This is a genomic window from Microbacterium sp. A8/3-1, assembly GCF_040267695.1.
Classification (GTDB): Bacteria; Actinomycetota; Actinomycetes; order Actinomycetales; family Microbacteriaceae; genus Microbacterium; species Microbacterium luteolum.
Genome location: NZ_CP158357.1, coordinates 1864011 through 2089645, shown reverse-complemented (window position 1 = coordinate 2089645; position 225635 = coordinate 1864011). Strand labels below are relative to the sequence as shown.

General features: G+C 69.3%; 213 protein-coding genes, 1 tRNA gene and 6 pseudogenes (2 of these 220 cut by a window edge). 121 read left to right on the top strand and 99 right to left on the bottom strand.

Annotated elements, in window-relative coordinates; translation table 11 throughout:
• From ABS642_RS10280 to ABS642_RS10270, 3 genes and pseudogenes are all read left to right on the top strand, one after another.
• Positions 1-191, top strand: the 3' end of a protein-coding gene (locus tag ABS642_RS10280; protein WP_350353249.1) for a TIGR03885 family FMN-dependent LLM class oxidoreductase. The gene continues 775 nt to the left of window position 1, outside the view; only the last 191 of its 966 coding nucleotides appear in the window; its start codon lies off the left edge, out of view; it ends in the stop codon at positions 189-191.
• Positions 188-1851 (top strand): annotated as a pseudogene (locus ABS642_RS10275) (alpha-amylase family protein). The gene ABS642_RS10280 and the pseudogene ABS642_RS10275 overlap by 4 nt, the downstream one beginning before the upstream one ends.
• Positions 1852-2208: 357 nt before the next feature.
• Positions 2209-3093, top strand: a complete 885-nt coding sequence (locus tag ABS642_RS10270; protein ID WP_350353248.1) for an aldo/keto reductase — start codon at positions 2209-2211, stop codon at positions 3091-3093.
• Between the two features lie 34 nt (positions 3094-3127).
• Here the strand turns inward: ABS642_RS10270 and ABS642_RS10265 are convergent, their stop codons facing one another.
• Positions 3128-4003: a LysR family transcriptional regulator gene (locus ABS642_RS10265; RefSeq protein ID WP_350353247.1), complete on the bottom strand. Its 876-nt coding sequence runs from the start codon at positions 4001-4003 to the stop codon at positions 3128-3130.
• A 94-nt stretch (positions 4004-4097) separates the two neighbouring features.
• On the opposite strand from ABS642_RS10265, the gene ABS642_RS10260 reads away from it, so the two are divergent.
• Positions 4098-5093 carry a nitrilase family protein gene (locus ABS642_RS10260; RefSeq protein WP_350353246.1) on the top strand — a complete coding sequence of 332 codons (996 nt, stop codon included), beginning with the start codon at positions 4098-4100 and terminating at the stop codon, positions 5091-5093.
• Between the two features lie 118 nt (positions 5094-5211).
• Here the strand turns inward: ABS642_RS10260 and ABS642_RS10255 are convergent, their stop codons facing one another.
• From ABS642_RS10255 to ABS642_RS10245, 3 genes are all read right to left on the bottom strand, one after another.
• Complete coding sequence (locus ABS642_RS10255; protein ID WP_350353245.1) at positions 5212-6015, bottom strand: SDR family NAD(P)-dependent oxidoreductase; 804 nt, start codon at positions 6013-6015, stop codon at positions 5212-5214.
• Positions 6016-6089: 74 nt separating this feature from the next.
• A complete protein-coding gene (locus tag ABS642_RS10250; RefSeq protein ID WP_350353244.1) occupies positions 6090-6533 on the bottom strand; it encodes a DUF2255 family protein in 444 nt (147 codons plus the stop codon).
• A 13-nt stretch (positions 6534-6546) separates the two neighbouring features.
• On the bottom strand, positions 6547-6879 hold the full coding sequence (locus tag ABS642_RS10245; RefSeq protein ID WP_350353243.1) for a carboxymuconolactone decarboxylase family protein: 333 nt from the start codon (positions 6877-6879) through the stop codon (positions 6547-6549).
• A gap of 142 nt (positions 6880-7021) precedes the next feature.
• On the opposite strand from ABS642_RS10245, the gene ABS642_RS10240 reads away from it, so the two are divergent.
• Complete coding sequence (locus ABS642_RS10240) at positions 7022-7948, top strand: helix-turn-helix transcriptional regulator (RefSeq protein WP_350353242.1); 927 nt, start codon at positions 7022-7024, stop codon at positions 7946-7948.
• Positions 7949-7969: 21 nt separating this feature from the next.
• Here ABS642_RS10240 and ABS642_RS10235 read toward each other — a convergent pair whose 3' ends face one another.
• Positions 7970-8974: a LacI family DNA-binding transcriptional regulator gene (locus ABS642_RS10235; protein ID WP_350353241.1), complete on the bottom strand. Its 1005-nt coding sequence runs from the start codon at positions 8972-8974 to the stop codon at positions 7970-7972.
• Positions 8975-9082: 108 nt separating this feature from the next.
• Here ABS642_RS10235 and ABS642_RS10230 point away from each other — a divergent pair, with 108 nt between their 5' ends.
• From ABS642_RS10230 to ABS642_RS10215, 4 genes are read left to right on the top strand one after another with little or no spacing between them, the layout of a single operon-like run.
• Complete coding sequence (locus ABS642_RS10230) at positions 9083-10954, top strand: beta-L-arabinofuranosidase domain-containing protein (protein WP_350353240.1); 1872 nt, start codon at positions 9083-9085, stop codon at positions 10952-10954.
• A 57-nt stretch (positions 10955-11011) separates the two neighbouring features.
• On the top strand, positions 11012-12292 hold the full coding sequence (locus tag ABS642_RS10225) for a sugar ABC transporter substrate-binding protein (protein WP_350353239.1): 1281 nt from the start codon (positions 11012-11014) through the stop codon (positions 12290-12292).
• Between the two features lie 55 nt (positions 12293-12347).
• Complete coding sequence (locus tag ABS642_RS10220) at positions 12348-13271, top strand: sugar ABC transporter permease (RefSeq protein WP_350353238.1); 924 nt, start codon at positions 12348-12350, stop codon at positions 13269-13271.
• Positions 13268-14116 (top strand): carbohydrate ABC transporter permease, encoded by an 849-nt coding sequence (locus ABS642_RS10215; RefSeq protein ID WP_350353237.1) that lies wholly within the window; start codon positions 13268-13270, stop codon positions 14114-14116. The genes ABS642_RS10220 and ABS642_RS10215 overlap by 4 nt, the downstream gene beginning before the upstream one ends.
• A 32-nt stretch (positions 14117-14148) precedes the next feature.
• On the opposite strand, the gene ABS642_RS10210 is transcribed toward ABS642_RS10215, so the two are convergent.
• Complete coding sequence (locus tag ABS642_RS10210; RefSeq protein ID WP_350353236.1) at positions 14149-15303, bottom strand: ROK family transcriptional regulator; 1155 nt, start codon at positions 15301-15303, stop codon at positions 14149-14151.
• A 125-nt stretch (positions 15304-15428) separates the two neighbouring features.
• Between ABS642_RS10210 and ABS642_RS10205 the strand changes: the two genes are divergently transcribed.
• Entirely contained in the window at positions 15429-17927 is a 2499-nt protein-coding gene (locus ABS642_RS10205) for a glycoside hydrolase family 2 protein (protein WP_350353235.1), read from the top strand.
• Between the two features lie 14 nt (positions 17928-17941).
• A complete protein-coding gene (locus tag ABS642_RS10200) occupies positions 17942-18958 on the top strand; it encodes a Gfo/Idh/MocA family oxidoreductase (RefSeq protein ID WP_350353234.1) in 1017 nt (338 codons plus the stop codon).
• A 57-nt stretch (positions 18959-19015) separates the two neighbouring features.
• On the opposite strand, the gene ABS642_RS10195 is transcribed toward ABS642_RS10200, so the two are convergent.
• Positions 19016-21238: an alpha-galactosidase gene (locus ABS642_RS10195; protein WP_350353233.1), complete on the bottom strand. Its 2223-nt coding sequence runs from the start codon at positions 21236-21238 to the stop codon at positions 19016-19018.
• Between the two features lie 157 nt (positions 21239-21395).
• Here ABS642_RS10195 and ABS642_RS10190 point away from each other — a divergent pair, with 157 nt between their 5' ends.
• The 8 genes and pseudogenes from ABS642_RS10190 (at position 21396) to ABS642_RS10155 (ending at position 31223) form a co-directional block, all read left to right on the top strand.
• Positions 21396-23096: an ABC transporter substrate-binding protein gene (locus ABS642_RS10190; protein ID WP_350353232.1), complete on the top strand. Its 1701-nt coding sequence runs from the start codon at positions 21396-21398 to the stop codon at positions 23094-23096.
• A 52-nt stretch (positions 23097-23148) separates the two neighbouring features.
• Positions 23149-24138: an ABC transporter permease gene (locus tag ABS642_RS10185; RefSeq protein ID WP_350353231.1), complete on the top strand. Its 990-nt coding sequence runs from the start codon at positions 23149-23151 to the stop codon at positions 24136-24138.
• A gap of 61 nt (positions 24139-24199) precedes the next feature.
• Positions 24200-25213 (top strand): ABC transporter permease, encoded by a 1014-nt coding sequence (locus ABS642_RS10180; protein ID WP_350353230.1) that lies wholly within the window; start codon positions 24200-24202, stop codon positions 25211-25213.
• Positions 25210-26106, top strand: coding sequence for an ABC transporter ATP-binding protein (locus ABS642_RS10175; protein ID WP_350353229.1), 897 nt, complete (start codon positions 25210-25212; stop codon positions 26104-26106). Before ABS642_RS10180 ends, ABS642_RS10175 begins: the two co-directional genes overlap by 4 nt.
• Positions 26103-26999 carry an ATP-binding cassette domain-containing protein gene (locus ABS642_RS10170; protein WP_350353228.1) on the top strand — a complete coding sequence of 299 codons (897 nt, stop codon included), beginning with the start codon at positions 26103-26105 and terminating at the stop codon, positions 26997-26999. The genes ABS642_RS10175 and ABS642_RS10170 overlap by 4 nt, the downstream gene beginning before the upstream one ends.
• Positions 26992-29193, top strand: coding sequence for an alpha-galactosidase (locus tag ABS642_RS10165; RefSeq protein WP_350353227.1), 2202 nt, complete (start codon positions 26992-26994; stop codon positions 29191-29193). Before ABS642_RS10170 ends, ABS642_RS10165 begins: the two co-directional genes overlap by 8 nt.
• A pseudogene (locus ABS642_RS10160) lies at positions 29183-29668 on the top strand (beta-galactosidase); the annotation flags it as partial. The gene ABS642_RS10165 and the pseudogene ABS642_RS10160, both read left to right, overlap by 11 nt.
• An 82-nt stretch (positions 29669-29750) precedes the next feature.
• A complete protein-coding gene (locus tag ABS642_RS10155) occupies positions 29751-31223 on the top strand; it encodes a beta-galactosidase (RefSeq protein ID WP_350353226.1) in 1473 nt (490 codons plus the stop codon).
• 49 nt (positions 31224-31272) lie between these two features.
• On the opposite strand, the gene ABS642_RS10150 is transcribed toward ABS642_RS10155, so the two are convergent.
• Together ABS642_RS10150 and ABS642_RS10145 are read right to left on the bottom strand one after the other, a co-directional pair.
• Positions 31273-33339, bottom strand: a complete 2067-nt coding sequence (locus ABS642_RS10150; RefSeq protein ID WP_350353225.1) for an alpha-galactosidase — start codon at positions 33337-33339, stop codon at positions 31273-31275.
• A 211-nt stretch (positions 33340-33550) separates the two neighbouring features.
• Positions 33551-34705: an ROK family transcriptional regulator gene (locus ABS642_RS10145; RefSeq protein WP_350353224.1), complete on the bottom strand. Its 1155-nt coding sequence runs from the start codon at positions 34703-34705 to the stop codon at positions 33551-33553.
• A 167-nt stretch (positions 34706-34872) separates the two neighbouring features.
• On the opposite strand from ABS642_RS10145, the gene ABS642_RS10140 reads away from it, so the two are divergent.
• The 5 genes from ABS642_RS10140 to ABS642_RS10120 all read left to right on the top strand — a co-directional run bounded on the left by ABS642_RS10140 (position 34873) and on the right by ABS642_RS10120 (position 41061).
• Positions 34873-36171 carry a sugar ABC transporter substrate-binding protein gene (locus ABS642_RS10140; protein WP_350353223.1) on the top strand — a complete coding sequence of 433 codons (1299 nt, stop codon included), beginning with the start codon at positions 34873-34875 and terminating at the stop codon, positions 36169-36171.
• Positions 36172-36241: 70 nt separating this feature from the next.
• A complete protein-coding gene (locus ABS642_RS10135) occupies positions 36242-37195 on the top strand; it encodes a sugar ABC transporter permease (RefSeq protein ID WP_350353222.1) in 954 nt (317 codons plus the stop codon).
• A complete protein-coding gene (locus ABS642_RS10130; protein ID WP_282214569.1) occupies positions 37192-38109 on the top strand; it encodes a carbohydrate ABC transporter permease in 918 nt (305 codons plus the stop codon). The genes ABS642_RS10135 and ABS642_RS10130 overlap by 4 nt, the downstream gene beginning before the upstream one ends.
• Entirely contained in the window at positions 38106-39026 is a 921-nt protein-coding gene (locus tag ABS642_RS10125) for an aldo/keto reductase (protein WP_350353221.1), read from the top strand. Before ABS642_RS10130 ends, ABS642_RS10125 begins: the two co-directional genes overlap by 4 nt.
• Positions 39027-39036: 10 nt before the next feature.
• Positions 39037-41061, top strand: coding sequence for a beta-galactosidase (locus ABS642_RS10120; RefSeq protein ID WP_350353220.1), 2025 nt, complete (start codon positions 39037-39039; stop codon positions 41059-41061).
• A gap of 37 nt (positions 41062-41098) precedes the next feature.
• Here the strand turns inward: ABS642_RS10120 and ABS642_RS10115 are convergent, their stop codons facing one another.
• From ABS642_RS10115 to ABS642_RS10105, 3 genes are read right to left on the bottom strand one after another with little or no spacing between them, the layout of a single operon-like run.
• On the bottom strand, positions 41099-41551 hold the full coding sequence (locus tag ABS642_RS10115) for a hypothetical protein (protein WP_350353219.1): 453 nt from the start codon (positions 41549-41551) through the stop codon (positions 41099-41101).
• 46 nt (positions 41552-41597) lie between these two features.
• A complete protein-coding gene (gene solA, locus ABS642_RS10110; protein WP_350353218.1) occupies positions 41598-42800 on the bottom strand; it encodes an N-methyl-L-tryptophan oxidase in 1203 nt (400 codons plus the stop codon).
• Positions 42797-43387, bottom strand: a complete 591-nt coding sequence (locus ABS642_RS10105; RefSeq protein ID WP_350353217.1) for a TetR/AcrR family transcriptional regulator — start codon at positions 43385-43387, stop codon at positions 42797-42799. Before ABS642_RS10105 ends, solA begins: the two co-directional genes overlap by 4 nt.
• A 96-nt stretch (positions 43388-43483) precedes the next feature.
• On the opposite strand from ABS642_RS10105, the gene ABS642_RS10100 reads away from it, so the two are divergent.
• The 3 genes from ABS642_RS10100 to ABS642_RS10090 are packed head-to-tail and all read left to right on the top strand — an operon-like array spanning position 43484 to position 46978.
• The gene (locus ABS642_RS10100; RefSeq protein WP_350353216.1) at positions 43484-44710 is read left to right on the top strand and encodes an amidohydrolase family protein; all 1227 of its coding nucleotides are present in this window, start codon (positions 43484-43486) and stop codon (positions 44708-44710) included.
• 5 nt (positions 44711-44715) lie between these two features.
• Complete coding sequence (locus tag ABS642_RS10095; RefSeq protein WP_350353422.1) at positions 44716-45606, top strand: alpha/beta hydrolase-fold protein; 891 nt, start codon at positions 44716-44718, stop codon at positions 45604-45606.
• Positions 45599-46978 carry an FAD-linked oxidase C-terminal domain-containing protein gene (locus tag ABS642_RS10090; protein ID WP_350353215.1) on the top strand — a complete coding sequence of 460 codons (1380 nt, stop codon included), beginning with the start codon at positions 45599-45601 and terminating at the stop codon, positions 46976-46978. Before ABS642_RS10095 ends, ABS642_RS10090 begins: the two co-directional genes overlap by 8 nt.
• Positions 46979-47206: 228 nt before the next feature.
• Here the strand turns inward: ABS642_RS10090 and ABS642_RS10085 are convergent, their stop codons facing one another.
• On the bottom strand, positions 47207-47590 hold the full coding sequence (locus ABS642_RS10085; RefSeq protein ID WP_282214558.1) for a cupin domain-containing protein: 384 nt from the start codon (positions 47588-47590) through the stop codon (positions 47207-47209).
• Between the two features lie 45 nt (positions 47591-47635).
• A complete protein-coding gene (locus tag ABS642_RS10080) occupies positions 47636-48529 on the bottom strand; it encodes a helix-turn-helix transcriptional regulator (RefSeq protein ID WP_350353214.1) in 894 nt (297 codons plus the stop codon).
• 102 nt (positions 48530-48631) lie between these two features.
• Here ABS642_RS10080 and ABS642_RS10075 point away from each other — a divergent pair, with 102 nt between their 5' ends.
• The gene (locus ABS642_RS10075) at positions 48632-49888 is read left to right on the top strand and encodes a multidrug effflux MFS transporter (RefSeq protein ID WP_350353213.1); all 1257 of its coding nucleotides are present in this window, start codon (positions 48632-48634) and stop codon (positions 49886-49888) included.
• A 30-nt stretch (positions 49889-49918) separates the two neighbouring features.
• On the opposite strand, the gene ABS642_RS10070 is transcribed toward ABS642_RS10075, so the two are convergent.
• From ABS642_RS10070 to ABS642_RS10055, 4 genes are all read right to left on the bottom strand, one after another.
• Positions 49919-51382 carry a glycoside hydrolase family 32 protein gene (locus ABS642_RS10070; RefSeq protein ID WP_350353421.1) on the bottom strand — a complete coding sequence of 488 codons (1464 nt, stop codon included), beginning with the start codon at positions 51380-51382 and terminating at the stop codon, positions 49919-49921.
• A gap of 81 nt (positions 51383-51463) precedes the next feature.
• On the bottom strand, positions 51464-52297 hold the full coding sequence (locus ABS642_RS10065; protein WP_350353212.1) for a carbohydrate ABC transporter permease: 834 nt from the start codon (positions 52295-52297) through the stop codon (positions 51464-51466).
• A gap of 7 nt (positions 52298-52304) precedes the next feature.
• Complete coding sequence (locus tag ABS642_RS10060; protein ID WP_350353211.1) at positions 52305-53243, bottom strand: sugar ABC transporter permease; 939 nt, start codon at positions 53241-53243, stop codon at positions 52305-52307.
• Positions 53243-54625, bottom strand: coding sequence for a sugar ABC transporter substrate-binding protein (locus ABS642_RS10055; RefSeq protein ID WP_350353210.1), 1383 nt, complete (start codon positions 54623-54625; stop codon positions 53243-53245). Before ABS642_RS10055 ends, ABS642_RS10060 begins: the two co-directional genes overlap by 1 nt.
• Positions 54626-54822: 197 nt before the next feature.
• On the opposite strand from ABS642_RS10055, the gene ABS642_RS10050 reads away from it, so the two are divergent.
• From ABS642_RS10050 to ABS642_RS10035, 4 genes and pseudogenes are all read left to right on the top strand, one after another.
• Entirely contained in the window at positions 54823-55848 is a 1026-nt protein-coding gene (locus tag ABS642_RS10050; RefSeq protein WP_350353209.1) for a LacI family DNA-binding transcriptional regulator, read from the top strand.
• A gap of 46 nt (positions 55849-55894) precedes the next feature.
• Positions 55895-56059 (top strand): annotated as a pseudogene (locus ABS642_RS10045) (sodium-dependent transporter); the annotation flags it as partial.
• 112 nt (positions 56060-56171) lie between these two features.
• A complete protein-coding gene (locus tag ABS642_RS10040) occupies positions 56172-56558 on the top strand; it encodes a hypothetical protein (RefSeq protein WP_350353208.1) in 387 nt (128 codons plus the stop codon).
• On the top strand, positions 56555-56689 hold the full coding sequence (locus tag ABS642_RS10035; RefSeq protein ID WP_350353207.1) for a methionine/alanine import family NSS transporter small subunit: 135 nt from the start codon (positions 56555-56557) through the stop codon (positions 56687-56689). The genes ABS642_RS10040 and ABS642_RS10035 overlap by 4 nt, the downstream gene beginning before the upstream one ends.
• Before the next feature lie 24 nt (positions 56690-56713).
• On the opposite strand, the gene ABS642_RS10030 is transcribed toward ABS642_RS10035, so the two are convergent.
• Complete coding sequence (locus ABS642_RS10030) at positions 56714-59023, bottom strand: hypothetical protein (protein ID WP_350353206.1); 2310 nt, start codon at positions 59021-59023, stop codon at positions 56714-56716.
• A 165-nt stretch (positions 59024-59188) separates the two neighbouring features.
• On the opposite strand from ABS642_RS10030, the gene ABS642_RS10025 reads away from it, so the two are divergent.
• The 5 genes from ABS642_RS10025 to ABS642_RS10005 are packed head-to-tail and all read left to right on the top strand — an operon-like array spanning position 59189 to position 64933.
• On the top strand, positions 59189-60229 hold the full coding sequence (locus tag ABS642_RS10025) for a LacI family DNA-binding transcriptional regulator (protein WP_350353205.1): 1041 nt from the start codon (positions 59189-59191) through the stop codon (positions 60227-60229).
• The gene (locus ABS642_RS10020; protein ID WP_350353204.1) at positions 60226-61818 is read left to right on the top strand and encodes an FAD-dependent oxidoreductase; all 1593 of its coding nucleotides are present in this window, start codon (positions 60226-60228) and stop codon (positions 61816-61818) included. Before ABS642_RS10025 ends, ABS642_RS10020 begins: the two co-directional genes overlap by 4 nt.
• 14 nt (positions 61819-61832) lie before the next feature.
• The gene (locus tag ABS642_RS10015; RefSeq protein ID WP_350353203.1) at positions 61833-63113 is read left to right on the top strand and encodes a sugar ABC transporter substrate-binding protein; all 1281 of its coding nucleotides are present in this window, start codon (positions 61833-61835) and stop codon (positions 63111-63113) included.
• A gap of 1 nt (position 63114) precedes the next feature.
• The gene (locus ABS642_RS10010; RefSeq protein ID WP_350353202.1) at positions 63115-64074 is read left to right on the top strand and encodes a sugar ABC transporter permease; all 960 of its coding nucleotides are present in this window, start codon (positions 63115-63117) and stop codon (positions 64072-64074) included.
• On the top strand, positions 64064-64933 hold the full coding sequence (locus ABS642_RS10005) for a carbohydrate ABC transporter permease (RefSeq protein WP_350353201.1): 870 nt from the start codon (positions 64064-64066) through the stop codon (positions 64931-64933). The genes ABS642_RS10010 and ABS642_RS10005 overlap by 11 nt, the downstream gene beginning before the upstream one ends.
• Before the next feature lie 42 nt (positions 64934-64975).
• Here ABS642_RS10005 and ABS642_RS10000 read toward each other — a convergent pair whose 3' ends face one another.
• The 13 genes and pseudogenes from ABS642_RS10000 to ABS642_RS09940 all read right to left on the bottom strand — a co-directional run bounded on the left by ABS642_RS10000 (position 64976) and on the right by ABS642_RS09940 (position 84223).
• A complete protein-coding gene (locus tag ABS642_RS10000) occupies positions 64976-65485 on the bottom strand; it encodes a MarR family transcriptional regulator (protein ID WP_350353200.1) in 510 nt (169 codons plus the stop codon).
• A 13-nt stretch (positions 65486-65498) separates the two neighbouring features.
• The gene (locus ABS642_RS09995; RefSeq protein ID WP_350353199.1) at positions 65499-68429 is read right to left on the bottom strand and encodes a glycosyl hydrolase; all 2931 of its coding nucleotides are present in this window, start codon (positions 68427-68429) and stop codon (positions 65499-65501) included.
• A gap of 84 nt (positions 68430-68513) precedes the next feature.
• A complete protein-coding gene (locus ABS642_RS09990) occupies positions 68514-69296 on the bottom strand; it encodes an SDR family NAD(P)-dependent oxidoreductase (protein ID WP_350353198.1) in 783 nt (260 codons plus the stop codon).
• On the bottom strand, positions 69293-71080 hold the full coding sequence (locus ABS642_RS09985; RefSeq protein ID WP_350353197.1) for a DUF5605 domain-containing protein: 1788 nt from the start codon (positions 71078-71080) through the stop codon (positions 69293-69295). Before ABS642_RS09985 ends, ABS642_RS09990 begins: the two co-directional genes overlap by 4 nt.
• Before the next feature lie 14 nt (positions 71081-71094).
• Positions 71095-71643: an alpha-L-rhamnosidase C-terminal domain-containing protein gene (locus ABS642_RS09980; RefSeq protein WP_350353420.1), complete on the bottom strand. Its 549-nt coding sequence runs from the start codon at positions 71641-71643 to the stop codon at positions 71095-71097.
• A pseudogene (locus ABS642_RS09975) lies at positions 71644-73877 on the bottom strand (family 78 glycoside hydrolase catalytic domain); the annotation flags it as partial. It lies immediately after the preceding gene.
• Positions 73874-75388: a family 43 glycosylhydrolase gene (locus ABS642_RS09970; RefSeq protein WP_350353196.1), complete on the bottom strand. Its 1515-nt coding sequence runs from the start codon at positions 75386-75388 to the stop codon at positions 73874-73876. The gene ABS642_RS09970 and the pseudogene ABS642_RS09975, both read right to left, overlap by 4 nt.
• Before the next feature lie 24 nt (positions 75389-75412).
• Positions 75413-76546 (bottom strand): serine hydrolase domain-containing protein, encoded by a 1134-nt coding sequence (locus ABS642_RS09965; RefSeq protein WP_350353195.1) that lies wholly within the window; start codon positions 76544-76546, stop codon positions 75413-75415.
• Positions 76543-78954 (bottom strand): glycoside hydrolase family 3 C-terminal domain-containing protein, encoded by a 2412-nt coding sequence (locus tag ABS642_RS09960; protein WP_350353194.1) that lies wholly within the window; start codon positions 78952-78954, stop codon positions 76543-76545. The genes ABS642_RS09965 and ABS642_RS09960 overlap by 4 nt, the downstream gene beginning before the upstream one ends.
• Positions 78951-79805, bottom strand: a complete 855-nt coding sequence (locus tag ABS642_RS09955; RefSeq protein WP_282214535.1) for an ATP-binding cassette domain-containing protein — start codon at positions 79803-79805, stop codon at positions 78951-78953. The genes ABS642_RS09960 and ABS642_RS09955 overlap by 4 nt, the downstream gene beginning before the upstream one ends.
• Positions 79802-81685 (bottom strand): dipeptide/oligopeptide/nickel ABC transporter permease/ATP-binding protein, encoded by a 1884-nt coding sequence (locus ABS642_RS09950; protein WP_350353193.1) that lies wholly within the window; start codon positions 81683-81685, stop codon positions 79802-79804. Before ABS642_RS09950 ends, ABS642_RS09955 begins: the two co-directional genes overlap by 4 nt.
• Positions 81682-82623: an ABC transporter permease gene (locus tag ABS642_RS09945; protein WP_282214533.1), complete on the bottom strand. Its 942-nt coding sequence runs from the start codon at positions 82621-82623 to the stop codon at positions 81682-81684. The genes ABS642_RS09950 and ABS642_RS09945 overlap by 4 nt, the downstream gene beginning before the upstream one ends.
• Positions 82624-82696: 73 nt before the next feature.
• Positions 82697-84223: an ABC transporter substrate-binding protein gene (locus tag ABS642_RS09940; protein ID WP_350353192.1), complete on the bottom strand. Its 1527-nt coding sequence runs from the start codon at positions 84221-84223 to the stop codon at positions 82697-82699.
• A gap of 195 nt (positions 84224-84418) precedes the next feature.
• Here ABS642_RS09940 and ABS642_RS09935 point away from each other — a divergent pair, with 195 nt between their 5' ends.
• The 3 genes from ABS642_RS09935 to ABS642_RS09925 are packed head-to-tail and all read left to right on the top strand — an operon-like array spanning position 84419 to position 89207.
• Positions 84419-85081 carry a helix-turn-helix domain-containing protein gene (locus ABS642_RS09935; protein ID WP_350353191.1) on the top strand — a complete coding sequence of 221 codons (663 nt, stop codon included), beginning with the start codon at positions 84419-84421 and terminating at the stop codon, positions 85079-85081.
• Complete coding sequence (locus ABS642_RS09930; RefSeq protein WP_350353190.1) at positions 85078-87495, top strand: glycoside hydrolase family 2 TIM barrel-domain containing protein; 2418 nt, start codon at positions 85078-85080, stop codon at positions 87493-87495. The genes ABS642_RS09935 and ABS642_RS09930 overlap by 4 nt, the downstream gene beginning before the upstream one ends.
• Entirely contained in the window at positions 87492-89207 is a 1716-nt protein-coding gene (locus ABS642_RS09925; RefSeq protein WP_350353189.1) for a hypothetical protein, read from the top strand. Before ABS642_RS09930 ends, ABS642_RS09925 begins: the two co-directional genes overlap by 4 nt.
• Before the next feature lie 7 nt (positions 89208-89214).
• Here the strand turns inward: ABS642_RS09925 and ABS642_RS09920 are convergent, their stop codons facing one another.
• Positions 89215-89838 carry a TetR/AcrR family transcriptional regulator gene (locus ABS642_RS09920; RefSeq protein ID WP_350353188.1) on the bottom strand — a complete coding sequence of 208 codons (624 nt, stop codon included), beginning with the start codon at positions 89836-89838 and terminating at the stop codon, positions 89215-89217.
• Between the two features lie 55 nt (positions 89839-89893).
• Between ABS642_RS09920 and ABS642_RS09915 the strand changes: the two genes are divergently transcribed.
• Together ABS642_RS09915 and ABS642_RS09910 are read left to right on the top strand one after the other, a co-directional pair.
• A complete protein-coding gene (locus tag ABS642_RS09915) occupies positions 89894-91297 on the top strand; it encodes a DHA2 family efflux MFS transporter permease subunit (protein WP_350353187.1) in 1404 nt (467 codons plus the stop codon).
• A gap of 99 nt (positions 91298-91396) precedes the next feature.
• Positions 91397-92962, top strand: a complete 1566-nt coding sequence (locus ABS642_RS09910) for a CoA-acylating methylmalonate-semialdehyde dehydrogenase (RefSeq protein ID WP_350353186.1) — start codon at positions 91397-91399, stop codon at positions 92960-92962.
• 100 nt (positions 92963-93062) lie between these two features.
• Here the strand turns inward: ABS642_RS09910 and ABS642_RS09905 are convergent, their stop codons facing one another.
• Complete coding sequence (locus ABS642_RS09905) at positions 93063-94589, bottom strand: PucR family transcriptional regulator ligand-binding domain-containing protein (RefSeq protein WP_350353185.1); 1527 nt, start codon at positions 94587-94589, stop codon at positions 93063-93065.
• A gap of 121 nt (positions 94590-94710) precedes the next feature.
• On the opposite strand from ABS642_RS09905, the gene ABS642_RS09900 reads away from it, so the two are divergent.
• Positions 94711-96039 (top strand): aspartate aminotransferase family protein, encoded by a 1329-nt coding sequence (locus tag ABS642_RS09900; protein ID WP_350353184.1) that lies wholly within the window; start codon positions 94711-94713, stop codon positions 96037-96039.
• A 7-nt stretch (positions 96040-96046) separates the two neighbouring features.
• On the opposite strand, the gene ABS642_RS09895 is transcribed toward ABS642_RS09900, so the two are convergent.
• Positions 96047-96562, bottom strand: coding sequence for a hypothetical protein (locus ABS642_RS09895; protein WP_350353183.1), 516 nt, complete (start codon positions 96560-96562; stop codon positions 96047-96049).
• Between the two features lie 164 nt (positions 96563-96726).
• On the opposite strand from ABS642_RS09895, the gene ABS642_RS09890 reads away from it, so the two are divergent.
• The 3 genes from ABS642_RS09890 to ABS642_RS09880 all read left to right on the top strand — a co-directional run bounded on the left by ABS642_RS09890 (position 96727) and on the right by ABS642_RS09880 (position 99196).
• Complete coding sequence (locus ABS642_RS09890; RefSeq protein ID WP_350353182.1) at positions 96727-97590, top strand: AraC family transcriptional regulator; 864 nt, start codon at positions 96727-96729, stop codon at positions 97588-97590.
• A 93-nt stretch (positions 97591-97683) separates the two neighbouring features.
• Positions 97684-98334: a GyrI-like domain-containing protein gene (locus tag ABS642_RS09885; protein ID WP_282214523.1), complete on the top strand. Its 651-nt coding sequence runs from the start codon at positions 97684-97686 to the stop codon at positions 98332-98334.
• 61 nt (positions 98335-98395) lie between these two features.
• The gene (locus ABS642_RS09880; RefSeq protein ID WP_350353181.1) at positions 98396-99196 is read left to right on the top strand and encodes a DUF1206 domain-containing protein; all 801 of its coding nucleotides are present in this window, start codon (positions 98396-98398) and stop codon (positions 99194-99196) included.
• A gap of 13 nt (positions 99197-99209) precedes the next feature.
• Here ABS642_RS09880 and ABS642_RS09875 read toward each other — a convergent pair whose 3' ends face one another.
• Positions 99210-99857 (bottom strand): LysE family translocator, encoded by a 648-nt coding sequence (locus ABS642_RS09875; RefSeq protein ID WP_350353180.1) that lies wholly within the window; start codon positions 99855-99857, stop codon positions 99210-99212.
• 59 nt (positions 99858-99916) lie between these two features.
• On the opposite strand from ABS642_RS09875, the gene ABS642_RS09870 reads away from it, so the two are divergent.
• The 6 genes from ABS642_RS09870 to ABS642_RS09845 all read left to right on the top strand — a co-directional run bounded on the left by ABS642_RS09870 (position 99917) and on the right by ABS642_RS09845 (position 104339).
• Positions 99917-101224, top strand: a complete 1308-nt coding sequence (locus ABS642_RS09870; protein ID WP_350353179.1) for a SufS family cysteine desulfurase — start codon at positions 99917-99919, stop codon at positions 101222-101224.
• Positions 101221-101655 carry a Fe-S cluster assembly sulfur transfer protein SufU gene (gene sufU, locus ABS642_RS09865; protein ID WP_282214519.1) on the top strand — a complete coding sequence of 145 codons (435 nt, stop codon included), beginning with the start codon at positions 101221-101223 and terminating at the stop codon, positions 101653-101655. Before ABS642_RS09870 ends, sufU begins: the two co-directional genes overlap by 4 nt.
• Positions 101656-101726: 71 nt before the next feature.
• Complete coding sequence (locus ABS642_RS09860; protein ID WP_282214518.1) at positions 101727-102368, top strand: NAD(P)-binding domain-containing protein; 642 nt, start codon at positions 101727-101729, stop codon at positions 102366-102368.
• A gap of 90 nt (positions 102369-102458) precedes the next feature.
• Entirely contained in the window at positions 102459-103118 is a 660-nt protein-coding gene (locus ABS642_RS09855) for a GntR family transcriptional regulator (RefSeq protein WP_350353178.1), read from the top strand.
• A gap of 106 nt (positions 103119-103224) precedes the next feature.
• Positions 103225-103470 (top strand): hypothetical protein, encoded by a 246-nt coding sequence (locus ABS642_RS09850; RefSeq protein ID WP_282214516.1) that lies wholly within the window; start codon positions 103225-103227, stop codon positions 103468-103470.
• Positions 103471-103478: 8 nt separating this feature from the next.
• Entirely contained in the window at positions 103479-104339 is an 861-nt protein-coding gene (locus ABS642_RS09845; RefSeq protein ID WP_282214515.1) for a hypothetical protein, read from the top strand.
• 16 nt (positions 104340-104355) lie between these two features.
• Here ABS642_RS09845 and ABS642_RS09840 read toward each other — a convergent pair whose 3' ends face one another.
• Complete coding sequence (locus ABS642_RS09840; RefSeq protein ID WP_350353177.1) at positions 104356-105195, bottom strand: SDR family NAD(P)-dependent oxidoreductase; 840 nt, start codon at positions 105193-105195, stop codon at positions 104356-104358.
• 132 nt (positions 105196-105327) lie between these two features.
• Here ABS642_RS09840 and ABS642_RS09835 point away from each other — a divergent pair, with 132 nt between their 5' ends.
• Both ABS642_RS09835 and ABS642_RS09830 read left to right on the top strand, forming a co-directional pair.
• On the top strand, positions 105328-105912 hold the full coding sequence (locus tag ABS642_RS09835) for an asparagine synthase (protein ID WP_282214513.1): 585 nt from the start codon (positions 105328-105330) through the stop codon (positions 105910-105912).
• Positions 105913-105989: 77 nt separating this feature from the next.
• Positions 105990-106062: transfer RNA gene (locus ABS642_RS09830), tRNA-Arg, on the top strand.
• A 101-nt stretch (positions 106063-106163) separates the two neighbouring features.
• Here the strand turns inward: ABS642_RS09830 and ABS642_RS09825 are convergent.
• Positions 106164-107504, bottom strand: coding sequence for a hypothetical protein (locus ABS642_RS09825; RefSeq protein ID WP_350353176.1), 1341 nt, complete (start codon positions 107502-107504; stop codon positions 106164-106166).
• Between the two features lie 87 nt (positions 107505-107591).
• Positions 107592-108521: a LysR family transcriptional regulator gene (locus tag ABS642_RS09820; RefSeq protein WP_282214511.1), complete on the bottom strand. Its 930-nt coding sequence runs from the start codon at positions 108519-108521 to the stop codon at positions 107592-107594.
• A gap of 77 nt (positions 108522-108598) precedes the next feature.
• Between ABS642_RS09820 and ABS642_RS09815 the strand changes: the two genes are divergently transcribed.
• On the top strand, positions 108599-110329 hold the full coding sequence (locus tag ABS642_RS09815) for an FAD-dependent oxidoreductase (protein ID WP_350353175.1): 1731 nt from the start codon (positions 108599-108601) through the stop codon (positions 110327-110329).
• A gap of 104 nt (positions 110330-110433) precedes the next feature.
• Here ABS642_RS09815 and ABS642_RS09810 read toward each other — a convergent pair whose 3' ends face one another.
• Complete coding sequence (locus ABS642_RS09810; protein WP_350353174.1) at positions 110434-110760, bottom strand: hypothetical protein; 327 nt, start codon at positions 110758-110760, stop codon at positions 110434-110436.
• Positions 110761-110906: 146 nt separating this feature from the next.
• On the opposite strand from ABS642_RS09810, the gene ABS642_RS09805 reads away from it, so the two are divergent.
• The 5 genes from ABS642_RS09805 to ABS642_RS09785 all read left to right on the top strand — a co-directional run bounded on the left by ABS642_RS09805 (position 110907) and on the right by ABS642_RS09785 (position 115592).
• Positions 110907-112403 (top strand): L-serine ammonia-lyase, iron-sulfur-dependent, subunit alpha, encoded by a 1497-nt coding sequence (locus tag ABS642_RS09805; RefSeq protein WP_350353173.1) that lies wholly within the window; start codon positions 110907-110909, stop codon positions 112401-112403.
• A 74-nt stretch (positions 112404-112477) separates the two neighbouring features.
• A complete protein-coding gene (locus ABS642_RS09800; protein ID WP_350353172.1) occupies positions 112478-113239 on the top strand; it encodes an AAA family ATPase in 762 nt (253 codons plus the stop codon).
• Between the two features lie 24 nt (positions 113240-113263).
• Positions 113264-113860 carry a TetR family transcriptional regulator gene (locus tag ABS642_RS09795; RefSeq protein ID WP_282214506.1) on the top strand — a complete coding sequence of 199 codons (597 nt, stop codon included), beginning with the start codon at positions 113264-113266 and terminating at the stop codon, positions 113858-113860.
• Positions 113861-114078: 218 nt separating this feature from the next.
• On the top strand, positions 114079-114861 hold the full coding sequence (locus ABS642_RS09790; protein WP_350353171.1) for an ABC transporter ATP-binding protein: 783 nt from the start codon (positions 114079-114081) through the stop codon (positions 114859-114861).
• Positions 114858-115592, top strand: a complete 735-nt coding sequence (locus tag ABS642_RS09785; RefSeq protein ID WP_282214504.1) for an ABC transporter permease — start codon at positions 114858-114860, stop codon at positions 115590-115592. The genes ABS642_RS09790 and ABS642_RS09785 overlap by 4 nt, the downstream gene beginning before the upstream one ends.
• Positions 115593-115704: 112 nt before the next feature.
• On the opposite strand, the gene hrpB is transcribed toward ABS642_RS09785, so the two are convergent.
• The 4 genes from hrpB to ABS642_RS09765 all read right to left on the bottom strand — a co-directional run bounded on the left by hrpB (position 115705) and on the right by ABS642_RS09765 (position 121300).
• Positions 115705-118257, bottom strand: coding sequence for an ATP-dependent helicase HrpB (gene hrpB, locus ABS642_RS09780; RefSeq protein WP_350353170.1), 2553 nt, complete (start codon positions 118255-118257; stop codon positions 115705-115707).
• A 215-nt stretch (positions 118258-118472) separates the two neighbouring features.
• On the bottom strand, positions 118473-120068 hold the full coding sequence (locus tag ABS642_RS09775) for an SPFH domain-containing protein (protein ID WP_282214502.1): 1596 nt from the start codon (positions 120066-120068) through the stop codon (positions 118473-118475).
• Positions 120069-120161: 93 nt separating this feature from the next.
• On the bottom strand, positions 120162-120590 hold the full coding sequence (locus ABS642_RS09770) for a MarR family transcriptional regulator (protein WP_116634326.1): 429 nt from the start codon (positions 120588-120590) through the stop codon (positions 120162-120164).
• A gap of 203 nt (positions 120591-120793) precedes the next feature.
• Positions 120794-121300 carry a hypothetical protein gene (locus ABS642_RS09765; RefSeq protein ID WP_350353169.1) on the bottom strand — a complete coding sequence of 169 codons (507 nt, stop codon included), beginning with the start codon at positions 121298-121300 and terminating at the stop codon, positions 120794-120796.
• Positions 121301-121426: 126 nt separating this feature from the next.
• Here ABS642_RS09765 and ABS642_RS09760 point away from each other — a divergent pair, with 126 nt between their 5' ends.
• Positions 121427-122275, top strand: coding sequence for an aminoglycoside phosphotransferase family protein (locus ABS642_RS09760; protein ID WP_350353419.1), 849 nt, complete (start codon positions 121427-121429; stop codon positions 122273-122275).
• 21 nt (positions 122276-122296) lie between these two features.
• Here ABS642_RS09760 and ABS642_RS09755 read toward each other — a convergent pair whose 3' ends face one another.
• From ABS642_RS09755 to ABS642_RS09745, 3 genes are all read right to left on the bottom strand, one after another.
• On the bottom strand, positions 122297-122497 hold the full coding sequence (locus tag ABS642_RS09755) for a hypothetical protein (RefSeq protein WP_350353168.1): 201 nt from the start codon (positions 122495-122497) through the stop codon (positions 122297-122299).
• Between the two features lie 63 nt (positions 122498-122560).
• Complete coding sequence (locus ABS642_RS09750; protein ID WP_350353167.1) at positions 122561-123052, bottom strand: DUF6326 family protein; 492 nt, start codon at positions 123050-123052, stop codon at positions 122561-122563.
• A gap of 25 nt (positions 123053-123077) precedes the next feature.
• Entirely contained in the window at positions 123078-124085 is a 1008-nt protein-coding gene (locus tag ABS642_RS09745) for an NAD(P)-dependent alcohol dehydrogenase (protein ID WP_350353166.1), read from the bottom strand.
• Positions 124086-124216: 131 nt separating this feature from the next.
• On the opposite strand from ABS642_RS09745, the gene ABS642_RS09740 reads away from it, so the two are divergent.
• From ABS642_RS09740 to ABS642_RS09730, 3 genes are read left to right on the top strand one after another with little or no spacing between them, the layout of a single operon-like run.
• A complete protein-coding gene (locus tag ABS642_RS09740) occupies positions 124217-124909 on the top strand; it encodes a DUF2306 domain-containing protein (RefSeq protein WP_350353165.1) in 693 nt (230 codons plus the stop codon).
• 4 nt (positions 124910-124913) lie between these two features.
• Positions 124914-126029, top strand: a complete 1116-nt coding sequence (locus ABS642_RS09735; protein WP_350353164.1) for a histidine kinase — start codon at positions 124914-124916, stop codon at positions 126027-126029.
• Positions 126026-126706, top strand: coding sequence for a response regulator transcription factor (locus tag ABS642_RS09730; protein WP_350353163.1), 681 nt, complete (start codon positions 126026-126028; stop codon positions 126704-126706). Before ABS642_RS09735 ends, ABS642_RS09730 begins: the two co-directional genes overlap by 4 nt.
• Before the next feature lie 12 nt (positions 126707-126718).
• Here the strand turns inward: ABS642_RS09730 and ABS642_RS09725 are convergent, their stop codons facing one another.
• Positions 126719-127312 carry an XRE family transcriptional regulator gene (locus ABS642_RS09725; RefSeq protein ID WP_350353162.1) on the bottom strand — a complete coding sequence of 198 codons (594 nt, stop codon included), beginning with the start codon at positions 127310-127312 and terminating at the stop codon, positions 126719-126721.
• A gap of 124 nt (positions 127313-127436) precedes the next feature.
• Here ABS642_RS09725 and ABS642_RS09720 point away from each other — a divergent pair, with 124 nt between their 5' ends.
• Positions 127437-127703, top strand: a complete 267-nt coding sequence (locus ABS642_RS09720) for a hypothetical protein (RefSeq protein ID WP_350353161.1) — start codon at positions 127437-127439, stop codon at positions 127701-127703.
• Between the two features lie 84 nt (positions 127704-127787).
• Here ABS642_RS09720 and ABS642_RS09715 read toward each other — a convergent pair whose 3' ends face one another.
• Positions 127788-128012, bottom strand: coding sequence for a hypothetical protein (locus tag ABS642_RS09715; RefSeq protein ID WP_350353160.1), 225 nt, complete (start codon positions 128010-128012; stop codon positions 127788-127790).
• A gap of 39 nt (positions 128013-128051) precedes the next feature.
• On the opposite strand from ABS642_RS09715, the gene ABS642_RS09710 reads away from it, so the two are divergent.
• Together ABS642_RS09710 and ABS642_RS09705 are read left to right on the top strand one after the other, a co-directional pair.
• Positions 128052-129074 carry a DUF389 domain-containing protein gene (locus tag ABS642_RS09710; protein WP_350353159.1) on the top strand — a complete coding sequence of 341 codons (1023 nt, stop codon included), beginning with the start codon at positions 128052-128054 and terminating at the stop codon, positions 129072-129074.
• A gap of 107 nt (positions 129075-129181) precedes the next feature.
• On the top strand, positions 129182-129730 hold the full coding sequence (locus ABS642_RS09705; protein WP_282214457.1) for a DUF6611 family protein: 549 nt from the start codon (positions 129182-129184) through the stop codon (positions 129728-129730).
• 12 nt (positions 129731-129742) lie between these two features.
• Here the strand turns inward: ABS642_RS09705 and ABS642_RS09700 are convergent, their stop codons facing one another.
• The 4 genes from ABS642_RS09700 to ABS642_RS09685 form a co-directional block, all read right to left on the bottom strand.
• Positions 129743-130855 (bottom strand): GNAT family N-acetyltransferase, encoded by a 1113-nt coding sequence (locus ABS642_RS09700; protein ID WP_350353158.1) that lies wholly within the window; start codon positions 130853-130855, stop codon positions 129743-129745.
• A gap of 138 nt (positions 130856-130993) precedes the next feature.
• Positions 130994-131404: an NAD(+)--rifampin ADP-ribosyltransferase gene (gene arr / locus ABS642_RS09695; protein WP_350353157.1), complete on the bottom strand. Its 411-nt coding sequence runs from the start codon at positions 131402-131404 to the stop codon at positions 130994-130996.
• Positions 131405-131431: 27 nt separating this feature from the next.
• A complete protein-coding gene (locus tag ABS642_RS09690; RefSeq protein ID WP_350353156.1) occupies positions 131432-131833 on the bottom strand; it encodes a cupin domain-containing protein in 402 nt (133 codons plus the stop codon).
• Between the two features lie 12 nt (positions 131834-131845).
• Positions 131846-132865 (bottom strand): zinc-dependent alcohol dehydrogenase family protein, encoded by a 1020-nt coding sequence (locus ABS642_RS09685; RefSeq protein WP_282217522.1) that lies wholly within the window; start codon positions 132863-132865, stop codon positions 131846-131848.
• Between the two features lie 115 nt (positions 132866-132980).
• Between ABS642_RS09685 and ABS642_RS09680 the strand changes: the two genes are divergently transcribed.
• Positions 132981-133859 carry a helix-turn-helix transcriptional regulator gene (locus ABS642_RS09680; RefSeq protein WP_350353155.1) on the top strand — a complete coding sequence of 293 codons (879 nt, stop codon included), beginning with the start codon at positions 132981-132983 and terminating at the stop codon, positions 133857-133859.
• A 39-nt stretch (positions 133860-133898) separates the two neighbouring features.
• Here the strand turns inward: ABS642_RS09680 and ABS642_RS09675 are convergent, their stop codons facing one another.
• Complete coding sequence (locus ABS642_RS09675) at positions 133899-134903, bottom strand: GTP-binding protein (RefSeq protein WP_350353154.1); 1005 nt, start codon at positions 134901-134903, stop codon at positions 133899-133901.
• Positions 134904-134984: 81 nt separating this feature from the next.
• Between ABS642_RS09675 and ykgO the strand changes: the two genes are divergently transcribed.
• Entirely contained in the window at positions 134985-135107 is a 123-nt protein-coding gene (ykgO, locus tag ABS642_RS09670) for a type B 50S ribosomal protein L36 (protein ID WP_282214449.1), read from the top strand.
• Between the two features lie 18 nt (positions 135108-135125).
• On the opposite strand, the gene ABS642_RS09665 is transcribed toward ykgO, so the two are convergent.
• The 4 genes from ABS642_RS09665 to ABS642_RS09650 form a co-directional block, all read right to left on the bottom strand.
• A complete protein-coding gene (locus tag ABS642_RS09665) occupies positions 135126-135911 on the bottom strand; it encodes a DNA/RNA non-specific endonuclease (RefSeq protein WP_350353153.1) in 786 nt (261 codons plus the stop codon).
• 77 nt (positions 135912-135988) lie between these two features.
• On the bottom strand, positions 135989-137077 hold the full coding sequence (locus ABS642_RS09660; RefSeq protein WP_350353152.1) for an acyl-CoA desaturase: 1089 nt from the start codon (positions 137075-137077) through the stop codon (positions 135989-135991).
• Positions 137078-137101: 24 nt separating this feature from the next.
• Entirely contained in the window at positions 137102-137293 is a 192-nt protein-coding gene (locus ABS642_RS09655) for a hypothetical protein (RefSeq protein ID WP_282214446.1), read from the bottom strand.
• Positions 137294-137342: 49 nt separating this feature from the next.
• Positions 137343-138284: an SDR family oxidoreductase gene (locus ABS642_RS09650; protein ID WP_350353151.1), complete on the bottom strand. Its 942-nt coding sequence runs from the start codon at positions 138282-138284 to the stop codon at positions 137343-137345.
• 125 nt (positions 138285-138409) lie between these two features.
• On the opposite strand from ABS642_RS09650, the gene ABS642_RS09645 reads away from it, so the two are divergent.
• Positions 138410-139252 carry a helix-turn-helix transcriptional regulator gene (locus ABS642_RS09645; protein ID WP_350353150.1) on the top strand — a complete coding sequence of 281 codons (843 nt, stop codon included), beginning with the start codon at positions 138410-138412 and terminating at the stop codon, positions 139250-139252.
• Between the two features lie 7 nt (positions 139253-139259).
• On the opposite strand, the gene ABS642_RS09640 is transcribed toward ABS642_RS09645, so the two are convergent.
• Positions 139260-139658 carry a VOC family protein gene (locus ABS642_RS09640; RefSeq protein WP_350353148.1) on the bottom strand — a complete coding sequence of 133 codons (399 nt, stop codon included), beginning with the start codon at positions 139656-139658 and terminating at the stop codon, positions 139260-139262.
• A gap of 73 nt (positions 139659-139731) precedes the next feature.
• Here ABS642_RS09640 and ABS642_RS09635 point away from each other — a divergent pair, with 73 nt between their 5' ends.
• Together ABS642_RS09635 and ABS642_RS09630 are read left to right on the top strand one after the other, a co-directional pair.
• Entirely contained in the window at positions 139732-140505 is a 774-nt protein-coding gene (locus tag ABS642_RS09635) for a TetR/AcrR family transcriptional regulator (RefSeq protein ID WP_350353147.1), read from the top strand.
• Entirely contained in the window at positions 140498-140878 is a 381-nt protein-coding gene (locus ABS642_RS09630; protein WP_350353146.1) for a CHY zinc finger protein, read from the top strand. The genes ABS642_RS09635 and ABS642_RS09630 overlap by 8 nt, the downstream gene beginning before the upstream one ends.
• On the opposite strand, the gene ABS642_RS09625 is transcribed toward ABS642_RS09630, so the two are convergent.
• On the bottom strand, positions 140837-141178 hold the full coding sequence (locus ABS642_RS09625) for a metalloregulator ArsR/SmtB family transcription factor (protein ID WP_282214440.1): 342 nt from the start codon (positions 141176-141178) through the stop codon (positions 140837-140839). The two genes, ABS642_RS09630 and ABS642_RS09625, sit on opposite strands and share 42 nt — an antisense overlap.
• An 83-nt stretch (positions 141179-141261) precedes the next feature.
• Here ABS642_RS09625 and ABS642_RS09620 point away from each other — a divergent pair, with 83 nt between their 5' ends.
• The 5 genes from ABS642_RS09620 (at position 141262) to ABS642_RS09600 (ending at position 147616) form a co-directional block, all read left to right on the top strand.
• On the top strand, positions 141262-142569 hold the full coding sequence (locus ABS642_RS09620; RefSeq protein WP_350353145.1) for an NAD(P)-binding domain-containing protein: 1308 nt from the start codon (positions 141262-141264) through the stop codon (positions 142567-142569).
• 86 nt (positions 142570-142655) lie between these two features.
• Positions 142656-143684 carry a metalloregulator ArsR/SmtB family transcription factor gene (locus ABS642_RS09615; RefSeq protein WP_282214438.1) on the top strand — a complete coding sequence of 343 codons (1029 nt, stop codon included), beginning with the start codon at positions 142656-142658 and terminating at the stop codon, positions 143682-143684.
• Complete coding sequence (locus ABS642_RS09610) at positions 143681-144088, top strand: arsenate reductase ArsC (protein WP_350353144.1); 408 nt, start codon at positions 143681-143683, stop codon at positions 144086-144088. The genes ABS642_RS09615 and ABS642_RS09610 overlap by 4 nt, the downstream gene beginning before the upstream one ends.
• Positions 144089-144285: 197 nt before the next feature.
• Positions 144286-146304: an alkaline phosphatase family protein gene (locus tag ABS642_RS09605; RefSeq protein ID WP_350353143.1), complete on the top strand. Its 2019-nt coding sequence runs from the start codon at positions 144286-144288 to the stop codon at positions 146302-146304.
• A gap of 229 nt (positions 146305-146533) precedes the next feature.
• Positions 146534-147616 (top strand): TerC family protein, encoded by a 1083-nt coding sequence (locus tag ABS642_RS09600; protein WP_350353142.1) that lies wholly within the window; start codon positions 146534-146536, stop codon positions 147614-147616.
• A gap of 60 nt (positions 147617-147676) precedes the next feature.
• On the opposite strand, the gene ABS642_RS09595 is transcribed toward ABS642_RS09600, so the two are convergent.
• From ABS642_RS09595 to ABS642_RS09570, 6 genes are all read right to left on the bottom strand, one after another.
• Positions 147677-148582, bottom strand: coding sequence for an arginase family protein (locus tag ABS642_RS09595; RefSeq protein ID WP_350353141.1), 906 nt, complete (start codon positions 148580-148582; stop codon positions 147677-147679).
• 34 nt (positions 148583-148616) lie between these two features.
• Positions 148617-149522 (bottom strand): SDR family NAD(P)-dependent oxidoreductase, encoded by a 906-nt coding sequence (locus ABS642_RS09590; RefSeq protein ID WP_350353140.1) that lies wholly within the window; start codon positions 149520-149522, stop codon positions 148617-148619.
• Positions 149523-149538: 16 nt separating this feature from the next.
• On the bottom strand, positions 149539-150207 hold the full coding sequence (locus ABS642_RS09585) for a cation transporter (RefSeq protein WP_282214432.1): 669 nt from the start codon (positions 150205-150207) through the stop codon (positions 149539-149541).
• The gene (locus tag ABS642_RS09580) at positions 150207-150542 is read right to left on the bottom strand and encodes a metalloregulator ArsR/SmtB family transcription factor (protein WP_350353139.1); all 336 of its coding nucleotides are present in this window, start codon (positions 150540-150542) and stop codon (positions 150207-150209) included. The genes ABS642_RS09585 and ABS642_RS09580 overlap by 1 nt, the downstream gene beginning before the upstream one ends.
• A gap of 60 nt (positions 150543-150602) precedes the next feature.
• Positions 150603-152075, bottom strand: a complete 1473-nt coding sequence (locus ABS642_RS09575; RefSeq protein ID WP_350353138.1) for a sigma-70 family RNA polymerase sigma factor — start codon at positions 152073-152075, stop codon at positions 150603-150605.
• Positions 152076-152372: 297 nt separating this feature from the next.
• Positions 152373-152912, bottom strand: a complete 540-nt coding sequence (locus tag ABS642_RS09570) for a small multidrug efflux protein (RefSeq protein WP_350353137.1) — start codon at positions 152910-152912, stop codon at positions 152373-152375.
• Positions 152913-153068: 156 nt separating this feature from the next.
• Between ABS642_RS09570 and ABS642_RS09565 the strand changes: the two genes are divergently transcribed.
• The 3 genes and pseudogenes from ABS642_RS09565 (at position 153069) to erm (ending at position 155878) form a co-directional block, all read left to right on the top strand.
• Positions 153069-154271: a histidine kinase gene (locus ABS642_RS09565; protein ID WP_350353136.1), complete on the top strand. Its 1203-nt coding sequence runs from the start codon at positions 153069-153071 to the stop codon at positions 154269-154271.
• Positions 154268-154869 (top strand): annotated as a pseudogene (locus tag ABS642_RS09560) (response regulator transcription factor). The gene ABS642_RS09565 and the pseudogene ABS642_RS09560 overlap by 4 nt, the downstream one beginning before the upstream one ends.
• A gap of 241 nt (positions 154870-155110) precedes the next feature.
• Complete coding sequence (gene erm / locus ABS642_RS09555) at positions 155111-155878, top strand: 23S ribosomal RNA methyltransferase Erm (RefSeq protein ID WP_350353135.1); 768 nt, start codon at positions 155111-155113, stop codon at positions 155876-155878.
• Positions 155879-155918: 40 nt separating this feature from the next.
• Here erm and ABS642_RS09550 read toward each other — a convergent pair whose 3' ends face one another.
• The gene (locus tag ABS642_RS09550; RefSeq protein ID WP_350353134.1) at positions 155919-156731 is read right to left on the bottom strand and encodes an alpha/beta hydrolase; all 813 of its coding nucleotides are present in this window, start codon (positions 156729-156731) and stop codon (positions 155919-155921) included.
• Between the two features lie 19 nt (positions 156732-156750).
• The gene (locus tag ABS642_RS09545) at positions 156751-157995 is read right to left on the bottom strand and encodes a hypothetical protein (protein ID WP_350353133.1); all 1245 of its coding nucleotides are present in this window, start codon (positions 157993-157995) and stop codon (positions 156751-156753) included.
• 92 nt (positions 157996-158087) lie between these two features.
• On the opposite strand from ABS642_RS09545, the gene ABS642_RS09540 reads away from it, so the two are divergent.
• The 3 genes from ABS642_RS09540 (at position 158088) to thrC (ending at position 161044) form a co-directional block, all read left to right on the top strand.
• Positions 158088-159014 (top strand): LysR family transcriptional regulator, encoded by a 927-nt coding sequence (locus tag ABS642_RS09540; RefSeq protein ID WP_350353132.1) that lies wholly within the window; start codon positions 158088-158090, stop codon positions 159012-159014.
• Between the two features lie 50 nt (positions 159015-159064).
• Positions 159065-159559 carry a methylated-DNA--[protein]-cysteine S-methyltransferase gene (locus tag ABS642_RS09535; RefSeq protein WP_350353131.1) on the top strand — a complete coding sequence of 165 codons (495 nt, stop codon included), beginning with the start codon at positions 159065-159067 and terminating at the stop codon, positions 159557-159559.
• An 81-nt stretch (positions 159560-159640) separates the two neighbouring features.
• Positions 159641-161044 carry a threonine synthase gene (thrC, locus tag ABS642_RS09530; RefSeq protein ID WP_350353130.1) on the top strand — a complete coding sequence of 468 codons (1404 nt, stop codon included), beginning with the start codon at positions 159641-159643 and terminating at the stop codon, positions 161042-161044.
• Positions 161045-161069: 25 nt separating this feature from the next.
• On the opposite strand, the gene ABS642_RS09525 is transcribed toward thrC, so the two are convergent.
• From ABS642_RS09525 to ABS642_RS09500, 6 genes are all read right to left on the bottom strand, one after another.
• On the bottom strand, positions 161070-161480 hold the full coding sequence (locus tag ABS642_RS09525) for a VOC family protein (protein ID WP_350353129.1): 411 nt from the start codon (positions 161478-161480) through the stop codon (positions 161070-161072).
• A 92-nt stretch (positions 161481-161572) separates the two neighbouring features.
• On the bottom strand, positions 161573-161839 hold the full coding sequence (locus ABS642_RS09520) for a thioredoxin family protein (RefSeq protein WP_282214415.1): 267 nt from the start codon (positions 161837-161839) through the stop codon (positions 161573-161575).
• A 90-nt stretch (positions 161840-161929) separates the two neighbouring features.
• Positions 161930-162328: a DUF1801 domain-containing protein gene (locus ABS642_RS09515; RefSeq protein ID WP_350353128.1), complete on the bottom strand. Its 399-nt coding sequence runs from the start codon at positions 162326-162328 to the stop codon at positions 161930-161932.
• A gap of 4 nt (positions 162329-162332) precedes the next feature.
• Complete coding sequence (locus tag ABS642_RS09510; RefSeq protein ID WP_350353127.1) at positions 162333-162713, bottom strand: hypothetical protein; 381 nt, start codon at positions 162711-162713, stop codon at positions 162333-162335.
• A 107-nt stretch (positions 162714-162820) separates the two neighbouring features.
• Positions 162821-163831 (bottom strand): FUSC family protein, encoded by a 1011-nt coding sequence (locus ABS642_RS09505; RefSeq protein WP_350353126.1) that lies wholly within the window; start codon positions 163829-163831, stop codon positions 162821-162823.
• Between the two features lie 30 nt (positions 163832-163861).
• The gene (locus tag ABS642_RS09500) at positions 163862-164602 is read right to left on the bottom strand and encodes an NAD(P)H-binding protein (protein WP_350353125.1); all 741 of its coding nucleotides are present in this window, start codon (positions 164600-164602) and stop codon (positions 163862-163864) included.
• A 116-nt stretch (positions 164603-164718) separates the two neighbouring features.
• Here ABS642_RS09500 and sigJ point away from each other — a divergent pair, with 116 nt between their 5' ends.
• Genes sigJ through ABS642_RS09485 form a run of 3 tightly spaced genes read left to right on the top strand, consistent with a single transcriptional unit; the run spans position 164719 to position 168483 of the window.
• Entirely contained in the window at positions 164719-165600 is an 882-nt protein-coding gene (sigJ, locus tag ABS642_RS09495) for an RNA polymerase sigma factor SigJ (protein ID WP_350353124.1), read from the top strand.
• A gap of 25 nt (positions 165601-165625) precedes the next feature.
• On the top strand, positions 165626-167026 hold the full coding sequence (locus ABS642_RS09490; RefSeq protein WP_350353123.1) for a M20/M25/M40 family metallo-hydrolase: 1401 nt from the start codon (positions 165626-165628) through the stop codon (positions 167024-167026).
• Complete coding sequence (locus tag ABS642_RS09485; RefSeq protein ID WP_350353121.1) at positions 167023-168483, top strand: MFS transporter; 1461 nt, start codon at positions 167023-167025, stop codon at positions 168481-168483. The genes ABS642_RS09490 and ABS642_RS09485 overlap by 4 nt, the downstream gene beginning before the upstream one ends.
• Positions 168484-168564: 81 nt before the next feature.
• Here the strand turns inward: ABS642_RS09485 and ABS642_RS09480 are convergent, their stop codons facing one another.
• The 3 genes from ABS642_RS09480 to ABS642_RS09470 form a co-directional block, all read right to left on the bottom strand.
• Positions 168565-169734: an RtcB family protein gene (locus ABS642_RS09480; RefSeq protein ID WP_350353120.1), complete on the bottom strand. Its 1170-nt coding sequence runs from the start codon at positions 169732-169734 to the stop codon at positions 168565-168567.
• A gap of 275 nt (positions 169735-170009) precedes the next feature.
• On the bottom strand, positions 170010-170414 hold the full coding sequence (locus ABS642_RS09475) for a VOC family protein (RefSeq protein ID WP_282214407.1): 405 nt from the start codon (positions 170412-170414) through the stop codon (positions 170010-170012).
• 33 nt (positions 170415-170447) lie between these two features.
• Positions 170448-171215, bottom strand: a complete 768-nt coding sequence (locus tag ABS642_RS09470) for a siderophore-interacting protein (RefSeq protein WP_350353119.1) — start codon at positions 171213-171215, stop codon at positions 170448-170450.
• Positions 171216-171235: 20 nt separating this feature from the next.
• On the opposite strand from ABS642_RS09470, the gene ABS642_RS09465 reads away from it, so the two are divergent.
• The 4 genes from ABS642_RS09465 to ABS642_RS09450 all read left to right on the top strand — a co-directional run bounded on the left by ABS642_RS09465 (position 171236) and on the right by ABS642_RS09450 (position 175143).
• Positions 171236-172306: an ABC transporter substrate-binding protein gene (locus ABS642_RS09465; protein ID WP_350353118.1), complete on the top strand. Its 1071-nt coding sequence runs from the start codon at positions 171236-171238 to the stop codon at positions 172304-172306.
• Between the two features lie 74 nt (positions 172307-172380).
• On the top strand, positions 172381-173367 hold the full coding sequence (locus ABS642_RS09460) for an iron chelate uptake ABC transporter family permease subunit (protein ID WP_350353117.1): 987 nt from the start codon (positions 172381-172383) through the stop codon (positions 173365-173367).
• Entirely contained in the window at positions 173360-174391 is a 1032-nt protein-coding gene (locus ABS642_RS09455) for an iron chelate uptake ABC transporter family permease subunit (protein ID WP_350353116.1), read from the top strand. The genes ABS642_RS09460 and ABS642_RS09455 overlap by 8 nt, the downstream gene beginning before the upstream one ends.
• Positions 174388-175143 carry an ATP-binding cassette domain-containing protein gene (locus ABS642_RS09450; RefSeq protein ID WP_350353115.1) on the top strand — a complete coding sequence of 252 codons (756 nt, stop codon included), beginning with the start codon at positions 174388-174390 and terminating at the stop codon, positions 175141-175143. The genes ABS642_RS09455 and ABS642_RS09450 overlap by 4 nt, the downstream gene beginning before the upstream one ends.
• Positions 175144-175156: 13 nt before the next feature.
• Here ABS642_RS09450 and ABS642_RS09445 read toward each other — a convergent pair whose 3' ends face one another.
• From ABS642_RS09445 to ABS642_RS09435, 3 genes are all read right to left on the bottom strand, one after another.
• Positions 175157-175354, bottom strand: coding sequence for a hypothetical protein (locus ABS642_RS09445; protein ID WP_282214401.1), 198 nt, complete (start codon positions 175352-175354; stop codon positions 175157-175159).
• Between the two features lie 37 nt (positions 175355-175391).
• Entirely contained in the window at positions 175392-176351 is a 960-nt protein-coding gene (locus tag ABS642_RS09440; protein ID WP_350353114.1) for a DNA-3-methyladenine glycosylase 2 family protein, read from the bottom strand.
• 84 nt (positions 176352-176435) lie between these two features.
• On the bottom strand, positions 176436-177146 hold the full coding sequence (locus ABS642_RS09435) for a winged helix-turn-helix domain-containing protein (protein ID WP_282214399.1): 711 nt from the start codon (positions 177144-177146) through the stop codon (positions 176436-176438).
• 328 nt (positions 177147-177474) lie between these two features.
• On the opposite strand from ABS642_RS09435, the gene ABS642_RS09430 reads away from it, so the two are divergent.
• The 5 genes from ABS642_RS09430 (at position 177475) to ABS642_RS09410 (ending at position 184353) form a co-directional block, all read left to right on the top strand.
• The gene (locus tag ABS642_RS09430) at positions 177475-177783 is read left to right on the top strand and encodes a GNAT family N-acetyltransferase (protein WP_116634422.1); all 309 of its coding nucleotides are present in this window, start codon (positions 177475-177477) and stop codon (positions 177781-177783) included.
• Between the two features lie 51 nt (positions 177784-177834).
• Positions 177835-178302: a DIP1984 family protein gene (locus ABS642_RS09425; protein ID WP_350353113.1), complete on the top strand. Its 468-nt coding sequence runs from the start codon at positions 177835-177837 to the stop codon at positions 178300-178302.
• A gap of 329 nt (positions 178303-178631) precedes the next feature.
• Positions 178632-180077, top strand: a complete 1446-nt coding sequence (locus tag ABS642_RS09420) for an MFS transporter (RefSeq protein ID WP_350353112.1) — start codon at positions 178632-178634, stop codon at positions 180075-180077.
• 109 nt (positions 180078-180186) lie between these two features.
• Positions 180187-181356 (top strand): exonuclease SbcCD subunit D, encoded by a 1170-nt coding sequence (locus ABS642_RS09415; RefSeq protein WP_350353111.1) that lies wholly within the window; start codon positions 180187-180189, stop codon positions 181354-181356.
• The gene (locus tag ABS642_RS09410) at positions 181357-184353 is read left to right on the top strand and encodes an SMC family ATPase (protein WP_350353110.1); all 2997 of its coding nucleotides are present in this window, start codon (positions 181357-181359) and stop codon (positions 184351-184353) included.
• Positions 184354-184386: 33 nt separating this feature from the next.
• Here ABS642_RS09410 and ABS642_RS09405 read toward each other — a convergent pair whose 3' ends face one another.
• Positions 184387-184944: a nucleoside phosphorylase gene (locus ABS642_RS09405; RefSeq protein ID WP_350353109.1), complete on the bottom strand. Its 558-nt coding sequence runs from the start codon at positions 184942-184944 to the stop codon at positions 184387-184389.
• Between the two features lie 107 nt (positions 184945-185051).
• Between ABS642_RS09405 and nadE the strand changes: the two genes are divergently transcribed.
• The 3 genes from nadE to ABS642_RS09390 all read left to right on the top strand — a co-directional run bounded on the left by nadE (position 185052) and on the right by ABS642_RS09390 (position 190194).
• On the top strand, positions 185052-185870 hold the full coding sequence (nadE, locus tag ABS642_RS09400) for an ammonia-dependent NAD(+) synthetase (protein ID WP_282214393.1): 819 nt from the start codon (positions 185052-185054) through the stop codon (positions 185868-185870).
• 74 nt (positions 185871-185944) lie between these two features.
• Complete coding sequence (locus ABS642_RS09395) at positions 185945-189415, top strand: TM0106 family RecB-like putative nuclease (protein ID WP_350353108.1); 3471 nt, start codon at positions 185945-185947, stop codon at positions 189413-189415.
• Entirely contained in the window at positions 189412-190194 is a 783-nt protein-coding gene (locus ABS642_RS09390; RefSeq protein ID WP_350353107.1) for a hypothetical protein, read from the top strand. The genes ABS642_RS09395 and ABS642_RS09390 overlap by 4 nt, the downstream gene beginning before the upstream one ends.
• A 30-nt stretch (positions 190195-190224) precedes the next feature.
• On the opposite strand, the gene upp is transcribed toward ABS642_RS09390, so the two are convergent.
• Positions 190225-190857: a uracil phosphoribosyltransferase gene (upp, locus tag ABS642_RS09385; protein ID WP_350353106.1), complete on the bottom strand. Its 633-nt coding sequence runs from the start codon at positions 190855-190857 to the stop codon at positions 190225-190227.
• Between the two features lie 81 nt (positions 190858-190938).
• Between upp and tadA the strand changes: the two genes are divergently transcribed.
• A complete protein-coding gene (tadA, locus tag ABS642_RS09380; protein ID WP_350353105.1) occupies positions 190939-191394 on the top strand; it encodes a tRNA adenosine(34) deaminase TadA in 456 nt (151 codons plus the stop codon).
• Here the strand turns inward: tadA and ABS642_RS09375 are convergent, their stop codons facing one another.
• Positions 191395-192366: a cation diffusion facilitator family transporter gene (locus tag ABS642_RS09375; protein WP_282214388.1), complete on the bottom strand. Its 972-nt coding sequence runs from the start codon at positions 192364-192366 to the stop codon at positions 191395-191397.
• A gap of 59 nt (positions 192367-192425) precedes the next feature.
• On the opposite strand from ABS642_RS09375, the gene proC reads away from it, so the two are divergent.
• Complete coding sequence (gene proC / locus ABS642_RS09370; RefSeq protein ID WP_350353104.1) at positions 192426-193265, top strand: pyrroline-5-carboxylate reductase; 840 nt, start codon at positions 192426-192428, stop codon at positions 193263-193265.
• Between the two features lie 3 nt (positions 193266-193268).
• Positions 193269-193556 (top strand): DUF1905 domain-containing protein, encoded by a 288-nt coding sequence (locus ABS642_RS09365; protein ID WP_350353103.1) that lies wholly within the window; start codon positions 193269-193271, stop codon positions 193554-193556.
• A gap of 123 nt (positions 193557-193679) precedes the next feature.
• Here the strand turns inward: ABS642_RS09365 and ABS642_RS09360 are convergent, their stop codons facing one another.
• Entirely contained in the window at positions 193680-194351 is a 672-nt protein-coding gene (locus ABS642_RS09360; RefSeq protein ID WP_116634434.1) for a TrkA family potassium uptake protein, read from the bottom strand.
• Positions 194344-195774: a potassium transporter TrkG gene (locus ABS642_RS09355; protein WP_350353102.1), complete on the bottom strand. Its 1431-nt coding sequence runs from the start codon at positions 195772-195774 to the stop codon at positions 194344-194346. Before ABS642_RS09355 ends, ABS642_RS09360 begins: the two co-directional genes overlap by 8 nt.
• A 103-nt stretch (positions 195775-195877) precedes the next feature.
• Here ABS642_RS09355 and ABS642_RS09350 point away from each other — a divergent pair, with 103 nt between their 5' ends.
• Complete coding sequence (locus ABS642_RS09350) at positions 195878-196294, top strand: metalloregulator ArsR/SmtB family transcription factor (protein ID WP_282214384.1); 417 nt, start codon at positions 195878-195880, stop codon at positions 196292-196294.
• 216 nt (positions 196295-196510) lie between these two features.
• Here the strand turns inward: ABS642_RS09350 and ABS642_RS09345 are convergent, their stop codons facing one another.
• Both ABS642_RS09345 and ABS642_RS09340 read right to left on the bottom strand, forming a co-directional pair.
• Complete coding sequence (locus tag ABS642_RS09345) at positions 196511-197338, bottom strand: ABC transporter permease (protein ID WP_350353101.1); 828 nt, start codon at positions 197336-197338, stop codon at positions 196511-196513.
• On the bottom strand, positions 197335-198222 hold the full coding sequence (locus ABS642_RS09340; RefSeq protein ID WP_350353100.1) for an ATP-binding cassette domain-containing protein: 888 nt from the start codon (positions 198220-198222) through the stop codon (positions 197335-197337). Before ABS642_RS09340 ends, ABS642_RS09345 begins: the two co-directional genes overlap by 4 nt.
• A gap of 102 nt (positions 198223-198324) precedes the next feature.
• On the opposite strand from ABS642_RS09340, the gene ABS642_RS09335 reads away from it, so the two are divergent.
• The 9 genes from ABS642_RS09335 to ABS642_RS09295 all read left to right on the top strand — a co-directional run bounded on the left by ABS642_RS09335 (position 198325) and on the right by ABS642_RS09295 (position 202854).
• The gene (locus ABS642_RS09335; protein WP_350353099.1) at positions 198325-199257 is read left to right on the top strand and encodes a TetR/AcrR family transcriptional regulator; all 933 of its coding nucleotides are present in this window, start codon (positions 198325-198327) and stop codon (positions 199255-199257) included.
• A gap of 39 nt (positions 199258-199296) precedes the next feature.
• Entirely contained in the window at positions 199297-200229 is a 933-nt protein-coding gene (locus ABS642_RS09330; protein ID WP_350353098.1) for a cyclase family protein, read from the top strand.
• A 75-nt stretch (positions 200230-200304) separates the two neighbouring features.
• Positions 200305-200496 carry a helix-turn-helix domain-containing protein gene (locus tag ABS642_RS09325; RefSeq protein ID WP_046013605.1) on the top strand — a complete coding sequence of 64 codons (192 nt, stop codon included), beginning with the start codon at positions 200305-200307 and terminating at the stop codon, positions 200494-200496.
• 19 nt (positions 200497-200515) lie between these two features.
• Positions 200516-201001, top strand: a complete 486-nt coding sequence (locus ABS642_RS09320) for a hypothetical protein (RefSeq protein ID WP_282214379.1) — start codon at positions 200516-200518, stop codon at positions 200999-201001.
• 115 nt (positions 201002-201116) lie between these two features.
• Positions 201117-201215: an AURKAIP1/COX24 domain-containing protein gene (locus ABS642_RS09315; RefSeq protein WP_003792170.1), complete on the top strand. Its 99-nt coding sequence runs from the start codon at positions 201117-201119 to the stop codon at positions 201213-201215.
• A 78-nt stretch (positions 201216-201293) separates the two neighbouring features.
• Entirely contained in the window at positions 201294-201596 is a 303-nt protein-coding gene (locus tag ABS642_RS09310; RefSeq protein ID WP_282214378.1) for a rhodanese-like domain-containing protein, read from the top strand.
• Positions 201593-201889 carry a glutaredoxin family protein gene (locus ABS642_RS09305; RefSeq protein ID WP_350353097.1) on the top strand — a complete coding sequence of 99 codons (297 nt, stop codon included), beginning with the start codon at positions 201593-201595 and terminating at the stop codon, positions 201887-201889. Before ABS642_RS09310 ends, ABS642_RS09305 begins: the two co-directional genes overlap by 4 nt.
• Positions 201886-202188, top strand: a complete 303-nt coding sequence (locus ABS642_RS09300; RefSeq protein ID WP_350353096.1) for a Dabb family protein — start codon at positions 201886-201888, stop codon at positions 202186-202188. Before ABS642_RS09305 ends, ABS642_RS09300 begins: the two co-directional genes overlap by 4 nt.
• A 33-nt stretch (positions 202189-202221) precedes the next feature.
• Entirely contained in the window at positions 202222-202854 is a 633-nt protein-coding gene (locus ABS642_RS09295) for a hypothetical protein (RefSeq protein WP_350353095.1), read from the top strand.
• On the opposite strand, the gene ABS642_RS09290 is transcribed toward ABS642_RS09295, so the two are convergent.
• The 3 genes from ABS642_RS09290 to ABS642_RS09280 are packed head-to-tail and all read right to left on the bottom strand — an operon-like array spanning position 202835 to position 208669.
• Positions 202835-204145, bottom strand: coding sequence for a M1 family metallopeptidase (locus ABS642_RS09290; RefSeq protein ID WP_350353094.1), 1311 nt, complete (start codon positions 204143-204145; stop codon positions 202835-202837). The genes ABS642_RS09295 and ABS642_RS09290 overlap by 20 nt on opposite strands.
• Positions 204142-208077: a Pls/PosA family non-ribosomal peptide synthetase gene (locus tag ABS642_RS09285; protein WP_350353093.1), complete on the bottom strand. Its 3936-nt coding sequence runs from the start codon at positions 208075-208077 to the stop codon at positions 204142-204144. The genes ABS642_RS09290 and ABS642_RS09285 overlap by 4 nt, the downstream gene beginning before the upstream one ends.
• A complete protein-coding gene (locus ABS642_RS09280; protein WP_350353092.1) occupies positions 208067-208669 on the bottom strand; it encodes a hypothetical protein in 603 nt (200 codons plus the stop codon). The genes ABS642_RS09285 and ABS642_RS09280 overlap by 11 nt, the downstream gene beginning before the upstream one ends.
• A gap of 245 nt (positions 208670-208914) precedes the next feature.
• Here ABS642_RS09280 and ABS642_RS09275 point away from each other — a divergent pair, with 245 nt between their 5' ends.
• From ABS642_RS09275 to ABS642_RS09265, 3 genes are read left to right on the top strand one after another with little or no spacing between them, the layout of a single operon-like run.
• The gene (locus ABS642_RS09275) at positions 208915-209727 is read left to right on the top strand and encodes a basic amino acid ABC transporter substrate-binding protein (RefSeq protein ID WP_282214371.1); all 813 of its coding nucleotides are present in this window, start codon (positions 208915-208917) and stop codon (positions 209725-209727) included.
• Between the two features lie 34 nt (positions 209728-209761).
• Positions 209762-210559 carry an amino acid ABC transporter permease gene (locus ABS642_RS09270; protein ID WP_350353091.1) on the top strand — a complete coding sequence of 266 codons (798 nt, stop codon included), beginning with the start codon at positions 209762-209764 and terminating at the stop codon, positions 210557-210559.
• Positions 210556-211311: an amino acid ABC transporter ATP-binding protein gene (locus ABS642_RS09265; protein ID WP_282217520.1), complete on the top strand. Its 756-nt coding sequence runs from the start codon at positions 210556-210558 to the stop codon at positions 211309-211311. Before ABS642_RS09270 ends, ABS642_RS09265 begins: the two co-directional genes overlap by 4 nt.
• A gap of 113 nt (positions 211312-211424) precedes the next feature.
• Here the strand turns inward: ABS642_RS09265 and ABS642_RS09260 are convergent.
• The 6 genes and pseudogenes from ABS642_RS09260 to ABS642_RS09235 form a co-directional block, all read right to left on the bottom strand.
• A pseudogene (locus ABS642_RS09260) lies at positions 211425-211574 on the bottom strand (DUF1508 domain-containing protein); the annotation flags it as partial.
• 85 nt (positions 211575-211659) lie between these two features.
• Positions 211660-212751: an ABC transporter ATP-binding protein gene (locus ABS642_RS09255; RefSeq protein WP_282214368.1), complete on the bottom strand. Its 1092-nt coding sequence runs from the start codon at positions 212749-212751 to the stop codon at positions 211660-211662.
• Entirely contained in the window at positions 212748-213542 is a 795-nt protein-coding gene (locus tag ABS642_RS09250) for an ABC transporter permease subunit (protein ID WP_350353090.1), read from the bottom strand. The genes ABS642_RS09255 and ABS642_RS09250 overlap by 4 nt, the downstream gene beginning before the upstream one ends.
• Positions 213539-214477 carry an ABC transporter permease gene (locus ABS642_RS09245; protein ID WP_282214366.1) on the bottom strand — a complete coding sequence of 313 codons (939 nt, stop codon included), beginning with the start codon at positions 214475-214477 and terminating at the stop codon, positions 213539-213541. Before ABS642_RS09245 ends, ABS642_RS09250 begins: the two co-directional genes overlap by 4 nt.
• Complete coding sequence (locus tag ABS642_RS09240; protein ID WP_282214365.1) at positions 214474-215616, bottom strand: extracellular solute-binding protein; 1143 nt, start codon at positions 215614-215616, stop codon at positions 214474-214476. The genes ABS642_RS09245 and ABS642_RS09240 overlap by 4 nt, the downstream gene beginning before the upstream one ends.
• 134 nt (positions 215617-215750) lie before the next feature.
• Positions 215751-216266 carry a GNAT family N-acetyltransferase gene (locus ABS642_RS09235; protein ID WP_350353089.1) on the bottom strand — a complete coding sequence of 172 codons (516 nt, stop codon included), beginning with the start codon at positions 216264-216266 and terminating at the stop codon, positions 215751-215753.
• 25 nt (positions 216267-216291) lie between these two features.
• Here ABS642_RS09235 and ABS642_RS09230 point away from each other — a divergent pair, with 25 nt between their 5' ends.
• Positions 216292-217116 carry a TSUP family transporter gene (locus tag ABS642_RS09230; protein ID WP_350353088.1) on the top strand — a complete coding sequence of 275 codons (825 nt, stop codon included), beginning with the start codon at positions 216292-216294 and terminating at the stop codon, positions 217114-217116.
• Between the two features lie 160 nt (positions 217117-217276).
• Here the strand turns inward: ABS642_RS09230 and aspS are convergent, their stop codons facing one another.
• A complete protein-coding gene (gene aspS / locus ABS642_RS09225; protein WP_350353087.1) occupies positions 217277-219058 on the bottom strand; it encodes an aspartate--tRNA ligase in 1782 nt (593 codons plus the stop codon).
• Positions 219059-219231: 173 nt separating this feature from the next.
• Between aspS and ABS642_RS09220 the strand changes: the two genes are divergently transcribed.
• The 6 genes from ABS642_RS09220 to ccsB all read left to right on the top strand — a co-directional run bounded on the left by ABS642_RS09220 (position 219232) and on the right by ccsB (position 224545).
• Positions 219232-219597 carry a DUF5684 domain-containing protein gene (locus tag ABS642_RS09220; RefSeq protein WP_282214361.1) on the top strand — a complete coding sequence of 122 codons (366 nt, stop codon included), beginning with the start codon at positions 219232-219234 and terminating at the stop codon, positions 219595-219597.
• On the top strand, positions 219597-220226 hold the full coding sequence (locus ABS642_RS09215) for a histidine phosphatase family protein (protein WP_350353086.1): 630 nt from the start codon (positions 219597-219599) through the stop codon (positions 220224-220226). The genes ABS642_RS09220 and ABS642_RS09215 overlap by 1 nt, the downstream gene beginning before the upstream one ends.
• A gap of 146 nt (positions 220227-220372) precedes the next feature.
• Complete coding sequence (locus ABS642_RS09210; protein ID WP_350353418.1) at positions 220373-220966, top strand: TlpA disulfide reductase family protein; 594 nt, start codon at positions 220373-220375, stop codon at positions 220964-220966.
• 16 nt (positions 220967-220982) lie between these two features.
• Positions 220983-221777 (top strand): cytochrome c biogenesis CcdA family protein, encoded by a 795-nt coding sequence (locus ABS642_RS09205; protein ID WP_350353085.1) that lies wholly within the window; start codon positions 220983-220985, stop codon positions 221775-221777.
• A gap of 28 nt (positions 221778-221805) precedes the next feature.
• On the top strand, positions 221806-223563 hold the full coding sequence (locus ABS642_RS09200) for a cytochrome c biogenesis protein ResB (protein WP_350353084.1): 1758 nt from the start codon (positions 221806-221808) through the stop codon (positions 223561-223563).
• A 4-nt stretch (positions 223564-223567) separates the two neighbouring features.
• Complete coding sequence (gene ccsB, locus ABS642_RS09195; RefSeq protein ID WP_350353083.1) at positions 223568-224545, top strand: c-type cytochrome biogenesis protein CcsB; 978 nt, start codon at positions 223568-223570, stop codon at positions 224543-224545.
• A gap of 117 nt (positions 224546-224662) precedes the next feature.
• On the opposite strand, the gene ABS642_RS09190 is transcribed toward ccsB, so the two are convergent.
• The gene (locus tag ABS642_RS09190; protein ID WP_350353082.1) at positions 224663-225253 is read right to left on the bottom strand and encodes a 2'-5' RNA ligase family protein; all 591 of its coding nucleotides are present in this window, start codon (positions 225251-225253) and stop codon (positions 224663-224665) included.
• A gap of 139 nt (positions 225254-225392) precedes the next feature.
• Positions 225393-225635 carry the end of a YhgE/Pip family protein gene (locus ABS642_RS09185; RefSeq protein ID WP_350353081.1) on the bottom strand. It continues 1728 nt past the right edge of the window, so the window shows 243 of its 1971 coding nt (coding positions 1729-1971); its start codon lies off the right edge, out of view — the gene reads right to left on this strand; it ends in the stop codon at positions 225393-225395.

The window sequence follows — 225635 nt, the reverse complement described above, 5'->3', positions numbered from 1 at the left end:
GACTCGACGAGCAGGATCTTCGCAGAAGCGTCCTGGTGGATCACGACGCCTCCTCGCTCGCCGACCGCATCGCTGACCTGGTGCAGATCGGATTCGAGCGTGTGTATCTGCACCACGTCGGCACCGACCAATCCTGGTTCCTCGATGCCGCGGCATCGGAACTGATCCCTGCGTTGAAGGAGCGAGTGTGAAGATCACGGACACCAGTGACCTCTGGTGGAAGACTGCAGTCGTCTACTGTCTCGACGTCGAGACCTTCCTCGATTCCAACGGCGACGGCGTCGGCGACCTGCAAGGACTCGCAGAGCGGATCGACTACCTCTCGCAGCTAGGCGTCACCTGCCTGTGGCTGATGCCGTTCTACCCGACACCGGATCGTGACGACGGCTACGACGTCAGCGACTTCTACGGTGTCGATCCTCGCCTGGGCAACCACGGCGACCTCGTGGAGGTGATCCGCACCGCCCGCGATCGCGGCATGCGCGTGATCGTGGATCTGGTCATCAATCACACCTCTGACCGGCATCCATGGTTCGTCGCCGCCAAACGCAGCGTCAACTCGCCGTTCCGGGACTACTACGTCTGGCGCGACGACGCGCCCCCGAAAGGCCAGAAGAACGCCGTGTTCCCCGGCCAGGCGAACGGCATCTGGGGCAAGGACGAGAAGTCCGGGCAGTGGTATCAGCACAGCTTCTACGAACACCAGCCCGACCTCAACATCGCGAACCCCCGCGTGCGCGACGAGATCGCAAAAGTGATCGGGTTCTGGCTGCAACTGGGTATCTCGGGATTTCGGGTCGACGCCGTGCCGTTCCTTCTCGAGATCCCTGAGGGTGCGAACATTCCCGAGCCGCACGATCTGCTGCGCGACATTCGACGTTTCCTGCAGCGTCGGTCCAGCGAAGCGATCCTCCTCGGCGAAGTGAACCTCCCTTACGAGACGCAGGCGCAGTACTTCGGCGGCGAAAACGGTGACGAGCTCACCATGCAATTCGACTTCGTCGGGATGCAGTCGCTGTACCTGTCCTTCGCGCGCAAAGATCCTGCCCCGCTGATCGCCGCACTGCGCGCACGGCCTGCACTCGGATCGGAGGTGCAGTGGGCCAACTTCCTGCGTAACCACGACGAGCTGACGCTCGACAAGCTCAGCGACGGTGAAAGGCAGGAGGTGTTCGACGCGTTCGCGCCGGACGAGCGGCAGCGGGTGTTCGGTCGCGGCATCACCAGGCGTCTCCCCCGATGCTCGACGGCGATCCGCGGCGAATTCGGATGGCCTACAGTCTGCTGTTCACTCTGCCGGGTACGCCGGTGCTGTTCTACGGCGAGGAGATCGGTATGGGTGAGAACGTCGAGATCCTCGGTCGCGAAGCCGTGCGGACACCGATGCAGTGGTCCGCGGATCGCAACGGAGGCTTCTCGGATGCCGCGCCGAGCAGGCTCATCGCTCGCCCACCTGCCGATGGGTACGCACCGGAGCACGTCAACGTGGCCGCGCAGCTCGAGGACCGCGGATCGTTGCTGCACTTCATCCGCGCTCTCACCGAGCGGTACCGTATCTCTCCGGAGTTGGGGTGGGGCACCCTTCAGGTGATCGACCAGTCTGTCGACTCGCTTCTCGTGCACTCGCTGTCGGCTGACGTCGGACGTGTCATCGCCCTCCACAACTTCGCAGAAATGCCCGTGACCACGGCCTTCCAGGTAAACGACGAGCCGGAGGGGACGACCCTCCTCGATCTGCTCGAACCGTTGCATCTCACTCTCGGCCCGACCGGGACGGTGGAATTGGAAGTCCCGGCGTACGGCTACCGCTGGCTTCGCGTATCGCGACCCGGCGACGGCCGCGTGATCTAGAGTCTCGTCGGGTCAGGGATCGACGAGGCTCCCGAAGTCGGGCCGCCGGTGACAAGCGTGCTGGTCTGGGCGGTGCCAAGTGTCCCCCAGGTGACCCCGGGCATAGTGAGAATACTGATAGGGACAGCTTCACGCGTGTCTGAAGTGCGCCAGGTGCGACCCGAGATTCCCTGGTCAGCACAGAAAACTTGGCCTTTTCTCGGCTGATCAGGTCCGACGTCGTCGTATTGGAAAGTCGCTCAAATCACCCTGCTAAGGTGGAGTCCCCTCACGGGGACCAGGGGTTCAAATCCCCTCGTCTCCGCAGTAGATTTCCCCGCTGTCGATGGTGCGGAACGCCGCACGTAGGATCGACGCATGCATACACGCGCACTGGGCAATGACACCGTCGGCCGCGTCGAGGTCGGAGCGATCGGTCTCGGCTTGATGACCTTCGACCAGACCGGCGACCAGCCCCGCGAGCAGCTGCTCGACACCGTCCGCGCCGCCCTCGATGCCGGTGTCACCCTCTTCGACACCGCCGATGCCTATGGGCCCGGCCAGGAGCTGGGTTCCGACGCCCAGGGCGAGAACGAACGGCTCATCGCCTCGATCCTCGACGAGTTGGGCGTGCGCGACCGCGTGTTCCTCGCAACCAAGGGTGGCGCCTTCCGCACCGAGGGCGGCGGCTGGGATCACGACGGGCGTCCCGAGAATCTGCGCCGGGCGGTCGACGCCAGTCTGTCCCGACTCGGGGTCGAGCAGATCGCGCTGTGGCAGCACCACCGCCCGGATCCGAAGGTCGAATACGCCGAGACGATCGGCGCGCTGACCGAGATCGCAGCCAGCGGCAAGGTGCGCATGGTCGGGCTGTCGAACGTGAACCCTGGCCAGATCCGCGCAGCTCACGCGGCGCTGGGAGACAGCCTCGTCAGTGTGCAGAATCAGTTCAGCCCGAAGTTCCGCAGCAGCCTGCCCGAGATCGAGGTCTGCACCGAGCTGGGGCTGGCCTTCCTGGCCTGGAGCCCGCTCGGAGGGTTGTCGGATGCCAAGGAACTGGCCACCCACCACCCGGCCTTCCAGCAGGTGGCCGAAGCTCGCCGCGTGAGTGCCCAGCAGGTGGCACTGGCCTGGGAGCTGGCGCAGTCGTCGGCGGTCATCCCGATCCCGGGGGCCAAGCGACCGCAGTCGATCCTCGACTCCGCCGCGGCCGCGGACCTCGATCTCTCAGCGGACGAGCTGGCCGCCCTCGATCAGACCTGAGCCCCGCTTTCGCCCGCGCGCTTTCGCTGACCGGTCACGCGGGCAGCGTCGCGAGCGCGTCCAAGAAGGAACGGACGACCGGGGTCTCGTTCGCCGGGTTCCAGACCACTCCGATCTTCCAAGAGGCGCTCGTCCCGCGTAGGCGGCGCAGGCGCACGTGTCGTGGCGCGATGTTGCGAGCGCTCGCCGGCACGATGCCGATGCCGACGCCCGCAGCGACGAGCGCGAGGACGGTCTGGAGGTCGTCCGCGTCTTGGACGATGGTCGGCTGAGCACCGACGTCGGCGACATAGCGTGCGGCCTGAGCCGCGAGTCCCGGGCCGCGGCCGACGGACAGTCGAACCAGCGGATGCTCGTCGAGCCAGGGCGGAAGCGCGGCGTCGTCGGCGGGAGGCTGCCGCTCGGAGGGATGCGCGATCGCCAGATGGTCCGAGAGCACCGCGATGGCGCGGAGATCACGAGGAACCGGAAGGCGGGCGAACCCGAGGTCCAACTCGCCGCTTCGCACGCCGTCGACCTGAGCCGATGAGGACATGTCCTCCAGGCGCACGGAAACCCCGGGGGAGCTCGCCCGAAAAGCCGCGACCGCGCGGGGAGCGATCCCGATGCTGGAGAGCCCGAAGCCGATGGTGAGATGACCCTCTTCGCCGGCGCCGACGCGCTTCGCCCGTGCCTCGAAACGTGCGGCGAGGTCGACGACCGTGCGAGCCCCGCCCACGAGCTCCGCGCCCGCAGCGGTGAGTACGGCGCCGTGGCGTCCTCGGTGGAACAGCGGGGTTCCCACCAGGGATTCGAGCTGCTGGATCTGTTTCGTGAAAGCCGGCTGGGTGATGGACAGGGAAGCCGCCGCCTCACTGAACGTCTGCCGATCGGCGGCCTCGACGAATGCGCGCAGCAGACGAATATCCATTCCAGAAGGCTATATCTGATTAGCAATCATTGATTGGACGTAATGCGTGAGGTCGGGTTGAGTGGAGAGCGTCCGTGACGAGAGAAGAGATCCGATGACCGAGACCGCAGCAGACCTCCGCGTGTCCGTGGTGCAGTTCGAAGCCCTTCCGGCAGACAAGGCGGGGAACCTCGCCACGGTGCGCCGCCTGGCCACTTCCGCCGCGGCGGATGGAGCGCGCCTCGTGGTGTTCCCGGAGATGTGCCTGGTCGCCTACTGGCACCTGACGAAGTCGAACACCGAGCGTCTCCGCCAGCTCGCAGAGCCGGCTGGCGGCCCGCTGGTCCATGCACTGAAGGAGATCGCGGCAGAGCTCGGCGTCGGCATCGGTGCGGGTTTCCTCGAATCCGACGGCGACGAGCTGTTCAACTCCTACGCCGTGTGCTTCCCCGACGGGACCGTGCACATCCACCGCAAGCTCCACGCCTTCGAACACGAGGCGATCTCGAGCGGCGACGACTACACCGTGTTCGACACGCCTTGGGGTGTGCGCATGGCGATCCTGATCTGCTGGGACAACAACCTCGTCGAGAACGTGCGAGCCGTGACTCTGCTCGGCGCCAAGGTGCTCATCGCGCCGCACCAGACCGGTGGCACGAACTCCCGCAGCCCGCATGGCATGAAGGTCATCCCGTCCGAGCTCTGGCACGACCGGTTCGAGAACCCTGAGGCTCTGGAGGAAGCGGTCAACGGACCGCACGGGCGAGGCTGGCTCCTGCGCTGGCTCCCGGCACGCGCGCACGACAACGGCATCTTCCTCCTCTTCAGCAACGGCATCGGCCCCGACGACGACGAGATTCGCACCGGGAACGCGATGATCATCGACCCGTACGGGAGGATCGTGGCCGAGACACCCGTCGCCGACGAAGCGGTGGTGACCGCCGACCTCGACCTGGAGCTCCTTCCGCTGTCGACCGGCCGCCGGTGGCTCCTGGGTCGCCGCCCCGAGCTCTACGGCATCCTCACCCAGCGCTCCGGCCTGGAACGTGACGCGCGGACCGCGCGTCACTCCGACGTCCCCGTCCCGGACGGCTTCCGGATCGACAGGTGACGCGGCCGCGCCGCGCGAGACCGGCGATGCGCGAGCGCAGCGAATCCACCGATCAGATGTGCGCGTTTCGAGCACGAGGTACTGCGACAGGTGGTGCACGATCTGCGCGACCGTGACGTCAGACCGCGTCCCGGTACCTCGTCGCGAGCTCCGCGCCGAGGTTGCCGCCCATGATGCGGCGTTCGACCTCGGCGAGTTCGTCGACGAGATCCTCGGATTCCAACCCGGGCAGGCAGATGATCTCCTCGCGCGAGAACGCCAGCCACAGGGCGTGAGCGACGTCCTCGGGCGTCATCGCCTGGGGCACGTTCGAAGCGCCCCCGTTCCACTCGGACGAGACGAGTCCCGGGCACACGACCGTCGCATGCACGCCGGTGCCGGACAGTTCAGCCGCCAGCGCACGGGTGAAGGCGATCATCCCCGCCTTCGCTGCGACGTACAGAGTTCTCTGCGGCAGCGCCCGTCCCGAATCCGCCGGCGCGGCAGGAACCCCGGCGCTGAAGCCGAGATTCGAAGCGACCGTGATGATGCCGCCGCTGCGGCGCTCCAGCATGGCGGGAAGGGCGGCTCGCGCCAGCACCGGTGTGGCGTCCGCATTCAGCGTCCACGCTCGTTCCAACGCGTCCGGCGCGAGATCGGCGAATGGGCCGTAGGCGCTGATGCCGGCGTTCGACACGACGACATCGATGTCTCCGGCGCCCGCGCGCTGGACGGCGCGCTCGAGGCCTGATCGCGCCGAGAGATCCACCGCCAGGACCTCCGTCGAGGCGTCGAAGCCTGCGAGCTCTGCGGCGAGAGCGGCGAGGCGCTCCTCGCGCCGAGCGACGAGGACGAGGTCGTATCCCTGCTGTGCGAAGACAGCAGCGGCAGCTGCGCCGATTCCGGAACTGGCACCGGTGATGAGGGCGATCGGTCGATCCATGAGGGATCCAATCCATGAGGGGTATCAAGTGGTCGAACGGGGTTCATCGAGAGCCGACGTCATCCGATCGAGAATCAGCGGGAGGGACGTGCGCGCCGCACGCCATTCCTACTCGCCCTGTCGTGCTCCGTCGCGGCGGGGGCGATCTCGACGGTGGCAGCACGTGGTCCGTCGGCGAGCATCGGCGGGAGATACTCGCTGCCCGCGTACTTCTCTCGGTAGGCCGCGTCGATCTGCTCCTCCAGCGCCGGCTCAGCGGGTGCGAAGTCGACCTCGAAGGTCGAACCGGCGGCGATGATGCGACCCGACCGCTGCCGCATCGCCGATGCATACCAGCGTGATCGCGTGCCGTTCCACGCGCGGACGAACAATCGACCGTCGACCACGACCGACCAGATCCACGTCGGCGTGCCATAGGTGACGTCGTCGGCGCGGAACGGTGCGATGTGCAGGTCGTCGGTGGTCGCGATGCGACTGATCTCTGCGGATGGCCAGGCGTTCATGTCTCTCGATTCCATGAGGGGACGGTGATCAGGCGTCTTCTTCGATGATCTTCTTGAGCGCGGTCATCGCCGCCATGCCGGCCGGCCACCCCGCGTAGAAAGCCAGATGCAGGATCGCTTCCTTGAGCTCGTCGTCGGTCACGCCGTTCTGTCGAGCGAAGGCCAGGTGGAACCCGAGCTGATCGGTCTTTCCCAGAGCGGTCAGCGCGGAGACGGTGACGAGCGAGCGATCGCGCTTCGTGAGGCTGTCGCGTTCCCAGACCTCGTCGAAGAGGACCTTGTCGGTGTAGTGGACGAGACCGGGAGCGAAGTCGCCGAACGCGTTCTGCCCGCCGGTCCAGCCGGTGCCCTGCTCTGTCATGGTGCTCTCCTTCGGATGCGTTCGACTGCCTGTCGTGACTCGTTACAAGCACACTCTCGTCTCCCCGGCGGAGGAACTCCCTGCTGTGACGTGTACTGACGGAGCATCCCAAGACGGACGCGCGCGGCGTAACGTCGAGGCCGTGGACAACAAGGACGAGGTTCGCGAGTTCCTCACCTCGCGGCGCGCGAAGCTCACCCCCGGACAGGCCGGTGTCATCGGGGGTGGAGTTCGTCGCGTCGCCGGGCTTCGCCGCGGCGAAGTGGCCACGCTCGCGGGCGTGAGCGTGGAGTACTACGCGAAGATCGAACGCGGCAGCATCGGCGGAGTCTCCGATTCGGTCCTGCACTCCATCGCTCGCGCGCTGCAACTGGATGACGCGGAACGAGCGCATCTGCACGACCTCGCGCGAGCGGCTCACCTGCCGACTCCCGCGTTGCCGCGCTCGCGCGGCAACGGTCGCCCGACCCCGGTGAGCAAGGGGATGCAACTCGTGCTGGACGCGATCACCGGCGGCCCCGCGCTGATCCGCAACGGCCGGATGGACATCCTCGCCACGAACATGCTCGGCCGGGCGCTGCACACCGAGACTCTGGAAAGCCCGGGGGAGGGGAACATCGCGCGCTATGCCTTCCTCGATCCGCGGGCACGGGATTTCTATCCGCACTGGGAGAGCGCCGCCGACATCGTCGTGGCGATCCTCCGCACGGAGGCCGGACGAGATCCCTACGACAAGGCGATCCAGGACCTCGTCGGCGAGCTGTCCACCCGCAGTGACGAGTTCCGGGTCCGTTGGGGCGCACACGACGTTCGTCTGCACGGCGCAGGCAGGAAGACCTTTATCCACCCGATCGTCGGGGAGGTCGAGTTCGCCTACGAGGACATGCAGTTGGTGCAGCAGCCTGGGCTCACGTTCCTCATCTACGCCACGGAGTCGGGGTCGCCCAGTGAGGAGCGGATCCGTCTGCTCGCAAGCTGGCAGGCCACGAGGGATGCCGTGGACGTCGACGCGACGTCCAGCGAGAGCGAGCAGATCAACGTCCGCGCTGCGCGTGGCGAAGAGTCCTGAGACGCCGCGTTCGATCCGTGGTCACGCCGTCGCGCGCACGACGACGCGATGATCGGCGATCTCGGACGTCGGGCCGCTGTCCTCTCCGGCGATCCGGGAGAGCAGGAGCTCGACGGCGCGTTCGGCGACCCAGTTCAGCCCCGAGTCGACGGTCGTGAGTGCGGGACTCGCGAACTGCGCCTCCTCGACGTTGTCGAAGCCGATCACCGCGACCTCGGCGGGCACGGCGATCCCTCTCGTGAGCAGAGCGCTCAATGCTCCGAGGGCGAGTGCGTCGTTCAGTCCGAAGACGGCATCGAACTCGACTCCGGCGTCGAGCAGGCCCTGAACCGCGGCGGCTCCGGATGCGCGCGTCCACGGAATCGGTCCGGTGAGCAGGTCGGCGTCCATGCTGATGCCGTGCTCGCGGAGGGCGGCGCGAAACCCCTGGGAACGCAAGGACGCCGCGGCCGGAGCCTCGCTCTCCTCGCCGCCCAGGCCGACGATCCGTCGTCGTCCCGAGGCGATCAGGTGCGAGGTCGCATCGTACGCTCCCCGCTCGTTGTCCACGGTCACGAAATCGAACCGGCGGGAATCGACGCGGTCGCCGATGAGGACGATCGGAACGTCGACGGTCGCGGCGGCGATGTCGTCGGCTCCCAGGGCGAGCGGGCCGAAGATGATGCCGTCCACCGAGCGGCCCTTTCCGCCGCTGAGCACGTCGAGTTCGTGCTCGCGGTCCCCTCCCGTGACCTCGACCAGGACGTTCACGTTCCGCAGCTGAGCGGCGGCGACCACCGCCTGGGCGAACTCGGAGAAATACGGGTGGGCGAGTTCGGGGATGGCGAGACCGATGGCACCCGTGCGCCCCGAGCTGAGGTTTCGAGCCGAGATGTTCACCTTGTAGTTGAGCTGCTGCACGGCATCCGCGATCCGCGTCTTCGTCTCCTCCCGGAGATAGCGGTAGCCGTTGAAGTAGTTGGAGACGGTCTTCTTCGATACGCCGGCGAGGCGGGCGACATCTGCCATCGTCGGTGAACTGCTCATGGATCCCACTTTCCTGCGAAACGCTGTTGCGAGTCTAGTACATCGGTGTACTATCCCCTTTAGTGCACCGGTGTACTACCGCACTCCATCCGCTCAACGAGGAGAACCATGGTCCGCGTCTCTGACTCGCCCGTCACCCCCGCAGCTCCGGCGCGGGCAACCGCCCTTCGCCCCGTCGATCTGCGCCGTGTGCGGCTGGACGAGGGCTTCGTCGGGGACTGGCAGCGGGTGAACCGCGACGCGACCATCCCGCACGTGATCGACCGTCTCGAGTCGACCGGCGTGCTCGACAACCTGCGCCGTCTGGTGGGAGAGAGCGACGCATCCTTCCGCGGCCCCCTCTTCGCGGACTCCGACCTGTACAAGGCGCTCGAGGCCATCGGCTGGGAGGCGACCCGCGGTGAGGCGACCCCGTTCCTGCCTTTCGTCGATGAGTCCGTCCGGCTCCTCGCAGCGGCGCAGGAAGACGACGGCTACCTCGACAGCTACTACCAGGGCCCGCATGCGGGGGAGCGCTTCACCGATCTGCCGCAGGGGCATGAGATGTACAAGCTCGGACACCTCGTCCAGGCGGCCATCGCGTGGGCGCACGCCGGCCGGACCGATCTTCTCGAGATCGCCCTGCGCTATGTCGAGCTCGTGCACGAGACCTTCGGTGCGGGCGGACGCGACGACATCGACGGGCACCCGGAGATCGAGACGGCGCTCGTCGAGCTCTCCCGCCTCACCGGCGACACGCGCCACCGTGAGCTCGCGAAGCGGATGCTGGACCTGCGCGGATACCGCACCATCGGCGAGGGCCAGTTCGGCGGCGCGTACTACCAGGACTACACGCCGGTCAAGAAGTCCCGTGAGGCGACCGGCCACGCCGTCCGTCAGCTGTATCTGCTCGCCGGGGCGACGGATGTCGAACTCGACGACGCGGATGCCGGGTATCGGTCGGCGCTGGACGCGCTCTGGACCAGCGTGCATGAGCACAAGATGTACATCACCGGCGGCCTGGGCTCGCGCCACCGGGGGGAGTCGTTCGGAGACCCCTACGAACTGCCCGCCGACCGGGCCTATTCGGAGACGTGCGCGGCCATCGCGAACCTCCAGTGGAACTGGCGGATGCTGCTGCTGGATGGTGATGCGAAGTACGCGGACGAGATGGAGCGCGGACTCTACAACGCGATCGCAGTATCGACCGCCATCGATGGGAAGTCCTACTTCTACTCCAACCCGCTGCAGCTGCGCACCGGGCACACGCATGAGGAGGATGCGCCGTCGACCCGCCTCGACTGGTACTTCTGCGCGTGCTGCCCGCCCAACCTTGCGCGTCTGCTCTCGTCGATCAGCGCCTACCTGCTCACGGAATCCGATGACGCCGTGCAGTTCCACCTCTACGCGGCCGGACGCTACGAGATCGGCGACGGGGTCACGGCCCAGGTCGCGACGTCCTTCCCGTGGGACGCGAGCATCGAGATCTCCTTCGACGGCCCGACCGTCCGTGCCACGCAGCTGCGCATCCCCGCCTGGGCGCAGGGGGCGACGATCTCCGTCGACGGTGAGCCGGCCCGAACGGCCGAAGCCGGCCACGCGCGCGTGCCCGCGGGGGTGCGATCGATCGCGCTGAACCTGCCCGTCGAGCCCGTGTTCGAGCGGGCGCATCCCTGGGTCGACGGTGCGCGGGGAGCGCTGGCGCTGCGCCGCGGGCCGGTGCTGTACTGCATCGAGGAGGCGGATCTCGCCGACGGTGTCCGGCTCGAAGACGTCGTCATCCCCGCGCAGCCCGTCGCGGAAGAGGCCGGATACGACGCCGCCCTCCGCGCTCCCGCGCTGACGATCTCCGGAGGTCGCCGCCGAGCTGTGGACGGCGACCTCTACTCGGCGGAAGCGCCGGCGTCCACGACCGAACTCGGCGACGTCCGAGCCATCCCCTACTTCCGGTGGGCGAACCGCGCCCCCGGAGCCATGCGTGTGTGGGTGCCGACGGTCTGACACTTCCCACGCGGCCGTTCGACGGCCACCCTTCACCACAGAGAGAGGAACCACGCAATGAGGCGTCACATCAAGCCTTTCATCGCCTTGGCCGCTGTGTCGGCCCTCGGCATCGGCCTGGCCGGGTGCTCGACATCGGCGACAGGAGGATCCGACGGCGGAGGCACCGTCACCATGTGGGTCCGCGACTCGCAGTCCCGATTCATGCAGCAGCTCGCCGACGCGTTCAACGAGAGCCACGACACCCAGGTGGAGATCACCCTGATCACCTCGGGCGACTACGTGCAGAAGTTCGGCACCGCCGCCGCCGGCGGCGACGCCCCCGATATCGCGTCGATCGACCTCGTGTACGTGCCTTACTTCGCATCCGTCGGTGCGCTCAGCGACATCAGCGAGCAGTGGAACGGTCTCGAGTACAAGGACGACATGAGTCCCGGCCACGTCGCACAGGGTGTCTACGAGGACGGCGTCTACTCGGTGCCGTTCACGGCCGACGTCTCGGCGATGTTCTACAACAAGGACCTGTTCGCCGCCGCCGGCCTCGACCCGGAGGCGCCGCCGACGACCATGGCCGAGGTGCAGGCCGCCGCCGAAGCCATCACTGCGACAGGCGACGGCAACTACGGATTCGCCTTCTCGGGCGCATGCGGCGGATGCAACATCTTCTCGATGGGGCCGTACGTGTGGGCGCAGGACGGCGATGTGCTCTCCGAGGACGGTGTCGACGCGAAGTTCGACAGCTCCGAGGTCACCTCGACCCTCGAGCTCTACCGCGACATGTGGGACGCGGGCGCCATGCCCGCGCTCGTGCAGTCCGACGGCGGATCCAACGCCGGCGATGCCTTCAACCAGGGCAAGGTCGGCATCTACAACTGGGGCACGTTCTTCCTCAGCTCGCTCGAAGCCGAGGCCGACTTCGATTGGGGCGTCGCGCCGATCCCCGGCGCCGAAGCGGGTGACATCGGCTCGTTCGCAGGAGGAGACAACCTCGCGATCCCCACGGGCGCGAAGAACCCCGACGGCGCGTGGGAGTTCCTGGAGTGGGCGACCGGTGAGGACGCTCAGGCGATCATCGCGGAGAACGGCGTGATGCCTACGCGACTCGATCTGCTGGAAGACCTCTACATCTCGCAGGACCCCCGGTTCCAGGTGTTCGCGGATGCTCTCGAAGTCGGGCGCGTTCCGTACAGCGTGATCGAGAACGAGATCATCAACGACCCGAACGGCGTCTGGTCGACCATGATCCAGGAGTCCGTGTTCGGTCCTGGCAGCGTCGCCGACGCTCAGGCGAAAGCCCAGGAGGCCGCACAGGCTCTCCTCGACGACGCCAACAGCTGACACCCCTTCGCCGGGGCGGCCGACGTCGGCCGTCCCGGCCCTTCCGGAGAGACACATGACTGCACTCCCGCAAGCCGCCCCACCGACGCGCATCCGCACGGACCGGATCGCCCGACGCCGCGGTCGACTCGGCCTCGTGCTCAGTCTTCCGGCGTTCGTCCTCCTCGCCCTCTTCTTCGTCTGGCCGCTGATCCGCACCGTCGTGATGTCGTTGCACGACTGGCCTCTGCTCGGGGTCCCCGAGTTCACCGGACTGGAGAACTACGTCAAGGCGTTCCAGGATGCCGGCTTCCTCCGCGCCGCCGGATTCACGCTGCTCTACACCGTCGTCACGACGCCGATCCTCATCGTCCTCGCCTTCCTCCTCGCGTTCCTCGTGCGCGGCGGGACGCGAGCGCATCGCTTCTTCCAGACCATCTACTTCCTCCCGGTCGTGATCGGGCTCGCCTCCGGGAGCTACATCTGGCTGTTCATGTGGCAGTCCGACATCGGACCGACGACGGTCCTGCTCGGCGACCTCGGGCTCATCGACCCCACCCGCAACTTCTTCGCCGAGTTCGGCTCCGCCTTCGCCATCGTCGTCGCGATGGTGACCTGGAAGGTCGTCGGGCTGCAGATGCTCCTGGTGCTCGCCGGCATCCAGGGCGTGCCGGAAGACGTCAACGAGGCCGCCCGCATCGACGGGGCGAGTCCGTGGCAGAGCTTCTGGCACATCACGGTGCCGCTGCTGCGTCCGACGCTCGCGCTGGTGCTGGTGTTCTCCGTCGCCGGGTCCCTGCTCGCGTTCGACCAGTTCTACATCATGACCACCGGCGGGCCTGCCGGATCGACGATCACGGCGGTCTTCGAGATCTACCGCTCGGGCTTCGTGAAGTTCGATGTCGGCTACGCCTCAGCGCTCTCCATCCTCCTCATGCTCGCGCTCGGCGTCGTCAGCGCCGTGCAGATGCTGCTTCTTCGGAACTCGGACAACTCATGACCGCCACACTCTCCTCCACGACCCTCGTCGTCCTGCCCCGGGCCACGCAGCGGCCCCGTCAACGGCAGCGCCTGCTGCCTCGCTTCGCATGGTGGGTCATCAGCATCTGCCTCGCAGTGCTGTTCCTCTATCCGATCGGCGTGATGCTGTCGCAGGTCGGGCCGGACGACCTTGCGCAGATCTTCGACTCGAGCCGGGGCCTGAGCGTCTGGCAGAGCGCCGGCAACTCGGCCTTCGTGGCTCTGCTGGCCACGGGCGTGGCGGTCGTCGTCAGCACCTGCGCGGGATACGCCTTCGCCAAGCTGCCGTACCGAGGCAGTACGATCGCGTTCTTCGTGACGCTCGTGACGTTCATGATCCCGTTCCAGGCGATCATCACCCCGCTCTACCTGGTGCTGCGCGACATCGGTCTGCAGAACAACCTCGTGGGGGTCGCCCTGGTGATCGCGACGTTCAACCTGCCGCTCGGCATCTTCCTGATGCGCAACTCCTTCGCCGCGATCCCGTCATCGCTCGAAGAAGCAGCGCAGATCGACGGCGCCACGGCGTTCAGCGCGATGTGGCGGGTCATGCTCCCCGTCGCTCTGCCCGGCGTCGTCTCGACCGCGCTGCTCTCCTTCTTCGGCGCGTGGAACGAGTTCTTCGCGGCCCTCATCCTCATCACGGATCAGAAGCTCTACACGCTGCCGGTGAGCATCGGCATCCTGTCGGCTGACGCGAACTTCCAACTCGACTTCGGCCTCATGCAGACGGGCGTCGCCATCACCGTCATCCCCTGCGTGATCGTCTACCTGGTGCTGCAGAAGTACTACGTGGCGGGTCTTCTCAACGGCGCGCTGAAGTAGGACGGGCCGATGAACCGACCGTGAGCAGCGCCCTAGAACCGCAGCAGACGCCGGATCGCGACGACGGCTCCGGCGCGCGCCCACTCGGTGAACTCGAACGGCTGCACATCCAGGGGGATGGGCAGGTCGCTCGGCAGACGTGTGGCGTCGATCGCGCGCATGACCTCGTCGCCGGAGATGTCCATCACGGCGAGGCCGTCGCCGGTGAGCACGATCTTCTCCGGGTCGAGGCCGTTGATGATCGTGCCGATCATCAGACCGAGGGCGCGCGCCGCAGCGTCGAACGCGCGCGTGGCCGCCGGGTCTCCCGCGCGGGCGAGCTCCACCGCTCCCGGGTAGTCGAGGCCCTCGACGCCGATCGCCGTCACGATGCTCGCGCTTGGGAGATAGGCGCTCGCACAGCCGTGGTGGCCGAGGCCGCAGGTCGGGCCGTTCGAGTCCACGATGAGATGATCCAGCTGCCCGGCGCGACCGTTGTGCCCGGTGACGACCCGTCCCTCGACGACCAGCCCGAAGCCGATGCCGGCGCCGACGGTGACCAGCGCGAGCGAATCGCATCCCGCCCCGGCCCCGAACCAGTGCTCTGCCGCGGTGAGCGCACGCACGTCGTTGTCGGCGGTGACGGGAATACCGAGTCGCTGCTCGAGAAGCTCGGCCAGCGGCACATCGTGCCAGCGCAGGAAGTAGGACGCCACGACGATCTGCCGGCCGTCGATCTGTGCGAGGTCACCGGCCAGGCAGATCCCCGCGGCGCGGATGTCGCCGAACGTGCGGGCGAAGCGCGCGTGGATGGCGGCGATCTGGTCGACGGTGTCCTCGACGGATGTCGAGACGAGCCGCTCCTCGACCTCGGCGACGCTGCGGGCGCGCAGATCGGTGACGACGGCGAAGACCGAATCTCCGGTGAGCTTGATCCCGAGAAGATGGTGGGTGTCCTCGCGGATGACGAGCATCTCGCTCGGTCGTCCCATGGCTCCGCGGAGCGCGATCTCGTCCTCGGCGACGAGCGAGTGCTCCATGAGCACGCGTGAGGCGCGTGTCAGGCTGGCTCGGGATACATTGATGCGACGCGCGATCTCGGCGCGGGGGAGTGCGCCATGGATGAGGAGCTCGCGGAGCGCGCCGCGTTCCACGCCGGTCAGGTAGGGCCAGGCATCGAATGCCGAACCGCCTCGTGCGTCTGCCACCTGTCCTGCTTTCGATCCACTGACATCCGGATCATATCTCCCGATGACTCTACCGACTTTGTTAACCTATGTAATAAAGTAGCAGCAGTAAGAACGTTGATTCGGCCCCCGACGCAAGGACGCTCATGGCATTCCGCCCCCTGCACGAAAACTGGACCCTCACGGCCGCGGACGGACCCGTTCCGGAAGCGGTCCGCGGCGCATCGATCCCGGCTACGGTCCCCGGATGCGCGCATACCGATCTGCTCGCCGCCGGGCTGATCGCACCGCCCTTCGACGGCGACAACGAGGCCGAGCAGCAGTGGATCGGGAGCACGGTCTGGCGCTACGAGACCCGATTCGGCTGGCAGGACGACGGGTCCGATCGACACGATCTGGTCGCCGAAGGACTCGACACGGTCGCCACCATCGAGCTCAACGGCGCGGTGGTCGGCCGCACCGAGAACCAGCACCGCAGCTACCGCTTCGACGTGCGTCCGCACCTCATCGACGGCGAGAACAGCCTGGTGATCACCTTCGCCTCGCCCATCGCCGAGGCCGAGGCTCGCAGCGCCGCCCACGGACCGCGCCCGCACACGAACCACCACCCCTACAACGCGCTCCGCAAGACGGCATCCAACTTCGGCTGGGACTGGGGCATCGATGTCGCCACCAGCGGGATCTGGAAGCCGATCGGGCTCGACAGCTGGTCGGGCGCGCGCATCGCGTCGGTCCGTCCCCTCGTCGGCCTGTCGCACCGCGCCGGTGGGGTCGACGGCCGCCTCGACGCGCGCGTCGCGCTGGAGTGGGCCGATGCATCCGCCGAGGGTCCCTGGGAAGTCGCGGCATCCGTCGCCGGCGTCACCGCGGCGCAGGCGGTCGAGGCGGGAGCCACGGAGGCGCGCCTCGAGCTCGAGGTGCCCGACGTCGATGTCTGGTGGCCGATCGGACATGGCGACCAGCCGCTCTACGACGTCGACGTCCAGGTCGCGCAGGCGTCCGCGCCGGTCGCGCACTGGTCGTCCCGGATCGGATTCCGCACCGTGCACGTCGACACGGCTCCCGACGCCGAGGGCTCGCCCTTCGTGCTCCGCGTCAACGACGAGATCATCCAGGTGCGGGGTGCCAACTGGATCCCCGATCACGCCTTCCTCGCCGAGGTCGACGCCGACCGCTACCGCCGCCGGGTCCGCGACGCCTCGGAGGCGAACATGAACCTCCTCCGCGTCTGGGGCGGCGGGATCTACGAATCCGACGACTTCTACGCGGCATGCGACGAGGCGGGCCTCCTGGTGTGGCAGGACTTCCTCTTCGCCTGCGCCGCCTACGCCGAGGAGGAATGGCTCGCCGTCGAGGTCGAGGCCGAGGCGCGCGAAGCGATCACGCGACTCAGCCCGCATCCGTCGCTGGTCATCTGGAACGGCAACAACGAGAACATCTGGGGCTACTACGACTGGGGCTGGCAGGAGAGGCTCGAGGGTCGCACCTGGGGGCTCGGCTACTACCTCTCACTCCTCCCGGGTCTCGTGGCCGAGCTCGACCCGAGCCGCTTCTACTCGCCCGCGAGCCCGTACTCGTTCGATGAGGCGCTCCATCCGAACGACGCCGCGCACGGCACGATGCACATCTGGGACGTGTGGAACACCGTCGACTACTCGGTCTACCGCAGTCACCGCCCGCGGTTCGTCTCGGAGTTCGGCTTCCAGGGGCCGCCGGCGTGGTCGACACTGGTCGACGTCGTGCACGACGAGCCCCTCGAGCCGTACGGCGCGCAGATGCTGGTGCACCAGAAGGCGAACGACGGCAACCTGAAGCTCGAGCGCGGCATGCAGGGGCATCTGCCAGAGCCCCGCACGATCGACGAATGGCACTGGGCGACGCAGCTCAACCAGGCCGCCGCCGTCCGCTTCGGGATCGAGCACTTCCGTTCGCTGTCGCCGAGCAACACCGGTGCCATCGTGTGGCAGCTGAACGACAACTGGCCCGTCGTCTCCTGGGCCGCTGTGGACTTCGCCGAGCACCGGAAGCCCCTCTGGTACACGCTCCGCGATGTCTACGAGCCGCGGCTCGCGACGTTCCAGCCGCGCGACGCGGGCCTGGCGCTCATCGTGCTGAACGACACGGACGAGCCGTGGACCGGCGACATCCGACTGCAGCGGATGCTCTTCGACGGCACCGTGCTCGCGGAGACCGTGGTGTCGGCATCCGTCCCCGCCCGGGGAGAGACGACGGTGACGATCCCGACGGAGCTCGCCGCCTTCGGCGACAGCGCCCGCGAGATCCTCACCGCGCAGCTGGACGGGTTCGCCACCGCGATCCACAATCCGGTCGAGATCGTGGATCAAGCTCTCGACCCGGAGCCGCTCGTGGCGGAGATCGGAGAAGCGGGTGCCGAGGACGGCATCGTGCTCGTCGAGGTCACCGCGCGCAGCTACGTCCGCGACATCACCCTTCTCGTCGATCGCTTCGACGTCGACGCGCGCGTCGACCGGGGCATGGTGACGCTGCTCGCCGGGGAGCGCGCGGTGTTCCGCGTGACGACCGACTCCGCACTCGACCGCGCTGGCCTCCTCGCGCCGACGGTGCTGCGGCACGCGAACTCCCTGCATCGCGGCCGCAGCGTTCCCGCGGATCAGGTCGGCTGAGTGGGGGAGCGCGAATGATCAGCCTTCCGACACCGGCGATCATCCCTCTGCGAGGCGGCCCCGTCGCCCGCTGGGGGGTGCTCGGCCCGGGCGGGATCGCCGAGGACTGGGTGAGTGCGCTGCACCGGCACACCGACCAGCGCGTGCTCGCCGTCGCCTCGCGGTCGGCAGAGCGCTCCGCGGCCTTCGCTGCACGGCACGGTATTCCGCGTCACTACGAAGGCCAGGACGCTCTTCTGCAGGACCCTGACGTGGACGTCGTGTACATCGCCGCTCCCCATGCGCAGCACCATCCGCTGGCGCTCGCGACCATCGCGGCAGGCAAGCACGTCCTCATCGAGAAACCCATCGCTCTCGACGCCGCGCAGGCGGAGGAGATCGCGGATGCGGCGCGCGCCGCCGGGGTCTTCGCGATGGAGGCGATGTGGTCGCGGTACTTGCCGCAGTCGCATCTCGTCGCCCAACTCCTGGCCGAAGGGGAGCTCGGTGACGTGCGACTCGCCACGGCGCACCTCGGGTGGCAGTGGGAGTACGACCCGGCCGACCGCAACTTCGATCCTGCCGCCGGCGGCGGGGTGATGATCGACGCCGGCGTGTACAGCCTGTGGTTCGCGCACTCCGTGCTCGGCGCGGCGACCGCCGTCTCCGCCCGAGGGTCGCTGGCTCCCACCGGCGTCGAGACGGAGGCGGTGATCCTCCTCGAGAACGAGCGCGGCGCGCACGCGGCGGTGAGCGCGTCCTGCACGATCGACACCCCCGGACTGGCAGCCGTCCACGGGTCGACGGGAAGCGTGCACTTCGAGACGAGCTTCGTCTTTCCCGCCGTGCTGCGCATCGCACGGGGCGGTGACGAAGTGCAGTGGCGCGACGAGAGCGGCCTGGTTGGGCGAGACGGGCTGGCGTGGCAGGCGGCAGCCGTCGCGACCTACCTCGCCGAGGGCCGGACGCAGTCGCCGCTGCACTCCCTGGATGATTCCCTCGCGGTGATGCGCACCCTCGACGAGGTGCGGCGGCAGATCGGCAGCCTGTGAGCGGCGCCGAGGTCGGTCAGAACGACTGACCGGCCTCGGCGCCCCTCCACCTCGGCGTCAGCGGCGCGTGAGGTGGAGGATGATCGCCTGCGCGGGCCACAGCGGCGGGATCTGCAGCCCGACCGTGTCGAGGAACGAGCCACTGAGGCAGACGGTCCCGCTCGACAGCCAGGCGGGTGTCGCGAAGCCATGTCGTGAGGCGCCGATCTCGTCGCGCACCCGCACGTCGTAGATCGCGTCCTCGTCGAGCCCGTGCAACCGGATCCGCTCGGGAAGCGAGTCCTCGAGCGTCGCGACGCTCGCGATCGTGAACACGGCCTCCGCGCGGTCGGGAGCGACGGCGCCGACGACGCGGAGCGCGGGGTCGCGCACGTCGGCGTGCACGGCCGTCCCCGTGTGGATCACCGAACGGAGCTCCTTGTACAGCGCAGACCATCGGGTGATGACCTCGAGCTCCTCGGGCGTGCACTCCGCGATGTTCCACTCGAAGCCCGCCGAGCCCATCAGGCTGGTGGCGAGCCGGAACGACAGCGGCGTCGTGCGTCCCGTCGAGTGGGCCGTCGTCGGACCGACGTGACCGCCCACGAGCTCGGGCGCGAGCAGCAGTTGCGTCCACCGCTGGATGTCCTGACGCTCGATCGGATCGTTGGAGTCGCTCGCCCAGACGCGGTCGGCGACCTCGAGGATGCCCAGGTCGCTGCGCGCGCCGCCGGAGGAGCAGGACTCGATCTCGAGACCCGGATGCCGTGACTTCAGCTCTGCCATCATCCGGTACACCGCGCGGGTCTGCGCGTGCGTGCCGGGACGGCCGTCGTGTACCGCCTCGACCAGATCGCGATTGTGATCCCACTTGATGAAGTCGATGCCGAGCTCCGTCACCAGGGCGTCGAGGCTGCCGAGGATGTACGCGTAGGCGTCTTCACGCGCGAGGTCGAGAACGTACTGGGTGCGCCAGGAGAGGTGTGCGGGCGTCGGCAGATGATCGCGCGGATGCAGGAGCCATTCGGGATGCCGGCGCGCGAGCTCGGAGTCGAGATTGATCATCTCCGGCTCGAACCACAGCCCGAACTCCATCCCCCGCTCGTGCACGCGGTCGGCGAGCGGACCCAGGCCGTCGGGCCAGACCGCGCGGTCGACGAACCAGTCGCCGAGCCCCCTGATGTCGCTGCGGCGTCCGAGGAACCAGCCGTCGTCGAGCACGAACCTCTCGACGCCGACCTTCGCGGCGAGATCGGTTAGCGCGAAGAGGAAGGCGGGGTCGTGATCGAAGTACACGGCCTCCCAGGTGTTCAGCACGAGCGGCCGCGGCGAATGCGGATGATTCGGGCGCGCCCGTTCGAACCGGTGGAACCGCTCCGACAGTCCGTCGAGACCTGCTCCCGACCAGGCGAAGTAGGCGGTGGGGGTCGTGTACGACTCTCCGGGACCGAGCGCGATCTCGCCCGTGCGCAGCAGTTCTCCGGCGCCCAGCACGTCGACGGAGTCGGGCATGCGGTCGTTCCGGTAGGTGCAGTCGGCGCTCCAGCCGAGGTGGACGGCCCAGAGCTCGCCGCTGCGATCGCGCGGCCGATCGATCGAGACGATCGAGAGCATGGGGGCGTCGTGTCCGCCGCGCCCGCGCCTCGTCTGCCGCGTGGTCGCCCCGCGGGGGATCCTGCTGGTCGTCGGCACCTTCTCCCGCGTCCACCGGCCGGCGAACGTGGTCAGGTGGTCGACGGCCTTCGGGGTCGGGAGCGTGGCCTCCAGCCACTCGATCACGAGAGCGCTCGCGTCGTCTGCCGTGCGCGTGACGGTGTGCGTCACGGTGACGATGCCGCCGGCCTCGACGACGACGGCGGAGTCCAGCCGCAGCCCGTTGCCGACATCCTCCGCGATGACGGAGAACCGGCGACCGCCCGGGTCAGTCGAGCACTCGATGTTCGCCCAGCGCGGGTGGACGGGGACGCCGTCGACGCCGGCGCTCAGCCCGGGACGCCCGCCCCAGCCTTCTCCTTCGAGAGGCAGCAGCGACACCTGCCATGCGGCGTCGAGCGTGCCCGAGGCATCCTGTCGGCTCATCGCCGCGACGATCTCTCCGGGATCGAGGTCGTCGAGGTCGACGAGATCGGCTCCCCAGAACAGCACTTGGGGCATGGCGGACGAGGCGCCCTGAGCGCCCGGCGCCGCCGCGGTGTCGATGACGAGAGACACCCCGTCGCCGCGCAGATGCGCGAGCCGCGAGGGGGGTGGAGGATGCGCGGCCTCATCGCCGCGGACATCCGGAGTAACGAGATCAGTCATGGTGCCCTCTCGGACGGGATCCGTCCGGTCGATTTCTGGAAGTGCTTGACGGACTTAGTTTACCTACGTAACAATGAGGGCGGTAGATGGAGATTCCTTCCACTCACACAGTCGGCGCGGACAACCCCTCGGGTGGCGCGCCTGGGAAAGGACGACGATGTTCCTCAGCACGAAGCGCCCACGCGCCGGCATCCGGATGGCCCTGGCGGGAGCCTCGGCCGCGATGGCCACCACCCTCCTGCTCGCGGGCTGCGCGCCGGCATCCGGCGGTTCCGCCTCCGGATCGGCGGACACCCTGATCGCGTACACGGGGCAGTCCGGCGACTATCAGATCAACTTCAACCCCTACTCGCCGTCGCAGATCGGCGGCATCGGCACGATCTTCGAGTCGCTCTTCTTCGTCACGAACGTGAATACCGAGGCGTACACGCCTCTGCTCGGCACCGAGTACACCTGGAACGAGGACGGCACGCAGCTCTCGGTCACGTTGCGCGAGGGCGTCACCTGGTCGGACGGCGAGGACTTCACCGCCGACGACGTGGCGTTCACCTTCCAGCTGCTCCTCGACACGCCCTCGTTGAACAACGGCGGCTTCGACGGGACCGTCGAGGCCACCGACGACACGCACGTCGTGTTCACCTGGGACCACCCCGCGTTCGTGAGCGGGCCGACCCTGCTCGGCCGCACCCCGATCGTGCCCGAGCACATCTGGTCCGGGATCGACCCCACGACCGACGTGATGGAGAAGCCGGTCGGCACGGGTCCGTACACGCTCGACAACTTCAAGCCGCAGGCGTTCACGCTCGCAGCCAACGAGGACTACTGGGACGGCGCCCCGGCGGTGAAAGCGATCCGCTACCTCTCGCTGTCCGGCAACACCGCCGGCGTCGACGCGCTCAAGGCCGGCACGATCGACTGGCAGACGGGCCCGGTGCCCGACATCGAGAACGTGTCCACGACCTACCCCGGATACGACGCGATCACCATCCCGCAGAACCAGGTCGCGCTGCTCACCTGCTCGAGCGCCGAGCTCGGCTGCACGGGTCCGCAGACGGATCCTGCCGTGCGCCAGGCCGTGTACGCCGCGCTGAACCGCGATCAGGTCAACTCGCTGGCGTTCCAGAACACCGCGAGCGAGATCTCGCCGACGTTCGCGCTCACCACGACGCAGAAGGACCTGATCTCGTCCGCCGTCGCCGAGCCCGTCGCGCCCGGTGCCGCCGACCCCGACACGGCTGCCGAGATCCTCGAGGCCGCCGGCTGGGCGAAGGGATCGGACGGCATCTACGCGAAGGACGGCGAGAAGCTCTCCCTGACCGTTGAGGTCGTGACCGGCTGGACCGACTACATCACCGCGATCGACACCATGGCGCAGCAGCTCAAGGCCGCCGGAATCGATCTGCGCGTCTCGCAGTCGTCGTGGAACGAGTGGACCGACAAGAAGGGCAAGGGCACGTACCAGCTGGCGATCGACTCGCTCGGCCAGGGCGCCGCGTCCGACCCGTACTACCTCTACGACAAGTACTTCAACACGGCCTTCACGGCACCCGTCGGTGAGGTCGCGCCGCAGAACGTCGCCCGGTTCAGCGACCCGGACGTGGACGCCGCACTCGCAGTGCTCAAGGCGACCAACCCGGAGGACACCGAGACGCGTCAGGTGCAGTTCGACATCATCCAGGAGAAGATCGTCGCCGCGATGCCGTACATCCCCGTCCTGACGGGCGGCACGACGAGCGAGTTCAACGTCGACAAGTTCACCGGATGGCCGACGCAGGACGACCTCTACGCGTTCCCGGCGGTCTGGGCCTCGCCGGACAACGCGCAGATCTTCAAGTCGCTGAAGCCGGCGGGGGAGTGATCGTGATCGTCACCGAGAAGGAGCGCGGCGAGCGGGGACAGGGACGGATGCTGTGAACTACTTCGTCCGAAAGCTGGGGTTCTATCTCATCGCCCTCTGGGCGGCGCTGACCCTCAACTTCCTGATTCCGCGGCTGCTGCCGGGGAACCCCGTCGACATCCTGCTCGCCAAGCTGCAGCAGCGGGGCGGCATCGTCACCCCGGACACGCGCAAGGCCTACGAGCTCCTTCTCGGTGGCGATTCCTCGGAACCGCTGCTCGTCCAGTACTGGAACTACCTGATCAACATCTTCCGCGGCGACCTCGGGGTCTCGGTCAGCTACTTCCCGACGCCCGTCATCGAGGTGATCAACACGTCGCTGCCCTGGACCATCGTGCTCGTGGGCGTGTCCACGGTCCTCGCCACGGTCATCGGGGTGGCGCTCGGGGCCATCGTCGGCTGGAAGCCGGGGACCTGGCTCGACTCGCTCATCCCCGCGACCACGCTGCTCGCCGCCGTCCCGTACTTCTGGCTGGCGCTGCTGCTCGTGTACTTCTTCGCATCGACGCTCAAGCTCTTCCCCTCGCAGGGCGGGTACGACGTGATCCTGGACCCCGGGTTCTTGTGGGAGTTCATCGCCTCGGCGATCCAATACGGATTCCTCCCCGCGCTGACGATCGTGATCGCCTCGGTCGGCGGATGGCTGCTCGGGATGCGCAACATGATGGTGTCGACCCTCTCCGAGGACTACATCCTCACCGCGCAGGCGAAGGGCCTCAGCCCGGGGCGGATCCTCCGCCACTACGCGGCCCGCAACGCCGTGCTGCCCTCGGTCGCCGGCTTCGCCATCTCCCTCGGGTTCGTCGTCTCCGGCTCCATCGTCACCGAGCAGGTCTTCTCCTATCCCGGCATCGGATCGAAGCTGCTCTCGGCCGTCACCAACAACGACTACGCGCTGATGCAGGGGCTGTTCCTCTTCATCACCCTGGCCGTCCTGGTCGCCAACCTCATCGTCGATCTGTTCTACGGGCTCATCGACCCTCGCACGCGGGTGAACGCCTGATGTCGGCGGCGATGACGCCGGTGCCGATCCGCGCGCTGCTCTTCCCGGAAGGACTCAGCCGATGACGAACCTCGCTCCCCGCACCGAGCCCAACGTCCCCGATGCGACCATGGCCCTGGCCACGGCCGCCGCCGAACGGGGCAGGAAGCCGCGCTCGCCGTGGCGGATGATGCTCCCCACCATGACGCCGTGGCTCGCCTTCGGTCTCGTGCTCGTCGGCGGCATCGCCCTGTTCGGCGTCATCGGACCGCTCCTCGTGCAGGATCCGACGACCATCCGGGACTCGGGTCTGCAGCCGCCGAGCGCCGAGCACATCCTCGGTACGACGCAGACCGGACAGGACGTGTTCGCGCAGCTGGCCTTCGCGACGGCCGGCTCCCTGCAGATCGGCCTCATCGTCGGCGTGCTCGCGACGATCCTGTCCGCCTTCTTCGGCATCCTGGGGGCGTACATCGGCGGGTTCGCGGATGAGGCGTTCTCCCTCTTCTCGAACGTCTTCCTGGTGATCCCCGGACTGCCGCTCGTGATCGTGATCTCGGGATTCGTCCCGCAGGCGCAGCGCGGCCTCTGGACGATCGCGGTCGTCCTCGCCATCACCGGGTGGGCGGCGTCCAGCCGCGTGCTGCGTGCGCAGACCCTCTCCATCCGCAATCGCGACTACGTCGCGGCATCCCGGGTGGCCGGAGAGCGTGCCGGGCGTGTGATCGCCGTCGAGATCCTGCCGAACCTGCTCCCCGTGCTCGCGTCGCAGTTCGTCTTCGCCGTGATCGCGGCGATCCTCGGTGAGGCGGGCCTCTCGTTCCTCGGCCTCGGCGCCTCGAACTCGTCGACACTCGGCACCATGCTGTTCTACGCGCAGAACGGCTTCGCGCTCTCCCTGGGCGCGTGGTGGTGGTTCGTGCCTCCCGGCCTCATCATCGCGCTGTTCGGCATGGGGCTGTCGCTGATCAACTTCTCGATCGACGAGATCATCAACCCGAAACTCAAGAACGTCCGGCTGCACCGCAAGCGCGCCAGGGTCGCCGCCCGTCTCGAGCGGTCTCGCGTGACGCGGGAGAGGAAGGCAGCGGCATGACGATCTCGGAGGAGACCCGCACGCGGACCGGTTCGGACCGGCCGGCCGTGATCAGCATCGAGGACCTGTCGGTCGTCTACGAGGTCGACCACCCCGTCACGGCGGTGAAGAATGCGTCCTTCTCTCTCGCTCCGGGCGAGATCCTCGGCCTCGCCGGGGAATCCGGATGCGGGAAGACCACGCTGGCCTACGCGATCAACCGGCTCCACAAACCCCCGGCCCGGATCTCGTCGGGCAGCATCACCTTCCACGATCGCGACGGCAGCGACCTCGACCTGATGGCGCTGGACGAGGATCAGCTCCGGGCCTTCCGCTGGACGAAGCTGTCGATGGTGTTCCAGGGGGCGATGAACGCCCTGAACCCGGTGACGACGGTGCGCGCCCAGCTGGACGACGTCCTGCTGACCCACCGCCCGGAGATGTCGAAGAAGGAGCGCACCCAGCGTGCTGGCGACGTGCTCGAGCGAGTCGGGGTGGACCGTCGCCGCCTGCACTCCTATCCGCACGAGCTCTCCGGAGGCATGCGGCAGCGGGTGATGATCGCCATGGCGATGCTGCTCGAGCCGCAGGTCATGATCATGGACGAGCCCACGACCGCGCTGGACGTCGTCGTGCAGCGGGACATCCTGCGGGAGATCGTGCGGCTGCGTGACGAGCTCGACTTCGCGGTCATCTTCATCACGCACGACCTGCCGCTGCTGCTGGAGATCAGCGACCGCATTGCCATCATGCTGCGCGGCGAGATCGTCGAGCTCGGCACGGCCGATCGGATCTACCGTGCGCCGGAGCACGAGTACACCCGGCAGCTGCTCTCCTCCTTCCCGAGCCTCAGCGGATCGCGCGGGGCATTCATCCGAACCGGCGACGACGAGGGACAGGTGCAGCGTTCATGACCACGATCCGAGTGACCGATCTGACGAAGGACTACACGATCAGGAAGGGCATGCGCCGCGGCGCGTTCCGCGCGGTGGACGGGGTCTCGTTCGACCTCGTCCCCGGACGGACGATCGCTCTCGTCGGCGAGTCGGGGTCGGGCAAGTCGACGATCGCGCGGATGCTGTCCCGGCTCGAGAAGCCGACGTCGGGGCAGATCGACGTCACGCTCGACGACGGCACACCGATGCCGCGCTCGCTCTACCGCCGGCACGTGCAGATGGTGTTCCAGGACCCGTTCGCGTCGCTGAATCCGTTCCACAGCATCGAGCATCACATCGCGCGGCCCATCCGCATCCACCGTCGCGCCTCCGGCACGGTGGCGGTGCACGAGAAGGTGCTCAGCATGCTCGATCGCGTGAACCTCACACCGGCGGAGGACGTCGCGATCCGTCGCCCGCATGAGCTCTCGGGCGGACAGCGACAGCGCGTCGCGATCGCCCGCGCGCTCGCGCCGGGTGCCGAGGTCCTGATCGCCGACGAGCCGGTGTCGATGCTCGACGTCTCGATCCGCCTCGGCGTGCTCAACCTGCTCGGACGACTGCAGCGCGAGGACAACCTGGCGCTGCTGTACATCACGCACGACCTCGCGACCGCCCGGCACTTCTCCGACGAGATCCTCGTGCTGTACCACGGCCGAGTCGTGGAGCGCGGGCCTGCCGATGACGTCATCCTCAACCCGCAGCACGACTACACGCGCCTGCTCGCGATCGCCGCGCCCGACCCGGAGAAGATCGGGAAGGTCGTGTCGAGCGAGGCCGCTCCTGACCGCTCGACTCTGGACAACTCCATCTGCTACAACCACTTCACGCAGTCCTGGGAGAGCTCGGAGCGGGAACCGGCCCGTGCCTGAGGCGCTCGGCCGACCCGGCGACGACGTTCTCGTCTGGGGTGACGACGCGCTCGAACTCGTGTTCGCGATCGGACGGGACGCGCCGGTGTCGCTCATCGGACTGAGGGCTCCTGGCGCGTCGCGAACAGGAGCCGCCGTGCTGGCGCCGGCCCTCCGGCAGCCGCTCGTCGAGATCTCGGCGTTCGGGCACGGGCGCTTTCCCGGGGGCTTCCGCAACGTGGACACGGTCATCGGGGCGCGGCTCCGCCACGAGTCGCATGTCGTCGAGAAACACACGCTGCGCATCCGCCAACGCGATGAGGAGACGGGGCTCGCCGTGACGAGCGTCTTCGAGGTGACTCCCGGTGTCGGAGGATTCCGGACCTGGTCGGAGGTCTCGTATGCGCCGTCGCCGGCGGGCGGTGTCGAGGCCGCCTCGATCGTGCTCGACTTCCTTTCGACCTTCGCCACCGGGGCGTTCCTGACGGAGGCTCCCGACGTCGAGGGGTTCCAGCTCGCGTCCGCCGCGAACGACTGGGTGAGCGAGGGGCGCTGGTCGACACGCTCGCTCCGAGACTCCGGACTCGCGCGCATCGATCGCGACCTGCAGCATCACCCTCCGCGCAGCCGGATACACGTCGCCGATCGGGGTTCGTGGTCGAGCGGCGAGCATGTCCCGACGGCGGCGCTCCTCGCGGAGTCCGGCGACTACGCCCTCGCCTGGCAGATCGAGCACAACGGCCCCTGGGGCTTCGAGATCGGGGAGACCCGGCACGGCGCCTACCTGCTGCTCACCGGCCCGACCGATCAGGACAACCAGTGGAGCGTGCGACTGCGGCCGGGCGACTCGTTCACGAGCGTGCCGGCGTCGGTCGTCGTCGCGTCCGGGGGAATGGACGAGGTGCTCGCGCGGATGACGTCGCAGCGTCGGGCCGTCCGGCACGTGCGCGCCGCGGATCGTCGTCTGCCCGTCGTCTTCAACGACTACATGAACACGCTCATGGGCGATCCGACGACCGAGAAGCTGCTGCCGCTCATCGACGCGGCGGCCGCGGCGGGTGTCGACATCTTCTGCATCGACGCCGGCTGGTACGCGGACGGGAGCTGGTGGGACTCGGTGGGGGAATGGCGCCCCGCTGCTCGCCGATTCCCCGGCGGCATCGAGGAGGTCATCGACCGGATCCGTTCGCACGGGATGGTCGCGGGGCTGTGGCTGGAACCGGAGGTTATCGGCGTCCGCTCTCCGCTCGCCGTCGCATCCTCGGGGAGGGCGCTCCCCGACTCGGCGTTCTTCTCCCGCGGCGGGGTGCGACTGGCCGAGCATGGCCGCCATCTGCTGGATCTGCGCGACCCGGCGGCGCGTGGCCACGTCGACGCAGTCGTTGATCGCCTGGTGGCCGACTACGGCATCGGCTTCATCAAGATGGACGACAACACCATGACCGGACCGGGGACGGATGCCGGTGGGCTCGCACCGGGCGCCGGACTCCTGGAGCACAACCGCGCTCTCCTCGCCGTGATCGACGGTTGGCAGGCGCGGCATCCGGAACTCCTGATCGAGAGCTGCGCGTCGGGCGCGATGCGCCTGGACCAGGCGATGCTGTCGCGGCTGCATCTGCAGTCCACCTCCGACCAGCAGGATCCGGTGATGTACGCGACGATCGCCGCGGCCGCACCCGCCGCGATACTTCCCGAGCAGGCCGGGAACTGGGCGTATCCGGTCGCCGGCAGCTCGCGCGAGGAGATGGTCTTCGCGCTGGTGAACGGCATCCTCGGTCGCCTGTACCTCTCCGGCTATCTCAATCGGATGACGGCGGACGAGCAGGCGCTCGTCCGCGCCGCCGTGGACGCGCACCGCCGCGTGCTGACGACCATCGAGCGAGCCGTGCCGTTCTGGCCGCTGGGCCTTCCCGCCTGGGAGACCCCGTGGGTCGCACTGGGGCTTCGCGAACCTGCCGGCTCCGCGCTGGTGAGCCTGTGGCGGCGCCCCGGTGCCGCCGACGAGGTCGTGATCCCGCTGCCGTTCCATCGCGGTGAGGAGATCGAGGTCGAGCCCTTCTTCCCCGATTCCGCCGACGGCTGGTCGTGGCGGTGGGACGCGGCGGCCGGAGAGCTCGCGGTCACCGTCGCCGTCCCCGCACCCACGGCCCGCGTTCTGCGCGTGACGCGGACATCCCCCGCCCCTTCCCCCGAGAGGACCCCCGATGACCAGTAGCACCGAGACCCTGGACGACGCCCCTCGCCGGATCGTCGAGTGGCCGACCGAAGGGCTCTCGTTCGGCGGCGACTACAGCCCCGAGCAGTGGTCGTGGGATGTCGTGCTCGAGGACATGGAGCTGATGCGCGAAGCGGGTGTGAACCTCGTGACGCTCGGCGTGTTCTCCTGGGTGGTGCATGAGCCGCGCGAGGGCGTCTTCGACTTCTCGTGGCTCGACCGGATGCTCGATCTGCTGCACGAGAACGGCATCGCGGTCGACCTCGCGACACCCACCGCGGCGGTGCCGATGTGGCTGCACCGTCTGCACCCGGAGATCCTGCCGCAGGACATCCACGGGCATCCTCTCGCCCCCGGCGGCCGGCTGGGCTGGTGCCCCTCGTCCACGGTCTTCCGGAAGTACGCCGTGCGCATCGTCGAGCGCCTCGCCGAGCACGTGGCCGGTCACCCGGCCGTGCTGATGTGGCATGTGAGCAACGAACTCGGCGGCGGGAACGCGCGCTGTCACTGCCCGGTCTCGAACGCCCGATTTCCGCGAGTGGGTGGCGGAGAAGTACGTGACAGTCGAGGCTCTGAACGCGGCGTGGGGCATGTCGTTCTGGGGAAACAGCTACTCCTCGTTCGAGGAGGTGACGACTCCGTGGGGCGTCACGGCGCACAATCCGGGGCATCTCCTCGACTACGAGCGCTTCTCGTCCGACGAGCTCCTCGCGCAGTACCGCGCCGAGAAGGAGGCGCTGCAGCGGTTCACCCCGGAACTCCCCATCACCACGAACTTCATGGTCGGTCTCGGTCCCGATGTGGTCGATTACACCCGGTGGGCCGACGAGATGGACATCGTGGCGAACGACCACTACACGTTCGGCCCTGATCCGCGGAAGCACCAGGACCTCGCGTTCAGCGGAGACCGCATGCGCGGCATGTCGGGAGGTCGGCCGTGGATGCTCATGGAGCACGCGACCGGTGCGTCGAGCTGGCATCCGATCAACCAGCCGAAGGCCCCGGGGGAGATCAGCCGTCACGCGCTCGCGCATGTCGCGCGCGGCTCCAACAGTGCGATGTTCTTCCAGTGGCGCGCATCGAAGTCCGGCACCGAGCAGTTCCACTCCGCGATGCTGCCCCACGCGGGCAAGGACACCCGGGTGTTCCGCGACATCGTCGCACTCGGTGCGCAGCTCGCCGCGCTCGCCGAGGTGCGGGACACGGTCGTCGCCCCGGCGGAAGTGGCACTGCTCCACGACAACGAGGCGGGCTGGGCGCTGCGATCGGGTCTCAAACCCGCCAACAACCTCCGCTACGCCGACACCGCGCGGGCCGTGCACAACGCGCTGCTCGAACGTGCGGTGACGGCGGATGTCGTGGCACCGTGGTCGCCGCTGGGCGACTACCGGCTCGTGATCGTTCCCGGGCTCTACCTGGTGTCGGAGGAGAACGCCCGCGCCGTGCACGAGTACGTCGAGGCGGGTGGCACCGTGCTCGTGACCTGGTTCTCGGGCATCGTCGATGAGGCAGGCACCGTGCACATCGGCGGGTATCCGGGCGCGTTCCGCTCCCTCGTCGGCGTGACGAGCGAGGAGTTCTTCCCGCTCGAGGAGCAGCGGACCTTCGCCCTGGACAACGGCTGGACCGGACGCCGCTGGTCGGAGCGGCTGCGGCATCCGCAGCCGGAGGACGACGTCGAGATCGTCGCGGGATACGCCGAGGGCCCTCTCGCCGGCCACCCCGCTCTCACGCGCCGGCAGGTCGGCGCCGGAACGGCGTGGTACCTGTCGACCGACCTCGACGAGACGGGTCTGACCGAGCTGGTCGACCGCCTGCTGGCCGAGGCGGCGGTCTCTCCGACCGCCGTCGTGTCACCCGGTGTCGAGGCCGTGCGACGGAGCTCCGCCGATGCGTCCTACCTCTTCCTCATCAACCATGCCGACGAAGACGGCTGGGCGGAGGCGTCGGGCACCGACCTGCTGACCGGATCCGCGCACACCGACCGAGTGCCGGTGGCTGCGGGGGCTGTCGTCGTCATCCGCGAGTAGCCGCGGTACCGGCGGCGATCCGACGTTCTGATCGCCGCCGGCATCCGCGTCAGTCCTCTGCCGGCACCCGCTCCGCTTCGAGCACGAGAGCCTGACCCGGTCCCAGCAGGGGCAGACGGATGCCGCGCTGCGCGAGCGCCGCGCCGGTGAGCACCACGTGCCCGCGATCCATCCACGGCGGAGGCGTGGGTTCGATCGCCCGCGGCATCCGCAGTTCGGGGACCGGCCGCACGAGGTACTGCGCCTCCGGATCGAGGTCGGGGATGCGGAGCAGGCGCGGAAGCGCGCGGTCGGAACTGGTCACCCGCGCGACCCTGATCACCGCGCGACTCGCATCCGGCGAGGTGACCGACGTGACGCGGAGGCCGTCGTCGCCTCCCTCGGGATGGGCGAGGACACCGCTGTGCAGCAGGCCGCGGAGCCGTCGGTACGCGGCGATGCCGTCGCGCATCTGATCGAGCTCGTCGGGCGAGCACTCCGTGATGTCCCACTCGATCCCGAAGGAGCCGAACAGCGCGACCGCGATGCGCAGGCCGAGGGGCGTCTCGCGACGTGTGGTGTGGGTGACCGGCGGCCCGACGTGCGAGCCGATCAGCTCGAGCGGCAGGAGCAGCTCCGTCCATCGCTGGATGTCGAGACGCTCGATGGGGTCGTTGGTATCCGACGCCCAGACGCGATCGGTGTGCTCGAGCACACCGAGGTCGACGCGCGCTCCGCCCGACGCGCACGCCTCGATCTCCAGACCCGGATGCGCGCGGCGAACAGCGTCGAGGAGCGCGTAGACCGCGAGCGTGTGGCGGTGCACGGCGGCTCGACCGTCGTGGACGGCCTCGATGAGATCGCGGTTCTGGTCCCACTTGATGTAGTCCAGTTCGTACTCGCTCACGACGGAGGAGATCGAGTCCCGCAGATACGCGAAGACGGCCGGGTTGGCGACGTCCAGCACGTACTGGTTCCGCCACGTGCGCACGCCCGCGTCGGGGTCCTGCAGCAGCCAGTCGGGATGCTCGCGCGCGAGGTCGGAGTCGACGTTGACCATCTCGGGCTCGAACCACAGCCCGAACTGCATCCCGAGGTTGCGCACCTCGTCGGCGAGCGGGTGGAGCCCGTGCGGCCAGATCTCCGCGTCGACACTCCAGTCGCCGAGGCCGGCGACGTCGCTGCGCCGCCCCCGGAACCATCCGTCGTCGAGGACGAAGCGCTCCACTCCGATGTCGGATGCCGTCTCGGCGAGGGTGCGGAGGCGATCGATGTCGTGGTGGAAGTACACCGCTTCCCAGGTGTTGAGGGTGACCGGACGTGTCGAGGGATGTCCGTCGCGGGTACGGAGCGACGAGTGCAACCGCGCACCGATCCCGTCGAGCCCGCGATCGCTCCAGACGAAGACGGCAGTCGGAGCACGGAACCGGTCTCCCGGAGCGAGGATGACCTCGCCCGCGCGCAGCAGCGGCCCGGCTCCGAGGAGGGTCGGCGCCTCGGGGAGTGCGTCCTGACGGTAGACGGAGTCGGCGCTCCACGCGAGATGCGCCGCCCACACCTCGCCGGCGCGGTCGCCGAAGTCCGAGGTCCCGAGAGCCAGCAGCAGGGGGGAGTCGTGGCCGGTGCGGCCGCGGCGGGATTCGCGCACGCGGCTGCCCTCGAGAAGACGACTGCGCTGCGGGCTGCGCTCCCTGGTCCATCGGCCGGAGAAGTCGAGAGCGTCGGCGGCGAGGTCGCCGACCGGCATCGTCGCCTCGAGCGCGAGAAGCTCGAGATCATCGTCGCCGGAGTTGCGGATCTCGTGCGTCACGCGGAGGACTCCCGCGTCGTCGAGCCGCATCTCCGTGCGCAGCTCGAGCCCGTCGGCCTGCGCGGTCACGAGCAGTTCCGTCTCGTCGCCGTCGATCGCGACCACGGTCCATCTCGGCAGGCAGATCCGTCCCGACCGGTGAGCCGCGAATCCCGGCCGCCCCTCCCACCCGTCGTGTTCGCTCGGGAGAAGAGTGATCGGCCACTCCGCATCGAGGGCGCTCGGCGACACCTGTCTGCGCGAGGACAGCACGAGCTCTTCCCGGTCGGCGGAGCCGAGGGGTGCGCCCCAGTGCAGGATCTCCGGGAGACGATCGGGGGCGGACATCACGGCCACCTCCACACCGCCTCCGCGGAGGGTGTGGTGCTGAGGTCGGGGCAGTTCCACCCTCGGGTCATCCGATCGGAGGTCGGTCGCTGTCATGGGTGCTGCGCTTTCCTCGGAGAGTCCGTGCTTCGACGGCTCGGAGGCGAACGCCCCCGGCCGTCACAGCCTGGTGCGAATCGGCGCGTTTGTCAATAAGTGAAACTAACGCCCGCTAGAAGCGGAGGACGGTGCGGATGCCGAGGACAGCCGCCGCGCGCGCCCACTCGTTGAACTGGAACGGCTGGACGTCGAGCTCGAGGGGCTCGGATCCGGCGCTCAGGACCTCGTCGATCGCCGCGCGGATCTCGGGCTCGGCGATCTCCCACACCGGCAGGCCGTCGCCGGTGAGGATGATCTTCTGGGGGTCGATCCCGTTGGCGGCCGTCGCGATGAGCGTGCCCAGCGCGGTGCCCGCATCGCGGAACGCACGCAGCGCCGCGGGGTGCCCGCCGCGCGCCAGTTCGACGGCCTCGGTGTAGTCGGCGGCGGCGCCGTTCAGCGACCGGACGATCGACTCGTTGGTGAGATAGACCGATGCGCAGCCGCGGTGGCCTTCCGGGCAGAACGGGCCGGCGTCGTCGATCCTCAGGTGCTCGAGGCGCCCCGCCCTGCCGTGGTGGCCGGCGACGAGCCGGTCGTCGATCACGAATCCGAAACCGATTCCCGCGCCCACCGTGATGAGCGCCAGCGACGAGCATCCCGCCCCTGCCCCGAACCAGTGCTCCGTGGCCGTGAGAGCGCGGACATCGTTCTCCGTCGCCATGGGAATTCCCAGTTCATCCGTGAGAATTCGGGCGAGCGGCACGTCTTTCCATCCGAGGAATGGCGAGTCGACGACGAGCTTCCTGTCCTGGGTCAGGTCGCCGGCGACGCACACTCCGCCGGCGACGATGTCGTCGAACGCTCCGGACAGCTCGGTGTAGATCGCGGTGATCCTCTTCACGACGTCGGCCACGTCGCGCGACGTCAGGGCCTCCTCGACGGTGGCGACCTCGTGCGCGCCGAGATCGATGACGGCGGCGAAGATGGTGTCGCCGGTGAGCTTGACGCCGAAGAAGTGCCGGGCGGTCGGAGCGATGTCGAACAGCTCGCTCGGTCGTCCCGTCCACGCGCGCTGCTCCGTCGCCCCCTCGATGATGAGGCCGTGTTCGAGGAGGCTGCGCGTCACACGCGTGAGGCTGGCTCGCGAGACCCCGAGACGGCGAGCGATCTCCGCCCGGGGGAGCGGACCGTGGATCAGGACCTCGCGCAGCGTCTCGCGCTCTCCGTGGTTCAGTCTCGGCCACGCGGTGGTCGCGGCAGGAGGGGGTGCGGAGCTCTTCGTCATCGCAGTTCTCTCTTCGTTCATCCCCATCATGCCGTAACGAAGAATTGCAAAGTTAGTTTCACTTGTTGACAAACACGCCCGGCGGCGGCAATCTAGGGGAGCCGGCACTGTGACCGGTCCCGATGCCGGAGACAGTCCGGCGCACACAGCAATCAAAGGAGATGTTGATGCGCACTCATCGACCGCTTGCCGCCGCCGTGGCGGGTCTTGCCATCATCGGTGTCGCCGGCCTGGCCGGCTGCTCAGGTTCCGACGCGAGCAGCGACGGTCCCGTGCAGCTCGAGTACTGGGCGTGGGCCTCGAACTCGCAGGACGTCGTCGACCAGTGGAACAAGGAGAACCCGGACATCCAGGTCAAGTACACGGATGCCGGCGGCGGGACCGACTCCTCGGCGAAGTTGCTGACGGCCAACCGTGCGGGGAACGCGCCGGATGTCGCGCTCGTCGAGTACACGACCCTCCCCGCCATGATCGTCGGGGATGTTCCCGCCGACATCACCGAGTACGTGGGCGATGTCGAGGATGCGTTCACGGAGGGCACCTGGGCGCAGACCACCTTCGGCGGCGTCGTGTACGGCATCCCGCAGGACGTCGGGCCGATGGCGAACGTCTACCGCGCCGATCGGTTCGAGGAGCTCGGGGTGACGCCGCCCACGACGTGGGCGGAGTTCCGCACGGCCGCCGAGGCCGTGAAGGCTGCCGATCCCGCGACGGTGATCGCCGCACTCCCGCCTGCCGAGTTCGGATTCTGGGCCGGCGTCTCCACCCAGGCCGGTGGGCAGTGGTGGTCGAGCGAAGGCGACGAGTGGACCGTCGGCATCGCCGACGAGCCTTCGCTCGAGGTCGCCGACTTCTTCCAGGCGCTCGTCGAAGACGGCCTGGTCAGCACCGACCCGCTGCTGACGCCGGAGTACAACGCGGCGCTGAACAACGGGACGATGCTCTCCTGGCCCTCCGCCGTCTGGGCTCCCAGCGTGATCGAGAACGTCGCGGCCGACACGAGCGGCGGGTGGGCGATGGCTCCGCTCCCGCAGTGGACCGAGGGCGACGCGGCCGTGCCGTACCAGGGCGGATCCGCACTCGTGGTCACCACGAGCAGCGACCACCCCGAGGAGGCGGCGAAGTTCGCCAAGTGGCTGAACGCCTCGGAAGAGGGCAACGAGCTCATGATCAACACGCAGTCGCTCTACCCGGCGGCGATCGTCGGCCAGGAGATGACCGAGAGCAACGACCCGCCGGCCCTGATGCCGCAGCAGACCGACTTCTACGCCGTCGCGGCCGAGATCTCGGCCGACACGATCCCGGTCACCTGGGGTCCGAACGTGAACCTCGCACGAACGGTGTTCGCGGACGAGCTGCAGAAGGCCATCGACAACGGCACTCCCTGGCGTGACGCGTTCATCGCCACCCAGAAGGCCGTGATCGACGACATGGTCAAGAGCGGTTTCACCGTCACGAACGACTGACCGGAGAGGGGTGTCGACAGGGTCGGCACCCCTCCCACCAGCCGACCGCAGACAGAAGCGAGGCAAGAAAGTGACCACCGCATCTCCGCGACGGGCCGCGAAACCGGCGGCATCGTCGAAGCCCAGAAGGGCGAAGTCGAACCGGCTCGCGCCGTATTTCTTCACGACGCCGGCGATCGTGCTGTACATCGTCTTCACGGTGATCCCCGTCGCCTACGCGATCTGGCTCAGCCTGCGCGCCTACCGGGTGACGGGAGGAGCGCTCGGGCGCAAGCAGGACGTCTTCGTCTGGTTCGAGAACTATCTCGCCGTGCTGCAGGACGAGACGTTCCTCGCCGGATTCGGGAGACTGCTGATCTACGGCGTCATCGCGATCCCGCTGACGCTCGGCCTCGCCCTGCTCTTCGCACTCCTGCTGGACGCGCCGGCGGTCCGTGCCAAGCGCTTCAGCCGGACGGCGATCTTCATCCCCTACGCGGTGCCCGGTGTCGTGGCGGCGCTGCTCTGGGGCTTCATGTACCTGCCGAGCACGAGTCCGTTCTCCTACCTGACCAAGGCTGCCGGACTCGGGTCGATCCCGTTCCTCGAGGAATCGGGCATCTTCGGGTCGCTGGCGAACATCGCCATCTGGGGCGGCGTCGGGTTCAACATGATCATCATCTACACCTCGCTGCGCGGCATCCCCGCCGACATCTACGAGTCGGCGCGCCTGGACGGCGCGAACGAGCTGCAGATCGCATGGCGGATCAAGATCCCCCTGGTGGCGCCGGCCCTCGTGCTCACGGGCTTCTTCTCGCTCATCGGGACGATCCAGCTCTACAGCGAGCCGGCGACGCTGCGGCCGATGACGAGCACGATCTCCGCCGGCTGGGTGCCGCTCATGGCCATCTACCGAGATGCGTTCGGCACGGACAATCTGCCGCAGGCTGCGGCGGCATCCACACTTCTCGCGCTCGGCACGGTGCTCGTGTCGGCGCTCGTCCTCCGGCTCGTGAACCGCCGACGGAACGGAATGGAATCATGACCTCGACGATGACGCGATCGATCGTCCTCGGCGACGAGAAGAACCGGTCCGCACGCTCTCGGCGCGCGAGCGAGCGCAGCCGTCAGGGCGGGTGGGGCGTGCTCCCGACGATCGTCCTGATCGTCGGCGCCATCTACTGCCTGATCCCGGTGGCATGGGTGTTCACCGCGGCGACCAAGTCCCGCAGCGAGCTCTTCACCACCTTCACCTTCGCGCCGGGAAGCGGTCTCTGGGAGAACCTGGTCGAGGTCTTCACCTATGAGGACGGCCAGTACCTGCTCTGGTGCCTGAACTCCCTGCTCTACTCGGGCGTCGCCTCGGTCCTCTCCGTCTTCGTCTCAGCGATGGCCGGATTCGCTCTGGCGAAGTACAGCTTCCGCGGGCGCAACGCGATCTTCTTCGGCTTCCTCGTCGGCATCCTCATCCCCGGCATCGTGCTGGCCGTGCCGCAGTACCTGCTGATGTCGACCGTGGGCCTCACCGGAACGCAGTGGTCGGTGCTGCTGCCGAGCATCGTCAGCCCGTTCGGCATCTACCTCTGTCGTGTCTACGCGATGTCGGCCGTTCCGCAGGAGACCCTCGAGGCGGCACGCATCGACGGCGCCGGTGAGTGGCGCATCTTCCGGATGATCGTGCTGCCCCTGATGGTGCCGGGCATGGTGACCGTGTTCCTGCTGCACTTCATCGGCACCTGGAACAACTTCCTGCTGCCGTACATCATGCTGTCCGACCAGGACCTCTATCCGCTCACCGTCGGCCTCTTCACGCTGCTGTCGAAGGGATCGGGAAGCCCGGCGCTCTACTCGGTGGCGATCACCGGGGCCGCGATCTCGATCATCCCGCTCGTCGCGCTCGTGCTGTCGCTGCAGCGATACTGGCGTCTGGATCTCGTCTCGGGAGGAATCAAGGGATGACAGCGCGCGTCCTGCCCCCGCTGTGCGTCGGGGCGAGCCCGCTCGGCGGTATGGCGCAGACGTACGGCTACGACGTCGACGAGAGCACGGCGATCCGCACCGTGCGACACCTTCTCGAGAGCCCCGTCCGGTCGATCGACACCTCCAACCAGTACTCGGGCGGAGAGAGCGAGCGGCGGATCGGGCAGGCGTTCGCCGACGCCGGCGGCGTCCCGGACGACTTCGTGATCGCCACGAAGGCCGACCCGCTCCCCGGTGACGGCGGGTTCTCCGGCGACCGCGTGCACCGGTCGTTCCAGGAGAGCACGGAGAGGCTGGGCGGTGCGCGTTTCGGCGTCTATTACCTGCACGACCCCGAGTGGTTCGACTTCGACACGATGGTCGGTCCGAACAGCGCGGTCGAGGCGATGGTCGCCCTGAAGCGGGATGGCCTCGTCGACGCGATCGGCGTCGCGGGCGGCGACCTCGACGAGATGCGTCGGTACGTCGATCTCGGCGTCTTCGACGTGCTGCTGAACCACAACCGCTACACGCTGCTGGATCGGTCGGCCGACTCGCTCATCGACCATGCGATCGAGAGCGGCGTCGCCTTCGTGAACGCCGCGCCGTATGCCAGCGGCATCCTGGCGCGACCGGCTGCCGCACAGCCCACGTACCAGTACCGGCCGCCGAGCCCGGAGATCGTCGCCACGACCGCACGGCTCCGCGAGGCGTGCGCGCGTCACGGCGTGCCGCTGCCGGCCGTCGCCCTCCAGTTCTCCACCCGCGATCCCCGCATCACCTCCACGGTCGTCGGGGTCTCCGCTCCTCAGCGCGTCGACGAGCTCGTCGAGAATGCGGGCATCGACGTGCCCGCGGCTCTCTGGCACGAGGTCGGCGACATCATCGGCGCCGACGCCTCCCATCTCCTCACCTGAAAGACGACAGATGCCGCACACGCAGTACGCACCAGGTCAGTTCCTCTTCGGAGGCGACTACAACCCCGAGCAGTGGTCGCGCGAGACCTGGGCCGAGGACATCGAGCTGATGCGTCGCGCGAAGGTGAACACGGTCACGATCGGGGTCTTCTCCTGGGCCATGCTCGAGCCGAGCGAGGGCGAGTACGACGCGGCCTGGCTCGACGACGTGATCGCCGGCCTCGACGCCGCCGGCATCGGGTTCTTCCTCGCGACGCCGACGGCCTCACCGCCGCCGTGGTTCACCGTCGCGCACCCCGATGCGCTGCCGATCCGCGCCGATGGCACTCCCGTGCTGCACGGCTCGCGCGACACCTACGCGATCAGCGCCCCGGCGTACCGAGAGGCCGCTCGTCGCATCGCTCGTTTCCTGGGGGAGCGCTACGGCACGCATCCGGGCCTGCGCGGCTGGCACATCCACAACGAGTACGGCACCGTCGACTACGGACCCCACGCCGCTCGGGCGTTCCGGGAGTGGCTGCGGGCGAAGTACGGCTCCATCGATGCGCTCAACACGGCCTGGTACACGGCCTTCTGGTCGCAGCGCTACGGGGACTGGGATCAGATCCTCCCTCCGCTGCAGACGCAGTATCTGCACAACCCCGCCCAGCTCGTGGACTTCCGGCGCTTCAACTCCGACGAGATGCTCGCGGCCTACGGCGAGCAGCGGTCGGAGATCCGCGCCACCGGGTCGACGGCTCCGATGACGACCAACTTCATGCTGCCGACCTGGAACTTCCTCGACCAGTGGTCGTGGAGCGCCGAGCAGGAGGTCGTCTCGATCGACCACTACCTCGACACCGACGGTCCCGACGGTGAGACGCACGTCGCCTACGGCTCCGACCTCACCCGCTCGTGGGCGGGTGGGCCGTGGCTGCTGATGGAGCAGAACGCCACCGGCATCCGCGTGGGTGAGCAGACGCTCGTCAAGCAGCCGGACCGCATGATCCGGAACTCCCTCGGGTACATCGCGCGCGGATCGCAGAGCTCGCTGTTCTTCCAGTGGCGGGCGTCCGCCGCCGGCTCAGAGCTCTGGCACGGGGCACTCGTTCCGCACGCCGGTGCGGACTCCCAGGCTTTCGAGGCCGTCGTCGAACTCGGCGAGATTCTCGAGAAGATCGCCGAGGTGGCTGCCCCGCCTGCGGACGGTGTCGTCGTCGAATCCGACGTGGCTGTCGTGTGGGATGCCGAGGGCTGGTGGTCGCTCGAGACCCCGCACCTGCCGAACGACGCGATCACGTATTCGGACGAGGTGCGCGCCGCGCACCGGGCGCTCTGGCGTGGCGGTCACGCCGTCGACTTCGTCGCGCCCGGAGCGGACGTGTCGAGGTATCGGATGCTGGTGGTGCCCGCGCTCTACGCGATCACCGCGGCGACCGTGGACTGGCTCGAGGAGTACGTAGGGGCCGGCGGTCATCTCGTCGTCACCTTCGCGACCGGCCTGGCCGACGAGAATCAGCGCATCGTCCCCGGCGGGTATCCGGGCATGCTCCGGGACCTTCTCGGCATCCGGGGCGAGCAGATCCTTCCGCGCACGGACGGGGACACGGTGCCGCTCAGCAACGGGATGACGGGCGGCTCCTGGACCGAGCTGCTGCATGCCGAGACCGCCGAGGTCGTCGCACGATACGAGTCGGGTCCTCTCGCGGGAGTGCCGGCCATCACCCGGCGCGAGCTCGGGGAGGGGAGCGCGACGTACGTGTCGACGAAGCTCGAGCAGGAATCGCTGGATGCCTTCCTCGCCGGTGTCGCATCGACGGCCGGGGTGGAGGCGGTGTTCCCCGAATCCCGCGCGTTCGGAGTGGAAGCGATCAGGCGTCGTGGAGCGGACGGGGACTACCTCTTCCTGCTGCACCACGGCGAGCGGCCGGTGCGCGTGGGCGGTGAGGGGGTGGATCTGATCTCCGGTGCGGTCGACGGTGTCGTGCTGCAGCCGGGGGCGGTGGCCGTGATCCGGGAGGGCTCTGCGGAATGGTCGATCGCGGCGGCGTCGTGATCTGACCTTCCGCCCCGCAAGGAGACCGTCCGCCGGGTCAGCGCGTGGCCAGGCCGACGAGCGCGGCGATGAGCCCGGCGCCCACGAGGATCACGATTGCGATGATGTGGACGACCTTGCCGACGACGAGCATCGGGAGGTCGGGTCCGTCGTAGGCGGCGGCGCTGAACATGAGGCCGCGAGCGGGGAAGCTCCAGCGGATGCGGAAGCCGATGCCCCGGAGCTGATGCGACGGGGCGGCGAAGGTCTGACCGCGCTGTTCCCGCGATGCCTTCCACGCCGCCTGCACGGCGTACCAGGCGATCACGAAGAAGGGCATCGCGAGGGAGGCGGCCCAGGCGATGAGGGCGACGCCGATCAGGACGCCCATTCCAGCGCCGAGCTCGCGGATGAAGAACAGGCCGAGTGCAGCCAGCCCCACCGCTGCCGGGACCAGCACCACGCCCCATCCCCAGCCGGGATGCGCGTCACCCGTCTGCCGTCGATCCACGTGTCCTGCGTCTTGCCAAGTCATATCGGCCCCCCGGCTCACCACCCTAGACGGCGCTCACCGTCTCATCGCCGGTCCCGAGCCGGAAGAGAGGCACGAAGTCGGGGTCGACGATCGCGGGTCGCGTCAGGCTGAACGACGAGATGTCGTGCTCCGTGCGGCCGACCGTGAGCAGATCGGCGAGGATCCGCCCGACCAGGCTCGCGAACTTCCCCGCGTGCCCTGCGCCGTTGAACACGGCGACGTGAGGATGCCCCGGCACGATGTCGAGCACGAAGTCCCGGTCGGCGGGCATGTCGTACACGCACGTCTTGCTCATCAGCAGCGGTCCGTCGGCGCCCGGCAGGTGCGCACGGAGGAAGGCGCGGAGGACTTCCGGCTCGTCGTCGTCCGGGACGAACGAACGCTCCGAGGGAGAGATGAAGTGGCCGCGCATGTCGCGTGCGAGCTTGACCGCCGCTTCGCCGTAGACGGGGAATCCGTAGTGCACCTCGTCGCTGTGGTGGATCCAGATCGGGAATCTGTCCGGAGTGAACTCCGACAGCCTCTGCGAGGAGAAGTACCCCACCTGCTCCTGGCTCAGAGTGAGAGCGAACGACAGTCCGAGGTCGGGCATCAGGTCTCCGAGCCAGGATCCTGCGGCGACGACGAGATGGCCTCCGTCGAACGATCCCTCCGATGTCGAGACGGTCACCCCGTCGGCGTCGACCCGCACGCCCGTCACGACGACACCGGAGCGGAACTCCACCCCGGCGGCCCTGGCCAGCGACACATGGGCCGACACGGAGCGGCGGATGTCGAGGATGCCGGCATCCGCCTGATGGATCCCGATCGTGTCGTCCGACACGTTCCACTGCGGATACTGGCCGCGGATGTCGTCGATCGTCAACTCGTCGTAGCGGATGCCGGCCGCGTCCATCGCCCGTCGGTACTCGTCGATCTCCGCCGCGCCCGGGCTTTCCGCGACCGCGAGGTCGATGCCTCCGGTCTGCGTGTAGACCTTCAGGCCGGAGCGCTCCTCGACGTGCGCCCACGCGGCGAACATCGCGTCGGTGAGCTTCGTGTAGTCGTCGCGGTGGTACGCCCGACGGATGATCCTCGAGTGGTCGCCGGACGAGCCGAGGGCGTGGCCGAGCTCGAACTGCTCCAGCACGAGCACGCGTTCTGCGCCCGCCTGCGTCAGCCAGTAGGCGGCAGCGGATCCGATGGCTCCGGCGCCGATGACGATGTGGGAGTATCCCTGGGTCATGTCGTTCCGTTCTTCCGATGATCCTCGAGGTGGGGCGTCGCGAACGATGCGATGAACCGCTCGGCCGCGGTATCCACCTCCTCGGAGGGGCTCAGCAGCCGTTGCAGCAGCAGGCCGCGTACGCACGCGATCGCGATGAGGCTCTGCTGCACGGCCTCCGCCTCGGGCCATCCTTCTCGTCGTGCTGCCGCCTGGAGAAGGCGGGTGAGGTCGTCGAGGTCGGCGACGAAACCGTCGAAGGCGCCGCGCTCGTAGACCGCCAAGCCGATCAGGTGGAAGAAGGCGCGGGTCCGCTCCTCATGCCCGGTGTTGGCGTAGAAGCCCCAGATGGCGCGGAGCATGTCGACGAAGCCGAGGTCGTCGCCGGTCGCCGCGATGATGAGGTTGTCCCGACGACGCGCCTCCGAGAGGACGGCGCTCAGCAGCGCCGGTCGAGACCCGAAGTGGTAGGTCAGGAGCGTGTGGTGCACGCCGAGGCGCTCGGCCACCTGGCGCATCGACAGGTTCGGGCTGGGCCCGGTCTCGCCGAATTCATCGAACAGCGCCTGCAGGAGGCGCGCCTTCCCTTCGCCGATCGATGCTCGCATGTTGCCTCCGTTGACACCTTCACCACTGTTGAGTACGTTAGCCGACAACGAATTCACCACTGTTGAGGACAGGGCTGTTCTCCGGAAAGAGGCTCCATGACCGAGATCTGGTTCGCCGGCGGCACCGTCGCGGATGGATCCGGCTCCGAGCCCTCCGCCGCGGACGTGTGCGTCGAGGACGGCGTCATCACCCGGATCGGAACCGCCCCGACGGGGGCTGAGACCGTCGACCTCGACGGCATGCTGCTGACCCCCGGCCTGATCGACGCCCACGTGCACCTCGGACTCTCGAGTCCCATCCGGGCCCAGTTCGGATTCCAGCTCTCCGCAGCCGAGATCGCCGCCGACATCTTCATCACGGCCGGCCGCACCCTCGACGCCGGCTTCACCACCGTGCGCGACACCGGAGGCATCGACGGAGGAGTCGTCGACGTCATCGCGAAGGGCAAGGTCCGCGGCCCGCGCGTGCTGTCCTGCGGCCCCGTGCACTGCCAGACCGGCGGGCACGGCTACTACGGCGCCGAGTGGGAGCCGACCGAGCTGTGGGAGACGCACCACATCCCCGGTCTCGCCGCCCTGTCGCTCATGTCGGGCAACGCCGACGAGCTGCGGCGCAACGTCCGGGAGTCGTTCCGACGCGGAGCATCCTTCCTGAAACTGTGCGTGACGGGTGGGGTCGTCGGGGGTCATGATCGCCTGGAGGACACGCAGTTCACCGTGGGGGAGATCGCGGTCGCGGTCGAGGAGGCCACCGCGCGCGGCACCTACGTGACCGTGCATGCGCACAACAACGCCGGCATCCGCAACGCCGTGATGGCGGGAGTGCGGTGCGTGGAGCACGGCACCGACATCGACGAGCCGACCGCGCAGCTGATGCGCGAGCACGACGTGGCGCTCGTCCCCACCTTCGCGGTGATCGACCAGATCATGGACCCCGGGAGCCTCGACGTGGATCCCTCGACGCGCGAACGCATCGCCGGCGCCCGCCGCCGGATGGCCACGGCCCTCCGGATCTCTCGCGAGGCAGGTGTGCGGATCGGTCTCGGCTCCGACCTCCTCGGGGCGGGCCAGCACCGCCGCGGCGAGGAGCTGCGGCTGCGTGCCGAGCTGGAGTCGCCCATGCAGGCGCTCGTCTCGGCCACCAGCGTCAACGCCGGCATCCTCGGCATCGGCGAGACAGTCGGGATGATCCGCGTGGGGATGGCGGCGGACCTCGTCGCCTGGAAGCGGAACCCGCTCGACGACGCCCGCATCTTCGCGGAACCGGACATGGTCGCCTTCGTCGTGAAGGCCGGCCGCATCATGAAGGGAGACACCCAGTGAGCGCGATGCTGAACGGCTGCTTGGCCGACACGGAGTACCTCGAGGTCACCGCACGGTCGGGGAATCGGTACGGGGTCTGGGTGACGACGCCCCCGGGCTACGCGGAGTCTGCGGACGCCCTGCCGCTGATCTATGTGGTGGACGGCAACTTCGCTGTCGGGCTGACCGCCCCGCTCATCGTCACCCAGGCCGATCCCTATCTCACCGTCGCCCCCTACATCCAGGTCAGCGTCGGGTACGCCGGCGAAGAGGCCGAGCAGTGGGCGCAGCTCCGCAACCGCGACCTCGTGCCTCCGGGGGAACCCGTCAGCGACGAGATGCGGAAGACGCTCGCGGCCGCCCGGGACTCCGGGGCGATGACCCAGGAGCACATGGACGCCTACCTCGCTCACCTCGCCGACACGCACGCGGACGTCTTCCTCTCCTTCCTGACGGAGGAGCTTCATCCGCTCCTGCAGTCCCGCATGCGTGTCAGCGAATCCGGCCATGGCCTCTTCGGCTACTCCTACGGAGGCCTCTTCAGCCTGTACGCGTGGTTGCGTCGGACGTCTCCGTTCGCGACGTTCGGCGCCGGCAGCCCCGGCGTCGCGGCCACCGACAGCCAGGTGTTCCCCTTGATCGCCGCCTTGCCGGACCACGGTTCCGCCGCCGCCCGTCGGCTGCATGTCACCGTGAACGAGGTCGAGCTGCTCGGGGACATTCCCATCTACCGCGAGATCGGTCGAAATCTCCTCACGGTCGTGGAGGAGCTGCACACCAAGGGGCGCGCGGGGGAGGTCACGAAGGCCCTCCTGCACGAGACCCATGTCACGGGGTTGCAGGCGTCGTTCCTGAGCTATCTGAAGACCTGCCACACGCGTTCGGGATCCACGCGCGGCGACGACGACCGTGAGTGAGTCCGCGCTCCTCGCCGACCTCGCGGCGGTTCTCCCCGCCGACCGTCTCACGACGGACCCCGATGTGCTCGAGAGCTACGCGCACGACGACGCCGAATGGGCGGAGTGGTCGCTGCCCGCCGGCCTCGTGCGACCGCGCACTCCCGAAGAGGTGCAGCTCGTGGTCCAGGCGTGCCTGCGCCATGGCGCGGCCGTCGTCGCCCGTGGGGCGGGAACCGGGCTCTCGGGAGGCGCCAACGCCGTCGCCGGCTGCATCGTGATCTCGCTGGAGCGGATGAACGCCGTGCTCGAGGTCGACGATCTCGAGCGGCTCGCCGTCGTGCAGCCGGGGGTCGTGAACGACGATCTCCGGGCGCGCGCCGCCCAGCACGGGCTCTGGTATCCGCCCGATCCCGCGAGCTCGCCCTGGTCGACCATCGGCGGCAACGTGGCGACGAACGCGGGCGGCGTCTGCTGCGTCAAGTACGGCGTCACGCGGGACTACGTGCTCGGGATGCAGGTCGTGACCGGGACGGGGGAACTGATCCGCCTGGGACGACGCACGGCGAAGGGGGTCGCGGGGTATGACCTCACAGGTCTTCTCGTCGGCTCCGAGGGCACTCTCGGCATCGTCACGGAGGTCACGGTGCGGCTCCGACCGTTGCGCCCGGCCGAGCAGACGATCGCGGGGTACTTCGATTCGCTCACCGACGCGGGGAAGGCGGTGCGCGAGGTCGCGGCGGCCGGGCTCACGCCCTCGGCACTCGAGCTGATCGACCGCAACTGCCTGCGGGCCGTCGACGAGTGGAAGAACATGGGGCTCTCGGCCGATGCCGCCGTCGTCCTGCTCGGACGCGTGGACACACCCGGCGCGGCGGGAGACGAGGAGGCGGCGGCGCTGCTGTCCGCCTTCGAGCGCGGTGGTGCCACGTGGGCCGACCGGAGCACGGATGAGGCCGAGGGGGAGGCGCTCTTCGCCGCTCGGCGCCTGGCGTATCCGGCGCTCGAACGCCTCGGACCGGTGCTGACGGAGGACGTGTGCGTCCCGAAGGCGGCCGTCCCGGAGATGCTCAGCCGTATCGAGGCCATCGGGCGGGCGAACGACGTCCTGATCGCCAACATCGCGCACGCCGGCGACGGCAACCTGCATCCACTCATCGTCGTCCCGGCCGACGATGCCGAGGCTCGCGCTCGCGCGGAGAAGGCGTTCGTGGAGATCATCGACGATGCCCTCGCGCTCGGCGGCACTGTCACCGGAGAGCACGGCGTGGGCCTGCTCAAACGCGAGGGACTCCGGTCCGAGCTCTCTCCGGCGGTCCTCGACATGCATCGAGCGGTCAAGGCGGCTCTCGACCCGGCCGGGATACTCAACCCCGGCAAGGTCATCGGTTGACCTCCGAACCACGAGGCGGGACGGACTCCCGGCTTCACGATCACGATCGGCCACGACATCGACACCTTCCGGCGCATCGAGTTCATCCGGATGTTCCCGCGCGGCGTCGAGTGGGCGGCGACGGGCGAGATCACGGTCAGCGGACCCGACCGCCGCGGCGACCGTCGCTTCCTGCCCTGGCCGTACTACAACGGCGAGGGCTGAGCGCCCGACCGCACTCCGCGCGTGTCAGCGGAAGTCGCCGACCTGGTCCTCGAGCGGCACGGTGCGTTCGGTGATGACGTCGCCGGTGTGCGTGGTGGTGACTGTCTCGATGAGGACGATCTCGACCTCCTCCTCGGCGATCGGGTTGTGCTGCACACCCCGCGGCACGACGTAGAACTGTCCGGGGGTGAGCACGACCTCCGCGTCGTCGGGGAGCTGGATGCGGAGGCGGCCCGACACCACCAGGAACATCTCGTCCTCGGCGTCATGCGCGTGCCAGACCAGCTCGCCGAGCAGCCTGGCGACCTTGATGTACTGATCGTTCACGCGACCGACGACGCGCGGAGTCCAGTGAGCCTGGACCTGCAGAAGTTCGGCAGCGACGTCGATTCCGTGAAGAGCAGTCATACCACCAGTCTGGTGCCTCTCGCGGGTGACGAACCTGTCCGGGGGTCAGGATTCCGCCCTGAGCGTCGGCTCCGGTGGTGACGTGGCGGCGTCGGCGGCCCAGGACGCCAACAGCTTCACACGCTCTGCCGACGGGGAGCCCGGTTCGGCGGAGTAGATCAGAAGGACCTGGCCGGGTTCTGCGGTGATCGCGAGTTCCTCGTACACGAGCGTCACCTCACCGACGACAGGGTGATGGAAGCGCTTCTTCCCGGATCCGTGGGAGCGGACGTTGTGCGCGGCCCACAGGGTGCGGAAGGTCTCGCTGCGGGTCGAGAGTTCGCCGACGAGATCCTGGATGCCTTTGTCATGAGGATCGCGGCCTGCCTCGGCGCGGATCACGGCGACGCACATGTCGGCGAAGCGGTCCCAATCGGGATAGAAGTCGTGGGACACCGGGTCGAGGAACTGGAACCTCGCGAAGTTCGGCATCCGTCCACCGTCCCCGATGAGCGGGGAGTAGAACGCGCGTCCGAGGTCGTTGAAGGCGACCAGGTTCTGCCTCTGGTCCCGCACGACCGCGACCGCGTCGGTGATCGATGCCAGCGCCCATTCCAGACTGGCGCGAGGGGGTCCGGGTGTGGTGCTGCGACGGCGATGGCGGCCGGAGGAGGGGATGCCGTCGGCGTTGCGCGCGAGGTCGAGCAGGTGCGCGTGCTCCGCATCGTTCAATTGCAGGGCACGGGAGACCGCGTCGAGCACGGCCCCGGAGGCACCGGATATCGCCCCACGCTCCAGCTTGGAGTAGTACTCCACACTGACCCCGGCGAGAGTCGCCACCTCGCTGCGCCGCAATCCCTCGACGCGACGGTTCGAACCCGCGGGGATGCCGGCGGCTTCCGGTGAGATCCGTGCGCGGCGGGTCATGAGGAACTCGCGCACCTCTTCTCGATTGTCCATACGCTTCAGGGTAGGTCGACGGAGCCGCGTCGGGGGGTTCTCTGTCAGTACACCCCTCGTCAGGGACTCCCGCTGAGACGCGTCCGCGCGAAGGATGGATGCATGCCTTCCCTCTCACCGTCGTCGCCGAGCCTCACTCGACGCGTGCTGCCGTCCTTGCTTCTGCTGTTGACGGTGTTCGGTCCGATCTCGATGGACCTCTACCTTCCCGCCCTTCCGGCACTGACGGCAGAGCTCGGCGCCGTCACCTCGGTGGCGCAGCTGACGGTGACGGCGTGCCTGATCGGGCTCGCCGCGGGTCAGCTGATCGGGGGCCCGCTGTCCGACCGGTTCGGGCGCCGCGGGATCCTTCTGATCGGGATCGCGGCGTACATCCTCACCTCTGTGCTGTGCGCGCTCAGCCCGTCGATCGAGCTGCTGATCCTCGCTCGCCTCGTGCAGGGTCTCGCCGGCGGTGTCGGAATCGTCATCGCCACCGCGGCCGGCCGCGACGTCTTCGAGGGCAAGGCCCTCATCCGCTTCTACGGCCGGCTCACCGTCATCGGGGGGTTCGCGGCCATCGTCGGGCCCCTCCTCGGCGGGCTGTTGAACACCTTCACCGATTGGCGGGGACTGTTCGTGTTCCTCGCCGTCATCGGTGCGGTGCTTCTCGTCATCACGCTCCTCGTGTTCGGGGAGACCCTGCCGGCGGACCAGCGCACGCGCGGCGGATTCGGGGAGACCCTTCAGGCGTACCGCACCCTTCTCGGCGACCGCGTGTTCCTCGGCGCGGTCCTGAACCAGGGGTTCCTGTATGCGGCGCTGTTCGCGTATCTCGCAGGATCCACGTTCGTCCTGCAGGACATCTACGGACTCAGCCCGCAGTGGTACGCCGCCGCGTTCGGACTCAACTCCGCCGGGCACATGATCTTCGGGTACCTCGCCGGGCGCACCGCCGAGCGGTGGAGCATCCCCGGCACGCTCGCGGCGGGAGTCGTCGTCACGGGACTGGGAGCTGTCGGACTCCTCGTCGCCGGACTGACCCCGATGCCGTTGTGGGTGGTCGTCGTCTCACTGTTCGCCCTGTCCAGCGGTGTGGCGATCACCGCGCCTCCCGCGACGACGCTCGCGCTCGCCGACTACCCGCAGATGGCCGGAACGGCATCGTCCCTGCTCGGCATGGTCCGATTCGGGTTCGGCGGGATCGCTGCTCCCTTCGTCGGCATCGCGGGAGCGCTCAGCATCCTGCCCCTCGGCATCACCACCGTGGTGACCGTCCTGCTCGCCGCGGCCGCCTGCCTCCTCCTGGTGCGCAAGCGCGCCATTCCCGCAGGCGCTTCGCGCTCGCGCTCCGCGTCGAACCCCACCCTCGTCGCCTGATCGGAACGGAGAGGATCGCCGTCGGCTGAGTCAGCCTTCGATATCCACCACATCGGCTCGCGCCCCGCTCAGCGCCCCACCGACGACGTCGAGGGAGTACGTGCGGGGGGATGCGGTAGGGATCAGTGCGGTGAGCACCTTCCCGCCGTCCTGTGCGAACAGTTCGATGGAGGAGACCCGCTCGTTCAGCGCATCGATCCAGACATCCCATCCGATCTCGTCCGGCTGTGCGAGGAGCATCGACGGAGTCCCGGGAAAACCCGGGGGCATCCCCGCACCGGGACGATCGAGTTCGATGCGTCCGCTCACACGGTCCTGACGGATCACGACTCCGTCGCCCGACGAAGACTCGATGCGCAGTTCGACGCTCTGCGCATCGCCGAACGCCGCCGCGAGGCGGATCCGCGCGGCCCCGGTCAGCCCTTCGGCAAGCACAGCGCTGCCTGTCAGAGATCCCAGATCGACGCTCTCGCCGGGGTCGACCTCGATGACCGGCGTCTGCCGCAGTCGCTCGGCGCCGCCCTGGTCGCGGGTGAGCGAGAGCCGTCGAGGAAGCGTCATCGCGCTGCGATGCTCTTCCGAGTCTTCGGCGGGGATGCGACCGGCGTACTGCCAGTTGTCCATCCAGGCGATGAGGGTCCGGTCATGTCGACCGAGACCGTCGAACGTGACGCCGGCGTAGCAGTCCGGTCCGAAATCGATCCAGCCGAACGCTTCCAGCTCCGCGCGAGACTGGCTCCCGTCCGTCAACGACTCGGGCCCGGGAGTCGCGAAGGGCGCGCTCGGGCGGAAGACTTCGCCGTCGAAGTCGCCCACGACATAGTGCGTTCCGGAACCGCCGGCGATGCCTCCGGGGTTCAGGCTGATCAACAGCACCCATCGCACGTCGTCCTCGTCGCCGTCGACCGCGAGCGGGAACATGTCCGGGCACTCCCAGACACCGCCGACCGGGCCGGCCGGGCCGTATGACGAGAGGAACGTCCACGTCTTGAGGTCGTCGGACCGATGCAACAGCACCTGGCGGTCCTGCGCCTCGACCGCGACCATCACCCAGTATCCGTCCCCGCCGTCGTCGTAGCGGAACACCTTCGGGTCGCGGAAATCGCTCGTGCCGCGGTCGAGGACGGGGTTGCCCTGGTACTTCGTCCAGACGTACCCGCCGTCGGTGCTGTACGCGAGAGCCTGGGCCTGGTGTCCTGGCGCCGCAGCCGTATAGAGCGCGACCAGCGCCGGCTCCTGGTCCGTGCCGAATCCCGATGTGTTGCCGTGGTCGACCACGACCGAGCCGGAGAAGATCTGCGCATCGTCATCCCAGAGGATCGCCGGATCGTGCTCGGTCCATCGCGTCAGGTCGGTACTCGTGGCATGGCCCCAACTGATGTTCGCGTGCGAGACCCCCTGCGGGTTGCACTGGAAGTACAGGTGGTAGAGCCCGTCGTGGAAGACGAGTCCGTTCGGATCGTTCATCCAGTTGTTCTGAGGGGAGAAGTGCATCCGCGGGCGAGTGATGCGGACCGGGGGAAGGTCAGTTGTTGTCACCGGTGCAGTCGTCTTTCTCTGTGATTCGGGTGGGGGTCACTTGCCGACGCCCGCAGTGAGTCCTTCGCGCAGCGGCTTCTGCCCGAAGAAGAACACCAGGAGCGCCGGGATCATCGAGAGGATCACGCCGGCGAGCACCGTCGAGATGCTGCCGGTGCCGAGGTTGCCCTGCAGCGTCACGAGACCGAGCGGCAACGTGAAGTTCTGATCGCTGATGGTCATGATCAACGGGCGGAAGAACTCGTTCCAGTGATAGTTGAAGGCGAGGATGCCGACGATGGCGAGGCCCGGCGTCGCCAGCGGAAGGTACACGCCGAAGAACGTGCGCCATGGCCCTGCCCCGTCGAGCTGAGCGGCTTCACCCAGTTCCGTCGGGATCCCCATGAAGTACTGCCTCATCAGGAACGTGCCGAACGCGGTGGGCAAGGCGGGCACGATCAGTGCCAGGAGCGTGTCGGCGAGTCCCATGCCCCTCACCAGCATGAACACGGGCACGATCGTGACCTGCAGCGGGACCATCATGGTCGCGAGGATCAGAGCGAACAGCAGCTTCTTGCTGCGGAACTCGAACTTGGCGAAGACATAGCCGGCCATGGCCGCGGAGAGCATCTGACCCGCGGCGATCAGCAGCACCACGAGAGCGCTGTTCCACGCGTAGAGCCAGATGGGGATCTTGGTGAAGACGTCGGCGAACGCCCCGAACCCGACGCTGACCTCCTGGGTCACGCTGTCGGTGGGCGAGAGCGCCGTGACCAGGGTCCAGACGACGGGCCCGAGGGTGAGGAAGACCGCCAGTGCGAGGAGGGCGAACTTCCCACCCGTGCCGAGGCGCAGGAGCCAGGAACGCTTAGTCGTGATTGTCGTGGTCATGATGGCCTCACCCGTAGAAGACGAATCGGCGGCTCAACCGGAATTGGATGGCCGTGACGAGCATGATGAGCAGCGTGAGAACGATTCCGATGGCCGAAGCGCCGCCGAAGTCGAGCTGCCGGAAGGCGGATTCGTAGATCACCATCACCGCGGTGCGGGTCTCATCGCCGGGCCCGCCGCGGGTGAGCACCCACGACTGATCGAAGATCTGCAGCGCGTTGATGATGGCCATGACCGATGCGACCAGCAGGGTCGGGCTCACGAGGGGCAGCGTGATCATGCGGAACTGCGTCCACCCGGCCGCGCCGTCGAGCGAGGATGCCTCGTAGACCTCGCTCGGGATCGCGGCGAGGCCTCCGATGAAGAGCAGGAAGGTGAACCCGAAGTTCTGCCACACGTAGACCAGCAGCACCACGACCTTCGCCCCGAATCCGGTCGTCAGCCACCCGACGTCGGCGATGCCGATCAGGTTGAGCGTCTGGTTCACGAGACCGAATTCCTGGTTGAACAGGTAGGCCATGATCAGGGAGACAGACGCGGCTGACAGGATCAGTGGGAAGAACAGCGACGACCGGAAGAAGGTGCGAAGCCACGCGGGCATCCTCGATTGAACGAGGATGGCGAGCACCAGCGCGACCGTAAGCTGCAGGATCACCGCCACGATCACGAAGCCGATGGTGTTCAGGAACGACACGCGCACCGTCGGGTTCATCGCGAGGTCGACGAAGTTGTCGACGCCGACGAAGACGGGATCGGAGATGATGTCCCAGCGGAAGAACGCCAGGACGAACGATCCGACGATCGGAACGAGGTTGAACAGGCCGAGTCCGATCACCGTGGGTGCCAGGAAGACCCAGATGATGGACCGACCTGAGCGGGCGACGGTGCCGGTCTCGCCGCGCGCTCCCGACGGGACGGTGAGGGTTCGAGTGCTGCTCTCAGACATCATCGTCCTCCCAGTGCGATCTCGAGGTCTCGCTGCATGGTCTCGAGGCCGCGGCGCACGCCGGACGGCCCGTTGGTGATGGTCGACACGACGTTCTTGAGCAGGGCGGACTCGACGGCAGCCTGCTGCGGCGGTGCCGGCATGGGGCCGGTGTCGGGGAACTTGTCGAGCGTGTCGTAGAAGACCTGCCAGTGGTCGGGGCCCACCCCGGCTCCGTACAGTTCGGCATTGAGCGAGCGACGGGGGAGTGACGAGTCGGGCTGCGGGTGGGCGATCGTCATGCCCTCGACGGACACGCAGTACTTGAGCCACTCCCACGCCTCGTCCTTGCGCGGCGAGGTCTCCATGATCGCGTAGCCTCCGGCGCCGAACTGGTGACGCTGACCCGCCATCCGTGGGAAGTACGTCACGTCGTAGGCATCGTTCGCCACGCCCGCTTCGTCGAGGCCCCGGACCCAGAATCCTCCGGCGGGGGTCATCCCGACCGATCCCGTGGAGAACAGGGAGACGAGCTCGTTCCCACCGCCCTGGGCGGGGTTCGCAGCGAGACCCTCGGAGACCATGCTCTCGAGCACGGAGAAGCTCTCGACGGCGTGCTCGTTCAGTGCGTCCGCCTGCCGCCAGACGTATCCTCCGCTCCGTGCCGGCTGATCCGGGTAGAAGCGGTTCCAGAACCAGTCGCCGCCGCTCGCCTTCTCCTCCCGCAGGAAGCTGGTGTTGTTGACGTAGAGCCAGGGCACGACGCCGCCCCACAGTCGGTTGTTCCAGAAGTACGGCAGGAACTGACCGGGAGCGCTCTTCTTCATCGCACGGGCCGTCGCGAAGAAATCGTCCAGGGTCCAGTTGTCGGCGGGGCGTTCGAGCCCGGCGCGCTCCATGGCCTGCGTGCTGTAGAAGACGTTCGCCGCATTGAAGTTGTCGGGCAGCTGGAACAGGCTGCCCTGATACATGAACGCCTCGATGAGAGTCGGGTTGACGTCGTCGAAGTACTCCTGCATCTCCGCGGCGTCCCGGCGCACGAGATCGTCGAGCGGGTGCGCCAGCCGCGATGCGAAGAGTTGGGCGCCCTCGGTCGCCACCGTGACGACATCCGGGGGTGTGCCCGCCGCGATCATCGTCAGGATCTTCGCGAAGTACTCGCTCCAGTCCTGCCCCTGAATGGCGACGATGCGCACTTCGATGCCGGGATGCTTGCGCTGGAACCCGTCGACCAGCGACTGACGAGCCACGGCATCCTGCGCGGTGCCGAAGAGAGCGACAGTCAGGACATCCTGTCCGCGCCCGGGGATGTCGGCGCCGGTGAGCCGCGGCCACGAGACCACGGTGCCGACGATCCCCAGTCCGATCGCGCCGAACAGGGCTCTGCGAGTGAGATCAACCACGATGTTCTCTCCTGTTTTTCTTGACTCCGCGGGTGAGGAATGGTGCCCGACCCGGAAAGCTAAATTGATTCAGCATCGCCGAGGCTAGCATCGCGGAATCGAACCTGCAACGATTTTGCTGAATCAATTCATCACCACTGGTTCCGCGGCAGAGCCGCCACTGCCTAAGCTGGGACTGTCGCGACGGGAGGAAGCCCATGCCGAAGAACGTGGATCGCAGGCCTACGCTCGCCGACGTGGCCACGCTCTCCGGCATGTCGAAGGCCGCCGTCAGCATGATCCTGAACGACCGACCGGGCTCGCGCCTCTCCGTCGATGCCGCCCGACGGGTCAGGGCCGCCGCAGAGGAACTCGGCTATCGGCCGAACCCGGCGGCGCAGAGCCTTCGACTCGGGAAGACGAAGACGCTCGGCTTCATCTCCGATCAGATCACGGTGACCCGCTACGCGTCCGAGATGATCCGCGGCCTGCTCTCGGCGGCGAAGGAGCACGGCCACACTGTGCTCATCGCCGAGACGGAGGGCGACGACGCGACCATCTCCGACGAGATCCAGGCGATGATCGACCGCCGCGTCGACGGCATCCTGATCGGGCTCCTCGGCGCCCGCATGATCGAGGTTCCGCAGACGCCGCACGACGTCCCGGTCGTGATCGTGAACGGGACGTCGACCACCGGGCACCCCTCCGTGCTGCCGGACGAGCGCACCGCCGGGCACGCGATGGCGCATCTGCTCACCGAAGCCGGACACCGCCGCGTCGGGGTGATCGGCAACAATCCCCGCGCAGTCTCGTCTCCGCGGCACTCGGTCACGATCGGGCCGCGCTTCGACGGGATCCGCGCCGCCTTCGCCGAGGCGGGGGTTCAGCCGTTCATCGTCGATGTTCCGGAGTGGAATCCCGATATCGGCTACACCCGCACGCTGGAGATGCTCGACGCCCATCCCGATCTCACGGCGATCCTGGCCGGCAACGACGGCGTGGCGTTCGGCACGTACCAGGCGATCGCGGAGCGCGGACTGAAGGTCCCGGACGACATCTCCGTCGCGTCGTTCGACGACGAAGAGCTGGCGAGCTTCCAGCGGCCGGGCCTGACGACCGCGCGGCTCCCCTACGACGTGATGGGGCGCACTGCCGTCGAGATGCTGCTCGGAGAGCTCCCCCTGGGCGCGGTGCTGATTCCCATGCCGGTCGTCACGCGGTCGTCGATACGCGACCTGGGCTGACGGCGGCGGCGGCGCGGGCATCGGCGTCTTCGCCGCCCTCGGATTCATGGCGCAGGCGCAGGGCACGGAGGTGGCGGGCGTCGCCACCTCCGGAATCGGTCTCGCCTTCGTCGCCTTCCCGGCCATCGTGTCGAAGGCCGCCGGCGGCTCGATCATCGGCGTGCTCTTCTTCGGCGCCATGGTCTTCGCAGGGATCACATCGCTCATCTCGATCCTCGAGGTGATCGTGGCAGCCCTTCAGGACAAGCTGGGCTGGAGCCGCATCCGCACCACGCTCACGGTCTCGATCCCGCTCGGCGGTCGCGCTCGTCGCGGTCGTCGTCGTGGCCTGGGTGCTGCACAAGCTCCCGGCGCTGCAGGAGCACCTCAACCGGCGCTCCAGCTTCACGGTCGGCATGATCTGGAAGATCGCGATCGGCGCGCTCGCCCCGATCGTGCTCGGCTACCTGCTGGTCACCGAGCTCATCTCGAAGATCTCCGAGCCCTACAGCGGCTACCCGGCCTGGTTCCTGGCCGTGTTCGGCTGGGGCATGGTGATCGCCCTCGTGATCTTGGCGTTCCTGCTGTCGCTCCTGCCGTGGAGCGGGCGCTCCCATGCCAAGGATGACCCGGAGTACGACGACTTCCTCGTCGACGAACACTACGACCCCGATCCCGAGACGGGTGCCGTGCAGATCCAGAAGGCCGACGAGAAGGGAGCGGTCGCATGACAACGACAGCCATCGTCTTCATGGTCATCGCCATGGTCACGGTATGGGGAGGACTCGTCGCCGGAATCGTGAATCTCGCCCGGCATCCCGAGCAAGCCGAAGACGAGCCCCCGGTGCCCGTCGAGCTCTGATTCGTCGGCCCGGCCCGGCTCTGATCAGCCGACCACGAGGTCGAGCCCGTAGAACACCCGCGGCGCGCCGTCGATCACGACGTCGACCGTGCCGGAGGCGACCGCGAGATCGGACCGCTGTCCGATCGCATCGAGCTGGTACGCGGTGCCGCCGGATGCCGGCAGCGTGAGGGTCGTCTTCGTCGGCCAGGGGTCGACCCAGACCTCGGGCGCGGCGAAGTGCCAGTCGGCGGGATCGTGATCCGTGTTGAGGAGGTAGCCGTCGGCGCGGCTCCACAGTACGGCGGCATGCCCCAGGGGCGTGTCGAACAGCAGACCCTTGGCGTTCACGACGCCGAGGTCGAGCTTCCCCAGGAAGGTCGCCCCGTCGAGCGTCTTCGCGGCGTGCGCATAGGCCAGGAGCGACGGCTTCGCGCTGAGGTCGCGGTTCATGAGGCCGTAGTGGTACTCGACGTTCTCGGGGTCGGCGACCTGAGGATTTCCCAGCACGCTGTCGTGGAACTGGTACCAGCACACGTTGCGGATGCCTTCGGCCTTCGCGAGCGCGAGTGTGAGGAACACGTTCTCGGCGGCGTGCCGATAGGTGTCGTTCCACCAGCCGTTCGGCCGTGTGCACGCATACGCCTCGGTGAGCCAGATCTCCTTCTCGCCGTGCACGTCCATCAGCGCCTTCAGCTGCTTCAGGCCGCCGGCGAAGTTCCAGTAGGTGCCGTTGCTCGACTCCTCCCAGTCGTCGCCGTCCGGGATGTAATCGGGGGTGAAGTTGCCGCGGCCGGGGTGGTATGCGAAGGCGTCGATGAGGTCCCAGCCGCCCCCGGCGATGAAGTTCTCCACCCAGGGCTTGTCCATCCCCGCGAGGCCGTTGTTCATGATCTTGATCGATGAGCCGGTCGCCGCGACCCGATCGACGACGGGGCGGAGCGCCTTGTCGATGTAGGCCTGCGCGGCATCACCCGTGTTGAAGGGCCGGTTCAGCTCGTTGCCGACCTCGAAATACTCGGCACCGGCGGCGATCGCCGTGGTCACATTGGCGACCGCCCAGTCGGCGGCGGCCGCGTCGGTGACCTCCAGCGAGGGCTGCAGCTCGATGTTGTGAAGCATGCCCCGTGCGTCGAAGTCCGCCGGCGGCAGGCCGGGGCCTCCGGCGTAGGAGATCCGCACCCGGCTGACCCCGACGCGCTGCCAGAGGTCGAGGACGGCGGGAGCGGAGGGGCGCAGCAGCCAGGGATAGTTCGCCATCCCGAACATGCTCGCCGCGCTCGGATCGAGACTGCGCGGAGGGAGCGCGGCGATGTTGGTGCGGGCGAACGCGGCATCCGTCCCCGCGCTCGCCGTCACTTCCGCAAGGGCGATCCCCTGCGAGGGAACGGTGAGGGTGAACGTGTGCTCGGCCGTACCGGCGGCGCTCACCGGCACGGTCACCGTGCTGGTGGCGAGCTCGGTGCCGTCGAAGTCGCGCACCCACCAGGACAGCTGCACGTTCTTGGCCGTGGTTCCGCCGTTGGCGACGAGGGCCGTCAACGATGCGGTCTGGCCGCCTTCCCAGATGTTGAACGGCTGATCGGTGCGCAGTTCGATGCCGAGCTCGTCGCCGCGGCCGATCGTCGCCGTCGCGGACGGGCGGGTCTCGCTGAAGAAGAAGTCGGCCTGGCTCAGATAGCCGCCTCCGGTCAGCGCGGTGCCGGGGGAGTGCACCCAGGTCGTGTTGGTCCACGCCTGGCGCGAGCGTTCCAGGAGGAACATGCCGTGCAGGGCGCCCCAGGTGGAGACGTGGGCGATGCCGGCCGTGTCCTCGTACGGGATGCCGCCACGGTCGTCGCGCACCCATTCGGTGACCGCGACGAAGTCGTCCGGCGCCGTCGAGGCGAGGATCGCGCGGCTGAAGAGGAAGCCGTCCGGGACGAGCGTCGCGTCGCCCTGCACCTCCCATTCGAGGTGGGCATGGTTGGTCGACAGGGTGATCAGTCCGACGACGGTCGTCGGTCCGGCCGCGGCGTCGAACGTGTAGTCCATGCGGATCGCCGGGGCGCCGTCGGGGGCGGTGACCAGGCTCGGGGTGCCTCCGACGGAGACATGGATGCCGCTGAGCCGATCCTTCACCTGGAACTTCGAGCCCTGCGTGCGGATCACGCCGCTCGCGTCGCGGATCGCGATGCGACCGCCGACGCTGGCCAGCACGCTGATGCCGGTCGCGGACAGCGTGACGTCGCCGGCGGCCGCGTGCGCCGTCACGGGACTCGCCTCCGCGACGAGCACGACGCCCGCGACGATCGTGGCCTTGAGGAAACCCCGGCGGCTGAGGCCGGGCGTGCGGGGGTCTGGTGCTGACGTCATCGTCACTCCTGCTGTCGGTCGGGGAGGAATCTGCTCATGCGTATCAGCAGATTCGGTTTCCCCATCCTGAGGAGTGCCTCCGAGCGTTGTCAAGAGAATTTGCAAAAGTTGCAGATACGTATTAGCGTCCTGCAAATACGAATTATCACTCGGTCAGGAGTCAGGATGGCATCGAAGCCAAGCAAGGTGACGCAACGCGAGATCGCGGAGATCGCCGGGGTGAGTCAGAGCACCGTGTCGATGGTGCTCAACGACCGCGACGGAGCGAGCGTCCGCATCCCCGAGGCGACCCGAGCGCGGGTCAGGCAGGCGATCGAGCAGTCCACGTACGTCGCCGATCCCGCGGCCCGCCGACTCGCCGGTCTCGACAACCAGATCATCGGCGTCTTCACCTACGAGGCGGCGCTCTCCCCGGAGAGCATGGACTTCTACGGGCCGCTCCTCAACGGCATCGAACGTGCGGCCGAGCGCGCCGGCTGCGACCTCCTGTTCTTCACGAGCTCTCCGGTCGAGGACGGCTCGCGGCGGCTCTTCCACAAGAACACGCGCCTGCGGCTGGCCGACGGCTGCATCCTGCTGGGACAACGGATGGACGGCGACGACCTGGCCCGCCTCGTCGATGAGCAGTTCCCCTTCGTCGCGGTCGGTCGACGCGATGAGACAGCGGCCAAGGTGCCCTACGTCGGACTCGACTACGTCACCCCGACCACCGCGCTGATCGAGCGTGCGGCGCAGCTCGGGCACGAGCGCGCCGTGTACGTGCACCACGACCTCACGAGCCCGGCGGCGGACGACCGCATGGCAGCCGTCCGTGCGGCGGATGCCGCGGGGGTGCTGCAGTTCGACTACCTCCGCGAGGCCGATCTCGCCGCCGTCGTCGACGCGGTCGGCGCGGCGACCGTCGTGTTCGCGGAGGACTCGTTCCTCGCGGAAGACGTGATCCACACCCTGTCGAAGTCGGGCATCAGCGCTCCCGGCGACCTCTCTGTCGCGTCCCTCGCCGAGGTGCGCGGACACCGGGTCGGCGACCACGCGCTCACCGGGTTCCATGTGCCGCGCGAGCAGGTCGCGGTCGAAGCCCTCGCCCTGCTGCAGCAGCTCGTCTCGAGCTCGGCGGAGGAGGACTGGCCCCAGCTCGACACGCAGCGCCTGCTGAGTGCCGAGGTCGAGTTCGGCGCCACCCTCGTCGAACGGCGCGCGCAGTGAATCTCACCACCGACGTCGCCGTCATCGGCGGCGGACTCGGCGGCGTCGCCGCCGCCCTCGCCGTGCTGGAGCGCGGCCATCGTGTCGTGCTCACCGAGGAGTACACCTGGCTCGGCGGACAGCTCACCTCGCAGGCCGTGCCGCCCGACGAGCACATCTGGGTCGAGCAGTTCGGCGTGACCGCTCGCTACCGCGCCCTGCGCGACGGCATCCGCCGCTACTACCGCGACCACTACCCCCTCTCCGAGGAGGCGCGCGCCGACCGGACGCTGAATCCGGGGCGCGGGCGCGTGAGTCGCCTCTGCCACGAGCCCCGGGTCGCGGTCGCGGTCATCGACCAGCTGCTGGCGCCGTACCGGTCCAACGGGCAGCTCGTCGTCCTGCAGCCGGCCAAACCGGTCGAGGCGGCGGTCGTCGACGACGTGGTGCGCTCGGTCACGGTCGAGCACGGGCGCACCGGCATCCGCACCGTCATCGAGGCGTCGTTCGTGCTGGACGCCACCGAGACCGGAGACCTGCTGCCGCTGACCGGAACCGCGTACGTCGTCGGCGCCGAGGCCCGCTCCGAGACGGGCGAGCCGAGCGCGGCGGCGGTGGCCGATCCCGAGAACGTGCAGTCGATCGCCTGGTGCTTCGTCTTCGACCACGTCGACGGCGACCACACGATCCCGCGCCCCGTCGACTACGACGAATGGAAGCAGCTCGAACTGCCCTTCTGGGGTGCGCCGATGCTGTCGTTCACCGCGCCGAACCCGCGCACGCTGGAGCCGGAGGAGCGCACGCTCGACGTCAACCCCGCCCTCGATCGCTCCGGCGACCCGCGCGTCGACGCCGGCGACACCGATCTGTGGCAGTTCCGTCGGATCGCTGCGCGGCAGACCTTCCGCGAGGGCTTCGCTCCGAGCGACATCGTGCTGGCGAACTGGCCGCAGCTCGACTACGTCGGCGGGTCCATCATCGACAGCACTGACCGCGAGTCCCACCTCGCGGCGGCCAAGGCCCAGTCGCTGGCCTACTTCCACTGGCTGCAGACCGAGGCGCCGCGCCCCGACGGCGGATACGGCTGGCCCGGGCTCCGACTGCGCGGTGATGTCATCGGCAGCGACGACGGTTTCGCCCAGGCGCCGTACATCCGCGAGTCCCGCCGCATCCGGGCGCTGCGGACCGTGGTCGAGCAGGACATCTCCGTCGCGCACCGCGGACATGGGGGACCGGCGACCTTCGACGACACGGTCGGGGTGGGCATGTACCGCATCGATCTGCACCCGTCGACGGCCGGCGACAACTACATCGACGTCGAGTGCGCTCCGTTCGAGATCCCGCTCGGCGCGCTCATCCCCGTGCGGACGAAGAACCTGCTCGCCGCGGCGAAGAACATCGGCACCACGCACATCACCAACGGCGCGTACCGTCTGCACCCCGTCGAATGGAACATCGGCGAATCGGCCGGCGAGCTCGCCGGCTTCTGCCTCGAGCAGGGACACCGCCCCCACGACGTCGCGGCCGAGGCTGCGCTCACCGCACAGCTCCAGTCCCGCCTCGGCGAGGTCGGCGTGGAGATCCACTGGCCCGAGATCATCGGCTACTAGAAGAAGGAAACGACATGAACACAGCAAAGAAGCTGTTCGGCGCCGCGGCGCTGACGGTATCGATCGGTCTCGTGACCGCGGGCTGCGCGGCTGCTGCGCCGGAGCCCGTCGAGACCGAGGCCGCACCCGGCAGCGTCGATCTGCGGATGAGCGTGTGGACCTCGAACGAGGACCAGCTCGCGCTGTTCGACTCGATCGCCGACGCGTACAAGGCCGATCACCCGGAGATCGGCTCGATCACCTTCGAGAGCCTTCCGTTCGCCGATTACAACACGACGCTCACCACGCAGATCGCCGGCGGCAACGCCCCCGACCTCGCCTGGATGGGAGACCTGTCGAAGGACCTCATCGCGGCGGATGCCCTCGTCCCGCTCACCGACGAGCTCGAGGCGACGAAGGGCTGGGACTACGACGACCTCCTGGGCAGCGTCACCGCGGAGTTCTCCGTCGATGACGAGCTCTACGCGTACCCGTTCTCGAACTCGCCCTTCGCGCTGTACGTCAACACCGACCTCCTGACGCTGGCGGGCCAGACGCTCCCCGCGGAGGATCCGACTTGGGAGGACATCTCGACGATCGGCGCCGCGGTCAACGCCGCCACCGGCAAGGCCGGCTTCGTCATCCGCGACTTCGACTACTCGTCGTGGAACACCCTCGCCACGGTCTGGACGGGCTGGGGAGCCTCGGCATGGTCCGACGACGGCGCGACCTGCACCTTCGACAGCCCGGAGATGGTCGACGCGTTCCAGTTCCTCCACGACGCCGCCTTCGTCGACAAGTCCATGCCGGGCCCGGGGGTGGCCGCCGACTTCTTCGCCGGCGACGCCGCCTTCACGGTGGCGCAGGTGTCGCGCGCGTCGCTGCTCGACGGGACGTTCGCCTACGACGTCATCCCGCTGCCCGCTGGGCCCGAGGGCGACTACTCGGTGATCGGCCAGGCCGGTGTCGGCGTGCTCTCCTCGAGCGCGCACACCCAGGAGGCCACCGACTTCCTCGCCTTCCTGACCGACCCGGAGAACGCCGCGCTGCTGGCCCAGTACTTCCCGCCGCCCCGTGCGTCGCTGCTCACGGGCGAGAAGCTCGCCGAGAACAACGCCAAGCTCACGGCGGAGCAGCTCCAGACCGTCGTCGTCGACCAGGTGCCGGACTCCGTGACGCTGCCCAACCACACCAACCCGGCGGAGATCGCGCAGAAGGGCAAGGCGGCCTTCGATGCGATGTGGGTCGCGGATGCCGACGTCGAGGCGGTGCTCGGAGAGGTGTGCGAGGCGATCCAGCCCGTGCTCGCGAACTGAGATGACCGTCACCACCGTGGAAACCCGGGAGGCGCCCGCCGGCGCCTCCCGGCCCCCCGCCGCACCGTCCAGACGACGGTTCTGGTCGGCGTCGCGCCGCGACCAGCTCGCGGGCTACCTGTTCATCACGCCGCAGCTCATCGGCGTCGTGCTGTTCGTGCTGGTGCCCGTCGGACTCGCCGTCTGGTACAGCCTCAACGACTGGAACATCTTCAGCGGTCGCCTCGAGTTCGTGGGCGGCGACAACTACGCCGACCTGCTGACCGACCCCCAGCTGCCGTCCGTCCTGCTCGCGACGGTGGTCTTCTCCGGCGGCATCGTCGTCCTGAACATCGCTCTCGGCCTGGGACTCGCCGTGATGCTCAACCGCCGATTCCGCGGCGTGACCTTCTTCCGCACGCTGTTCTTCTCGCCGGTCGTCGTGTCGGTCGTCGCCTGGACGCTGGTCTGGGGATTCCTCCTGCAGGACAACGGAGGCATCAACGGCGCCCTCTCCGTCATCGGCATCGACGGCCCGAACTGGCTGCAGAGCGGCGACACGGCCATGATCGCCGTGATCGTCTCGCAGGTGGTCCGCAGCGTGGGGATCAACATGGTGCTGTTCCTCTCCGCCCTCCAGGGGGTGCCGAGCGAGCTGCACGAGGCCGCCCGCATCGACGGGGCCGGCAGCGCCACCATCTTCTTCCGCATCACGCTCCCGCTCATCTCGCCGACGGTGCTGCTCACCGCGATCATCACGATCGTCGGGGCGCTGCAGGCCTTCGCGCAGATCGCCGTCCTCACCGGCGGTGGGCCGGGTCTGTCCACGACCGTCCTGGTCTACTACGTCTTCCAGCAGGCATTCGAGTTCAACAACATCGGCTACGGGTCGACTCTCGCGCTCATGCTGCTGACGTTCGTGATGCTGCTGACGCTCCTGCAGTGGCAGCTCCGCAAGAAGTGGGTGTTCTATGAAGACTGATCTCGTCTCCCACAGGCAGCGCCGCGCGGGCCACGTCCTGCGCCGCGTCATCCTCATCGTCGCGCTGTCGGTGCTCGCCATCCCCTTCGTCGTCCCGACCGTGTGGATGATCGCCTCGTCGCTCAAGCCGTTGAACGAGATCTTCCAGTCTCCGCCGACGATCTTCACGGACTCCCCGACGCTCGCCGCCTACGCGGAGGCGTTCACGTTCCAGCCGTTCGCGCGTCAGTACTTCAACAGCGTCTACATCGCCGTCGTGGTCACGCTCGTGACGATGCTGGTCGCGAGCCTCGCCGGATACGCGTTCGCGCGGATCCCCTTCCGCGGGCGCAACGTGCTGTTCTTCGTCGTGCTCATCGGCCTGCTCGTGCCGAGCGAGGTGACCATCGTCCCGCTGTTCCAGATGTTCACGCAGGCGGGGCTGGTGAACACGCACTGGCCGCTCATCCTGGTCACGGCGCTCGCCGCGCCCTGCGTGCTGGCGACCTTCGTCATGCGTCAGTTCTTCATCGCGCTCCCCGGCGAGCTCGAGGAGGCGGCGCGCCTGGACGGCCTCGGCCGGGTCGGCATCTGGTGGCGGATCAGCATGCCGCTCGCCAAGCCGGCGCTGTCGGCGGTCGCCATCCTCACGTTCCTCGCCTCGTGGAACCTGTACCTCGAGCCGACCGTGTACCTCACCTCGCCCGAGCTCTTCACCCTGCCGCAGGCGCTCACCCGCTACGCCGACGCCTACGGCGGCGAGATGTGGAACACGCAGCTCGCCGCCGCCACCATGACGGTCGTGCCGATGCTCATCGTGTTCATCATCGCGCAGAAGCAGTTCGTCGAGGGTCTCGCGCACTCCGGCCTGAAGGGATGAGCGAGACCGTCGACGCCGAGGTGGCGACGTGGTGAGGCCGGGTCAGCGCGGCGCCGACAGCGCGGGCGAACGCGACGCGAGCTCGAGCATGGCCTGACGAGCGAACCGTCCGAGGAGGCGCTGCAGCTGCGAGACATCCTCGGCGCTCCAGCCTTCGGTGACCGCACGGTAGTGCCGGTCCGCGTTGGCGACGATGCGCTCGCCGATCTCGCGCCCCTCGGCGGTCAAGGCGATGAGGATGCTGCGCTCGTCGATCTCCGAGGCGATGCGGGTGACGAGGCCCGCGTCTTCGAGTCGCCGCACGATCTTGCTCATGTTGGCCCTGCCGGTGCCGAGGGTGGAGGCGAGATCCGTGGGGCGCAGGGCGCCGCGGTAGGTGAGCTGGTTGACGACCAGGAACATGGGCATGTCGTCGAGGGGGAATCGGATGCGCTGCATCGTCTCCTCCCGCACCTCGCGGCTGTCCGCCCAGTGGATGATCGAGGCGACGGTCAGCCGCAGATCGAGCGGGTCCTGGTCGAAGACCGGGGAGATGTCGGCCCTCGACGTCATCTTTCCTTCTCCTTCACCGCATCCGCTTCACAGTCACCGGGCCGAGCAGGCCGTAGTCCCGCACGATCGTCTCGTGAGTCCCCGCGCGGCCTGAGAACTGCAGCGCCACGTCGGCGATCTGCTCATAGTAGCCGCGCGCACGGAGCCGGTTGTTGAGCGAGCTCGCGACGCGCACCACGACCTCGTTGGTCCCCGGACGCACGTCGGAAGTGATGTCGACGACCGGATGCGAGGTGTCGAAGCCGCGCGCAGCCCCGTCGTTGATCCGTACCGAGCCGAGCCCGCCGGACGTCGATCCGAGGTCGAGGAGCAGCCGGCCGTCCGCGGCATCCGCGGCGTCGACCGTGAAGACGGCGCGGTACTCTCCGACGCCCGAGACCTCGGGTCCGATGTCGGGGAGGTCCTTCCACGGGCGAAGCGCGGTGGCGGCGCTCTCGATGCGGGTGACGGCGGTGGTGGGCTTGACCTCGCGGGTCACGTACCCGAGTCCGCGGTCCTCGACGATCGTGATGTCCTCGCCGGCGTCCCAGCTCTCGACGGCGATGCCCCATTCGGCGATGTCCGCCACCGTGGTCGCGCGCGCCGGAACGGAATCCTGCCCCGCTGAACCCCGGTCCAGCGTGAACAGCGCCGACTCTCCCGGCGCGAGCGTGATCGTGACGATCGTGCGATCGCCCGCCTGACGCGTGCCCTGATGCGGCAGGGCCTCGCCCGTGTTCGCGTCGATACGATGGACCGCGCCCGCCGGCAGCGCGACCTCGACCGTGGTCTCGGCGCCCGTCTCGTAGAGGAAGTGGTACGCGAACAGGTGCAGCAGATCTCCGTCCTCGCGCAGGTAGGTCAGCACGGCCCGGTTCTCGGCGGTGAACTCGGCGCGGCCGATCACGCCGAGGTCGCGGAGCGCCTGAATGGTCTGCGCCGGATCGTCGATCTCTCGCACAGAGGGGAGGGCGCGGAGGGCGGTGAGCGTCGCGGCGAGCTCCGCGTCGCGACCGTCCCGTCCCGGGGTGCGCGATGCGGCCCGCTCGTGTGTCGTGTAATCGCCGGTGAGGAGGAGCTTCAGCTCCCGCGCGCCGTTTACGATGAGCACGCGCAGACCGGCGCGCGCCCGATCGAGCAGCAGGGCGGCCGCGTCGGGGTCGAGCGCCTCCTGGTAGACGATGAGTGCCTGGTACCCCGGGCCGTCGGGCTGCACGACGCCTTCTCCGAACGAGACATCGTCGTGCAGGAGGAGGGAGGCGTCGAAGAACTCGTAGGACCAGCCGGCATCCTGCATCCCGAGGTCCTGCCACCAGTGGTTCTCGCGGTTGCGCATCCACCACCGGCCGTAGGCGACCTCGTCGGGGACCCGCGTGCCGTCCCCCTCGACGAAGACCAGGCCAGACAGGTTGTCGACGAAGTGGTCCGTGCGGAGGATGCCGACATCGATGCGCGGCCGTCCCTGGCGGAGCAGGTACTGGTAGCGCCCGATCGCGTCGTTCCAGAGCGGGTAGAACTCCGACGCGGGCTGGCGCGTATCGAACCGCTCCGAGAACATCGGCCACATGCCCTCGTGCCCCGGCCACTGGGTCGCCCCTTCGGCGCCGACGGTGCTGGCCCAGCCGTGCAGCACGGTTCGCGTCACCCCGGCGGCGAGCTGGGTGCGGATGATCTGGTCGAAGAACCGGTGGTCGAGCATGTGGTTGCGAGTCGTCGCCCCGGTCTCGGACGAGTACTGCTTGCCGAAGAGGTGCGCGGGTCCGGCGAGCAGCCGGTATGCGTCGATCTGCGATCCGAACTCGAGGGACTCGGTCTCGATGCCGTCCACGGCGGGCCCGGGGCGGGTGAGCTCGAAGGGCAGTCCGTAGCTGATCTCCGCGCGCAGCGTGATCCCGTTCTCGTGCAGGAACGCGGCGAACGGCTCGAGCATGTTCTCGATGTAGAGGTCGGTGAGGGTCTGCGCGTAGTCGTGGCGCACCTTCTCCACCTCGGGCTGCTGCGCGCTCTCCGCGTCGTAGTGATACGTGGTCGCGGCTGCCATCATGCGGATCTCGCGGATGAGGAACGGCAGCCACGGCACGATGTCGTAGCCGCGGCGCCGGCGGAACTCGTCGCGGATGCTCTGGCCCCAGAACATGCCGCCCGCACCCCAGATGGTCAGCTCCAGGGAGTCCATGTACATCTGCGCGCGCGGATTCCGTGCGATCTGCTCGCGCAGCTCCGCGGTGAGGACGACCTCGGACCAGTAGTCGATCACCGCGTCGACGCCCGCCCGCTCCAGGTAGTTGACGGTGTAGTTGACGGTGGCGGAAGGCGCCGCTGTCTGGCCCGTCCCGTGGGCCCAGAAGACGAAGATCCGCCAGTCCCGGTCATCGGCGGGCTCCCAGTCGAGACTCTCTCCGTCGACGCGCTCGGACAGATCGAGCACGGAGGACGAATCGATCACGCCGTCGCCGGTGAGCACCGCGGCGACCACGGCCTCCAGCCGCTGGGTCTTCGGTGCGACGCGGTGGCCCGGGAGCAGTGAATCGCCCCGGTTCGCGTCGAGGTCGATCCGCGGCAGAGCGCCGGCGGCGGGTGCTCCGCGCCTCACGTCGATCGTGACGACGTCGAGCTCCTGCGCGGCCGACGGATGGTCCGGGTCGATCGTCGGCAGGTTCGCGTTCGACCAGTTCGTGCCCGACGTGAAGCTCACCGACATGCCCCGAGCGGTCGTCTCCTCGACGACGATGGCCGAGTCGTGCACCCACTCCTCGGCGCCCCAGCCATACCGGCCGTGGTCGATCATCTCCTCGTCCATGGCGAGGAACTCCATGCCCCCGAAGCCGAACCGGTGCGCGGTCTCGATCTCCGAGCGCAGCGTCTGATCGGTGTGGTGCCCCTCCGCGAGCCACCAGCGGAGCTCCGGGCGGTACTCGATGGGAGGCTGGCGGAGCGCGGAGCGGTGGTCGGCGAAACGGGACATGGATTCTCCTTCGAACAACAGGCCCTGACGATGCGTCACAGCTTATTTGATGTCGTCAGGAAAGCAAGTAGTTCACTCAGGAAATCAGAGAGATGTCATCCCGCCGTCGACCGCGAACAGCGAGCCGGTCGCGAACGCGGCGTCGTCGCTCGCGAGGAACACCATGATCCCCTCGATGTCCTTCGGGCTGCCGGCGCGACCGAGCGGGATGCGACCGATGATCGCGGCCCGGGAATCGGGATCGTCGGAGATCGCGGAGACGAGCCCGGTCTCGGTGTACGCCGGCACGACGGTGTTGACCCGGATCCCCGACGCGGCGTACGCGGCGGCGACGGTGCGGGCGAGCCCGTGGATGCCGGCCTTCGATGCGGAGTACGCCGTGAAGTCCTGTCCCTCGCCGTTCAGACCGGTCGGGCTCCCGGTGAGGATGATCGATCCGCCGCCGGAGGAGAGCATCGCTCTCACCGCGTGCTTGACGGTCAGGAAGGTCCCGGTGAGATTGATGTCGATCGTGCGGCGCCACACATCGAGGTCGAGCTCACCCGCCCTCGCATCCTGTCCGAAGAGCTGCACGCCGGCGTTCGCGACGACGACGTCCGGCGACCACCCCGCCGCGACCGCCGCGGCGAAGCCGGACTCCACGGAGGCTTCGTCGGAGATGTCGATGACCTCGGGGCGGGCGGCAGCACCGATGGCGGCCGCGACGGAGGCGGCGGCCTCGGCGTCGCGATCCGCGATGATCACGCGGGCGCCCTCGGCGGCGTACCGTTCCGCGACGGCCCGTCCGATGCCGGCGCCCGCGCCGGTGATGAGCGCGGTCTTCCCGCGGAGTCGCGGCGATCCGCTGCCGGTGAGAGTGTCGTTCATCCTTCGCCTTCGATCCGTCGTGTCCGTCCGTCGGCGCGCGTCAGGCGCACGGCCATGTACTCGCGCCCGGGGAGCTCGACCCGCACGGGACCCGCCCCGAACTCGCCGGGCACGCGTTCGACCGTCATGTTCCAGGTGTCGATGACGTCGATCACCCAGCTGCCCTCGCCGACGACGACGTTGCGGAACCGCGGTCGGTTGAACCCGAAGTAGCCCACGAGCACCTCGCCGGCGACACCGCCCCACGGGACGTCCCAGTCGCCGGGCAGCGGATCCCACACGCCCTCGGGCGCTTCCGCGAGCAGCCGCTCGAGGAACCCGATGCGCTCGGGTGAGGTGCCGTGCAGCTCGCCGCCCTTCGACCACCACAGCGTCTCGTCGTCGCGCCCGAGCGCCGACGGCAGGTAGGTCTCGCCGTGACCGACGTAGCCGCCGCGCACGGCACCCTCCCAGAACCGGCGCACCATCTCCTCCCCGGTGATGTTGCCCCAGCCCTGGTCGATGTCGCCCTCATAGGCGCACTCGTCGATCACGACGGGCTTGCCCCACCGCTCGCGCCACTCGTCGGTGTTCTCCGCCGTGCGGTAGACATCCACCCGCTGCACGCTGACGTGCGTGATCCAGGGTGCCGAGTAGTCGTAGAAGGGGCGGCAGTTGTGAATCGAGTTGAGGTGCCCGAAGGCGTCCTCCTCGCCGACCACGGCGGCCAGACGCTCCCAGTCCGCGGTGTCCTTGGCCCACAGCAGGTCGTACTCGTTGGCCATCGACCACCACACGTTGGCGAAGCCGGAGAGACGCCGCACCACGTACCGGAGGTAGCGCTCGTCGACGGCGGGACCGAGGTCGGCGAAGCCCCACCGGTCGTAGGCGTGGAAGAGGATGAGGTCGGCTTCGATGCCGAGCGCGGCGAGCTGCTGGATGCGGCGCTCCAGGCGGCGGAAGTGTGCGGGGTCGAAGCGCTCCAGGTCGAAGCCGTCGTCGATCGAACCGGGGAACGGGAAGTCGGCCGGCTCGTTCGCGTTGTACAGGTACGACTTGGGGAACACGCACATGCGCATCTTCGTGAACGGCGCCTCGGCGAGCGTCGCCAGGGTCTGCTCCTGCAGCTCCTCCGGCTGGTGCGTCCACGCGTACGCCGTCGTGCCCAGCGGCCGATGGCGCGTGCCGTCCGCGTGCCGGAAATGGAAGCCGTCGACGCGCACAGGACCGTGCGCGTCCTCGGCGGGCGGACCCACCACGACCGTGCCCGTGAGCCCGTCGAGGGAGCGTGCCGTCGAGTGCGTCTCGAACGTCCACACGCCCTCGGCGTCGGCGAGCGCCCGGATGGCGTATCGACCGTCTCCGTCGTAGAAGCCGCCGACCCGCCGCTCCTCGCCGTCGCGGGTGAACACCGCGCCGAGCTCGACGTCGACGAACGGATTGCCGTGCGTCGGACCGTCGATGACGATCTCCAGCGGACCCCACAGGGAGACGGATGCCGGCAGCGTCACGGTCGCGGAGCCGCGGGCCACGGCATCCGTCTCGTACCCGGGATCGGCCGCGATCGTGGGGGCGTACGGCGCGCGCTGCACGTCGTCGCCGATGTCGGCCAGCTCGGCCCACAGCCGATCGCGCGCCTCCTGCTCCTCGAGTGCCGGCACGAGCGCGACGAGGGCGCCGAGGCGTCCGTCACGGAACTGCAGCGCCATGGGCGAGGCGGCGATGCCCGGCATGAGGCGTTCCAGGACGGCGCGCGCGCCGGGGTGGTCGAGGGCTTCTCCGAACGTGGAGCGTCGGTCGAACATCGGGTTCCTTCTGGTCAGGCGGTGGCGGAGCGGATGGCGTCGTCCACGCGGGCGAGCACCTCCGGAGGCGTGAACATGAGGGCGGTCGAGACCGGACGCCCCGCGCCCCAGACGGTGCCGGTGCGCACGGCGTCGACGCGGTCCGGGGCAGCATCCGCGAGGGTGTCGAGCAGGGCGCGGTAGGCGCGCGGGTCGTCGATCACGTCGGCGAGCGAGGCCTCGAGTCCCGCGAGCGACGGGCGCGGAGGCTCGGTCGGCGCGAGGTACCGCCACTCGTGCGTGCCCGCTCCCACGGACGGGGGAGCACCGGGCACCGACACCTCCGCCGTGGTGTTCGGCGGCACGGTCGCGGTCACCACGATCTCGTCGCCCTCACGACGCCAGGCGACGGACGCGGTGCCGTACGGCGTCTCATGACGGGCGGAGGCGTAACTCAGCGCCGTCAGCGGGCGCGGGGCGATGCGCAGACGCCGATACCCCGGTTCGGCCGCGGCGAGCCCTGCCACCGTGCGGTGCAGCCAGTCCGCGACAGCGCCGAGCGCGTAGTGGTTGAACGAGGTCATCTCCCCCGGATTCACCGATCCGTCCGGCAGGAGCGAGTCCCAGCGCTCCCAGACGGTCGTGGCCCCCTGCGTGACCGGGTACAGCCACGACGGGCATTCGGTCTGCAGCAGCAGCCGCTCGGCAGCGGCCGGATGCCCGGCGTTCGTCAGCGCATCGGCGACCAGGGGGTTCCCACGAACCCCGTGGCGATGCGGTAGCCGCCCTCGCGCACGAGCGCGGCGAGCCGGTCGCCGAGCGCACCTCGCTGCCGCGCATCGGTCGCCAGATCGAACTCCAGCGCCAGCGCATAGGCGGTGACGGCATCGCTCATCATGCGCCCGGCCGGCGTGATGTACTCGGCGGCGAACGCGGCGCGGGAGCGCTCGGCGAGGGCTCCGTAGCGCTGCGCGTCATCGTCGTGCCCGAGGAGCGCGGCGGCCTCGGCGACGAGGCGCAGCGAGCGCGCGAGATACGCGCTCGCGACGATGTCGGAGTCGACCCTGGCCTGGCCCGGCTTGTCGGCGGGCGCCGCCGGGTCGAGCCAGTCGCCCAGTTGCATCCGTCCGGCCCACAGGCCGTCGTCGCCGGCATCGCGCAGCACGGTGTCCACCCAGTCCCGCATGCTCGTGTACTGCGCGGCGAGCACCGCGACGTCGCCGTACCGCTCGAAGAGCACATGGGGCACGACCGTCGCCGCGTCGCCCCAGGCAGCGGGGGTCGCGCCTCCGGCCGCACCGAATCCGGGGAGGGCAGCGGGGACGACGAGCGGCACCGCACCGCCGGCCCTGCCCTGCTCGAACGAGAGATCGCGCAGCCACGACGTGAGGAAGCCGTCGCAGTCGAAGAGGAAGCTCGCCGTCGGAGCGAACACCTGGATGTCACCCGTCCAGCCGAGCCTCTCGTCGCGCTGCGGGCAGTCGGTCGGGATCGAGAGGAAGTTGCCGCGCATGCCCCACAGCACGTTCTCGTGCAGGCGTGCGAGCAGGGGATCGGAGGCGTCGAACCAACCGGTGCGCCTCATGTCCGAATGCAGCACGACGGCCTCGACGTCGTCGGGGGACACGTCGGCACCCGTGAGCTGCGCGTAGCGGAATCCGTAGAACGAGAAACGCGATTCGAGCACGTCGTCGCCGCCGGACAGATCGAACGTCGCCGTCGCCGCGGCATTGCGCAGCGGACGCAGCGCGAGCTCGCCGTCTTCGAGCACCTCGGCGTGGCGGACGACGACACGCGATCCGACCTCTCCGCGGATGCGGATGCGGAGACGCCCGACGAGGTTCTGCCCGAAGTCGAGGATCCGGCCGCCGGACGGCGTCTCGAGCACGTCGATCACGCGGAGCGTCTCGGTACGGCGCACCGGCGGCGCGATGCGCGCCTCCGGCACCGGCACGTTCTCGTATCCGGGTGCCGCGGCGGCGCCGATCCTCGCCGGCGTCCACGCCGTCGCCGCTCTGCGGAGGTCCTGATGCTCGCCCGGATAGATGCCGCTGTCGACGACGGGTCCGTCACCGGCGGCCTCCCATCCCTCACCCGTCGCGGCGACGACGTCGGTGCTGCCGTCCGCGTATTCCACCCGGATCTGGGCGAGGAAGGACGGCTGCGTGCCGTAGAGGCGGTCGGCGAACGCGAAGAACCCGTACTTCTCGGTGTACCAGGCTCCGGCGACCGTGGCCCTCAGCTCGTTGGCGCCGTCACGGAGGAGCGCCGTGACGTCGACGGTCTCGTGCACGAGGCGGTCGCGATAGGCGGTCCATCCCGGGGCGAGCACGTCGTCGGAGACGGCGGTTCCGTTGAGTTCCGGTTCCGCGGCTCCCAGCGCCGTCCAGAACAGCAGCGCCCGTGCGACGGGGCGATCGAGCGTGAAGGATGCGCGCACCACCGCGGGCTGGGCGTCGCGATCGGGGGCGTCGAGCCCGATCGGCCGCGCGATCCACTCGCCCTCGGCGAGGAAGCCTGCGGCGACGGTGAGCGGCTCGCTCCACGGCGTCTGCTCACCGGCGACGGACCGGGCGCGCACGCGCACGTCGCGGGATTCGCCGGCGGCGAGCGGGGCGAACGGCCAGGCCACGAGGGCGCTCTCCACGCCCGGGAGGGCGACGGTGTCTGTGCCGTCTGTGACCTCGGCGGAGCTCTGCAGCCAGCCGTCCTGCGCGGTCGCGACGGTCCAGCTCAACCGGGGCGCGGGGGTCGCGACGAACGAGGTGTCGTCGCGGAGCTCGGCTCTGACGGATGCGATGCGGGCTGCTCCGGTCATTCGTCGTCTCCCTTCGCGGTCCAGCGTGTCACGACGACGTCTCCGGCGACCGCATAGGCGCCGATCACCCTCCCCGTGAACGACTCGGCCGTCTCGGAGGAGAGGAAGCGCCCGTCGATCTGCGCCAGCTCCTGCCGGACCCCGTCGGCGGTCACCGCGAGGTGGAACACGTCGGAGGTGCGCGGGAAGCCGCCGCCGGCGTGCGGCGGGCGTGATTCGATGTGGAGCTCGAGCACGTCGGAGGCGACGGGTGCGGTCCATTCCTGCACGAGGTCCGCGACCACGGCGCGAGCGACCACCGCGCCGCCGCCCGCCTCGATCTCGACGTGGAAGCGCTCGTCGTAGCGCACGGCCAGGCCGCCGACGCCGGCGCTCACGTCGACCGCGACGGTCACCGCGTTCGTGAGGTGCTCCTGCCGTCGCCCGAGGAACACCGGGCGGGGGTCGTCCAGCGTGCGCCCGTCGCCGTGCAGCACCAGCGCATCCGCACGCGCATCGAGGTCGGCGATCGAGTCGGGCGTCTGCCGCACCGCGATCCACTCGCGGTCGAGCTCGCGCGCCGTGGAGAAGTCGATGTCGACACGGGTGCCCGGTCGCGCGTGGAGCAGCACGGGGTCGATGGCGGGCCAGCCGTCGTCCTCCCATCGCACGGCGGTGACGAACGTCTCGCGACCCAGAGCGGAGAACGCGCGGGTCATGCTGCGAGGGCGCACGCCGAGGAGCACGCACAGCCACGTGCCGTCCGGGCCGATCACGAGGTCGCCGTGACCGGTGTTCTGCACAGGACGGATCGTCGATCGCGCCGACACCAGCGGGTTCTGCGGCGCGGTCTCGAACGGGCCCTCGGGGGAGTCTCCGCGGGCGATCGAGATGCCGTGACCGCGCTCCGTGCCGCCCTCGGCGATCATGAGATACCAGCGGCCGTCGACCGGGTACAGGTGCGGCGCCTCGGGGAACTGCCCGCCGGTCCCCGACCAGAGCGAGCGCGGCTCCTCGAGGGCGATGTGGCGGTCGAGATCGACGCGCACCTGCTGGATGCCGAGGTGCTGACCCACACCCTCCCCGCTGAGGAGCAGTCCGGAGAAGGTGATGTAGACCGTGCCGTCCTCGCCCCAGGCGATGTCGGGGTCGATGCCGTCGACCGATCCCGTGCCGTCCTGCTTCAGGATCAGGTCCCCGTCGCTCCACGGGCCGGCGGCATCCGTCGCGGTGAAGTGCAGCATCCCGCGTCCCATCGCATCCGTGATGACGAGATGGAATACGCCGTCCCGGTGACGGAGGGTCGGCGCCCACGCGCCGCCCGCGGTCGGGACATCCGCCACGGCGAGCTGCCCCTCGCGCGTGGCGACGTGCCCGATGAGCTCCCAGTTCTCGAAGTCGCTCGAGCGGTGGATCGGGATGCCGGGAAGGTACTCGAACGTCGAGGTGGCGAGGAACCAGTCGTCGCCGACGCGCACGACCGAGGGATCGGGGTGGAAGCCGTTGAGGAGGGGGTTGTACAGGGTGGTCATGGGGAGCTTTCCGGTCTGCGGGGGTCAGGAGGAGAGGAGGATGCCGAGCTCGCGGGCGACGGAGACCGCCCGCGGATCGGCGCCACCGGGCCACGGGCCGCGCGCGATCGTCCAGGCGAAGGCGACGCCGCTGTCCGGATCGACGCACGCGAGGGCGCCCATCGCGCCGTCGTGCCCGAACGCGCGGGGCCCGCCGAACGCCAGCTGCTGCGACGGCTTCTGGAAGACCACGGCGTGGGCGCGATCGTGCTGATGCAGCACCTCGTCGTATCCGCGGACCTGCTGCTGACCGATCTGCTCGACCGTGTCGGACGAGAGCAGCGGCGGAGCCCCGTCGACACCGGTGACGGCGACCGCGAGCAGGCGCGCGATGCCCCGCGCCGTGCCGGTGCCCGATCCGCCGGGATGACCGTACCGCCAGCTGCGCGGGGAGTGCGCCAGGTCGACGTCGTCGGGCATGGCGAAGACCACCGGTCCGAGGGCGGACGTCGCAGGCGGTGTCGTGTCGGTGGCGGGCGGGATCATCGGCAGCAGCGGCACGAGTCGCTCCTCGTGCTCGGCGGGGAGCCCGAGGAAGAAGTCGATGTCGTGCGGGGCGCGGATGTCGTGCTCGTAGAGCTCATGCAGCGTGCGACCCGTCACCCGGAACACCAGCTCGTCGGCGAGGTTCCCGATCGTGATCGCGTGGTAGCCGAAGGCGCTCCCGGGGTACCAGAACGGTCGGCTGGCGGCGAGCCTCTCGGCGGCGGCGTGATGGTCGAGCAGTTCGTCCCAGGTCAGCCCGGGGACGGTCTGGGGGAGCCCCGCCTGATGCGACAGGAGCTGGCGGACGGTGACGGCTCCCTTGCCCTTCGCGGAGAACTCGGGCCAGTGGTGCGCGACGCGCTCATCGAGATCCAGGTCGCCGCGTTCCACGAGGAGGCCGACGGCCACGCCGATCACGTTCTTGGTGACCGAGTACGGGACCGTCAGCGACTGCGCGTCGAGGTGAGGTCCGCCCCACGCGTCGAGCACCGCGGTGCCGTGGTGATACGCGGCCACCTGGAACGACAGATCGGGGTCAGCGGCGAGCGCCTCGTCGAGGCGCACCACGACGGCGGCGAGCCGGTCGTCGGCGCGTCCCTGGAGACGGCCAGTGAGGCTCGCGAGCGCGGTCATGCCTGCTCCCATTCCACCGACAGCGGCAGCTCGACGACGGACGGCCCGATCCGCAGCGTGTACTGCCCGGGTTCGACGACCCAGTCGCCGGCCCAATGCGCGAGTCGCCGGGGTGGGACGGGGATCACGGCGGTGACGGTCTCGCCCGGTTCGGCGCGGACCGCGGCGAATCCGACGAGCCAGCGCTCGGGGCGTTCGACGGCGGAGTCGGCGCGCTCGGCGTACACCTGCACGACCTGCTTCCCGCGACGCACGCCCGTGTTCGCGAGGGTCACCTCGACGGCATCCTCGTGACGCTGTGCCGCGCCCCAGGTCCATGAGGTGTAGCCCAGGCCGTGGCCGAACGGGAAGGCCGGGGCGGCGCTCTGCCGCAGCCAGGCGCGGTATCCGATGTGCAGACCCTCGGCGTAGACGAGACGGCCGTCGGTCGGGGTCACGGCGGAGACCGGCACGTCGGCGAGCGACGCCGGCCACGTGGTCGGCAGGCGGCCACCGGGCTCGGCGGCTCCGGTCACGACGTCGGCGATCGCATGGCCGAACTCCTGCCCTCCGAAGTAGCCCTGCACGATGGCCGCGACGTCGGCGGCCCAGGGCAGCACGACAGGGGATCCGGCGTTCACGACCACGATGGTCGGCGTGCCGGTGGCGGCGACCGCGCGCACCAGGTCGTCCTGACGTCCCGGCAGGTCGAGGTCCACGCGGTCGTATCCCTCGGACTCGACCTTCGAGTTCGTGCCGACGACGACGATCGCGACCTCGGCGCCGCGTGCCGCCTCGACGGCCCGAGCGATCAGCTCGTCGGGGTCGGTGCGCTCCGGGGCGATGCCGAGGGTCACGCTCAGGGCGCCGTCCAGCGCACCCCGCGACTCCCGGGTGAACTCGGCGCGGATGTCGATCGCACGCCCGGCCTCGACCGGTACGGCCGTTGTCACGGACGGCGGGTTGAGGAAGGCGGCCCCGAGGTCGGTTCCCTCGATGACCGGGGTGTCGTCGAGCACGAGCTCGCCGTCGACGAAGATCCGCCCCGGATTCGCCCCCGCGAAGCCCAGCTCGATGCTCGTCGTCTCGGTCGGCGTGTACCGGGTCGACAGCACCACGGTGCGACTCGCGCCGATCGGCGCATCGCCGCCGAACCACACCAGCGCGGTCGCACGCCGGTCCTCGGCGAAGAGCTCGGTGCCGTCCGCGTCGAGGAAGCTCACCCGCAGTCCCTGATCGCCGGTCACCGGGTTGACGATCGTCGTCGGCGGGATCTCGGCGACGCCGTCCTGCACGACGGCGCCGATCTCGTAGCGGGTGTCCGCGGCGGGGAACGCCGCGCGGAGAGCATCGAGCGGCGACACCACCTCTTCCGGCAGCACCGTCGCCGAACCGCCGCCCTGAGTGCGGGCCTCCCTGGCGTTGTGACCGATGATCGCGATGCTCCCGACGGCGCCGAGCGGGAGCACCCCGTCGTTCTGCAGCAGCACGGCGCCCTCGATCGCGGCCTCCCGCGCGAAGGCCGGTCCGTCCAGGGGTGCCGGGACGACGGCATCCGTCCCTTCGAGCGCACCGACGCGCTCGGCGAGGAGCAGGATGCGCAGCACCTTGCGATCGATGTCGCTCTCCTGCACGCGTCCGTCACGGACTGCATCCACGAGCTCGTCCCAGGCGGGAGCGGGGCCGGGCATCGCGAGGTCCTGCGCTGCGGCGACGGCGTCGAGAGAGCGCACGGCGGTCCAGTCGCTGACGACGACGCCGTCGAAGCCCCACTCGCTGTTGAGCGGCGTCTCGAGCAGGTCGTTCTCCGTCATCGTGACGCCGTCGACGGCGTTGTAGGCGCTCATGATCGACCACGCCCCGGCTTCGACGGCACGCTCGAACGGTGCGAGGTAGAGCTCGCGCAGTGCGCGCTCGTCGACCTCGATGTCGACCGTGAAGCGATCCGTCTCCGAGTCGTTCGCGACGTAGTGCTTCGGGGTGGCGGCGACGCCGTTCTCCTGCATGCCGCGCACGTACGCGGCCCCCAGCTCCGCGGTGAGCTCCGGGTCCTCGCTGAGACACTCGAAGTGTCGTCCGCCGAGCGGCGAGCGGTGCAGGTTGATCGTGGGGCCGAGCACCACGTCGACGCCCTTGCGCCGCGCCTCGGATGCCGCGGCCGCCCCGTACCGGTGGGCGAGGTCGACGTCCCAGGAGGCTGCCAGCGCCGAGCCGGACGGGAGGTTGAGCGAGGGATCGCGCTCGTCCCATCGCGGTCCGCGCACCCCGGCGGGGCCGTCGGAGAGCGTGAGCGCGCGCAATCCGATCTCGGGCAGCGGCACAGTGGTCCAGAAGTCGGCGCCCTGCACGAGCGCGGCCTTCTGCTCGAGGGTGAGCCGCTCCAGCAGCGGACGCAGGTGAGCGGTGGAATCGGACGGGCGGGCGTTCATACGGCTGATCCTTCGGAGATGTTCTGCGCGTCGATGAGCGCGCGACGGTCGGCGCGACGCTTCTGCTGGGCGTCCGGGTCGGGCACGGGGGCGGCGAGGAACAGCCGCTGCGTGTACGGATGCGCGGGCCGCGCGGTGACCTGGTCGCCGTCGCCCGTCTCGACGAGCTCGCCCCGGTACATCACCGCCACGCGGTGGCTGATGTGACGGACCACCGCGAGGTCGTGCGAGATGAAGAGGTAGGCGACGCCGGTGCGCTCCTGGATCTCGATGAAGAGATCGAGGACGCGCGCCTGGGTCGACAGGTCCAGGGCCGACACGGGCTCGTCGCACACGATCAGCTTCGGATCCAGCGCCAGCGCGCGGGCGATCGCCACGCGCTGGCGCTGCCCGCCCGAGAACTCGCGGGGGAGCCGGCGGGCAGCATCCGCCGGGAGCCCGACGCGGTCGAGCAGGTCGGTGACGCGGGCGTTCGCAGCCTTGGCCGCGACGCCGCGTGCGGTGAGCGGCTCCGCGAGGATCTGTGCGATCGTCATGGACGGATTCAGCGAGGAGTACGGGTCCTGGAACACGACCTGGATCTCGCTGGCGAGCGAGCGCCGCTCGCGACGGTTCAGGTGGCCGATCTCGCGGCCGTCGTAGCGGATCGAGCCCTCCGTCACCGGGGCGAGCCCCAGCACGGCGCGTCCGAGCGTGGTCTTGCCCGAACCCGATTCGCCGACCAGACCGACGGTCTCGCCGGGCCGGATGTCGAGGGAGACGCCCTTCAATGCGTGGAACGGCTCGGCGCGGAACCCCTTGCCGGGGTAGGCGACGTGAAGGTCATCGACCTGGAGCAGCATGTCGTTCACGACCGGTCTCCTTCCGTGGGACGTGCGGTGACGAGCGGGGCGCGGGCCGGACCCTCGTCGAGGATCGCGTCCAGCAGCGACTGCGTGTAGGCGTGCGAGGGGGAGCGCAGGATGGTCCGGACCGGACCCTGCTCGACGAAGAGCCCCTGCTGCATCACCGTCACCCGGTCGCAGAGATCGGCGACGACGCCGAAGTTGTGCGTCACGAGCAGCATCGCCATCTGGCGCTCGCGCTGCAGATCGCGCAGCAGGTCGAGCACCTCGGCCTGGACCGTGACGTCGAGAGCCGTCGTCGGCTCGTCGGCGATGATGAGGTCGGGATCGGTCGACACGGCGCCGGCGATGAGCACGCGCTGCGCCATCCCGCCGGACACCTCGAACGGGTAGGCGTCGAAGGTGCGCTTCGGGTTCGGGATGCCGACGCGGTCGAGGAGCGCGAGCGAACGCTCGGTCGCCTCCTTCTTCGACAGGCCGAGATTCTTGCGCAGCGGTTCGACGAGCTGATACCCGATCGTGAAGGACGGATCGAGGTTGCTCATCGGCTCCTGCGGGATGTACCCGATGCGCCGCCCGCGGATGCCGGCATAGGCGCTCTCCGAAGCATCGGCCAGCTGCGTGCTCTCGTACTCGATCGAACCTCCGGTGACGCGTCCGCCCCGCGGCAGCAGCCCGAGCACGGCGAAAGCCGTCTGCGTCTTGCCGGAGCCGGATTCGCCGATGAGGCCGTGCACCTCGCCCTTGCGGATCTGCAGCGAGACGCCGTGCACGACCTCGATGTCCTCGCCCTCCTGCTGCTCGTACGCGACGCGCAGATCGGAGACCGTGAGGATCGGTGCGGCACCGGGTGTGCTCCGGCTCGCGTCGTCGGGATGGACGATCGTCTCCCCGACGACGGGCAGGGGAGCGGACTCCTCGAGCGCGTCGGCATCCCCACCGGACATGCTGAACGAGGTCGTGACGGCGGCGATCGATCCGGTCGAGGTCGTCACGGCGCGGCGGCGACGGCGGCGCACCACGGCCGTGCGCTCGAGCACATCGCGCATGCCGTTCGCGAGCAGGGTCAGAGCGATGGCCGTGAGGCCGATGGCCAGAGAGGGCCACAGCATCAGGAGCGGCTGCTTGTAGATGTTGGCGAACCCGTCGTTGAGCATCCCTCCCCAGGTCGGGACGCTCATGTCGCCGAGGCCGAGGAACTCCAGCCCGGACTGGATCGCGATCGCGATCCCCGTGATGATCGCCGACTGGATGATGATCGGCGCGCGCACGACCGAGAGGATGTGGCGGCCGATGATGCGCACGTCGGAGAGGCCGGACACCTTCGCCGCATCGACGTAGAGCTCGCCGCGCACACCGGTGACCGCCGCGTAGACCAGGCGGTAGTAGGCGGGAGCGAGCAGGATGCCGAAGATGAACATCGCCAGCCACACGCTCGGTCCGAGGACGGCACGAGCCGCCAGCAGCACGACGATCCCGGGGAGGGCCATCACGAGCGACGTGACCCAGGAGGCGACAGCATCGAACCAGCCGCGGTAGTAGCCGGCGATCAGACCCGAGACGACCCCGATCACGAGCGCCGTGACGACGGCGACGAGAGCCGCGGCGAGGGTGATCTGCGTGGCGGCCAGCAGGCGCGAGAGCACGTCGCGACCAGCGCTGTCGGCACCGAGCAGATGCTCCCCGCTCGGCGGAGCGAGCACCAGCTGGAGCGAGGCGAGGTTCGGATCGAACGGCGCGATCCAGCGTCCGGTGACCGCGATGATCGCGATGACCGCCAGGAACACGAGCGAGATCAGCGAGACGGGGCGTCGAACGAGTCGGCGCATCAGCGAGATCTTCGCCGCGGGTGTCGGCACCGCGGTCGGAACGTCGATGGCGGTCATGAGAGTCGCACCTTCGGGTTGAGCGCTGCCTGCGCGAGGTCGATGAGGAGGTTCACGATGAGGACGATCACCGCAAACGCGATCACGACGCCCATCACGACGGGGATGTCGCCCTGGGTCGTGGCCGAGACCGTGAGCTGGCCCATCCCGGGGAGGGCGAACACCTGCTCGACGATGACGGCCCCGCCGAGGAGGCCGATGAACTGCACGGCGAGGACCGCGAGCGCGGGGCCCCCGGCGTTGCGCAGCACGTGCTTGTAGATCACGCTGTTCGACGACAGCCCGCGGGAGCGGAGCGTGCGCACGTAGTCGCGGGACATCGCGTCGACCACCGAACCGCGCACCTGCTGGGCGACGGCCGCGATGGCGCCGATGGCGAGGGCGGCGATCGGCAGCGTCACCGATGCCAGCCACCCGCTGAACGATTGCGTGATCGGGATGTAGCCGGTGGCCTTGAACCAGTGGAGGTTGATCGCGAAGATCAGCACGAGGTACAGCGCGATGAGGAAGCCGGGGATCGCGAAGCCGATCACCGAGATGAACTGCACGACCGCGTCGACCCAGCCGCCGCGGCGTGCGGCGACCACGCCGAGCGCGATCGCGAGCACGGCGGAGATGAGGGTCGCGCCGATGACGAGCGAGAGGCTGACGCTGAGGCGGCCGCTGAGACTCACCGAGACCAGCTGCCCGTTGAACCAGGAGCGGCCGAGGTCGCCGGTCAGCGCCGAGGTCAGCCAGTCCCAGTACTGAGCGGTGAGCGGGCGGTCGAGGCCCAGCTCTGCCGCCTTCTGGGCGACCAGCTCCTCGGTGGCGTTCTGGCCGAGGATGCGACGCGCGATGTTCGCGCTGTCGAGGAAGAGGAGCCCGAACGTCACCACGGAGATGACGATGAGCAGGACGATGCCGGCGAGGATCCGGCGCACGATGAACATGAGCATGCTGCGCTCCTGTGGTGGAAGGGATCGGGTTCCGGCCCGCCCGCAGCGACGCGGGCGGGCCGGAGGGATCGCGTCAGGACTTCGGCGTGAAGTCGTAGATCGCGGGGTAGGCGTTCGTCGGGAGCATCTCGACGGTCGTCGAGGCGTCCGTGGCGAAGCTGCCCTGCACGCGGTAGAAGGGCGCGAACCACGCCTGTTCGACGATGTAGGCGTTGAGCTCCTTCGCCACCGATTCCTGCGTGGCCTCGTCGCCGAACTGGATCTCCTGGATGAACTCGTCGACCTTCGGGTCTTCATAGCCGAACGGGTTGAAGATCGCGGACGGCGCGATCATGAACTGGATCAGCTGCCAGTCGGGGTTCTGCTCCAGCGCCATGAACGACACCGGGAACTTCGGCGCGAGCAGGTCGGCGATGAAGTTGTTGCCCGGGTCGGTGTACTCGACCGCGATGCCGACATCCGCCAGCTGCTGCTCGATCAGCGTGTACGTCGTGGCGCCCAGCAGCGTGGACGATGGCATCGACAGCGTGAGACCGCTGGCGTATCCGGCTTCCTCGAGCAGCTCCTTCGCCTTCTCGGGGTCGTAGGTGTAGTAGTCGTCGAGCTTCGGATCGTACGCCGCCGACGACTCCGGGAAGACCTGAGTGGTGACGGTCCCGTTGCCGAGCTGCAGGGCCTCGAGCAGGCCTTCGCGATCGAACGCGTAGTTCAGCGCCTGCCGGACACGGACGTCGGCGAGAGCCGGGTTCATGGTTCCCGCACGGTCGAGGAGGAGCATCCCCTGGAAGTCGAGCTCGTTCGCGTTGACGGTCCAGCCGGCGCCCTCGACCTCGGCGAGGTTGTCGTTGCTGGCGAGCTTGACGCCGTTGGCCTCGCCGGCCTTGATCGCGTTGAGCGAGGCCGTGGCATCGGCGAGCACGTTGATCACGAGCTTGTCGTAGTGCTGCACGTCCGGGTTCCAGTAGTCGGGGTTCTTCGTGTACGAGTAGCTCGTGCCGGTGACCGTGGCGGCGGTGTCGAGGACGTAGGGTCCCGATCCGATCGGGTCGGTGGCGAGGTTGTCGTTGGCGAGGGACTCGCCGCTGGCGACCAGCCCGGGGTCACGGGTGAGGTAGTTGAGCAGTGCGGGGTCCGGGGCGGCGAGCGTGATGACGACGGTGGTGTCGTCGGGGGCCTCGAAGCTCGTGATCCCGGCGAAGTAATTCGCGTCGGGCGACGTGCCCTCCTTGAAGCGCTGCAGGTTGTCGGCGACGACCTGGCCGGTGAGCGCCGAGCCGTCCGAGAACGTGACGTCGTCGCGGAGGGTGAGGGTGAGGACGGTGTTGTCGTCGTTGTACGACCACTCCGTCGCCAGCCAGGGCTCGATCGTGCCTTCCGGCGTCGCGAGCAGAAGAGTGTCGAAGACGGCCTGGTAGAAGGGGGCGCGGTTGCCCCACTCGGAACCTGCCGGGTCGAAGGTGGTCGGCGGCGTGATCGCGCCGAGTGTGAGGGTGCCGCCGCTCCCGTCGCCCGTGCCGCCGTCTTCCGCTCCGCCGGCGCAGCCGGTGAGAACGAGAGCAGCGATGGCGATGGTGGCTGCTGTGGCCTTCCAACGGAACATCCTTTGTCCCTTTCGTGGGTGGCGGTACCCCTGCGGACCGCCTCTGGTGGGAGAAGCTAGCAGCAAAAGCGAGTAGTCGCTAGGTTTTTAACGCAAAAAGCTAGCGGATGCTTGAAATTCGTTATAGAACGGATTCGCAAGGGCAATGCGCGGTGCCGATGGCGGCTGCCGACGACGGGGGATACGGTGACAACGATGACCATGAACAAAGGGCCCAGTGTGCGCCGCGGCGTGCGCGGCGAGTACGCTAAGACGCGCGAACGACGGCGGACCATCCTCGATGCCGCGCTCGAGGTGTTCTCGGAGGGCGGCTACCGCGCCGGTTCGCTGAGGGACATCGCCCAGCGCGTGGGGATCAGCGAGGCGGGACTCCTCCATCACTTCCCGAACAAGGTGGCGCTGCTGGAGGCCGTGCTCGATCACCGCGACGACCGGTCGCGCGAGATGGTTCCCCTGGAGTCCGGCGACGGCGTGGCCATGATGCGCGGCCTGGTCCGGCTGGCGCTCTACAACGCGTCGGTGCCCGGTGTCGTCGAGCTCTACTGCACGCTCTCGGCGGAGGCGACCTCACCCGATCACCCGGCGCACGGCTACTTCGTGCGTCGCTACGTCTACACCCGCGCGAACATCGAGAAGGGCTTCGCGAACCTGGAGTCCCGGGGGATGCTGAAGCCGGGAGCCTCGCCGTACCGATGCGCCGTGGCTCTCATCGCCATGATGGACGGCCTGCAGGTGCAATGGCTCCTCGACCGGACGGTCGTGGACATGGCCGAAGAGCTCCGCGCTTTGATCAGCACCTTCGCCGACATCGACTGGGACGAGTCGACGGGCGACGAGGCCGGAGGCGAGAGGGCATGACCCGCATCGCCTTCGTCGACGGATGGAGCGTCGGCCCGAAACTCGGCGCCTTCGAGACCCGGGACGGCTCCACGGCATCCGTGCCCGTCCGCCTGCCGCATGACGCGCTGCGCGACCTGCCGCGCGCCGCCGACGCCGGCCAGGGCGTGCACAGCGGATACATCCCCGGCGGCGTCTTCGAGTATGCGAAGACCTTCGACGTGCCGGAGGAGTGGCGCGAGAAGACCGTCCGCATCGAGTTCGAGGGCGTCTACCGCGACGCGACCGTCTTCCTCAACGGCGACTTCGCCGCGCATGAGGCGAACGGCTACTCGGCGTTCGTGGTCGAGGCCGACCCGTTCCTGCGGTTCGGCGAGCGCAACACGATCACGGTCGAGGCGCGCGTCCACCGCGACAGCCGGTGGTACACCGGCGGGGGCATCTACCGGCCGGTGCACCTGGTCGTCGACGACCCCGTGCATCTCGCCCTCGACGGCACCGTCGTCGAGAGTCACGACATCGACGCCGAGCGCGCGATCGTCGAGATCGCCACCTCCGTCGCGAACCGCACGAGGCACGCGGCGACGCGCCGCCTGAACTGGGCCGTCGTCGACGAGGACGGCGCCGAGGTGGCGACCGGCACCTCGCCCGTCACGGTGCTCCCGGGGGAGCAGGCGGTGGCGCGCGCCCGTCTCGCGGTGCGCTCGCCGCGGCTGTGGGGTCCGGATTCGCCGCACCGCTACCTCGTCCGCACGACGCTGGCCGACGGACAGGGCGCCGTGACCGACGAGACCGTCACGCGGCACGGCATCCGTCGTCTGCAGCTCGACGTCGCGCACGGTCTGCGCGTGAACGGCGTCGTCGTCGATCTGCGCGGTGCCTGCATCCATCACGACAACGGCCCGCTCGGTGCGGTGTCGATCGCGGATGCCGAGGATCGACGCGTGCGTCTGCTCAAGGCCGCCGGCTTCAACGCGATCCGCAGCGCCCACAATCCGGCGAGCCGCGCTCTGCTGGACGCGTGCGACGCGCACGGGATGCTCGTGATGGACGAGCTGACCGATGTCTGGACGAAGTCCAAGACGGCTTTCGACTCGTCGATCGGCTTCGACGAGCGGTGGCGCCGCGATGTCGCCTCGCTCGTCGCGAAGAACCGGAACCATCCGTCGGTCGTCCTCGTGTCGATCGGCAACGAGATCCTCGAGCTCGCGACGCCGCACGGCGCGACCTGGAGTCGCCGCATCGCCGAGGAGTTCCGCAGGCTCGATCCGTCGAGGTTCGTGACGAACGGCATCAACGGCGTCATCGCGAACCTCGGGGCGCTGGCGGAATCGATGGCGGATGCGCCCCCGGCGGACCCGAACACGATGATGGCCGAGATGGGCGAGCGGATGGCGTCGATGAACGCCTCGCCGCTGGTGACCGAGTCGACCGAGGAGTCGGCGGCGGTGCTCGACGTCGTCGGCTTCAACTACGCGGACTCGCGCTACGACCTCGACGCGGAGCTCTTCCCGCACCGCGTGATCGTCGGGTCGGAGACCTTCCCGGATCGGATCGCCTCGCTGTGGGCGGACGTGCGTCGTCTGCCGCACGTCATCGGCGACTTCACCTGGACGGGGTGGGACTACATCGGCGAAGCGGGCATCGGCCGGGTGGACTATACCGACGTCGAGGGCTACGTGCCGACGGGGACGGCGGGACCCTTCCCGTACCTGCTCGCCGACTGCGGGGACATCGACATCACCGGACACCGGCTTCCGGCCTCTCACTATCGCGAGATCGTGTTCGGTCTGCGCACGGAGCCGGTGATCGCCGTGCACCGCCCGCAGCATCACGGCCGGCCCTCGTCGAAGACGCCGTGGTCGTGGGATGACGTCGTGTCCAGCTGGACCTGGGGCGCCGCAGAGGGCTCTCCGGTGACGGTCGACGTCTATGCGGATGCCGAGGAGGTCGAGCTGCTCCTCGACGACGTCGTCATCGATCGCGTCGCCGTCGGGTCGCCGCTGCCCCTGATCGCGCGCTTCGAGACGCGGTACCGACGCGGTGTGCTGACGGCTGTCGCCTATGCCGCCGGGCAAGAGGTCGCCAGGACGTCGCTGCGGACCGCCGGAGAGCCCCGCCTCGTCGCGCGAGCAGAACGCACCGAGATCACCGGCGCGGACGCCCTCGCCTACATCGCCCTGACGATCGAGGATGCCGAGGGCACGGTCCTGTGCGATGCCGACGTCCCGGTGACCGTCGAGGTGTCCGGCGGCGTGATCGCCGGGATGGGGTCGGGGCAGCCTCGCACCGAGGAGGGGTTCGCCGGTCCGACGCGGAGCACGCATGACGGCCGTGCGCTCGTCATCGTCCGCCCCTCGGACCTGGGCGAGATCGTCGTGACGGCATCCGCCGCAGGGTTCCCGTCGGCCGAGGTGGTGGTGACTCGGCGATGAGCTCCCCGTGGTGGCGGACGGATGCTCGCGAGTGGCGGTCCCACGACTGGCGGCTCGAGCTGCGCGGTGACGAGATCGCCGACATCAGTCACCGCGGGATCGTCGTGCTGCGGGCCGTCCGCGCGGTCGTGCGCGACCGCGGCTGGCAGACCGTGCCGGTGGTCGTGCAGAGCGTCGACGGCGATCCCGAGGTGCTCAAGCTGACGCTTCGGCACGAGGGACTCGGGGCGCGGGTGCGTTCGACGCTGACGGTGCGTGCGCGTGCCGGCGAACTCGTGATCGAGTGGGACGCCGTGAACGAGATGGACTTCGACACGTGCCGCATCGGTCTGGTCGTGCTGCATCCGGCATCCGACGCCGGGCGCGCCGTGATCGTCGACCACGACGACGGGTCCGAGGAGGCGACGTCGTTCCCGCGGGCGCTCACTCCGCATCAGCCGATGCGTGACATCCGCCGACTCCGGATCGACGGCGGCGCGAGCATCGCCTTCGCGGGCGACGTGTTCGAGATGGAGGACCAGCGCAACTGGACCGACGCCTCGTTCAAGACGTACAGCCGCCCGCTCGACCTGCCGTACCCGTATGCGCTGCGAGCCGGTGAGACGGTCCGACAGGCGATCACGATCGGTGCGCCCGACGCTCCGATCGCCGCGGATCCCGGCCGTGCGTCACCGGCGGTGATCGCGCTGCGCGAGTGCGGTCCGTTCCCGGCGGTCGGTGTCGAGGCCTCGACGGCTCGCGACCCGGTCCCCGCCTCTTCGGTGGGCTCGTTCCGTGTGGTCGAGCTCGATCTCACGACGCCGGCGTGGGCGGCGGCGCTCGCCCGTGCGTCGTCGGACGGCCTTCCGCTGGACATCCGGATCGTGTCGGACGGTGATGCGCGAGCGGCGGATGCTGCCGCGACAGCCCTCGCGGGCCTGCCGGTGCTGCGGGTCACGGTGTTCGACAGGGCCCGACACGTGACCACTCCGGCCTCGACCTCCCTGTTCCGCGCGGCGCTCGGGAGCGCCGGCATCCGCGTGCCCCTGCTGGCCGGTGCTCGGTCGCATTTCACCGAACTGAACCGCGAGCAGGCGACGATCCCTCGAGACACCGCCGGGATCGTCGTCACCACCACGCCGCTGTTCCATGCTCTCGACACCGAGCAGCTCGTCGAGGCGGTCGCGGTCCAGCGCCTCGTCGCCGAGGAGACCGTCCGGATTGCGGAAGGGCGCGAGGTCCATATCGGCCCCGTCGCGCTCCGTCCGCGCTACAACAACGTCGCCACGACGGCGCAGCCGGCACCGACGAGGAGCGATCTCGCCGACGGCTACGGCGCGCAGTTCACGGGAGCGGACGACGAACGACAGGCCGCACCGGAACTCGCGGCCTGGGTGATCGCCAGCGCCGCGGCGAGCGCGGTGCCCGGCGTCCGGTCGTTGTCCTGGTTCGAGACCTGGGGGCCTCGAGGATTGGCGGATCACCGCGGGCGGATGCCGGCGGCCGACGCCGTCGATGCGCTGACCGAGCTCCGCGGAAGCGTGCTGCTCGGAGGTTCGAGTCCCGATGGGCTCGTGTGGGCGATCGGCGGTCGCGCCGCGGAGCGCGACACGACCCTGATCGCGAACCTCGATGTCGAGCCGCGCGTCCTCGACGTCCGCGCGCACGGCAGTGCGCCCGTGCGCGTCACCGTGACCGCCGGCTCCTGGGTGCGTGTCGCGGGCGCCGCCTGAGAGACCCTCAGTCGGTGCCGAAGGCGGCGAGGAACGTGTCGACGCCGGCGCGGACCGAGTCGTCGAGCTCGTCGTGCCCGAGAACGCGTCCACCGAAGCCGCTGCTCGCGAGAGCGTCGTCCGACACCAGCGCGAGGAACTGGCGGGCTGCGCGGGACGCATCCGTGAGGCGCAGATGGCCGGCGGTGGTCAGCTGCGCGAGCTTTCCGGCGAGGGCGTCGATCGTTCGACCGCGGTTGCCGTCCCTGATCCCGTCCATCAGCTCCGGGAATCGAGCCCGCTCCGAGAACTGCAGCCGCATCAGCGCCGCGCCCTCGTCATGTGAGACGCATCCGACGAGTGCCTGTCCCACGCGTTCGAGCTCGCTCCGGACGTCTCGAGGATGCACGTCGAGGGTCGCGAGGACTCCCAGCACCCGCTCGTTCGCTCGGGCGGAGCCGCGCTCCACCGTCTCTGCGAACAGTGTCTGCTTGTCGCCGAAGCGGTTGTACACGGTGGGCTTGGCAACCCCGGCGAGCTTGGCGATCTCCTCCACGTTGCCATCGGTGAACCCGTCGCGGCCGAAGACGGTGAGGGCGGCGTCGAGGATCTTCTCTCCCCTGTCGGTACGGGCTTCGCGGGTGATGGCCATGCCCTCAGTCTAACGCGGTGGTTGTGTATTTTGAACTTGTCCGTATAGTTAACCCGTGAGTTCAAAAACTGATACCAAGAAGTTCGGTCTGCGACCCGTCCCGTCCCTCGGCGCGACCGCGGCGGTGCTCGTCCCCGGCGGCGTCCTCGCACTCCTGAGCACGACCGTGGTGGGCGTGGCCGTGCCCGAGATGGCCGCGGAATTCGGCTCCGACGTGACGTCGGCGCAGTGGGTGACGACCGCCTATCTGCTCGCAGCAGGCATCGCGATTCCGTTGAGCGGCTGGTCGACGCTCCGGTTCGGCGTGCGGCATACCTGGCTTGCCGCGATGGCGGTCTTCGCCGCCGGATCTCTCCTCGCGGTCCTCGCTCCCGACTTCGGCGCGCTGGCCGCAGCGCGCGTCATCCAGGGTTTCGGCGGTGGTGCGCTGGAGCCCGTGATGCTCACCGCACTCGCGCAACTGGCCGGGCCGGCACGGATCGGTCGGGTCATGGGCGCGACTGCAGCCGTGATGTCGGTCGGCCCGCTCGCAGGTCCCGCGCTCGGAGGGCTCGTGGTCGACACTCTCGGCTGGCGATGGACCTTCGTGTTCACCGCCGTGATCGCCGCTCTTCTGCTGCTCGGTTCGCTCCCCGTGCTGCGATCGGGAGTGCGCGAGCGCGTCGGACTGGATGTGCGCGGGCTGATCCTCCTCGGGCTCGCCACCACGCTCGGACTGTTCGGACTGTCGCGCGCCGCGACGTCGGACGGATTCGACGTCGTCACCGCGGTCTCGCTCGTCGCCGGTTCGGCCGCACTCGCCGGCTTCGTGCTCTCCGCCCGACGCCGCGGCACGGCCGCGATCGTCGACCTCGCGACGTTCTCCCACCGTGGCTTCGGCCCCGCCGTCGGGATCATGGCTCTGATGGGAGCGGGCATCTATCCGCTGTTCTTCGGGTTGCCGCTCTACTTCGTCGGCGTCGCCGGAACGGATGCCACCACCGCGGGACTGCTGATGATCCCCTACGGTCTCGGGACGCTGGTGGCGATGCCGATCGCGGGGCGGCTCAGTGACCGCGTCGACGGACGCATCATGATCTGGGCCGGCGTCGCGCTGGGTCTCGCGGGTTTTCTGGGCCTCATGACCACCGGAGCGGGCACCCCGATCTGGCTGTTCGCCGCCCTCGCCCTGCTCGTCGGTCTCGGGCTCGGTTCTGTCGGCAGCCCGACCGTCTCCACCCTGTATCGGGTGCTTCCCGCTCGCCTGCTCCCGTCGGGCAGCACCCTCCTGTTCGTCGGCAACCAGCTCGGCGGGGCGCTGGGCGTCAGCATCCTCGTGATCCTCATCGGCCATTCCGAATGGGATGCCGGGGTCGGCACTGTTCCCTTCTGGCTGCCGGTGAGTGTGATGCTCGGCATCGGGCTGCTCGCGACCAGGCTCGACGGGCGCGATGTGGATCGCGAGAGCATCGCTGCCTAAGTGTCGATCGGTACGATCAACGGAGGACGCACTGGCAGCCCTCCCGGGGCGGGCCCCTGGTTCACTGGTCTGATCCGCCCCCCGACCCCGAGGTGAAGAATGACCATCACTGACACGTCCGCAACCTCGAAGACGGACTCCGCCGTCCCGGTGATCGCGCACTGGATCGACGGCGCGGAGCGTCCGTCGACCAGCGGCCGCACGGCTCCGGTCTTCAACCCGGCCACAGGTGCCGTGCAGGCGCGCGTGGCGCTCGCCGACCAGGCCGAGATCGACGAGGCGATCGCCTCGGCGGATGCCGGCTTCCGCGTGTGGTCGGGATACTCGATCGCCAAGCGGCAGTCGGTCCTCTTCGCGTTCCGCGAGATCCTGAACGCGCGCAAGCTCGAGCTCGCCGAGATCATCACGGCAGAGCACGGCAAGGTCGTCTCCGACGCGATGGGCGAGATCCTCCGTGGCCAGGAGGTCGTGGAGCTCGCGACCGGGTTCCCGCACCTGATCAAGGGCGCGTTCAGCGAGAACGCCTCATCGGGCATCGACGTGTACTCGCTCAAGCAACCCCTCGGTGTGGTGGGTGTGATCTCGCCCTTCAACTTCCCCGTCATGGTGCCGCTGTGGTTCGTGCCGATCGCGATCGCGGCCGGCAACGCGGTGGTCCTCAAGCCCAGCGAGAAGGATCCGTCCGCCGCGCTGTGGCTCGCGCGGGTGTGGAAGGAAGCGGGGCTCCCCGACGGCGTCTTCACCGTGCTGCAGGGCGACAAGATCGCGGTCGACGGCCTGCTGAACAGCCCCGTGGTGCAGTCGATCTCGTTCGTCGGATCCACGCCGATCGCGCAGTACATCTACGAGACGGCGTCGAGGAACGGCAAGCGGGTGCAGGCGCTCGGTGGTGCGAAGAACCACATGCTGGTCCTGCCCGATGCCGACCTCGACCTCGTGGCCGACCAGGCCGTGAACGCCGGGTTCGGCGCGGCCGGCGAGCGGTGTATGGCGATCAGCGTGGTGCTGGCCGTCGAGCCCGTCGCCGACGACCTGATCGCGAAGATCACCGAGCGCATCGCCGCGCTGAAGATCGGTAACGGCGCCGGCGTCGACGGCGTGGAGCCCGACATGGGCCCGCTGATCACCGACGTGCACCGCGACAAGGTGTCGTCCTACGTCGACATCGCGGAAGCGGACGGCGCGACCATCGTCGTCGACGGTCGCGGCTTCACGGTCGACGGACACGAGGACGGCTTCTTCTTCGGACCCACCCTGATCGACGACATCCCCACCACATCGCGCGCGTACACCGAGGAGATCTTCGGCCCGGTGCTCTCGGTGGTCCGGGTGCAGACGTTCCAGGAGGGTCTCGACCTGATCAACTCGGGGGAGTTCGGCAACGGCACGGCGATCTTCACGAACGACGGCGGCGCCGCGCGCCGTTTCCAGAACGAGGTGCAGGTCGGCATGATCGGCATCAACGTCCCGATCCCGGTGCCGGTCGCGTACCACTCGTTCGGCGGCTGGAAGAAGAGCCTGTTCGGTGACGCCAAGGCGTACGGTGTGCACGGTTTCGACTTCTTCACCCGCGAGAAGGCCATCACGGCCCGGTGGATCGACCCCGCGACCCGCAACGACTCCACACACGGCGGCATCAACCTCGGGTTCCCCCAGAACACCTGAGCCTCTCCCGCCGACCCGGCCCCTCTTGACCGACCCGGCCCCTTGCGAACGATCGCACGGGGCCGGTTCGCGCAGAGAGGGGCCGCTCGGCGAGACGGCGTCAGGCCTGCGTCAGCTGCAGGGCGCCCCAGAGCTCGGCGCGGGCGGCGAAGGTGTCGAGGTCGACGTCGAGCAGCACGCCGGCGGCATCCACTCGCGCGCGCAGCGTGTGTCGGTGGATGCCGAGGGCCTTGGCCGCGGGATCCCACGCGCCGTTGTGCTCCAGCCAGACCTCGAGTGTCCGGCGCAGGTCCGCCGGGTCGTTGGCGCTGTCGAGCGGCAACAGCATCCGTTTCGCGATATCGTGCGCCTGCGTGTGCTCCAGATGCCCGAGGAGCCCGGCGCGGGCGATGTCGTCGAACTCGCTGATCGGCTCCTGCGGAGTCGTGCGGGCCAGCGCCCGCTCGGACTCCGCCATCGCCACGGTCAGCCGGTCCCAGGTCGTGGCCGCCGAGAACCCCGCGGCGACGTCGTGCCGGGTCAACAGCGCGAGCAGCCCGGATCTGCCCTCGTCGGGCGTGACGGTCACGATGCGGTCGCGGCGTTCCGCGAAGAACACGGCTCCGCCGCTCTCGACCGCGAGGAGCTCCAGCGCGGAGCGCAGGGTCTGCGCGCCGCCCTCCGCCTCGTCCGGCAGAGCGATGCAGCCGACGCGAAGCGGACCTTCGGGGAGAGGGCCCCACAGATGCGCGACCGTGCGCTGCGCCACCGCCGTGATCCCGGCCATGAGCAGCTCCAGCACGCCGGAGCGCAGGCGCCGCCGCGCGTCGTCGAGCGTGCGGCTCTGCTCGAGGGCGATGCTGGCGAGCGCGATGACGGCGTCGACGAGGTCGGCGCGCGCCCGATCGAGTGCGCCGGTGCCCGTCCCCACGGCGAGGACGCCCCGCAGATCTCCGCGCTGGCCGAGCGTCTGCAGCGTGACCTCGTCCGACCCTGTGACGCTGAGCCGCACGGCCGCCGTGCGGCCGCGCGCCAGCATGCTCGCCACGGCATCCTCGACCTCGGGTGCCTGGGATGCCGGGATCTCGCGCTGCGTCGGCACCCGCACCCGGGAGCCTGACGCGTCGAAGAGGGCCACCCAGCAGTCGAGGTTGCGCTCCAGCTCTCGCAGGATCTCGGCGAGCCCGTCGGGCCGGAGGGCCGCGCGGGCGACGGAGCGCTGTGCGCGCAGCGAGCGCTCCAGCATCTGCCGATCGTCGTCGGCCACCGCATCCGAGATGAAGCGGATGATCCCCATGAAGGGGGTGTCGCGCGGAACCTCGAGCAGGGACAGACCCCGGGACGCTGCGGCCTCGGCCAGCTCGGCCGGGATGCGCTCATGCACGATCCCGGTGGAGAATCCCAGCGCCAGGACCCCGTGATCGACCAGGCGCTGCACGTAGGGGTGCGCCGGTTCGGGGTCCGGCTCGTCGAACTGCACGCCGTCCGTGAGCAGGAGGCCCCCCGAGTCCAGCCAGGGAGTGGGATCCGGGAGATCCGAGTTGTGCGCCCACAGGACGGCATGCGAGAGAAGGGCGTCGTCGACGCCGCTGACCGGACGCAGGTCGAAGCGGGGCTCGTTCAGCAGGGCGCGGAGGGTGGCGGGCACTCCCGCATCCTGTCCGATGCCGTTCTGTCCGTCAAGTGGGTGGCTGTTAGACGGATTGTCGCCCCTGCGTGCGGCGCCCGACTGGGATGATCGGTGTGCCGCCACCTTCGAAGGGCTTCCCATGACGACCAGCACTCCCACCACCGCGACCCTCACCAACGCCGAGGTGTCGAACGCCGATCGCTCGCGCGTCTTCCACTCGTGGTCGGCTCAGGGCTCGCTCGCCCCGATGGCGATCGCCGGCGGGTCGGGGACGACGGTGTGGGATGCCGAGGGCAATCACTACCTCGACTTCTCCAGCCAGCTCGTCAACGTGAACATCGGGCACCAGCATCCGAAGGTCGTCGCGGCGATCCAGGCGCAGGCCGAGGTGCTGACGACCGTCGCGCCCGCGCACGCCAATGCCGTTCGCGCCGAGGCGGCGCAGCTGATCGTCGACATCGCCCCCGAGGGGTTCGAGAAGGTGTTCTTCACGAACGGCGGGGCCGACGCGAACGAGAACGCGATCCGCATGGCGCGCCTGTTCACCGGCCGCGACAAGATCCTGTCGACCTACCGCTCCTACCACGGCAACACCGGCGCAGCCGTCGTCGCGACCGGAGACTGGCGCCGCATCCCCAACGAGTACTCCCGCGGTCACGTGCACTTCTTCGGCCCGTACCTGTACCGCTCGGAGTTCTGGGCGACGTCGCCCGAGGAGGAGTCGGCTCGCGCGCTGCATCACCTCGAGCGCGTCGTGCAGGCCGAGGGTCCCGACAGCATCGCCGCGATCCTGCTCGAGACCGTCCCCGGAACCGCGGGCATCCTCACCCCGCCGCCCGGCTACCTCGCGGGTGTGCGCGAGATCGCCGACCGCTACGGCATCCTGCTGATCCTCGACGAGGTCATGGCCGGGTTCGGGCGCACCGGGGAGTGGCTCGCGCTCGACGCCTTCGGCGTGCGGCCCGATCTCATCACCTTCGCGAAGGGCGTCAACTCCGGCTACGTGCCGATCGGCGGCGTCATCATCCCCGGCGAGATCGCGCATCATTTCGACGATCGTGTCTTCCCCGGTGGGCTCACCTACTCCGGCCACCCGCTCGCGGCGGCCAGCGTCGTCGCCACGATCGAAGCCATGCGCGAGGAGGGCGTCGTCGACAACGCGAAGCGCGTCGGCGCCGAGGTGATCGGACCGCATCTCGCTCGGCTCGCGGGCCGGTACGACGTCATCGGCGAGGTCCGCGGCAGCGGAGTCTTCTGGGCCGTCGAGCTGGTTGAGGATCGCGAGACGCGGGTGCCGCTGGCTGCTGCCTCGATCGGTGCGTTCAAGAGCGACCTGCTCGCGCGTGGTCTGCTGCCGTTCTTCGCCGACAACCGCCTCCACGTGGTGCCGCCGTGCGTGATCACCGCGGAGGATGCCACGCGCGGGCTCGACATCATCGACGACGCTCTCGCCGCCTTCTCGGTCTGAACGCGGGTCAGACCTTCTCGGTCTGCACCGAGCGCGCGACGCCGACCGCGTGGCACTCGGTGTTCTCGTTCGCGACGCCGAAACGGATCAGCTCGCGGGAGTCCGCTCGGTAGTCCGGCGGGGCGGAGGCGAGGGCTGCGGCCTCCAGCAGAACGAATTCCGCTGATGTTCCCACCAGCCGCAGCGCCCCGGCAGGAAGGCACTGCGCGACGAACTGGAACTCGCCCGGCCGCTGGTGGACCGTGGCTCCGCTGATCGACCAGGCGGTGAACTCGTTGGCCATCGCCGTGCAGATCCAGTTCTGCTGAGCGACACCGGTGACGCGCAGCAGGGCGGTGTTTCCGCGCAGGTGCTCGGCTTGTCGCAGCTCGAGCAGGATGCCGACGGTGCCGGTCATGACGTCCACGATGATGCGGGTGACCTGGGCATCGACGAAGAGCTCGGGGTGCAGGAACGGGTTCTCGGTGTCACGGAGCTCGGGGGCCCGCATGGGTACGCCGGCGAGAACATCGTTCACATTCATATTGCTTCGCCTTCGCCGTCTTCCCCAGGATCTCCACACTAGCCAGGCTTTGTTCACAGTTGCCTGAGCGACTGTGATGAGTTCCGGAGCCGATCGGATCCGACCAGAATGATCGGGTGACGGGGTGCGCCCGGCACCGACGATGGTGAGGAAAGGAGGACCTCATGATCGGCACGCTCAACGCTCTGATCGATCTCGTCGAAGCCGATGCGGCAGAGGAGATCGATGTCGTCGGGTTCGCACGCGAGCACGGTACGACCGAATACCACCTGCGCCGGATGTTCTCGGCGCTGGCGGGCATGCCGCTGTCGGAGTACGTGCGCCGGCGTCGGATGACGCTCGCCGGTGCCGAGCTCGTCGCCGGCGCCGCGAACATCCTGGACGTGGCCGTGCGGCACGGCTACGGTTCGGTCGAGGCGTTCGGCCGAGCGTTCCGCGCCGTGCACGGCATCGGCCCGGCCGATGCGCGCCGTGACGGGGGTCCTCTCCGAACACAACCCACGCTCCGGTTCCGCCTGAGCGTCGAAGGGAGCACCCCGATGGATGTCACCATCACGCACCAGCCCGAGCTCGTCCTCGCCGGCCATTCGGCCGAGGTCCCGCTCATCCACGCGGGCGTCAATCCGCATATCCAGGAGCACATCGCCGCGATCCCGCCGAGCGAGCACGCCCGGCTCAAGGCGCTCGGCGATGCCGAGCCGCGCGGCATCCTGGCTGTCACAGCGGGCATCGAACCGGATGCACCGGAGGGCAGCATGCTCACCTACCTCCACGGCGTCGCCCTGCAGGCGTCGACCCCGGTGCCGGCCGACCTCGACGTCATCCCCCTCGAGGAGGGGACGTGGGCGGTCTTCGCGTCCAGCGGACCTTTCCCCGAGACGCTGCAGAACCTGTGGGCGGCGACCGCGACCGAATGGTTCCCGTCGAACCCGTGGCGACTGCGGCCGGGACCGTCGATCGTCCGGTATCTGGAGTTCACGGCGACCTCCGCGTCCTGCGAACTCTGGCTCCCGGTCGAGCAGGGCTGACGCATCCGGTCGGGTCGGGGAGCGCGCACGCCGCTCTTCCCGGCCCGATGTCCGCAGGCCCTGCCACACTGGGCACGGACAAGGAGACGTGCCATGGCGATCGATCCCAAGAAGACGCTCGATGCATACCAGGCGAAGCACGGTGTGATCCGTCTGGTCGAGGTTCCGCCCCTGCAATACCTGATGGTCGACGGCGCCGGCGATCCCAACACTGCGCAGGCCTATCAGGACGCCGTGACCGCGCTGTTCCCCCTCGCCTACACGCTCAAGTTCGCGAGCCGGAAAGAGCTCGGCATCGACACCGTGGTGATGCCGCTCGAGGGTCTCTGGCACGCACCCGACATGGCGTCGTTCACCTCGCAGCGCGACAAGTCGGCTTGGCTGTGGACACTCATGATCATGGTCCCCGACCACGTCACCACCGAGATGTTCGCCGATGCGGTCGCGAGCGTCGAGGCGAAGGCGGCCAAGAAGAAGGAGCAGCCCTCGCCCGCGCTCTCCACCGTGCGGCTGGAAACCCTCGCCGAAGGCCTGAGCGTGCAGACGCTGCACCTCGGTCCTTTCGACGACGAGGCGCCCGTGCTCGACGATCTGCACCATCGCTTCATCCCCGAGAACGGACTGGAGATGCGCGGCCTGCATCACGAGGTCTACCTGAGCGACATGCGTCGAGTGGAGCCGGCGAAGCTGCGCACGATCCTGCGACAGCCCGTGTCGAGGGTCTCCGGATCCGACGCCGCGTGAACCGCGCGCCGGGAAATCAACCCCCTCGGTCCCCGATCCTCCGGCCGCGTAGTCTTCAGCGATGACCACCGCGAAAGACGCCGCGCGCGCCGCCCAGCGCTCCGACGGGTTCCGCTGGGTCGCCCGCGTCGGCTTCGTCGTCGTCGGAGTCGTCCACATCATCATCGGGTGCCTCGCCGTCTCCCTCGCTCTGGGTGCCGGTGGCGACGCCGATCAGGACGGCGCCATGGAGCAGGTCCGTCTGAGCCCCGTCGGAGGGCTGCTGCTCGGCGTGATCGCCGCAGGGCTCATCGCGCTCGCCGGGTGGCAGATCGCGAGCGCGTTCCTGGCCTCCGACCCGGCCGACACGAAGAAGTGGGGCAAGCGCGTCAAGTACCTCGGCATCGCCCTCGCCTATCTCGTCATCGCCGGGATGGCCCTGATCGTCGCGTTCGGCGGCCGGGTCTCCTCCGAGAAGGCCTCGCAGACTCTCAGCGAGATCGTGCTCGCGGCCCCCGCCGGCGTGGTCGTGCTCGTCATCATCGGACTCACCGTGAGCGGGGTGGGCATCGGGTTCATCGTCAGCGGATTCACGCGCGGCTTCAAGAAGCTGCTCGACCTGCCGTCCGGTGTCGAGCGCGGCGGCATCGTGACCTTCGGAGTGGTCGGCTACATCGCCAAGGGCATCGCCGTCGCGGTCACCGGCGTGCTGTTCGTCGTCGCCGCGTTCACGAACGACCCCGACAAGTCCGCCGGCCTCGACGGCGCTCTGCACAGCCTTGTGGCGCTCCCGCTGGGACCGCTGATCCTCTGCGCGGTGGGTGCGGGGCTCGCGGTCTACGGTCTCTTCTGCATCGCGCGCTCGCGCTACGCGCGGATGTAGTCGCGCACGGCGATCAGGTGGTCGCCGGCTTCTCGCTCCACACCAGGAGGAAGGCGCCGAGGCCGATCATGAGCACGCCGCCCGTCGCGCTCATCGCCTCGATCCGGCGGGGTGACCGGCCGAACCAGTCGCGGGCGGCGCTGGCGAGAAGCACCCAGACGGCGTCGCAGGCGACGCCGATCGTCACGACGATCGCGCCGAGCACGAACAGCTGCGTCGGAACGGAGCCGGCGTGCAGGTCGACGAACTGGGGGAGGATCGCGAGGAAGAAGGCGATCGACTTCGGATTCGTGACACCGACGACGAAGCCCTCGAGAAGGAGTCGCGGGCGTGAGCGCTGGGGCTGCACGCCCGAGACCGCGCCCGCCGCATCCTTCCGATGCCGGATCGCCTGGATGCCGAGGAACACCAGGTATCCGGCGCCGAGCACCTTGACGATCGTGAAGAGCACGACCGACTGCGCGACCACGGTGCCGACCCCGAGCGCCACGGCCACGACGAGGACGATCGAGCCGACGGCGGTGCCGAGGATGCTGAGGAACCCACCCAGGCGTCCCAGCGCCATCGCGCGCCCGATCGTGAACAGCACGGTCGGACCGGGGATCACGACCATGACGAAGGCCGCGATGACGAAGGTCGTGAGGGTCTCGGCGCTGAACATGCTGCGAGCCTACTGTCGCGGACCGCCCCGCTCACATCGTCAGGTGGGAAACTGGAACGATGAGCACTTCCCCTGCAGTCGACGTGACCGTCCCTCTGAGCGAGGCCGAGGTCCGCCGTATCCGCGAGGACTTCCCGATCCTGCAGGCGCAGGTGCAGGGGCATGCGCTCGTCTACCTGGATTCGGGGGCGACCTCGCAGCGCCCGCTCGCGGTGCTGGATGCCGAGCGCGCCTTCGCGACGACCATGAACTCCGCCGTGCACCGCGGCGCGCACACCCTGGCGGCCGAGGCGACCGAGCTCTTCGAAGACGCCCGCAGCACCGTCGCGCGCTTCGTGGGCGCCGATGACGACGAGATCGTCTGGACGTCGAACGCCACCGAGGCGATCAACCTGGTGGCCTACTCCCTGTCGAACGCGTCGATCGGCCGCGGGGGAGCGGCCGCCGAACGGCTGCGGCTCCGCGCGGGGGACGAGATCGTCACCACCGAGATGGAGCACCACGCCAATCTCATCCCGTGGCAGGAGCTCGCCGCCCGCACCGGCGCGACGCTCCGGGTGGTCCCGCTGGATGACGACGGCGCCCTGCGGCTCGACGTCGCCGCCGACCTCATCACGGAGCGCACGAAGCTCGTCGCGTTCACGCACGTCTCGAACGTGCTCGGTGTGATCAACCCGGTCGATCGGCTCGTCGCACTCGCCCGCCGCGTGGGTGCGCTGACGCTGCTCGACGCCTGCCAGTCGGCGCCGCATCTGCCGCTCGACGTGCGCGCGCTCGACGTCGACTTCGCGGTGCTCTCCGGCCACAAGATGCTCGGCCCCACCGGCATCGGCGCCCTCTACGGTCGGCGCGAGCTGCTCGAGGCCATGCCGCCGTTCCTCACCGGCGGCTCGATGATCACGACGGTCACCACGACCGAGGCCGAATACCTTCCGCCGCCGCAGCGGTTCGAAGCGGGAACGCAGCGTGTCTCGCAGGCGATCGCGCTCGCCGCGGCCGTGGACTACCTGACGGCGGTGGGGATGCCGCGCATCGCCGCGCACGAGGCCGCCTTCGGGCGTCGGCTCGTCGACGGCCTCGCCGCGATCGACGGCGTGCGTGTCCTCGGCGCCGGCATCGACCTGCCGCGGGTCGGGCTCGCGAGCTTCGACGTCGTCGGCATCCACTCGCACGACGTGGGCCAGTTCCTCGACGATCTCGGCATCGCGGTGCGCGTCGGGCACCACTGCGCGCAGCCGCTGCATCGCCGGCTCGGCGTCACCTCGTCGACGCGGGCGAGCACCTATCTCTACACGACGGATGCCGAGGTCGACGCGGTGATCGACGGCGTCGCGGGCGCGATCGAATTCTTCCGGAGGGGCGCATGAGCGATCTGCAGAATCTGTACCAGGAGCTGATCCTCGACCATTCCCGCACGCCCCACGGCTACGGGCTGCGCGAGGAGATCCCCGCGCAGTCGCACCAGGTGAACCCGACGTGCGGCGACGAGGTGACCCTCCAGGTGCACCGCGCCGCCGACGGGACCATCGAGGCGATCGCGTGGGAGGGGCACGGCTGCGCGATCTCGCAGGCCTCCGCCTCCCTGCTCGCCGAACTCGCGGAGGGGCTCTCGGTCGAACAGCTCGAGGTCCGCATCGCGGCGTTCCGCGAGGCGATGCGTTCGCGCGGCAAGATCGAGCCCGATGAGGAACTGCTGGGCGACGCGGCCGCTCTCGGCGGCGTCTCGAAGTACGTGGCCAGGGTCAAGTGCGCGATGCTCGCCTGGGTCGCCGCGGAGGATGCTCTGACGCGGAGCTGACTCACCCGGGGAGACGCGTCACAGGACGTCACCTCCGGGAATAGCGCCGCCTCTCAGGCGTTGCTCCGAGCATGACAACTCTCGGAATCATCGGTGCAGGACACATCGGCAGCCAGGTCGCCCGCGTGGCGGTGGCGAACGGCTACGACGTGGTGATCGCCAACTCGCGCGGCCCGGAGACGCTCGCCGACCTCGTCGCCGATCTCGGGCCCCGGGCGACGGCGGCCACGGCGGCGGATGCTGCGGCGGCCGGCGATGCCGTCGTCGTGACGGTGCCCCTGCACGCCATCGATCGCCTGCCGGTCGAGCAGCTGGCGGGCAAGATCGTCCTCGACACCAACAACTACTACCACGAGCGCGACGGGCGCATCGAGGCTCTCGACAAGGGCGAGACGACGACCTCGGAGCTCGTGCAGCAGCAGCTCCCCACGTCGAGGATCGCCAAGGCGTTCAACCAGATCCTCGCCGCGGACATCACGACCGACGGCACGCCCGCGGGCACTCCGAACCGCCGGGCCCTCGCCACCGCGGGCGACGACGACGAGGCCGTGGCCTTCGTCACGCGCTTCTACGACGAGGCGGGCTTCGACACCGTCAACGTCGGACCGCTCAGCGAGTCGTGGCGCGTCGAGCGCGACCGCCCCGCGTACGTCGCCCGGCAGAACGCCGAGGAGCTCGAGGCCAACCTCGCGCTCGCGAACCGACTGCCCTGAGCGCGTCCCCCGTCGTCGGTCCTTCGCACTCCGGTCACGGTTGGGATACCAAAAGTTGGTGAACCGCCGTGCAGGTGAGAGAATGCGGACATGACGGCGGCGGGGGCCACCGGCGAACTCGAGTCGGTGAGGGTGACGCGCATTCTGCGCGACGACATCGTGCTGGGCCGACGCCTGCCGGGTTCCCGACTCGTCGAACGAGACATCGCCGCAGAGCTCGATGTCTCACGCCTCCCCGTGCGCGAGGCGATCCGCACGCTGGTCTCGGAAGGCGTGGTGGTCGCCCGCCCGCGCAGCTGGGCCGTGGTGCGGGAGTTCACGCAGCGCGACATCAGGGACTTCGCCGAGGTGCGCGAGTCGGTGGAGACGCTGATCTTCGTCTTCGCGGCCGAGCGGCATGACGAGGCCGGCATCGCGCGGCTCCGTGACGTGTACGAGCGAGAACTCGCCGCGGCGCAGGCCGGCGAAGCCGAGGCCGCGCGGATGGCAGCGGGGGAGTTCCACGAGGTCGCCGCGATGCTCGCGGGCAACGACATGCTCTGCGAGCTGATCGACGTCTTCGCCACGCGGCTGCGCTGGCTGTTCGGGCAGCACGACGATCTGCTGGCGATGGCGGCGGAGCACCGTGCCATCCTCGAGGCGATCAGCGCCCGCGACGCCGATGCGCTGCGCCGGATCGTCCCCGAGCATCTCGCGAGCGGCCAGCTCGCCGCCCAGCTGCGTCTCGCGGACAGGGCCGTCGTGATCTGATCCGGTCGGGGACCCGCGCGGCGTCGGGTGAGGTCGAACCCTCCCAGTTGTATATTGGGCACTTCGGAACGGTTCCGGAGCTGTCGCAATTGCCCTGGGGAGCGAGATGCGAAATCTTGCTGTCGTCGTCGGAAGCCTGCTGCTGGTGGGCGGAGCAGTCGCCGTCGTGGTCGCCGACCAGGAGCGCGCCTCGGCCGTCGCCGAGGTGAAGGCGCAGATCCAGCAGGTCGAGCAGGAGCTGGACGCGTCGCGAGGCGAGAACCTCCAGCTCGCCGAGAAGCTCACGGCGCTGCGTTCGCAGATCGCCGAGCAGGATGCCAAGCTCGCCGACACCACGGGATTCCTGAAGTAATGCGCCGGATGCTCGCGGTCGCAGTCGTGTCCGCGATGCTGCTGTGCGCGGGCATCGCCGGTCGCGCTGCCGGGCTCGACCAGGAGCGGGCGGATGCCGTCGCGGAACTGCGCGCGCTGGCGGCCCAGTCGCATTCCGCCGCACAGCGCACCGACTACCTGGAAGGCGCCGTCGACCGAGCCGAGCAGGATGCGGTCGACCGCGCGGCCGTGCTGGAGCTCCGCCCGGCGTTCGTCGCCGAGCTCGCCGCATTGACGGCGGCGCTCGGTGGGGCCGAGGGAAAGGTCGACACCGCCACGCATCGCGCGTCGGCGCTCTCCACGCAGCAGACCGTGCTCGCGGAGAAGACGGATCCCGCCACGGTGACGGCAGCGACCGCGACCATCAACGCCTTGACGGCGAAGGTCGGGTCCGAGGTCGCGAGCTGGGACGCGGTGCAGCTCGCGCAGTACGCCGGACCCGACGGCCCCCCGTGGGCGACGAGCGGTCCCGACGGCTACGCCAGGGTGCGGACGGCCCTCGACCGGGTCGGCGGCGCGGGAGTGGGGCTGTACGAGTCCTCGTCCTGCGCCGGCGGGACCGCGCCGGCCTGCGCGAACAGCAACGGGTACATCAAGTACCGCGCCGACATCGCGGAGTGGGACGAGGGGCGGTTGAACTGGGCGATGGCGCACGAGCTCGCGCACATCTATCAGTTCCGCGTCTGGGGGTCCATGACCTCGTCGTCGGCGTACGGCTCGATGTTCGGGTCCGATCCGGAGTTCCTGGCGAACTGCATGGCCGTGGTCCGCGGGTATCCGGGTTCGGTCGGCTGCGACGGCGACCAGCAGGCGTGGGCATCCGGGATCTGGGTCGGCGCGGTGCAGTGACCGCCTCGTCGCGGGGTCAGGCGACGGGCGTCGTCGTGTCGATCGCCGCACGCAGCGGGCGGCGCATCGCCCGCCAGTAGCCCGACGGCGAGGTGCGCACCAGCACGTCGATCAGGCGGGCCTCGCGTCCGACCATGGTCCGCGCGGCCCGGCGTTCGGTCGCACGGATGATCCGCGCCGCGGCATCCGTCGGCTCGGTGTGGTACATCGCGGCCTGTGCGGCGGCAGCGCGCGCGGCGACATCGGGATCGATCGCCGCGGCGTAGCGGCCGTGCAGGATGATGCCGGTGCGCACGCCCGCGGGATACACCGCGCCGACGGAGACCGTGCTCCCATCCAGCTCGTGCCGCAGCGCCTCGGAGAACGCCCGCACAGCGAACTTGCTCATCGCGTAGGGGATCCGTCCGGCCGGCGCAGCCAGGGCGTACACGCTGGCGAGGTGCGTGATGTGCGCGGCGGGTGCGGACCGCAGCGCAGGGAGCAGCGCCTTGGTGACCGAGACCGTCCCCCAGAGGTTGACGTCGGTGAGCCAGCGCATCTCCTCCATCGTGAGCTGTTCGAGGGTGCCGAGCATCGACGAGCCGGCGCAGGTGATCAGCGCGTTGACGCGCGGGTGCGCGGCCGTGATCTCCGCGACGCCGGCGAACACGGCGTCGTCGTCACGGAGGTCGATGACGTGCGTGGTCACGGTGGATCCCCGCAGCCCGTCCGCCAAAGCTGAGAGGGCCGCCGCGTCATGGTCGATCAGCGCGAGATGCGTGCCGCGGGCCGCGAGGAGTCGAGCGATGTCCGCGCCCATGCCGTTCGCCGCTCCCGTGATCACGGTGGTGCTGCCGACCAGGTCGAGATGCTTCATGCGGCCTCCTGCGGACGCGTTCACGGGTCGCATCGGGCGAATGTCGGACCGATGCGGGATGCTGAACCGGTACCCATTCTCACCCACACCGCTCCGGCGGCATACCGGTACGCTCGAGGAGAGGAGGTCGCGGTGGGACGAACAGCGGATGCCATCGCCGAAGGCGTTGCGATCGCGACCGCTGCCGCGCGCCTCGCCGTGAAGAACCACATCCTCGTCGGCACCATCGCCGAGGACGGCGTCTTCGACACCGACAAGTACATCGCCGATGCCAGGGAGGCCCTCGGGGCGATGGCCGCCGAGGCCGAAGAGGCCGCGGCGAACGTGACCGCGCTGCGGAAACGCGCGCGCGGTCGGCACTCCGATCCGCACGGCACGCACGACTACCGCGACCGCGATGTGCGCAACCTCCGTCGGCGCGCCAAGCAGTCCACCGGTGTCGCCGTCCGCCTGCGCGAGATCATGCAGGATCCGCAGCGGTTGAGCGTGATCGTCGAAGAGGCGCGCGAGGCGGCCTGGGCTGACGTGCGGCACAACCTCGACCGTCGACTGCGGGTGGAGGGCATGCGTCCGGACCACGATCCGGAGTACGGCAAGATGCGTGAGGCGCGCATGCAGGCGCTGCGTCTCGTCGACCTCCAGGCACTGTCGTCCGAGCAGCGCGCGAAGGCGAAGCGCCGGAAGAAGCAGGAGAAGGCGGAGGCCCTCGACGACTGAGGCCTCGTTTCGCTTTCGCGTCGGGACTGTTGTAGGCTTATCGTCGGCCCGCTGAGCTTCACCGCAGCGCGAGTCATGCGCCCGTAGCTCAATGGATAGAGCATCTGACTACGGATCAGAAGGTTAGGGGTTCGAGTCCCTTCGGGCGCACACTGTGTTGAGACAGTACAGATCCCCCGTCGCGAAAGCGGCGGGGGATCTGCTTTGTCCGAGGCGTTTCCTGCCGTCGGCATCCCGTCGAGCGACGCCCGTCAGCCCACGGCGCCGATCCGGCTGAGCGCCTTCAGATCCGCAGGTCCGCCGGAGGTCACGGCATCGACCAGGACCAGCGTCGCCTGCGCAGATAGGCGCGGTCCTTCCGGCCCGCGGATCCCGGTGATGGTCGGCAGCGGGGCGAGGATCAGCCCCGCATCGACGAATCCGAGATGGGCGACGCCGTCGAGCGTCACGCGCTCCGCATCCCCGCGCGCGAGGAAGCCGTCCACGGTGGTGTCGTACTCCGGGTTGGGGTCGCTGTCTCCCGCGACGAGGAACAGCACGGGACGGCCGAGATCCGTGTCGGCGGGAGATCGCGGCATCCCATCGATGTCGACCACGCCGCGGATCCGATCGTCCATCCGTGCGGCCTCGATCGCGGCGGCGCCGCCGAGCGAATGCCCCGCCGCGATGATGAGTGACGGATCCGCATGGTCGAGCGCCGGGAGCCCGGCGTCGCCTCGATCGATCCGGTCGATGACCGCGCTGATGTCCTGTGCGCGGATCGCCGACGCGGCGTCGGCTGCGGCCTGGTCGCGTTCGTCATCTCCGGTCGCGACGAGCTCGGTGTCGGCCGTCGATCCGTCGGCCAGCTCGGCGGAGGCGGAGTCGTACGGGTGGTCCAGAGCCACGACGATGACGCCGTGACTCGCGAGCTCCTCCGCCCACGAGGTCATCAGCCACCGGGTGCTTCCCGATCCCGGAGACGCGATGATCACGGGGAAGCGGCCCTCGGCAGGGGGCGTGTCCTCTGCGGCGTGCGCGCGACCGCGGGCGACGCTGTCGAACACCAGCGCCGGCATCCCGTACTGAGCCGAGAGCGCACCGGTGAGCGCGGCCGCGCGTCCTCGATCCGGGAGGTAGGCGGCGTTCTCGCCCGATGTGGAGGCCGGATACCAGACCGTGGCCGGGATCGATCGCGATTCGCTGCCGTCGCCGTGACCACCGTGGGCATCGCGGGTGTCGTCGATCCACACGGTGGAGCCGACACCGACGGCCTGCGGGCCGGATGGCGTGGGCACCTGCAGCGGCGGCAGTCCCCACGCGGCACCGGCGACGACGACGAGGGCGGCCACGACGACGACGGATGCCACGCGCGAGAGCACCGTGAGCCGGCCGGAGCGCGCCCACACGGCCAGACCGGCGACCAGCGCGCCGCAGACGGTCAGTGCGATGACCTGCCAGCGGTCGCCCTCCACCCACCACGCGACGCCGAGAAGGATGAAAGCCGCCCCGCCCACCGCCGAGACCGGGGTGAGCGAGCGCTTCCGTGTCGTGAGTGCGGTGAGGAGGGTGGCGATGAGGCCGACGGCCACCGCGATATCGAGCCAGGGCATGTGCTCCACGCTATGAGCCGGTGCCCGGCCGGGTCGTCATCCTCGGGGTGCAACCGTCTACCTCGGGAGGATGAAATCGTCGGCGCGCTACAGCAGGCTCGTGATCGCCGGATCGCGCCGGGCGACCTCGGCCGCCGTCGACAGGATGACCTTCCGCATCGCGGCCACGGCGACCGCCGGGGTCACGTCCGAGCGGTGGGCGAGGCTCACGATGCGCGTCATCATCGGATGCGTCAGCCGCACGGATCGCAGCGCGGGCTGGTCGAGCAGCACCATCGCCGGCACGACGGCGACACCGAGCCCGCGCTCGACGAAGCGCAGCACGGCATCCATCTCGGCGCCCTCGAGCACATGCGTCGGCGTGAGCCCCACGGAGCGGAATGCGGCATCGGTCGTGGCGCGGAGCTCGTACGTCTCGTCAAGGGCGATCAGCGGAAGCGTGGCGAGATGATCGAGTCCGATGGCGGGGGTCACCGCCACCGGTGGCCGGGATGCCGAGGAGACGACGACGAGTTCTTCGGTGAGCAGCGGTGTGCGCGTGAGGCTGAATCCCGACGGCGGCGGCCCGTCCGATTCGGTGATCAGCGCGATGTCGACGGCGCCGACGGCGAGCTGATCCACGAGCAGACGCGAGCCGCTTTCGATGAGGTGCAGGTCGACGTCGGGGTGCGCGGAGTGGAACACGCTGATCGCCTCGGCCACGAGACTGATGCACAGCGTCGGAGGGGCACCCAGGCGCACGCGACCGCGTCGCAGGCCCTGCAGCTCGTCCATCTCCTCGCGGATGGCCTCGGCCTCGGCGAGCATGCGCTGGGCGCGGGGGAGAAGCGTCTCACCCGCCGCGGTGAGGGCGATGTGGCCGCGCGCGCGATGGAACAGCTCGGCGCCCAGTTCGCGCTCCAGCGTCGAGATCTGCCGGCTCAATGAGGGCTGCGCCAGGTGCAGGTGCTCGGAGGCGCGGGTGAAGTGGCCGAGCCGGGCGACCTCGACGAACCCGCGCAGTTGCTCCAGGTTCATGGCCATAGCCTACCTGCATGGTTCGAAGTCGAACTATGCATTGGAGTTATTAGGATCGCCTAACTAGCGTGAATCGCATGAGTACACGCGAACGTCAGATCTCCACCACCGTCCTGGTCATCGGGACCGGCGGTTCCGGGCTGCGGGCGGCGATCGAGATCGCCGAACACGGCATCGACGTCCTCGCCGTCGGCAAACGCCCCCGACAGGATGCCCACACCTCCCTCGCCGCCGGCGGCATCAACGCCGCCCTCGGCACCATGGACGCCGACGACAGCTGGCAGCAGCACGCCGCCGACACGATCAAGGAGAGCTACCTGCTCGCCAACCCGCACACGGTCGAGATCGTGACGCAGGGCGCCGAGCGCGGCATCCGCGATCTCGAACGCTGGGGCATGGACTTCGCGCGCGAAGACGACGGCCGCATCTCGCAGAGGTTCTTCGGCGCCCACACGTTCCGTCGCACGGCCTTCGCCGGAGACTACACCGGCCTCGAGATCCAGCGCACCCTGGTGCGCAAGGCCGAGCAGCTCGAGGTCCCCATCCTCGACCACGTCTACATCACCCGCCTGCTCGTGCGCGACAACGTCGTGTTCGGCGCTTACGGCTTCGACCAGGCCGATGGCACCCGCTACCTGATCCACGCGGATGCCGTGATCCTCGCCGCCGGCGGACACAACCGCATCTGGCGTCGCACCTCGTCGCGTCGCGACGAGAACACCGGCGACTCCTTCCGTCTGGCCGTCGATGCTGGCGCGCGGCTGCGTGACCCGGAGCTCGTGCAGTTCCACCCGTCCGGCATCATCGAGCCCGAGAACGCGGCCGGCACCCTCATCTCCGAGGCGGCGCGCGGTGAAGGCGGCATCCTGCGCAACGCGCTCGGTGAGCGGTTCATGGAGAAGTACGACCCGCAGCGCATGGAGCTGTCCACCCGCGACCGGGTCGCGCTCGCCGCGTACACCGAGATCCAGGAGGGACGCGGCACCGAGAACGGCGGTGTCTGGCTCGACGTCTCGCACCTGCCGCGCGAGACGATCATGACCCGTCTGCCGCGCGTATACCAGACCATGATGGAGCTGCAGATGCTCGACATCACGACCGACCCGATCGAGATCGCGCCCACCGCGCACTACTCGATGGGCGGCGTGTGGGTGCGTCCGGAAGACCACCAGACGGATGTCGAGGGCCTCTACGCGATCGGCGAGGCGTCGAGCGGGCTGCACGGCGCGAACCGCCTCGGCGGCAACTCGCTCATCGAGCTGCTCGTCTACGGCCGCATCGTCGGACAGGCCGCGATGGCGCACGCCGCCGGGCTGGACGCACAGCGGCGCTCTCCGGAGGCGGTCGCTCAGGCGCGGGCCGAGATCGCCGATCTCCTCGCCGCCGACGGGCGTGAGAACGTCCGCGCGCTGCAGCGGGCGATCCGCAACCTGATGACCGAGTACGCCGGCGTGGTCCGCTCGGAGGAGGGCCTGCGCGCGGGTCTCGCCGATCTCGACATGATCGAGGGCCGGATGGAGGACATCGGCATCCACCCCGACATCGCCGGGTTCCAGGACCTTGCGCATGCCTTCGATCTCAAGGCCTCCGCGCTCGCGGCGCGTGCCACGCTCGAGGCGGCGCTGGAGCGCCGGGAGACCCGCGGATGCCATAACCGCAGCGACTTCCCCGACAGCGACCCGACGCTGCAGGTGAACCTCGTCTGGAGCCCGCGCACCGGTGTGACCCGCGAGTCGATCCCCGAGATCCCGGCGGAGATCGCCGAGCTCATGCGCGAGGTCGACACCGAGGGCAAGCTCGTCGAATAGTCCGCTTCGACAAACTCAGCGATCCAGGGTTCGTGGGTCCCTGAGCTTGCCGAAGGGCAGTGCGACCCAGCGTGTGGGTCCCTGAGCTTGTCGACGGGCAGTGCTCAGTCGGCCTGCGGCTCCTCCGTGTCGATGACCCCGATCCCGACCGCCTCATGGTCGGGTTCGGGTTCTTCGCGCTTCGGGGCCTTGGGCTCCTCGCCGGGATCCTTCTCGGTGCTCGGTTCCTCGAGCTGCTCGGTGCTCGGGGTCTCCTCCGGGTCGGCCTGCTCGGGTGAATCCGCCTCAGCGGGGGTCGTTGCCTCTCCGGAGGATTCGTCGCCCGAGGATGCGGCGTCGTCGGTCGTGTGCACCTGCTCGGGTGTCTGCGCGTGCACCGCGTCTTCGTCGGTGGCCGGTGCCGCTCCCTGGTCTGGCGTGCTGTCGGTCATGATTGCCCCTTCCGTGATGTCGTCACGCTCAGGATGCCCCTGCTCACGGCGTCGACGAAGGGGCTTGACGTGCGGGCGGCCCGGTGTCATCCGTCCCGGTTAATGAAGGTGAACCGAACGGCCCGAATGCGGCGTAGCCTGGACCTGTGACTGCGTACGTCTCGGCCTTCGACCTCTTCTCCATCGGAGTGGGGCCTTCGAGCTCCCATACGGTCGGACCGATGCGGGCGGCGCTCGCCTTCGCGCAACGGCTGGACGCGAGCGGTGCGCTGGACCGCATCGCCCGGGTCGGGTGCACCCTCTACGGCTCCCTCGGCGCGACCGGGATCGGACACGGGACGCCGGATGCCGTCGTCGCCGGGCTTCGCGGGCTCTCGCCGGAGACGTGCGACCCCGCGCAGGTCCGCTCGGCATGGACCACCTACACGCCTGGTGAGCCGCTGCGGCTGAACGGTGTGCACGAGGTTCCGTTCGCGAAGGAGGACATCGTCTTCGCCCCGCGCACGCGTCTCCCGGGTCACCCCAATGCGATGACCATCAGCGCCCGGGATGCCGACGACGTCGTCGTCGCCGAGGAGACGTACTACTCGATCGGCGGGGGCTTCATCCGTCGCGACGGTGAGGAGGCGCAGCTCGCAACCGGTAGCTTCCCCTACGCGTACACGGATGCCGCGTCGCTGCTCGCCCTCTGTGACGAGAACGGGCTGTCGATCGCCGAGCTCGCGCGACTCAACGAGTCGTCCCTGCGGAGTGAGGACGAGGTCGCCGCAGGGCTCGATGCGATCTGGAACGCGATGTCCACCTGCGTCGACGCCGGGCTGCATTCCGACGGCGTCCTGCCGGGGATGCTGAAGGTGAAGCGGCGCGCCGGCATGATCCGCGCGCAGCTCGAGGAGTCCGAAGCAGACGGGCACCGTGAGCTCCCGGGTGAGTGGCTCGGCGCCTTCGCCCTGGCCGTCAACGAGGAGAACGCGGCCGGCGGTCGCGTCGTCACCGCTCCGACCAACGGCGCCGCGGGCATCCTTCCGGCCGTCGGGATGTACTGGTGGCGGTTCATGGCCGACTCCGGGCTCGGAGCCGGCAATGCCGTCACCCCCTACGGAGAACTGGTCGGCAGCGCCCTGCTCGGATTCGGCGCGGAGGCCTCGCTCGTCGCGGTCGGCGCGATCGACGACCCCGACGCCGTCGCGGAGGCGAACCGCCGCCGCGGCATCCGTCGTTTCCTGCTGACGGCGACGGCTCTCGGGTCGCTGTTCAAGGCGAACGCCTCGATCTCGGGTGCTGAGGGCGGATGCCAGGCCGAGGTCGGCTCCGCCTGCGCGATGGCGGCCGGCGGTCTGACGGCCGTGATGGGCGGCACCAACCGCCAGATCGAGAACGCGGCCGAGATCGCGATGGAGCACCACCTCGGCCTCACCTGCGATCCGATCGGCGGTCTCGTGCAGATCCCCTGCATCGAGCGCAATGCGATCGCGGCGTCCACCGCGGTCACCGCCGCCCGGCTCGCGCTCCGCGGCGACGGCAGCCACTACGTCTCGCTGGATGCCGTCGTCGAGACGATGCGTCAAACGGGCGCCGACATGTCGACCAAGTACAAGGAGACCAGCGAGGGCGGCCTCGCGGTCAACGTCATCGAGTGCTGACCCTGCAGTATCGCCGCCTTTGTCGGGAGTCGCGGTTATTCTCCCCCTGATGATCGGATGCCGGGGGAGTGAGCATGACGGGTGACTTCTGGCTGCCGACCTCGCGTCGGCGGAAGCAGCAGCCGGTCGTCTCAGTGCAGCCGTCGGATGATGCTCCGGCGGCGGGCGCGGACTGGCCGACGAACATCCCCGCGGTCGGTCAGGTGCTGCGCGAGGGGCTCGAACTCGACCCGGGTGTGACGTTCCTCGTGGGAGAGAACGGCAGCGGCAAGTCGACCATCGTCGAGGGCATCGCGATCGCCTACGGTCTGTCGCCGGAGGGCGGCTCGCGGCAGGCGATGCACAGCACGCGCCCCACGGAATCACCGCTGTCGGAATGGCTGCGCCTGCAACGCGGCGTCGGATCGAGCCGCTGGGGCTTCTTCCTGCGCGCCGAGACGATGCACTCGTTCTACACGTACCTCGAGGAGAACCCCTCGACACGTGGTGGTCCCGATGTCCCGTTCCACGAGATGAGTCACGGGGAGTCCTTCCTCGCCCTGCTGGAGAGCCGCTTCGACGAACCCGGCTTCTACTGCCTCGACGAGCCGGAGGCGGCGCTCTCGTTCAACTCGACGCTCGCCCTGATCGCGGTGCTCCGCCGCATCGCCGACGAGGGAGGGCAGGTGCTGTGCGCCACGCACTCGCCGGTGCTCGCCGCGCTTCCCGGCGCCCGCATCCTCGAGGTCGGGGACTGGGGTGTCCGGCCGGCGGAGTGGGATGACCTCGAGATCGTGAACCACTGGCGCTCGTTCCTGGATCACCCGACGCGCTACCTCCGGCACCTGCTCGACTAGCGGCGACCTCGTAGGCTGACGGGCATGACCGAGCAGAAGCCGCTGCGGCGTCGCGGGCGCCCCCGGGGCGGCTCCGACTCGCGCGAGCGCATCATCGCGGCGGCGGTCGACGAGTTCGGCGAGCAGGGGTACGACGGCGCAACCATCCGCTCGATCGCGGCGCGTGCGGGCGTGGACTCCGCACTCGTGCACCACTACTTCGGCACGAAGGCCGACCTGTTCGCGGAGGCCGTCGGCATCCCGCTCCGTCCGGACATCGACGTCCCCGGCATCCTCGCCGGACCCCGTGACGAGGTGGGGGAGCGACTGGTCCGCTACGTACTCGAGGCGTTCGAGCAGCCCGACATCCGTCGGCGTGGAGTGATGCTGATGCGCACGGCGATCGGCAGCCGCCTCACGACGCCGCTGCTCGCCGGCTTCCTGTCGCGCGAGCTGATCGGCCGGATCGCGAAGCAGCTGGGAGTGGACGATGCCGAGCTGCGCGCGACGCTCGTCGCCTCGCAGATCGCCGGGCTCCTCCTCACGCGCTACGTGCTCAAGATCGCGCCCATCGCCGCGGCTTCGGTCGATGAGCTCGTCGCGCGCATCGGCCCCACCGTGCAGCGGTACCTCTTCGGCTGAGCAGCCGGCGGCATCCGCCCGCCGCCCCGCCCCGCGCCGCCGCCCCCGCCCCGCCCGTGCCCGCCCTCGCCCCGCCGCGCACAACTTCGGAGACAGCATCCGACGCGCCGGTGTCGCCGGAGGATTGCGCGTGTGTCGCCCCGATTCTCCGAAGCTGTGCGGTCCGCGACAGCATCCGTCCGTTGACGCCGCCGGGTCGTAGGCGCATAATTCATCACATGATGAATAACTCGGCTGTCGAGATCTCGCAGCTGCGTGTGCGCCGCGGGAGCACGCACGTGTTCGACGGCATCGACCTCGCGATCCCGCGCGGGCAGATCACCGGACTGCTCGGGCCGTCGGGGTGCGGCAAGACCACGCTCATGCGCTCGATCGTGGGCGTGCAGAAGATCGCCTCGGGTGAGGTGACCGTGCTCGGCGAGCCCGGAGGGTCGAGGCAGCTGCGCCGTCGTGTCGCGTACGGGACGCAGGGCGCGGCGATCTACGGCGACCTCAGCGTGCGGCAGAACCTCGCGTACTTCGCGGCCCTGCTGAAGGCGCCGAAGCACGACGTCGACCGCGTCATCGACGAGGTCGGGCTGCGCGCGCAGAGCGGTCAGCTGGTCGATTCGCTCAGCGGAGGCCAGGCGACTCGGGTGTCGCTCGCGATGGCGCTCATCGGCTCGCCGGAGGTGGTCGTGCTCGACGAGCCGACGGTCGGACTCGACCCGGTGCTGCGCGTCGAGCTGTGGGGCCTCTTCCGGGGGCTCGCCGATCGAGGGGTGACCCTGATCGTCTCGAGTCACGTCATGGATGAGGCGCTCCGCTGCGACCGTCTGCTGTTGATGCGCGAGGGGCGGATCATCGCGGACACGACTCCCGCAGCCCTCCTGGAGGACACCGGCACCGCAGGCCCCGAGGCCGCCTTCCTCGCACTCATCGAACGCGACCGAGGAGTGTACGGCGACACCCGACGCGCCCGCAGGGATGCCCGCGATCACCCTGAGGAGGAAGGGCGGTGAACGGCCGGCGGATGCTGGCCACCGCGGGTCGCGTGCTCGCACAGCTGCGGCACGACCCCCGATCGATCGCCCTGATGCTCGTCGCTCCGAGCCTGCTCGTCGGCCTGTTCGCCTGGCTCTTCAGCGATCAGGACGGCGTGTTCGACCAGTTCGGTGGTGCGATCCTCGCGCTGTTCCCGTTCGTGGTGATGTTCCTCGTCACCTCGATCACGACGTTGAGGGAGCGCCGGTCGGGCACGCTCGAACGCCTGATGACCACTCCGCTCGGCAAGGCCGAGTTCATCCTCGGCTATGCGCTCGCCTTCGGGCTGATGGCGCTGCTGCAAGCGGTGGTCACGGTCTCGTTCGCGGTGGGAGTGTGCGGGCTCGATGTCGACGGACCTCTCTGGCAGCTGGGCCTGGTGGCCATCGTCGACGCGCTGCTCGGCACGGCGCTCGGGCTCCTCGCGAGCGCGTTCGCCCAGACCGAGTTCCAGGCCGTGCAGTTCATGCCGCTGCTGGTGTTCCCGCAGATCATCCTCGGTGGACTGTTCATGCCGCGAGACCAGATGCCCGATGTGCTGCACGCGATCTCCGACTGGCTGCCCCTGAGCTATGCGATCGACACGATCAATGCCGTCGCAGCCGGCGACGACGGGTGGGATGTGTTCGGTCCGCTGCTCATCGTGGTCGCCTTCGCGGTCGGTGCGCTGATCCTCGCCTCGCTGACGCTGCGGCGGCGCACGCGCTGACCCCGGCCGGGCGTGCACAATTCAGGAAGAATGTCGCCGAATGCGGCCGGATGGGCCGGATTCGGGGGTTCGCGTGCAGAACTGCCTGAGTTGTGCGCGCCAGCGGCCGGGCTCAGCGTGGGGCGCGACCCTTGGTATGCCTGGTCGGGGCTGTCGCCCAGGGATCCTCCGGCCACGGATGCTTCGGATAGCGGCCGCGCATCTCGGCGCGCACCTGGGCATAGGGGCCGGACCAGAACGAGGTGAGGTCATCGGTGACGGCGAGCGGGCGCCCGGCGGGGGAAAGTAGATGGAAGAGCACGGGCACGCGGCCGTCGACCAGCCGCGGAGTCTGCGCCCATCCGAAGCACTCCTGCAGCTTCACGGCGACGACGGGCCGGGCGTCCGGGTCGTCAGCCTCCGGGTAGGCGATGCGGACGCGGGAGCCGCTGGGCACCTCGAGCCGCTCGGGCACGAGCTCGTCGAGGCGCCCGGCCTCGGGCCAGGGCAGCAGCCGGCGCAGCGCGGAAGTCAGGTCCAGTCGTGCCACCGGGGTGCCGCCGGCCAGGGCATCCAGCTCGGGCGCGAGCCACGCGTCGAGGGCGGCGAGGAGTCCGGCATCCGACACATCCGGCCACGGCGATCCCAGCTCGCGATGCAGCAGAGCCAGACGCCGCCGCAGCGCGACAGCCGTCTCGGACCAGGCGAACATGTTCAGCCCCTCGCGATGGAGTGCTCGGCGCACGGCATCCCTCCCCTCGTCGGCCGACGCGCGCACCGGCGCAGAGGAACGCAGGATCGCGCCCACCCGCCGCTCGCGACGCGCTTGGATGCGACCTCCGACGAACTCCGCCTCGACCCGGTCGGTGATCAGGTGGCTCGCGGCCCGTTCCATCTGCTGCTCGGTGAGTACCGCCGCGGACCGGACGATCGCGCCGGACCCTGCAGCAGCGCGACCTGACGCCCGCGCGACATCCGCGATGGCCAGCCACTCGACCGCCGCGAGCGGACCGCTCACCCCCGCGCGAGTGCCGGATGCCAGCAGGAAAGTCGCCCCGGCCGATGTGCGATCCACCCGGCGAGCGACCCGCTCGGGGAACGCCAGCGCGATCACGAGACCTGTGCCGTCGAGGTCGGAGCGCACGCCGGGTGCCGACGTCGTGAGTCTTTCGAGGCGATCCGCGTCGCTGCGCCACCGCCGTGCCTCCGGCGTCCGGCCTCCGCGGAGCGCGATGAGCGTCTGCGCGACATCGGCGTCGGCGGTGCGCACATCGCCGCCGAGCAGCGCGACGACCTCGGCGGCGAGCCGCGTGCCCACCACCGGGCTGCCGTCGCGCAGCGCACGAGCGAGCCGCGGATCGGTCGGGATGCGAGCCAGGGCGCGTCCCTCCGAGGTCGCGCGGCCCTCGTCGTCGATCGCGCCGAGGTCGTGCAGCACCGTGAAGGCGTCCGCCAGGCTGTCGACGGGCAGCGGATCGATCAGCCGCAGACCGACGCCGCCAGGCGCGCCCCAGCAGGCGAGCAGCAGGGCCGCGTCCGTGAGGTCGCTCGAGGCGATCTCCGGAGTCGGGCGCGCGGGAGCTGTGGCATAGGTGCGCTCGTCGACGCAGCGGACGACGGTGCCCGGGCCCTGACGGGTGGCGCGGCCGGCGCGCTGCACGCACGACGAGCGCGAGGCGGCAGTGGTCACGAGCCCGGTCATCCCGCGGGCAGCATCGCGCTGCGGGCCTCTCGCCAGGCAGGTGTCGACGACCAGCCGCACGCCGGGCACGGTGAGCGAGGACTCCGCGAGTGAGGTCGTGACGATGACGCGGGCCTGCTCGCCGGAGCGGCGGCCGCGGATCACGGCATCCTGCTCTGAGGCCGGCATCTGCCCGTGCAGCTCCCGCACGTCGAACGCCTCGGTCGCGCTGCGGATGCGGCGGGCGATCTCGGAGACCTCGCGCGCGCCCGGTGCGAAGACCAGCGCGTCAGCCGCAGGGTCGGCGCGGCTCAGCTCCAGGGCGGCGGATGCCGTGGTCCGGGCGACGTGATCCAGGAACGCCCAGGTGACTCCGCGTTCATCGAGGCGCGGCGCGGGACTCGGAACCCAGCGCTCGGTGAGCGGGAAGGCAGGGACCTCGTGGTTCACGATCGGAGCGGGCCGGTCGTCCGTGCCGATGACGGCGGCGATCCGCGCGGCGTCGAGGGTCGCGGACATGGCGATGAGCACGAGGTCGTCTCGCAGCTCGCGCACCTCCGAGAGCAGACCGATCAGCAGGTCGGTCTCGAGCGCTCGCTCGTGCACCTCGTCGATGATGACGGCATCCACCCCCGCGAGGCCGGGATCATCCAACAGGCGACGCAGCAGCACGCCAGCCGTGACGAATTCGACCCGCGTGTCCCGTCCGACCGCGCGCTCGCCGCGCACGGTGAACCCGACGCGGGTGCCGAGAGGTGAGCCGTCGAGCTGCGCCAGGCGACGTGCGGCTGCCCGGGCGGCGACGCGGCGCGGCTGGGTGACGATCACGCGCCCCGGGGAGCGCGAGGCGAGCAGCGGCGGCACGAGCGTGGTCTTGCCGGTGCCGGGAGGGGCGCTCACCACCGCGGATGTGCTCGCGTCGAGTGTCGCCGAGAGCTCGTCGACCGCATCCGCGAACGCGAGACCCGCGCCGATCGTGGCGAGGTCGAAGGCGGCGGACGTCATCGTCCCAGTCTGCCCGGTCGGGACGGGGCTCGGCGGGCGTCCGCAGTCAGGAGGCCCGTGCACAATTCAGGAAGAACGCAGCCGATCAGGGCGACGCAGGCCGAATCCGACCCGTTGCCGGAGATTCATCCTGAATTGTGCACGCGGAACCGACCGGACACGACGGATGCCGCGACCGAATCGGTCGCGGCATCCGCTCTTCTGCTGACTTTCCGCTACTCCGCGGCGGGTGCCGGCGGGGCCGGCGGCGGCGGGGTGGTGGGCTTCGCGGTGCGCGGCGCGGGGGGAGTGGCTGCGGCCACACCCTCGCCGAAGCCGCGGCCGACGGCCTGGCCCTGGATGATGCCGGCGAGGTCGAGACCGGTGGCCGAGTGCACGCTGTCGAACACCGACCGCAGAGCCTTCGCGCTGTCGGCGCCGACGACGCTCGAGGCGCCGTCCTCGCCGGAGCTGCCGATGATCGACACGTTGCCGATCGCCGCGTAGCCCTTGGCGAACTCGGACATGATCGACGGCAGCACCTCGAGCACGCGCTGCGAGAGGAAGGCGTCCTGGTTGGAGGCGATGGCCTTGGCCTCTGCTTCGAGCGCGGCGGCTCGGGCGTCACCGGTGGCGCGGATCGCCTCGGCCTCGGCGGCGGCCTGCAGGCGGCGGGCGTGAGCCTCGGCCTCGGCCTTGGATCGCAGCGCGTCGGCCTCACCGGTGGCGCTCGCGACGGCGGCCGCGGCCTCACCGGCGGCGCGGGCCTTGTCGGCCTCCGCCTGCTGCTCGGCGATGCGGGTGCGGGCTTCGGCCTGCTTGACCTGCTCGATCGCGGCGGCCTCGGCCGCCCGCTCGCGCGTGTACAGCTCGGCCTGCGCGCGGGTCTCGGCCTCGTACCGCTGCGCGTCGGCAACGCGCTTGACGTCGGCGTCGAGCTGGGCCTGGCGGTTCTCGGCCTGCTGCTGCAGAACGGCCTGCTGCGCCTGCTCGCGGGCGAGGTTCTCGGCCTGCTCCGCCTCGGCACGCGCACGGCCGATGCCGGCGTTCGAGTTGGCCGTGTTCGTGTCGAGCGCGGTCTGCTCGATCAGGTTGGCTTCCTGGTTCGAGATGTTCTTCTGGTTGATCGCGCGGTCGGCGTTGGTCTGCGAGATCTCGGCGGACTGACGCTTCGCCTGGATCTCGGGAGCACCGAGCGACTGGATGTAGCCGACCGCGTCGGTGATGCCCTTGATCTGGAACGAGTCGAGGATCAGACCCTGCTCGGCGAGCTCCTGCGAGACGTCGGCCGCGATCTGGTCGGAGAACTTCTTCCGCTCGCGCATCAGCTCGACGACTGACAGGGTGGCGACGATGCCACGGAGTGCACCTTCGAGCTGCTCCGTGGTGAACTGCTCGATCGCGGCATCCTGCGAGGCGAAACGCTCGGCGGCGCGGCGCACCAGCAGGGGATCGGAGCCGATCTTGACGATCGCGACACCGTCGACGTTCAGCGTGACGCTGTCGAGCGACTGGGCTTCGGCGTTGAGGGAGACCTGCCGCGAACGCAGCGAGATGATCTCGTGGCGCTGCGTGATCGGGTTGACGAGGGACTTGCCGTTCACGATGACCGTGACGGGCGATTCCGACATCTCGTCTCGACTCGTGCCGTCGGCCCCGAGCACAGCCAGTTGCACTTTCTGCTTGCGTCCCGAGATGACGAGTGCCTCGTCGGCTCGGGCGACCTTGATCCAGCTGCGTGCGAACAGCAGCAGGATGAGCAGCAGAACGACGACGACGACGACGGCGATGCCGACGATGACGAGGATGCCGATGATTCCGGCGATCTCCATGAATGACCCTCCCTCTTCCCCCAAGGGGTGGCGCGCGATGCTGCGCGCCTTACGCTCCACCCTGCCAGATCGGGCGGAGCGGAGTGAGAAGGGTCAACCGCGGCGGAGCTTCTCGGCCAGGTCGCGGAGGGTGCGGAGCTCGTCGTCGTCGAGGCGCGACATGCGCTCGGCGATCGAGCGGCCGTGGATCGTGGCGAGGGCGCGGAACGTGCGGGCTCCGGCATCCGTCGCCCGGATCAGTGCGCCGCGCCCGTCGTCGGGGTCGGGGCATTTCGCCACGAGGCCGCGCGTGACCATGCGGTCGACGAGTCGCGAGACGCTGGGCTGACTGATCAGCATGTTGTTCGTGACGTCGCGAAGACGAGCGGTCATGCCGGGGGAGCGGGTCACTGTCAGCAGCACGTCGTACTCGGCCTGTGCGAGATCGCCGTGCTCGAAGTCGGTGACCATCTCGTCGAACAGTTCGTGCTGCGCGCGGAACAGGCTCTCCCAGGCCTCCAGGGCGAGCTTGCGATCGGTCATGGTCACAGAATACTGGCAACAGTAAAGGGCCGGTCGGAGAGGCTCCCGACCGGCCCTTGTCCCTTGCACCAAGAGTGTCCTGCAATCACATGCGGTGAGTGCCACAGCAAACATTCACCGTGTGATCACTGTATAACGGCGAGGTAACGAATGCAACGGTTTGGTCACGGAAACTTCGACGAGGTTCGTACGGTCCTTGTCGTCTACGGCTTCCGGGATGCCAGCAACCATTCGACCGCTTCCTCCACCGTCATCTCGGTTCTCGTGCCGTCGGGGCTCAGCCGGGAGCCGAACAGCACGCGATGGTCGTAGCGGCTGCAGTTCTTGCGGAGAAGCTCGTAGTAGTAGTCATCGAGATAGAGCTCGAACTCTTCGGCGAAGGAACCTGAGCGCGGCAGCCGGGGCGTCTTCAGCCAGTGCACGATGGCGCGGATATCGTCGCTTCCGAGTGAGACGGTCGGGGGAGCCGGAAGCGACAGTCGGAAGGCCAGCACCTCGGCGCCTTCGCCTTCCCACCATTCCGCGAGGTTGAACGAGCTGGTGTCTGTTCCTGTCCGCTGTCGGATCCGAGCCGACATCGACTCGTACGCGGATCCGTTCTCGTCGCCGTGCTCATCAACGAATCGCGCGTACGCGTGCAACTCGTGCAGCACAGCGTCGTACCGAGCTTCGGCGGTCTCGAGGTCTGGTCGAAGTGGGCGCGGGATCACACGGTCATGATATGGCGCGGTGCATCCAGCCGACCGCACAGCCGGTCCTAGATTGGACGGGTGAACGAAGCAGATCGCGTGAAGCTCATCGCCGCTTCGTCAGGCATCTCCGTTCGCACCGTGACGATGCTTCCCGGTGGGAACGAGAACTTCGTGGCTCGGGTTCAGGGCGAGACCCACGACGTTGTCGTTCGTTTCGCGCGGGATCCTTCGCAGATGGTAGATCCCTTCGACATCGAGCTCTGGGCGTTGGAGGCCGCAGCGGAGGTCGGGATCCACACCTCTGCGGTCGTAGCCCGAGGGCGAGCCGCCGACACGTCGTATCTCGTGGTGGAGTACATCGCCGGTACGACCGCCTCCCCGGATGACCTGGAAGCCTGGCACGCGATCGGTACCTCGTTGCGGGCGCTCTCCACGGTCGATACGGCGACCGCCCCCAGCACGCTGTTCTCGCGGTTCGGGCGGGACCTCGATGCCGCGTGGCGCGCGCATGTCTCCTACAACCTCGCCATGCTCACCGACGAAGACCCGCTGATCCAGCTCGGGGTGTACCGGCGAAGCGACCAGGAAACCATCCGTGCGATGCTCTCCTCGCAGCTGGATCGCGCGCTTCCCCAGGGACTCATCCATGGCGACTTGTCGACACGCAACGTCATAGCGGGCGCCCGATATGCGGTCATCGATTGGGGCGCCGCGCATGCAGGACCGGTTCCCTGGGGAGACCTCGATGTCCTGCACCGGTGGCACGTGATGCAGTCCAGGGAATCCCCCGTGTCTGCAGCCGCGTGGGCCGAGGTGCTCCGCGGTGCCGGAATCGATCCTGAGACCGCGAGACCCGTGCTCCGGGAACTCGCGGTACTCGGGGCGCTGGACGTCGTCAGATGGGCACTCGAACAGCGTCCGGACCGCCTGGACGAGTTACGAGAATCTTCCCGCCGCGTCATCGATCGGATGCTGATGGCACGGGACGCATGATGCTTCCCGCCGAGCGGCAGGTCAGTGACGAAGCGAGCGGATCGCAGCGATGAGTATCCCGAATGCGAAGACGGGGACAGCGCCGAATACCGAGCGCCAGTTGCCGCTGATCATCGGAAGCGCGGTTGCCACCAGCAGTCCGATCACGAAGATCGCGATGATGATGACGCGCCACAGCGTGTCCGTCTTGGTTCTGGCCCTGGGCTGAATCGGTTCGGTCATGAATGCGTCCTCGCTCCGGTCGTTTCCTCCACGGTATCGACCCGGCTCGGGCGATCGAGCCCTCTACCGAACGTGTCGCACCTCACGGTCCGCACCGGTCGTCGGCACCGTGATCGCTGCCGTGCGCGGCCACGCCCAGGCCCACTTGATGATGAAGACGAGAACGATCAGCTCCAGCGCGACGCCGAGGATGTAGAAGGCCAACCACGACCCGCCCACCTCGCCGACCGCGTTGAAGGCCGCGAACGGGACCTGTATCGCGGCCACGATGAGGGTGGCGATGCGGGCGGCCCGGGCGGGCAGTGCGACCGACAGCACGACCATGAGGATCGGGATCGCCAGGAGGCTCAGCGCGGTGATCGCCCAGGTCTGGGTGATGTCGAACTGCCAGACGACGCCGACGAGGATGTCGTCGACGACGCCGGGTTTGTAGAAGGCAAGAATGTCCACGTAGATGTACAGGAACATGAAGCTCGCCCATGCAGCGGCGAGTTTGACTCGCACCGGCATCCGCTGCTCTTCGAGTGCCGTGGTGGTGGGGCGACGTGTTCTCATCTGGTGCTCCTTTGTCGGGTGTGGATCAGGAAAGCGGGTCGGCGTGGGCGATGCGCAGCACGACGTTGCCGCGCTTGCGCCCGGTGTCGACGTAGCGGTGCGCCTCGACGATGTCGGCCAGCTCGAAGGTGCGGTCGATGACGGGCCGGTAGCGACCGGAGTCGGCCAGGGCGACGAGGTAGGCGAGCTCGTCGGCGCCGGGCTTGCCGACGTTCCAGGTGACGAGCTTTCCCGATCGGCGGGTCTGCCAGCGGCTGCGCAGCATCGACCACAGGTCGCCGACGATGAGCAGCAGCGCCCCGCCGGGAGCGATCGATCCCTCGACGCGGCCGAATCCGGCATTGCCGACGCCGTCGACGATCACGTCGTAGGTCTCGTCGCCCGCGGTGAAGTCCTGTCGGGTGTAGTCGATGACGCGGTCGGCGCCGAGTGAGGTGACGAGCGCCGCGTTGCCCCCGCTCGTCACGGCGGTGACGTCGGAGCCGAGCTGCTTCGCCAGCTGGATCGCCGCAGTGCCGACCGCGCCGGATGCGCCGTTCACCAGCACCGAGGTGCCCGGCCCGATCGAGACCCGGGCGAAGAAGCCCTGCACGGTGATCCCGCCGAACACGAGGGTCACCGCCTCCTCGAGCGTCAGGCTCGCGGGAGCGCGGGTGATCGCTCCGTCGGCGGGCAGGCACACGTACTCGGCGTGACCGCCGAAAGCTCCGCCCGTCGCCGCGATGATGCGATCGCCGGCGGTGAAAGCTGTGACGTCCGAGCCGACGGCCTCGACGACGCCCGCGGCATCCATGCCCAGAATCGGATGCTTCGGCCGGAACACCCCGAGCCCGGCGGCTACAAGCAGACCGAGGCCGGACGGGACGTCGCGAGCGCGGGACCGATGGTCGGCGATGCTCACCGTGCTCGCGTGCACCCGGATGAGCACCTCTCCCGGCTTCGGCGAAGGGATCGGGCGCTGCTCGAGGTGCACCTCCTCGGGGCCGCCGAATCGGCGGTAGACGGCCGCGGTCATGGTCGTTTCGGTTGTCATGACTCGATGCTCGCCGTCTCGAGTTTGCGCGTCATCGGCCAGGAGGTCCGGATCCGATCGGCCGAAAGTACGGCATCGTTTCCGTGCCGAGGGCCGATGCCCGGGCCTCGTGAGGCGACGAGCATCGAGACATGTCGCAACAGATGAAGGTCAACCGCCCGCCGGCCGTGCAACAGCGGCGGCGTCCGAAGAGCGGATGGCCGGCGATCACCGGCCTCCTGCTGCTCAGTGCACTCCCGGTGCTCGGCGGCGTGCTCCGCCTCGGGGAAGTGAGCGCCGCCCCCGGCGGCTCACTTCCCCTCGTCTCGACAGCGGCGCTGATCGCGCACATCGTGGCGATGACCGTGTTCTGCGTTCTCGGCGCGTTCCAGTTCTCTCCGGCACTGCGAGCCCGGCATCGCTGGCACCGCGCCGCCGGCCGCGTCCTGATCCCCGCCGCCTTCATTGCGGCGGCGTCCGCCGTCTGGCTCGCGGTCTTCTTCGGCGGACCCCCGGAGGAGCTCCCGCTCGCGATGGTTCGCCTCGACTTCGCAGCAGCGATGACCGTGTTCCTGGTGCGGGCGGTGATCGCGATCACGCGCCGCGACTTCGCTGCGCACGGTGCATGGATGACGCGCGCTTACGCGATCGCCGTCTCCGGCGGAACCCAGGCGCTGGTCTTCGCGCTGTGGACGATCCCCCTCGGCGACGTCGACGCGTTCGGTGAAGCCTGGCTGGTCGCGACGGCGTTCGTGATCAACAGCGTCGTCGCGGAGCTGCTCATCCGGCGACGGACCGGCCGGCGGATGAGCCGCGTGTCGGATCGAGGTGCGCTTGTATCCTGACGGGGTGACCGGGCTCTGGCGTTCCGCGTGGAGGGCGCCGAGCGCCGTGCCTCCTCCGCCGCGCCGGGTCTGGCGGGATGGGGTTCTCCTGGCCGTCGTCGCCGTGCTGGCGGTGGTCGAGGGGATCTTCCGGACCGACCTGCAGCAGCCGTTGCTCTCGGTCATCGTGCTGCTCGCCGTACTCCCGACGGTGCTGTGGCGCCGCACGCGGCCGCTGGTGATGCTCGTCATCGTGATGGTGCCGCTCGGGCTGCTGCTGCCCGACTCGACCCTCTACACGAGTCTCTTCGTCATGGTGAACGTCTACGCCCTCTATCGCTGGGGGTCGGGTCGCGACCTCGTGATCGGGTCGGCCGTCCTCCTGGCGAGCCTCGGCCTCACGTTCGTCCGCGGGGAAGGCCTCGATGATCTCATCGGCGGATTCGCGCTGCTGCTGGCGGTGGTGCTGCTCGGCGTCGCCTTCCGCTATCGCGCCGGATCCCGGCAGCGCGGCCTCGACCGCATCCGATTGCGGGAGCGCGAGCACCTCGCCCGTGATCTGCATGACACGGTCGCCCACCACGTCTCGGCCATCGCGATCCGGGCCCAGGCGGGCCTGGCTGTGGCCGCGCGAGACCCCCGAGCGGCGGAGGACGCACTCGGCGTGATCGAGGCGGAGGCGGCCAAGACCCTGAGCGAACTGCGCTCCATGGTGCGGGTGCTGCGACAGGGCGACACGGCGGAGCTCGCGCCCAGTCCGAGTCTGGGCGACATCGAGCAGCTCGCCGGAACGAGGCCGGGCGGTGTGGCAGTCGTCGTGAAGGTCGCGGGCGACGACGGCAGCATCCCGCCGCCTGTGGCTGCCGCGGTCTTCCGTCTCGCGCAGGAATCCGTGACCAACGCCCTCCGTCATGCCCGGCAGATCACTCGCGTTGACGTGCTGGTGGAGGCGGATGAGGGCGGGCTGCGGTTGAGCGTGACGAACGACGGAGAGGTCGCCACGTCGCCCACGCCCGGGTTCGGGATCATCGGCATGACGGAGCGTGCTGCCCTTCTCGGCGGTAGCTGCCAGGCCGGACCCGCGCCGGGTGGCGGATGGGTCGTCACCGCGGTGCTCCCTCGTGTTGGATGGGCAGCATGACCATCCGCGTGCTCGTCGCCGACGACCAGGAGCTCGTGCGCACGGGGTTGAGCATGATCCTCGGCGCGCAGCCCGACATCGAGGTCGTGGGTCAGGCCGTCGACGGCAACGAAGCCGTCGCTCTCGCCCGCAGCCTGCGACCCGACGTCTGCCTGTTCGACATCCGCATGCCCGACCTCGACGGCATCGAGGCGACGCGCCTGCTCGCTGGTCCGGGTGTGGACGATCCGATGGCCGTCGTCGTCATCACGACCTTCGACCTCGACGAGTACGTCTTCGCGGCGCTGCGAGCGGGCGCGAAGGGCTTTCTGCTCAAGGATGCCGGACCGGAGCTGCTCGCCCAGGCGATCCGCGCCGCTGCCGGTGGGGATGCTCTGATCGCCCCCAACGTCACGGTGCGGCTGCTCGAGGCGTTCGCCGGAGCACGGCCCACCGCACCGCCGCCGCAGCCGGTCGAGCCGCTCACCGAGCGCGAGGAGCAGGTGCTCGCGAACGTCGCGGGAGGCCTGAGCAACGGGGAGATCGCGAGCGAGCTGTACATCACCATCAGCACGGTGAAGACGCACGTCGCGAGCCTCATGACCAAGCTCGGTGCCCGCAACCGCGTCGAGATCGCCATCTGGGCGCATCAGACGGGGCGGATGCGCCGACGAGCCGGCGATGGAGACGCGCGGTGAGGGATGCGAGCGTCAGCCTGCTTTCGCGGGAGCGGTGCGCGCGCGGAGATGCATCCGCTGTCCATGCGCGCCGAACAGGCTGAGAATCTCCACGGGTCCCGCGCCGGCTGACCCGAACCAGTGCGGGTTCTTCGTGTCGAACTCCGCGACCTCGCCCGGCCGCATGACGATGTCGTGCTCGCCGAGCACGAGCCTCATGCGACCGTCCAGCACGTAGATCCACTCGTACCCGTCGTGGGCGCGCAGGGTCGGCTCCCGCTCGGTCGCAGGGATCGTGATCTTGAAGGCCTGCGGCTCACCTCCTCTGGCCGAGAGTCTCGTGAGGATGCGTCCGTCGGCGCGAGAGGTCTTCGGAGCCACGCGGGGGTCGCCGATGCGGGGAGGGCTGACGATCTGCTCGAGAGGCACGGCGAGGGCCGCGACGATCGGCAGCAGCAGCTCGAGGCTGGGCTTACGTTGGCCGGATTCCAGCCTGGACAGCGTGCTCTTCGATATCCCCGTCATGCTCGCCAGGTCGACGAGAGTGGTGTCCTTGGCCAGACGGACTCGTCGAAGCCGCGGCCCGATCTGGTTCAGTTCCGTCTCGATCCGCTGCGTGGTGCTCATCCGATCACTCAAGCACCTCGTTCCCGGTTTCGGCAACGGAATTCCCACTACCGTGCCGCCGACTGCCACGGTGGTGCCATGCGCCACTGAAGCCGCGCGCAGTCACCCGATCGAAGGACAGACCATGTCGAACCCTCAGCCCGCCACACGCCCCGCCGACCGTGCCATCACGAAGCCTCCGTCCGTGCATGTCCGCGCCGTGATCACCTGGCTCGCGATCTTCCCGCTCGTGACGCTCGGCTTCCTCGCGATCGCGCCGTTCTCCGAGGGATGGAACCCCGTGCTCCGCGCGTTCGTCCTCACGATCGTGGTCGTTCCCGTCGCGGTCTACCTCGTGGTCCCGCAGCTGATGCGCCTGTACGCATCACTGCAGGCCGGCATCCGACGCTGACGTTCGTGCGGCGTCTCGCGCACGGGGATGCGCGGAGCAGGCGCGTTCGGCGCCGCTAGTGGACTGCGCCCGGCGGAGATCCCGTCAGAGCAGCATCGCCTCGCTCAGGGGCACGCCGCTCCACTTCACGATCCCGAGACCCACGAGACACACTCCCGCGGTGACGGCCAGCAGGATCCATGACGGCTGAGATCCGGTCGCGAGCAGCCAGACGCCCACCGCACCGAAGAGGATGCTGAAGCAGAGGCCGCCCCAGAACAGCAGGGCGCCGACGAGTCCGAGGAGGGGACGGGGTTCCGGGCGGCTCATCCTTCCACGATATCGGCTGACACCGAGCAGAATAGCTGCATGCTCTCCGTCCGCGTCAGCGTCACCCAGGCTCTCTCTGATCAGGCGCAGGAGACTCTTTCAGGAGACCCCACGGTCTGTGGGCTGGCCGTCCTCCCCGCGGCCGCGATGGACGGACGCGGTGACGTGATCCTGTTCGAGATGACCAGGGAGAACGCGAACAACATCATGCGCTCGCTGCGGCACCTCGGCATCCCCGCCGAGGGCGCCATCGTCGTCTCGGAACCTCTGGTCGTGGTCTCCGATGCCGCCGACCGGGCTGAGACTCTCGCGCCCGGGCACCCCGCAGACGGCGTGCTCTGGGCTCAGCTCGCCGGCAAGGCGGAGGAAGATGCGCATCCGTCCGTCTCGTTCTTCGTCTTCCTGCTGCTCGCGACGCTCATCGCGGGGGTGGGTCGTCTGCTCGACCAGCCGATCCTGATCATCGGTGCGATGGTCGTCGGTCCGGAGTTCGCTCCGCTGGCCGCCATCTCCTACGCGATCGTCCGCCGACGCCGCGGGATCGTCGCTCCCGCCCTCGGAACGCTCCTCGGGGGCTTTGCCGCGTGCGCCGCCATCGCCTGGGCGATCTGGGCGATTCTCTACTCGACGGGCGTGATCACGTACGAGCAGGCGACCACCGGCCCCGCGACGGAGTTCATCGTCGCTCCGGACGCCTGGTCGTTCGTCATCGCGATCCTCGCGGGCATCGCCGGCGTGCTCTCGCTCACCACGGCGAAGTCATCGGCCCTCGTCGGGGTGTTCATCTCGATCACGACGGTGCCGGCGGTTGGAACCATCGGGCTCACGCTCGCCGTCGGTGCCTGGGACGAGGCGCGCGGCTCCGCGATCCAGCTGCTCGTCAATCTCGCCGGTCTCCTGATCGCCGGTATCGCGACGCTGTACGTGCAGCTCGTCGCCGGCCGTCGGCAGGGTCGACGAGCTGCCCGCCTCCGCAGGACGCGTCAGCGGAGAAGCACCACTCGTCTGCGGATGCTCAGCATCGAAGACGACGGGCATCCGTCCCCACCCCGCCGGGATTAGTACGCTCTCCGCAACGGCGTCGCCTTCTCGCATGGAAACGGGGCGGGGCCGTATGGGTTCCGTCTGCATCCGCGCATCCGAGGTCCGCGCGGAGGAATGTGGGGGACATGTCCCTCGTCCATCGTCCTCGATTCACAGCCTCCACCCCTGCCGTCCCCGCCGCGAGCCCGTCGGTGCCGCGTTGGGGCCATGTCTCACGCACGGTGAGCCACTACGGCACGGTCGCGTCCGTGCTCGCCATCTATCCGCCGGACTCCACCGATGCGGAGCGGCACCTCGCCGAGGCCAACCGCTTTTTCACGCCGCTCGCGCTCGGCGGTGGCGTCGTCGTCTGGGTGGGCCTCTGCGCCGTCGGAGTGCCACCGCTGCTCGCCGCGCTGGTGCTCACGGCGGCACTCCTCCCCGTCGGCATCTCGCTCTCTCGCCGTGCGCGCGGCATCCGTCAGCGCACCGTGACGCTGGCAGCGAGCCGGTCCGGCCTGCATGAGGAGACCGCCGAAGAGCGTTCACATCAGCGCCGGCTCGACACGATCGCGGAAGCTCTGCAGGATGCCGCCTTCGCCTGCAGACACGGCGTGATCAGTCGACGGGAGTTCGACCGAGCGTGGCGAGCGGCGTACGCGCACGCCGGCGGACGACTGACATCGGGCCGGTGACGACGACATCCGTCACCTTCGCCCGAGGACCTTCTTCCACCGGGCGGCGTACGACAGCGGCACGAATCCGACTGCTTCGTTGACGTCGAGCATGTGGCGATTCTCCTCGGCATTCATCGTCTCGATGAGGCCGTGATCGGGGAACCCGTCGCGGAGCCTGCGGATGCTGGCGAGTTTCAACAGCATCCCGAGGCGGCGACCGCGATGATCTCGCAGCACCAGCGTGTCGCGCTGTTCCACGGATCGATCGGGCTCCGGCGGCACATCGAGCTCGGTGTAACCCGCCGCCGTTCCCGTGGCGTCGTCGACCACGATGGTCGTGAGCAGCATGCGAGGGCTCGTCTCCCACAGGTCGTCGAACGCGCGCACACGCTCGGTCGTCCAGAGGTCTTCGCTCTGCTCGATTCCGGCGTTCGGAGCATCCGTGCTCATCCTGGTGCGCAGAAGGGCGATGCTCTCCATCCATTCGTGCGGCGTCCGGCCCTGCCACGTCACCGTGCGGTAGCCGACGGCTGCCGCGGTCGTCTCGGCGAGCAGGGCCGCGAAGGCCTCCTCATCGACGGGCAGTGCGAGGCCGCTCAACCGACCGACCTGTTCGAGAGAGAAGCCGCGGTTCCGCAGGAAGCGCGTCGAGGGGAGCTCTGCCGGCACGGATCCGAAGCCGGTCGGGGCAGAGATGCTGTCGCCCGTGTCCGTCGCCGTCGCGATCGCAAGGAAGCTCGTCTGATTCTGGATCGTGGTTCGACCTCGGGCCCTGGCCGTCTGCTCGAGGCGCTCGTACAGCGCTGAGCCGATGCCCCGGTTCCTGTGGGCAGCAAGCACCGCGACGGAGGCCCAGCATTCGCTCGCATCGGCCGGGAGCGCCAGGCTGCCGCGCGCGACGACCCTGCCCTCGACCTTGGCGACGAACCCGAGCATCTCGGTGCTCTCGTCCTTCCAGTTCGGCAGCATCTCCTCTGCCGTGAAGAGCTCGCCCGGGGCTCCGCGCTGCTCGGCCTCGACGGTGCTTCTCACCTCGGCCATGCCGAGGAAGTCCGCGGCATCAGGGGAATCGATGGTCTCCGGCACGATGAGCGCGGAGATCGTGAAGGCCGGCTCGACGCCGGTGTGATCAGGGGATGACATGGTGAACCTTCTGTTCGCAGGATCGTTCGACTCACCCACGGCGTGGGGAGGAGGGGGATCGCTGTCAGATGGTCACGACGGAAAGCCTCTCATGCCGCCACCGCGGCGGCAATGATTCGGCACCGGTCGTCGCCGCACTCAGTTGATGATCTCGCCGCGCTCGTCGGCGCGGATCGCCGCGAGCGTCTCCCGCCAGGTCGCGAGTGCTTCGGACGTCAGGCGGGTCCAGTCGAGCACCTCGGACACGACCCGGATCGGCTCGGCGCTGCGGTACGAGCGGGTGGGGTTGCCGGGGAACTTCTTGTCGGTCACGTTCGGGTCGTTCTCGAACGGCCCGGTGGGTTCGACGAGGTAGACGCGTGGTTCGCCGTCACCCGCCGCGAGCTCGGCGGCCAGCCCGGCCCCGTCCCGCAGCGCGGTGAAGTAGATGTGGTTCATCACGATCTCCGGGCGGTAGTTCGATCGGAAGCCCGCCGTCAGGAGATCGCCCTCCTGCAGATCGGCCTTCGTGCCGTGATAGAACGGTCCCTCGTCCAGCGCGTCACTCATCCCGACAGCCTAAGACGGCCGCGCCCCTCAACGGCGCTCGTACTCCTCGTCCGACACGTGCTCCAGCCACGTCGTGGTGTCGGCGGGGTCGTCGGCGCCCTCCAGCAGCGCGAGATGCTGCATGAAGCAGTCCGCCGTCGCGCCGTGCCAGTGCTCCTCCCCGGGCGGCGTGTACACGGTCTGACCCGGCTCGGCTTCGATGACCCGCCCGTCGCGGGTGCCGACGAGCGCCGTGCCCTCGGTCACGCGCAGGTACTGGCCGCGCGCGTGCGAGTGCCAGGCCGTGCGGGCACCGGGGGCGAAGCGCACGAGCCCGCCGGACATCCGCTGGTCGGCATCGTGCGGCACGATGATCGGGTCGAGCCAGACGTCGCCGGTGAACTGCTCCGGCGGGTTCTTCACGGTCGGGATGCGGGGTTCGATGTTCACGGTTCCTCCTGTTCAGACGGTGAGGAGCACCTTGGTGGCGCGGCGCTCGTCCATGGCCTTGTAGCCCTCGGCCGCCTCTTCGAGAGGGAGCGTGAGGTCGAAGACAACGCCAGGATCGATCTTCCGATCCCAGATCAGCTGGATGAGCTCGGGCAGGAAGCGCCGCACGGGAGCCGGCCCCCCGTGCAGGTGCACGCCCGAGAAGAACAGTTCTTCTCCGGGCAGGGCGACGTCGTGCGAGACGCCGACGTATCCGACGTGCCCGCCGGCACGTGTCGAGCGGATCGCCTGCATCATGGACTCCTGCGTGCCGACGGCCTCGATCACCGAGTGCGCGCCGAGCCCGTTCGTCAGCTCCTTGATCTTCGCCACACCGGCGTCGCCGCGCTCCTCCACGATGTCGGTGGCGCCGAACCTCCGTGCGAGCTCCTGGCGGTCGGCGTGACGGCTCATCGCGATGATGCGGTCAGCGCCCAACTGCGCGGCGGCGAGGATGCCGAGGAGCCCGACGGCCCCGTCACCGACCACGGCCACGGTCTTGCCGGGACCGACCTCGGCCGCGACGGCCGCGAACCAGCCCGTGCCCAGCACATCGGACGCGGCGAGCAGCGACGGGATGAGGTCGGGGTCGGGCTGGCCGGGGGTGGCGACGAGGGTGCCGTCGGCGTGGGGGATGAGCGCGTACTCGGACTGGGTGCCGATGCCGCCCATCGGGACGACGTGCACGCAGCGCGACTGGTATCCGGCCTGGCAGATCTCGCAGGTGTTGTCGGATGCCATGAACGATCCGACGACGAAGTCGCCGACCTTCACGTTCTTCACGTCTGCGCCGATCTCCTCGACGACGCCGACGTACTCGTGTCCCATGGGCGCGGCATCGACGCCGTCGACGCCGCGATACGGCCAGAGGTCCGAGCCGCAGATGCAGGTCGCGGCGAGCTTGATGACGGCATCCGTCGGGCGGGTGATGGTCGGCTTCTCGCGGTCTTCGACCCGGACGTCGCCGGGTCCGTGCATGATGACTCCACGCATGTGGTGCTCCTTGCTGGGATTCACGGTCATACATCCAGTGTGCGGACGGATGCGGCGGAGTGGGAGGGCCTGGTGGTACCTCCCTTCCCGCGCTACGGGGGCGTACCGTCGGAGTATGGACACCCGCAGCGAGGTGCGCGAGTTCCTCTCCACGAGGCGCGCACGACTCACCCCCGACAAGGCAGGGCTCCCCGTGTTCGGCGGCAACCGCCGTGTTCCGGGACTCCGGCGCGAGGAGGTCTCTCTCCTCGCCGGGGTGAGCGTCGACTATTACACGCGCCTCGAGCGCGGTGACCTCTCCGGGGCGTCCGACAGCGTGCTGGATTCTCTCGCCCGGGCGCTGCAGCTCGACGACGCGGAGACCGCGCACCTCTTCGACCTCGCCCGTACTGCGAACGCGTCACCCGTGGTCAGGAAGCCGCGCAAGAAGGCCGAGGCGATCCGCCCCAGCATCCAGCGCCTGCTCGATGCGATGACCGAGGCGCCGGCGCTGGTGCGCAACAGCTCGTTCGATTACCTCGGCGCGAACGCGCTCGGCAGGGCGCTGTATTCGCCGCACTTCACCGATCCCGCGCCGAACAGCGTGCGCTTCGCCTTCCTGAATCCGGCGGCGCACGAGTTCTACCCCGACTGGGACCGTGTCAGCCGTGAGCTCGTCGCGGCGATGCGCGGTGAGGCCGGTCGCAACCCTTTCGACCGTCGCTTCACCGATCTGGTGGGCGAGCTCTCGACGCGCAGCGATCGGTTCCGCACACTGTGGGCCGCGCACGATGTGCGCTATCACCGCAGCGGGGTCAAGCGGCTGCGGCATCCGGTCGTGGGAGAGATCGAGCTCGTCTATGAGGCGTTCGAGCTGCCGTCCGACCCGGGGCTGCGCATGTCGACGTACACGGCCGAGCCCGGCACGGCATCCGAGGAGAAGCTCAAGATGCTCGCCAGCTGGGTCGCGACGGAGTCGGCGAGCGCCGACCAGGCGGCATCGGCCGAAGCCTGAGGCGGCCGAGATCTGAGACGTCGACCGACACTCGACTGTTCAGGGCCTCTCCTCGACGATCGACGGCCACGTCGGAAGCGGGTCCTCGAAGTCGAGCCACGCGGTCGGGCCGGCCATGAGCTCGTCATCGGTGACGGCGGCATCGTCGAGGGCGGCGCGGAGCGCGTGCGCATCGATGCCGAGACCGGTGAAGGCGATGTCCTGCACGGTCGGCGCCGCATCGAGGTCCGACGACAGCGGATCCAGCCAGATCGCGGAGCCGACGTGATCCCAGCGTGCGAGCACGCTCGCCCGCGTCGCGAGACGGCAGAACCCTGCCGATCGAAGGATGTGACCGTGGCGCCCGGACTCGATGTCGTCCAGCGCGGCGGCGAGCCTCGCGGGGTGGAACGGGCGCGGCTGCTCGTAGCGGAGCGTCGTCACTCGTGCGTCGGTCATGTGCGGATCGTGCTCGTCGTTGAGCATGTGCACCCAGCCCGCTCTCTCCAGCAGCGGCGGCGACACCTGCGGCCCCGACGTCAGAGCGCGGATGTCGTCCGCCGGTCCGCGCGAAAGGCGGACACGGGCGGCGGGATTGAGGTGGGAGGCGATCGTCATCACGAGGGCCAGGCGGGCGGTGTCGACCGTCTCCCAGTTGACGAAGGAGATCAACGTCGCACCTTCGACGAAGGACACCGCGCGACGTGCGCGAGCGCCCACGTCGCCTCGGTCGTCGCCAGGGCGAGCAGCCTCGATGAGCGGATGCCGGTCGGCGAGGTCCTCCAACAGGTGCAGGGCGTCCACGACGCACACGACCGGAATCCGCGGGTCCGTCGCGAGATCGAGGTGCGGGAGGTCGATCTCCGTCCCGATGTCCGCCACGAACCGCCAGAGCTCACCGCTCCCGAGCGACCGCTCGGACGGGATCGGATCGTGGTCCTCCCGACGCACGCGAGGACGCTCCGAGATCCGCACCAGGCGTCTGGCCGTCATCTCAGCGAGGGCGGCCGCGTACCGTCGTCGCTCCGGCACGCAGATGCCGGCGACGATGAGGGGGTGTTCCATGAACGATCTGCTCTCTTCTTGACGGGCGCTCCTCGCCACCCTACCTTGTTATTGAGAAACATTATCAATAAGGAGATCGTCATGAAGGTTCGTGCGTCACTCAAGTCCTTGAAGAACCAGCCCGGCGCCCAGGTCGTGCGCCGTCGGGGACGCGTCTTCGTCATCAACAAGGTCAACCCCCGGTTCAAGGGTCGCCAGGGCTGACGTCTGTTCGGCTGCCTGTCAGAGGATCATGTCGCGCGCCGAGTGCAGCGCGCGCCACTCACTCGCCCGCACGTCGGCTCGATCGAGCACGTCGGCGTCGACGAGCGGTCCGACCTCGATACCGGCGATGCCCGCGATGTCGGCGATCGGCGCCTGGAAGGTGCGGAAGGCCCCGAGCGGAGGGGCTGCCAGCAGCCCTTCGCTGGTGTCGACGAGCTCGGTCTGATCGAGGACGAATCCCGCTGCGCGGAGACCCGTGGCATCCTGCCAGGCGGCGATCTTCCAGAACCGCAGCGGGATCCGGATGCCGCGGTACGGCGGATCGTCGTCGGCGAGGACCGGCGCCGTGAAGACACTGAGCCGCTGATCTGTCGTCTCGGCATAGGCGAGCACGTGGTCTTCGAGGCCCAGCCACAGCTCCTTCGACTGGTTGAAGCCCGCGGCCTGCGGCGCGGCATTCGGATAGAAGAAGGTCGCCTCCATGGCCTCCCGCGCTTCGCCCGCGTCTCCCCACCCGGGGTCTCGCCGACGCACCAGGTGCCCGCGGTCGAGGTCGTTGCGCGCATAGACCTCAGGGCCGGTCTGCTCGTCGGCATCGATCCGTGGGTCGAGCCGCCACTCGCCCTCCCTGGCGAGGTCGCGGAGCTGCGCCCCGTCGATGTTCACTGCGGTGACGCTCGCCAGCCGTCGCGCAGGGTCGAGCAGCACGGTGAACCGCGGGTACTCCAGCGCGCGAAACTCCCGCGCCGGCTCCGGCAAGGCAACCGCAGCTCCCAGAAACTCCGCCTCGTACCCGTCTGTCATACGTCCATCTTGGTGCTCCCGTGGCCGTTGGGGCGGGTTCAAGAGCGAAACACCCGCCACACCGGCCACGGGAGCGGCTACACGTGACTGCGCTGCTCGATCAGGGGACAGCTGAAGACATCGCGCTCGCCGAGTCCGACGCGGTTGATGTAGCGGACGACGATCGCGTAGGAGGCGAACAGGCCGATGCGCGTGTACGGCACCCCGAGCTCGCGGCAGTACGCCTCGACCACGGGAGCCGCGCGACGCAGGTGCGGGCGGGGCATCGAGGGGAAGAGATGATGCTCGACCTGGTAGTTCAGCCCGCCGAGAAGGACATCGACGAACCGGCTGCCGCTCACGTTGCGGCTCATCAACACCTGGCGCCGCAGGAAGTCCAGCGTCATGTCCCGCGGGACCACCGGCATCCCCTTGTGGTTCGGCGCGAACGCGATGCCCATGTAGAAGCCGAAGAGTCCGAGCTGCACGGCGAGGAACACGAAGGCGATACCCGGGGAGAGCACGAGGAACACCAGCACCAGGTAGCCGATCATCCGCACGGCCAGGAAGACGATCTCCACCCATCGCCGTTCGAGGCGGCCGCGCGTGAACACGCGTCGAACGCTCGAGGCATGAAGCGACAGACCCTCGAAGAGGAGGATCGGGAAGAACATCAGGCCCTGATGCGCGCGCAGCCATGACACCAGCGGGCTGTGATGCCGTGCCGCGCTTTCGGCCGTGACCGCGATGACGGGCAGCTCGATGTCGGGGTCGGCGCCGAGCTTGTTGGGATTCGCGTGATGTCGCGTGTGCTTGTGCTGCCACCAGCCGTAGCTCATGCCGACGAGCAAGTCGCCCAGGATCAGGCTGACCCAGTCGTTCCAGCGTCCGGAGACGAAGATCTGGCGGTGGGCGGCGTCGTGGCCGAGGAACGCGATCTGGGTGAACACGATCGCGAGCACGGCCGCGGTGAACAGCTGCCACCAGGTGTCGCCGATCCAGACGAACACGAAGATGCAGGCGATGAGCACCAGCGGCGCGCCCACGAGCTTCGACCAGTAGTAGCCGTAGCGGCGGCGCAGCAGTCCGCGCTCGCGCACGGCCTGCGCCAGCTCCGTGAAGGTGCTCGGCGTGCGGGTCGCGCTGTCGCGCGGACGGGTGCGGACGGTCGGACGGATGTCGTCCATGATGACCTCTTCGCGGGTGTCGCCCTAGTCGCGGGCGGGCCCGCCTTCTTCCGCCCAGTCCGAGATGCGTGCCTCGTCGTCGTCGATCGCTGTGAGGGCGGCGTGGGGGTCGGGCGTCTGCACGATCGTCGGCGACCCAGAAGGCGCGTCGACGGGAGCGGATCCGTGACCCAGCGGTTCGGGGCTGTGCCCCGCGATCTTCACTTGTGCGTTCATGATCGGACGTTACGCCCCCTAGCTGTACGGGTTCACAGTCTCGATCGGCTCAGGCGCCGGTGATCCGCGCCCCGGTGAGTTCCTCGGAGACCTGCCACACGCGCTGCGCTTCCTCCTCGCTGCGGAGGCGCGAGTACAGCCGCTGCTCGGCGGGAGCGCCTCCGAGGTGGCCGATCCCGCGCGGGCCGTAGAGCGCGCGGCGGCGCGCGTCGGGAGAGGTCGCGGCGCAGAGGGCCGGGAGAGCGGCCGATTCCGGTGTGCCGACCAGGATGCCGCGTGCGGATGCCCACCGGATCATGCGCACGCTGACCGTGTCCTGCCCGCGCTCCAATTCGGGCCTCGCGGCGAGCAGGCTGGTGGGTGCGATCCCGGGGTGGGCGAGGTTGCTCGTGATGCCCCAGCCCTGTGCCTCGCTGCGCCGGTCGAGCTCTAGTGCGAACTGCCCGAAGGCGATCTTGGACTGGCTGTACGCGCGGGCGCCGCTGTAGGACTGCTCCCAGTTCAGGTCGTCCCAGTGGATGGAGCCCGAGTTCGCGGCGATGCTCACCTGCGACGTGATGCGGGCCCTGCCTGCACGCAGGAGGGGCAGCAGCTGCCCGACGAGGGCGAAGTGGCCGAGATGGTTCGTTCCGAACTGGAGCTCGAAGCCGTCGGCCGTGAGCTGCCGGTCGGGTGGGGTCATGACGCCGGCGTTGTTGATCAGCAGATGGATGGGGCGGCCGTCCTCGCGCATGCTGTCACCGAACGCGGCGATCGACGCGAGCGACGACAGATCCATGGGCAGCAGCGTGATCTCGGCGCCGGGAACCTGGTCGCGGATGCCGGCGGCCGCCGCCTCGCCCTTGCCGAGGTTGCGGACCGGCAGCACGACGTCGGCGCCGGCCCGAGCGAGGCGGGTGGCGATCCGCAGGCCGATGCCGTCGCTCCCTCCGGTGACGACGGCGCGGCGCCCGGTCAGCGACGGGACGGTGATGTCGATCTTGCGTGGCATGAGTGTGCTCCTTCAGTTCTCCTCCACCCTGATCGGTGTGCGGCGGGCTATCCAGGACTCGTCGATCAGTGGATGCCGGAGCACAGGCATGTCAGGATCATCAGCGACGAGAGGATGCCGTGCGCATGGGGATCGACAGGGTGGGGCTGGCGGAGTTCCTCCGGATGCGGCGCGACGTCCTCCAGCCGGAGGACGTGGGTCTGCCTCGCGGGCAGCGCCGGCGCACCGAGGGGCTCCGGCGCGAGGAGGTGGCGGCGCTCAGCCACATGTCCGCCGACTACTACGCGCGCCTCGAGCGCGGCAGCGGCTCGCTGCCGTCGGAGCAGATGATCGCGTCGATCGCCCAGGGGCTCCATCTCTCGGTCGATGAACGCGACCACCTGTTCCGGCTGGCCGGCCATCGGCCTCCCACTCGCGGTGTGGAGAGCGACCACGTCTCGCCGGGGATGCTGCGCATCCTGGACCGGCTGGAGGACACGCCGGCCGAGGTGGTCACGGAGCTGGGGGAGACGCTGCGTCAGACCGCGCTCGGCGTCGCGCTCACCGGCGACACGGCACGGCTGACCGGTCCGCAGCGCAGCATCGGGTTCCGGTGGTTCACGGATCCGCGGTCCCGCGATCTCTACGACCCGCGCGACCACCCTTTCCTCGCTCGGCTCTGGGTCTCGGGGCTGCGCGAGGTGATGGCGCGCAACGGCCCGGAATCGCGTGCCGCCGAGCTCTGCCGGATACTTCGCGACGAGAGCGAGGAGTTCCGGGTGCTCTGGGATCGGCAGGAGATCGGGCTGCGCCCGCAGGACACCAAGCGGTTCATCCACCCCGAGCTCGGCGCCCTCGATCTGTCCTGTCAGAGCCTGATCGATCCGGGGTCCTCGCAGGCGCTGCTGGTCTACACCGCGGTCCCGGGATCGGAGAACCACGAGAAGCTGAAGCTGCTCTCCGTCCTGGGGCCGCAGTACGCGCCGTGACCGAGGGTCAGCTGGTGTACTCCTCGGTCGGCTCGACCCACTGGACGAGCTGGTAGACGATGCCGTTCGGGTCGGTCATCTGGAAGTAGCGCTCGCCCCAGGGCTCGGTCTCGATCGGTGTGACGATGGTGACACCCTCCTGCTGCAGGCGGGCGTAATCGTCGTCGATGGCGTCGACCGTGAAGACGATGAGCAGTCCGGCGGCGTTCACGGCGGCCGAGGCCGGCTTGAAGGTCGACAGGCCCGTGCGCAGGTAGATCAGGTTGATCCCGGCATCCGGATGCTGCAAGGACGAGAATCCGTCGGCTGCCATCGCGACCGAGAAGCCGAGGTGCTTCTGCACCCATTCGGCCGAGGCGTCGACGTCGGGCACATTCAGCGAGATGGCTGTCGAGGTGAACTGCATGGCTGCTCCTATCAATAACACTGTACGACGTACAATGTACGACGTATAACGCAAATATGGCAAGATCATTCCCATGGATGCCGATCGCACGGGTGCAGGAGAGCCGAGCCGGACCCTCGCGCTGCTCTGGGGTGAGCCCTCGGCGCCGCGGAGAGGGCCGGCACGCTCCGTCGCCGTGGGGCGCCTCGTCGACGCGGCGCTCAGCATCGCCGACGAGCAGGGACTCGCCGGAGTCACGGTGCGTGCGGTCGCCGAGCGCGTCGGCATCTCGCCGATGTCGGTGTACACGTACGTGCCCGGCAAGCCGGAGCTCCTCGACCTCATGGTCGACGCGCTCTACGCCGGCATGGCGAGGCCCGACACGGGTGACCGACCGTGGCGCGAACGGGTGACCGAGATCGCGCAGGCGAACCGCGAGCTGCTGACCCGGCATCCGTGGCTCACCGAGGTCGCCGCGCTCAGCAGGCCGCCGCTCGGGCCCGGCGTGATGGCGAAGTACGAGCACGAGCTCGCCGCTTTCGACGGCACCGGACTCTCGGACATCGACGTCGACGCGTCGCTCTCCTATCTTCTCGGCTTCGTGCAGTCCCACTGCCGCTCGGCGCACGATGCTGCGCGGGCGGTCACCGACACGGCGATGAGCGACGAGCAGTGGTGGGCCGCGAACCAGCCGATCCTCGCCCGCGCTCTCGACCCCGACGCGTATCCTCGGGCGGTGCGCATCGGTGCAGCCGCCGGGGAGGCGCAGGGTGGCGCGTGGGGTGCGAGCCAGGCCTGGGCGTTCGGGCTCGCGCGCACGCTCGACGCTCTTGCCACGCTGATCGAGGGAGCGGGGCGACATGCGTGACCGTCCGCCGGTGCGGGGAGCCGTCGTCGACGACATGACGCGATGTGTGCACTATCGGACCGCTGTCGACATCGTCGCCATCCGCTTCGCCTGCTGCGGGGAGTATTACCCGTGCCACCTCTGCCATGAGGAGGCCGCCGGGCATCCCGCGCGGCAGTGGGGCGTCGAGGAGCGCGATACCAAGGCGGTGCTGTGCGGAGCGTGCGGCGAGGAGCTGACGATCGCCGACTACCTGGCGTCGTCGTCGTGTCCGGAGTGCGGCGCGGCGTTCAACGAGAGGTGCGCACTGCACGCCCATCTCTACTTCGAGGTCGAGGCGGGGCAGCCCGCGTCAGGTCGTGCGCAGCGCGTCGGCCGCGGCGTCGAGCACTGAGCCGTTGAGGGCGAAGTACGCCCATTTGCCGCGCTGCTCGCGCGTGACGAGACCTGCTTCCGCGAGCAGCTTCATGTGGTGCGAGACCGTGCCCTGAGAGAGTCCGACCGGCTCGGTGAGGTCGCAGATGCACGCTTCCCCGCCCTCGCCTGCGGCGATGAGCGACAGCAGTCGAACGCGCGTCGGGTCGCCGAGCGCCTTGAAGACGCGCGCTGCTCGTTCCGCGTCTTCGACGGAGGCGGTCGAGGTGACACGGGGGACGCAGCACGAGTTCGATTCGATGGTCAGGGGCAGGCTCACTCCGCTAGTCTGCCACGTATTGACATTCTTCGATAGGTGGGGGATGGTCTTCGTATTGAAGTTTTTCGATCTGAGGAGATGTCATGGATGAACTGCCCGTCGTGATCATCGGAGCGGGGCCGCAGGGACTCGCCGCAGCGGCGCATGCGACGGAACGAGGGCTGGACGCCGTCGTGCTCGAGCGTGGAGACGCGGCAGCGGCCGCCGTTTCGGAGTGGGGGCATGTGCGTCTCTTCTCCTCCTGGCCCGAACTCACCGATGCGGCCGCTCGCCGCCTTCTCGAGCCGTCGGGGTGGTCCGCTCCGACCGCCGGGTTCCCGACCGGCGCGGAGTGGGTCGACGGATACCTCGCGCCGCTGGCCGGCGCCCTGGGAGAGCGTGTGCGCTACGGCGTCACCGTCACCGGTGTCGCGCGCCAGGGGCGCGACAAGGTCGTTGACGGCGGACGCCGCAGTCAGCCGTTCGTGGTGCACACCCGCAACGTCGACGGCGTCGAGGCACGCATCCTCGCCCGATCGGTGATCGACGCCAGCGGCACGTGGGGGCAGCCGAATCCGGCCGGTGCGGACGGCTATCCCGCGCTGGGCGAGAACGCATCGGCTGATCTCATCTCCTATCGGATCCCCGACGACGTCTCCGCGTTCGCCGGTGCGCATGTGGTCGTGATCGGGGCCGGGCATTCCGCGACCCACGCCGTTCTGCGGCTGAGCGAACTCGCCCGTCGTGCACCCGGCACGCGCGTGACCTGGCTGCTGCGGCGGGGGAGCGCGACCAACGTCTTCGGCGGCGGCGCAGGAGACGAGCTCCCCGAGCGGGCGGCTCTCGGCGTACGTGCTCGCAGGGTGATCGAATCCGGCGTGGTCGATGTCGTCACGGGATTCCGTGTCGCGGAGTTCCGGGATCAGGGCGGTGCGCTCGCCATCCGCTCCGAGGGCGGGCGCGAGGTGACGGATGTCGCTCACGTGTTCGCGCTCACCGGCTTCCGTCCTGACGCCGAGCTGCTTCGGGAGCTGCGCATCGATCTCGACCCGGCGCTCGAGGCCGTGGCCGGGATCGCCGCCGAGATCGATCCGAACATCCACTCCTGCGGTTCGGTGTCGGCGACGGGAGCGCGTCAGCTCGCGCAGCCGGAGCAGGGTCTGTTCGTCGTCGGAGCGAAGTCCTACGGGCGCGCGCCGACCTTCCTCGCGCTGACGGGTTTCGAGCAGGTGCGGAGCGTGGTCGCGCACCTCGCCGGAGATCACGAGTCCGCGGCCCGCAATGAGCTGGTGCTGCCGGACACCGGTGTCTGCGGAGGTGCGGGCGGGTTCGACGAGGGAGCGAGCGGATGCTGCGCCGCCCCTGCGCCATCCGTGCTGCAGATCGGCGCGCGCCCTGTCGCCGTCGGCTGAGGACGCCGATCGCCGGGCAGATGTCCGGTAGGTGAACTCTCGCGCGACGGCTTGCCCCTAATATCGATGAGTGTCAATATAGACACATGTCGATTCAAGAGGCTGAGCAGACCACAACCGAGGCGTGCAGTCCTGTCGCCACCCACGCGATCGGCCTGGAAGCGGCTTCGTCGGTGGCCGCGACGTTGAAGGCGCTCTCCGATCCGCTGCGTCTGCGGATGCTCTCCGCGATCGCCTCCGACCCCCGCGGTGAGTCGTGCGTCTGCGATCTCGCGGAGCTCGCCGACGTCTCCCAGCCGACAGTCTCGCATCACCTCAAGGTCCTGAAGGACGTCGACGTGCTGACCTCGGAGCGTCGTGGCACCTGGGTCTGGTACCGGATCAATCCGAACCGACGCGGCGCGGTGACCGCGCTGCTCGACTCCTTCGCTCCGGCCACGGTCTCCGTGCCGGGGGAGGACGCGGCCGTCGACGACGGACTTCGACCGGACTTCGATGCGCGGGTGACCCGCCTCGCCGAGGAGCTTGCGGCGGAGGTCCCCGCACTCGACTCGGACGTCGTGCTCTCGATCGTGCGCGAGTCGTACACGTCCCTCGCTCGCTCCGCGCGAGTCACCTCGGCGCTGGTGCCTCTCACCGAGCGATTCGCCCGGCAGCGTCTGAGCGATCTCACCCGCGATCGCGATGCATCCGTCCCCCAGGTCCTGTTCGTCTGCGTCGCCAACGCCGGACGCTCGCAGCTCGCCGCCGCGCTGGTCAACAAGCTCGCCGGCGGCAAGGTCGTGGCGCGCTCGGCGGGATCGAGCCCGGCCGATGTCATCCACCCGCATGTGCGCTCGCTTCTCGCCGAGATCGAGGGCGATGCGGCAGGTCAGCGCTTCCCGAAACCGCTCACCGATGACGCGGTCCGCGCGGCCGACGTCGTCGTGACCATGGGCTGCGGCGACGTCTGCCCGATCATCCCCGGCGTCCGCTACGACGACTGGGCTGTGGGCGACCCCGCCCTGGCTTCGCGTGACGGTGTGGAAGCCATCCGCGACGACATCGCCGCGCGGGTCCGCACCCTCGTCGATGACCTTCTTTCCCTGACCCCCTCGCACCAGGAGCAGCCATGACCGAAACGAACACCACCCCCTCCGTCCTCTTCGTCTGCGTGCACAACGCCGGACGCTCGCAGATGGCCGCGGGGTTCCTGCGTGACATCGCCGGCGACCGCATCGAGGTCCGCTCGGCCGGATCCATGCCCGCTGACGCCATCAACCCGATCGCGGTCGAGGCGATGGCGGAGCTCGGCATCGACATCACGGCGGAAGCGCCGAAGGTGCTCACGACCGAGGCCGTCCAGGCATCCGATGTCGTGATCACGATGGGGTGCGGCGACGCGTGCCCGTTCTTCCCGGGTAAGCGCTACGAGGACTGGAAGCTCGACGATCCGGCCGGCCAGGGGATCGACGCGGTGCGGCCGATCCGCGACGACATCCGCAGCCGCATCGAGCAGCTGGTGAGCGAGCTGATCTGACCGGCTGTCGTTCACGAAGATGGGTACCTACATTGGCGGCCATGAGTAAACGGAGCGCCAACTTGTATTGACTTCTTCGCGAGATCCATTGGCGGCAGCGGCGCCGGGTTCGAGACTGGCTCCGGGCATGGACGACACCATGCCCGCGAAACCAACGTCTCGGAGATCAAATGCCCTCGTATCGCAAGCGTGCAGTTGTGCTGACAACTGCGGCCGCATGCCTCCTGTCCCCGCTGGCGGCCGCGCCCGCCGTGGCTGCCGCCGACGCGACCACCGTCAAGACCCTCGTGGTCGGCATCGACGGCGCATCGTTCGACTTCCTCGATGACGCGGACATGCCGAACCTCGACGCACTCAGGGAGCGCGGCATGGTCTCGTCCAGCAACCTGTACGGCACGCCGCTGGCCGGCACCATCTCCGGTCCGGGGTGGTCGACCATCGCCACGGGCGTCTGGCCCGACAAGCACAATGTCGTCGACAACAACTTCACGGCACCTCGGTACGACCTCTACCCCGACTACCTCACGCGCATCGAGGCGGCGCAGCCGGAGCGCTCCACGGCGGTCGTGGCGACGTGGTCCCCGATCGCGACCACGGTCTTCGGGTCTGCCGTGGACTCGCGGATCCAGGGCGGCAACGATGTCGGCACGACGGCCAAGGCGGTCGAGGCGATCGCGGGCGGCGCCGACGACGTGTTCGTGCACCTCGACGAGGTCGACGGCGCAGGGCACAGCACGGGCACGAACGGTGCCGCCTACGCACAGGCACTCGCGAAGGCGGACGGCGAGATCGGCGAGATCCTCGCCGCGGTCGATGCCCGCCCTGCGGATGAGGAGTGGACCATCGTCGTCACGGCGGACCACGGCCACACTCCGACCGGTGGTCACGGCGGAAGCAGCCCGGCCGAGCGCAAGGTGTTCGTGATCGCGGCGGGGCCCGGCATCGAGCCCGGTGTGCGCCACGACGTCAAGATCACCGACGTCGCCCCCACCGTCCTCTCCGCCGTCGGCATCGCCGCGGACCCGGCCTGGGCGCTCGACGGCACGGCCGTATCGGACCTCGCGCCCGATGCCTTCGACGCGCTCCGCCCCGAGCTGCAGACCCGCGCGGACGAGACCCGCCCCGGAGCGGATGTCCTCGGCTGGACGCACGCGGCACCGGAGGGGTGGAGCATCGACAACTCCCTCATGCCCTCCGGCGGCGTGAGGGAATGGGCCGGCTGGTCCTTCGCCACCGACGACTTCTGGACCAACGTCGAGCTGGGGCAGCGTCGGGAGACGTCGGTGCGCGTCCGCGACGTCTTCGCCGTGGCCGACTCGGATGAGTGGGACGACAAGTCGCATGCGGCGGGCGCCTTCGACTCGACGCTGGTCAGCCCCGCATACCCGCTGACCGGTGCTTCCACGGCGACTCTGGCGTATGCGACCAACTACTTCATCGACGGGCCGCAGTCGGCCGAGGTCCTCGTCAGCTTCGACGGCGGCGAGGCGCAGTCGCTCAAGGCGTACACGGCGAACACGAATGCCGAGGAGCGTCTGGTCTTCGACGTGCCCGCCGGCGCGCAGACCGCGCAGTTCCGGTTCCACTACACCGGGACCAACAGCGCGTTCTGGGCGGTCGATCGCGTGGCCCTCGGCCAGGACGCTGCTCCGGTCGACACCACGAAGCCGGTGGCGACCCTCGTCGCGCCGACCGCTGCCGGTCCGATGCCCGCGCTGACGTTGCGCGTCGACGCGACCGACGACATCGGTCTGAAGCGCATCGTCGCGAACATCTACAAGGACGGCACGCTCGTGAAGAGCACGCAGTCCGCGATCGACGGTGCGACGAGCGGTGTACACGAGACGACCCAGACGCTGCCCGACGGTGCGTACACGGTGAAGTACAACGCCGAGGACCTCGCCGGCAACATCGCGCAGACCGGGGTCTTCGCGGTGACGATCGACGCCACCGCTCCGACCGCGACGGTCAAGGAGGGGGCGTCGTTCACGGCGGGTTCCGCGGGGGTCTACGACCTCGTGAGCTTCAAGCTCTTCGATGCGGGCAAGGTCTCGCAGGTCTCCCTCAACGGGGTCGTCAAAGACCTCTCCGACAACACGTGGTCCGACATCAACTACGTGAAGCCCGGCGTCTTCGGCGCGGTCCAGGGCGAGAACACCCTGATCGTCCAGGATGTCGCGGGCAACAGCGCGACGGTGACGTTCACGCTGAACTGATCGCCTCCTCCATGGGTGCGTCGCGACCTGGGCGCGGCGCACCCGTGGTTGTCGGCTGATCCACAGGGAGCACCGGAGGCTCCTTGTATTCTGGAGATCCCAAGGGGAGTACTCCGATACGGTCGGGTCGTCATTACGGGTGCACGTCGCATCCCGGGCCACCGGTTCCTGATCTCAGGAATGGAGAAGACTTTGGCGCTGCTCAGTCACGCCGAGTCTGGAGTCCCCATTGGAAATCACCCCCCTGATCTGGATCATCACGATCGCGGTCACGATCGCCTTCTTCGTGTACGAGTTCTTCGCCCACGTGCGCAAGCCCCACGAGCCCTCGATCGCGGAGTCCGCGCGCTGGTCGATCTTCTACATCAGCCTCGCGCTGCTGTTCGGCGTCGGCCTCGGCGTCTTCTCCGGCTGGACGTTCGGCGGCGAGTACTTCGCCGGGTACCTCACCGAGAAGGCGCTGTCGATCGACAACCTCTTCGTCTTCCTCATCGTGATGACCGGCTTCGCCGTGCCGAAGATCTATCAGCAGAAGGTGCTGATGATCGGCATCGTCATCGCGCTGATCCTCCGCGGCATCTTCATCGCCGTCGGCGCCACGCTCATCGAGAACTTCTCCTGGATCTTCTACCTGTTCGGCGCCCTGCTGCTGGTCCTCGCCTACCGGCAGGCGTTCAGCAGCCATGAGAGCGACCCGGCGAACGGGCGCTTCATGACCTTCGTCCGGCGACACCTCCCCGTCACGAACGAGTATCACGAGGACCGCCTCACCGTGCGCAGGAACGGAACGCGCTTCGTCACGCCGATGCTCCTCACGATCATCGCGATCGGGTTCATCGACCTCGTGTTCGCCGTCGACTCGATCCCGGCGATCTACGGGCTCACCGACGAGGCGTACATCGTCTTCACGGCCAACGCGTTCGCCCTGATGGGTCTGCGTCAGCTGTACTTCCTCATCGGCGGGCTGCTCGAGCGCCTGGTCTACCTGGCCCAAGGGCTCGCGGTCATCCTCGCGTTCATCGGGGTGAAGCTCGTGCTGCACGCCCTCCACGTCAACGAGCTGCCGTTCATCAACGGCGGTGAGCCGATGCTCTGGGCGCCGGAGATCCCGATCTGGTTCTCGCTGCTGTTCATCGCCGCGACGATCACCGTCGCGACAGTCGCCAGCCTCCTCAAGACCCGGCGATCGACGGATGCCGCGGCGCCGTCGACGCCCGCTGTGGAGCCCGCGGCGAGCAGTTCTCTCGAGAGCCCGGAGACGATCGAGGCGGTCACCGCCGCCACCCGCACCTCCGATGGGAAGACCTCGTGAGCGCGCGGGCCCGCCCCGAGACTCAGGCGGCCTGAGCCTGCCCGAGCAGGGTGCTCGCCGTCAGCCGGCGAGACCCGTCCCCAGCTCGCTCAGTCCGTCGTCGAGGACATCGACCAGCAGTCGCGCGAAGCGCCCGTCGGGGTCGAGGTCGGGATCGAACACGGTGATGCTCGCACCGATCGCCTGCGGTGCGAGCGCTCGCAGGAGCTCGGTGAGCTGCGCCTTGTCCAGTCCGCCGGGGTCGGGGCTGTCGACGGCGGGCATGACGGTCGGGTCGAGGACGTCGACGTCGAGCTGGAGCCAGTAGCCGCCAGGCCCCGCCACCTCGGCAGACGCGGCGGCGATGTCGGATGCTCCCCGCGCGATGACATCTGCGGCGGGCGTCACGAGTCCGAGGAGTCCGCGGACCTCCTGCTGATCCTCGTCGTCGGGACGATGACCGATATGCGCCGTGCGCGCAGCAGGGAAGTAGGGCGAGAGACCGTCGATGTCGGCGATCGCCGGCCAGTGGCGTCCGATCGCCGCGGCGAGCGCCTCGCCGGCGACGCTCGCGCTCTCGTCGCTGTTGCCCGGATGGCGGAAATCGGTGTGACCGTCGATGTGCACGAGTCCGGTGTCTCCGCGTCTCGCAGAGGCGATGCCCGCGCCGATGAGCAGGGAGCAGTCGCCGCCGATCACCAGCGGCGCGCGACCGGCGGCGAGCGCGTCGGCGATGCGGGCGGCCAGTCGGCGGGAGTGCTCGATCACGGCCGTCTCGTTGCGCACGCGACCGGGAGCTCGGGTGTCGTCGTCGTCCACGTAGCGCGCGGGGAGGATGACACCCCCGTCGATCGCGCCCTTCGCGACGAGACGAGCGTTGAGCCCTGCTTCGCGGAGCGCCTCGGGCGCCTTCGCCGTGCCGGGGACGCTTCCGGGGAGCGGCGGACGGAGACCGAGATTGCTGGGGGCGGAGAGCAGCGTGAGCATGGTCCCCAGTCTGGCTCCGGGGTCGGACATCGCCTCAGGCGGAGAAGCGGATGCCGGTCGCGCTTTCCGCCGCGGCCCAGAGCTCCGCGCCGACCGTCGGTGCGCGCACCTCGTCCGAGGCGGTCACGCGGGCGGGCGCACCCCGGAACTCGAGCATCCCGCCCGGCCCCCAGTAGTCGCCGCCCATCGCCTCGGCGGCGGTGGCCGCGTGGATCAGGGGAGCGGCGCCGGCGTCCTTGCCCTGCACGAACGGCCGGCTGAGGACGGCGAGAGCGCGGAGCGGAGCGGGCACCTCTGCGAGACCCGGACGGGGCTCGGTGAGCGGATCGACGGCGTACCCCGGATGCGCGCACATCGCGGATCGCGCCGAATCGGCCCACCGCCGGTCGAGCTCGAACGCGAAGGACATCAACGCGGCCTTGGACCGGCCGTACTGTCGGAGGGAAGCGCCGCGCCAGGGAGCCGCGAGCCGCGCGGGCTCGATTCGCGCGAATCGATGAGCCAGAGATCCGACGGCCACGACTCTGGCGTCGTCGGCGAGGTGCGGCATGATCTGGGCCAGAAGTGCGAAGTGCCCGAGGAAGTTCGTTCCGACCATCAGGTCGAGACCGTCGTTGGTCCGCGCCTCGCGTCGGGCCGTCTTCACTCCGGCGTTGCAGATGACGGCATCGATACGCTCTCCGATATCGGCGGAGGCTCGCGCGATGCTGGCGAGCGAACCGAGATCGACGGGGAGGATGCGGAGGTCGGCGTCCGGCGCGCGGGCCACGATCGCGCCGACGGCGGTCCGGGCGCGATCGGTCGAGCGGCATCCCAGGAGCACGCGTGCGCCGCGGACGGCGAGGCGCTCGGCGCACCAGTAGCCGATCCCCGCGTTCGCCCCGGTGACGAGGATCGTACGGCCGTCGAGGTCGTGCGGCTGCAGCGAAGGAGCATCCATCACCCCAACCTAGGGCTCAGGCGTGCGGGCCCTCGTGTTCGTCGTGGTGCTCGTCCTCGAGGATCATCCCGATCGAGGTCGCGCAGGCGTCGCCCTTCCACGCCTCGATGCCCTCGCGCACCGCGAATGCCGCGATGACCAGCCCCGCCACGGCATCCGCCCACCACCAGCCGAACAGCGAGTTCGCGACCAGACCGATCAGCACGGCGCCTGACAGATACGTGCAGATGAGCGTCTGCTTCGAATCGGCGACGGCGGTGGCCGATCCCGCCTCGCGGCCGGCTCGGCGTTCCGCGAGGGACAGGAACGGCATGACGATCACGCTGACGGCGGTCAGGACGATTCCGATCGTGCTGTGCTCGGGGCGTTCTCCCGTGATCAGCGCGAGGACGGACGTCGCGGTCACATAGACCGCGAGCGCGAAGAAGGCGACCGAGATCACGCGCAGCGTGGGCTTCTCCCAGCGCTCGGGATCGCGTCGGGTGAACTGCCAGGCGACGGCGGCGGCCGACAGCACCTCGATCGCGGAGTCGAGGCCGAACCCGATCAGGGCGGCCGAGGAGGCGAGTGAGCCGGCCGCGATGGCTACGCCCGCCTCGACCAGGTTGTACCCGATGGTGATCGCGACGATGAGGCGGATGCGGCGGTGCAGGGTCTCCCGCCGCGCGGGTGCGAGCGTCGTCATCAGCAGGTGCAGCCTTCGCCGTCGCAGCAGTCCGGTTCGACGATCAGCGTCACGCGCAGGAACTCGTCGAGGGCGGGGGAGAGGTGCTCGTCGGCGAGGCGGTAGCTGCTGCGGCGCCCGTCGGGGACGCTCTCGACGAGTCCGCACCCGCGGAGGCAGGCCAGGTGGTTCGACATCACCTGGCGGGAGACACCCATGGTCTCGGCGAGCTCGGCCGGGTAGCGGGCGGAGTCCCGCAGCGCGAGCAGGATGCCGGCACGAGTCGGGTCGGAGAGTGCGTGCCCGAGGCGAGCGAGTGCCGCCGTGTGGGTGAGGGATGCCGTTGCCGAGATCACCGGGCCAGAGTACAGCAGATCCTGAATTCAAGCGAACCTGTACTCAGATACCCGCCGAGGTCAGTACACGATCACGGTCTGCACGGCCACCTCGCCGACCGAGCCGTCTTCGTCGATGAGGTGGAGCGAGACCGTGTGCTGTCCGCCGGTGGAGGGCAGGACGAGATCACCTGACCAGATGCCGTATCCGTCGAGCTCACCCGCCTTCCCCGCGACTCGGCCGTCGACGACGATCGCCACGACGGCGCCGGCGGTTCCGCTGACCGACAGGTGGGCGATCGGAATGCAGTCGGGGTCGGCCGGGTCGAGCTCGATGGAAACCTCGACGTACCACCTCGCAGAAGCGGTCTTCGTCATGAAGTTGTTCGGTGCCACCGCCTCGTCATCGTCGGTCGGTGCGGCCGCGGCTGCACCGGCGTGCCCGTCGGCGGTCGGCGGCGACGTTGCCGGAGGGGTGGTGTGCGGAACTCGGCCCGCGTCATCACCGGTGACCGGCCGATCCGGATCGGTGGCGGGGACGGTGGCGACCGTCGGAGTCGTCGGCGCGGGGAGCGAGGCGGCGGGCTCCGGCGCGGATGCCGCGGGCGGCGGCAGCGCGACCGCCGGTGCGACGACGGCCGTGGCATCCGGTTCGGTCGGGGTTCGCACGAGGAGACTGCCCCCGACCGAGAGCGCCACGGCCACGGCGGCCGCGACGGGCCACAGCACCGGAGCCGCATATCCGACCGCGGCCGCCGCCTGCGCGGTGGGGAAGAAGGCCGGAGCGATGACGAGACCGGCACCTCCGACGAGGAGCGGGCCGAGCGTGATGGCACGGGCCAGATGTCTGGCCTCGCCGGCGGCCGCGCGGCAGTCGGCGCACGATTCGAGGTGCGCCGCGACGAACTTCTGCGGGCGCGGGCCCAGATCGCCCTGCACATAGGCGCCGAGGAGCTCGATCACGCGCCGGTGGTCGGAACCGGCGGCTGCACGGCGAAGGTGCGCGCCGATCCACGCCTTCCGGAGTCCGTCCCTGGCGCGGTACGTCAGAGCGGCGACGGCGTTCGCCCGCATGCCGAGCACGTCGGCGATCTCGCGAGGGGGGAGATGCTCGACCTCGCTGAGCCAGAGCGCATGCTGCCAGCGCTCCGGAAGCGCGCCGAACGCCTCGACGAGGGCTGCGGAGTTCATCATCGCCTCGACGTCGATCGTGCCGATGCCCGACGGCGGCTCCTCGACCTCGTCGAGCGGGACCGTCGACGGCGCGCGCCGAGCGGCTGTCAGCCAGGTGTTGCGCACGGTGGTGAGCAGATAGGGGCGGAACCTCTCCTCCGGTCCCCGGCCGGCGCGCACCAGCTGCAGGATGCTCAGGAACGCATCTGAGACGACGTCCTCAGGATCGGGCGGCGCGGTTCCCAGGCTGCGGGCGTAGGCCACGGCGGTCGGAGCGTGTCGGCGCCAGAGCTCGGAGAACGCACGACGATCGCCGTCGCGACTGCGTCGCAGGAGGTCGGCGTCGGTCTCGTGGGCGGTGTCTGCGCCAGAGCTTTCCATGGGACCTCATGTTCCGTCGCACGACGTCCAGGTGTCGCGAAGGGGATTCAGAGATTACCCCAGACCAGGCGGCCGCCCGGTCAGGGTTACGGCGACCATCGGGCCCCGGAACCAGGGAAAGAGGGTGGGATCCCGGGGAAAGGGATCCCACCCTCTGGCCGCTCGATGTGAGGGGTGGGCGGCCGATGACGGAGCGAGCCGATATCCCCAAAGGCTCGGACCTCCGTCATAGGCAAGACCCCGCGGCGGACGGATCATGACGCGAGTCCGCCGAATCGATCGGCTGCTCTGTCCGCGTCAGCGGATGGCGTACACCGCGCCGCCGACGATCACGGCGACCACGGTGGTCCAGCCGATGATCGCGAGCGCTTGCCAGAACAGCACACGCGCCTTGCCGACGCCGGCGGCGGCGAGCATCGTGGCGGTGAAGTGCGTCGGAAGCAGCAGCGGGCCGAGGAGGCTGACTCCCGGCACGCCGTAGCGCTCGAACGCGCGCTGGAACTTCTCCCGGCGTGCGGCCTTGCGATCGGCGTGCGGCGCCTCGGGCTCGACTGCCGCCGACCCTGCTCCGGCGAGGACGGGCTCGCCCACGCGAGAGCGGTTCACGATGGCGGTGCGGGCGCCCGAGCTCAGCAGCACGAGCACGGCGACGCACAGGAAGTTCCCGACGATGGCCGCGATGGCGGCGATCACCGGGTGGATGCCGCCGATGATCCCGATGCTCGCAGCCCCCTCGCCCTCGATGAAGGGGATCGCGCCGGCGAGGGCGACGATGAGCGGCTGCAGGAGGTCGGGGACCTGGGCGACCCAGTTCTGGAAGATCTCGATGAGGTTCATGGGGTGTGCTCCCGTGGTCTGTGCGGACGGCGTCTCCGTCACGATGGATCCAGTCCACCGCTCGCGGGCTCCGCACGACAGTGCCCGGCCGTCACCGCTTCTCGGGTGTATCGCACGTCGTATCCGTGACAACTGTCACGCCCGTATCGTGAGAGCGTGAGCAGCCGCATCGAGCCCCTCGCCCCCGCCGTATCGAGCCCCGGGGCGGTCTCGCTGACGCGCGGTGTCACGGCCACCTGGTGGTACACGCTGACCGCGGTCCTGTTCATCGAGGTCATGCTCATCGGTGCCTGGGTGGGCATCGTGGCGGCCATGGACTTCCGCGTCACGGTCGTCCTCGTCGTCGCCGTGGGAGGCCTGCTGTGGTGCGCGTCGACGCTGCTGCTGCTGTTCGACTACCGGCACCGCATCGACGCCGGACCGGGCGTGCCCTGGCGTCGGCTGGCCGTCCCGCTGGTCGTCGCCGTGGTCTTCGGCGGAGTGGCGGGAGCGCTCACCGGCAGCTGGCAGCTCGCGGTCATGCCGCTCGCGCAGTCGCTGGTGCTGCTCAACTGGCCGCGCGGCGTGCGCTTCCGGGTGGTCGTGGCGGCGACCCTGCTCCTGGTGGCGCTCGCCTTCGTCGACTCGGCCACCGACGCGCTCGGGATGGGGATCCCCACCTGGTTGCCCGGCGCCTACGCCGCGCTGCTCCCCGGGATGACGGTCAGCTCGCTGTGGTTCTGGGATGTCATGGTGACGTTGGATCGCGCCCGTGCATCGGAGTCTCGGCTCGCCGCGACGCAGGAGCGACTGCGGGTGGCGACCGATGTGCACGACCTCCAGGGGCACCACCTCCAGGTCATCGCGCTGCAACTGGAGCTGGCGGAGCGACTGCTGCCACGGGATGCGGATGCCGGTATGGAGCAGCTCCGGGCCGCGCGCGTCAGCGTCGACGAGGCACGACAGGGCACGAGGGACCTCGCTACCCGGTTCCGCTCCGTCCCGCTGAGCGATGAGCTCGCCAACGCCCGAGATCTCCTGCGCGCCGCCGGCCTCGAGGTCGAGGCCGTGATCGATCCGGATGCCGCTGCCGCACCGGCATCCGCTCTCGGGCCGGTGATCCGGGAGACGACGACGAACGTGCTGCGACACGGGGGCGGACGCCGTGCCCGTCTCGCCCTCACCCGGACCGCGGATGCCTGGCGCTACGAGATCGCCAACGACGCGGTGCAGGGCGCCGCAGTCGGTGACGACGGCTCCGGTCTGGAAGGTGTGCGACGCCGGATCGACGACGCGCGGGGCACGCTGGAGGTCCATGCGGACGAGGAGGAATTCGTGGTCGTGGTGACGGTGCCGTCGAATGCCGAGGAGGTCCGATGATCCGCGTGCTGCTCGCCGATGACGAGGGGATGATCCGGTCCGCGCTGGCGGCTCTGCTGCGGCTGGAGGACGACATCGAGGTCGTCGCCGAGTGCGAGGACGGGGAGCAGGCGGTCACCGAGGCCCTGCGCCTGCAGCCCGACGTCTGCCTGCTCGACCTCGAGATGCCGGGGCTCGACGGCGTGCAGGTCGCCGAGCGTCTGAATCGGGCGATCGCGACGCGCTGCGTCGTCGTCACCCGTCACGCGCGTCCCGGCGTGCTGCGTCGCGCGCTGGCATCCGGCGTCGCGGGGTTCCTGCCGAAGTCCCGCGGTGCCGACGAGGTCGCCGCCGTCATCAGGCGGGTCGCCGCGGGGGCCCGCTACGTCGACCCGGAGATCGCTGCCGATGCGCTCAGCGACGAGCGCTCGCCGCTGACCGACCGCGAGCTGGACGTGCTGCGTGTCGGGCGGCGGGGGAGACGACGGGACAGATCGCCCGCGCCCTCGCGCTCGCGCCGGGAACCGTCCGCAACCACATCTCGGTGATCCTCGGGAAGCTGCACGTCGGCACCCGGCAGCAGGCCGTGCTGATCGCCGAGGAACGCGGCTGGATCTGAGTGGAACCGCGTCCTGGGGGTCGCTAGGCTGGCGGCCATGGGAACAATATGCTTCGCGCCCGTGATGGGGCGCACCCTCGTGTTCCGCGACCGCCGCGCCTGACGGCGCGCCCGCTCGCACGCATCTGCGCGCCGTCCACCGAGATGTCATCGCACCTCGGGACGGGCAGTCCTCACTGACGCTACTCTCTGCGTCCTGCCACCTTCGAGGTGCTCCGAATCATTCTTCTGGAGCGCACTCATGCCTCGCTCGATCCATGGCGGCCGCCACGAACTCGGCCAGAACTTCCTCACCCATCGCCCCACCCTCGGACGCATCACGACGATCGTCCGGGGAACGTCCGGGTCGATCCTCGAACTCGGCGCCGGCGACGGCGCACTCACCCGCTCGCTGGCCGAACTGGGACGACCGCTCACGGCGATCGACATCGATGAGCATCGGGTCCGCCGACTGCGCGGGCGATTGCCGAGCGTGCGCGTCGAGCACGCGGACGCGACGCGCCATCCGTTCGACGCCGACGTGGTGGTCGGCAACATCCCCTTCCACCTGACCACTCCGATCCTGCGGCGGCTGCTGTCGACGGGGCGGTGGCGCGAGGCCGTCCTGCTGACCCAGTGGGAGGTCGCGCGCAAGCGCGCCGGGGTCGGCGGCGGCACCTTGCTGACCGCGCAGTCGGCGCCGTGGTTCGAGTTCGCTCTCGAAGGGCGCGTCCCGGCGTGGGGCTTCTCGCCGCAGCCCAGTGTCGACGGCGGCCTGCTGTCGATCACTCGCCGCGGCTCACCGCTCGTGCCGGTCGCCGAGCGCCGTGCGTATGAGGGGTTCGTCCGGGCGATGTTCACAGCCCGCGGGGCGACCCTCGACGCCGTCGTGGCCACCGCGGGCCGGGTCGCGAGGTCGCGGGCGCGGCAGGCGCTGGCGGCGGCCGGTGCCGCGGACACGCGACTCCCGCGCGACCTCGGACCGGAGCACTGGGCCGGCCTGTGGCAGCAGGTCGGACGACCGGTCTGACGGGAGGAGGGGGTGCGCCGATGCGCACCCCCTCCTCTTCTCACAGGTTCGCGAGCACGTCCCGCAGTCGAGCGGCGAACGCGGCCGGGTGGTCGACGAAGCCCGTGTGGTCGCCGGGGAACCTCGTCGGCGCGACGTCGAGCTGCACGCCCAGGGCGGTGGTCGTGCGCTCGCACAGCTGGCCCACCGACTCCTCGCCGATGCCGAGCACGAACCGCACGTCTGCGCGCCGCAGCACGTCGAGATCGGGCTGCCAGCCGACGCTGCCGAGGTATTCGCGCGCGAACCAGAACTGCTCGTCGGCGAGGCTCTGCGGATCGGCATCCCCGCCGAACCACTGCACGAGAACCTCCTCCGGCATGGCGATGTTCGCCTGTGCGAAGAACATCCGCCACGCGCCGAGGCGGTCGCCGCCGAGGGCGAGCGCGATGAGATCCTCCGCGGTCTGCAGCTGCTCGACGTGATCGGGGAGCAGACGCAGCAGCGGGGGTTCGTGGGCGATCACGACGTCGACGAGGTCCGGCCGATCCTGCGCGAGCGCGAGGACGGTCACGGCGCCGCCGCTCGAGCCGAAGACTGTCGCAGGTCCGCGATCGACGTGCTCGATCAGGGCGGCGAGATCCGCCGCGCGCACGGCAGGGCTCGAATCGCGTGTCGGATCCGCGACGGTGCTGCGCTTGATCCCGCGAGGGTCGGCGGTGAGCACGGTGTGGTCGGACGCCAGCTCGTCGGCGAACGGAGCGAACGCGTCGGCATCCATCGGCGAGCCGATCAGTGCGAGGAGCGGACCTGCCCCGCGCACCTCGTAGTGGAGGCGCGCGTCGGGGCGGTCGAGGGTCGAGGTGGTGTTCATGGGATTCTCCTTCTCTCGGTCACTGCTTCTGGGGTACTGCGGTGGTCAGGGTCGTAGAGGACGACGCCGGGCGGATGCGGCGGCAGCGGCGGATCACGGCGGGCGCGGCGATCGCGGTGAGTGCGGCGAGGCCCGCGGGCAGCAGCAACGCGAGGGGCAGGGTCGCCGCGGCGGCGAGGAAGCCGATCAGGGCGGGGCCGAGGAGGCCGCCCCCATAGCTGATCATCGTGACGACGGAGAGTCTCCGAGCGGTCTCGCCGCGTTCGGCGAGCGTGCCGATCACGATCGGCCAGATCAGAGCGGTTCCCGCGCCCGCGAGGGCCCAGCCCACGAGGGCGATGAGCACGGCGATCGGTCGATCGGGCAGCAGACCCGACGTCAGCACGGCCGCGTAGCCGATCGCGGCGAGAGAGCTGGTGAGGCGGACGGTGTGCAGCGGTCCGAGCGTTCGACGGAGCGCGTCCCCGGCGAACCGCATCACGGTCATCGCGGCGAAGAAGATGCCGTAGACCAGGGAGCCGGTCGCCGGATCCGCTCCGAGGATCCGGGTCGCGTGCACACCCGCCCAGTCGGTGGCGGCGCCTTCGGTCAGGAAAGCCGCCGCCCCGAGCACGCCCAGGGCGACGAGGTGCCCCGATCGCAGGGGAGCGGGCGCGTCGTCTCGAGCGTCCGCCTCAGCGGGCCGGTCGAGCGCGGTCTCGTGAGCCTCCGTCGCCGGCAGCCCGCGCAGCCGCATCCCCACGAGAGCGGATGCCGCCACGAGGAGGCCCGCGCCGCCGGAGATCGCGAGTCGACTGTCCAGGCCCGCGTGCAGAGCGGCGGCGAGCAGCAGTCCGCCGCCCGCGGCGCCGAGCGTCCAGCAGCCGTGCATGCGGGCGATCACCGGCCGACCCATCGCCGCCTCCACCGCCATCGCCTGGGAGCTGAGCGCGATGTTCGTCGCGCCGCAGCTCAGACCGAACAGTCCGGCCGCGAACAGCAGCATGGGAAGAGACGGGGCGACGCCCGCCAGCATGAGGGCGGCGCCGGCACACGGCAGCGCCGCCGCCAGCATCCGTCCGTCCGTCCCGGAGAAGCGGCCGGCGGCACGCATCGCCAGCAGAGCGAACCCCGCCACGACGAGCAGCATCACGCCGAGAGCTGCCGGACCGAGGTCGAGGCGGGCGTCGAGCGCGGGGAGCCCGGCACCCCACACGGCGGTCATCAGGCCGGTCAGCCCGTGGCTGAGGGTGATGATGCGGTGGCGGGAGCGGAGCGTGTCCATGGCTCCAGGGTGCGCCGGGGTCGCCTCTCACCTCCAACACCCGTTCGCGCCCGATTGACGCATTCCTGTTGTGAATCGGCTATAACGGGACCATGGCCGATGAGCTGGAGCTGCGTCTGCTGCGGCATTTCGTCACGGTGGCGGAGGAGCTGCACTTCCGTCGCGCCGCCGAGCGGCTGTTCATCGCGCAGCAGGCCCTGAGCCGCGACATCCGGCGGCTCGAGGATCGGATCGGCACCCCGCTGCTCATCCGCTCCACCCGCAGCGTCGACCTGACGGATGCCGGTCGCCGCCTGCTGCCGCGTGCCAAGGAGCTCCTCGCGCTGCACGACCTCGCCCTGCGCGAGCTCCGCGACCACGAGCCGCTCGTCGTCGACGTGGTGGACGCGGAGCTGACCCCGGCTCTCGTGCTGGAGGCTGTGCGGAGCCAGGCGCCGGGGAGCGAGTTCATCGCCCGGTTCGGTCAGCGCGGCGGCGGCCGAGGCGGATCGGCGGACGTCGTCTTCGATCGCGTGAGCCGCCCCTCGCCCGAGATGTCGACTCAGCTCGTCCGCTTCGAACCGCTCGCGGTGCTCGTCCCCGACGGGCATCCGCTGGCGAGCCGGGACATCGTGCCCTTCGAGGACCTTCGCGGAACCCGCGTCTGCTCGCGGGCGGGAGGTCACGTGACCGAGGGGTGGATCGACGCCACCGCGCAGCTGCTCGCGCCCTTCGGCATCGATCCCGCGATCGGCCACCCCGTGGTCGCGGGAGGGGAGGAGCTCGCGCAGCACCTGCGCCTGCGCAGCGCACCCGTTCTCGCCCTCGCCTCGCAGCGGCCGGTCGACGGGGCCGTCCTCCTTCCGGTGGTCGACCCCGTCCCGCTCTTCCCGTGGGCGATGTCGTGGCGCAGCGATCTCGACCACCCGGCGCTCGCGGAGCTGCGGGCCGCCGCGGCCTCGCTCTCCGCCGCGAACGGATGGCTCGAGGTCCCGGACGGTGCCTGGCTCCCGTCGCCCGAGAGCCGATCCGGCCGCTGAGGTGCTCCGCCCGGACGCACGGTGTCCGTGGCCGGGAGTAGCCTCGGCACATGCCCACGTTCGGAACGCTCTCGACTCCGGTCGGGGTGATCGGCGTGGTCAGCGACCGCACGGCCATCGTCCGTGTCGGATGGCGAGCGCCGGCGCCCGCCGATGCCGATCCCTCGCCCGATCCGCTGCTCGCGGAAGCACTCGCCCAGCTGACCGCCTACTTCGCGGGAGCGCTGACGGTGTTCGATCTGCCGATCGACCTCGGCGTGCAGACCGATGCGACGAGGGCCGTGCTCAGCGCGCTCCATGAGACCGTGGGCTACGGCAAGCCCGTCACCTACGGCGAGCTCGCGGAGCGCAGCGGGACGGCGGTGCCCGCACGCGGGATCGGCTCGATCATGGGCGCGAACCCGATCCCGATCATCGTGCCGTGCCACCGCGTCGTCGCCGGCGACGGTCTCGGCGGATACTCGGGCGGAAACCCGGGTGAGGGCCTCGCGACGAAGCGCTGGCTGCTCGAACTCGAGGGTGCGCTGCCGACCTCGCTGTTCTGAACCGGCCGTCGTCATCCCGTCATCCGCGGCCGTCGCAGCCTGAGAGAATGGAGGCGCCGAGTCCCGATCCGAGGAGCCAACGTGCCGTTCATCTCCACCCGCGGCGGCATGCAGCCGCAGTCGTTCAGCGAGACGCTGTTGGAGGGCCTTGCGCCAGACGGAGGACTCGCGGTCCCCGAGGTCATGCCGACGGTGGACGGTGAGACGCTCGAGCGCTGGCGCGCCTTGACGTACCCGCAGCTCGCGACCGAGGTGCTCGGACTGTTCGCGACCGACATCCCTCGCGAGGACCTCGCGCGGATGACGGCCGACGCCTACGCGGACTTCCCGGACGGCGTCGTGCCGCTCCGCGCGATCGACGACGACATCACGCTGGTCGGACTCTCCGAGGGGCCGACCCTCGCGTTCAAGGACATGGCGATGCAGTTCCTCGGCCAGGCGCTCGAGTACACCCTGGAGCGGCAGGATTCGGTGCTCAACATCCTCGGCGCCACCTCCGGTGACACCGGCTCGGCCGCCGAACACGCTCTGCGCGGCAAGGAGCGCGTCGCGGTGTTCATGCTCTCGCCGCAGGGGCGCATGAGCGCCTTCCAGCGCGCGCAGATGTTCTCCCTCGACGACGCGAACGTGCACAACATCGCCGTCGAGGGCGTGTTCGACGACTGCCAGAATCTCGTCAAGCACCTCGCGGGCGACCTGGTGTTCAAGCGCGCCCAGCACCTCGGCGCGGTGAACTCGATCAACCTCGCGCGGATCACGGCGCAGGTCGTGTACTACTTCTGGGCCTGGCTGCGGGCGACGGATGCCGGGGGCTGGACCGAGCTCTCGTTCACGGTGCCCTCCGGCAACTTCGGCAACATCCTGTCGGGCTTCTACGCCAAGCAGATGGGCCTCCCGATCCGCCGGCTCGTCCTCGCCGCGAACGAGAACAACGTGCTCGACGAGTTCTTCCGCGCCGGGATCTATCGGCCGCGCAGCGCGGCGCAGACCCTGGCCACCTCCAGCCCGTCGATGGACATCTCGAAGGCGTCGAACCTCGAGCGGTTCATCTTCGAGCTCGTCGGCCGGGACGCGTCCCGTGTCGTGGGCGCCTGGCGCGACCTCGAGGAGCAGGGCTTCTTCGACTTCTCGGCCGACCTGTCGCGCTTCGTCTCGGAGTTCGGCATCGTGAGCGGGACCTCGACCCACGACGACCGGCTCGCGACGATCCGGTCCGTCTACGAGACCACGGGCGAGATCATCGACCCGCACACCGCGGACGGCGTCCGCATCGCGCGGGAGTACCTCGAGCCCGGCGTGCCGATGCTCGTGCTCGAGACCGCGAAGCCCGAGAAGTTCGCCGAGACGATCCATGAGGCGATCGGCATCGAGCTCGCCTATGCGCCCGAACTGCGCGAGATGCTCGATGCTCCGCAGCACGTGACCGAGATGGCCGACGACGAGCATGCGCTCCGGGCCTTCATCGCGGAGAACGCGCTGCACTGAGTCGCAGAGCCCGGGGAGCCTCCGGTCACTCCGGGTTGCCGTGCAGCATCCAGGCGATGCCGAACCGGTCGACGAGCATGCCGAAGGTCCCGCCCCACGGCGGGACGTCCAGCGGCATGGTGATCGTCGCGCCGTCGGACAGCCCCTCCCACACCTGTTGCGTGACCTGCTGGGTGTTGCCGCTGAGCGACACCGAGATGCCCTGCGGCTTCTCGTAGGTCATGCCGGTGGGGGTGTCCGAGGCCATCAGGACCAAGCCCTCGGGCGTCGTCAGCTGTCCGTGCATCACCAGGTCGTTCTGGCTCGGATCCTGCACCATGTCGGGGAAGTCCCCGAAGACGCTGATGTCGAGCTCACCGCCGAGGACGCTCTGATAGAACTCGAGCGCTTCCCGCGCGTCGGTGCGGAAGGAGAGATACGGGTTGAGATCGGGCATGGACGACTCCGAGGTTGTGCGGACGAGACCCGGGGCGGCCCCGATGCAGGTCAGTCTGCGCCGGGCCGCGCTCGTCCGCAAGGGGTCGTGCGTCAGCTCGGCAGTGCTTTCACCGCTGCGGTCAGCACCTGCGGAACAGTGGGCACGCCCTCGGCGCGGAAGACCTCGGCGCCGGCGTCGTCCCGGATGATGACGGTCGGTGTGAAGCGGATCTCGAGCGCCTCCGCGGCATCCGGCTCGCGGGCGACGTCGATCTCCGTGATCGTGGCGTCCGGAAGGAAGCGCACGGCATCCGCGAGCACCGAACGGGTGCGGGAGCACGCGCCGCAGAACGACGAGGACACCAGGGTCAGCTCCATCCGCACCTCCTCGGGGTCGTGTCCGTCCCTTCGATGCAACCTCCGGCGATCGTCGCGTGTTCCCTGATGGGCCAGCGCGCTTCGACCGCTTCAGAACTCCGTGCGCTTGACGAGGCCGCGGTTGGTGCGGATGTGCTCGTAGTCCCACTGGATCTCGCGAGCCGCCGACAGCCAGGCGCCCAGCGCATCGACGTCGATCTCGTCGGCGCTCCGGTAACGCACCTCTGCGGCCTTGAACGAACCCGACGGCGCGAGTCCCGCGGCATCGAAGGACTGCCCGCTCCAGAACATCAGCCGCACGGCATCCTTCAGGCGGTCGTATCCGACGATCGGGTTGCCGTCGAGGAACCAGACGGGATGCGCATGCCAGACCTTCGCGGTCGCTTCGGGGAGTCCTCGGTCGATCTCCGCCGCCAGCAGGTCGCAGATCTCCCGATCCTCGGGCGCGAGCTTTCGGTGGTAGTCGCGGACGTCGTCGGGGAGGGGCATGTCGTCAGCCTCGGTCCAGCCCGAAGGTGTGCTTCACGAGTGCGCGGACGTCTCGGTCGAGCCCGTCGATGCGGGAGTCGATGGCATCGAATCGGGAGTTGACGGAGTCGAATCGGGAGTTGACGGAGTCGAATCGGGAGTTGACGGAGTCGAATCGGGAGTTCACGGAGTCGAACTGGGAGTTGACGGAGTCGAATCGGGAGTTGACGGACTCGAACTTCCAGTCGACGGCGTCGAACCGGCCGATCACCTCTCCGCGCAGCCCGCTGATCTCCGCCCGGAGAATGCGGATGAAGAGCGTCGACACGATCGTGAGCATGCCGAACATCAGGGCGATGACCGCACCGATCATGGTCCAGGTCTGAGGTTCGGTCAAGGCGGGCACGCTCCCATTCTGTTCGGACACTGCCATCCTGCCAAGGGGGCGCGTGCTGCGGCAGCCGTTGGGGACAAGTCGAATCCTGCAGGTGCTGGGGAGGAGAGCTGATGTCCTCAGCGGCCCTCGGGCACCGCCCGCGGATGCAGCAGGCCGGATGCCGCGCCGAGCGCGGCCCCGACGAGAGTGTCGACGATGCGCTCGCCGGCGACGTCCATCGCGCCGATCTCCCCGGTCGCGGCTCCCGTGAGCAGCAGGACGAGCGGCGTGATGAACACCAGAGCCAGGGCGTAGTGACGCACCACGACGAGCTCGATCGTGAACTGCAGCGCGGCGAGGAGAAGAGCGAGCCAGAGTCCGGACGGATGCAGCAGCGCGAGAACCGCGTAGACGCCGGTGCCGGCGACGGTGCCGAGCATGCGATGCAGCCCGCGCTGGAACGCCTCTCTCCGCGCCGCCGCGACGCCGATGACGGCGACCGCCGATCCGACGATCCAGTACGTGCGCGCGGGATCGATGACGAGGCCGAGGAGCACGCCGACGACCGCGACGATGGCGACGCGCAGGAGGAGCACTCGCGCGCCGGTGTCGAGGGTGGGCCCGGGGAGCAGCGTGCTCAGTCGACGCGCGCTCTTCATCCGTGTCCGGGGAGCGAGCAGCGGCGCCATGGCGACGGCGTACGAGAAGACGCATCCGGCGGCGAGGGCGCCGAGGTACACGAGGGGCGAGACGTCCGAGACCGCCACCACGTGCGCCGAGAGACCGAAGACCAGCACGAAGAACAGCGGGCCCGGCGGGCCGAGGCGGAAGCCGAAGGCGAGTGCGGCCGAGACGACCGCCACGACAATCACACCGATGCTCACCAGCCACGGGCTCCCCGCGAGGAGCACGCCGGACGCTGCGCTGAGGACGAGGCCGGCCGCGATCAGCGGGAGCACCCGCGCCCGATCGACGGTGGGCGCTGAGCCGACGTACAGCACGGTGAACGCACCGCTCGCCGCGATGTATCCGAGGGCCGGCTGACCGAGGAGGGTCATCACGGCGACCGGGACCCCGATGCCCAGCGCGGCCTGCAGCGCGAGCGGCCAGCGCGGGCCTCGTGACGGGGCGAAGGCGAAGAGGCTCACCCCTCCATTGTCGTCTCCGCGCGGCATCCGTCAGCGCGTGGCGAGCCATTCGTCGAAGGTCTGTCGCCCGAGAACGGCATCCGGTCCGGGGAGAGCGTCTCCGGCACGCATGCCGGCCATCTGCGGGCCGGGCACGTTCAGGGCGGGAATCCATCCGCGGTAGCCCTGTCCGCGCGCATAGGCGCGGATCATGTCGGCAAGTCGCTCCTCACGCGGGCCGGCGAGGTCCGGAACCCGTCCCTGCGGCGCTCCGACGGCGAGGTCGGCGAGACGCTCGCCGACCTCGCGAGCGGCGATGGGCTGGGTGCGCGCGTTCGGGGCGACGTGCAGGGGACCGACCTTGGCCCTCGCGAACATCTGCGCCGCGAACTCGTGGAACTGCGTCGCGCGCTGGATCGTCCACGGCACTCGCGAAGCCTCGATCACCTTCTCCTGTGCGACCTTGCCCGCGTAGTAGTCGTAGGGGATGCGATCGATGCCGACGATGGAGAGCAGCACGATGTGCGCGACGCCGGCGTCCGCGGCGGCCGAGACGAGATTTCCCGTCGCCGCGGTGAAGAACTCGATCGCCTCCGCGGCTTTGAGCGTCTCGATGCTCGCGACGTCGATGACCGCGTCGACGTCGGTGAGGGCAGCGTCCAGTCCAGCGCCGGTCACGAGATCGACGCCGTGCGAGCGGCTCAGCACGACGGCGTCGTGCCCGGCCGCTCGCACCGCCTCGACGGTGTGTCGACCGACCACTCCGGTTCCTCCTGCGACGGCGATCTTCATGACGGGCTCTCTTCGGTTCGGGCTCATACTCTTCCGACGACGCGGGAATCGGAAACGTGAGGTGCTCCGGCGGAATCGTGTCGACGCACGATCCGATCGGGGACAGGATAGAGGCGATGGACGATATCGACGCTCTCGAAGCCGAACGCCGCAACCTTCTCGCCCTCGCGTACCGCATGCTCGGCACCGTGGCCGACGCCGAGGACGCCGTGCAGGAGACGTATGTGCGCTGGTACCGCATGTCGGAGGAGGAGCGCGCCGAGATCATCAATCCGGCCGCCTGGCTCACGCGCGTCGCGGGGCGCGTCTGCCTCGACGTCCTCGGATCGGCGCGGGTGCGGCGCGAGAGCTACGTCGGTCCGTGGCTGCCCGAGCCGCTTCCGCGCAGTTCTCCGCTCATGTCCTCCGCACCGCTCGATCCGCTCGATCGGGTCACACTCGATGAATCCGTGAGCATGGCGCTGCTGGTGGTGCTGGAGTCGCTCACGCCGGCGGAGCGCGTCTCGTTCGTGCTGCACGACGTGTTCGGCGTGCCGTTCGCGGAGATCGCCGAGACCGTCGGCCGGAGTCAGGACGCGGTCCGCCAGCTCGCCTCGCAGGGGCGACGACGTGTGCGGGATCGTCGAGCGGGGAGAGCCACGCGGGAGCAGCACGACGCGGTGGCGCGCGCCTTCCTCGAGGCGTCCGCGACCGGAGAGCTCGAGCGGCTCATCCCCCTGCTCGATCCCGACGTCGTCCTGCGGTCCGACGGCGGCGGCAAGATGTCCGCAGCGCGCCGTCCCGTGGTCGGCGCCGACCGCGTGGCCCGGTTCCTGCTCGGCATCCCGCATCTCAACCCCGGCATCGAGCTCCATCCCACCGAGATGGTCGACGGGGTCGCGCTGCTGGCCACGCTGAACGGCCGCACCGATTCGGTCGTGTCCTTCGTCGTCGCCGATGATCGCATCACCGAGATCTTCCTCGTGCGAAACCCCGACAAGCTCACCCAGTGGCAGTGAGAGGGTGCTCGATACGATGGCCACTGTGACCACAGCGACCGTGCGCCCCGGCATCGCCGACCGGCTCTCCCAGATGATCCGGCTGCCCACGGTGTCGGCCGAGCTCGAGGAACGCGGGTCCGGACCGTTCGAGGACTTCGTCGCCCTCATCGCCGAGCTGTACCCGCTCACGCACGAGAAGCTGCGGCTGGAGCGGCATACGGATTTCGGACTCCTGTTCCGCTGGGCGGGGCGCGGCGGGGCATCCGACGGCCCGCTCGTGCTGATGGCGCACTACGACGTCGTCCCGGTCGACGAGAGCGACGCCTGGACCCATCCGCCCTTCGACGGCGTGATCGCCGACGGCTCCGTCCACGGCCGCGGAACGCTGGACGACAAGGGTCCGCTGATCGTGGTGCTGGAGGCCGTCGAGAATCTGCTCGCCGACGGGTTCGTCCCGGCGCGTGACGTGTATCTCTCCTTCGGTGGCAACGAGGAGACGTACGGGCGTGCGGCAGAGGAGATCGCACGCGTCCTCCGCGAGCGCGGGATCGTTCCCTGGCTCGTCGTCGACGAGGGCGGCGCGGTGGTCGACGCGCCGCTGCCCTTCGTCCCCGGACGCGCGGCGATGATCGGAGTCGGAGAGAAGGGCGTGATGACCCTGCGGCTGTCGGCCCGCGGCGAGGGCGGCCACGCCTCGGCGCCGCCCTCGATGACGGCCGTGCGGCGCATCGCCCGCGCGGTCGACCGGCTCGGACCCGCCACGTTCCGCCCGCACGCCTCGACGGCGATCCGACGGATGCTGACGCAGCTGGCCGCCCAGACGCCGGGCCCCGCCCGCCACCTGCTGCGCCTGCTCGGCTCGGCGCCGCTGCTGACCGCCCGGCTGTTCGCCGCGCTCGGTGGCGAGCCCGCGGCTCTCGTGCGCACCACCGTCGCGCCGACCATGCAGTCCGGCGGCACGGCGGCGAACGTGCTTCCATCCCAGGCATCCGCCACGGTGAACCTCCGGATCGGCCTGGGGGAGACCACGCGGCAGACGGTGTTCCGCGTGCGTCGTCGCATCCGCGATCCGCTCGTCGCCGTCGAGGTGGTGGAGGCGAGCGAGCCGTCGCCTGAGTCCCCGACCGACAACGCCCAGTTCGCACTCCTCGCGGAGGCCCTCGAGGTCTCCCATCCCGGGGTCCCCGCGGTGCCCTACGTGATGATGGCCGCCACGGATTCGCGGCACCTGCACCGGTTCTCGCCGGCGGTCTACCGCTTCGCACCGCTGGACATGTCGAACGCGCAGCGCGCGTCGATCCACGGGGTCGACGAGAGCGTCGAGATCGCCGCGCTGGAGCGCGGGGAGCGATTCCATCGCGCTCTTCTCGAACGGCTACAGTGTGCTTCGACTCGTCGCTGCGCTCCTCGCTCAGTAACCGAGCAAGGAGAGGATCTCGGATGACGCGCACCCGCACGCTGGGAACCCTCGCCGTCGTCGTCGGCTTCCTCGCCTTCGTCGAGTTCACCAGTGGGGTGCTGCAGGGCTATTACACGCCGATGCTCAGCGACATCGCCCGTCACCTGGGCATCCACGACGCCGACGTGAACTGGCTCGAGGGAGCTCAGCTCATGCTGTCCGCCCTCGTCGTCCCCGCGTTCGCGAAGCTCGGCGACATGGTCGGCCACAAGCGGATGCTGTTGATCTCGACGGCCCTCACCGCCGCGGCTGCCCTCGTGCTCCCGTTCACCGACTCGTTCGGCGTGTTCCTCGCGGCCTGGGCTCTCATGGGGTTCTACGTCGTGTGGCTCCCGCTGGAGATCGCCCTCATCTGGTCGCGGTCGCGTCGGATGGAGGGACGCTCGTCGATCACGGCCAAGGCTGCCGGGCTCCTCGTGGCCGCGCTGGAAGGCGGCGCGATCATCGGCGCGCTCGTGGGCGGAGCACTCATCGACGTGCTCCCGCTCACCGTCGTGCTGCTGGTTCCGGCGGTGCTCATCGTCATCTGCTTCTTCGTGATCCTCTTCGGAGTGAAGGAGTCGCCGGATCCGACCGGAGGCATCTTCGACACCGTCGGTCTCGTGCTCATCTCGCTGGCCCTCGTGTGCTTCACCGGCGGGCTCAGCCTGCTCCGACTCGAGGGCGGACTGGTGAACCCCTGGTCCTGGGCCGTCGTGCTCCTCGGCCTCCTGCTGGTCATCCCCTTCGTGCTCTGGGAGCTGCGCTGCGACGACCCGTTGATCGACGTGCGCATGTTCCGGTCCCCGGCGCTCGGCCCGGTCTTCCTGACCGCCGGGCTCTTCGGGGTGAGCGTTCTCGGCGCGCAGGCGCCGCTGTCGACCTTCGCGCGCACCGACCCGACCGTGTACGGCTACGGACTCGGGACGACCGGATTCGCCACGTCGCTCATCATCGGCGTCTATCTCGTCGCCATGATCACCGGTGCACTGCTCTTCCCGACGATCGCCCGACGGCTGTCGCCGCGGATCACACTGATGGGAGCGTCCGTGCTCGTGGGCATCGGCTTCCTGCTGTTCCTGCCGTTCCATCACGAGTACGCCCAGGTCATCACGAACATGGTGATCGTGGGACTCGGCTCCGGTGCGCTGGTCGCCGCGCTTCCGGCCGCCGCGGCATCCGCTGCCCCCGCCTCGCAGACCGGTGTCGCCACAGGGCTGACCAACTCGGTGAAGACGGTCGGAGGCGCGATCGCGTCGTGCGTCTTCGGCATCGCCCTGCTGAACGGCGTCGCGACCACGGCCGGTGCGACAGAGGGCACGGCGGGGTCGCTCGCCGGCTACTTCACGGTCTGGGTCGTGTGCGGCGTGACCGCGCTCGCCGCAGCCGTGCTGCTCGTCTTCGTTCCCAAGGCGGCCTTCACGGACCGTTCCGTCGAGACCGAGGCGGCACCGGCCGTCTGAGGTCAGCCGCGCCGGAGGCGAAGCTCCCTGACGGAACTCGGAAAGGGGGCGGGCGGAGAACGCTCCGCCCGCCCCCTCCGGTCAGTCGCCCTTCACGTTGACGAGCTGCCGCAGCGTGTGCCGGATCGACACGAGGCCGGCGGCATCCGCCATCACCTGGTCGATCGGCTTGTACGCCTGCGGGATCTCGTCGATGAAGGCGTCCGTGTCACGGAATTCGATCCCGACCATCGCCTCCCGCAGCTGCTCGTGCGTGAACGTCTTCCGCGCCGTCGACCGGGAGAAGTTCCGGCCGGCGCCGTGCGGAGACGAGTTCAGCGACTGCGGGTCGCCGAGCCCCTCGACCACGTACGAGGCCGTGCCCATCGAGCCGGGAATGAGCCCGGGCCGACCGGCATCCGCCTGGATCGCACCCTTCCGCGACACCCACACCTGCTTGCCGAAGTGCTTCTCCGACTCGGTGAAGTTGTGGTGGCAGTTGATCCTCTGCTGCTCGTCGACAGCTGCCCCGAGGAACTCGGACACCTGCCGTACGACGCGGTCCATCATCTCCTCCCGGTTCAGCAGGGCGAAGTGCTGGGCCCACCGCAGCTCTCGGATGTACCGGGTGAACTCGGGTGTTCCCTCGACGAGGTAGGCCAGGTCGGGGTCGGGCAGGTCGATCCACCACTGCGTGGCGAGCCGCTGCGCGACCGAGATGTGCTTCATGGCGATCTTGTTGCCGACGCCCCGGGACCCCGAGTGCAGGAACAGCCAGACCCGGTCCAGCTCGTCGACGGACACCTCGATGAAGTGGTTGCCCGATCCGAGTGTGCCGAGCTGGAGGCGCCAGTTCCCGGCGTACTGCGCGGGGTCGAAGCCGTTCTTCTCGGCCAGCGCCTCGAGTTCTGCGATGCGCGGCTCAGCGGTCGCGACGACCTTGTTGTTGTACCGACCGGCCGAGAGCGGGATGGCGCGTTCGATCTGCTCCCGCAGCTCCGCGAGCTCACGACCTTCGAGGTCGCTTCTCGTGAACTGGGTGCGGACCGCGATCATGCCGCAGCCGATGTCGACACCGACGGCAGCAGGGATGATCGCGCCGAGCGTCGGGATGACCGAGCCGACCGTCGCCCCCTTGCCGAGGTGCGCATCCGGCATCAGCGCCAGGTGCGGGTGGATGAACGGCATGCGTGCCGTGGTGTGCGCCTGCGCGAGTGTCTTCTCGTCGATCAGCGACGCCCACGACAGCAGCCGTGCGGAGAGCCTCTCCATGATTCCTTCCTTGTGGTGATGTCCAGCCACAGGTCAGGGGTCTCTCCAACGGAAAAACGCCCCGGACCTGACGGTGCGGGGCGTTGCGAGAGCGGATGCTGTCACACGGCGCGCGCCGGAGGGTACGACTCGTGACGGTCGTTGCGCTTCGGCTGAAGCGCCTCGACCGTGGCGAAGGGGAGTTTCCGCAGAGCGGTCATCCTGTCGTGTCCTCGGCTGGCATGCTGCGCCGGTCGGCACAGCTTTCCGAGACTAGGGTGCGACACGCCCGGGCGTCAAGCCTGCTCGCGCGGAGGGTTGTACATGAATTCGATGCGGATGCCGTCGGCGTCTTCGACGAACGAGGCGTAGTACCGGTCGCTGTAGCGGGGATACTCCTTGGGTTCGCGCACGGCGGTCCACCCGGCGTCGAGGGCCACCGCGTGCAGCCGGTCGACCTCTTCGCGGGTGTCCATCGCCCACGCGAGATGCTGCCATCCGACGCGTCCGTGCCGATGCGGACCGGAGTCCTCGTCCCACGTGTAGAGGATGATCTCGGTCTCGTCGCCGTTGTTCCACGAGATCGAGTGGTCGTCCTCGCCGCCGCTGCGGTAGCCCAGCGCCGTGAGAACAGGGTGGAACTGCGCCCGGCCGCGCTCGAGGTCGTCGACGGTGATGCCCAGGTGATCGAGAAGTGCCATGCCGCCAGTCTTCCAGGGGCCGCGGACGTCGCACTAGTGCGGGGCGTGGTACTCGGCTTGGCCGCGCTTCCAGTAGCCCTTCACGACGGCGTTCGACGTATCGACGCCCCACCGGTCGAGGAGCGCCCGACCCGGCTTGACGATCGACTGCTCGGCGGCGAGGAAGACGAACGGATCCTCGCCGACGGCGTCGTCAGCGGTCAGCGCCTCGAGGAACGCGATGAGCGCCGAGCCGGAAGGAGCGTCGCCGCGGTGCAGCCATTCCACGTCCACCGGAGCGTCGAGCTCGATCTCGCGACCGGCGGAGACTGTCTCGATCACGATGCGCGCGGGGGCGCCAGTGGGGATGAGCGTCGCGAATCGGCGGATCGCGGGGATGGCCGTCTCGTCGCCGGCGAGCAGCCAGGAGCCGGGCGTGCCGACCAGGACCGCGGATCCGCGCGGGCCGCCGACGCCGATCGACGAGCCGAGCGGTGCCTTCGCCGCCCAGGGCGCCGCGACGCCGGCATCGCCATGGACCGCGAACTCGACGTCGAGCCAGTCCTCGCCCCAGGCCAGCGGCGTGTACTCGCGGCTGGGAGCGGCGCGCAGTTCCTCGACCGAATCCGTGGGGCCGGCGGGGAAGAACAGGCGCATGTGGTCGTCGGAGCCGGGGGAGTCGAAGCCCGCGAGATCGGAGCCCGTCAATCGCACCCGCACATAGTCCGGAGCCAGCCACTCGCGGGCGCTCAGGGTGACGTTGCGGAAGCGCAGATCGAGGCCGCGACGCTCGATCGAGAAGTCGGATTTCGTATCGCTCATAAAGTAAGGCTAACCTAATCATGACGAAGCAAGGTCACCCTAACTTCGTCCGTCCGGCGCCCCGTCGCGTGCGCGCAGATCCCGCAGAACAGGAGCCTCTCCATGTCCGTGCCCAGAACCCTCACCGCCACGAGTCTCGGCCTCGTCGGCCTTCTCGCCCTCGCCGGCTGCGCCGCGGCGCGGCTGCCGAACCCGAGAAGACGGAAGCTGCACCGGCATCCGTCACGATCGAGGACAACACGGGCGAACACGAGATCGCGACGCCTCCGGCATCCGTCGTGGCCCTCGACAACCGCACCTTCCAGACGCTGTCCGATTGGGGAGTGGAGCTCTCCGCCGGCGCCGTGGCCCTGATGCCGGAGACGGTCTCCTATGTGAAGGACGACGCCATCGTCGACGTGGGCCTGCACAGCGAGCCGAACCTCGAGGCCGTCGTGGCGGTCGAGCCGGATCTGATCATCAGCGGCCAGCGCTTCACCCAGCACAACACGGCCATCGCCGAACTCGTGCCGGATGCCACCATCATCGACCTCGAGCCGCGCGAGGGTGAGCCCTTCGACGAGGAGCTCAAGCGGCAGATCACCGTCCTCGGCGAGATCTTCGGAAAGCAGGACGAGGCGAAGAAGCTGGTCGACGAGTTCGACGCTGCCGTGGAGCGCGCGAAGGCCGCGTACGACGACGCCGACACCGTCATGGCCGTGAACACCTCCGGCGGTGAGATCGGCTATCTCGCGCCGACCGTCGGCCGCTCGCTCGGCCCGGTCTACGACATCCTCGGCCTCACCCCGGCGCTCGAGGTCGACGACGCGACGGACGACCACCAGGGCGATGAGATCTCCGTCGAGGCGATCGCCGCGTCGAACCCCGATTGGATCCTGGTCCTCGACCGCGACGCCGTGTTCGCGGCCGAGACGCCCGATTACGTGCAGGCAGCCGAGATCCTCGAGAACTCCGAGGCGCTCGCCGGCGTCACCGCGGTGAAGGACAAGCAGATCGTCTACATGCCCACGGACACGTACCTGAACGAGGGCATCCAGACGTACACGACGTTCTTCAACGACCTCGCCGACGCCCTCGAGGACGCGAAGTAACGCATACCGGTCGTCGGGCGGGCGAAGCGAGACGACACGTCCGCTTCGCCCGCTCAACGCTTCGGGACTCCCTCATGACCTCCGCTGACCTCGCCTCGCCGCCCCGCACCTCCGGGCGGCTCTTCGACGTGAAGCTGCTCATCGGTGTGCTCGTCGTCGCCGCGCTTCTCGTCGTCTCGCTCTTCACGGGCGTCTACGACATCGCGGGCGCCGGCGACGGCGGCGAGATGTTCCAGATCACCCGCGTTCCGCGCACGATCGCGCTCGTGCTAGCCGGCGCCGCCATGGCCATGGCCGGGCTCGTGATGCAGCTGCTCACCCAGAACCGCTTCGTCGAGCCGACCACGACCGGCACCACGGAGTGGGCGGGTCTCGGTCTGCTCGCCGTGATGATCCTCGTCCCGCACCCGTCGCTGACGCTCCGGATGGTCGGCGCCGTCGCGGCTGCCTTCGTCGGCACCCTCGTGTTCTTCGCCTTCCTCCGCCGCGTCGCCCTGAAGTCCTCGCTCATCGTGCCGATCGTGGGGATCATGCTCGGGGCCGTGGTCGGCGCCGTCTCGACCTACCTGGCCCTCGCCACGAACTCCCTCCAGATCATCGGGGTCTGGTTCGCGGGCAGCTTCACGTCGGTGATGCGCGGACAGTACGAGATGCTGTGGATCGTCGCGATCGTGGGCGTGATCGTGTTCATCGTGGCGGATCGCCTCACGATCGCGGGACTCGGCGAGGAGATCGCCACGAACGTCGGCGTGGACTACAACCGGATCATCCTGCTCGGGACCGTGCTCATCGCCATCACCACCGGAGTCGTCACGGTGGTCGTCGGCAATCTGCCCTTCCTCGGGCTCATCGTGCCGAATGTGGTCTCGATGGTGCGGGGCGATGATCTGCGCAGCAATCTGTCGTGGGTGTGCCTGCTCGGCATCGCGATCGTCACGGTCTGCGACATCATCGGCCGCACCATCATCATGCCGTTCGAGGTCCCGGTGTCCCTGATCCTCGGGGTCGTGGGCGCGATCGTCTTCGTCCTCCTGCTGCTGAGGCAGCGTCGACGTGGCTGAGGGCGCGACGCTCGCCGTGCTCCCGCGGACGGCCGGCGCCTTCACGACGGCACGCGCGCGACGGCGCTATCTGCTCGTGCTGGGCATCCTGATCGTGCTGGCGGTCGGGTCCGGATTCGGGCTGCTCGCCTGGGGCAATCCGATGCCGGCGGGATCGCCCGGGTTCTGGCGCATCGCGCAGCACCGCGCGACCGACGTCACCGTGATGGTGCTCGTCGCGATCGCACAGGCGGTCGCGACGGTCAGCTTCCAGACCGTCACCAACAACCGCATCATCACCCCGTCGATCATGGGATTCGAGTCGCTGTACCGTGTGGTGCAGACCTCGACGGTGTACCTGTTCGGGGTGGCGGGACTCGTCGCTATCCAGGGCGTCGGGCAGTTCGCGATCCAGGTCGCCGTCATGGTCGGACTGGCCGTGGCACTGTACGGGTGGCTCCTCTCCGGGCGCTACGGCAACCTGCAGATCATGCTGCTGATCGGCATCGTGATCGGCGGCGGGCTCGGGGCCGTGTCGACGTTCATGCAGCGCCTCCTCACACCGAGCGAGTTCGATGTGCTCGCGGCCCGCCTGTTCGGCAACGTGTCGAACGCCGACCCCTCGTACCTCCCGCTGGCGATCCCGCTCGTGATCGCGGCATCCGTCGTGCTCTGGTTCCGCTCGCGGAGGCTCAACCTGATGGCGCTCGGACCGGATGCCGCGCGCTCGTTGGGTCTGGATCACCGACGCGAACTCTTCCTCGTGCTGTTCCTCGTCGCCGTGCTGATGGCGACGTCGACCGCACTCGTGGGTCCGATGACGTTCCTGGGTTTCCTCGTCGCCACACTCGCCTACCAGTTCGCCGACACGTACGACCATCGGCTCATCTTCCCGGTGGCCGTGCTCACGGCGTTCACGATCCTCGCCGGCGCGTACTTCGTGATGAAGAACGTCTTCTCCGCGCAGGGGATGGTGTCGATCCTCATCGAGCTCGTCGGCGGCACCGTCTTCCTCATCGTCATCCTCAGAAAGGGCAGGCTGTGATCGCACTCGACGGCGTCCGGCGGGACTACAGCAGCGAGGTCGCCATCGGCCCCGTCGACCTCGAGATCCCCGCGGGAGGGATCACTGCCCTCATCGGGCCGAATGGCGCCGGCAAGTCGACCCTGCTCACGATGATCGGGCGGCTGAACGGGATGGATGCCGGTGCGATCGAGATCGCGGGTCTCGACGTCGCCTCGACCACCTCGAAGGACCTGGCGAAGGTGGTCTCGATCCTGCGCCAGGAGAACCACTTCGTCACCCGGCTCACGGTGCGTCAACTCGTCGGCTTCGGGCGCTTCCCGCACTCGAAGGGCCGGCTGAACCGGGCGGACGAGGAGATCATCAGCCGCGCGATCGACTTCCTCGACCTGGGTGCCCTGGAGGGCCGCTACCTCGACGAGCTCTCCGGCGGGCAGCGCCAGCGCGCGTACGTCGCGATGGTGCTCGCGCAGGACACCGAGTTCGTGCTGCTGGACGAACCGCTGAACAATCTCGACATGAAGCACGCCGTGCAGATGATGAAGCACCTGCGCCGCGCTGCCGAAGAGCTCGGGCGCACCATCGTCATCGTGCTCCACGACGTGAACTTCGCCGGGCACTACGCCGATCACATCTGCGCCATGAAGGACGGCGCGGTGGTCGAGTTCGGTTCACCGGAGGAGATCATGACGGATGCCGTGCTCACCCGCGTCTTCGAGACACCGGTGCACGTGATCGACGGCCCCTCGGGACCGCTCGCCGTGTACTACTGACGGACGCGGGCGATCAGAGCTCGATCCCGTGGTCCTCGTCGTTGACGCCGGCGTTGTTCCCGCGTCGCGACTCGTAGCCGAGGAACCAGCCGAGCCACACGATCGCGGCGAGCAGCAGACCGAGCCAGACGTTCTGGAAGATCAGCCCGATGACGACGCCCAGGACCAGCAGGCCGGCGGTGACGGAGACGCGGAGCACGGTGCGGGACATGACCTCAGCCTAGATCCTGGCCCACGGACGGCGGGGTTCAGCGGTCGCGATGGTTCTCCGGCGCGAGGCGCGGCCCGCGGCGCGGCTCCTTCACCCCGCTGGCGTAGATCAGGCGGATGACGCGCTGGCGGTGGCCCGCCCAGGGAGCGAGGAGCTCCAGCATCCCGTCGTCGTCGGTGCGCGCGCCCGCGAGGACGTAGCCCACCTCGTGCGCCAGATGGAAGTCGCCGACGCTCACGGCGTCGGGGTCGCCGAGCGCCCGGATGCGGGTCTCGGCCGAGGTCCAGGCGCCGACCCCCGGAAGGCTCGTGAGGATCCGCTCGGCTGCGGCGCCGTCGTCAGCTGCGCGGACGGCTCGCTCGATCCGGTCGCCGCGCTCGGCGGACCGCACGATCGTCTTCGACTGCGGCGGCTCGACACCTGCCCGGTGCCACGACCACGACGGGATGGTGCGCCAGACGGATGCCGCGGGCGGCGCGAACATCGGCCGCGGGGTGGGGCCGGGCGCACGCTCCCCGAAGCGCGACACCAGGAAGCGCCAAGCTCCGAAGGCCTGCACGGCCGTGACCTTCTGCTCGAGGATCGCGCCGGCGAGTGCATCGAAGATCTCGTCCGTGCGCGTGAGACGCAGACCCGGGTTGCGACGGGCGACCTCGGCGATGAGCGGATGCCGCGACGCGTCGAAGCCCGTGGCGTCGTCGCGCGCGCCGCACAGGTCGGGCACCCGGTCGAGGGCCTCCGCGGCGCCGGCGCCCCACGCGGTGGCCCTGACCTCGCCGCCGCTCGCCCGCAGCGCGAGTGTGGCGGCGCCGAGCGGCGTGCGCACGGCCCGCCAGAACACGGGGCCGTCGATCACGGTCGTCGGGTCCGTTCCCCCGCGGCGCAGCACGCCGACCGTGTGTGCGAGATCGAGGTCGTGCGAAGGGCGGTAGACCGTCTCCTGCGCAGCATCCTCCCGCGCGGCTCCGGCCGCTCCGGCATCCGCTGTCAGGGTCATGCGCCCACCCTACGCGGCGGTGCTGACACCGGTCCGCGCCGCGCGATCCGGCGGCCGCGCGATCCGGCGCAGGAGCGACTCGGGTCAGAAGCGGTCGGGCGAGGGCGTGCCGTGGCCGTAGCGGATGACCACGTCGGCGTGACGGTCGAACCGGTAGCCGATGCCGCGCACGGTGCGGACGATGTCCTCGTAGCGGCCGAGCTTGGCGCGCAGGCGACGCACGTGCACGTCGATCGTGCGCTCGCCGGGGGTCTCGTCGTCCTGCGCCTGCCAGAGAGCCGAGACGAGCTCGGAACGCTCGATGGTGCGACCCTCGCGGAGGACGAGGTACTGCAGCAGCTCGAACTCCTTGTACGTGAACGCGGCGGACTCGCCGTCGATCAGGACGCGCTTGCGGGAGATGTCGACGGTCACGCCCGTCTCCTCCTCGGCGATGTCCTCTTCTGCGGCGGCCTTGGTGCGGGCGATCGCGCCGGGCTCCTGCAGTGCGAGGCGGACGACGTCGAGGTCGCGGCCTCCGGAGCCGTGCGGGGCGAGGGCGACGGTGGCGTGGGTCTCGGCGCCCGGTGCGAGTTCGGCGAGCGTGCGACGCAGGGCGTCGACCAGGAGCGGGAGGCTCACGCCGGCTTCGGCGGCCTTGATCTCGTCGAGTCCGACGTAGAGGGCGAAGCCGCGGGGGGAGCGGACGGCGGGGAGGTCTGCGGCGGCGCCGTTCAGGGGCGCTGCGGCCTCGGACGAAACGGTGCGGGCCTGGGCGGAGGAAGCGGGACGCTCGAGAAGTGCGGTGTTCGACATGATGATGAAGTCCTCAGGACGTGAGCCGGAGAGCGGCTCTGATGCGTTGCATGAATGACCGGCGGAGCCGGGAAGCGAGCAAGGGTGGATGCTCGGTGACGCTGACATCGCAGATGGCGAATGATCAGGTCAGGCGGGGTGGCTGTTCGTTCAGCGACACATTCGGCAACACATGCCAACGCGACCGGGCATCATCATCCCGGCAGTCCCGTTCGCCTCCTGGGCGGACAAAGGGCGTGCGTTGGTGGTCATGGGGGGATTATGTCTGATCGTGTCGCCTCGTGTCAAAACGGGCTCCGTGCGCAGAAGCGGGCGTAACGTTGCTCGAATGACGATCTCGACCACTGTCGGCGGCTTCATCCTCACCGACGAGAAGGATGAATCGCGTTACACCCTCATGCGTGACGGACGGCTGGTGAGCGTGCTCGACTACCGTGACGACGGCCGCACGATCGCGCTGACCAGGGCGTTCACCATCCCGACTTTCCGCGGCCACGGCTATGCGGGGAAGGTCGTGGAGGGCGCCGTGGCCGACATCGAGTCGCGCGGCGATCGCAAGGTCGACGCCGTCTGCTGGTACGTCGCCGACTGGTTCTCGGCGAACCCGGAGCACGCACACCTCCTGCGCTCGCGCTGACGCGCCCGAGTATTTCGTTCTGTTACGCGGCGGCCCTGCGAGGATGAAGCCATGAAACTCGCCGAGGCCCTCACCGCACGAGCCGATCTGCAGCGCCGCATCGAGCAGCTGCGCGCCCGCATCACCTCGAACGCGCGCTACCAGGAGGGCGAGGAGCCGGCGGAGGACGCGGGGGCCCTGATCGTCGAAGCGGATGCCGCGCTCACCCAGCTGCGTGATCTGATCCGCCGCATCAACGCCACGAATTCGCGCCTCGATCTCGGCCGCGACGGCACCATGACCGACGCCCTCGCCGCGCGCGACGTGCTGCGCCTGCAGCACTCTCTGCTGACGGATGCCGCGGCCGCGGCATCCGGAGCGAACGATCACTTCCAGCGCCAGATGAGATCGGAGCTCCGGAAGGTCTCCGCGCTCCCGGTCGCGGAGCTGCGCGCCAGGGCCGACGCGGTCGCGCAGGAGCTGCGCGAACTCGACAACCGGATCCAGCAGGCGAACTGGACGAACGAGCTGGAGGAGTAGGGCGGAAGTCGGTAGTCACGACGAAGCGGGCACAACCCCCGCCGGGAGGGGCAAGTTCCGGCACACCTGGAGGGCGGAGGGCAGCCCGGATCGCATCGCGCAGCCCCGCACGCCGCACAGGTGAAAGCGCACAGCGCACCATGCACCACCGCGTGCCGATCGTCGTGACGAGGGTGGGTCAGGGGACCTTCCGCTCTTCTCCTCCGAAGACCATGCGATAGAATGGAGTTCTGCTCAGCCCCGTTGGCTGAGGTGGTCAGGCGCCGGGAGGCGTGCTGATCCGAGGCTCGAAACCTCCGGCATCCTCAACAGACACCGGAGGTTTTTCCATGTCTTCTTCCCTGCGCGCCCACCCCCGTACTCGTTGGTGGGCCCTCGCCGTGATCGCTCTCACCCAGCTGGTCGTCGTCCTCGACGGGACCATCGTCAGCATCGCCCTGCCGCGCGCTCAGCAGTCCCTCGATCTCTCCGACGGGCAGCGGCAATGGGTGGTGACGGCGTACGCGCTCGCGTTCGGCGCTCTCCTGCTGCTGGGAGGGCGGCTGTCGGACTACGTCGGGCGCAAGCGCGTCTTCATGATCGGGATGGTCGGGTTCGGGGCGGCGTCGCTGTACGGCGGATTCGCGCAGCAGGGCTGGGAGCTCATCCTCGCCCGCGGACTGCAGGGTGCGTTCGCCGCGCTGCTCGCCCCGGCGGCTCTCGCACTGCTGACCGTGACGTTCCCATCGGGGCGCGACCGCAACACGGCGTTCGCGGTGTTCGGCATCGTCGCCGGAACCGGCGCCGCGGTCGGGCTCCTCCTCGGCGGTGTGCTCACCGAGTTCGCCGACTGGCGGTGGTGCCTGTTCGTGAACCTGTTCTTCGTCGCCGTCGGACTCGTCGGGGGAGCGCTGTTCCTCACCGAGAGCAGGGCGGACGGCGACACGCACTACGACGTCTGGGGCACGATCACGGTGACCCTCGGTCTCGGAGCCCTGGTGTACGGCTTCAGCCTCGCGGAGAACGGCTGGGGGCAACCTCTCACGATCGCCTTCCTGGCGCTCGGCGCGGCGCTGCTCGGAGCGTTCGTCTGGATCGAGAGTCGCGTCGCGCACCCGCTGCTGCCGCCGCGGATCGTCGCGGACCGCGTGCGCGGCGGGGCGTTCCTCATCCAGGGCGTCGCGGGGGCGATCATGATCGGCGCCACGATGTACCTGACGTTCCACTTGCAGTTCGTGCTCGGGATGGGCGCCTTCACCGCAGGACTGGCGACACTCCCGCTCCCCATCGCGACGATGGTGGTCGCACCGCTCGCTACCCGGCTGCTGCCGGTCATCGGACCGCGACCGATGCTCATCGTCGGGCCGCTCCTCGCCGCCGCAGGGATGCTCTACCTGTCGGGCATCACGCCCGATGGCGCCTACTTCCTGCAGGTCGCGCCCGCACTCGTGATCCTCGGCGTGGGGATGGCCCTCGTCTTCGTCCCGCTCCAGAACCTGGCGCTCACCGGCATCGCCTCCGAGGATGCCGGGGTCGCCTCCGCAGTGGCCAACTCCGCGATGCAGATCGGCGGATCGATCGGCCTGTCGGTGTTCACGGCGGTCTACGCGGCTTCCGTCGGAGGCCACGCGCAGCGGGATGTGACGGCGCAGCAGCTGACCGACGCGTACGGCTGGACCTTCATCGTGGCGGCGATCTTCCTGGTCGGCGCTTCGGTGATCGCCGTCTGTATGGTGCGGGGCTCGAAAGACGAGCTGATGCCCGCCCACGGTGAGCTCGCGGTCGCCGCGCACTGAGCGCGCCGCGGCATCCGCGCCGGGTGGGCTCCCTGTGATTCACCTGCCAGGAGCGGATGCTGCGGCACGCCTCGGACCGAATGTCCGTGGGGGTTCGTAGCGTGTGAGTATGCGAATCCTGCACACCTCCGACTGGCACATCGGTCGCACGTTCCACGGTCACTCGACCATGGACGCGCTTGCCGAGGTGCTCGCGGCGCTCACCGCGCAGGTGCAGGAGAACGCGGTCGACGTCGTGGTCGTCGCCGGAGACGTGTTCGACTCGGCCACGCCGTCAGGCCCCGCCTACACCCTGCTCGGCGACGCGCTGGTCGCGCTGCACGAGACGGGCGCCCGCGTCATCATGACCAGCGGCAACCACGACTCGGCGGCCCGGCTCGGTTTCCAGGCCCGGCTGCTGCGCGACGGGATCCACGTTCTGACCGACCCGCTCGCCGTCGGCGAGCCGATCACCATCGCCGACGCCGACGGGCCCGTGCATTTCTTCGGCATCCCGTACCTCGAGCCGGCGATCGTTCGTCAGCACTGGCCGGAGGGCGACGCCGAAGGGCGTCAGCTGCGCACCCAGGCGCAGACCATGGCGCATGCGATGCATCTCGTGCGCGTCGGCATGGCGCAGCACTCCGGTCGGTCGGTCGCCATCGCGCACTGCTTCGCCGCGGGCGTCGATGCGACGATCGGGCTGGAGCGCGAGGTGCGGCAGGGCGGACTCGACGTCGTGCCGCTGAGCGTCTTCGACGGTCCCGACTACGTGGCGCTCGGCCATATCCACGGACGCCAGCAGATCAGCGAGCGCGTGCGCTACGCGGGGGCTCCGCTGCACTACAGCTTCGGCGAGCAGCACAAGCCTCGTGGCTCCTGGCTGGTCGACCTCGATGCCGACGGGCTCGCCGGTGTCGAGTGGCTCGAACTGCCGGTGCCGCGGCGCCTGGTCACGCTCACGGGTCCGCTCGAGGAGATCCTGTCCGAGGCGAACGTCGCCGCACACATCGACGACTGGGTCTGCGCGATCTACACCGACGCCGCCCCGCAGGCCGAGCCCATGCGTCGGCTGCGCGAGAGCTTCCCGTTCTGCGCGATGGTGCAGCACCAGCCCGAGGTCGTCGCCGAAGAGCGCGAGCGGAGCTACTCGCAGCGGCTGCGCGCCGCCGTCACCGACGCGGAGCGCATCGACGCCTTCCTCGAGCATGTGCGCGCGGGGCAGGGGCCGACCGAGACCGAGAGCCGGCTGATCCGCGCTGTGCTCGACGATCGTGTGCGCGCGGAGGCGCTCGTCTAGATGCGCCTCCATCGCCTCGAGGTCGAGGGATTCGGCCCGTTCCGGTCCCGCCAGACCGTCGACTTCGACGCGTTCGCCGACGACGGCATCTTCCTGATCGCCGGGCGAACCGGTGCGGGCAAGTCCAGCATCCTGGATGCCGTCTGCTTCGGGCTCTACGGCGGGGTGCCGCGCTACGACGGTGGAGAGAAGCGGCTGCGCAGCGACTACTGCGAACCCGATGACATCTCGGAAGTGGTGGTGGAGTTCAGCGCCTCTGCCGGTCGCTTCCGCGTGACGCGCTCGCCCGAGTACCCGCGCCCGGCCAAGCGCGGCGGCGGCATGACCAAGCAGGCAGCGGCCGTCTCGCTGGAGGAGCGGACGGATGCCGGGTGGGTCGGCCGCGCGGCGCGGGCGGTCGACGTGGCCACCGAGCTCGACGAGATCCTGCAACTGAGTCGCGAGCAGTTCCTGCAGGTCATCCTGCTCGCGCAGAACAGGTTCTCCGAGTTCCTGCTCGCGGGGAGCAAAGATCGTCAGGCGCTGCTCCGGCGACTTTTCGGCACGCAGCGGTTCGAAGACGTCCAGTCGCGTTTCGACGACCGGCGCAGGGTCGCAGAGCAAGCCCTCGGTGCTCGCCTCGCGACCGTCGCCGCGCGGGTCGACGAGGCGGAGCGTCTCGTCTCCACCGCCGGCCTCTGGGGGGACGGGAGCGACGACGAGGCGGGTGCCGGCGAGTCCGCGCGTTCAGCCGTGACGACGACGCCGGACCGGCTCGACGACCTGCGGCGCGCGAAGGCTCGTGCCGACTACCAGGCCGAGCGTCGCGCATCGGAACGCGTCGAAGCGGAGAAGCGTTCGGCCGCCGCAGATGCCGTGCTGGCCACCACGCGCGAGGAGCAGCGCGCGCAGCGCGAGCGGGATCGTGCGCGAACCGCTCTCGACCGCCTCGATGCCGAGGAGCCGTCGATCGCGGCGGTCCGCTCCGAGCTGAACGAGGCCCGATCGGCCGAGGGGCTCCGTTCGACCATCGCCTCCGCGGACCGAGCGCGGAAGGCGCTCGACAGCGCGAGCGGAGGAGAAGCCGACGCCCGTGAGGCATGGCAGCGCTTCGGGGTGGAAGTCGATGACGACCTGGCCGCGTGGGCCGCCGAGCGCCTCAAGGAGAGCGGAGCGTGGGAACGCGCGCACGAGCTCGAGCAGCGCGAGGCGGCGCTCGAGGAAGAGCTCCAGACCGCCGAGGCCGCTGTGCAGACTGCAGCGAGTCGCGCTTCGGCAGGAGCCGCAGAGCGCGACGACCTGCCGGTGCAGATCTCCGCCCTGACCGTCGAGCGCGACGACGCGAGGCGCACCGCCGACCGGAGGGGCGATCTGGCCCTGGCTCAGGAGGCCTCGGAAGCCCGCCTGCGGGCGGCCCGCGACGCTGTCCGTCTGCGCACGGACCACACGCGCGCCGAGCAGGAGCTCGCCGCGGCGACCACCGCACACGCCGCTGCGCAGACGACGCTGGCGCAGTTGAGGCAGCGCCGCTTCGACGGAATGGCCGGCGAGCTCGCCTCGGGCCTGACCGACGGCGAGGCGTGCCCCGTGTGCGGCGCGCACGAGCATCCGGCGCCGGCGGCGCATGTGGATCCCGTCTCAGCCGACGACATCGCCACCGCCGAGAGCGCGCGTGACGCCGCGTCCGAGATCGAGCGCGAGGCGGCAGCGACGTCCTCGTCCCTCCGGGCCGCGCTCGCGGCGGCCGAGACCAAGGCAGACGGACGTACGGTCGAGCAGGCCGAGCGCGAGCATCTCGAGGCCGTCGACGCGCACGCGGAGGGTGTCGTCGCGGCCGATCGCGTCAAGACCCTCGATGCGCAACTGCTGGCCCTCTCCGACCGGGCGGCGCTGCTCGAGCGCCGACGTGCCGACGATGATGCGGCCCTCGCGGCCTCGCGAGAGCAGCTCGTGCTGCTGACCCAGCGAGTGGCGGACGCGCGCACGCTGATCGCCGATGCCCGTGGGGCTTTCCCCACTGTCGCCGAGCGCCTCGCCGACACGACGGCCAAGGTGACGGCGGCACGGGCTCTCGCCGAGGCCACGGCCGAACGCGCGCGGCGCGCGCAGTCCCTGAGCGAGGCCGAGGCTGAGAGAGACGCCGCATTGGCTGATTCGGCGTTCGACGATGTGGCCGCAGCCGTCGGAGCCCTGCGGTCGACCGAGGCGCAGGAGGCACTCGACGCGCGGATCTCCCAGCACGCGGTGCAACGCGAGAAGGAACGCGCCATCCTGTTCGACCTCGAGCTGCGGACCCTCCCCGAGGAGCCGATCGACCTCTCGCCCGCCGAAGAGGCCGCAGCGACAGCGCGCGCGACCTGGATGCACGCGGTCGACGAGGCGAGTCGCGCGAGCGGAACCGCCGAGCGGCTCGACGGGCTGATCGACTCCGCCGCCGCGGAGCATGCCGAGACGGCCGACGACGCCGCCGAGTTCGAGATCCTCCAGGGGCTCGCCGACACGATCGCCGGGCGCGGTGCCAACACCCGCAAGATGGCGCTCGAGACCTTCGTCCTCGCCGCAGAGCTCGAGGAGATCGTCGAGGCCGCGAACCGCCGGCTGTACGACATGTCCACGGGGCGCTACCAGCTGCAGCACTCCGACGCCCTCGCCGCGCGCGGCGCGGCATCCGGTCTGGGGATCGTGGTGTCCGATGCCTTCACCGGGCAGACACGTCCGCCCCAGTCGCTCTCCGGCGGTGAGACGTTCCTCACCTCGCTCGCGCTCGCTCTCGGCCTCGCCGAGGTGGTCACGGCGCGGGCCGGCGGCATCCAACTGGACACGCTCTTCATCGACGAGGGCTTCGGATCGCTCGACGGCGACACGCTCGACGTGGCCATGCGCACTCTCGACGAACTGCGGCAGGGCGGCCGCACCGTCGGGGTGATCAGTCACGTGGAAGCCATGCAGGAGCAGATTCCCGCGCAGCTCACGGTGCGCGCCACCCCCCACGGCCCGAGCATCATCGAGACGCGCTGAGACGGCCCGGGATGAGGCGGCGCGTCGGCGCCGTCAGACCCCGTATTCGTCGCGGATGAAGTCGCGCAGCTGCACGCTGCACCGCGCGACGGCCTCGCGCCAGTCGGTGAGGGCCCCGTCCTCGGCCTGATCGGAGACGGCACGGAAGACGCGGATCGGCACGTCGAACTGCTCGGCGACCCAGATGTACGCGTACGTCTCCATGTCCACCAGTGCGGCACCCGTCGGCCGGATCACGGCGGTGACCTCGGCGTCGTCCACGAAGTGATCGCCCGTGGCGATCAGCACGCCGTCGCGGCCGGTCGCCACGCGAGCGGGAAGCGAGACGTGCTGGCCCGCGACGCCGTCGAGATCGGTGACGTCATGCTGGAACGCGGTGCCGATCTCGTGGACCGTCGCCTCGAGATCCGGATCGATCGCACCGGCGGTGCCGACCACGACGATCTCGTCGTAGTCGCGCGCGTCGAGCGCCCGGGTGAGCGCATACGTGGCCTGGAGCTTGCCCGGGCCTGTCACGAGGCGATCGAACCCATCGAGTGTGTCCGGGAAGGCGGTCAGTTCGGACGCGAGGGCGGCGACGAGGAGTTTCACTTCCTCATTCTTTCAGGTCGCGCCTGGCAGGAGCGTCCATGTGCGGTTCTGTCACCCGGGCGTAACACAGAAGCGCGATACTGATTCGAGGAAGAGTGGAGGCCCCCGTGTCGTTGCAGCAGCAGATCTCCGAAGCCCTCGGTGTCCGGCCCGAGATCGATCCCGAAGCCGAGGTGGAGCGTCGAGTCGGATTCCTCGTCGACTACCTCCGCACGACGGGAGCGCGTGGCTTCGTCCTCGGCATCTCCGGCGGGCAGGACTCGACTCTCGCGGGTCGCCTGGCGCAGCTCGCCGTCGAACGCGTGCGCGCCGAGGGCGGCGAGGCGAGATTCCTCGCCGTGCGTCTGCCGTACCGGGTGCAGAAGGACGCGGCGGATGCCGAGGCCGCACTCGAGTACATCGCGCCGGACTCATCCGTCGAGGTGAACATCCAGAACGGCGTGGACGGCGTCGAAGAAGACATCGAGTTCGCGGTGACGAGCGACATCAGCGACTTCAACCGCGGCAACATCAAGGCGCGCGTGCGCATGGTCACCCAGTACGCGCTCGCCGGACACGACGGCCTGCTGGTGATCGGGACGGACCACGCGGCCGAAGCCGTGACGGGCTTCTACACGAAGTTCGGCGACGGCGCCGCCGACATCCTGCCGCTCTCCGGCCTCACGAAGCGGCAGGGCCGTTCGCTGCTGCAGTTCCTGGACGCGCCCGACCGGCTCGCGTTCAAGGTGCCGACGGCCGACCTCCTCGACGGCCAGCCCGGCCGTGCGGACGAGGACGAGCTCGGCCTCACGTACGAGCAGATCGACGACTTCCTCGAGGGACGCCCCGTCGACCCCGAAGCGGCCGGACGCATCGAGGCGAAGTACCTCGCGACGCAGCACAAGCGCCACCTCCCGGTGACGCCCGACGACGACTGGTGGCGCTGAGCGCAGGTGCGCGCCTTTCGTCCCGTGTCGGATGCCGCGGATAGTGTCGAAGCATCCGACAGAACGGGAGCATCGTGCGGATCGACACTGCGGCACAGCGCGTCATCTGGAGCGCCAGCGATCTGAAGGCGGCCGCGGAATGCGAGTTCGCCTGGTGCCGTGCGATCGACGCGAAGCTCGGCCGCGTGCCGGCCGTCGAGGAGCCGGAAGACGCCACGCTGAAGCGCGCCGCCCTGCTCGGAGATGTGCACGAGCAGAACGTGCTCGCGCGGTACGTCGAAGAGCTCGGTGACGACAGGGTCCACCAGATCGAGAAGGTCTCGTCCGTCGATGCCGACGCTCTCCGTGCAGCCACCGACGAGACGGTCGCGGCGCTCGAGTCCGACGCGCTCGTCGTCTTCCAGGCCGCGTTCGCGACCGAGGAATTCGTCGGATTCGCCGACTTCCTGCGCAAGGACGACGATGGTCGCTGGCGCGTGCAGGACTCGAAGCTGGCGCGCAAGGCGCGGGTCACCGCCCTCATGCAGCTGGCGGCATATGTCGATCAGCTCGACCGGCTCGGCATCCCGCGGTCCGATGAGGTCGACCTGATCCTCGGCGACAGCACCCTCAGCACGCACAGTGTCGACGATCTCCTTCCGCTCTTCCAGGTGCGCCGATCGCGGCTGCGGGCGCTGATCGCCGATCGCCGCGTCGGCGATGGTGCGACCGGTGCTCCGCTCGCCTGGGGCGACGATCGCGACGACCTGCAGATCGTCGCGTGCGGTCGGTGCGCCACCTGTGAGGAGCAGGTTCTCGCACACCGGGACCTGCTCATGGTCGCGCGCATGCGTCCGGTGCAGCGCGCACGTCTGCGCGCGTCCGGCATCGACACGATCGATGCCCTCGCGACGGCATCCGAGGCCCCCGTCGGCATGAACATCGATTCGTTCGAGACCCTCCGCGCGCAGGCGCGCCTGCAGATCCGCGCCGATGCCGAGGGCCTGCCGACCTACGACGTGCACTACGCCCCGGCGATCCACACCCTTCCGCTCCCCAGCCACGGCGACATCTTCTTCGACTTCGAGGGCGACCCGCTCTACACGGAGCCGGCGCCGGACGGCGAAGCGCACTGGGGGATCGACTACCTTTTCGGCTGGGTCGACAACACGGATCAGTACTCGGCCCTCTGGGCGCACACCTTCGAAGACGAGCGTCGGGCTCTCGGAGCGTTCCTCGACTTCGTGAAGGTACGACGGGCCGCGCATCCCGCAATGCACATCTACCACTACGCGCCGTACGAGACCTCGCATCTCGTGGCGATGGCGGCTCGGCACGGAGTGCGGGAAGGGGAGGTCGACCGGCTGCTGCGCGAGGGCGTGTTCGTGGATCTGTATCCGCTCGTGCTGCGCACTGTCCGGGTCGGCTCGCGCTCGTACTCGATCAAGAAGCTCGAGCCCCTCTACATGGGCGACGACGTGCGCACGAGCGATGTGCAGAAGGGCGACGACTCGATCGTGCAGTACGTCGCGGCGCGAGAGCTCGCCGCCGCGGGGGAGCAGGCCGAAGCGGATGCCGTGCTGGCCGACCTCGCCGACTACAACCGCTACGACTGCGTCTCCACCCGTCGGCTGCGCAACTGGCTGATCGACATCGCCCGGAAGGAGGGCGTGACACCGGCGCCGCCGGACGAGATCGACGAGGTGATCTACGAGCCCTCTCCGCGGTCCGTCGCCCTGGTCGCCGACGCGGAACGCGCTGTCGATGCCGGTGGCGACGGGCTCGTGCACCGCATCGCGGCGGCGGCGATCGACTACTTCCCTCGCGAGGCGAAGAGCTTCTGGGTCTCGCACTTCCAGCGTCTGCGCGAGCCCGTGACGATGTGGGACGGCACCCGCGACGTGGTGCGGGTCGATCGACCGTCGTCGACGGTTCGCCGGGATTGGAGCATCGGCGAGGGGCGACGGGCGATGTCCCGTGACATCGAGGTCCGCGGCGAGGTGTCGCCGGGAACGACATTGGGCGTGGGTGCGCAGCCCTTCGCGCTGTACGAGGTGCCGGCGCCGTTCGACACCGAGGTGCCGTCGCGGGCGGTGCACGTGCCCCACACGGTGACCGTGTCGGAAGTGCTCGACGACGGCTATCTGCTGACCGAGTCCGCGGTGCAGGGGCAGACGTGGGACGAACTGCCACTCGCCCTCACGCCTGCCGCGCCGCCGCGGGTGGTGTCGCTGCAGGGTGCGATCGACGAGTGGGCCGACGCCGTGCACGCCGCAGCGCCGGGCTTCCCTGCCGACGCCGCGACCGACATCCTGCGACGCCTTCCGCCGCGCACTGCATCGGGTGCGCCGATTCCCGAGGCCGGCGACGATGTCATCGACGCGATCGTGCGCGGTGTCCTCGATCTCGACCGCAGCTATCTGGCGGTGCAAGGACCTCCCGGAACGGGCAAGACCTACACCGGGTCGCGGGTGATCGCCCGGCTGGTGAACGAGCACGGTTTCAAGATCGGCGTCGTCGCGCAGTCGCACGCCATCATCGAGACGCTGCTCGATCGCGTGGTCGCCGACGGAGTGGCGCCGGCGCAGGTCGCCAAGGCGCCGAAGGACAGCGAGGCCGAGACCTCGTACACCGCGATACCGAAGAACGGCATGGCGTCGTTCCTCGCCGAGCATGCCGACGAGGGGGCCGTCGTCGGCGGAACCGCCTGGGACTTCAGCAACACCCAGCGCGTCGATCGGGCCGGTCTCGACCTGCTGGTGATCGACGAGGCCGGGCAGTTCTCGCTCGCGTCGACGATCGCTGTCGCGGCGGGCGCCAAGAGGCTGCTCCTCCTCGGCGACCCGCAGCAGCTCCCGCAGGTCAGTCAAGGCGCTCACCCCGAGCCGGTCGATACGTCGGCCCTCGGCTGGGTGATGGACGGCGATCCCGTCGTGCGTCCGGAGTACGGCTACTTCCTGGCGCGCTCGTGGCGGATGCATCCGCTCGTGGCCGCGCCCGTGTCGAAGCTCGCCTATGCCGGGAAGCTCGCATCGGCACCCGGCACGGAGCGCCGGTCGGTCGACGGCATCGAGCCGGGGCTGCACGTGATTCCTCTCCGGCATCGTGGCAACGCGACCCAGTCGCCGGAAGAGGCTGCCGAAGTGGTGCGTCTGGTCCGTGACCTCGTGGGACGGCCGTTCACCGACAACGATGCGGATGCCACGACCAGGCCGCTCGAACAGTCCGACATCATCGTCGTCACGCCGTACAACGCGCAGCGCCAGCTCGTCCTCGATGCGCTGGCGGAGGCAGGGTTCCCCGATGTGCCGGTCGGCACGGTCGACAACTTCCAGGGGAAGGAGGCGGTCGTGTCGATCACCTCTCTGGCGGCGTCGAGCGGACGGGATGCTCCTCGGGGTCCGGAGTTCCTCCTGCTGCAGAACCGGCTCAACGTCGCGATCTCCCGGGCCCAGGCCGTCGCCTACCTGATCCACTCCCCGGCGCTGCTCGACGACCTGCCGTACACGCCCGAGGGGGTCGCCCGCCTCAGCGCCTTCGCTCGTCTGGTCGGAGCAGCGGAATGAGCGCAGCCCTGCACGGGACCGACGACATCCTTCGCGCCGCGGCATCGTGGGCGTGGTTCCCGCGAGACAGCGAGCGGGCCGACGATCACCTGCTGCTCGTGCGCTATCCGACGCGGTTCGGAGGAGGAGTCCGCGGCTCGCAGGTGCGCTCGTCGTCGGACGCCGCGACGGTGCTGGATCACGCCGTCGAGCGAACGAGGGAATGGGGCGAGGCGCGGCTGACGTTCTGGACCAATCCTTCGGACGGCCCCGACCTCGAGGAGGAACTGCGGCGACGCGGTGCCGAGCACATCGACACGGTCGCGGTGCTCGCAGGCGCGATCGACGAACTCGCCGTCGACGTGCCGCCGGAGGCGACGGGCGAGGTCGTGCGCACGCTCGATCAGGTGCGCGCTGTCGATGCGATCAACGTGCCGGTGTGGGAGCAGGCTCCGCTCGACGATGAGGGTCTCCGCGTCGAGCTGGGCGAGGTGACCGCCCGGCGCGAGACCGGTGAGGGCCTGCGCGTGCTCGGACGCCTTGACGGCCAGCCCGTCAGCACCGGTGGGTGCACGATCCTCGACGGCTTCACACGACTCTGGGGCGCGGCCACTCTCCCGGAATTCCGCGGCCGAGGGGTATACCGGGCCGTGCTCGCCGAAAGGCTGCGCGCGAGCATCGGACTCGGCGCGACGACGGCACTGGTGAAGGGCCGCGTCGCCACCTCGGCGCCGATCCTCACCAGAGTCGGATTCCACCACTACGGCGATGAGCGGGCGTATCGCCTGGACCTCGCGTAGATCCGTCGGCGAGGGAGCGAGCTCGAGAACTCAGACCGTGCCGTAGAGCCGGTCGCCCGCGTCGCCGAGTCCGGGCACGATGTACCCCTTCTCGTTGAGACGCTCGTCGAGCGCGCCGAGCACGAGCGTGACATCGCGATCACCGGCCATGGCTTCGATCGCGGCCACGCCCTCCGGGGTGCCGAGCAGGCAGATCGCGGTGACGTCCTTCGCGCCGCGGTTGAAAAGGAACTGGATCGCCGCCGCGAGCGAGCCGCCCGTCGCGAGCATCGGGTCGATGGCGAAGCACTGCCGGTCGCTCAGATCGTCGGGGAGACGTTCGGCGTAGGTCGTCGGCTCGAAGGTCTCCTCGTCGCGGACCATGCCGAGGAAGCCGACCTCGGCGGTCGGAAGAAGCTTGACCAGGCCCTCGAGCATGCCCAGGCCGGCACGAAGGATCGGCACCACGATCGGGCGCGGCTCCGAGATCTTCACGCCCGTCGTCGTCGTCACCGGCGTGGTGATCTCGATCGGGCTGACCTTGACGTTGCGCGTCGCCTCGTACGCGAGCAGCGTCACGAGCTCTTCGGTGAGCTGCCGGAAGACCGGCGACGAGGTGCGCTGGTCGCGCAGCACCGAGAGCTTGTGGGTGATGAGGGGGTGGTCGGCGACGTGAACACGCATGGGTACAGGCTAATGCGCGGCGCGGCTCCGCACGACATCGGTACCGCCGGATGCCGGAGACGGCTGTCGTAGGCTCGACCCATGACCGCCGCCGACGACCTCGCGATGCGACGCGCGCTCGTGCTCGCCGCAGAGGCGGCCGCCGCCTCGGAGATCCCGGTGGGCGCCGTCGTCGTCGATGCCGAGGGCCGCATCATCGCCGAGGGGCGCAACAACCGCGAGGAGACGCACGACCCCACCGGCCACGCCGAGGTTGAAGCGCTGCGCCGTGCTGCGGCATCCGCCGGCTCCTGGAATCTCCAGGGGCACACGCTCGTCGTGACGCTGGAGCCGTGCATCATGTGCGCCGGCGCGATCCTGCAGGCGCGGATCAGTCGCGTCGTGTTCGGGGCGTGGGACGACAAGGCCGGTGCCGCAGGCTCCCTGTACGACGTGCTGCGCGACCGCCGCCTGCCGTACCGGGCGGAGGTCATCGGCGGCGTCGAGGCGGAGGCCTCCACTGCGCTGCTCCGCGACTTCTTCGAGCCGCGGCGCTGACTAGTCCGAGGACTTGAGCACGAACACGTCGGTCGAGGGCTGCGGGTCGATCGCGGGGCGGTACACGTCGGGCTCGATGTAGACGACCCGTGCGACCGGCACGGCTTCGCGGATGCGGGCCTCGATCGCGTCGATGTCGTCGGCGGCCTCGCGCAGCGGCTTGTCGGCGCTGAGCGCGATCTTCGCGGCGACCATCAGCTCGTCCGGACCGAGGTAGAGGGTCTTCATGTGGATGATCTTCTCGATCTCGTCGCCGGCGTTGATCGCGTCGACGATCCGGTCGTAGTCGGCCTGCGTTGCACCCTCGCCGACGAGCAGGCTCTTGGTCTCGACACCGAGCACGATCGCGATGAGCACGAGGAGCACGCCGATCATGACCGTGCCGAGCGCATCGAAGACCGGGTTCCCGGTGATCAGCGTGAGACCGACGCCGAGCAGCGCGAACGTGAGACCTGTCAGCGCGCCGACATCTTCCAGGAGCACGACGGGGAGCTCCGGCGCTTTGGAGCGGCGCACGAACGAGACCCACGACTGCCCCTTCTCACGAACGAGGTTGCTCTCGCGGACGGCCGTGCGCAGCGAGAACGACTCGAGTCCGATCGCGATGACGAGGACGACGAGGGGCAGCCACCACCACGTCTTGTCGAGTTCGTGCGGGTGCGTGAGCTTGTCGACGCCTTCGTAGATCGCGAAGAGGCCGCCGACGGAGAAGAGGATGATCGAGACCACGAACGCGTAGACGTAGCGCTCGCGGCCGTAGCCGAACGGGTGGGAGCGGTCGGCCTCGCGCCGCGCCTTGCGTCCGCCGAGCATCAGGAGCAGCTGGTTGCCGGAGTCGGCGACCGAGTGGATGGCCTCGGCGAGCATCGACGCGGAACCCGAGAGCGCCCAGGCGACGAACTTCGCGAGGGCGATGCCCAGGTTCGCCAGGAACGCCGCGACGATGGCCTTGCTGCCTCCGGATGCACTCATGCCACGAGTCTAGAACTGCTCCCCGATGGATTCCGGAGCGCCCGCCGTAGGATGACGACATGGCTGAATCGCTTCCCTCTCTCGCGTTCCTCGGTGCCGGTTCGATGGGGGGCGCGATCCTCCGGGGTGTCGTCGCCTCCGGCATCCGCATCGACGGCGGGATCACCGCGACCAACCGCACTCCCGAGAAGGCCGCAGCCTTCGACGACGTCGACGGCGTCACCAGCATCGCGCTCTCCGAGCAGCCGGAGGGCAACGCGGATGCCGTCGCCGGAGCGCGCATCGTGCTGGTCGGGGTCAAGCCGGCGATGGTGCCCGATCTGCTCCGCGAGATCGCCCCGCACCTCGCCGACGATGCGATCGTCGTGAGCGTTGCGGCGGGCGTGACGCTCCAGACCTTCGCCGACGTCCTCGGCGACGATGCCCGCGTAATCCGCTCCATGCCGAACACGCCGTCCACGGTCCGCAGGGGCGTGGCGGGACTCGCTGCCGGAGCATCCGCGACGGCCGAAGACCTGGCGCTGGTCCGACGCCTCTTCGAGACCGTCGGCGCGGTCGTCGAGGTGCCCGAGTCGCAGATCGACGCGCTCGGGACGATCTCGGGTTCCGGCCCGGCGTACGTGTACCTCCTGATCGAGGAGTTCACCAAGGCGGCCGTCGGGCTCGGCTTCAGCGACGCGAATGCCCGTCTGATGGCGGAGCAGACGTTCATCGGCGCGACAGCGCTGCTCGAGGCGTCAGGAGAGGATCCTGCCGAGCTGCGCCGCCGCGTCACGAGCCCGAAGGGCACGACCGAGCGCGCGATCGCCGTGCTGCAGGACGCCCAGCTCGACCGCACATTCTCGGATGCGGCCGCAGCAGCTCTGGCCCGCTCCAAGGAGCTCGCGGCAGGAGCCTGAGCGATGCGGCTGCTGATCGCCGGGGAGATCTGGTACTGGCGCGGCCCCGCGCCGTTCCACTTCGTGACCGTGCCGCCCGCCGAGAGCGAGATGATCCACGAGATCGCCTCGGTCGTGACCTACGGCTGGGGGATGATCCCCGCGACCGTCACGATCGGCGCCACCACCGTGACGACGGCGCTCTGGCCGAAGGACGGCGGTTACATCGTGCCGATCAAGAAGGCGCTGCAGGACCGTGAGGGCGTGACCGTGGACGACGTCGTCGAGGTCGCCCTCGACATCGACGCCTGATGGCCGGCGGAATCAGGCGAACGCGCGGAATCAGGCCGTTTCGTGGGGAATCGGCCTGATTCCCCATGATTGCCTGAATCGACGAGGTGCCGCGGGGCCCGGTGTGCGCGACCGGACGCCGGGTCAGCGGTCGAGGGCGGCGAAGCGCTCGATGTCGCTGTTGGTTCCCGACACGATGATGAGGTCGTGGTTGGTGACGATCGTGTTCGCCTCCGCATAGCGGAACGGCTTGCCGGGGCTCTTCACTCCGACGACGGTCACCTTGTACTTCGAGCGCACGCCGGATTCGTTGAGTCCGACGCCGCGGATGAACTTCGGCGGGTACATCTTGGCCAGCACGAAGTCGTCGTCGAAGCGGATGAAGTCGAGCATCCGCCCGCTCACGAGGTGCGCGACGCGCTCGCCGGCCTCGCGCTCGGGGTAGATGACGTGGTTCGCGCCGACGCGGGCGAGGATCTTGCCGTGCGACTGCGACACGGCCTTGGCCCAGATCTGCGGCACCTTGAGGTCTACGAGGTTAGCGGTGATGAGGACGGATGCCTCGATCGACGAGCCCACGGCGACCACTGCGACCTGGAAATCGCCGGCGCCGATCTGGCGCAGCGCGTCGATGTTCTTCGCGTCGGCCTGCACGGTGTGCGTGACGCGGTCCGACCACTTCTGCACGAGCTCGAGGTTGTCGTCGATCGCGAGCACCTCGCGGTCGAGCCGGTCGAGCTCGCCAGCGCACGCGGCGCCGAATCGACCGAGACCGATGACGAGGACGGGAGCGTCGCCCCGGAGGACTTCAACCAACGATCGGCCTTTCCACGGGCAGCGAGTAATACTGCGATCGCGACGTCGCGGCGACTGCCGCGGCGAGAGTCACTGTACCAACGCGCCCCATGAAGATGGTCGCTGCCATCACGTAGGACGCCGAATCGGGAAGCTCCGCCGTGAGACCGGTCGACAGCCCGACGGTGCCGAACGCCGAGATCACGTCGAAGAGCACGTGACTGATGTCGGCCTTCGTGATCTGCGCGATGATGATGGTCGACAGGGCCACGATCGTGGCTCCCCACGCGACGACGCTGAGCGCGACGCGCTGCACATCGCTGGGGATGCGACGGCCGAAGACCTCGACGGACTGGCGTCCCTTCGCCTCCGACCACACGGCGATCGCCAGCACGGCCAGCGTCGTGACCTTGATGCCGCCGGCGGTCGATGCCGAACCGCCGCCGACGAACATGAGCATGCTGGCGGCCAGGAGCGAAGACCCGTTCAGGTCGTCCATCTCGATGACGTTGAACCCGCCGGAACGGGTCATCGCCGACAGGAAGAAGGCCTGGAACGTCGTGTCGGCGGCATCCATCGACCCGAAGGTCTTCGGGTTGGCGTACTCGAGGATGAGGAACACGGCGGCGCCGAGCACGAACAGCAGCACGGTCGTCACGAGGGTGAGCTTCGTGTGCAGAGACCATTTCTTCACGTGCCAGACGTGTTTGGCCAGCGTGTAGATGACCGGGAAGCCGATGCTGCCCAGGAACACGCCCACCATGAGCAGGAAGAGAACGAGGTAGTCGTCGGCGAAGACCGCGACACCGCCGTCGTTCGGCGCGAAGCCCGTGTTGGTGAAGGCCATCGCCGCGAAGTACGGCGCCTCCCACAGGGCGGCGATGGGATCGACCTTCGCCATCACGAGCGCGGGGTAGAGGAGTGCAGCGAGGGAGGCTTCGATGATCAGGGCGGACACGGCGACCGTGGTGAGCAGCTGGCCGACCTCGCCGAGGCGCACGGTCTGGCTCTCGTTCACGACTCCGCCGTGCGCGCGCAGAGGGTTGGTGTCTCCGGCGGCCATCAGCTTGGCCCGCAGTCCGAGTCGCCGGGAGATGAGCATGCCCATGAGCGAGGCGAGCGTCAGTACCCCGAGCGCACCGATGTTGACACCGACGAAGATGACGACGTGGCCGAAGGGCGACCAGTAGTTCGCCATGTCGACAGTCGCGAGACCCGTGACGCAGATGGTGGACACGGCGATGAAGAGAGCGTCACTCAACGGGGTGACCGTGCCGCTCGCCGAGGCGATCGGCAGGGACAGCAGCACGGTGAACACCAGGATGAGCAGAGCGAAGACGACGATCGCGAAGCGCGACGGCGACGAGGTGACGATGTGCTTGACCCAGTCGGCGACGCCTTCCAGGCGCTCACGAGGAGACGACGCCGAAGCGATGCCCGACATCGCGTCCCCCTTCGTCCTGCGCCTGCCCGCTGTGCGGTCACACGGCGCCTTTCGCCGAGCCTTCGTCATGGTACTCCGTGCCGGGGACGACTACCCTGATCTCATGACGGACATCTTCGACGTGATCGCAGACGGTACGAGGCGCGACATCCTCCAGCTCCTGCTGCGACGCACGGCCGAAGGCGAGTCGGGCACGAGCGTGAGTCACATCGTCGCCGACCTCGGCATCAGTCAGCCCACGGTGTCGAAGCACCTCAAGGTCCTGCGTGACGCCGAGCTGGTATCGGTGCGCGAAGACGGGCAGCGCCGCTTCTACAGCCTCTCCGTCGAGCCGCTCGAGGTCGTCGACGACTGGCTGGTGCCTTTCCTCGTCGACGCGTACGGCGACGATGCGCCTGACATCGACTACCCCGTCATCCCGCTGACCGACAGCGCCGCCCACGCGGCCGAGGTGGTCGGCCGTGCCGCGGCATCCGCCAAGCATGTCGTGACGTCTGCGCTCAAGCGCTTCGGCGCCTGACGGCATCCGCTCGGGCGGTCGCATTCCGCTCCGGACATGACTCGCCCCTGATGACAGGGGGGCATGTCATCAGGGGCGATCCGCGGGCCCCAGCCCGCGTGGACTCGGCGGTGCCGGCACAAGTCCTGCCGTCACCATCGCAGGTCTGGCTGGGTGGAAGGCCCGCAACAGCTATGCCTCAGCTGGGACTCCGTCCGTCCTCCGCGGTTCCCGGTGTCATCGGCGGGCGGCCTTGCGACGGAAGAGCCATGCGCCCCACATCACCGCGACAAGAAGGATGAGCAGGCACCAGCCGATCGCCCACCACGGCTCGTCGTGCAGCGGCGCGTCGGTCAGCAGTCCGCGGATGGTCTCGACGATGGGCGTGATCGGCTGGTTGGCGGCGACGGGCTGCAACCACGCTGGCATGCTGGCCACCGGGACGAAGGCGCTGGAGAGGTACGGCAGGAACAGCAGCACGAAGCCGTAGCCGTTGGCCCCCTCGGGGCTGCCCGCGGCGAGACCGATCGCGGCGAACAGGTACGTGATCGCCAGGATGTAGAGCGCGATCAGACCTGTCAGGGCGATCCACTCCAGCAGCGTCGCGCTCGGCCGGAAGCCGACGAGGATGCCGACGCCGATCACGATCGCCGTCGCGATGAGGTTGCGCAGGACGCTGGCGACCACGTGTCCGGTCAGCACGGCTCCGGCGCGCAGCGGCATCGTGCGGAAGCGGTCGATGATCCCGGTGCGCATGTCGTTCGCGACATACACGGCCGTCGACGACGCGCCGAAGCCGGCGCAGGTGAGGATGATCCCCGGGACCACGTAGTCGACGTAGGCGCCGGAGGGATCGATGGCTCCGCCGAACACCCACGTGAACATGAGCATGAGCATGATCGGGAGCATGATCGCCATCAGCAGCGATTCGCCGTCGCGCAGGGAGTGACGCAGGCTGCGGCCGACGAACACGGCCTCGGCCGTGAGTCCGCGCAGGCGAGGCCGCGGCGCGGGGAGCGGGGGGACGGATGCCGTGGCGCGGGGCGCGGCGATGGCGATGTTCATGCGAGCTCCTTCGAGGTGCGAGCAGCGGGTGAGGTGACGGCGAGGAACACGTCGTCGAGTGTCGGACGACGCAGAGTGACGATGCCGTCCGCGCCTTCCTCGTCGAGCAGGTCGAGGGCACGACGGAGGTCGGGGATCGATCCGTCGGTGGGGATCTCGCGACGGAGTTCGCCGCGGGAGTCGTGCAGCTCCACGGTGTCGCCGCCGATGCGGGACTTCAGCTCCGCCGGAGTGCCGAGGGCGGCGATCCTCCCGTCATGGAGCACGGCGATCCGGTCCGCGAGCTGATCGGCCTCCTCCAGATACTGCGTGGTGAGGAAGACCGTCGTGCCGGCGCTCGCGAGCTGGCGGATGATGTCCCAGAGGTCGCGCCGGCTGCGCGTGTCGAGGCCGGTGGTCGGCTCATCGAGGAACAGAACCTCGGGTGTCACGACGAAGCTGAGCGCGAGGTCGAGCCGGCGACGCATGCCGCCCGAGAACGTCCGCACGATCCTTGCCGCGGCATCCGTCAGGTCGAACTGGGCGATGAGGTCGGCAGCGCGTCGCTTCGACGCCGCGCGGCCGAGACCCGACAAGCGGGCGAACATGACGACGTTCTCGGTGGCGGTCAGAGCGTCGTCGATCGCGGCGGACTGGCCGGTGAGACTGATCCTGCGCTGGACCTCGGCGCTCTGCGTGCGCACGTCCCATCCGGCCACCTCGGCCTTGCCGGCGTCGGCGGCGGTGAGCGTGGTGAGGATGTTGATCGTCGTGGTCTTGCCGGCGCCGTTCGGCCCGAGCAGGGCGAAGACCTCTCCGCGCGCGACGGTGAAGTCCAGGTCGTCGACGACGACCCTGCCCCGGAAGGCCTTGCGGAGACCCTGCACTGCGATGGCTGTGTTCATCGTTCGGTCCTTTCTGTGTATGGGAAAAACTGTGTACGTCCGAAACAACTGTGTATGACCGTAACACACTGTTTATCAAATAAACAGAAGTAGGATGAGCGCATGACTGAGACCGAGCCGCCGGAGCTGCCGCGGGGGATCGCGCTCGCCTGGGGCGTGGCCGCCGATCCGCAGCGGGGGCCCAAGCGCGAGATGAGCGTCGAGAAGATCGTCGATGCGGCCGTGGAGCTGGCGGACGCCGAGGGCATCGGCGCCGTCTCGATGGCCGCCGTCGCCGCCAAGCTCGGCTTCACGCCGATGTCGCTCTACCGCTACGTGAGTGCGAAGGACGACCTGCTGCTGCTGATGCAGGAGCAGGCGACCGGGCTGCCGCCGGAGAGCCACCTCGAAGCCGACGGCTGGCGGGATCGGCTGCTCGCCCTCTACGAGGAGCAGGTGCTCCTGTATCTCCGGCATCCGTGGATGCTTTCGGTACCGATCACGGGGTCGCCGATCACACCGAACAGCTCCGCGTGGCTGGACGCATCGCTCGCCGCGCTCGAGAGCACGCCTCTCAGCGCCGATGAGCGGATCGCCGTCGCGCTGGCGGTGACCGGCGACGCGCGGTGGTGCGGGATCGTCCAAGCCGGCTACACCGCGCAGTCCCGCGGCTCCGGGCTCACCCCCGAAGAGGTCGCCGTGCGCGAGGCGACGCTCTACGACCGCGTGATCACCGCCGACGAGTTCCCGGCTCTTCGCCGCGCGATCGAGGAGGACGTGTTCCTCTCCCCGGCCGACCCCTTCCGGTTCGGCGTGGAACGGATGCTCGACGGTGTCGCCGCCTACATCTCGACGCTCGATCGCGGCGAACCGCGTGATCCCGCGGGGGAGTGGGTCGCCCTGGACCCAGCCGAACTCGCCGGCGACCGCCGGCTCCGTGAGGCGCAGAAGGCGGTCCGCGAAGCCGAGAAGATGCTGCGCACGGCGCGCAAGATCGAGCGACAGACCCTGCGCGAGGCCGGAGAGCGACTCGCGAAGGCGAAGAAGATCGGCTGACACGCGCCTCGGGCGGCGAGTCGCCTGCAAGATGGGGGAATGACGACCGACTTCAGAGCGCATTTCGACTTCACGATCGCCTTCGCCAACGGCGGCGGCATGCAGGGTGAGGGTTTCCGTCTCGACGTGCCGCGCGAGGAGATGACGTCGGATCAGGTGGGCGCGCTTCTCGTGGCGCACCTGGGCCTGGCGCTCGTCAGCGAGGTCACGATCCGCGACCTCCTGATCGTCGCCGAGACGCATCGCGGCAGTCGCGGTGTCGACGCACAGGGCGACGTCGACGCCCCCGCCGCGACGCGCGTCATCGATCTCAGCCACCCGATCGAGGCGGGGCTGGTCACCTACCCCGGCCTTCCGGCGCCCACCATCACGTCGCATCTCACGCGCGAGGACTCGCGAGCCAGGTACGCGCCGGGCACCGAGTTCGCGATGGACATCATCACCATGATCGGGAACACCGGCACCTATATCGACTCGCCGTTCCACCGCTACGCGGACGGCGGTGACCTGGCATCGCTCGACCTCGACACCCTCGTCGATCTGCCGGCCGAGGTCTTCCATCTGCGGGATGCCTGGACCGTCGAGCGGCGCGGCATCGCGGCGATCACTCTCGCGGATCGCGACCTCCGCGGCGCCGCCGTGCTGCTCGACACCGGCTGGGACCGGCACTTCGGGACGCCGGCGTACGGCGTGGGCTCGCCGTTCCTCACCGAGGACGGGGCCCGTTTCCTGGTCGACGCGGGTGTGCGGCTCGTCGGCATCGATGCGCTCAACATCGACGACACCGAGAGCGGAGGGGAGAGGCCGGCGCACAGCATCCTGCTCGCCGCCGGGGTTCACGTCGTCGAGCATCTGACCGGGCTCGACGCGGTGCCGCCGCGGGGTGCCCGGTTCACCGCGGCACCTCCCGCGGTGCGCGGCTTCGGCACATTTCCCGTCCGCGCGTTCGCGACGGTCGCCGCACCTCACTGATCACACGAGCCACATGGGTTTACAGGTGTCCCACCCACCCCATAGAGTGTGCACATCGAGAAAGGGGTACGTGGGATGCCCGAAGTACCTGACGTCCGGTTCCTCACAGTGGCCGAGGTCGCCGAGCTCATGCGCGTGTCGAAGATGACCGTGTATCGGCTCGTCCACGCGGGCGAGCTGCCAGCCATCCGCTTCGGCCGCAGCTACCGCGTGCCCGAGTCCGCCGTCGCAGACGCGCTGCAGCGGCCCATCGCCGACGTCGGCTGACGACTGAGGAGAGGATGCCGTGGATGTCAGCACGTTCTACGCCCTCTTCTCCACCACGTGCTTCACACTCACGGGGCTCTGGTGGAATGTCGTCCGTGCCCGACGCGACTGGACAGCCGACCCCGCGATGCGGCGCACGATCGGCGGCGTCTATCTCTCCTTCCTGCTCCCGGCCCTGATGGGCCTGTTCGCGCAGGTCGGGGGCACCGAGAACCCCCTGCTGTGGCGCATGTCGTTCGTGGTCGTCGCCGTCGTCGGCGGGGCATCCATGGTCCGCCTGGTCGCGCAGGCCGGTCGCGACGGCACTTCCGCGGCGATCCGCTGGACGCAGATCGGGTCCGTGGTCGTGTACGCGGCGATCGCCGTCATCGGCGTCGCGCCTCAGCTCGTGACACCTCTCGGCCTCACCGGTATCCAGGTCGAGGCGCTGCTCCTCATCGCGCTGGTCGCTCTCGGACACGCTCTGGTGTGGCGGTTCCTGGTCTCGGACGAGGTCCCGGACTGAGACCGCACAGAGAGCCCGCTCGGGTTTGCTAGACTGATCCGAGGCATTTTTTCGTGCCCGTTACCCGGGCGTCCGATTTTGCGCGACGCCCAGCCGCTGACTTAGTGAGGTTTCCGTGGGTTCTGTCATCAAGAAGCGCCGCAAGCGCATGGCGAAGAAGAAGCACCGCAAGCTGCTTCGTAAGACTCGCCACCAGCGCCGCAACAAGAAGTAAGCGGCCAGACACGAGCGCCTGTCTTCGGACGGGCGCTTTGTGTCTCTGCCCGCATGTCTGCACCGTCGAGAGGACGTCATGAAGTCGATCACCGTCACCGAGCTCGCCGAGCGCTCCACCACGCCGCTCGTCGACGTGCGCGAGAAGGACGAGTTCGCGGCGGGCCACGTGCCCGGTGCGGTCAACATCCCGATGTCCGAGATCGGCAACCGCCTGGAAGAGCTGCCCGGCGAGGCCTTCGACGTGATCTGCCAGATGGGCGGTCGTTCGGCTCGCGTCGTCGAGGCGCTCGAGGCGCGCGGCTACGACGTGACGAACGTCGAGGGCGGCACCGGGGAGTGGATCGCCCAGGGCCGCGAGGTCGAGGTGCCGTCGGCGTGACCACGCTGACCCTGATCGGCAAGCCCGACTGCCACCTCTGCGATGTCGCCTCCGAGGTGATCGACGCCGTCGTCGCCGAGCTGCCGGATGCCGCGGCGGAGCAGATCGAGATCGCCGAGGTCTCCATCGCGGACGACCCGGCCCTGTACGAGCTGTGGTGGGAGAAGATCCCGGTGGTGCTCATCGACGGAGAACACCACGCGCACTGGCGGGTGTCGCCCGACCGGCTGCGCCTCGCGCTCGAGGAGTCCGTCCGCGCCGTCGCGCTCAGCGATCAGAAGGAGTCGAGATGACCGTCCGCCATGTGGTGACCTGGAAGCTCGCGGCCGAGGATGCCGCCGAGCGCAGCGCGCAGGCGGCCGAGGTCGCCCGTCGCCTCAACGCCCTCGACGGCGTGGTGCCGCAGCTGCTGTCGATCTCCGCCGGTGCCAACATGGCGTACCCCGACGCGAACTGGGATGTGACCCTGGTCGCCGACTTCGCCTCGATCGACGCGCTCGAGGCGTATCAGGTGCACCCCGCGCACGAGGAGGTCGTCGCCTACGTGCGCTCGGTCGTCTCGTCGCGCGTCGCCGTCGACTTCGAGGTCTGATCGGCGTCGCCCGACCGATCCGGCGGCGACGGCATGGCAGAGATCACCTGGCACGGGGCGACCATCGCCTGGGCGCGCGTCGCCGACCTCGGTGACTTCACCGAGGCGGATCTCGCGGCGATGGGAGAGCGCCAACTCGCGAGATACCGGCAGCTGAGCGGGGCGCGAGCCGCGGGATTCCTGGCGGGGCGCGCGCTGATCCGCACGCTCGTCGTCGGTCTCGGTGGGGGCGACGACGTGCCGCTCGACAGCTCGTGCGCGCGGTGCGGTGAGGATCACGCCGCGCCGCGCACGCCGGGCTTCGTGCTCAGCGTCAGCCACGCGGAGGATCTGGTCGCGGTCGCGGTGTCCAGGGGATCGACGCCGCTGGGCGTCGATCTCGAGCGGAACTCCGCGGAGGACCGCGTCGCGGAGCTCGCGCCGATGTTCCCGGCGGGGAGCGCCCCCGACCTGGCCGGCTGGACCCGCATCGAAGCGGCCGTGAAGGCCGATGGGCGCGGGGTGGAGATCGATCCGAACAGCGTGCGTCTGGAACCGGCGCGCTCGGTCCCGCCGGGTGCAGGACCGCTCGTGTGGTCGGCCGTGCTTCCCGGACGCCGATCGCCTCTTCAGGTCGCGACCCTGCCCGGCCCGGACGGCCATACGCTCAGCGTCGCGCGCGGCTGACCGGGGGAAGAGCGGGCAGCGGCAGGTCGTCGAGCCATGCCCGCATCAGCGCGCGTCCTTCTGCTCCGGCGATCTCGTCGACCAGGCCGAGGAAGTCGTCGGTCGTCACGGCGAGTCCTTCGAAGCGGGACGCCCAGGTGCGCGTGACCGTGAAGAAGAGTCCGTCGCCGATCGTGAGCCGCAGCGCGTGGAGTGCGAGCGCCCCGCGCTTGTAGACACGGTCGTCGAACATGTCGGCGGGGCCGGGGTCGGACAGCAGCAGGTCCTGCGGAAGAGCCGCGAGGCGCGCGTGGTGGGCTCGCGCCTTCGCGTGCGCCGTCGCACCTCCCGACGCCTCGGACCACACCCATTCGGCGTAGCAGGCGAACCCCTCGTTCAGCCAGATGTCCTGCCAGCGGCTCACACCGACGCTGTTGCCGAACCACTGATGCGCGAGCTCGTGCGCGATCAGTCGCTCGCAGCTCTGCGCCCCGTCGATGTGGTTCGCGCCGAAGATCGCCATGCCCTGCGCTTCGAGGGGGATCTCGAGATCGTCCGGCGTGACGACGACCTTGTACGAGTCCTGCGGGTACGGACCGAAGGCCTCGACGAAGACGCGCATCATCTCGTCGAGGGGAGCGAAGTCCGCGCGCACACGCGGAGCGAGCGCCGTCGGGAAGTAGAGCCGACCAGGGGTGTCGCCGAGCGCGACCCTCTCATCCGCGTACTGGCCGATCTGCACGGTCATGAGGTACGTCGCCGTGGGCAGCGTCTGCTGGAACGTCCAGCGGGTGCGTCCGCGTTGCGTCGAGCGGGTCGCCGCCCCGCCGCTGACCACCGTGTACTCCGGGTCCGCCGTGAACTCCAGCCGGTACGTGGCCTTGTCCGAGGGGATGTCGTTGCATGGGAACCACGTCGCGGCGCCGGTCGGCTGCGAGGCGACCAGGGCGCCGTCTTCGAGCTCCTCCCAGCCGATCATCCCCCAGCGGGTGCGGCGCGGGGCCGGTGCTCCCGAGTAGTCCACCGTGACCGTGAACTCGTCGCCCGCCGCTCGCTCGGTGCCGAAGTCCACCTTGATGCGACGCTGATCCTGCCGGAAGGTCGCGCCGCGGTCTCCGCTCACCCGCACCTTCGTGGCCTTGAGGCCGACGAGGTCGAGCGAGACGTGCTTCGCCGCCTCCTGCATCCGCACCTGCAACGTGGCCGTGCCGACGAGGCGATTCGTCGGCACCCGGTAGTCGATCGAGAGGTCGTAGTGCAGCACCCCGAAGCGGCGGTCTCCGCTGTGCGGGGTGTAGGGGTCGACGGTCATGCGTCGGAGGCCTGGTACGAACGCACCTTGACGGCCCGCCAGGGGCCGATCGGGTTGCCGCTCCACCGGCTGCCGACGGGCACGAACTCTCCGCGCATCACGAGGGAGGCCGGGCCCACAGTCGCATCGGCGCCGATCGTCGCCGCAGGCAGGATGACGCTGTGCGGCCCCAGGGTCGCACCGTTCTCGAGGGTCACGGAATCGATGCTCATCACACGATCATGGAACAGATGCGTCTGAACCACACATCCGCGGTTCACGGTCGCGCCGTCGCCGAGGGTGACCAGGTCGGGTTCGGGAAGCCAGTAGCTGTCCGTCCAGACCCCGCGACCGATCTTCGCGCCGAGGGTGCGCAGCCAGATCGCGAGAGCGGGTGTGCCCGATGCCGCGTTGGCGAACCAGGGTGCGGCGACCATCTCCGTGAAGGTGTCCGACACCTCGGTGCGCCACACGAAGCTCGACCAGAGCGGATGCTCGCCGGCACGGATCGGACCGACGATGACCCACTTCGCGGCCGAGGTGATCAACGCCGCGAAGGCACCGGCGGCCAGCATCACGGCGGGGGAGAGCGCGACAGCCCACGCCAGGCCGACCGCCTCGATGAGTGCGGCCAGGGTCAGCATCACCGCCAGCCCGATCGCGCAGGTGACGAACACCGGGACGATCCGGCCCGCCTCCCAGAGGGCCCGAGCGACCCGCAGGCCGCTGCGGGGACGATACGTGCGCTCGAGGTCGGCATCGTTGACCACGCGCCGCAGACGGGTGGCGGGCGAGCCCAACCAGGACGATCCGGCCTTGGCCTTCAGCGGGGCCACCGAGAGGACGGCGACCAGACCATCCTTCGGGACGTTGTGCCCACCCGCGGCGAGCCCCGAGTTGCCGAGGAAGGCGCGCTTGCCGATCCTGGCGTTCGCCAACCGCATCCAACCGCCCTGGAGCTCATACGTGGCGACCATGGTGTCGTCGGCGAGGAAGGCGCCGTCGGCGATCGTCGTGAGCTTCGGGATCAGCAGCACGGTCGACGCCTCGACGTCGCGGCCGACGTCGGCGCCGAGGGCGCGCAGCCACAGCGGGGTGAACCCGCTGGAGTACAGCGGGAACAGGAACGTGCGGGCCGAGTCGAGCAGCCGCTCGGTCGTCCACGCCTGCCAGGCGACCCGGGAGCGCACGGGATGGATGCCCTCCGCCAGCCCGATGCCGAGCAGGCGGACGAGGACGAGTACGACGACCGCGAAGACCGCGCCGGTGAGGAGCACGGCCGGCACGAGCATCGCGAGGATCCCCGGCACCGCGGCGAGCAGCGAGTCGGCGCCGCGGATCCCGGACGCGAGGAGAGCACCACCGGCGCCGAACGCGAGCAGCGGCAGGACGCCGAGGGCGGCGGACGACGCCGCGTACGCCCACAGCCAGCGGCGCTTGCTCGGCGGGCGCGTCGGAGCGAAAGGCTGGGAGAGCCCACCTGTGCGGGCCGCGGGAGAACCGGCCCAGCGCTGACCCGCGCGCACCCGACCGAAGACCGCCGATCCGGGGGCGATCTCGGCTCGACGGCCGATCTTGGTGCCGGGGGCGAGCGTGCTGCGGGCGCCGACCGTGGCATCCGCGCCGATCCGGATGCTGCCGATGCGCACCGTGTCGCCGTCGATCCAGTAGCCCGTGAGGTCCACCTCGGGTTCGATCGAGGCTCCGGCCCCGATGTCGAGCATCCCGGTGATCGGGGGCACCGTGTGCAGGTCGACGTCCCGGTGGATGCGGGCGCCGAGCGCGCGTGCGTAGTACACGACCCACGGTGCTCCGGCGAGGCCGACCGGATCGACCTGCTGCGCGATCTGCTCGGCGAGCCAGAGCCGGAGGTGCACGCCGCCGCCGCGGGGATAGTCTCCCGGGCGAACGCCGGCGAGGAGGAGCCGGGCGGCCGTCGCCGCGATCGTCATCTTGCCCAGCGGAGTCGCGAAGACGAGCAGGCCCACCAGCACGACCCATCCTGAGACGTCGGGGAGGAACTCGAACCCGGGAGAGAGTCGCAGCAGCCAGCTCGCGGCGAGGAGGAAGAGGAGCCAGCGGATGCCGGTGAAGACGAAGAGCGGGAACCCGGCGATCGTCTGCACCCACTGCATCCTGCGCGGGGTCGGCCGAGGCTGGCTGAAGACGCGCTCCTCGTGCTCGGCCTCGGCGTCGGTCTCCTCTTCGACGGCATCCGCCATCTGGCGCAGCCGCGGAAGATCGTAGACGTCGGTCATGGTGAATTCGGGGGCCCGCGTCCGCAGGCGCGAGACGAGCTGCGCGGCGGCGAGCGAGCCGCCACCCAGCTGGAAGAAGTCGGCGTCCTCATCGGCCGGACGGATGCCGAGCACCGCGAACCACTGCTCGGCCAGCCAGGCCGATGTGCCGGAGAGCGACGAGTCTCCGGCGTCCCCGGAATCGAGCGGCCACGGGAGAGCAGCCTTGTCGACCTTGCCGGAGGTGCGCACCGGCAGATCGTCCACCGTCGCGAGGAGCGGGATGAGCGGAGCGGGCAGCGTCTCGGAGAGCTCGGCGCGCGCGATCTGGCGGTCGAACCCTTCGTCGGGCACGACGTAGCCGACGAGGACCGACATGCCGGTCTCGGTCTTCTGGACGACGACGGTCGCCGCGGACACCGCGGTGAGCGCCTGCAGCGCCGATTCGACCTCGCCCAGTTCGATGCGACGCCCGCCGATCTTGACCTGGTCGTCGGCGCGGCCCTGGAAGATCAGGCCCTCGGACTCGAAGCGGACGAGGTCGCCGGAACGGTAGGCGCGGTCCCAGCCCAGGGACGGCATGGCGGCGTACTTCTCGGCATCCTTCGCGGGGTCGAGGTATCGCGCGAGCCCGACGCCGCCGATGATGAGCTCTCCGGTCTCTCCCTCGGCGACGCGCTCGCCGGTGCCGTCGACGACCGCCAGCGACCAGCCGTCCAGCGGCAGTCCGATGCGCACAGGACCTGCCCCGTCCATCAGGGAGGCGCACGCGACGACGGTGGCCTCGGTGGGACCGTACGTGTTCCAGACCTCCCGACCGTCGGAGGCGAGGCGGGTCACCAGTTCGGGCGGGCATGCCTCTCCGCCGAAGATGAGCAGGCGCACGTTCTCGATCGCATCCTGCGGCCAGAGGGCGGCGAGCGTCGGGACGGTGGACACGACCGTGATGCCGTGGCCGAGCAGCCACGGGCCGAGATCCTCACCGGAGCGCACGAGCGCACGGGGAGCGGGCACCAGGCAGGCGCCGTGGCCCCAGGCCAGCCACATCTCCTCGCACGAGGCGTCGAAGGCGACCGACAGCCCGGCCAGCACACGGTCGCCCGGGCCGAGCGGAGCATCCTGCAGGAACAGCCGGGCTTCGGCGTCGACGAAGGCGGCGGCAGAGCGATGCGACACCGCGACCCCTTTCGGGACGCCCGTCGAGCCGGAGGTGAAGATGATCCAGGCGTCGTCCTCGACGGTCGGTGGCGCGATGACCGGGACGGCGGCCGTGCTCGGATGCGGGTTCTCACTGTCGAAGAGATCGGACGACGGTGCGGCGTCGGCGGGGAGGTACACGCCGCCGCCGGTGATGGTGCCGGTGACACGGGCCTCACGGAACACGAGGTCGGCGCGCTCTTCGGGGTCGTCGGCGTCGACCGGCACGTACGCCGCTCCCGCCGCCATCGTGCCCAGGATCGCGATGTACAGCTCACGTCGGCCCGACGCCATGCGGATGCCGACGCGATCGCCCGCACGAACGCCCTGCGCGTGCAGCAGCGCGGCGGTGCGCCAGACGCTCGCCAGCAGCTCGGCGTAGCTCAGGGCGCCGTCTGCGTCTTCGATCGCCGACGCCTCGGGATGCCGCGCGGTCGTCTCGCGGAGGATGTCGATGAGCGTCCGGGGCGGCGGTGCCTCCGCGCTGCGGTCCAGCGCCGTCTGCACGTCAGCGCGCAAGGAGGTCGATCAGTGCCGCCTTCGAGAGGCGGGAGTAGCCGACGTGTCCGGCGGCACGGGCGCGGGACCGCAGTTCGACGACCGTGAGCGCGCTCAGATCGCCCGTGGATGCTGGTGCCTCGACGGCGGGCGCCTTGATCACCGGCGTCTTGACGCGACGCGTCGGCGTGACGACCGGGGCGGGCGTCGCGGCAGGTGCGTCGACGGGGGCCGGGGCGATCACGGCACCCTTCGTCGGAGCCGTCTTCTTCGGAGCGCGGGACTTCTCGTCCGCCTTCTTCTCGGCCTTCTTCTCCGCCTTCTTCAGGTCGGCCTTCTTCTTGTCCGCCTTCTTCGCGGCCTCGAACCGGGCGGTGGCGACCTGCAGACGCTCGGTCGCCGCGGTGGCCGACTTGGTCACCTTCTTGGGCTTGTCGGCGACCTTCTTCTTCGACACCTTGGACGCGTCCTTCGCGTCCTCCACGAGCGGCTTGAGCTTCTTCGCGGCCTTCTTCGGCAGCGACTTGATCAGCTTCTTCGCATCCTTCGCCGCATCCTTGGCGGCGTCGACAGCGGCCTCTGCGGTGCGCTGTGCGGTGGTCTTCTTTGCCATGATCTGTTCTCCCTGCATCCGGAGCGTCGTCGCTCATGTCTTGGGCACAGAGGATAGTCACTCGAGGTGAACAGCCGGTGCCGCGCCCGCTGCATCCCGTCGGGTACGTCATGATTCGTCACACTTGCAACACAAATGTGATCCGCCGCAGTACCCTCCCGTTGGTCGGCGCGACGAGCCGCATGTTTAGATGATCACCTACCTGTCCGTGGGCGTCATTGCCCTCGTCTCACTCTGGAGTCGACATGCAACGTCGCAACATCCTCGCCGGCCTCGCTCTCGTGGCGACCGCCACCCTCGCCCTCGCCGGTTGCGCCACGGGCGCCGGTGACTCCGGCGGGGAGCCCGCCGCGGGCGACGAGTACGGCCTGGTCGAGGCGGGGACGCTGACGGTCTGCTCCGACATCCCCTACGCTCCCTTCGAGTTCGAGGGTGGCGACAACGGCACCGGCTACACGGGCTTCGACATCGACCTGCTCGACGCGATCGCCAAGAAGCTCGACCTCAAGCTCTCCGTCCAGGACGTCGGATTCGACGCGCTCCAGTCCGGAACGACCCTCGCGGCCGGCACCTGCGACATCGGCGCCTCGGCCATGACGATCACCGACGAGCGCAAGGCCAACATCGACTTCTCCGACCCGTACTACGAGTCGCTGCAGTCGCTGCTCGTGCGCACCGACTCGGGCATCAAGTCGATCGACGACCTCTCCGGCAAGAACGTCGGCGTGCAGCAGGGCACGACGGGCGAGGCCTACGCGACCGAGAACGCGACCGGCGCCCAGCTCGTGCAGTACCCCTCCGACGGCGAGCTGTGGCCCGCGATGCAGGCCGGCCAGATCGACGCCATCCTGCAGGACCAGCCGGTGAACCTCGAGCACGAGAAGGCCGACAAGGCCTACAAGATCGTCGAGGAGTACGAGACCGGCGAGTCCTACGGCTTCGCCTTCGCCAAGGGCGAGAAGGACGAGCTGCGCGAGGCGATCAACGGCGCGCTGAAGGAGCTGCAGGACGACGGCGACTACCAGACGATCTACGACAACTACTTCACCGCGAAGTAATCGGCGAGCAGCGTAGAGCAAGGAGACCTTGACAATGGCGTTGAGGCGCAGCACGAAGAGCAAGCTCTATCGGTACATCGTCTACGTGGTGCTGATCGCCGTCGTCGTCTGGGCGGCGGTCAGCACTGACTGGGCGAAGATCGGTCCGCTGTTCTTCAATCCCGAAGTCGCGATCAAGATGTTCCCGGGGATCATCACGACCGCGCTCGTCAACACCCTGTGGTTCACGGCGGTGGCGTTCGTCGCCGGGCTCGTGCTCGGCGTCGTGCTGGCACTGCTCAAGCTGTCGAGCATCGGGCCGTTCCGGTGGATCGCAACGGCGTGGATCGAGCTGTTCCGCGGGCTCCCCGCGATCCTCACGATCTTCGCGGTGGCCTTCATCCTGCCGATCGCGCTCGGCATCTCGGGGCGCGATCTCGGCGGTCCTGTCGTCCTGGGACTGATCGGTCTGATCCTCGTGGCGTCCGCCTACATGGCGGAGACGATCCGCGCCGGCATCCAGGCGGTCCCGAAGGGCCAGACCGAGGCAGCGCGCTCCCTCGGCATGTCGCCCATGAAGACCACCTTCTGGATCATCGTGCCGCAGGGATTCCGGATCATCATCCCGCCGCTGACGAACGAGTTCGTGCTGCTGCTGAAGGACACCTCGCTGCTCTTCGTGGCGGGAACCTTCATCTGGTCGAAGGAGCTCACCAACTTCGCCCGTGACGCGGCGACGCAGAACACGAACGCGACGCCGCTGATCATGGCGGCGATCCTGTACCTGATCGTGACGATCCCCCTCACACGCTTCAGTGCGTGGCTGGAACGACGGATGGCGAAGCAGCGATGATCACCGACCTGATTGATGTGCACGCCCCGGCGATCGACCTGCAGGGGCTCGTGAAGAGCTTCGGCGACAACGAGGTGCTCAAGGGCATCGATCTCACGGTCACCGCCGGCGAGGTCGTCTGCGTGATCGGCCCCTCGGGGTCGGGCAAGTCGACGCTGCTGCGCTCCGTGAACCTGCTCGAGGAGCCGACCGGCGGCAAGGTGCTCATCGAGGGCATCGACATCACCGACCCCGACGTCGACATCGACCGCGTGCGCACGCGCATCGGCATGGTGTTCCAGAGCTTCAACCTGTTCCCGCACCTCGACGTCATGGGCAACCTCATGATCGCGCAGCAGCGCGTGAAGAAGCGCTCCAAGGTCGAGGCCGAGAAGGTCGCGCTCGCGATGCTCGCCCGCGTGGGTCTGGCGGAGAAGGCCGACGCCTATCCGGGGCACCTGTCGGGTGGTCAGCAGCAGCGCGTGGCGATCGCCAGGGCGCTCTGCATGAACCCCGACATGATGCTGTTCGACGAGCCCACCTCGGCGCTCGACCCCGAGCTCGTCGGCGAGGTGCTGCAGGTCATGCGCTCCCTCGCGGACGAGGGCATGACGATGCTCGTCGTCACGCACGAGATGGGCTTCGCCCGTGAGGTCGGCTCACGTCTGATCTTCATGGACGGCGGTCACATCGTCGAGGAGGGCGATCCGCGCGAGGTCCTCGGGAACCCGCAGAACCAGCGCACGAAGGACTTCCTGTCCCGCGTGCTGTGACCCGCTGAGACGAAACGCCTCATGCTCCGCGGAGCATGAGGCGTTTCGCGTGCTGCGGGGCTCCTCGCTCGGCGAGGAGCGAGCTGTCAGACCTCGACGACGTCGGCGCCCGGCGCGTTCTTCTGGACGGACTCGATCCCGTTCTTCGCGGCGGCCTTCGTGGTGTAACTCTCGCTGGTCGCGATGACCTCGCCGTTGCCGGCCTTCAGACGGAAGCGGTACCCGCCGGACTTGTCGGTGTACAGCTCGAACTTGCCTGCCATGGAGGCGTCCTCTCTCTGCTGGGCCGGGAGATCGACCCTTCGCCCTCACGCTATCCCCACCCGTATATCGGAGGGAAGAGGCGGATCACCCGCGCGGATGCACCGCGACGGGCTCCGGAGCGACGGCGATGCGCACGCGGTCGCCGAAGGAGGGATGGATGCCGGGGGCGTGCTGCACGCGGACGAGCTCGCCCGACTCCGTCCGCACGAGTGTGCGTCGCATGCTCCCGAGGAACGTGCTCTCCTCGACCAGCGCGTCGGTCGCGGCATCCGCTTCGGAGGCGAAGTACACGTTCTCGGGCCGCAGGTACACGTCGACCGGACCGTCGGCGGGCGTCTGCAGCGGCAGCGCCTGCCCCCACACCATGACGTGATCGCCCTCGGCGACGCCGGAGACGACGCTCGACAGTCCGACGAACGCCGCGACGCCGGCCGTCGAGGGGGTCGTGTACAGCTGCTCGGGCGAGCCGATCTGCTCGATCCGGCCGGAGTTCATCACCGCGATCCGATCGGAGACGGCCAACGCTTCCTCCTGGTCATGCGTCACGAAGACGGTCGTGATGCCGAGGCGCAGCTGGATGCGGCGGATCTCGTCGCGCAGCTGCACGCGCACCTTCGCGTCGAGGGCCGACAGCGGCTCATCCAGGAGCAGCACCTTGGGCTCGGTGACCAGTGCGCGTGCGAGCGCGACCCGCTGCTGCTGACCGCCGGAGAGCTGATGCGGGAAGCGATCGGCGAAATCCGCGAGACCGACGAGCGCGAGGGCGTCGAGCGAGCGCTTCGCGGCATCCGCCTTGCCGGCTCCACGCCGGCGCAGGCCGAACGCGGTGTTGTCGACCACGCGCAGGTGCGGGAACAGCGAGTAGGACTGGAAGACCATGCCGATGTCGCGCTTGTTCGTCGGCACGCGCGACACGTCTCCGCCGCCGAGCAGCACGGCTCCCTCATCCGCACCCTCGAGCCCGGCGAGCACACGCAGGAGCGTCGTCTTGCCGCAGCCGGACGGGCCGAGCAGCGAGACGAACTCGCCGGGGGCGATGTCGAGGTCGACGCCGTGCAGCACGCGGGTGCCGGCATAGCTCTTCACGATGCCCTGCAGCTCGACACGGGTGCCTTCGCCGGCTTCGGCGAGCAGCACGTTGTCCTTCGTGCGGGGGAGGGCGTGGTCGAGGGTCATGAGCGGGCCTTTCCGGTGCCGCGGGCGACGCGGCCGATGACGAGGAGCAGGACGAAGACGAAGACCAGCGCCAGCAGGGTGAAGATCGCCGGCGCGTACGGGTCCTGCTTCTGGACGACCACCATCGCGGTCTGGAACACCTGGCGGTTCAGGAGCGAGGCGATCGTGAATTCGCCGAGCACGACGGCGATGGAGATGAGCGATGCCGCGAGCAGACCCTGGCGCAGATTCGGAGCGAGCACCTTCAGCACGACCGTCGGCCAGCTCGCCCCGAGGGAGCGGGCGGCCTCGGCGAGCGTGCGCAGATCGGCCGCGTCGATCGAGGCCTGGATGGAGCGGAAGGCGAACGGCAGCACCGTGATGCCGTACGCGAAGGCGAGCGTCCAGGTGCCCGTGCCGAGCGCTCGACCGATCTGCAGGTAGATCGGGGCGAGACCGACGACGAGCACGATCGCCGGGATCGAGATCGGCAGCAGCACGGCGAACTCGAAGGCCGGCTTGATCTTGGGGAACCGCAGGTTCACCAGGATCATCGTCGGTGCCAGCAGGAAGAGGACGATCAGGACGGTGACGAGCGCCAGGATCAGCGAGTTGCCGAGTCCGGTCCAGATCGGCTTGATCGCGGCGGATGCCGCAGGGTCGAACAGTGCGGTCCAGTGCGTGAGGGACATCCCGCCGGACGGATCGCGCAGCGTGAACAGGAACGTCGACACCAGCGGGATGGCGAAGAAGGCACCCACGAGGATGCCGATGACCCAGCGGGTCGCGAGCGAGGGGCCGAGCCGGTTCATGACTGCCACCTCGCGGCTCGGCGCTGGATGAGCGAGTACAGGCCCATCACGACTCCGACGATGAGGATCATGCCGAGCGCGAGCGCCCCGGCGAGGTTCTCCCGACCGAGCACGGTCTCACTGGTGAGGGCGGTGCGGATCTGCAGCGGCACGATCTGCGAGCCCTGGCTGGCGAGAGCCGCGGCGGTCGCATAGGACGAGAAGGCGTTCGCGAACAGCAGCAGCAGGCTGGCGAGGAAAGAGGGCGCGAGCACGGGGATGCCGATGCGCAGCCAGAAGCTCGCGCGGGTGCCGCCGAGAGTGAGGTTCGCCTCGGACCACTGCGGCTTGAGCGCGGCGAGTGCGGGCATGAACGTGATCACCATGAGCGGGATCTGGAAGTAGATGTACGGCAGGATCAGGCCGGGCAGCTCGTACAGCCACGTGCCGTTCGCGTAGATGTCGATCCCGAAGGCGTCCTGGAGGAAGAGCTTGAGGACGCCCTGGATGCCGATCGTCGCGATGAACGCGAACGCCAGCATGACGCCGCCGAATTGCGCGAGCACGCCGGACGCGGCATCCACCATAGAGCGGACCGCGCCTTCGGGGTTCATGCCGAGCAGTGCGTAGCAGACGAGGGCACCGACGAGGGCGCCGACGACGGCGGTCAGCAGGGACAGGCCGGCGGAGTTGGCGAACGTGGTCAGCACGACCGGGTCGGCCAGCGCCGAGACGTTGGTCCAGGTGAAGCTGCCGTCGTCCGCGAAGAAGCCCGAGCCGATCGCCAGGATGGTCGGGACGGCCAGGAAGAGGACGACGTAGGCGGCGAAGGGCACGAGGCCCAGCCAGGCCCACGAAGGCGCGGACCGCCGGGCCCCCGCTTCACGCGAGGACCCGGCGGCGGTGACGGGGACGGACGCCGCGGCATCCGTCCCCGCTACGGAGATCGTCGTCACTGGACGGCCGCGGCCCACTTCTCGCCGAGCAGCGTGCCGGCGTTCGTGGACTGCTCCTCGGTCGGGACGACCGTCTCGGCCGGAACCTCGGGCAGGGCTGCGGCGAGGTCGGCGTCGATCGTGCCGGCCTCGGTCATGGCCTCCATGCGTGCCGGACGTGCGCCGCCCTTGAGCCACAGGTTCTGCACCTCGTCGCTGTAGAGGAACTCCTGCCACAGGCGTGCGGCTGCCGGGTTCGGGGCATCCTTGTTGATCGCCTGGTTGTAGTAGCCGGCGTAACCGGTGCCGTCGAGGACGACGACCTTCCAGTTCTCGTTGTCGGCCGTGTGCGCGGCGTTCAGGTAGTCCCAGTCGAAGACGACCGGGGTCTCGCCGCTGGCGACGGTGGCGGTGGTGACGTCGACCTTGAGCAGGTTGCCGGCCTTCTGCATCTCGGAGAAGAAGTCGATGCCGGGCTGGAAGTCATCGAGCGTGCCGTCGGACTGGACCGTGGCGAGGCCCACCGCGGCGAACGCCGCACCGGCCTGCGTCGGGTCGCCGTTGATCGCGACCGCACCCTTGTAGTCGGCGCTCTTCAGGTCGTCGAGCGATTCGGGGGCGTCGAACTTCGAGGAGTCGTAGCCGATCGACATGTACCCGCCGTAGTCGCCGACGAACAGACCGGTCTTCTCCTTGAGGGCCTCGGGGATGTCGTCCCAGGTCTCGACCTTGTAGGGAGCGAAGGTGTCGGTGTTCTGCAGCGCGACCGTGAGGCCCAGGTCGAACACGTCGGGAGCGGTGTCGAGGCCCTTGTTGGTCTCGGCTGCCTGGATCTCCTCGGCGCTGGAGACATCGGGGGAGGCCTCGTTGATCGTGATCTCCGGGTACTTCTCGGCGAACAGGTCGAGGATCTCGCCGTAGTTCGCCCAGTCGCGGGGGAGCGCGATGACGTTGAGCTGCCCCTCTTCCTTCGCCGCGGCCTCGAGGTCGGCGAACGTGCCGAAGTCGGCGACGGACGTCGCGGATGCCGCGTCGACATCGGAGTCGCCGCCACCGGCGGTGGCGTCAGCAGCGCCGGAGCAGGCGGTGAGCGCGAGTACGGCCGTGGTGGCCAGGGCGATGCCGGCGCCGATGCGCGCGCGGCGGATGTTGCGAGCCATGAATGTCCTCTCGGGTGACCGGCGAAGGCCGGTTCGGGGTTGCGAGAGGACACTATGGGTGCGGAGTTACCGGTCGGCGCGGCGCGGGTGAACGCCGGGTGGCCGGGTGGTGGCGGATCGGATGCCGGTGGCGATCAGTCCTGCGGCACGGCGAACTTGAATCCCTTATGCGACCCGACGTAGCCGAGGTGCTCGTAGAAGCGGTGGGCGTCGATGCGGCTCGCGTCGGATGTGAGCTGCACCATCGCGGCTCCGAGTGCGGGGGCGGCGGAGTCGGATACCCAGCGCATGATCCCCGAGCCGATGCCGGAGGAGCGCAGGTCACTGCGCACGCGCACGGCCTCGACCAGCAGACGGCGCGCGCCACGCCTCGCCATCCCGGGAATCGACGTCAGCTGCAGGGTGCCGACGATCACGCCGTCGAGTTCGGCGACCAGCAGGTCGTTCGACGGATCGGCGAGGATCTCGACGAGCCCCACGACGTACGCGGGACGGTCTTCTTCGGATGCCACATCGCCGCGTGCCGCGCTGATCGGATCGTCCGCGAGCAAGGCGATGACGGCATCCGCGTCGTTCGGTGTCGCCCTGCGCACGGTCGCTTCGCCCAGGCGGGAGTCGATCGGGTGCGGGAGGGGGAGTGCGTCGAGCATGGTCCCAGTCTGACATCCTGAGGGGATGGACATCGGCGCACTCCTCGGGCTCGAGCAGCTCACCTGGGGGATGCTGATCCTCGTCGTCGTGGCGGCTTTCGCGGCGGGCTGGATCGACGCCGTCGTCGGAGGCGGAGGCCTGCTCCAGCTGCCCGCTCTGCTGCTGATCCCGGGCATCGCGCCGATCCAGGCGCTCGCGACGAACAAGCTCGCGTCGGTCTTCGGCACGGCGACCAGCAGCGTCACGTACTATCGGCGGGCGAAACCCGACATCCGCACGGCTCTTCCGATGGCAGGGATCGCGCTCGCCGGATCCTTCGGCGGCGCCGCCGTGGCGACGATCCTGCCGCCGGCCGCCTTCAAGCCCATCATCGTGGTGGCGCTGCTGGCCGTCGCTCTGTTCACCGCGTTCAAGCCGCAGATGGGCGCGGCGACGAAGCTGCGATTCCAGGGGCACAAGCATCACGTCATGGCGGGGGTCGCGGGGCTCGCGATCGGCTTCTACGACGGCATGATCGGCCCGGGAACCGGCACGTTCCTCGTGATCACCCTCGTGGCGCTGCTCGGCTACGACTTCCTGCAGGCGAGCGCCAAAGCCAAGATCGTGAACTTCGCGACGAACGCGGGCGCGCTGCTGCTCTTCATCCCGAACGGATCGGTGCTCTGGCTGCTCGGCGGCATCCTCGCGGTGGCGAATGTGGCCGGCAGCTACCTCGGCTCGCGGATGGCGATCTCACGAGGCACGACGTTCATCCGTGTGGTGTTCCTCGTCGTCGTCATCGGCCTGATCGGCAAGCTCGGCTTCGACGTCTGGAACGAGAACATCGCGCCCGCGCTCGCGTTGATCTGACCGTCACCGTATGTTGCTGACCCTGCCCGGGGTTGCTGAGCCTTGCCCTGGGTTGCTGAGCCTGTCGAAGCACCCGTGACGGGCCCTTCGACAGGCTCAGGGACCCAGGTCATGCGGGCCCTTCGACAGGCTCAGGGACCCAGGTCCGTCCCCGCTTGGGTCAGGCCTCGTCGTCCTCGGGCTCGAAGTCGACGCCGGCCTCGGCGCGCTGCGCCGGGGTGATCGGCGCAGGAGCGGCGGTCAGCGGGTCGAAGCCGTTGCCGGACTTCGGGAAGGCGATGACCTCGCGGATCGAGTCGGTCTTCGACAGGTGCTGCAGCACGCGGTCCATGCCGAGCGCGATCCCACCGTGCGGCGGGGCGCCGAACTTGAACGCGTCGAGGAGGAATCCGAACTGCTCGTCGGCCTGCTCGTCGCTGATGCCCATGACCTCGAACACGCGCTTCTGCACGTCTTCGCGGTGGATGCGGATCGAGCCTCCGCCGAGCTCCGAGCCGTTGCACACGATGTCGTACGCGTAGGCCAGCGCAGAGCCGGGGTCGATGTCGAACGTGTCGGCGAACTCCGGCTTCGGACCCGTGAATGCGTGGTGCACGGCGGTCCAGGCGCCGGCGCCGACGGCGACGTCGCCCGAGGCGACGGCATCCGCCGCAGGCTCGAACATCGGGGCGTCGACGACCCAGGTGAACGCGAATTCGTCGGGGTTCAGGTACTCGAGGCGACGGCCGATCTCGACGCGTGCGGCGCCGAGCAGCGCGCGGCTCTCCTTGGTGGAACCAGCGGCGAAGAAGACGCAGTCGCCGGGCTCCGCGCCGACGAAGGCCGCGAGGCCCGCCTGCTCGGCCTCGGACAGGTTCTTCGCGGCGGGGCCGCCGAGCGAGCCGTCCTCGTTGAAGAGCACGTAGGCGAGTCCGCGGGCGCCGCGCTGCTTCGCCCAGTCCTGCCAGGCGTCGAGCTGCTTGCGGGGCTGGCTCGCGCCGCCCGGCATCCGCACCGCTCCGACGTACTCCGCCTGGAAGACGCGGAAGGGCGTCTCCGCGAAGTACTCGGTCGCCTCGATCAGCTCGAGTCCGAAGCGCAGGTCGGGCTTGTCGGAGCCGTACTTCGCCATGGCGTCGGCGTAGGTCAGGCGCGGCAGCGGGGTCGAGACCTCGACGCCGATGGTCTTCCACATCGCCACGACGAGCGACTCCATCAGCGCGATGACGTCTTCCTGGTCGACGAAGCTCATCTCGATGTCGAGCTGCGTGAACTCCGGCTGGCGGTCGGCGCGGAAGTCCTCATCGCGGTAGCAGCGTGCGATCTGGAAGTACTTCTCGACACCGCCGACCATCAGCAGCTGCTTGAACAGCTGCGGCGACTGCGGCAGGGCGTACCAGCTGCCGGGGCTCAGGCGCGCAGGCACCAGGAAGTCGCGGGCGCCCTCGGGCGTCGAGCGCGTGAGCGTCGGGGTCTCCACCTCGGTGAAGTCCTCGGCGTGCAGCACGTCGCGGATCGCCTTGTAGACGTTCGAGCGCAGGCGCAGGTTCGACGCCTGAGCCGGGCGGCGCAGGTCGAGGTAGCGGTACTTGAGGCGCGCCTCTTCACCGACCGTCTCGGTGTCGGCGACGGCCGTCGACACCTGGAACGGCAGCGGCGCGGACTCGTTCAGAACCACGACGTCGCTCGCGATGAGCTCGATCTCGCCGGTCGGCAGGTTCGGGTTCGCGTTGCCGTCGGGGCGCCGCGAGACCTCGCCGGTCACCTGCAGCACGAACTCGTTGCGCAGCGGATGGGCGATCTCCTCGTCGCGGATCACGACCTGGGCGATGCCCGACGCATCCCGCAGATCGATGAAGGCGACTCCTCCGTGATCACGACGGCGATCGACCCAACCCGAGAGGGTGACGGTCTGACCGATGTGCTCGGCTCGCAGTGAGCCTGCCGAGTGGGTGCGAAGCACGGAGGATTCCTTCTGATCTGGGAAATGGCGAACCCGCCCAGTCTACGGGCGCGAGAACACGCGACGATGCGGGGTGGGCGTTGCCACCACGACGAGTCGAGCGCAGTCGCTAGACTCACGCCGAAAGCCACGGACGGTACGAGGGACCGTCGGGTGAACAGTGAGGGAGAACCATGGATTCCAACATGCTCAGCGAGCAGGTCTTCAATACGAGCTCGGTCGTCATCTCGGTGATCTACTACCTGATCTACGCGATCACGATGTGGAAGGTCTTCTCGAAGGCGGGATACCCGGGCATCCTCGCGCTGATCCCGATCGTCAACTGGGTGATCCTGGTCAAGATCGCCGGCATGTCGGGCTGGGCGGCTCTGCTCTACCTGATCCCGATCGTCAACATCGTCTTCGCGATCGTCGTCGCCATCAAGGAAGGCAAGAACTTCGGAAAGGGCGGAGTCTTCTCCTTCTTCCTGCTGTGGCTGTTCCCCTTCATCGGCCACCTGATCATCGGCTTCGGCTCGGCCCAGTACAACAAGGTCTGATGCCGGGAGAACGCCTGCATCTCGTCAGACACGGTGAGGTGCACAATCCTCATCGCGTGCTCTACGGGCGGCTGCCGGACTATCACCTGAGTGAAGCCGGCCGGCGGATGGCGAGGGCGGCGGCGGACCATGTCGCCGCCCTCGACCGGCCGATCGCGGCACTGTACTCCTCGCCGCTCGAGCGTGCACAGGAGTCGGCCGAGCCGTTCGCCGAGCGGTTCGATCTCGTGCCGGAGATCGAGATCCGTCTGATCGAGCCGACGAACGTCTTCGAGGGCACGCAGATGCGACGCTCGCTGATGAACCCGCTCAACTGGTGGCACCTGCGTCAACCGGCGACCCCCAGCTGGGGCGAGCCGTACGCGTCGATCGCCGAGCGGATGCTGGGCGTCATGGACGAAGCGTGGGATGCCGCCGACAGCGGCGATGTCGTGATGGTGTCGCACCAGGCTCCGATCTGGATCACGCACCTTCGCGTGGCAGGTCTTCCGCTCCGTCATGATCCGCGCACGCGGCGCTGCGCGCTGTCGAGCGTGACCTCGTTCGAGCGGGTCGGCGACGTCTGGCGCGAGGTCACCTATGCCGAGCCTGCGGCGACCGATGGGGCGGTGGACGTCGGGGCGGTGTGACCCGCAGGCGACGCCCACCGGATGCCGGGAGCTGTCCACCCCATGCATAGGAACCCGCACGTAAACTGGGAATCGTGCCATCCGCGAATTGGGTCCCCGAGCCCGTCGAAGGTTCGATCCGCAGCGGCCGCCCCTCCCGCACTCGCTTGCCGCGCCGTGCGCTCGGAGTCGCGCTCGCCGCGGTCTTCGCCGTCGGCTTGAGCGCCTGCGCTCCCGATCCGGTCAGCGAATCCTTCCTCAGCGGGGACAACACCGGCTACGTCGCCGCCGACGGTGCGATCGTCGAGATCCCCGAGGCCGAGCGCGGAGAGCCTGTGGACTTCGGCGGCGTCACCGAGACCGGCGACACCTTCGACAGCGCCGACCTCGCGGGTCAGGTCACCGTGGTCAACTTCTGGTACGCGGGGTGCGCACCCTGCCGGGTCGAAGCCGCCGCGCTGGAGAGTGTCTGGCAGGAGCACGAGGGCGACGGCGTCTCGTTCGTGGGCATCAACACCCGCGACCAGGCCGACACCGCCGTCGCGTTCGCCGAGGAGTACGGCATCACCTACCCGAGCCTGATCGACGTCGACACCGCCGAGGCCAAGCTCGCCTTCGCCGAGGTCACCCCGATCGCCGCCACGCCGACGACGCTGGTCCTCGACAAGCAGGGCCGCGTCGCCGCCCGCATCATCGGCCCGATCGACGGCACCTCGATCCTCTCCACGCTCGTCAAGGACGCGCTCGCGGAGACCACGTGACCGCCTCGGGAGCGCTGTGAACACCGAGACGATCATCGGATCCGGCGCCCTCTGGCTCGCGATCCCGGTGGCCATGCTGGCGGGGCTCGTGTCGTTCCTGTCCCCGTGCGTGCTGCCGCTCGTGCCCGGCTATCTCGGATTCCTCGGGGGTGCTGTGGCGCCGCGCGGCGTGACGTCGGAGGGCGCCCTTCGACAGGCTCAGGGACCCAGCCGTGCGACGGCTGAGGCTCCCACGCGGGGGCGGCTCGTGCTCGGGGTGCTGCTGTTCGTCCTCGGGTTCAGCATCGTCTTCATCCTCTACACCGTGCTCGGCGGCACGGCAGGTGTCTTCCTGCTGCGGTGGGGCGACCTGATCACGCGCATCCTCGGCGTGGTCATCATCGCGATGGGGCTGGTGTTCCTCGGAGTGTTCGGCTTCGCCCAGCGCGAGTTCCGGTTCCACGTCGACTCGAAGGTCGGCATCGCGGGCGCTCCGCTGCTGGGTATCGCGCTCGGCATCGGCTGGGCTCCCTGCATGGGGCCGACGCTCGCCGCGATCGTCGCACTGTCGTTCAACGCCGGCGACCCCGTGCGGGCGGGCTTCCTCGGACTCGCCTACTCCCTCGGCCTCGGCATCCCGTTCCTGCTCGTCGCTCTCGGCTTCGGCTGGGCGACCAAGGCGATCGGATTCCTGCGCCGGCACATCCGCGTCGTGAACATCATCGGGGGCGTGCTGCTCGTCGTCCTCGGCATCCTGATGGTGACAGGGCTGTGGACCGACATCATGTCCCGGCTGACGGCGGTGATCGGCAGTGTCATCCTCCCGCTCTGAGACCGACGCAACGAAGAACAAGGATGCCGTGAACAGCGACACCACCAGCGATCCGCTCCGCCCGTCCGACCACGTCGACGGCGATGACACGATCACGCAGCCGCGCCTCGGCCTCGTCGGCTGGCTCCGGTGGGGGTGGCGACAGCTCACCTCGATGCGCACCGCACTGATCCTGCTGCTCGTGCTCGCGATCGCGGCGATCCCCGGCTCGATCTTCCCGCAGCGGATGGCGGACCCGAACGGCGTCACGCAGTGGCAGCGCGACAACCCCGACCTCTTCCCGGTGCTCGACGCGCTGAAGCTGTTCGACGTCTATCTGTCGCCGTGGTTCTCGGCGATCTACCTGCTGCTGTTCGCCTCGCTGGTCGGCTGCGTCATCCCGCGCATCAAACACCATGCGAAGGCGCTGCGTGCCCGCCCGCCACGCACGCCCGCGCGGCTGCAGCGGCTCGAGGACTACCGCGCAGTGGTGCGGGACCCTTCGGGCCCCGGGGCCCAGGGGGATGCTGAGGCCGCAGCATCCGCGTCGATCGATGTCGCGACGAAGCAGCTCAAGGCCCTCGGCTACCGCGTCGAGCGCTACGACCGCGGCCGCACCTTCTCCGTGTCGGCCGAACGCGGCTACTGGCGCGAGACGGGCAACCTGCTCTTCCACCTGGCGCTCGTCGGCGTGCTGGTCACCGTGGGCATCGGCGGCGGGTTCTCGTACACAGGACAGCGCGTGCTCGTCGAGGGCGAGACGTTCGCGAACACGCTGGTCGACTACGACTCGATGAACCGCGGGCGCTTCGTGGGCGACGACGCGCTCGCGCCGTACTCGATGCGGCTCGACTCGTTCGACGTGTCCTACCAGCCGTTCGGCGAGCCCGGCTCCGGGCAGGCGGGCAACTTCTCCGCGAACATGACCGTGCAGGAGAAGGGCGATGAGCGCACCGGCGCCGTGAAGGTCAACGAACCCCTCGCGGTGGCCGACGACGACGTCTTCCTGCTCGGCAACGGCTACGCCCCGACCGTCACGGTGCGCGACCCCGACGGCGAGGTCGTCTTCACGAACAGCACGCCGTTCCTCCCGCAGGACAACAACATGACGTCGCTCGGCGTCCTCAAGATCCCGGACGGGCTCGCGGAGCAGGTCGGCCTGGTCGGCTTCTTCTATCCGACGACGGGCATCCTCGAGAGCGGTGCGTTCTTCTCCGCCTACGGCGACCTGACCAACCCCACGCTGACCCTCGACGTCTACACCGGCGATCTGGGCATCAACGACGGCGTCCCTCGCTCGGTCTACGTGCTCGACACCACCGGGATGACCAAGCTGACCGGACGCACCACCGATGTCGAGTCGATCGAGCTCACGCCGGGCGAGACGGCCGAGCTCCCGAACGGCCTCGGCAGCGTCACGTTCGACGACGAGTCGCCGGCGGGGGCCACCGACGCCTCCGAGTCCGTCAAGCGGTTCGCGTCGCTGCAGATCCACCGCGACGACTCCGGCCCGTGGGTGCTCGGCTTCGCGCTGCTCGCCCTCGCGGGCCTCATGATCGCGCTGTTCGTCCCCCGACGCCGTGTCTGGGTCAAGGCCACGGCCGACGGCGGCGCCGTGAACCTCGAGTACGCCGCGCTCGCCCGGGGCGAGGACCCGACCCTCGCCGGCGCCGTCGACGACCTCGTCGCCGGTCACGCGCGTCTGCTCGACGCGGCGGGCGGCACGATCGCCCGCGAATCCCAGGACGACGCCGATCCGTCCACGGAGCAGCAGCCCCCGGCATCCGATTCCCCGAAAGTAGACTGACACCATGCTCGAGCTCAACGAGATCTCGCCGATCCTGCTCTGGACGGCGATCGCGATCTACGCGGCCGCCTTCGTGGCATTCGCCTTCGATCTCGCGCGCCGGTCCGAGGTCTCGGCGGATGCGCAGACCGTCCGCGAGTCCGTACTCGTCGGCGCCGGCAGGGGAGCGGCCGTCGCGGCATCCGGTGCGGCATCCGGGGCAGACGTCAAGCCGCAGCGGTTCGTGATGGCGCGGATCGGCACCTCGCTCACCGTGCTCGCCTTCGCCTTCCATCTCGGGGCGACCCTGACTCGCGGCATCGCGGCCGGACGCGTGCCGTGGGCGAACCTCTACGAGTTCGCGATGATCGGCACGCTGCTCATCGTCGCGGTCTTCCTCGTGGTGCTGACGCGCATCGATCTGCGCTTCCTCGGCACGTTCATCACGGGTCTGGTCGTGGTGCTCCTCGGCCTCGCGGCGACGAACTTCTACGTCGAGATCTCTCCGCTCATGGACCCGCTGAAGAGCGTGTGGCTCGTCATCCACGTGTTCGTGGCATCGCTCGCGACCGCGTTCTTCGCCCTCGCATTCGCCCTCTCGGTCATCCAGCTCATGCAGTCGCGACGGGAGCGGCTCGTCTCGGAGGGCGCCGAGAAGACCGGCCCCGGCTTCCTCCGCACGTTCCCTTCCGCCGAGCGGCTCGAGAGCATGGCATACCGCTTCACGATCATCGGGTTCATCCTCTGGACCTTCACCCTGATCGCCGGCTCGATCTGGGCGTACTACGCGTGGAGCCGCTTCTGGGGCTTCGATGTGAAGGAGACCTGGACCTTCGTGATCTGGGTCATCTACGCCGGATACATCCACGCGCGTGCGACCCGCGGGTGGCGCGGCAACCCCTCGGCATGGCTCGCCATCGTCGGATTCTCGGCCGTGATCTTCAACTTCACGATCGTCAACGTGTTCTTCAAGGGGCTGCACGCGTACTCCGGCCTGAGCTGAGCCCGGTTCCGTTCGGCTTGCGCTCGCTCTCGGAAAACGGAGAGCGGATGCCGTCGCCTCGGCGCGCCGAACGGGGACACGCCCAGTCATCCGCGAATGGTCTGGGTTTCCCAAGCCTCAGCGGCCGAGGGGGATGAGCTCCGCGTGCTCGGTGCCGTCCTGGTACCAGACCAGTTCCGCCTCGACGATCGTCTCGGTGGGCTTGCGTCCGAGCTCGCTCACCGACGCCTCACGGAAGTCCTCCCACACCGCGGGCTCGAGTGACCGGCCGTAGACGACGGAGAGGTGGAACGTCCAGTCGTCGACGCTGAGCTCGTCGAGTCGCCGGAAGTCCGTGTGCTCCAGAGCCGCGCTCAGGCTCGCATAGGCCGAGACGAGCGAAGCGGTGCGGGCGAGGCGCACGATCAGGACCTGCCAGGGTGCGGGGAAGGCATCGACGGCCTCGGCCGTCACCTCGATCGGATGCTGGTCCGCCGCCCACCGGCGGATCAGAGCCGCCAGTTCCGCCCGGCGATCGGGTTCGGCGAACGCCCGCAGAGTGGCGTGCTCGGTGCGCGGGTGCCGGATGTCTCCGCCGAAGCGCGCGAGCGCGGCATCCTGCACCTCTCGGAAGAGCGAGGCGACGCCGATCGTCGGACGCAGCACGAGATACTGCTGCCCCTCCAGCGAGGCGAGCTGATCGGGTGTGTCCATGAACGGTCGGCGCATGACGCGAGCTTAGGCCGCGCGCGTGCGATCCCGGGCACGGCTTCGGAGTTGTGGCCCGACTCGCCGTGATCGAAGGGCGATCCTCGGCGAGTCGAGGCCGATCTCCGAAGCTGTGCGGTGCTCGGAGGGGCGTGCGCGCCTAGGCGGTGGCGAGAACCGCCTTCGCCGAGGTCGTGCGGCGCAGGGTCACCGCGAGCGTGGTCGCGACGAGCGACAGCACACCCCAGACGACCAGCGCCGCGATGGCGGAGCCGTTCCCTGCGATGAGGCCCGCGAACGCCGGAGCGGTCGGCAGTGCGGCGCCGAGACCGGCGAGCCAGTCGGGCACGGTGGAGATGAGTCCCGTCGCGACCGCGAGGACGCCGACGAGGGCAGCGATCCA

Excerpts from the sequence above, each read along its gene's own strand:
- ccsB (WP_350353083.1), top strand. The coding sequence starts at position 223,568 with ATGCTCGAGCTCAACGAGATCTCGCCGATCCTGCTCTGGACGGCGATC.
- ABS642_RS09895 (WP_350353183.1), bottom strand. The coding sequence starts at position 96,562 with ATGAATGTGAACGATGTTCTCGCCGGCGTACCCATGCGGGCCCCCGAG.
- ABS642_RS10170 (WP_350353228.1), top strand. The coding sequence starts at position 26,103 with ATGACCACGATCCGAGTGACCGATCTGACGAAGGACTACACGATCAGG.
- ABS642_RS10010 (WP_350353202.1), top strand. The coding sequence starts at position 63,115 with ATGACCGTCACCACCGTGGAAACCCGGGAGGCGCCCGCCGGCGCCTCC.
- ABS642_RS09535 (WP_350353131.1), top strand. The coding sequence starts at position 159,065 with ATGCCCACGTTCGGAACGCTCTCGACTCCGGTCGGGGTGATCGGCGTG.
- ABS642_RS09275 (WP_282214371.1), top strand. The coding sequence starts at position 208,915 with ATGCAACGTCGCAACATCCTCGCCGGCCTCGCTCTCGTGGCGACCGCC.
- ABS642_RS09970 (WP_350353196.1), bottom strand. The coding sequence starts at position 75,388 with ATGACCACCCTGTACAACCCCCTCCTCAACGGCTTCCACCCCGATCCC.
- ABS642_RS10140 (WP_350353223.1), top strand. The coding sequence starts at position 34,873 with ATGCGCACTCATCGACCGCTTGCCGCCGCCGTGGCGGGTCTTGCCATC.
- ABS642_RS10125 (WP_350353221.1), top strand. The coding sequence starts at position 38,106 with ATGACAGCGCGCGTCCTGCCCCCGCTGTGCGTCGGGGCGAGCCCGCTC.
- ABS642_RS10080 (WP_350353214.1), bottom strand. The coding sequence starts at position 48,529 with ATGGACAATCGAGAAGAGGTGCGCGAGTTCCTCATGACCCGCCGCGCA.
- ABS642_RS09365 (WP_350353103.1), top strand. The coding sequence starts at position 193,269 with ATGCGGCTGCTGATCGCCGGGGAGATCTGGTACTGGCGCGGCCCCGCG.
- ABS642_RS09355 (WP_350353102.1), bottom strand. The coding sequence starts at position 195,774 with ATGTCGGGCATCGCTTCGGCGTCGTCTCCTCGTGAGCGCCTGGAAGGC.
- ABS642_RS09730 (WP_350353163.1), top strand. The coding sequence starts at position 126,026 with ATGACCATCCGCGTGCTCGTCGCCGACGACCAGGAGCTCGTGCGCACG.
- ABS642_RS09635 (WP_350353147.1), top strand. The coding sequence starts at position 139,732 with ATGGATGCCGATCGCACGGGTGCAGGAGAGCCGAGCCGGACCCTCGCG.
- ABS642_RS10070 (WP_350353421.1), bottom strand. The coding sequence starts at position 51,382 with ATGCACTTCTCCCCTCAGAACAACTGGATGAACGATCCGAACGGACTC.
- ABS642_RS09950 (WP_350353193.1), bottom strand. The coding sequence starts at position 81,685 with ATGACCGCCATCGACGTTCCGACCGCGGTGCCGACACCCGCGGCGAAG.
- ABS642_RS09935 (WP_350353191.1), top strand. The coding sequence starts at position 84,419 with ATGACCATGAACAAAGGGCCCAGTGTGCGCCGCGGCGTGCGCGGCGAG.
- ABS642_RS10150 (WP_350353225.1), bottom strand. The coding sequence starts at position 33,339 with ATGTCCGCCCCCGATCGTCTCCCGGAGATCCTGCACTGGGGCGCACCC.
- ABS642_RS09350 (WP_282214384.1), top strand. The coding sequence starts at position 195,878 with ATGACGGACATCTTCGACGTGATCGCAGACGGTACGAGGCGCGACATC.
- ABS642_RS09845 (WP_282214515.1), top strand. The coding sequence starts at position 103,479 with ATGCTCGCGGTCGCAGTCGTGTCCGCGATGCTGCTGTGCGCGGGCATC.
- ABS642_RS09990 (WP_350353198.1), bottom strand. The coding sequence starts at position 69,296 with ATGAACGACACTCTCACCGGCAGCGGATCGCCGCGACTCCGCGGGAAG.
- ABS642_RS09615 (WP_282214438.1), top strand. The coding sequence starts at position 142,656 with ATGTCGATTCAAGAGGCTGAGCAGACCACAACCGAGGCGTGCAGTCCT.
- ABS642_RS09325 (WP_046013605.1), top strand. The coding sequence starts at position 200,305 with ATGCCCGAAGTACCTGACGTCCGGTTCCTCACAGTGGCCGAGGTCGCC.
- ABS642_RS09480 (WP_350353120.1), bottom strand. The coding sequence starts at position 169,734 with ATGGAGAGGCTCTCCGCACGGCTGCTGTCGTGGGCGTCGCTGATCGAC.
- ABS642_RS09620 (WP_350353145.1), top strand. The coding sequence starts at position 141,262 with ATGGATGAACTGCCCGTCGTGATCATCGGAGCGGGGCCGCAGGGACTC.
- ABS642_RS09515 (WP_350353128.1), bottom strand. The coding sequence starts at position 162,328 with ATGCCCCTCCCCGACGACGTCCGCGACTACCACCGAAAGCTCGCGCCC.
- ABS642_RS09710 (WP_350353159.1), top strand. The coding sequence starts at position 128,052 with ATGCTCTCCGTCCGCGTCAGCGTCACCCAGGCTCTCTCTGATCAGGCG.
- proC (WP_350353104.1), top strand. The coding sequence starts at position 192,426 with ATGGCTGAATCGCTTCCCTCTCTCGCGTTCCTCGGTGCCGGTTCGATG.
- ABS642_RS09760 (WP_350353419.1), top strand. The coding sequence starts at position 121,427 with ATGCTTCCCGGTGGGAACGAGAACTTCGTGGCTCGGGTTCAGGGCGAG.
- ABS642_RS09270 (WP_350353091.1), top strand. The coding sequence starts at position 209,762 with ATGGCGTTGAGGCGCAGCACGAAGAGCAAGCTCTATCGGTACATCGTC.
- erm (WP_350353135.1), top strand. The coding sequence starts at position 155,111 with ATGCCTCGCTCGATCCATGGCGGCCGCCACGAACTCGGCCAGAACTTC.
- ABS642_RS09335 (WP_350353099.1), top strand. The coding sequence starts at position 198,325 with ATGACTGAGACCGAGCCGCCGGAGCTGCCGCGGGGGATCGCGCTCGCC.
- arr (WP_350353157.1), bottom strand. The coding sequence starts at position 131,404 with ATGAGTGACGCGCTGGACGAGGGACCGTTCTATCACGGCACGAAGGCC.
- ABS642_RS09330 (WP_350353098.1), top strand. The coding sequence starts at position 199,297 with ATGACGACCGACTTCAGAGCGCATTTCGACTTCACGATCGCCTTCGCC.
- ABS642_RS09925 (WP_350353189.1), top strand. The coding sequence starts at position 87,492 with ATGAGCTCCCCGTGGTGGCGGACGGATGCTCGCGAGTGGCGGTCCCAC.
- ABS642_RS10105 (WP_350353217.1), bottom strand. The coding sequence starts at position 43,387 with ATGCGAGCATCGATCGGCGAAGGGAAGGCGCGCCTCCTGCAGGCGCTG.
- ABS642_RS09900 (WP_350353184.1), top strand. The coding sequence starts at position 94,711 with ATGACGACCAGCACTCCCACCACCGCGACCCTCACCAACGCCGAGGTG.
- ABS642_RS09930 (WP_350353190.1), top strand. The coding sequence starts at position 85,078 with ATGACCCGCATCGCCTTCGTCGACGGATGGAGCGTCGGCCCGAAACTC.
- ABS642_RS09920 (WP_350353188.1), bottom strand. The coding sequence starts at position 89,838 with ATGGCCATCACCCGCGAAGCCCGTACCGACAGGGGAGAGAAGATCCTC.
- ABS642_RS09875 (WP_350353180.1), bottom strand. The coding sequence starts at position 99,857 with ATGTTCAGCGCCGAGACCCTCACGACCTTCGTCATCGCGGCCTTCGTC.
- ABS642_RS09715 (WP_350353160.1), bottom strand. The coding sequence starts at position 128,012 with ATGAGCCGCCCGGAACCCCGTCCCCTCCTCGGACTCGTCGGCGCCCTG.
- ABS642_RS09390 (WP_350353107.1), top strand. The coding sequence starts at position 189,412 with ATGAGCGCAGCCCTGCACGGGACCGACGACATCCTTCGCGCCGCGGCA.
- ykgO (WP_282214449.1), top strand. The coding sequence starts at position 134,985 with ATGAAGGTTCGTGCGTCACTCAAGTCCTTGAAGAACCAGCCCGGCGCC.
- ABS642_RS09775 (WP_282214502.1), bottom strand. The coding sequence starts at position 120,068 with ATGGAGATCGCCGGAATCATCGGCATCCTCGTCATCGTCGGCATCGCC.
- solA (WP_350353218.1), bottom strand. The coding sequence starts at position 42,800 with ATGACCCAGGGATACTCCCACATCGTCATCGGCGCCGGAGCCATCGGA.
- ABS642_RS09685 (WP_282217522.1), bottom strand. The coding sequence starts at position 132,865 with ATGCGTGGAGTCATCATGCACGGACCCGGCGACGTCCGGGTCGAAGAC.
- ABS642_RS09265 (WP_282217520.1), top strand. The coding sequence starts at position 210,556 with ATGATCACCGACCTGATTGATGTGCACGCCCCGGCGATCGACCTGCAG.
- ABS642_RS09485 (WP_350353121.1), top strand. The coding sequence starts at position 167,023 with ATGACGCGCACCCGCACGCTGGGAACCCTCGCCGTCGTCGTCGGCTTC.
- ABS642_RS09255 (WP_282214368.1), bottom strand. The coding sequence starts at position 212,751 with ATGACCCTCGACCACGCCCTCCCCCGCACGAAGGACAACGTGCTGCTC.
- ABS642_RS09700 (WP_350353158.1), bottom strand. The coding sequence starts at position 130,855 with ATGTCATCCCCTGATCACACCGGCGTCGAGCCGGCCTTCACGATCTCC.
- ABS642_RS10225 (WP_350353239.1), top strand. The coding sequence starts at position 11,012 with ATGAGGCGTCACATCAAGCCTTTCATCGCCTTGGCCGCTGTGTCGGCC.
- ABS642_RS09870 (WP_350353179.1), top strand. The coding sequence starts at position 99,917 with ATGAGCACTTCCCCTGCAGTCGACGTGACCGTCCCTCTGAGCGAGGCC.
- ABS642_RS09960 (WP_350353194.1), bottom strand. The coding sequence starts at position 78,954 with ATGAACGCCCGCCCGTCCGATTCCACCGCTCACCTGCGTCCGCTGCTG.
- ABS642_RS09430 (WP_116634422.1), top strand. The coding sequence starts at position 177,475 with ATGACGATCTCGACCACTGTCGGCGGCTTCATCCTCACCGACGAGAAG.
- ABS642_RS10025 (WP_350353205.1), top strand. The coding sequence starts at position 59,189 with ATGGCATCGAAGCCAAGCAAGGTGACGCAACGCGAGATCGCGGAGATC.
- ABS642_RS09235 (WP_350353089.1), bottom strand. The coding sequence starts at position 216,266 with ATGCTCGACGCACTCCCCCTCCCGCACCCGATCGACTCCCGCCTGGGC.
- ABS642_RS09345 (WP_350353101.1), bottom strand. The coding sequence starts at position 197,338 with ATGAACATCGCCATCGCCGCGCCCCGCGCCACGGCATCCGTCCCCCCG.
- ABS642_RS09540 (WP_350353132.1), top strand. The coding sequence starts at position 158,088 with ATGGCCGATGAGCTGGAGCTGCGTCTGCTGCGGCATTTCGTCACGGTG.
- ABS642_RS09985 (WP_350353197.1), bottom strand. The coding sequence starts at position 71,080 with ATGTTCGACCGACGCTCCACGTTCGGAGAAGCCCTCGACCACCCCGGC.
- ABS642_RS09885 (WP_282214523.1), top strand. The coding sequence starts at position 97,684 with ATGGCGATCGATCCCAAGAAGACGCTCGATGCATACCAGGCGAAGCAC.
- ABS642_RS09610 (WP_350353144.1), top strand. The coding sequence starts at position 143,681 with ATGACCGAAACGAACACCACCCCCTCCGTCCTCTTCGTCTGCGTGCAC.
- ABS642_RS09215 (WP_350353086.1), top strand. The coding sequence starts at position 219,597 with ATGCCGGGAGAACGCCTGCATCTCGTCAGACACGGTGAGGTGCACAAT.
- ABS642_RS09665 (WP_350353153.1), bottom strand. The coding sequence starts at position 135,911 with ATGACAGACGGGTACGAGGCGGAGTTTCTGGGAGCTGCGGTTGCCTTG.
- ABS642_RS09945 (WP_282214533.1), bottom strand. The coding sequence starts at position 82,623 with ATGCTCATGTTCATCGTGCGCCGGATCCTCGCCGGCATCGTCCTGCTC.
- ABS642_RS09840 (WP_350353177.1), bottom strand. The coding sequence starts at position 105,195 with ATGAAGCATCTCGACCTGGTCGGCAGCACCACCGTGATCACGGGAGCG.
- ABS642_RS10175 (WP_350353229.1), top strand. The coding sequence starts at position 25,210 with ATGACGATCTCGGAGGAGACCCGCACGCGGACCGGTTCGGACCGGCCG.
- ABS642_RS09310 (WP_282214378.1), top strand. The coding sequence starts at position 201,294 with ATGAAGTCGATCACCGTCACCGAGCTCGCCGAGCGCTCCACCACGCCG.
- ABS642_RS10050 (WP_350353209.1), top strand. The coding sequence starts at position 54,823 with ATGCCGAAGAACGTGGATCGCAGGCCTACGCTCGCCGACGTGGCCACG.
- ABS642_RS09570 (WP_350353137.1), bottom strand. The coding sequence starts at position 152,912 with ATGAACCTCATCGAGATCTTCCAGAACTGGGTCGCCCAGGTCCCCGAC.
- ABS642_RS09290 (WP_350353094.1), bottom strand. The coding sequence starts at position 204,145 with ATGACCGTCGACCCCTACACCCCGCACAGCGGAGACCGCCGCTTCGGG.
- ABS642_RS09340 (WP_350353100.1), bottom strand. The coding sequence starts at position 198,222 with ATGAACACAGCCATCGCAGTGCAGGGTCTCCGCAAGGCCTTCCGGGGC.
- ABS642_RS09755 (WP_350353168.1), bottom strand. The coding sequence starts at position 122,497 with ATGACCGAACCGATTCAGCCCAGGGCCAGAACCAAGACGGACACGCTG.
- ABS642_RS09795 (WP_282214506.1), top strand. The coding sequence starts at position 113,264 with ATGACCGAGCAGAAGCCGCTGCGGCGTCGCGGGCGCCCCCGGGGCGGC.
- ABS642_RS09300 (WP_350353096.1), top strand. The coding sequence starts at position 201,886 with ATGACCGTCCGCCATGTGGTGACCTGGAAGCTCGCGGCCGAGGATGCC.
- ABS642_RS09750 (WP_350353167.1), bottom strand. The coding sequence starts at position 123,052 with ATGAGAACACGTCGCCCCACCACCACGGCACTCGAAGAGCAGCGGATG.
- ABS642_RS10005 (WP_350353201.1), top strand. The coding sequence starts at position 64,064 with ATGAAGACTGATCTCGTCTCCCACAGGCAGCGCCGCGCGGGCCACGTC.
- ABS642_RS09420 (WP_350353112.1), top strand. The coding sequence starts at position 178,632 with ATGTCTTCTTCCCTGCGCGCCCACCCCCGTACTCGTTGGTGGGCCCTC.
- ABS642_RS09595 (WP_350353141.1), bottom strand. The coding sequence starts at position 148,582 with ATGCTCACGCTGCTCTCCGCCCCCAGCAATCTCGGTCTCCGTCCGCCG.
- ABS642_RS09295 (WP_350353095.1), top strand. The coding sequence starts at position 202,222 with ATGGCAGAGATCACCTGGCACGGGGCGACCATCGCCTGGGCGCGCGTC.
- sufU (WP_282214519.1), top strand. The coding sequence starts at position 101,221 with ATGAGCGATCTGCAGAATCTGTACCAGGAGCTGATCCTCGACCATTCC.
- ABS642_RS10205 (WP_350353235.1), top strand. The coding sequence starts at position 15,429 with ATGGCATTCCGCCCCCTGCACGAAAACTGGACCCTCACGGCCGCGGAC.
- ABS642_RS09980 (WP_350353420.1), bottom strand. The coding sequence starts at position 71,643 with ATGACCTCGTTCAACCACTACGCGCTCGGCGCTGTCGCGGACTGGCTG.
- ABS642_RS09375 (WP_282214388.1), bottom strand. The coding sequence starts at position 192,366 with ATGAGTGCATCCGGAGGCAGCAAGGCCATCGTCGCGGCGTTCCTGGCG.
- ABS642_RS09740 (WP_350353165.1), top strand. The coding sequence starts at position 124,217 with ATGTCGCAACAGATGAAGGTCAACCGCCCGCCGGCCGTGCAACAGCGG.
- ABS642_RS09940 (WP_350353192.1), bottom strand. The coding sequence starts at position 84,223 with ATGTTCCGTTGGAAGGCCACAGCAGCCACCATCGCCATCGCTGCTCTC.
- ABS642_RS09745 (WP_350353166.1), bottom strand. The coding sequence starts at position 124,085 with ATGACAACCGAAACGACCATGACCGCGGCCGTCTACCGCCGATTCGGC.
- ABS642_RS09585 (WP_282214432.1), bottom strand. The coding sequence starts at position 150,207 with ATGACGACGCTCGCACCCGCGCGGCGGGAGACCCTGCACCGCCGCATC.
- ABS642_RS09995 (WP_350353199.1), bottom strand. The coding sequence starts at position 68,429 with ATGTCCCGTTTCGCCGACCACCGCTCCGCGCTCCGCCAGCCTCCCATC.
- ABS642_RS10235 (WP_350353241.1), bottom strand. The coding sequence starts at position 8,974 with ATGAGCAGTTCACCGACGATGGCAGATGTCGCCCGCCTCGCCGGCGTA.
- ABS642_RS09675 (WP_350353154.1), bottom strand. The coding sequence starts at position 134,903 with ATGGAACACCCCCTCATCGTCGCCGGCATCTGCGTGCCGGAGCGACGA.
- ABS642_RS09655 (WP_282214446.1), bottom strand. The coding sequence starts at position 137,293 with ATGAACGCACAAGTGAAGATCGCGGGGCACAGCCCCGAACCGCTGGGT.
- ABS642_RS09470 (WP_350353119.1), bottom strand. The coding sequence starts at position 171,215 with ATGAGCGATACGAAATCCGACTTCTCGATCGAGCGTCGCGGCCTCGAT.
- ABS642_RS09190 (WP_350353082.1), bottom strand. The coding sequence starts at position 225,253 with ATGCGCCGACCGTTCATGGACACACCCGATCAGCTCGCCTCGCTGGAG.
- ABS642_RS09810 (WP_350353174.1), bottom strand. The coding sequence starts at position 110,760 with ATGACCGACAGCACGCCAGACCAGGGAGCGGCACCGGCCACCGACGAA.
- ABS642_RS10255 (WP_350353245.1), bottom strand. The coding sequence starts at position 6,015 with ATGGATCGACCGATCGCCCTCATCACCGGTGCCAGTTCCGGAATCGGC.
- ABS642_RS09590 (WP_350353140.1), bottom strand. The coding sequence starts at position 149,522 with ATGGATGCTCCTTCGCTGCAGCCGCACGACCTCGACGGCCGTACGATC.
- ABS642_RS10085 (WP_282214558.1), bottom strand. The coding sequence starts at position 47,590 with ATGACTGCTCTTCACGGAATCGACGTCGCTGCCGAACTTCTGCAGGTC.
- ABS642_RS09575 (WP_350353138.1), bottom strand. The coding sequence starts at position 152,075 with ATGGAAAGCTCTGGCGCAGACACCGCCCACGAGACCGACGCCGACCTC.
- ABS642_RS10195 (WP_350353233.1), bottom strand. The coding sequence starts at position 21,238 with ATGACTGATCTCGTTACTCCGGATGTCCGCGGCGATGAGGCCGCGCAT.
- ABS642_RS10030 (WP_350353206.1), bottom strand. The coding sequence starts at position 59,023 with ATGACGTCAGCACCAGACCCCCGCACGCCCGGCCTCAGCCGCCGGGGT.
- ABS642_RS10000 (WP_350353200.1), bottom strand. The coding sequence starts at position 65,485 with ATGACGTCGAGGGCCGACATCTCCCCGGTCTTCGACCAGGACCCGCTC.
- ABS642_RS09855 (WP_350353178.1), top strand. The coding sequence starts at position 102,459 with ATGACGGCGGCGGGGGCCACCGGCGAACTCGAGTCGGTGAGGGTGACG.
- ABS642_RS10200 (WP_350353234.1), top strand. The coding sequence starts at position 17,942 with ATGATCAGCCTTCCGACACCGGCGATCATCCCTCTGCGAGGCGGCCCC.
- sigJ (WP_350353124.1), top strand. The coding sequence starts at position 164,719 with ATGGACGATATCGACGCTCTCGAAGCCGAACGCCGCAACCTTCTCGCC.
- ABS642_RS09910 (WP_350353186.1), top strand. The coding sequence starts at position 91,397 with ATGACCATCACTGACACGTCCGCAACCTCGAAGACGGACTCCGCCGTC.
- hrpB (WP_350353170.1), bottom strand. The coding sequence starts at position 118,257 with ATGACGTCCGCCGCCTTCGACCTCGCCACGATCGGCGCGGGTCTCGCG.
- ABS642_RS09445 (WP_282214401.1), bottom strand. The coding sequence starts at position 175,354 with ATGTCCCGCACCGTGCTCCGCGTCTCCGTCACCGCCGGCCTGCTGGTC.
- ABS642_RS10180 (WP_350353230.1), top strand. The coding sequence starts at position 24,200 with ATGACGAACCTCGCTCCCCGCACCGAGCCCAACGTCCCCGATGCGACC.
- ABS642_RS09965 (WP_350353195.1), bottom strand. The coding sequence starts at position 76,546 with ATGACCGCGCTCGCGAGCCTCACTGGCCGTCTCCAGGGACGCGCCGAC.
- ABS642_RS09890 (WP_350353182.1), top strand. The coding sequence starts at position 96,727 with ATGATCGGCACGCTCAACGCTCTGATCGATCTCGTCGAAGCCGATGCG.
- ABS642_RS09475 (WP_282214407.1), bottom strand. The coding sequence starts at position 170,414 with ATGGCACTTCTCGATCACCTGGGCATCACCGTCGACGACCTCGAGCGC.
- ABS642_RS09435 (WP_282214399.1), bottom strand. The coding sequence starts at position 177,146 with ATGTCGAACACCGCACTTCTCGAGCGTCCCGCTTCCTCCGCCCAGGCC.
- ABS642_RS09705 (WP_282214457.1), top strand. The coding sequence starts at position 129,182 with ATGTCCCTCGTCCATCGTCCTCGATTCACAGCCTCCACCCCTGCCGTC.
- ABS642_RS09815 (WP_350353175.1), top strand. The coding sequence starts at position 108,599 with ATGAGTACACGCGAACGTCAGATCTCCACCACCGTCCTGGTCATCGGG.
- ABS642_RS09720 (WP_350353161.1), top strand. The coding sequence starts at position 127,437 with ATGTCGAACCCTCAGCCCGCCACACGCCCCGCCGACCGTGCCATCACG.
- ABS642_RS09850 (WP_282214516.1), top strand. The coding sequence starts at position 103,225 with ATGCGAAATCTTGCTGTCGTCGTCGGAAGCCTGCTGCTGGTGGGCGGA.
- ABS642_RS09825 (WP_350353176.1), bottom strand. The coding sequence starts at position 107,504 with ATGCCCTGGCTCGATATCGCGGTGGCCGTCGGCCTCATCGCCACCCTC.
- ABS642_RS09725 (WP_350353162.1), bottom strand. The coding sequence starts at position 127,312 with ATGAGCACCACGCAGCGGATCGAGACGGAACTGAACCAGATCGGGCCG.
- ABS642_RS09465 (WP_350353118.1), top strand. The coding sequence starts at position 171,236 with ATGACGAAGCAAGGTCACCCTAACTTCGTCCGTCCGGCGCCCCGTCGC.
- ABS642_RS09500 (WP_350353125.1), bottom strand. The coding sequence starts at position 164,602 with ATGAAGATCGCCGTCGCAGGAGGAACCGGAGTGGTCGGTCGACACACC.
- ABS642_RS09650 (WP_350353151.1), bottom strand. The coding sequence starts at position 138,284 with ATGCCACGCAAGATCGACATCACCGTCCCGTCGCTGACCGGGCGCCGC.
- ABS642_RS09880 (WP_350353181.1), top strand. The coding sequence starts at position 98,396 with ATGACCACCGCGAAAGACGCCGCGCGCGCCGCCCAGCGCTCCGACGGG.
- ABS642_RS09240 (WP_282214365.1), bottom strand. The coding sequence starts at position 215,616 with ATGGCTCGCAACATCCGCCGCGCGCGCATCGGCGCCGGCATCGCCCTG.
- ABS642_RS09680 (WP_350353155.1), top strand. The coding sequence starts at position 132,981 with ATGGACACCCGCAGCGAGGTGCGCGAGTTCCTCTCCACGAGGCGCGCA.
- ABS642_RS09520 (WP_282214415.1), bottom strand. The coding sequence starts at position 161,839 with ATGGAGCTGACCCTGGTGTCCTCGTCGTTCTGCGGCGCGTGCTCCCGC.
- ABS642_RS09660 (WP_350353152.1), bottom strand. The coding sequence starts at position 137,077 with ATGGACGACATCCGTCCGACCGTCCGCACCCGTCCGCGCGACAGCGCG.
- ABS642_RS09645 (WP_350353150.1), top strand. The coding sequence starts at position 138,410 with ATGGGGATCGACAGGGTGGGGCTGGCGGAGTTCCTCCGGATGCGGCGC.
- ABS642_RS10060 (WP_350353211.1), bottom strand. The coding sequence starts at position 53,243 with ATGTCTGAGAGCAGCACTCGAACCCTCACCGTCCCGTCGGGAGCGCGC.
- ABS642_RS10270 (WP_350353248.1), top strand. The coding sequence starts at position 2,209 with ATGCATACACGCGCACTGGGCAATGACACCGTCGGCCGCGTCGAGGTC.
- ABS642_RS09790 (WP_350353171.1), top strand. The coding sequence starts at position 114,079 with ATGATGAATAACTCGGCTGTCGAGATCTCGCAGCTGCGTGTGCGCCGC.
- ABS642_RS10215 (WP_350353237.1), top strand. The coding sequence starts at position 13,268 with ATGACCGCCACACTCTCCTCCACGACCCTCGTCGTCCTGCCCCGGGCC.
- ABS642_RS09425 (WP_350353113.1), top strand. The coding sequence starts at position 177,835 with ATGAAACTCGCCGAGGCCCTCACCGCACGAGCCGATCTGCAGCGCCGC.
- ABS642_RS09460 (WP_350353117.1), top strand. The coding sequence starts at position 172,381 with ATGACCTCCGCTGACCTCGCCTCGCCGCCCCGCACCTCCGGGCGGCTC.
- ABS642_RS09250 (WP_350353090.1), bottom strand. The coding sequence starts at position 213,542 with ATGAACCGGCTCGGCCCCTCGCTCGCGACCCGCTGGGTCATCGGCATC.
- ABS642_RS09410 (WP_350353110.1), top strand. The coding sequence starts at position 181,357 with ATGCGCCTCCATCGCCTCGAGGTCGAGGGATTCGGCCCGTTCCGGTCC.
- ABS642_RS09415 (WP_350353111.1), top strand. The coding sequence starts at position 180,187 with ATGCGAATCCTGCACACCTCCGACTGGCACATCGGTCGCACGTTCCAC.
- ABS642_RS10095 (WP_350353422.1), top strand. The coding sequence starts at position 44,716 with ATGCTGAACGGCTGCTTGGCCGACACGGAGTACCTCGAGGTCACCGCA.
- ABS642_RS09545 (WP_350353133.1), bottom strand. The coding sequence starts at position 157,995 with ATGGACACGCTCCGCTCCCGCCACCGCATCATCACCCTCAGCCACGGG.
- ABS642_RS10220 (WP_350353238.1), top strand. The coding sequence starts at position 12,348 with ATGACTGCACTCCCGCAAGCCGCCCCACCGACGCGCATCCGCACGGAC.
- ABS642_RS09860 (WP_282214518.1), top strand. The coding sequence starts at position 101,727 with ATGACAACTCTCGGAATCATCGGTGCAGGACACATCGGCAGCCAGGTC.
- ABS642_RS09440 (WP_350353114.1), bottom strand. The coding sequence starts at position 176,351 with ATGACCCTGACAGCGGATGCCGGAGCGGCCGGAGCCGCGCGGGAGGAT.
- ABS642_RS10100 (WP_350353216.1), top strand. The coding sequence starts at position 43,484 with ATGACCGAGATCTGGTTCGCCGGCGGCACCGTCGCGGATGGATCCGGC.
- ABS642_RS10190 (WP_350353232.1), top strand. The coding sequence starts at position 21,396 with ATGTTCCTCAGCACGAAGCGCCCACGCGCCGGCATCCGGATGGCCCTG.
- ABS642_RS09820 (WP_282214511.1), bottom strand. The coding sequence starts at position 108,521 with ATGAACCTGGAGCAACTGCGCGGGTTCGTCGAGGTCGCCCGGCTCGGC.
- ABS642_RS10065 (WP_350353212.1), bottom strand. The coding sequence starts at position 52,297 with ATGACCACGACAATCACGACTAAGCGTTCCTGGCTCCTGCGCCTCGGC.
- ABS642_RS10260 (WP_350353246.1), top strand. The coding sequence starts at position 4,098 with ATGACCGAGACCGCAGCAGACCTCCGCGTGTCCGTGGTGCAGTTCGAA.
- ABS642_RS09525 (WP_350353129.1), bottom strand. The coding sequence starts at position 161,480 with ATGCCCGATCTCAACCCGTATCTCTCCTTCCGCACCGACGCGCGGGAA.
- ABS642_RS10075 (WP_350353213.1), top strand. The coding sequence starts at position 48,632 with ATGCCTTCCCTCTCACCGTCGTCGCCGAGCCTCACTCGACGCGTGCTG.
- ABS642_RS09220 (WP_282214361.1), top strand. The coding sequence starts at position 219,232 with ATGGATTCCAACATGCTCAGCGAGCAGGTCTTCAATACGAGCTCGGTC.
- ABS642_RS10145 (WP_350353224.1), bottom strand. The coding sequence starts at position 34,705 with ATGACGAAGAGCTCCGCACCCCCTCCTGCCGCGACCACCGCGTGGCCG.
- ABS642_RS10120 (WP_350353220.1), top strand. The coding sequence starts at position 39,037 with ATGCCGCACACGCAGTACGCACCAGGTCAGTTCCTCTTCGGAGGCGAC.
- ABS642_RS09800 (WP_350353172.1), top strand. The coding sequence starts at position 112,478 with ATGACGGGTGACTTCTGGCTGCCGACCTCGCGTCGGCGGAAGCAGCAG.
- ABS642_RS09230 (WP_350353088.1), top strand. The coding sequence starts at position 216,292 with ATGGACATCGGCGCACTCCTCGGGCTCGAGCAGCTCACCTGGGGGATG.
- ABS642_RS10245 (WP_350353243.1), bottom strand. The coding sequence starts at position 6,879 with ATGACAGAGCAGGGCACCGGCTGGACCGGCGGGCAGAACGCGTTCGGC.
- ABS642_RS10130 (WP_282214569.1), top strand. The coding sequence starts at position 37,192 with ATGACCTCGACGATGACGCGATCGATCGTCCTCGGCGACGAGAAGAAC.
- ABS642_RS09280 (WP_350353092.1), bottom strand. The coding sequence starts at position 208,669 with ATGGCAAAGAAGACCACCGCACAGCGCACCGCAGAGGCCGCTGTCGAC.
- ABS642_RS09630 (WP_350353146.1), top strand. The coding sequence starts at position 140,498 with ATGCGTGACCGTCCGCCGGTGCGGGGAGCCGTCGTCGACGACATGACG.
- ABS642_RS10035 (WP_350353207.1), top strand. The coding sequence starts at position 56,555 with ATGACAACGACAGCCATCGTCTTCATGGTCATCGCCATGGTCACGGTA.
- ABS642_RS10250 (WP_350353244.1), bottom strand. The coding sequence starts at position 6,533 with ATGGAATCGAGAGACATGAACGCCTGGCCATCCGCAGAGATCAGTCGC.
- ABS642_RS09770 (WP_116634326.1), bottom strand. The coding sequence starts at position 120,590 with ATGACCGATCGCAAGCTCGCCCTGGAGGCCTGGGAGAGCCTGTTCCGC.
- ABS642_RS09640 (WP_350353148.1), bottom strand. The coding sequence starts at position 139,658 with ATGCAGTTCACCTCGACAGCCATCTCGCTGAATGTGCCCGACGTCGAC.
- ABS642_RS10265 (WP_350353247.1), bottom strand. The coding sequence starts at position 4,003 with ATGGATATTCGTCTGCTGCGCGCATTCGTCGAGGCCGCCGATCGGCAG.
- ABS642_RS10230 (WP_350353240.1), top strand. The coding sequence starts at position 9,083 with ATGGTCCGCGTCTCTGACTCGCCCGTCACCCCCGCAGCTCCGGCGCGG.
- tadA (WP_350353105.1), top strand. The coding sequence starts at position 190,939 with ATGACCGCCGCCGACGACCTCGCGATGCGACGCGCGCTCGTGCTCGCC.
- upp (WP_350353106.1), bottom strand. The coding sequence starts at position 190,857 with ATGCGTGTTCACGTCGCCGACCACCCCCTCATCACCCACAAGCTCTCG.
- ABS642_RS10015 (WP_350353203.1), top strand. The coding sequence starts at position 61,833 with ATGAACACAGCAAAGAAGCTGTTCGGCGCCGCGGCGCTGACGGTATCG.
- ABS642_RS09550 (WP_350353134.1), bottom strand. The coding sequence starts at position 156,731 with ATGAACACCACCTCGACCCTCGACCGCCCCGACGCGCGCCTCCACTAC.